Raw genomic sequence first — 227,258 nt, forward strand, 5'->3', positions numbered from 1 at the left:
GTCGGGCCAGGTGCGGACCACCTGCGCGGGGTCGCTACCGCCGTTCGCAGAGTGCACGTTCACCATGGCCGTCTCCAGCTCTCGTCTTGTCGCAGAGGAATGGAGTCAGCCTATCGAGCGAGCGGGGACGGCCGCCCTGCCTTGCCGTCCCCTTCTCTCCAGTTGAGACGCCGCTTGAGACGACCGGGGCCGCCGGGCGGACCGGTCAGCGCACGGCCGGTGCCCGCCGGGCCACCCGGGCCCGCAGCAGCGTGGTCGCGGCGTCGGCCAGCGCGACCGGGTCGACGGGGTGCGAGATCGCCGCGTCGGCCCGGCTCCAGGCAGCCAGCCAGGAGTCCTGCGGGCGGCCGATCAGCACCAGCACCGGCGGGCAGCCGTAGATCTCGTCCTTCAGCTGCCGGGTGAGACCGAGCCCGCCCGCGGGCACCGCCTCGCCGTCCAGCACGCACAGGTCGACGCCGCCCTTCTCCAGGGCCCGCAGCACCGCGGGAGCGGTGGCGCACTCCAGGTACTCCAGCGCGGGGACGTCCCCGGCGGGGCGCGGGCCGAGAGCGAGGGTCACCTGCTCGCGGGTGTTGCGGTCGTCGCTGTAGACGAGAACGGTGAGCGTCTCGTCGGAGTGCTGCGCCATGTCCCCTGCTTCCTGGTGCTCGTCCTCTTATATGTGTCCACTGTGTTCGCGCGGACCGCGACCGCGCGCGGCCCCCGGCCGAACGGCCCAGTGTGACCCGGACCACGTCCTGGGACGGATGCTACTCCGGCGGGCCCGTCCTGAAGAGCCCCCGAGGCGATCTCGCTCAAGCCGCCGCGCCACGGGCTCAGCCCGGCAGCCCAGTTCGCCCACCCGGCCCGAACAACCGTCAGAAAACGGACCGGGGGCGAGGCGGGCATACCTCACGCACCGGACACTCCGAGGGAGACCCCCCGGCGTGAAGACGGAATAAGGGACCGACATAATGTCCGTCGTGGCGACAGCAACAGCAACAGAAACCGGACACGCGCACGGAGCGGTCAACAGGCCGAACCTGGTCAGCGTGGGAACCATTGTCTGGCTGAGCTCGGAGCTGATGTTCTTCGCGGCCCTGTTCGCGATGTACTTCACCCTCCGCTCGGTCAAGGGCGCCGAGTTCTGGCACGAGAAGGCCCATGCCCTCAACGTGCCCTTCTCCTCGGTCAACACCACGATCCTGGTGCTCTCCTCGCTCACCTGCCAGCTCGGCGTGTTCGCCGCCGAGCGCGGTGACGTGAAGAAGCTGCGTTCCTGGTTCGTGGTCACCTTCGTGATGGGCGCCATCTTCATCGGCGGCCAGATCTTCGAGTACACCGAGCTGGTCAAGAAGGACGGCCTGTCGCTGTCCTCCGACCCGTACGGCACGGTGTTCTACCTGACCACCGGCTTCCACGGACTCCACGTGACGGGTGGTCTGATCGCCTTCCTGCTGGTCCTCGGCCGGACCTACGCGGCGCGGCGCTTCACCCACGAGCAGGCCACCGCGGCGATCGTGGTGTCGTACTACTGGCACTTCGTCGACGTTGTGTGGATCGGCCTGTTCGCGACCATCTACCTGATCAAGTAACAGCCGCCCCGCCCCTGACCCGGCGTCGCCTGGACGCGTGGGAGTCGGGGGCAGGCTGCTGCCGACCAGATCCTGACACCGGGGTTATTCCGTGAAAAAGCTCTCCGCACGACGGCGCCACCCACTGGCGGCGGTCGTCGTTCTACTTCTCGCCCTGGCGGCCACCGGGGGGCTGTACGCCGCTTTCGCGCCCGCCGAGAAGGCGCAGGCCGACAGCTCCTCGCAGTCGCTCGCCATCGACGAGGGCAAGAAGCTCTTCGCCGTCGGCTGCTCCTCCTGCCACGGCCTGAACGGCCAGGGCACTTCTGACGGTCCGTCGCTGGTCGGCGTCGGCTCTGCTGCTGTCGACTTCCAGGTCGGCACCGGCCGCATGCCGGCCCAGCAGCCGGGCGCGCAGGTCCCGCGCAAGAAGGCCGTCTACGCCCAGTCCGAGATCGACCAGCTGGCCGCCTACGTGGCCTCGCTCGGCCCGGGCCCGGTCACTCCGACCACGGAGCAGTACCAGCCGTCCGAGGACAAGGTCACCAACGCCGAGCAGGTCGCCAAGGGTGGCGAGCTGTTCCGCACCAACTGCGCCCAGTGCCACAACTTCGCCGGCAAGGGCGGCGCGCTGACCAACGGCAAGTTCGCCCCGTCCCTGGAGGGCGTGGACTCCAAGCACATCTACGAGGCCATGCAGACCGGCCCGCAGAACATGCCGTCGTTCCCCGACACCACCATGCCGGAGGAGCAGAAGCGCGAGATCATCGCGTACGTCCAGAACACCAACAACGCGCCGAACCCCGGTGGTCTCGCCCTGGGCAGCCTCGGTCCCTTCACTGAGGGCCTGTTCGCCTGGATCTTCGGTATCGGCACGCTGATCGTGATCGCGATCTGGGTCGCCGCCCACACCACCAAGGCCAAGAAGTCATGAGCCACGACATGTCAGAGAACCTGCCGGAGGCCCACGACGCCTCCCACGGCGCTGAGGTCGTCACCCACGACGACCCGTTCGCCGACCCGGGCCTGCCGGCCCACGAGCCGCGTCGGACCGACATCGACGAGCGGGCCGCCAAGCGGGCCGAGCGCCAGGTGTCGCTGATGTTCGTGGTGTCGATGCTGGCGACCATCGGCTTCATCGCGTCCTACGCCGCGATCGACGCCGACAAGCTGGTCTACATCTTCCCGCTGGGTCACGTCAGCGCCCTCAACTTCGCCCTGGGCATGACCCTCGGCGTGGCGCTGTTCTGCATCGGCGCGGGCGCGGTCCACTGGGCCCGCACCCTGATGTCGGACCACGAGCTGCCCGCCGAGCGTCACCCGATCGAGGCCTCCGACGAGGTCCGCAACGACGTCATCGAGCAGTTCAAGACCGGTGCCGCGGAGTCCGGCTTCGGCCGCCGCAAGATGATCCGCAACACCCTGATCGGTTCGATGGCCCTGGTGCCGCTGTCCGGTGTGGTGCTGCTGCGCGACCTCGGCCCGCTGCCGGAGAAGAAGCTCCTCAACACCGGCTGGGTCGAGGCGACCCCGGCCAAGCCGATCCGCCTGGTCAACATGAACACCGACCAGCCGATGAAGCCCGAGGACATCATTCAGGGCTCGCTGACCTTCGCCAAGCCGCACGGCCTGGAGGAGTCGGACGAGGACTTCCAGCAGCAGATCGCCAAGGACGCCCTGATGCTCGTCCGGATCGCTCCGGAGGACATCAAGGACGCCAAGTCCGCCGGCCTGGGCTTCGAGGGCATCCTCGCCTACTCGAAGATCTGCACCCACGTCGGCTGCCCGATCTCGCTGTACGAGCAGCAGACCCACCACGCGCTCTGCCCCTGCCACCAGTCGACCTTCGACCTGGCGGACGGCGCTCGCGTCATCTTCGGCCCGGCCGGCCACCCGCTGCCCCAGCTGAAGATCACCACCGATGAGCAGGGCTTCCTGATCGCCACCGGCGACTTCGACGAGCCCGTCGGCCCGAGTTACTGGGAGCGCAAGCGATGAGCACCGCGAGCGGCACCACTGGTGCCTCCAAGCCGGCCAGCACGCGCGCCAAGCCCGCCAACAAGGCCGAGGCGACCGCGGACTGGGTCGACGGCCGGCTGGGGATCTACTCCCTGGCCAAGGCCAACCTGCGCAAGATCTTCCCGGACCACTGGTCCTTCATGCTCGGTGAGATCTGCCTCTACACCTTCATCATCATCATCCTCACGGGTGTGTACCTGACGCTGTTCTTCAAGCCGAGCATGGCGGAGACCGTCTACCACGGTTCCTACCTGCCGCTGAACGGCATCCGGATGTCGGAGGCGTACGCCTCCACGGTCGACATCAGCTTCGAGATCCGCGGCGGTCTGCTGATCCGCCAGATCCACCACTGGGCCGCGCTGGTCTTCGTCGCCGCGATGTTCGTGCACATGATGCGCGTCTTCTTCACCGGCGCGTTCCGCAAGCCCCGCGAGATCAACTGGCTGTTCGGCTTCCTGCTGCTGTGCCTGGGCTTCTTCGACGGCTTCTTCGGCTACTCGCTGCCGGACGACCTGCTGTCGGGCACCGGTATCCGCTTTATGGAAGGCGCGATCCTGGCGGTGCCGATCGTCGGCACCTACATCCAGATGTTCCTGTTCGGCGGCGAGTTCCCGGGCACCGACATCATCCCGCGCTTCTTCACCATCCACGTGCTGCTCATCCCGGGCATCATGCTGGGCCTGCTGGTGGCGCACCTGATCCTGGTCTTCTACCACAAGCACACCCAGTGGGCGGGCCCGGGCAAGACCGAGAAGAACGTCGTCGGCATGCCGCTGATGCCGGTCTACATGGCCAAGGCCGGTGGCTTCTTCTTCCTGGTGTTCGGCATCATCGCGGTGATGTCGGCGGTCGCCACCATCAACCCGGTGTGGGCGTACGGCCCGTACCGTCCGGACCAGGTGTCCACCGACGCCCAGCCCGACTGGTACATGGGCTTCGCCGAAGGCCTGATCCGCTTCATGCCGGGCTGGGAGGTCTCCGTCTGGGGCGGCCACACCCTGAACCTGGGTGTGTTCATCCCGCTGATGCTCTTCCCGCTGGTCCTGGTCGCGATCGCGGTCTACCCGTTCATCGAGTCCTGGATCACCGGCGACAAGCGCGAGCACCACATCCTGGACCGCCCGCGCAACGCCCCGGTCCGCACCGCGCTCGGCGCGGCCTGGATCTCGCTGTACCTGGTCCTGCTGGTCGGTGGTGGCAACGACCTGTTCGCCACTCACCTGCACATGTCGATCAACACGATCACCTACATGGTCCGGGTCGGCTTCTTCGTGGTGCCGGTCGTCACCTTCTTCGTCACCAAGCGCTGGTGCCTCGGCCTGCAGCGCCGCGACAAGGACAAGGTGCTGCACGGCCGCGAGTCGGGCATCATCAAGCGCCTGCCGCACGGTGAGTTCGTCGAGGTCCACGCGCCGCTGTCGCCGAAGGACCTGCACACCCTCACCGCGCACGAGCAGCCCCAGCCGCTGGAGCTGCCCGCCGAGGTGGACGAGAACGGTGTGGCCCGCAAGGCCGGCGTGGTCGCCAAGACCCGGACGAAGCTCTCCGAGGGCTTCTACGGCGAGGGCAACCAGATCGCAAAGCCCACCTCCGAGGAGTACCTGGAGATCACCAGCGGCCACGGCCACCACTGATCCCTAGCTGTCACGCCACGTCAGAACCCCCATCGGCTCCGGCCGGTGGGGGTTCTGGCATATTTCTCCGGCACCGGCCCGGCGCCCTGTTATCTTGACCGGATGCACGTGGCGATCGACCCCCAGTCCTCCACGCCGCCCTACGAGCAGGTGCGCTCGCAGATCGCGGCCCAGGCCCGCACGGGTGAACTCCCGATCGGCCTGAAGCTCCCCACCGTCCGCGCGCTGGCCGAGCAACTCGGCCTGGCCGCCAACACGGTGGCCCGCGCCTACCGCGAGCTGGAGGCGGACGGCGTGGTCGAGACCCGCGGCCGGGCCGGCACCACCATCGCCCCCACCGGCGACACCTCGCACCGCCTGGCGGCCGACGCCGCCGCCGAGTACGCCGCCCGCACCGCCCGCCTCGGCCTCACCCGCGACGAGGCGCTGGCCGCCGTCCTGACCGCGCTGGACGCCGCCCACCGCTGAGCGCACACGGCACGAGGCCCGCCCGGCAGGAGCCTGTGCTCCCACCGGGCGGACCTCACCACGGTGCCGCTACTGCCCCGCGGCCGGTGCGCCGAGGTCGGGAACGGGCGCGGTGTTCGTCTCCGGCCCCGGCTCCGCCGTGTTCACCGGCTTGCCGAGGGCGCTGTGCTTGACGTACTCGTCCCAGTCCACGTTCCAGTCGCCGAAGCCGTTGCCGAACGGCTCCATCTCGTGGCCCATGCTGTTGACCACCTGCACCAGGTCGCCGACCCGGGTGTTGTCGAAGAACCACTTCGCGTCGTCGGTGCTCATGCCGGTGCAGCCGTGGCTGACGTTCTCCCGGCCCTGCGCCCAGGTCGACCAGGGCGCCGCGTGGACGTACTCACCGCTCCAGGTGACCCGGGTCGCCCACTTCACGTCCAGGTCGTAGGACTCGCTGCTGCCGTTCGGTATGCCGATGGTCTCGCCGCTCATCCGGACGTCGGCCTCCTGGCCGAGCACCACCTTGACGCCGTTGCGGGTGTCGAAGCCGGGCTTGCCGGTGGTGACCGGGATGGTCCTGACCACCTCGCCGTTGCGCTTGTACGTCAGCTCGTCGGTGCCCGCGTCGATCACCGCCTCGACCCGGTCGCCGGTCCGCAGCGCCAGGGTCTGCTGGTCGCCTCCGTAGACACCGTCGGCTATCCGGATGCCGGGCAGGTCGTAGGCGAGCTTGACGGTGGTGTTGGCCGGCCAGTACTCCTCCGGGCGGAAGTGCAGGTTCTGGTCGTCGACCCAGTACCAGGCGCCGGTCACGGCAGGCTGCGAGGTGACGCTCAGGCCGCGCTCTATCTGCTGCCGGGCCGCCGGGTCGGTGACCTTCTCGGACAGCGTCACGGTGAGGGGCTGGCCGACGCCGTAGACGCCGCTGCCGGAGCTGTCGGGGCCGAGTTCGGCGCTGACGACGTGCTGCGCGGGCGCGGTGGTGAAGGTGGAGTCGGCCTCGCCGTGGCCGCCCTTGCCGTCCTCGGCGGTGACCTTGACGGTGTATCCGGCGCCGGCCCGGAGCGGGTCGGTGGTCTGCCAGTGCTGCTGGTCGGCGGAGAGCTGTCCGGCGACGGGCTTTCCGTCGGGGCCGGTGACGGTGATCTCGCCGAGCTTGGCGGTGCCCTCCGTGGTGATGCTGAACGCCTTCGCCGGGTCGGCCTTCTCCCCGGCGGCCGAGGTGTGGATCAGCGGTGCCACGTCGATCTGGTGCGCGTTCTTCGCGGACGGGCCGCTGGTGGAACAGGCCGCGGCGGGTGTGATCACCAGCAGGGCGACCAGCGTGGTCCGGGTACTGACTATCCGAGAGCCCTTCAACGGAACCTCCCAGGTTGGAACCTGCCTCGAAGCGTAGGAAGGTGTCACCCCGGTGGCACTCCGGGTAACCCGCGCGGGGGAATTTCGGGGAGGGGCCCCAACGCCGGCGGGCCGGGCACTCCCCGAGGGGAGTACCCGGCCCGCCGTACGGCTTGCTCGATCCGGAACCCTTACTGGTTCTGGTTCTCGCCGCGGTAGAACTCGAAGACCCAGCCGAACAGACCGATCAGCAGGACCGGAATCGACCAGAACAGCAGCCACCAGCCGAAGATGACGCCCAGGAAGGCCAGCGCGCCACCAACAGCCAGGGAGAGCGGCTGCCAGCTGTGCGGGGCGAAGAAGCCCAGCTCGCCGGCGTCGTCCGAGACCTCGGCCTCGGGGTTGTCACCCGCACCGGTGTCCACCCGCTTGGCGGTGAACGCCAGGTAGAAGCCGATGAAGGCGCACAGGCCGAACGCCAGGAACAGCGCGGTCGTACCAGCGGCCTCCAGGCCGTGCTCCGACTTGGTGGTCCACACGAAGTACGTGATGGCGATGGCCAGGGTGAAGACGGCCAGACCCGCGAAGATCTTTCCCTGTTCCTTCATCGGGCGCCACCGTCCTTGCCGTTGCCCAGGGCGCGGCCGTCGTACTGCGCGGGGGTCACACCCTCGAAGTGCTTCGCCATCTCACCGTGGTTCTCGAGGTAGTCCAGCGCGGCGATCTCCGGGTGGTGCAGGTCGAACGCCGGGGATTCCGAGCGGACGCGCGGCAGGGTGGTGAAGTTGTGCCGCGGCGGCGGGCAGGAGGTCGCCCACTCCAGCGAACGGCCGTAGCCCCACGGGTCGTCGGTGTTGACCTTCTCGCCGTACTTGGCGGTCTTCCACACGTTGTAGAGGAACGGCAGCATCGACAGGCCCAGCAGGAACGAGCCGACGGTCGACACCGTGTTCAGCGTGGTGAAGCCGTCGCCGGCCAGGTAGTCGGCGTAGCGGCGGGGCATGCCCTCCGCACCGAGCCAGTGCTGGACCAGGAAGGTGGTGTGGAAGCCGAAGAACAGCGTCCAGAAGGTGATCTTGCCGAGGCGCTCGTCCAGCATCTTGCCGGTCATCTTGGGCCACCAGAAGTGGAAGCCGGCGAACATCGCGAAGACGACGGTGCCGAACACCACGTAGTGGAAGTGCGCGACGACGAAGTAGGAGTCCGAGACGTGGAAGTCCAGCGGCGGGGAGGCCAGCAGAACACCCGTCAGACCACCGAACAGGAAGGTGACCAGGAAGCCGATCGTCCAGAGCATCGGGGTCTCGAAGCTCAGCGAGCCCTTCCACATGGTGCCGACCCAGTTGAAGAACTTCACACCGGTCGGGACCGCGATCAGGAAGGTCATGAACGAGAAGAACGGCAGCAGAACCTGGCCGGTCACGTACATGTGGTGCGCCCACACCGTCACCGAGAGGCCGGCGATGGCGATGGTCGCGGCGATCAGGCCGGAGTAGCCGAACATCGGCTTGCGGCTGAAGACCGGGATGATCTCGGACACGATGCCGAAGAACGGCAGCGCGATGATGTACACCTCGGGGTGACCGAAGAACCAGAACAGGTGCTGCCACAGCATGGCGCCACCGTTGGTCGGGTCGAAGACATGTGCCCCGAACTTGCGGTCCGCCTCCAGGGCGAACAGCGCGGCGGCCAGCACCGGGAAGGCCAGCAGGATCAGCACGGCGGTCAGCAGGGTGTTCCAGACGAAGATCGACATCCGGAACATCGTCATGCCGGGGGCGCGCATGCAGACGATCGTGGTGATGAAGTTGACCGCACCGAGGATGGTGCCGAAGCCGGAGAAGGCCAGGCCCATGATCCACATGTCGGCGCCGATGCCCGGCGAGCGGACCGCGTCCGACAGCGGGGAGTAGGCGAACCAGCCGAAGTCGGCGGCGCCCTGCGGGGTCAGGAAGCCCGCGATCGCGATGATCGAGCCGAACAGGTACAGCCAGTAGGCGAACATGTTCAGACGCGGGAACGCCACGTCGGGGGCGCCGATCTGGAGCGGCATGATCCAGTTGGCGAAGCCCGAGAACAGCGGGGTGGCGAACATCAGCAGCATGATCGTGCCATGCATGGTGAACGCCTGGTTGAACTGCTCGTTCGACAGGATCTGGGTACCCGGCCGGGCGAGCTCGGCGCGCATGACCAGGGCGAGCACGCCACCGATCAGGAAGAACGCGAACGAGGTCGCCAGGTAGAGGGTGCCGATCGTCTTGTGGTCAGTGGTGGTGAGCCACTTGATGATCGCGTTGCCCGGCTTGCGCACGCGAGGGGTCCCCGAGGTGACGGCCCCGGCAGCCCCACCGGCCGCGGCGGGCTCGTTGAGGATGGTCACTTCTGTTCACTACTTCCCGTGGGGAGGATGCCTGCGGGAACCGCGCCGGCCTGGCCCTTGTCGCGGAGTTCCTTCAGGTGCGCCTCGTACTCGTCGTGCGAGACGACCTTCACGTTGAAGAGCATCCGCGAGTGGTCGACGCCGCAGAGCTCGGCGCACTTACCGCGGTAGGTGCCGTACGCGGTCGGGGTCACCTCGAACTCGTTGACCACGCCCGGCACAACGTCCATCTTGAACAGGAAGTTGACGGGCCAGAAGTCGTGGATGACGTCGTTGGAGGTCAGCTTGAACTTCACCGACTCGTTGATCGGCAGGTAGAGGGTCGGAGCCTCCTTGGTGCTGCCGACCTCGTACGCCGCCGTGGTGCTCGACGGGTCGGGGATTTCGCTGTTCTCGTAGTTGAACGCCCAACTCCACTGGAAGCCCACCACGTTGATGGTGTGCTGGGGCTTCTCGGAGACCTTCGTCAGGGTGGACTCGTCGCGCGCGACGAAGTAGAACAGCACCGAGACGATGACGAGGGGGACCGCGGTGTACAGCGCCTCGATGGGCACGTTGTACCGGGTCTGAGCAGGGATCTCCACCTTGGTGCGGCTGCGCCGGTGGAAAATCACGCTCCAGAGGATCAGACCCCACATCAATGCACCAACAACCAGAGCCGCGATCCACGAGCCCTGCCACATGTGAAGGACCAGCGGGCCTTCCTTGGTGACGGGACTGGGGAGGCCAAGCCTGGGCAGGTCGTTGGCCGAGCAGCCGGTGGCGGTCGCGATGACGAGGCCCAGTGCCAGCGCCTGAGGCAGCTTCCGCCGCATCGTGCGCCGCGGCGAGCGGTCGGAGCCGTTGGGACTCACGTAGCGCCTTCCCGAAGTCTCGCCCGCGAACGCACCACCCTCAGGAGTCCGTTGTCTGGTCTCCCCGGCGGTCCGGCCACGGGCACGGTTTGAATGCTTATGCGGGCCAAACGCTACTCCATCCTTATGCGGCACTCACGGGCAGCCCCCGCTAACGCGCCGCCCGGCTACCCGATCAGCCCCCGAGGGGTGAAGCACCCCGGAAGAGCGGACGGAGTCGCAGGTCATGGCGGACTTCCGAGCCTCTCACGACCGAACGGGCGACCGCACTACGACACGCGGGTGACGGGCCGTCGGCTCCCCCGGAAGCCGGGAGGAATCCCCCCGTATGGGGCGTCGTCTACGGTGGCCCCGTGCCCTACTTCGACGCCGCTTCCACCGCTCCCCTGCACCCCGTCGCCCGGCAGGCGCTGCTCGCCGCCCTCGACGAGGGCTGGGCCGACCCGGCCCGGCTGCACCGCTCCGGCCGACAGGCCCGGATGCTGCTGGACGCCGCCCGGGAGACCGTCGCCGAGGCCCTCGGGGCCCGGACCGACGAGATCGTCTTCACCGCATCCGGCACCCAGGCCGTCCAGTTGGGCATCCTCGGCGCCCTGCGCGGCAACCGCCGGCGCGGCGCCCACCTGGTGCACTCCGCGGTCGAGCACTCCGCCGTGCTGCACACCGCCGAACGCTGGGAGGCCGACGGCGGCAGCTCCACCGCCGTCCCGGTCGATCGTCACGGCCGGGTGGACGCCGCCGAGTTCGCCGCCGCGCTGCGGCCGGACACCGCGCTGGCCGTTCTGCAGTCCGCCAACCACGAGGTCGGCACCCTGCAGCCGGTCACCGAGACCGCCGCGCTGAGCGGGGACGTCCCGCTGCTGGTGGACGCCGCGCAGAGCGCCGGCCGGCTGCCGGTGCCCGGCGGCTGGTCGGTGCTGACGGCCAGCGCGCACAAGTGGGGCGGCCCGGCCGGCGTCGGGGTGCTGGCGGTCCGCAAGGGCGTCCGGTACGTCTCGCCGCTGCCCGCCGACGACCGGGAGAACGGCCGGGTCCCGGGCTACGTCAACGTCCCCGCGATCGTGGCCGCCGCCGCCTCGCTGCGCGCCGTCCGGGCCGAGGCCGAGGCCGAGAACGCCCGGCTGCACGCCCTGGTCGAACTGATCCGGCGCCGGGTCCCGCAGCTGGTCCCCGCAGTGGAGGTGGTCGGCCACCCCGAGCTCCGGCTCCCCCACCTGGTCACCTTCTCCTGCCTGTACGTGGACGGCGAGGTGCTGCTCGGCGAGCTCGACAGGGCCGGCTTCGCGGTCAACTCCGGCTCCTCCTGCACCTCCAGCACGTTGACGCCCAGCCACGTCCTGGCCGCGATGGGCGTCCTCACCGAGGGCAACGTCCGCGTCTCGCTCCCCCCGGGCAGCGCCGCCGCCGACGTGGAGCGCTTCCTCGACGTGCTCCCCCGCGTCGTCGCCGAGATCCGCGCCCCGCTCGGCCTCGACCTCCCCGCCCCGGCCGGCACCACCGCCGACGCCCTGGTCCTCGACACCCTCGGCAAGCGCTGCCCGCTGCCGGTCATCGAGCTCGCCAAGCGCATCCCCGAGGTCGCCCCCGGCGGCCGCATCGCCGTCCTCTCCGACGACGAAGCGGCCCGCCACGACATCCCCGCCTGGTGCGAGATGTGTGGCCACACCTACGCGGGCGAGACCCCGGCCACCGAATACGGCGCCGATCACGGCACGGCGTACGTCGTGGTCAAGCAGTCAGGGGCCCGGGGAACGGCCGGGACGTGACTGCCGGCGGGCAACGGGGGACTCCGACCGTCAGCGGTCTCGGCCTCGCGTTCCCCCGAGCCCCTGAATACTTACAGCTTGGTGCGGATCTCGGCGGCCGCCTCCGGCCCGTACGCCGCCTCGAAGCGCTTCAGGAAGTGGCCGCCGCGCAGCTCGTACTCCTGGGTGCCGACGGTCTCGATGACCAGGGTCGCCAGCATGCAGCCGACCTGCGCGGCGCGCTCCAGGCCGAGGCCCCAGGAGAGGCCGGCCAGGAAGCCGGCCCGGAAGCCGTCGCCGACGCCGGTGGGGTCGGCCTTGAGCTCCTCCTCGGCGCAGCCGACCAGGATGTCGGGCTCGCCCTCGCGCTGGATGCGCACGCCCTTCGCGCCGAGGGTGGTGACCCGGGTGCCGACGCGGCGCAGGATCTCGTCCGAGGACCAGCCGGTCTTGGACTCGATCAGTGCGGCTTCGTACTCGTTCGTGAACAGGTAGGCCGCGCCGTTGACGATCTCCCGGATGTCCTCGCCCTCCAGGCGGGCGAGCTGCTGGGAGGGGTCGGCGGCGAAGGCGTAGCCGCGGGTGCGGCACTCCTGGGTGTGCCGCACCATCGCGGCGGGGTCGTCCGCGCCGATCAGGACCAGGTCGAGGCCGCCGACGCGGTCGGCGATCGGCTTCAGCTCGATGTTGCGGGCCTCCGCCATCGCGCCGGTGTAGAAGGACGCGATCTGGTTGTGGTCCTCGTCGGTGGTGCACATGAACCGGGCGGTGTGCCGGGTCTCGGAGATGTGCACGGCGTCGGTGTCCACGCCGTGCCGGTCGAGCCAGCTGCGGTACTCGGCGAAGTCCGCGCCGGCCGCGCCGACCAGGATCGGGCGCAGGCCGAGCACGCCCATGCCGAAGGCGATGTTGCCGCCGACGCCGCCGCGGCGGATGTCCAGGGTGTCGACCAGGAACGACAGGGACACCGTGTGCAGCTGCTCGGGGACCAGTTGGTCGGAGAAGCGGCCGGGGAAGGTCGTCAGGTGGTCGGTGGCGATCGAGCCGGCGACGGCGATGCGCACGGGGGTACTCCTCGGGCGGCCCGGCGGTGGCCGGAGCGACGAACATCAACTCACCTAAGGTACCCGCCCGACCCGGTACTACCGATGGGTAGGCCTGTCGCCGGGGCCCGGAGCGTCCTAGGGTCGCGAGTACGGGGGCCGGACGCGGCCCCCGTCCAGTCCGCGGTGCCGTGGCCGCGGCGCGGCGATCGGAGCTGAGTTCCGCATGGTGATCGATCACTCCCCCCGCCGACTGCTCACCGGCCCGGACGAGGCCGACGCCGAGTCGCTGGCCGATCTGCTGGACTCCTCGCGCCGGCTGGGCCGGTTCTGGCCGGCCACCGGTCCCGGTCCGGTGCGGTCGGTGCCGGCGGCGCTGGGCGTCCGGGTGCCGGTGGAGGCGCGCCGGGTGGTGGCGGGGATGCCGGAGTTCGGCGAGTAGCGGGAACCGGTTTCCTCCCGAACACGTCGAACCGGCGCGGTGCCGCTCCCGGTGGTGCCGCGCGACCCCCGGGAGGAACGCAGATCATGGACGACAGGACCGCAGCCGTCTCCGCCAAGCCCTCGCACGCGCGCCGGACCGTCCTGGCGCTCGCCGCCGCGTCCCTCGCCGCCGGGCTGTTGGCCGCGTGCGGCAGTTCCGGTTCGCCGACCTCGGCCTCACCCGCGCCGACCGCGGCCGGCGACGCGACCCCCGGCCCGGGAACCGCGGCCCCCGACTCGCCGTCCGCCTCCCCGTCCCCGAGCGCCGACACCGGTGCCGGCCAGCCCTCGCCGACCGGTCCCGGGATCGCCGTGGGCGAGCGCCCGCCGACGGCGGTGAAGATCCCCGTGACGGGTTACCGGCAGGACAGCCCCACCCACTTGACGGTGTTCTACACGGCCGGGGTGTGCGACAAGTACGGGGTGCGCCTGGAGGAGGACGCCCCGCCGACCGTGAAGCTGCGGATCGTGGTCACCAAGACCGCCGAGCCCGGCCAGGCCTGCCCGCAGCTGATGAAGGAGCAGCAGGCGACGGTCACCCTGCCCCGGCCGATGAACGGCGGCGGTGTGGTGGACACCGCCACCGGCGACCAAGTCCCGCCGCAGGGCGACTCGGTGGGCAACGGCGGCCCGCGCTGACCCCGGAAAGCCCCGAGGGCGGCTCCCCGAGTGGGGAGCCGCCCTCGTCGTTCGCGCCGTAAGAGGGCTTAGCTGAACGAGTCGCCGCAGGCGCAGGAGCCGGTGGCGTTCGGGTTGTCGATGGTGAAGCCCTGCTTCTCGATGGTGTCGACGAAGTCGACGGTGGCGCCGCCCAGGTACGGGGCGCTCATCCGGTCGGTGACGACCTTGACACCGTTGAAGTCCTTGACGACGTCGCCGTCCAGCGAACGCTCGTCGAAGAACAGCTGGTAGCGCAGGCCCGAGCAGCCACCGGGCTGCACGGCGACGCGCAGCGACAGGTCCTCGCGGCCCTCCTGCTCCAGCAGGCTCTTGACCTTGGCCGCGGCGGCATCGGTGAGGAGGATGCCACTCTCGACGGTGGTCTCGTCCTGGACGGTCATGCTTACTCCCGGTCTGTGACGACTGTGATCCGCCAGTGCCAACCAGCGGCCTCCCGGATTCATTTCCGGGAGGTGGTGCGTTCGGGGGACATTTTTCGTCGCCCACTCCCCCACGTACCCCATGCTCGCACAACCGGGCGGAGGCGGTCACCGCCCTCTTGGGCAAACCGCTACCGCCCGCGTGGTGGGCACAGCAGGATGTGACGGTGATCATTCGTCAGCTGAGAGACACCGCCGAGGACGCCGAAGCGGTGAACCGGGTCTCCCGGGCGGCGTTCCGCGACCTGGATGGGCGGCCGCTGGACGCCGAGCCGGAGCCCGGGGACGCGGCGGCCCGGGTCCGCCGGCTCGCGCGCTCGCGTCACCTGGCCGTCACCGACCCGCAGGGGTGCTGGATCGCGGAGCAGGACGGCGAGCCGGTGGGGGCGGCGCTGTCGCTGCGCCGCGAGGGCGTGTGGGTGCTGGCGCTGTTCGTGGTGCTGCCGTCCGCGCAGGGCAAGGGCGTGGGGCGACTGTTGCTGGAGCGGGCCGCCGCGTACGGGCGGGGCTGCCTGCGCGGGATGCTGTGCGCCTCGCCGTCCCCGGCGGCGGCGCGGCGTTACCGGGCGGCCGGGTTCACGCTGCATCCGACGATGCGGCTGACCGGCCGGGTGGACCGGGAGCGGCTGCTGGACCCGGGGGACATTCCGGTGCACGCGGGCAACGCCTCGCACCTGCACCTGCTGGACTCGGTGGACCGGCGGCTGCGGGGCGCGGCGCACGGCCCGGACCACCTGTTCATGCTGGCGCACTTCGAGGAGCTGCTGATCGCGGACACCCTGGCCGGTACCGGCTACTGCTACCGGGACGGCGGGACCGTCCAGCTGGTGGCCGCGACCTCGAAGCGGATCGCCACCCGGCTGCTGCGGGAGGCGCTGGCCCGGGTGCCGGAGGGCGTCGAAGCGGAGGTGTCGTTCCTGACCGCCGAGCAGGAGTGGGCGGTGGACGTGGGCCTCGACCTGGGCCTGTCGCTGACCACCCGCGGGTACCTGGCGGTCCGCGGGATGCGCCCGCCGGCGCCGTACGTGCCGAACGGCGGCTACCTGTAGCCGCCGTTCTCACGCGTCCGTCACCGCATGGTGTCGAGGATCTCCTGGACCATCTCCATGGTGGTGCCGGGGTGCAGGAAGGCGAACCGGGCGACGGTCTCGCCGTCCCAGCCGGTCGGGGTGACGAAGCCGATCTGGTCGGCGAGCAGTTGCCGGGACCAGCGGTAGTAGTCGTCGTGGGTCCAGCCGGTGCGGCGGAAGCACACCGCGGTGAGCTGCGGGTCGTGGAGCAGTTCGAGGTGTTCGGTGTCGCGGATCAGCTGCGCGGTGTCCTTGGCCAGCCGCAGGCCGGTCTCGATGGCGTCGGTGTAGGCCTGGACGCCGTGGACGGCGAGCGAGAACCAGAGCGGGAGGCCGCGGGCGCGCCGGGTGAGGTGGTAGGCGTAGTCGGTGGGGTTCCACTCGTCGCCCTCGGTGTGCAGGACGTCCAGGTAGCCGGCGTCCTGGGTGTGCACGGCGCGGGCCAGGCGCGGGTCGCGGTAGAGCAGCGCGGCGCAGTCGAACGGGGCGAACAGCCACTTGTGCGGGTCGACCACGAAGGAGTCGGCGTGCTCGATGCCGTTGTAGCGCTCGCGCACCGAGGGGGCGAGCAGTCCGGCGCCGCCGTACGCGCCGTCCACGTGGAACCAGAGTTCGCGTTCGCGGGCGACCTCGGCGATGCCGGCGAGGTCGTCGATGATGCCCTCGTTGGTGGTGCCGGCGGTGCCGACCACGGCGATGACGGTCTCGGGGTGCGGGTCGGCGTCGAGGGCGGCGCGCAGCGCGGCGCCGGTGAGGCGGCGCTCGACGGCGGGGACGGGGAAGGCCTCGACGCCGATGATGTTGAAGGTGTTCTTGACCGAGGAGTGCACCTGGTCGGCGACGGCGATCCGCAGCCGGGCCCCGGGGCCGAGGTTCAGCCGGCGGCGGGCGGTGTCGCGGGCGACCACCAGCGCGGACAGGTTGCCGGCCGAGCCGCCGGAGACGAAGACGCCGCCGGCCGTGGCGGGCAGCCCGGCCCGGTCGGCTATCAGGCGCAGCACCTGGTTCTCGGCGGCGATCGCACCGGCCGCCTCCAGCCAGGAGATGCCTTGCAGGGAAGCGCAGGAGACCACCATGTCGAACAGCAGCGCGGCCTTGGTGGGGGCGCACGGGATGAAGGACAGGTAGCGGGGGCTGTCGGCGGAGATGACGGCGCGGGACAGCTCGTGGTCGTACAGCCTGAGCACTTCGGCGGGGCTGTTGCCGTGGTCGTTCAGCAGCCCGGCGAGCACGTCCCGCAGGTGGGCGCCGTCGCCGGGGTGGTCGAGCGGGACGGGGTCGTACTGGAGCCGTTCGCGCATGTAGTCGAAAACCAGCTCGACCAGTTCGTCGTCCGGCTTGTGCATGCGGTCGGGCGCTGCGTACACGGGTGTCCTCTTCGCTGCTGCGGTGCGTGGGGGTCGTGATCAGCGTAGGCAGCGGGGCAGAGCGGGCGCGCGTCGGAACGGGGCCGGTCAGGGCCGGTTTCGTGCGTGTTCGGGGGGTGTGGCGCAGGATTCCTGCGTCAGATGAGCTGGGAGAGCACCACGGAAGAACGGCTGCGCTGGACGCCGGGCTCCTTGCGGATGCGTTCGATGACGGCTTCCAGGTGGCGGGTGTCGGCGGCCCGCAGGTGGACAAGCGCGTCGGGGTCGCCGGTGACCGTCCAGGCGGCGGCGACCTCGGGGAACTGGCGCAGCGAGGCGAGCAGCTCCTCGGGCGAGGTGCGGGGCCGGCAGTAGACCTCGACGAACGCCTCGGTGCCCCAGCCGAGCAGTGCGGGGTCGAGCACCACGGTGAAGCCGCGGACCACGCCGCGTGCCCGCAGCCGGTCGATGCGGCGGCGGACGGCGGTGGCGGACAGGTTGGTGAGCAACCCGATCTCGGCGTAGGAGGCGCGGCCGTCGCGGCTGAGGTGCTCCAGCAGCAGGCGGTCGGTGTCGTCGAGGGCCTGTCCGATCACCGCCTGGCCGAGGTCGGGCGGCCGGTGGGTGCTCATGGCGGGGCTCCACGGGTGGTACGGGTGAGGGTGGGCGAGCCGCGGCCCCCGCTCAGGGGCTGACTCTGCGGGCCCATTCTCGCCGACGCCGGGCGCCGTTCAGTCCACCAGCAGCACGATCTTGCCGCGGGTGCGCCCTTCGGCGTTGAGGGCCTGGGCGGAGGCGGCCTGGCCGAGCGGAAAAGTGGAGGCGACCGGGACGGTGAGCAACCCGTCGTCCGCGAGCCGGGCGACGGCGGCCAGGTCCTCGGGGTCGGGGCGGGTCCAGATGTAGTGGCCGCCGAGCGCGGTGACCCGGTAGTCGACGGTGGAGGCGATCCGGGCCGGGTCCTTGACCAGGGCGGTGGAGACTTCGAGGGTGTCGCCGCCGACCAGGTCGAGCGCCGCGTCCACCCCGTCGGGGGCGAGGGCACGGACGCGTTCGGCCAGGCCCTGGCCGTACTCGACGGGTTCGGCGCCGAGGCCGCGCAGGTAGGTGTGGTTGTGCGGGCCGGCGGTGCCGATCACCCGGGCCCCGAGGGCGGTGGCGATCTGGACGGCGAGCGAGCCGACGCCGCCCGCCGCGGCGTGGATCAGCACGCTCTCGCCGCGGCGCACCCGCAGCGCGTTCACCAGCGCCTGCTGCGCGGTGAGCCCGGCGGTGGGCAGGCCGCCGGCCTCGGCCCAGCCGAGTGCCGCGGGTTTGCGGGCCAGTGTGCGGACGGGGGCGGCGACGAGTTCGGCGTAGGTGCCGTACCCGATGACGTCCTTGCGGACGTAGCCGATCACCTCGTCGCCGGGCCGGAACTCGGTGACGGCGCCGCCGACCGCCTGCACCACGCCGGCCAGGTCGAAGCCCATGATCAGCGGGAAGCACACGTCGAGGATGCCGTCGAGGTGCCCTTCGCGGATCTTCCAGTCGACGGGGTTGACGCCGACCGCGCGGGTGCGGACGAGCACCGAGTCGGGGCCGACCTTGGGGTCCGGGAGTTCGGTGTACTCGACCACGTCGGGGCCGCCGTAGCGGTTGATCGCGATTGCCTTCATGGCCCCAGCCAACCGGCGGCACGGCGGGTTCTCGCGCGGGAAGCCTCCATCCCGGTGAGCGGTCCTCGTCACATCGACAGGACGGCCATCGTCAGGCTGACGAGAACCGGTTATCATAGATAGCGTCAGATAGACGAGAAGGCTGGTCGGGAACGATCCGGCCGCATCAGGAGGGCACCCGCCCGTGACCACCACCACCGAGACCTACGGCGTCGACCCCACCGCCTCGCCGCTCGCCCTGCTGCTGCTCGGCCGGGAGGCCGACCCGAACAGCGAGCGCGGCGTGGAGTGCCCCGGCGACCTGCCCGCCGCCTCCGACCCGGACCTGGTGGCGCGCGCCCGCGCCGCCAAGGAGAAGCTGGGCGACCGGGTCTTCATCCTGGGCCACCACTACCAGCGCGACGAGGTCATCGAGTTCGCCGATGTCACCGGCGACTCCTTCAAGCTGGCCCGGGACGCCGCGGCCCGCCCGGAAGCCGAGTACATCGTCTTCTGCGGCGTGCACTTCATGGCCGAGTCCGCCGACATCCTCACTTCCGAGCGCCAGCAGGTCGTGCTGCCGGACCTCGCCGCGGGCTGCTCGATGGCCGACATGGCCACCGCCGAGCAGGTCGCCGAGTGCTGGGACGTGCTCACCGACGCGGGCGTCGCGGACGTCACCGTGCCGGTCTCGTACATGAACTCCTCCGCCGACATCAAGGCCTTCACCGGCAAGCACGGCGGCACCATCTGCACCTCCTCCAACGCCAAGCGGGCGCTGGAGTGGGCGTTCGAGCAGGGGCAGAAGGTGCTGTTCCTGCCGGACCAGCACCTGGGCCGCAACACCGCGGTGCTGGAGATGGGCTTCTCCCTGGAGGACTGCGTCCTCTACAACCCGCACAAGCCGAACGGCGGCCTGACCGCCGAGCAGCTGCGCGACGCGAAGATGATCCTGTGGCGCGGCCACTGCTCGGTGCACGGCCGGTTCAACCTGGACTCGGTCAACGAGGTGCGCGAGCGGATCCCCGGCGTCAACGTACTGGTGCACCCCGAGTGCCGGCACGAGGTGGTCACCGCCGCCGACCAGGTCGGCTCGACCGAGTACATCATCAAGGCGCTGGACGCCGCCGAGCCCGGCTCCAAGTGGGCCATCGGCACCGAGCTGAACCTGGTCCGCCGCCTGGCCAAGGCGCACCCGGACAAGGAGGTCGTCTTCCTCGACCGCACGGTGTGCTTCTGCTCCACCATGAACCGGATCGACCTGCCGCACCTGGTGTGGGCGCTGGAGTCGCTCGCCGAGGGCCGGGTCCCGAACGTGATCACGGTGGACGCGGAGACCGAGAAGTACGCCAAGGCCGCGCTGGACCGCATGCTGGCCCTGCCGTAACGATTCGCCGCACCGGCTTCGGGCACGCGAGAGGGCGGGCACCCCCTGGGGGGTGCCCGCCCTCTCGTCACGAACGGCGCCCGAACTACTCCGGGATGCCCGGGATCAGGCCGTCGCCCTCGGCCCGCAGCAGCTCACGAACCTGCTCCAGGGACGCCTCGGCGTCCGGCAGGATCAGGTCCGACGGCTCCAACGACTCCGGCGGCAGCGGCGTGCCGACCTCCCGGACGGCCGCCAGCAGCTCGCCGAGGGCAGCCTTGAAGGCACCCTCGTCGCCCGCCTCGACGGCCTGAAGCAGCTCGTCGTCCAGCTGGTTCAGCCGGTTCAGGTCGTCATCCGCGACCTCGAACTGCCCCTCACCCAAGACCCGCATGATCATGCTGGTGCGTCTCCCCTGCTCGCGGGCTTACTTGCGGTAGTTGATGGTGGGCGGCGGGGTGTCGTTCTTCCCCTGCTCGATCGCCTGCGGCTGGGAGGCGGGGGTGCCGCCCGTCAGCTCGGCCTTCATCCGGGCCAGCTCCAGCTCGACGTCGTTGCCGCCGGCCACCCGCTCCAGCTCGGCCTCGATGTCGTCCTTGCGGCCCAGGCCGCTGGCGTCGTCGAGCGCGCCGGAGGCCAGCAGCTCGTCGATCGCGCCCGCGCGGGCCTGCATCTGCGCGGTCTTGTCCTCGGCCCGCTGGATCGCCAGGCCCACGTCGCCCATCTCCTCCGAGATGCCGGAGAAGGACTCGGCGATCCGGGTCTGCGCCTGGGCGGCGGTGTAGGTGGCCTTGATGGTCTCCTTCTTGGTGCGGAAGGCGTCCACCTTGGCCTGGAGACGCTGGGAGGCGAGCGTGAGCTTCTCCTCCTCGCCCTGCAGGGCCTGGTACTGCGTCTCCAGGTCGGTGATCTGGGACTGCAGGTTGGCCTTGCGGCTGAGCGCCTCGCGCGCCAGGTCCTCACGGCCGAGGGACAGCGCCTTGCGGCCCTGGTCCTCGTACTTCGAGGACTGCTGCTGCAGCTGCGTCAGCTGGAGCTCCAGGCGCTTGCGGGAGGTGGCCACGTCGGCGACGCCCCTGCGCACCTTCTGCAGCAGTTCCAGCTGCTTCTGGTAGGAGTAGTCGAGCGTTTCGCGCGGGTCCTCCGCCCGGTCCAAGGCCTTGTTCGCCTTGGAGCGGAAGATCAGCCCCATACGCTTCATGATTCCGTCGCTCATGGGCCTCGATAGCCCCCTTCTTCGGGCCTGGGTTTGCGTCTCGTGACAGGTCGAGTGTATGCGCGACGGGCTCCCCGGCGCAGTCCACCAGCCAGCAACAATGCTGCTACAGCGGGCGTCCGTTCGGCATCGTCCTCACGATCGATATCGGTTCGCATCCGGGGCCGGGCCGGAAAGCGGCCGGTCAACCCGTACGCTGGGAGTGTGTTTCGACGCCGCTCCGATGACTCCGCCGCCTCCTCGTCCGTCACTTTGACGAAGGAGGAAGAGCGGCTGCCCCGCGACCCGCAGGCCCCGAAGGGCCGGCCCACGCCCAAGCGCAGTGAGGCCGAGGCCAACCGGAAGACCCGGGTCTCCGTTCCCAAGGACCGCAAGGAGGCCGCCCGCCAGGCCCGCGAGCGGATGCGCGCCGAGCGGGAGAAGCAGCGCACCGCGCTGCTGGAGGGCGACGAGCGCGCCCTGCCGGCCCGTGACAAGGGCCCCGTGCGCCGCTACGTCCGCGACTTCGTCGACTCCCGCTGGGCCGCGGCCGAGTTCTTCCTGCCGTACGCCGTCGTGGTGCTGGTGCTCAGCATCACCAAGGTGCAGAGCCTGCAGCTGCTCTCCACGCTGCTGTTCATGATCTTCTTCGTGGTGGTCATCCTCGACTTCGTCCGGCTCGGCTTCACGCTGCGCAAGGGCCTCGCCGAGCGCTTCCCGAACGACAACACCCGCGGCGCCGTGATGTACGGCCTGATGCGCACCCTGCAGATGCGCCGCCTGCGGCTGCCCAAGCCGATGGTCAAGCGGGGCGAGCGGCCCTGACCGCGGAAGCCGTTCCGCCGTACTGGGCCCCGCCGGCGCAGCAGCCGGTCGGGGCCTTCGGCACGCCGGGCATCCCCGCCCAGTACGGGTTGCCGCGCGGCCGGCACGGACGGCTGCCGGCCCGCGGCGGCCCGTACCACAGCGGGGCCGGCGAATGGCTGGAGCGGCACGGCGGACTGCACAACCTGGTCCGCCAGGAACTGGTGACCCGGCAGCTCGCCGAGCAGCTCACCCGCGGCACCGCGCTGCGGGTGCTGGACGTCGGCTGCGCCGACGGCACCCAGGCGCTGCGCCTGGCCCGCGCCGGGCACTTCGTCACCGGCATCGACCCGGACCCGAACATCCTCGCCGTCGTCCACGAGGCGCTGGCCGCCGAGCCGCCCGAGGTCCGCGAGCGGGTCCAGCTGCTCACCGGTGACGGCCACCAGGTCGGCCGCTGGTTCGGGCCGCGCAGCTTCGACCTGGTGCTCTGCCACGGCACCCTGATGTACCTGCCCGACCCGGACCCGATGCTCGCCTCGGTGGCCCGCATCCTGGCCCCCGGCGGGCTGCTCTCCCTGCTGGTGCGCAACGGCGACGCGCTGGCCATGCGGGCCGGACTGACCGGCGACTGGCGGGCCTGCCAGGAAGCCTTCGACACCACCCGCTACACCAACCGCCTCGGCCTGCCCGCCCGCGCCGACCGGCTCGCCGAACTCTCCACCACCCTCGCCGAGTTCGCCGTCCCCGTCCGCCACTGGTACGGGGTGCGGGTGTTCACCGACACCATGCCGGACGAGGCCGCCCCGGTGGACGGCCGCCAGCTCGGCCAGCTGCTGGACGCCGAGGAACGGGCCGGCAAGCAGGACCCGTACCGGCACGTCGCCGCGCTGCTGCACGTGGTCGGGGCGAAGTGACCCCGGACGAACCGGCGGGGCGTCAGCCCTCGTGCAGGCTCATCGGGTAGATGTCCCGGCCGTCCTCGACCAGCACCACCTGGTCGACGCCGTCGTCCAGCAGCGTCTTCCACTCCTCGCCGATCCAGCTCTCGGCGTCGCCCTGGCTGGAGAACTCCTCGGCGCCGCCGTCCTGGGCCACCACGGTGCCGTCGCTCTTCTCGTACCGCCAGGTCCACACCATGCCGGGCTCCTCCGGATCACACGCTGCTGCTGAAGGGTTGCGACAGTAGCGTGCCCAGCTGGGATACGGGCATGCGCCGTCCGGCAGGATGATCGCATGGCTCTCCCCCGCACCCTGCTGCTCGGCGGCGCCCGCTCCGGCAAATCCACCCACGCCGAGCAGCTGCTCGCCACGTGTCCCGACGTCCTGTACGTCGCCACCTCCGGCACCCGCGACGGCGACCCCGACTGGGCACACCGCGTCGAACTGCACCGCGCCCGGCGGCCGGACGGCTGGCGCACCGCCGAGACCTGCGAGCTGGAGGCCGTGCTCGCCGACCGGAGCGACCCGGCGCCGGTGCTGATCGACTGCCTGGCGCTGTGGCTGACCGCCGTGATGGACGAGCACGACGCCTGGGACGACGAACGGTGGTCGGCCGGCGGCCGGGAGGCCGTCGAGGCGCGCTGCGCGGCACTGGCCGCGGCCTGGGCCGGCACCCGGCGGACCGTCGTCGCGGTCTCCAACGAGGTCGGCATGGGCGTGGTCCCCGCCACCGCCTCCGGACGGCGCTTCCGGGACACCCTCGGACGGCTCAACATGGCCGTCGCCGACGCCTCCGAGCAGGTGCTGCTGGTGGTCGCCGGACAGGTGCTGACCATCAAAGCGGCGGCCGTGTAGATTGCCGAGCGATGGACACCACCGTGGATCTCGACACTTTCTCCTCGCTCGTCGAACGGCCTGACGAGAGTGCGCGGCGCGGCGCCGAGGAGCGCTGGCAGCAGTTGGCCATGCCGCGCGGCGGCCTGGGCCGGCTCCAGGAGCTGGCGGCCTGGCTGGCGTCCGCACAGGGCGAGGCACCGACCCGTCCGCTGCGCACCAGCAAGGTCCTGCTGTTCGCCGCCGACCACGGCGTCGCCTCGCTCGGCATCTCCACCCTCGACGCCCGCGGCGGCACCGCCGACCGGGTCCGCGCCGTGCTCGACGGCACCGCGCCGGTGGCCGTGCTGGCCCGCCGCTACGGCGCGGACGTCCGGGTGGTCGACATCGCGGTGGACGCCGACCCCGCCGAGTTCCCCGAAGAGGTCGTCCGCCACCGCGTCCGGCGCGGCTCCGGCCGGATCGACGTCGAGAACGCGCTCACCCTCGACGAAGCCACCCGGGCCTTCCGGGCCGGCATGGCCGTCGCCGACGAGGAGGCCGACGCCGGAACCGACCTGGTCCTCCTCGGCGACCTCGGCGTCGGCTCCACCACCGTCGCCGCCGTCCTGATCGGCGCCCTGTGCGGCACCGACGCCGCCGCCGTCACCGGCCGCGGCTCCGGCATCGACGACCGGGTCTGGATGGTCAAGTGCGCCACCATCCGTGACGCGCTGCGCCGGGCCCGCCCCGTGCTCGGCGACCAGCTGGCGCTGCTCGCCGCGACCGGCGGCGCGGACTTCGCGGCGATCACCGGGTTCCTGCTGCAGGCGGCCGTCCGCAAGCTTCCCGTCGTGCTCGACGGGGTGGTCTCCGCGGCCTGCGGGCTGGTCGCGCAGCGGATCGCCTTCCGCGCCCCCGAGTGGTGGCGGGCCGCCGCGCTCACCGGCGAACCCGCCCAGGCCAAGGCGTACGACCGGCTCACCCTGACGCCGCTCCAGGACGCCGGCGTCACCATGGGCGAGGGCATCTCCGCGGTGCTGGCGCTGCCGCTCCTCCAGGCCGCGACGGACACCCTCGCCGAGCCCACGGCCGTCCCGAGCGCGAAGCCGCTGCCGCCGCGGGCGCCGGCGAAGCTGCCTACGGCGGCGGAGCTGCTGGGTCGCTACTGAGCCGGTGAGCAACGAGAACGCACAGCCCGGGGCGGAGCGCGCGGAGAGTCTCTCGGTGGCGGGCTCCACGTCGTCGTCCTCCGACTTCGCGCAGTCTCCGCTTTCGCACCCGCCTGCGCAGGGCACGGTGCCGGCGGGGCTGAGGTTCGCGTTCGGAACGTTGACGGTGTTTCGGGTGCGGGTGCACCGGTGGGACCGGGCGGCCGGGGGTGTGGCGATGGTGCTCGCGCCGGTGGTCGGGGTTGTGGTGGGGGTGCTGGCGGGTGCGGTGGGGGCGCTGGTCGCGTGGCGGGGCGGGGCGTGGCTGGGGGCGGTCGCGGTGGTGGCTGTCGGGGCGGTGGTGACGCGGGGACTGCACCTGGACGGGGTCGCGGATGTCGCGGACGGGCTGGGCAGTGGCAAGCCCGCCGAGGACGCGTTGCGGATCATGAAGCAGTCGGACATCGGGCCGTTCGGCGTGCTGACCCTCATACTGCTGATGCTCACTCAAATCACCGCCCTGGCAGGGCAGTTCGGGATCTCGCCAGGGCGCGGGGCACTCGCCGCGGCCGTCGCCGCGACCGCGGGCCGGGTGGCGCTGGCGTGGGGGTGCCTGCGGTCGGTGCCGGCCGCCCGGCCCGGGGGGCTGGGGGCGATGGTGGCGGGCACGGTGCGTCCGGTGGCGGCGGTGGCGGTGACGCTGCTGGTGGCCGCCGCGGCAACGGCGCTGCGGTGGCAGTGCGGGGTGGCCGTGGTGCTCGGACCGGTGGTCGCGGCGGGCCTGTTGCGACGGTGTGTGCGGCGCTTCGGCGGGGTGACGGGTGACGTGCTGGGGGCGCTGGTGGAGACCTCGGCGACGGCGACGCTGGTGGCACTCGCGCTGACCTGACGGCACGTCCGCGCAAGAACTCACGCACCGTCACGACTTGCGCCGGTTCGTGCACGGGGGCAGGCGGGGCGGCGCGATCCCAATATGCGGACTACCATGCGGTGAGCACCCTGGCCCCATGCCCCGTTTTGCCGCGGAGTCTGCCTGGGTTTTGCCGGTCGGCAACGGAGCCGTCACCGGCCGTGGACCGCGAAAGAACAGGACGCATTTGTCGTGACTGCACTGTCTGTGAGCACCTCCTCCGCCGCGAGCCTGCGCGCGGATGCCCTGGTGATCGGTGTCGCGAAGGGCCCCAAGGGCCTGGTCGTGGCGGCCGGCGCCGAGGCGGTCGTCGAGGCGTTCGAGGGCAAGCTGGCCGAGGTCCTCACCACCCTGGGCGCCACCGGTGCCGAGGGTGAGGCGGTCAAGCTTCCCGCTCCGGCCGGGCTGAAGGCTCCGCTGGTGCTGGCCGTCGGCCTGGGCGACGCCGCTGACGGCGCGTTCGGCGCCGAGGAGCTGCGCAAGGCCGCCGGTACGGCCGCCCGCACCCTGGCCGGTTCGAAGAAGGCCGCGCTGGCGCTGCCGGCCGGCTCCGCCAAGGACGTCGAGGCGATCGCGCTGGGCGCCCTGCTCGGCTCGTACGCGTTCGGCACCTACAAGGCCGAGGTGGCGAAGGCCCCCGTCGCCGAGCTGGTCGTGCTGACCGACCGCAAGGGCTCGAAGGACGCCAAGGCCGCCGTCGAGCGCGCCACGGCGATCGGCGAGGAGATGAACCGGGCCCGTGACCTGGTCAACACCGCCCCGAACGACCTGAACCCGAAGTCCTTCGCCGCGATCGCCCAGGCGGCCGGCAAGGAGCACGGCCTGAAGGTCGAGGTGCTGGACGAGAAGGCGCTGGCCAAGGGCGGCTTCGGCGGCATCCTCGGCGTCGGCACCGGCTCGGCCAACCCGCCCCGGCTGGTGAAGGTGGCCTACACCCACCCGAAGGCGCAGGCCTCGCTGGCGTTCGTCGGCAAGGGCATCACCTACGACTCGGGCGGCATCTCGCTGAAGCCGGCCGGCCACAACGAGACCATGAAGTGCGACATGGCCGGTGCCGCCGCGGTGTTCGCCGCCGTGGTCGCCGCCAAGCGCCTGGGCCTGCAGGTCAACGTGACGGCGTGGCTGGCGCTGGCGGAGAACATGCCGTCCGGTACCGCCACCCGCCCCGGCGACGTGCTGCGGATGTACGGCGGCAAGACCGTCGAGGTGCTGAACACCGACGCCGAGGGCCGCCTGGTGCTGGCCGACGCGATCGTCCGGGCCGGCGAGGAGCAGCCCGACGTGATCATCGACGTGGCGACCCTGACCGGCGCGATGATGGTGGCGCTGGGCAGCCGCACCTTCGGTGTGATGGCCAACGACGACGAGCTGCGCACCAAGCTGCACGAGACCGCGGGCGCGGTGGGCGAGGAATCCTGGCCGATGCCGCTGCCGGCCGACCTGCGCAAGGGCATGGTCGAGTCGACCGTCGCGGACCTGGCGAACATGGGCGAGCGGATGGGTGGCGGCCTGGTGGCCGGCCTGTTCCTGAAGGAGTTCGTCGCCGAGGGCATCGACTGGGCGCACCTGGACATCGCCGGCCCGGCGTTCAACGAGGGCAGCGCGTCCGGCTACACCCCGAAGGGCGGCACCGCCAGCGCGGTGCGCACCCTGGTCCGCTTCGCGGAGGACACCGCCGCGGGCAAGTGACCCGTTGACGTTGTGGGGCCCGGCACCTGTGGGTGCCGGGCCCCACGCGCATTACCAGCCGGTAGCCGACCGTGCCAATCCGGCCACCTGTTCGCCTCCGGCGAAACTTGATTCCGCAGAGCGGAACCGGCCCGGCGAAGCCCCCCGAACGGACTACCTCCGATTGCCGATTTCCGGGCTGTGAGCTGGGACGATACCTCCGGGACCGGGTCACCCCACCGCTCCGCGGGCCGCACCGGGGCCCGGCCGGGGCACCCTCCGACGCCACCCGCCGCCAACAAGTGCAAAGATGTATTTCCGGCATGACTGGGCGCCCTTACAAGGGCTCTCACCCACCGGACCGCGACCGGCCCGGCGATCCGCACCTTTTGCATGGAGGACGTGACGTGGCGAACGACGCCAGCACCGTTTTCGACGTAGTCATTCTCGGAGGCGGAAGCGGCGGCTACGCCGCGGCCCTCCGTGGCGCTCAGCTGGGCCTGAGCGTCGCGCTGATCGAGAAGGGTGAGCTGGGCGGCACCTGCCTGCACCGCGGCTGCATCCCGACCAAGGCGCTGCTGCACGCCGCCGAGGTCGCCGACGAGACCCGCGAAGCCGCCGACTTCGGTGTCCTCGCCACCTTCCAGGGCATCGACATCAAGGGCGTCCACAAGTACAAGGACGACGTCGTCGCCGGCCTGTACAAGGGCCTGCAGGGCCTGGTCGCCTCCCGCAAGGTCACCTTCATCCAGGGCGAGGGCCGGCTGTCCTCGCAGACCTCGGTGGACGTCAACGGCCAGCGCATCGAGGGCCGCCACATCGTCCTCGCCACCGGCTCCGTGCCGCGCTCGATCCCGGGCCTGGACATCGACGGCGACCGGATCATCTCCTCCGACCACGCGCTGAAGCTGGACTACATCCCGAAGTCCGCGATCATCCTCGGCGGCGGCGTCATCGGCTGCGAGTTCGCCTCGGTCTGGAAGTCCTTCGGCGTCGACGTCACCATCGTCGAGGGCCTGCCCCACCTGGTGCCGCTGGAGGACGAGAACTCCTCCAAGCTGCTGGAGCGCGCGTTCCGCAAGCGCGGCATCAAGTTCGAGCTGAAGTCCCGCTTCTCCGGCGTGGAGTACACCGAGAACGGTGTCCGGGTCTCCACCGAGAACGGCAAGTCCATCGAGGCCGACGTGCTGCTCGTCGCCATCGGCCGCGGCCCGGTCTCGGCCGGCCTGGGCTACGAGGAGCAGGGTGTCGCGATGGACCGCGGCTATGTCCTGGTCGACGAGTACCTGCGCACCAACGTGCCGACCATCTCCGCCGTCGGCGACCTGGTCCCGACCCTGCAGCTGGCCCACGTCGGCTTTGCCGAGGGCATCCTGGTGGCCGAGCGGATCGCCGGCCTCAAGGTCGTCCCGATCGACTACGACGGCATCCCGCGGGTGACGTACTCCAACCCCGAGGTCGCCTCCGTCGGCCTGACCGAGGCCAAGGCCGTCGAGCAGTACGGCAAGGAGAAGGTTGTCACCCTCAAGTACAACCTGGCCGGCAACGGCAAGAGCAAGATCCTCAAGACCGCCGGCGAGATCAAGCTGGTCCAGGTCAAGGACGGCGCCGTCGTGGGTGTCCACATGGTCGGCGCCCGCATGGGCGAGCAGGTCGGCGAGGCCCAGCTGATCTACAACTGGGAGGCCCTGCCCGCCGAGGTCGCGCAGCTGATCCACGCGCACCCGAGCCAGTCCGAGGCCCTGGGCGAGGCCCACCTCGCGCTGGCCGGCAAGCCGCTGCACGCGCACGACTGATCGCGCCCCCGTCCCCCTTCATTCCTGAACGCAAGACTTGATAGGAGTCGCTGGAACCATGGCGGTCTCAGTAACACTGCCCGCGCTGGGCGAGAGCGTGACCGAAGGCACCGTCACCCGCTGGCTGAAGGCCGAGGGTGAGCGCGTGGAGATGGACGAGCCGCTGCTCGAGGTCTCCACCGACAAGGTCGACACCGAGATCCCGGCGCCGGCCTCCGGCATCCTGGCCTCGATCAAGGTCGGCGAGGACGAGACCGTCGAGGTGGGCGCCGAGCTGGCGGTCATCGACGACGGCTCCGGCGCCCCGGCTGCCGCTCCGGCGCCGGCCGCCGTCGAGGCTCCGGCTGCCCCGGCCGCTCCGGCCGCTCCGGCCGCTCCGGTTGCGGAGGCCCCTGCGGCTCCCGCGCCGGTCGCCGAGGCTCCGGTCGCCGAGGCTCCGGCTGCCGCTCCGGTTGCCGCCGCCCCGGTCGCCGACGCCACCCCGGTGGTGCTGCCCGCGCTGGGCGAGTCGGTCACCGAGGGCACCGTCACCCGCTGGCTGAAGGCCGAGGGTGACACCGTCGAGGTCGACGAGCCGCTGCTGGAGGTCTCCACCGACAAGGTCGACACCGAGATCCCCTCCCCCGTGGCGGGCACCCTGGTGAAGATCCTGGTCGGCGAGGACGAGACCGCCGAGGTCGGCGCCCAGCTGGCGCTGATCGGCGCCGCGGGCGCGGTTGCCGCCGCCCCGGCCCCGGCCGCCCCCGCTGCTCCGGCCCCGGCCGCCCCCGCTGCCCCGGCCGCCCCGGCTGCCCCGGCTCCGGTGGCTGCCGCTCCGGCTCCGGTCGCTGCCCCGGCCCCCGCGCCCGCCGCCCCGGCCGCCCCGGCTCCGGTCGCGGCTCCGGCCGCCCCGGCCGCTCCGGCCGCTCCGGCTCCGGTTGCCGCCGCCCCGGTGGCCGCCGCTCCGGTCGCGGACGCCGGTGACGCCTACGTCACCCCGCTGGTGCGCAAGCTCGCCGCCGAGCACGGTGTCGCGCTGTCCTCCGTCGCCGGTACCGGTGTCGGTGGCCGCATCCGCAAGCAGGACGTCATCGCCGCCGCCGAGGCCGCGAAGGCCGCGCCGGCTCCGGTCGCCGCCCCCGCTGCCGCCGCCCCGGCGAAGGCCGCCGCCGCGCCGTCCGCGCTGCGTGGCCAGACCGTCAAGATGACCCGCATGCGCAAGGTCATCGGCGACAACATGATGAAGGCCCTGCACGAGCAGGCGCAGCTGACCAGCGTGGTCGAGGTGGACGTCACCAAGATCATGTCGCTGCGCGCGAAGGCGAAGGACTCCTTCCTGGCCCGCGAGGGCGTGAAGCTGTCCCCGATGCCGTTCTTCGTGAAGGCCGCTGCCCAGGCGCTGAAGGCCCACGCGGTCATCAACGCCCGGATCAACGAGGCCGAGGGCACCATCACCTACTTCGACACCGAGAACATCGGTATCGCGGTGGACTCCGAGAAGGGCCTGATGACCCCGGTCATCAAGGGTGCGGGCGACCTGAACATCGCCGGTATCTCGAAGAAGACCGCGGAGCTGGCCTCGAAGGTCCGTGACAGCAAGATCACCCCGGACGAGCTGTCCGGTGCGACCTTCACCATCTCCAACACCGGTTCGCGCGGCGCGCTGTTCGACACCGTCATCGTCCCGCCGAACCAGGCCGCCATCCTGGGCATCGGCGCGACCGTGAAGCGTCCCGTGGTGATCGAGGCCGACGGCGGCACCGCCATCGGCATCCGCGACATGACCTACCTGTCGCTCTCCTACGACCACCGCCTGGTGGACGGCGCGGACGCCGCCCGCTACCTGGTCGCGGTCAAGGAGATCCTGGAGGCCGGCGAGTTCGAGGTCGAGCTCGGCCTGTAAGGCATCCCCGTCAGAAGCCCCGCACCGTCCCCGGACGGTGCGGGGCTTCTGCGTGTGCGGGCACTTGTCGGGCTGTGCCGTCGGCGGTGTGATCGGGTGCGGGCGCGGTGCGGATTGTGGATGCTGGAGCGGTGATGGACGAGACGGCATTCTGGCAGCTGATCGACGACGCCCGGGACGCGGCCGGGGGTGATCCGGACGAGCAGGCGCAGGCCCTGGTGGAGCGGCTGATGGGGCTGACGCCGGACGACGTGCTGGACTTCGCCCGGCAGTTCGAGGCGCGGTTCCAGCGGGCGTACACGGTGGAGCTGTGGGGCGCCGCGTACCTGCTGCTGGGCGGGGCCTCGGAGGACAGCTTCGACTACTTCCGTTGCTGGCTGATCGGCCAGGGCCGGGAGGTGTTCGAGGGCGGGGTGCACGATCCGGACCAACTCGCGGAGCTGCTGCCCGACTTCGACGACGAGGAGGACGGCGACGCGGAGGATCTCGGGTACGCCGCCGACGAGGCGTACGAGCGGCTGACGGGGCTGCCGCTGCCGGACCTGGGGGTGCGTCAGCCGCCCGCGCCGCAGGGCGTCCCGTTCGACTTCGCGGACAAGGCGGCGATGGCGGCCCGCTACCCGCGGCTGTGGGAGCTGTACGGGGACTGACGGCCCGTTGGGCGGACGGGTGGCGGCCGCCCGGGTGCGGGGCCGCCACCGGGTCGGTGGTCAGTCGAGGGCGCGGCCCATCCAGACGTCGTCCACGTAGGCGCCGTCCAGCAGGAAGTGCTCGGGCAGCACGCCGAGCACCGCGAAGCCGTTGCGCTCGTACAGGCGGCGGGCGGGCGCGTTGTGGCTGAGCACCCGCAGGGTCATCCGGCGGGCGCCGACGGCGCGGGCGGCGTCGCAGGCGGCGGTGATCAGGGCGTCGCCGACGCCCCGGCCGCGGGCCTGCGGGAGCACCGCCAGGCCCTGGATCTGCCGGACGTGGGCGCTGGACTCCAGCGGGATCTCCTGCAGCTGGCGGATGTAGCCGACGATGTGGCCGTCGAGTTCGGCGAGCAGGTACTGCTCGGGCCGGTGCTGCTGGTCGAAGACCGGCGCGTCGGCGGCGCCCTTCGGGGCGACCTCGCTGAGCGTGGACCAGATGGCGTTGTCGATGGCGCGGATCGCCTGCTCGTCCTGCTCTGCGGCGGGTCGGATGATCGGATCGGTCGATGACATGGCGGCCATGCTAGGCGCTCCGCTGTGGATCTTGCCGGGAATTGTCGCCCCGTGAGCGGGCGGGCGGCCCGGCTGCCCGGGCGGGGCGGTAAGGGCTGCGAGGATGGCCGGTATGCGTATCGCGGTGACAGGTTCCACGGGGTTGATCGGGTCCGCGCTGGTGGACTCCTTGGTCGGGGACGGGCACGAGGTGCTGCGGCTGGTGCGGCGGCGCTCGCGCACCGGCCCGCAGCCGGACGGGACGGTCGGGGTGGGGTGGAACCCGCTCCTGATGCAGATCGACGGCGCCGCGCTGGAGGGCGTGGACGCGGTGGTGCACCTGGCCGGGGCGGGCGTTGGGGACCGGCGCTGGTCGGACGCCTACCGGCGGGAGATCCGGGACAGCCGGGTGCTCGGCACCGAGACACTGGCCACCGCGCTGGCCCGGCTGAAGTCCCCGCCGAAGGTGCTGGTCAGCGCGTCCGCGGTCGGCTGGTACGGGCAGACCGGGAACCAACTGATCGACGAACACGCGCCCAGCGGAAGCGACTTCCTGTCCGAGGTGTGCCAGGAGTGGGAGCGGGCCGCGCAGCCCGCCGCGGCCGCCGGGATCCGGGTGGTGCACCCGCGCACCGGGCTGGTGCTCGACCGGAAGGGCGGCGCGGGGGCCCGGCTGCTGCCGCTGTTCAAACTCGGGCTGGGCGGCCGGCTCGGCAACGGCAAGCAGTACTGGAGCCTGATCTCGCTGGCCGACGAGGTGGCCGCGCTGCGTTTCCTGATCGACCACCAGGACATCAGCGGCCCGGTCAACCTCGCCGGGCCCGAGCCCGTCACCAACGGCGAGCTGACCACGGAGCTGGCCCGGCAACTGCGGCGACCCGCGGTGTTCGCGGTGCCGGAGTGGACCCTGCGCGCGGTGCTCGGGGAGATGGCCGTCGAGGTGGTCGGCAGTCACCGGGTGGTACCGAAAGCCCTGATGGAGGCGGGGTTCGAGTTCCGTGACCCGGATCTTTCGTCGATCGTGGCGGCGGCGCTCGGACGGCGCGGGCACTGACGGAACAGGGGGGCGCACGGGTGCATGGGGACGGCGCGTGGGGCGTGAACGGTGACCGTGCGCGCCCGCTCCCGCCCCGCGCGCCCCGTTTGACGCACGGTGGGTGACGGAGCCGCCCCGCCGTGCTCCCCCGCCAGTGAGATGAACCGATTGGGTCGCGGTCGGCGGTCTGGGTTGCCCGATGACGGGGCATCACCTCGACGGACCATGTTGTCCTCGCCCCCCGCAGCCCGCCCCGGCACCCACCCGCTCGCTCGCGGGCCCTGCCGCGCGCGGCGGCAGCGGAGGGCTCCGCCAGGGAGGGAGCACCCACTCGTGCCCGCACAAGACTTCATCAGTCGTGTCCATGCCACTGACCCCGACGCGATCGTGGTCGGCGCCGGCGTCGCCGGGCTGACCGCCGCCGCCGCGCTCACCGCCCAGGGCCTGCGCGTTCAGGTCCTGGAGGCCACCGAGCGCGTCGGCGGCCGCACGGCCACCCGGGAACTCGACGGCTTCCGCCTCGACCTCGGCGGCCACCTGCTGAACACCGCGTTCCCCGAACTCGGCCGCCACCTCGACGTGGACCGGCTGGACCTGCGTCCGCTCGCCCCCGGCGTCCTGGTGCACAGCAACGGCCGCACCTACCGGGTCGGCGACCCGCAGCTCACCCCCGCCCGGCAGGCCGCCACCCGCAGCCCGCTCGGCACCCCGCTGGACCGGGCCCGGCTGGCCGGCACACTGGCCCGGCTGGCCGCCACCCCCACCACCCGGCTGCTGGCCCGTCAGGAGACCACCGCCGCCCGCGCCCTGGCCGACCGCGGCCTGCCCGGCCGCACCGTGGACGGCTTCCTGCGCCCGCTGCTCGCCGCACTGCTCTCCGACCCGGCACTCGGCACCTCCAGCCGGGTCGCCGACCTGGTCCTGCGCGACTACGCCCTCGGCCGGCTGTGCGTCCCCGCCGCCGGCATCGGCGCCGTCCCCGCCCAACTGGCCGCCGGACTGCCGGACGGCACACTGCGCCCGGGCGTGGACGTCACCTCGGTCGGCACGGACGGCGTGGAGACCGCCGCGCACGGCCCGATCCGGGCCCGCGCGGTGATCGTCGCCACCGACGCGGCCACCGCCACCACCCTGCTCCCCGGCCTCCGGCAGCCCGGGTTCCACCCCGTCACCACCTACTACCACGCCGCCAACCGCTCGCCGCTGGGCGAACCCGTGCTGCTGCTGGACGCCGAACGCACCGGCATCTCGTACTCCCTGGTGCTCAGCGACGCCGACCCGTCCTACGCCGCCGACGGCCGCGCCCTGATCGCCACCACCGTGCTCGGCCGCCGCGCCTTCGACTCCGGCGGCCCGGCCGGCGACGAACCCGTCGTCCGCCGCCGCCTGTCCGAGCTGTACGGCACCTCCACCGCCGCCTGGGAGTTCCTGACGGTCCGCCACGTCCCGGACGCGGTGGTCTCGATGCCGCCCCCGCACCACTTCCGCCGCTCCGTCCGCCTCCTGGCCGGCCTGTACGTCTGCGGCGACCACCGCGACACCGGCACCCTGACCGGCGCCATCGCCTCGGGCCGGCGGGCCGCGACGGCGCTCCTGAAGGACCTGGGGGTGCGCGTCGAGCCCGACGTGGCGGAGGTGGCCGCCTAGTCCCCACGACCGCCGACAGGCCGGCCACGCTCGAACGGGGCCGGCCTACCGGAGTCTACTGACGTCGAAATCCTCGCTGTCGCGCATCGGCGACCGGGGGCACCAGCTTCGTCCCCGCCTCGTCCGTCATCTGACCGAACGGCACCTGGCAGGGCTTCCCCGGACCGTAGAAGTCGTTGAAGGTGATGCTGACGACCCGCTCGTAGTCGACCACACCCTCGTCCTTCCAGCTCCCGCTGAAGCTCTGCGAACTCCCCGCGGGCGAAGATCCGCCGCCGCACAACGAGGGCAGGATCCGAACGTCCCCCAGGCTCCCGTCGGCGCGCAGTTCCATCGTCTCCTCCCCTACGGACCAGCGTCCGAGGAGGTCCTGCGGCATCTCTGAAACGGCGTCACTGGCAGCCTGGGTCCAGAGCACAACAGCCGTGGCGACCCCGAGCGCAGCAAGGTACGGAATCCACAGTTTGGAACCTCTGACCACTCGCACCGCCATACCGGAGGGCCCCCTTCGTGTCGTGGTGCGGCGGCGTCATGCAGGCCGCCGCACCACATTCGATCTACCGCTTACTTGGCATCCGGCAGGAAGTCGTCCCGCCTCGCGTAGTTCCCGCTCGCAATATAGTCCCTGGCCTGCTGCATGATGTAGTCCAAGGCCTTTTCGTTGCTCACGCCGCCTCGAAGTTCGATGGCCTCCCTGCCGATCAGCCTCCCGCGTTCGTTGTTGACCAGATCGGTCAGGTGATCGCGGTAGCTGTACTCGCGGAGGTCGGACGGCGGCCCATAGGCTTCATGGGCATCGGCCCACTCGACCGCGAGCCGTTCGCCCAGCTCGTAGGTCAGGCGTGCTTGCCACAGGGCATGACGGAACGAGTTGACCTTGTCGTTCGAATCAGGCTCGCCGGGATACTCCTGTTGCTGCATTTCATAGGCCCAGTCCGCTATTTCCGCCGCCTGGCCACAGCCCCCGTCGAAGCCGCTGAGGACGCACACTTCCTGCTCGGCGGGACTCGCTGACTTCTTGTCCTTGGGCCTCTCCCACTCGAAATGATCAAGCCATTCGGCATCGGGCACGTAGTAGAGAGCAGGATGGTCCCCGATGTAGCGCGGGTAGGGTGACCGGGCCGCGTACTCCTCCTCCAGTTGAAGGCCCTTGTTGCGGCGTGCGCGCGACATGTCACGCTGTTTCTGTTCCTCGCTCGGCGCACTGCCCACCCAGTTGCCCGGGTGCGGAACCTTGGCAGCGGCCTGGCAGGCAGCGTCACATTCCTGCCCGCTCGGGGTGTACTCTCCACCGTCGATGAGCGCCATGTTCATCAAACCGGTCGGGTCGCTGGACGAGACCGGGTTGTGGTTGCTGTAGCCATAACCGCCCATCTGCGTCGGGTCGGTGAGATCTATCAGCGGGTCCGGGCTGATGAACCGTCCGGTCCCCGGGTCGTACTCGCGGGCGCCCAGGTGGGTATAGCCGGTCGCGGTGTCAACGGTGCCTCCGACGAAGCCGCGTTCGCCAGGCCAGGCTGCCGGGGCAGCGCCGCGAAGCCCGCCGTACGGCAAGGACTTCTGGCGGTTGAAGGCCATGGTGGAAGCGTTGATCGAAAGATTGTTGGTCCCGTGCTGGTCGGCCAACAAGTACCGGACCTGGCCGTCGCCGCTGGTACGGACTGCGGTCGCCTGAGGGACCGTGTAGTAGCGGGTACCCTTCAGCGTCTTGCCGGCGATGTTGAGCGCCAACTCCTGGCCGCCCGGCAGATACAGCGTTGCCGTGCCCGGATCACGTCGGAGTACCCGGGTACCGTCGGCGTCGTAGACGTCCGAACTGGTGGTGGAGCCCGCCGTCGGCCCCGGGGTCGAGGTGGCCAGCCTGCCTTCCTGGTCCCAGGTCAGGCTCTGCTGGACGGTCCCATTTACGGTCTTCGACTTGAGGTTGCCATTGCTGTCGTACCCGTAGGCCGCAGTGCCGGTGGCACCGCCGGTGGTGGACACCTGGGTGACCGCGTGAGGACGGGCGGTGCCGGGGGCGGGGTAGGTGTAGCTCTGGACGGTGTCGGCGGTGATCGAGCCACCCTTGTGCCGGGTTTCCTTGGACCGGTTGCCCGCCGCGTCAAAGGTCCAGCTCAGCCAGTACGGGTCGATTGTGCCCAGGTTCGGCCCGCCGGCGCTGTCCGGGCTGGTGGCACAGCTGTCGCCGGAGGTCCATGCCTCGGTCAGGCGCCTGGACCAGTCGGTCTTGAAGCACTGCGTGTCGTTGACGGCGTTGTCGTTCTGCAGGTCCTGGATCCGGGTGATGTCTCCCGCCGGATTGTAGGTGTACGCCGCACTGGTCAGGATCTGTGGGCCGGCGGCCTCGCGGTCGTCCTTCACGGTCGTCAGGCGACGGGTCGGCTCGTCGTAGGTCAGTGTCCGAACGACCCTGCCGCCGATCGTGCCGAGCTGCGCCTGCAGGGTCTGCCCGAACTCCGAGTACTGCGCGCCGCCCAGGTAACTGATGCCCAGGGAGCTCGAGATCGAGCCCAGCTGCCCGTACTTGTCGTATCCGTTGGTCAGCATCTCGGCCGGTAGTGCCGACTCCGCGTCCTTGTTGGTGGTCGAGTACTCGATGGTCTTCGGCAGCCCGACGTTAGGGGTGTAGGTGTAGCCAAGGGTGTAATCGCCCGCGAGCTTCTCCTCGTTCGGCACACTTGGCACCGTGTAGGTCTGTCCGGTCGGCTTGCCCGAAGCGTCGTAACCCGTGACGGTGCTGGTGTACGCGTACGTCGCACCCCCGACCGTCCGGTAGCGGGTACTCGCCGCGGGGAGTCCGACACCGTTCTGCGCCGTGTCGTACGTCCACTCGACCAGGATCGGCCCTGAGACAGAACCGGAACGGAGTGTCTTCTTCCGGCCCATGGCGTCGTAGGTGTAGCCGACGACCGCCTGTTCGGTCGTTCCGACCGCAGTAGTCGTCGTAGCGAGGAAGCCATCCGCGCCGTAGCTCAAGTCCGTGGTGCCCTTGTCCGGGTCCACCGTGCGAGTCTTACGGCCGCGGAGGTCGTAGCCGTAGATCCAGTTGTTCTTCCCGGTCGCGTCGGTGACCTTCGCCAGGCGGCCTGCGGCGTCGAAGGTGTAGCCGAGCGACTCGAACTGGCTGCTCGCCGCGCCGATGGCCGGGTTGCTGTCCTTGTACTTGCGCAGCTCGACGGTACGGCCAAGTGCGTCGGTTCGGGAGAGCGTGGCGGTCCCGCCGGCGGGCGGCACGACTGAAGTCCAGTCACCGCCGTACGCGGTGGTGGTCCGCCACTTCTCCTCGTTCAGCGACTTGAGGACCGACGCCGTCGGCCGGGAGCGACCGTCGAACTCCGTCACGGTCTGCGACGGAACCTGGTTGTCCGCCACGGAGTACATCGTGGTGGTGGCTGCCAGCTTGTTCCAGTACGGGGCGTTGGTCTTCCAGGCGCGGCCATGGCTGTCGTAGAAGGTGTCCGCGATCGTCCGGCCGGTCTTCGGCGACTCGATCTGAGTCTGGCGTGACCGCAGAAACGAGTCCAGGATCTCGATGCTCGCCCCGTAGGAACCGCCCTCCAACAGCACCTTCGTGGTGACGGCCGTAGGGACGGTCGCCGAGATCGCGTAGGCGAACGTCGCGCTGGCCGGTCGGTCGGTTGCCCGTCCGGGGGCCCAGGTCGCGATCAACCGTCCTGCGGCGTCGTAGGAGTTGCTCTTGGCCCGACCCCCCGGATCGGTGGTGGAGAGTGTCAGGCCGCGCAGACCGTCGTAGGTGGTCGTCGTGATCCGGCTCGCCAGATCGGTGACCTTGACCGTGGTGGGCTGTTCTCCGTCGGCGGGGGTGTAGCCGGTGGTCGTGGTCTGGTTGTCCTCGCCGGTGACGGAGGTCGAACGGCCGTAGCGGTCGAAGGACGCGGCCTTCAGCGTGGTGTTCCACACCTCGGTCGAGCCGTTGTAGCGCTCCAGTTGTTCGGTCTTGGTGACGTATCCGCGTCCGAGGACCGGGGCCACGCCCACGGCTTGGTTGTCGTAGGAGGTTCGGGTCGCGCCGACCGCCGTCGATGGGGAGGCCGAGGTCGAGCAGGCCGTCGAATGGGTGGTCACCGAGGACGGGTAGTTGTTCAGCCAGTTGACGGAGTCGGTTGCGGTGTACTCGGTGCGGGTGCAGGCTTCGTCGCCGGTGACGGCGGTGTCCCCCTCGTCGCTCACCTCGGTCACCCGGCCGAACGCCGTGTCGTAGGTGCGGGTCAGCTTCGTCATCCGCCAGGTGGATCCGGAAATCAAGGTGCGGGTCTGCTCGCTCGACGTGCCCGAGAACCGGGCCTCGATGGCGGGGAGGTCTACGCCGGCCTGACCGTCCTTGCCCGACAGGCTCTTCGGGGTGGCGGTGGTCCGGGCACTGCCCTGCCAGGGCGTGCTGGCCGTCTCGGTAGCGACGGTGCCGTTGTCCTGGTCAAAGGTGGAGACCTTCGCCACCCGGCCCGCGTAGCCGTTGAGGTCGGCCATGCCGTTGACGCTGACCGACCGCTTGCCGCCACCCGGAAGGACATCGCCGTCCATGCCCCGGAAGTACTCGGTCTCGCTCAGCGTCTTGTTGACCGAGCCGACCCGGGTGCGGACCTTCGCGTAGCCGCGGAACTGGCCGTAGGTGCGGTTGGTGTCGAGTGTGAACTCCGAGTCGTCGCGGTGCCAGGCGGCGCCGCCGAGGTACTCGTAGGAGGTCACTTTGGACTCGGAGCCCGAGCCGGCCGTGGTGTCGTCCTCGGTGACCGACTCGACCAGGTACTTGTGGAACCAGTCGAGGACCTGGGCCTGGCCCTCGGGGGTCCAGTAGGACGGGAAGCAGGCCTTGTCGTTCGACTCCGGGGCGGGGGTCGAGCCGTAGACGCACTCCTTCGGCCGGTAGGCGATCAGGGTGTCGCCGCCGGTCTCGTTGGTGATCTTGGTCAGGCGGTACTTGTGCATCGGCGGGCGGCCTTCGGCGCCGTCCACGCGGCTGTCGAAGGGCTCGCCGGTGAACTTCATCGGCTGGGGAAGCTTGACGTCGTCCAGCGCGCCGGCCTGGAAGGTCCGGTCGATCGAGGTGAGCCAGAGCGACGGGGTGGAGGAGTCGCCGGTCGGCGGCAGGCTGTGGGCCAGGGACCACTGGTCCACTGCGGTGAGCGTTCCGCCGAGGCGCGAGAAGGTGTTGATCGTCGTGAGCCGCTTGCGGGACCAGAACGTCGGGGAAGTGTTGGCGCAGGCGGAGTTGGCCGCGCAGTCCTGGTCGATGGGCACGTCCGGCCAGTCGGTGGCGTGCGCCTTGTCGAAGGTGGTGCAGGTGGTCAGGCAGCGTTCGGCGACCGTGAAGGTGACCTGCGCGGACGGCTTGGACGGCGCGCCGAGGTCGCCGCGCAGCCCGTAGTCGATCCGCTTCAGGTAACCGCCGCGGACATAGGAGACCGCGCCGGAGTCGGTCTTGCGGTTCTGCGCGTAGGCGTTGTTCTCGCGGTCGTAGTAGAACGCCATGGCGTTGCCGTGCACATCGACGGCGTAGTCGAGGTTCCAGCGCCACGCCTGGGTCTTCACGGAGTCGGCGAAGGCGCCGGCGTTGCCGGGCTCGCCGGCGTGGTTGCCGTAGACCGGCACCGTCCAGGCGGAGTTGGTGTCCTCGTTGGATTCCACCGGGATCGGCAGCTTGTTGCGGCCGAACCACCACTGGTTGCCGGAGGTGTCGGTGACCTTCCAGTACTCGTTGTCGTCGTCACCGTTGCCGATCGCCTCGCCACGGATCCGTTCGATCCGCGAGCCGTCGTCGGCCGCGGGGCGCCACGTCCGGTCGTCGACCTTGACCAGCGGCGTGGAGGTGCCGTTCAGCGACATGGTCGCGTTGTCGGACTTCCAGCACAGGTCGCCGGTCTTCGTGGAGTTGTTGCCCTGGTACTGGTCGTTGGCGCAGCCGGTGTAGCTGCGTTCGATGAAACCGGGGTTGTAGTCCCAGCCCTCGCCGATCCAGGACACCTGGTTGTTCGTCGAGGCCGTCCGGCCGTCGGTGCTCGCCGAGCTGTAGCCCAGCCCGACATTGGGTGCGAAGCCGCCCGGGACGGCCGGGACGCTGATCGGGTAACTCCAGTTGAAGCCACCGGTGTTGCCGGTCTGCGACCAGGAGCCGGTGGTCGCCAGCGAGGTGGCCTTGTAGTCGCCCATCGGGCCGGACGCCGCCGTGTCGGCGGTCGTCGCCAGCACGGTGGGCGCGAACCCGGCCTGCCCCGAAGGCGCCGCGGCCGCCTCGACCTTCGCGGTCAGTGTCCCCGCCACCGGGTCGTTCACCGTCGGCAGGGCGGTGCGGGTACGGCACTCCGCCTTCTCCGGCGTCGTCAGCGCGCAGGCCGGCAGGCTGACCAGCGTCAGGCGCGAGGCGGCATCCGCGGAGAAGGCACCCTTGAACTGCCCGTAGTCCACCGAGACGGTGACCGGGGCTGCCGAAGTGGACGCGTCGTCGCGCCGGATGCCCAGCAACAGGCCTTCCACTCCGACCCGTTGAGCGGCCGAATGGTCCGCCACCTGGACGGACACCGCGTTCGGCGCTCCGTGGTCGGAAGCTGCCGCGACCTTGACCGGGGTGCCCTCGGCCTGCCGGGACGACTTACCGGCATTCGCGAGGTCGACCCGGGCGGTCGCCCCCTTCGGCCAGCTCACCTCACCGGGCTTCCAGTTCGCCGAACTCGGCGATGCACCGGATTTGGGCTGGACGCCCAGGTCCTGGCCGTTCACCGAGGTCGGCTGCTGAACGGGCCGCACCTCGAATCCGGGCAGGCCCGCCGCAGCCGCCACCGGAGCCGAAAGCAGGCCCACCACCAGTGCGGTCGCGGTCACGCCGGCGACAGTGGTCCGCCTTCGTGACAACTCCCCCGCCATATCTGATCTTGACCTTCTGTCTCGCACCTGGTCCCACCCCTCATCGCGCGATCACCGGAGATTCCCGCGCGTCCGATTGCCGTTGAATTCACGCCGGGCCGTCCTGCGGCTCACACGCCGCTCCCCACTCGCCCTGCCCCGATCGATCCCCGTGCGAGTGGAGCCGCCGGCTCCATCTGCCTGGACAGGAAAGGGCCGTTCGTCCACGTCGGCTTCCTCGCCCCGCCGACGCGAGGACGAGAACGAAATGCAGGTTTTCCCCACACTTGATGCAGATTTGACCCACGCTCCCCCGAACCTGAACCCCCATCCACGCAAATTCCTGCGAGATCCTCCACCCGGAGCTCCCTCACCGGCAAGGGAGGTGTGAGGTAGCGCACACTTTACCGAGTCCGTTTACTGACGTTTCGCCAGCGAACGCCCCACCATTTTGAGCGAACAACAAATGCCGTAAACGTTGTTGACGCCCAGTGAGGCCTGGTTCCGCCCTTCCGGTCTCGCTACCATCCCCCGGCATGGCCGACACGGATCGAGGGGGGTCCTTCACATGAGCACTGCACCTGGACGCGAGTCGAGACGGCACCGTCTCCTCGCGATCCTCACCACCAGCGCGCTACTGACCACGCCGCTGATCGCCACCGGCATCGCCGCCGCCGACACCGGGACCGCGACCGCCGCTCCCGCCCCGTCGCCGGAGGCCCGGGCGTCCGCGGAGGCGAAGAAGACCGGCAAAACGGTCGAAGTCACCGAGCTGCTCGACGAGTTCACCGAGACGCTCGCGAACCCGGACGGGACCTTCACCCGCCGCAGCCACGTCGAGCCCGTCCGGGCCAAGGTGGGGGGAACCTGGCGCACTCCGGACGCCACGCTGGCGCGGGCCGGCGACGGAAGGGTCGCACCCGTTGCCCCGACCTTCCCGATCACCTTCTCCGGCGGCGGCACAACTCCGCTGGCCACCATGACCCGTGACGGTCACACCATGTCGGTCGGCTGGCCCACCGCCCTGCCGGCCCCGACGCTGTCCGGGAACACCGCCCTGTACCCGGAGGTGCTGCCGGGCGTGGACCTGAAGGTCCTCGCGAATGTCGACGGCTTCGCCGAGCACCTGATCGTCAAGACCCGCCAGGCCGCGGCCAATCCCGCGCTGGCCGAACTCAGGCTCCTCACCGAGACCGACGGCCTGTCACTGGAGAACGCCGAGGACGGCGGCATCAAGGCGAAGGCCAAGGACGGCAGCACCGTCTTCCAGGCCCCGGCACCCACCATGTGGGACACCCCGACGAGCGCCGAACCCACCAAGGCAGCAGCGCGGGGCGGCCAGGAACCCGCCGCGCTGCCGGTGAAGTCCGCCCGTCTCGGCGTGAAGCTCGGCCAGGGCGAGATCCGGCTCACCCCCGACCGCGGCCTGCTCACCGCGGCCGACGCACAGTTCCCGCTGGTGATCGACCCGGTGTTCACCGGAGGTTCCCGGCAGAAGTGGTCGTTCACCGCGTCCTCGTACCCGAACAGCGCGTTCGTGTCCGGCAGCGGCTGGACGTCGAACAACCCGACCGACGAGTTCCGGGTCGGCTACTCGGGCGACTCCAAGCACCAGAGCTTCTTCACCATCGACACCAACGGGCTCGGCGGCGCCCAGATCCTCACCGCCACACTCCAGACCGTAGAGACCCACTCGTGGGGCTGCAGCGCGTCGGACGCCGGCAACACCGAACTGTGGGTGGTCGGCGGCTGGGACCACGATCCGACCTGGAACAACCCGCTCCCCCGGATCAACAAGGTCGCCGCCGACAGCTTCGCGGGCGGCAACCCGGACTACTGCCCCGACGACCTCGGCCACGACTTCGTCTCCGACGGACTGAAGGCCGCCGTCCAGCAGATGGCCGACTGGAACGCCTCCTCGCTCACCCTCAGCCTCGCCGCGGAAAGCGGCAAGGAAGGCAGCACCTCCAGCTACAAGCGGTTCAGGAACAACCCGCACCTCGAGATCACCTACAACCGCACCCCCGTGGTCAACGAGTACGGCGCCTTCGAAGGCACCTGGAGCCCGGGCGGCGCGGGGAACAAGCCCGTGGCGTGCGAGCGCGACCCCGCGAAGCCGGCCGTCATCGGCAACAACGACCTCACCCTCACCGCGCGGGTCTCCGACCCCGACGGCACCAGCACCAACGCCTACTACCGGGTCTGGAAGGAAGGCTGGTCCTGGTACCACGACCAGGACGAGACGGTCGGCAACGGCAGCTGGTCCTCCCGCAGCTGGCCCACCTCCGAGTTCGAGGAGAACACCCTCTACCGCTGGGGAATCGCCGCCCGCGACGGCATCACCCAGTCCGGCTACGTGCCCGGCGACCCGTACTGCGCGTTCAAGGTCGACCGCACCGCACCGACCGCCCCCATCGTCACCCCGGCCGACGGCGTCCCGCTCTCCACCCCGCTGACCGCCCGCAAGCCGCGGACCCTCACCCTCACCTCCTCGGACGCCAACTTCGCCGGCTTCTGCTGGATCCTGAACCGCCCGCTGAGCACCTCCAACACCCGCTGCCAGCAGGGCACCTGGGTGGACGCCCCGAGCGGAACCGCGACCATCACCGTGCTGCAGACCCAGTGGCCCAGCAACGAACTGCACGTCGCCGCGTACGACAAGGCCGGCAACCGCAGCACCGTGGACGGCACCGACAACCCCGGCGGCGGCGCCAACTGGATCATCAAGACCGCCCCGCCCGAGTTCGTCCGGGAGGCCGGAACCACCGGTGACTGGAACGTCCTCACCGAGGCCGAGCACGACGTGCCCGGCGACATGGACGGCGACGGCTACGCCGACCTGGCCACCGTGTACGCCAACGGCGACCTGTGGATCTACCCCGGCAACGGCGCGGGCGGCTTCGGCACCCGCACCTTCGGCGTCAACAACCTGGCCGGCGCCCTGATCACCCACCGCGGCGACTTCATCGGCGCCGCCTCCCTCACCGCCGGCGCCGACGGCTACGAGGACATGATCGCGCGCGAGAGCAGCGGCAGGATGTTCATCTACGGCGGCGACGGCGCAGGACACCTGCGGTACGAGGCCAAGTTCCAGCTCGTCCACCCGACCAAGGCCGACTGGTCGGCCGCCACCCAGATCCTCGCCCCCGGCAACATCGACGGGAAACCCGGCAACGACCTGCTGGTGACCGAGGACGGCAAGCTGTGGCTCTACAGCGGCAAGGTCCTGGCCGACGGCCGCACACCCAACCACACGGCGCCGCTCGACCTGGCAGGCGGACGTGTGATCAGCGCCGGCGTCCCGTGGAACATGTACACCGCCGGCGCCCCCGGCGACCTCACCGGCGACGGCACCCCGGACATCCTCGCCAAGGACAACCGCGACGGCACCGTGTGGCTGTTCCCCGGACAGGTCACCGCCGGCACGTACGGCCTGGCCGCACCCCAGCGGTGGGGCACCGGCGACCTCCAGCAGCGCCCCCAGTTCGCGGTCGCCGGGAACACCGCCGGCACCGTGACGACCGTGGCCGCCTTCAAGGACGCCAACGACAACGGCGTCGAGGACCCGGGCGAGGGCTACACCTACCGGCGCTTCACCCCGAACGCGACCCAGGCGACCGCGTTCTGGGCCGGCACCCCCGCCGACTCGGCCGCCGTCACCTACCGCGACACGGCCGGCGCGGACAAGTCCACCACCTGCCCGACCGGCTGCACGCTGTTCTACACCGGCAACGCGAGCGGCTTCACCACCCCGCCGCGGCTGGCCCAGACCTCCGCGGTCGACCGGCAACTGTTCGAAAGCGCCTCCAACGGGCCGCTGCCCGCCACCGTCACCGGCGCACTGCGCTCCGCCAGTGAGGCCGTACTGACCCCCGGCACCACGCTCAAGCCGGGCGCCTCGGTGGCCTCCGGCCGAATCCGGCTGACCATGCAGACCGACGGCAACCTGGTGCTCTACTACCTGTTCGACGGCAAGCCCATCTGGAACACCGGCACCGCCGGTCACCCCGGCGCCACCGCCACCATGCAGGCCGACGGCAACCTGGTGATCACGGACGCCAACGGCACCACCCTCAACTCCTCCCAGACCAGCGGCAACAACGGCGCCTACGCCAAGGTCCAGAACGACTGCAACTTCGTCGTCTACAACACCGCCGGCACAGCGATCTGGAGCTCCAACACGTACAACCCGACCGCACTCTGACCCCTCGAACGCCGAATCCGGGCCGCCGCCTCCGCACTTCGCGGGAGCGGCGGCCCGTGGCATGCCGGGTCAGATCACCCCCGCCTGCCGGGTGGCCTCCTCGAAGGCGCGCGCCGCGGGCGTGGTGCGGTACGGGGCCAGGCGGCGGTGGAAGTCGCGGAGGTATTCGACGGTGCGGGCGGAGCGCATCTCGCCGGCTGCGCGGAGGCTGTCGGTGGCCATGGAGCAGGACTCGTCGACGTCTCCCATGCCGAGACGGGCGGAGGCGAGGACGAGGCGGCAGAGGATGCGGCTGCGGGCGTACGCGGGGGCGCGCAGGCGCAGGGACTTCTCGGCGTGCTGGGCGGCGGGGCGCCACTGCTGGAGGTCGCGGTAGCAGTGGGCGAACTCGTCGGCGAGCTGGGCGTCGTCGAAGTAGCGGGCCCAGGACGGGACTTCGTCGCCGCTGCGGGCGGTGGCCAGGGCCCGTTCGCAGCGGACCAGGGCGGTGGTGCAGGCCCGCACGTCGCCGGCCAGGGCGTGGCCGCGGGCCTCGGCGGCGTGCATCAGGGCCTGGACGACGGGTGCGGCGGTGGTGCCGACGCCCTGCTGGGCGACCCGGGCGAGCTGGATGGCCTCCCGGGCGTGCCCGAGGTGGACGGCCTGCTGGCTCATGGTGGTGAGGACGTAGCCGCCGAGGATCCGGTCCCCGGCCGCCTGGGAGAGCCGCAGCGCCTGCACGAAATAGCGCTGGGCGAGGCCGTGCGCGGCGATGTCGAAGGACGTCCAGCCGGCCAGCCTGGTCAGGTCGGCGACGGCGCCGAACAGGGCGCGGCCGATCTGTTCGCCGTAGCGGCCGCGGAGCATCGGCTCGGCCTCGCTCTCCAGGTAGCGGACCAGCGCCTGCCGGGCGTGGCCGCCGCCGTAGGCGTGGTCGAGGGCCCGGAAGAGGTCTCCGACGGCGCGGATGGCGGCGATGTCGCCGCGGCCGACCCGGACCGGGGGCCGGGCCTCCCTGGGGTCCGCGGTGGGTTCGAGGGTGCCGCCGGTGGGGCGGCGGGCGCCCTGCTGGGGGACGCGGGCGGTGGCGCCCGGCGGGGGTGTGCGCAGTTCCTCGGCGCTGAGGGTGGTGCCGTCCCGGGCGACGCGTTCGTCGGTGCGGCCGATCAGCCAGTCGCGGCTGGGGACGACCAGTCCGGCGGGGGTGAAGGCGATCTTTCGCAGTTCGGCGTAGGGGCCGTTGTCCTTGCGCCACATGGAGGCGACGATGTCGACGGCCTCCTGCGGGGTCTCGGCGAACTCCAGCCCCGCGTAGACCGGGGCGCAGGCGTCCAGGCCGACGTCCTGGGCGGTGAGGCGGCGGCCGAGGCGTCGGGTGAAGACCTCGGCGATCAGCGCCGGGGTGGCACCGCGCGGCTGCTGGCCGCGCAGCCAGCGCGTCACGGAGGTCTTGTCGTACCGCAGGTCGAGGCCGTGCTCCAGGCCGAGCTGGTCGACCCGGCGGGCGAGGCCGGCGTGCGAGAAGCCGGACTCCTCGATGAGTGCCGCGAGTTGGGGGTTCTGAGCGCGCCCGCCGGACGGTGCGTCGGCCGGCTCGGCGGCGCGCGGAGGGGTCTCGGCCGCTCCGGTTTGGCGCGGGTCGAGCGGGTCGAGCGATCGGTACGCCGGGCTGTCGATTACGGGCCGTTGGGGCATAGCAGTCCACACCTCTCAGGCGCCGTTCCGGCCCCTCCTGCCCGGGACAGCGCCCCCTGATCGGGAATCGGCGCGAATGTAGCGAGCATTGGGGCGCTATGGGTGGATTCAGCCCATCGATCCTCCGAACGGGTGAACCAGGCCCGCCCGTTCTGAGGAAGCCCGGGTGCCGCGTGTTTGAGTTCGAGGGCCGTTGCCCGCGTTCGGACGGCATGGCGGACGGCACCATGCAGGACGGGGATGCTGTGGTGTTCGCCCACATCGTTGTGGGGGCCGCGGATTCCTACCGTTCTCGGCCATGGACACCACTTCTGCCCCCCTCCCCCAGCCCTCGCTGCTCGGCCGCACCGCGCTGGTCACCGGCGCCGCTTCCGGCATCGGCAGGGCCTGTGCGGAGGCGTTCGCCGCGGCCGGCGCGCGCGTGTACGTCGTCGACCTGGCCGCCGCGCCCGCCGAGGAGCTGGCGGAGCGGATCGGCGGGGTCGCGCACGTGACCGACCTGTCCGACCCGGACGCGGTGGAGGCGCTGCCCACCGACGCGGACATCGTGGTCAACAACGCCGGCCTGCAGCACGTCGCGCCGGTGCACGAGTTCCCGATGGAGCGGTTCACGCTGATCCAGCGGGTCATGGTGGAAGCCCCGTTCCGGATCCTGCGCCGCACCCTGCCGCACATGTACGAGCGCGGGTGGGGCCGGGTGATCAACGTCTCCTCGGTGCACGGCCTGCGCGCCAGCGCCTTCAAGTCGGCGTACGTGACGGCCAAGCACGCGCTGGAGGGTCTGAGCAAGACGGTCGCGCTGGAGGGCGCCCCGTACGGGGTGACCAGCAACTGCATCAACCCGGCGTACGTGCGCACCGCGCTGGTGGAGAAGCAGATCGCCGCGCAGGCCCTGGCGCACGGCATCCACGAGGACGAGGTGGTGGAGCAGATCATGCTCGACCGCACCGCCGTGAAGCGGCTGATCGAACCGGAGGAGGTGGCGCAGCTGGCGGTGTGGCTGTGCTCGCCGAGCGCCTCCTACATCACCGGCGCGAGCCTGCCGGTGGACGGCGGCTGGACCGCGCACTGAGTCCGGCCGCAGCGGGCCGATAGGGTCCTGACACTCCCTCACCCCCCACCTCTGCAAGGGAATACATGATGGCTGCCTCTCCCGACGTCGCGAGACCCGCCTCCCTGCCCCGGGTGGTCGCCGCCTCGCTGATCGGCACCACGATCGAGTGGTACGACTACTTCTTGTACGGATCGGCGGCGGCGCTGGTCTTCGGGCACGTGTTCTTCCCGAAGTCGGATCCGCTGACGGGCACTCTGCTGTCCTTCCTCACCTACGCGATCGGATTCGCCGCCCGGCCGCTGGGCGCGCTGGTGTTCGGGCACTTCGGCGACCGGATCGGCCGCAAGAAGCTGCTGGTGCTGTCCCTGCTGCTGATGGGCGGCGCGACCACTCTGATCGGCTGCCTGCCGACGTACAACCAGATCGGCGTGGCGGCGCCGGTGCTGTTGACGGTGCTGCGGCTGGTGCAGGGCTTCGCGCTGGGCGGCGAGTGGGGCGGGGCGGTGCTGCTGGTCTCCGAGCACGGCGACCAGCGGCGGCGCGGCTTCTGGGCGTCCTGGCCGCAGGGCGGCGCGCCGGCGGGCAACCTGCTGGCGGCCGGAGTGCTGTCGCTGATGACGGCCGTCCAGTCGGACGCGGCGTTCCTGGCCTGGGGCTGGCGGGTGCCGTTCCTGCTGTCCGCGGTGCTGGTGATGGTGGGTCTGTGGATCCGGCTGGCGGTGGACGAGTCGCCGCTGTTCAAGGCGGCGCTGGCGGCCGCCGAGCAGCGGGCCGAGAAGCAGAAGCCGCCGCTGGTGGCGGTGCTGCGCGACCACTGGCGGGACGTGCTGGTGGCGATGGGCGCCCGAATGGCGGAGAACATCTCGTACTACGTGATGACCACCTTCGTCCTGGCGTACGCCGTCGGCCACACCCACCTGCCCAAGCAGACCGCGCTGAACGCCGTACTGATCGGCTCGGCGATCCAGTTCGCGCTGATCCCGCTGTTCGGGGCGCTCTCCGACCGGGTCGGCCGCAAGCCGGTCTACCTGGTCGGCGCGGTCGGCGTCGGCATCTGGGCCTTCGTGTTCTTCGGCATGGTCGACACGAAGAACTTCACCGCGCTGGTCACCGCCATCACCGTCGGCCTGTTCTTCCACAGCATGATGTACGCCCCGCAGGCCGCGTTCTTCGCCGAACTGTTCGCCACCCGCACCCGCTACTCCGGCGCGTCCATCGGCGCCCAGTTCTCCTCCGTCGCGGCCGGCGCCCCCGCCCCGCTGATCGCCACCGCGCTGCTCAAGGACTACGACAGCGCCACCCCGATCGCCGTGTACGTGGCGATCGCCGCCGCGATCACCGTCCTCGCGGTGCTGTGCGGCCGGGAGACCCGCGGCACCGACCTCGCCGAAGGGGACGACGCTCGGGTGGACTCCGTGAAGGCCGCCACGACGGCCTGAGCACTTCCGACAAAATCAGGGCCGCGTCACCGGGCACCCGCCCGGCGGCGCGGCCCCGGCCCGTCCGGGGCCTGTCCGGTCGGCAAGATCGGCCGGACAGGCCCCCGTGCGACGGGCCGCGGGCAACGGGGGCCACGGGGGGCACGAGTGACAGGGAAGACCGAATGGACCGCCACACCACCGCCGCACCGGCGCTGCGCCGACTCCTCGACCTGCTGGCGACCGGCGCCGCCACCGAGGACTTCGGCGAAGTCCTCGCCGACGCCCGTCGGCAGGGCGCACCCGCCCAGGTCCTGACCGAGATCGACGACGCCACCTGGCAGGCCCTGCGGGTGCACCGGACGATGCGTCAGCACCGCCGCCGGGAAGCCGAACTGACGGCGCTGTTCGACACCGCCGGCGATCTCGCCGCCTCCCGCGACCTCGACGCCGTGCTGCAGGCCATCGTCCGCCGCGCCCGGATGCTGCTCGGCACCGACACCGCCTACCTCACCCTCCCCGACGAGCGGGCCGGCGACACCTACATGCGGGTCACCGACGGCTCCGTCTCGCCGATCTTCCAGACCCTGCGGCTCAGCCTCGGCGACGGCCTCGGCGGCCTGGTCGCGCAGACCGCCCGCCCCTACGCCAGCCACGACTACCGCATCGACGAACGCTTCCGGCACACCGGCCAGATCGACGCCGGCGTGCTCGACGAGGGTCTGGTCGCCATCATCGGTGTCCCCCTGCTGCTCGGCGGCACCGTGATCGGCGTGCTGTTCGCCGCCGACCGCACCCCGCGCACCTTCTCCCCCGACGAGGTCGCGCTGCTGTGCACCCTCGCCGCGCACGCCGCGATCGCCCTGGACACCGCCAAGTCGCTGGCCGACACCCGCGCCGCGCTCGCCGAACTCGCCACCGCCAACGCCGTCATCCGCGCCCACGCGGGCTCCGTCCAGCGCGCCGAACAGGCCCATGACCGGCTCACCGACCTCGTACTGCGCGGCGCGGAGGTCGCCGACGTGGCCGCCGAGGTCGCCGCGCTGCTCGACGGCGAGGCCTCCGTCCACGACGCGGAGGGCGCCCCGCTCACCGGCCCCGGCGGCGCCCTCGACGGCCTCTCCGACGCCGTCGCCTCCTCCCGCACCGAGGGCCACGCCGTTCGGCACGGCGCGGACTGGGTGTGCGCGGTGCTGGCCGGCCAGGAACTGCTCGGCTCGCTCGTGCTGCACGGCAGACCCGAGCTGAACGACGCCGACCGGCGGGTGTTCGAACGTGCGAGCGTCGTCACCGCGCTGCTGCTCCTGCTGCGGCGCTCGGTCGCCGAGACCGAGAACCGCGTCCGCGGCGAGCTGCTGGCCGATCTGCTCACCGCCCCCGACCGCGACCCGGCCGGCCTCACCGCCCGCGGCCGCCGCCTCGGCGTGGACCTGGGCCGCCCGCACCTGGTGCTGGTCGCGGTCGCCGCGGACGTCCATGCCCGGGAACGGCTGGCCGGGGCCGCCGCCCGGTACCTGTTCGGCTCGCGCGGCATCAGCGCCGAGTTCGGCGACGGCGTGGTGCTGCTCGTCCCGCACGACGGCACCGGCGACGGCGCGGTCGCCGCCCTCGCCGCGGAGCGGCTGGCCCGGCTGGTCGGGGTGCCCGTCACCGTCGGCACCGGCCGCGCCGCGAGCGGGCCCGGCCCGCTGGCCGCGGCCTACGCGGAGGGGGTGCGGTGCGTCCGGGCCCTGCGGGTGCTCGGCCGCGAGGGGGACGGCGCGTGCGCGACCGACCTCGGCTTCCTCGGCGTCCTGCTCGGCGACGGCCACGACGTCGAGGGCTTCGTCCGCGCGACCCTCGGCCCGCTGCTCGACTACGACGCCAAGCGCGGCACCGAACTGGTCCGCACCCTGCGGGCCTACTTCGACTGCGGCGGGAGCCTGACCCGGGCCAAGGACCTGCTGCACGTCCACGTGAACACGGTCGTCCAGCGGCTGGACCGGGTCGAGGTGCTGCTCGGCCGCGACTGGAACCAGCCGGAACGGGCGCTGGAGCTGCAGCTCGCGCTGCGGCTGCTGCTGTTGTCCGGGGAGTAGAAGAGCGCACGTCTGCAAGGTCGCGTCCACGTGCACGTCATGCCGTGTGTCGCGATCCTGCCGACGTTCGTCCTCCGCTTCGCGGTTCTCCCCCAGCCCCAGGGGGCCGGGAGGTGCCCCCCACGCGCTCCTTGCTTCAGTCGTACAGTTACCAGGTTGGGCTGAGCCGGCCGGCAGGGCAGGAGCGTGTGGTGAGCGAGAACGTGCAGTTCGTGCGGATGGGGATAGGCGAACGGACCGTCCCCTACCAGGAGGCGTGGGCGGAGCAGCAGCGACTGCACGCCTTGCGCGTCGCGGACGAGATTCCGGACACGGTGCTGCTGCTGGAGCACGACCCGGTGTACACGATGGGCAAGCGCACCAACCCGGAGGACCTGCCGCTGGACGGGACGCCGGTGGTGGAGGTGAATCGCGGCGGGGAGATCACCTGGCACGGCCCGGGCCAGCTGGTGGGGTACCCGATCGTGAAGCTGCCGGACCCGATCGACGTGGTGGCGTACGTGCGGCGGCTGGAGGAGGCGCTGATCCGGGCGTGCACCGAGTTCGGGGTGGAGACCACCCGGATCGAGGGCCGCAGCGGGGTGTGGAAGCTCGGCGCGGAGATCCCGGGCGCGGTGGTGGACCCGTCGCAGGTGGTGGAGATCGGCAAGCTGACGCTGCGGATGGGCCTGCCGCTGGGCATCGACCCACGCCTCGCGGGCCCCGAGTACGCCCCGTCCAACGCGGGCCAGCGCGGCGACGACCGCAAGCTCGCGGCGATCGGCGTGCGGGTGGCGCGCGGCGTGACCATGCACGGCTTCGCGCTGAACTGCGACCCGGACATGACGTACTTCGACAAGATCGTCCCGTGCGGCATCCGGGACGCCGGGGTGGCCTCGCTGAGCGGCGAGCTCGCCCGTCCGTTCGCGGTGCGGGACGCGGTGGGAACGGTGGAGCGCACGCTGCGCGAGGTGTTCGCCGAACTGCCCGAGCCGGCCGTCAAGGTCTGATCCCCACGGGACCGGGAATCGGCGCGCCGCGCCCGGTGTTGCCTTCCGAACGAAGGCCCGGGGTCCGGAGCAGGCCACCGAAGCAACGGCGTACCCTTTGGGGTACCCCGTCTAGTTCTAGGAGTCGCACGTGTCCGCTGTCGCACCCGACGGCAGGAAGCTTCTCCGCCTGGAGGTCCGCAACAGCGAGACCCCCATCGAGCGGAAGCCCGAGTGGATCAAGACCAGGGCGAAGATGGGGCCTGAGTACAACGCCCTGCACTCCCTGGTGAAGAAGGAAGGGCTGCACACGGTCTGCCAGGAGGCGGGCTGCCCCAACATCTTCGAGTGCTGGGAAGACCGCGAGGCGACCTTCCTGATCGGCGGCGACCAGTGCACCCGCCGCTGCGACTTCTGCCAGATCGACACCGGCAAGCCCGCCGAGTTCGACCGGGACGAGCCGCGCCGGGTCGCCGAGTCCATCGTCACCATGGACCTGAACTACGCCACCATCACCGGCGTCGCCCGCGACGACCTGGAGGACGGCGGCGCGTGGCTGTACGCGGAGACCGTCCGCCAGGTGCACGCGATGACGGCGGCCCGCGAGGCCGGCCGTACCGGCGTCGAGCTGCTGATCCCGGACTTCAACGCGGTGCCGGAGCAGCTCGCCGAGGTGTTCTCGTCCCGTCCCGAGGTGCTCGCGCACAACGTCGAGACGGTGCCCCGGATCTTCAAGCGGATTCGCCCGGCGTTCCGCTACGAGCGCTCGCTGGACGTCATCACCCAGGCCCGGGCGGCCGGGCTGGTCACCAAGTCCAACCTGATCCTGGGCATGGGCGAGACCCGCGAGGAGGTCAGCGAGGCGCTGGCCGACCTGGTCGACGCCGGCTGCGAGCTGATCACCATCACCCAGTACCTGCGGCCCTCGCTGCGCCACCACCCGGTGGAGCGCTGGGTGAAGCCGCAGGAGTTCGTCGAGCTTCAGCAGGAGGCCGAGGAGCTGGGCTTCGCCGGTGTGATGTCCGGCCCGCTGGTGCGTTCCTCGTACCGGGCCGGTCGGCTGTACCGGCAGGCGCTGGAACGTCGCGAGCAGGCGGCGGTCTGAGCCGGTAGTCGCTTTTTCCGGTAGTCGCTTTTGAAGGGCGGGCCCGATCGGGCCCGCCCTTCGGCGTTCGGGGAGCTGCCTGGGCGTGCGCTCCGGCGTTCGGGGAGCTGTCCGGGCTAACCGCCGACGTTTCACGTGGCATTGACGGTCGGGTCACCGTACGGTAACGGGCGTCCGGGACGCTGAAGCGGTACCCGGGTCGAGGAGTTGGTGTGGTCATGCGTACCGGACTCAGGACCGCCCTGCGGCGGGCCGAACAGCTGTTGCTGATCCGCGGCGCGCGCCGCAACGCGTGGGCGGCGGTGTGCGAGAACCGCCGGCTGGCGGGCGAGCGCGAGCAGCCCGAACGGGTGCCCGAACGCAGCGCGTGAACCGCTGGTGACGTCGGGGTCGTGTTCGGGAAAGTCCAGGGTCACGGAACCGGCACCGCTTGGATGATCGCCACCCATGCCACGTACCATGAGCGGTATGGCGAGGCAAAAATCCGATACTCCTGGGCGGCTCGCACAGATCCGCCAGGCATATGTCATGACCAAGCAGGTCGACTCCAAGATCGGCCTGATCATCGCCGGCGTCGGCCTGCTGACCTTCGGCGTGTTCCTCGCCATCGGCTTCGCCCTGGACCACCCGGTCTACCTGGGCATTCTCGGTTTCGTGGTGGCGGTGCTGGCGGTCGCGATCGTGTTCGGCCGCCGCGCCGAGCGGGCCGCGTTCGGGCAGATGGAGGGCCAGCCGGGCGCGGTCGCCGCGGTGCTGGGCAACATCCGCCGCGGCTGGAGCGCCAACCAGACCCCGGTCGCGGTCACCCGCAGCCAGGACGCGGTCTACCGCGCGGTCGGCCGGGCCGGCATCGCGCTGATCGGTGAGGGCAACCCGAACCGGGTGCGTCCGCTGCTGGCGTCCGAGAAGAAGAAGATGTCCCGCGTCGTCGGCGACGTGCCGGTGCACGACATCATGGTCGGCAACGGCGAGGACCAGATCCCGCTGAAGAAGCTGCAGATCCACCTGATGCGGCTGCCGCGGGCGATCACCGCCGCCCAGGTCACCGAGACCAACGACCGGCTGCGGGCGCTCGGCGACCTGCTGTCGAAGGCGCCGATCCCCAAGGGCCCGATGCCGAAGGGCGCCCGGATGCCCAAGGGCGGCGCGCGCTAAGCAGCCACTCCCCCCGTAGGACACCACGGCCCCGCTCGCGAGATTCCTCTCCGCGAGCGGGGCCGTTCGACGTTCCCTGGCCTTTTCGGCGCTCTATGGCCCTGGCGGCGTCAGATCCGGACCTCGACGGTGCCGACGGCCTTGTCGTGCAGGCCGCGGGTGTCGCGGTCCCAGACGGCGGCCGGGATGATCAGGCACAGCAGGAAGGTGCGCAGCAGCACCTGCGGGATGGTCGCGCGGCGGCCGTCCAGCCGGATCACCCGCAGGCCGAACAGACGCTTGCCGACGGTGGTGCCGGTGGTGGCCAGGAACAGCACGGTGACGGCGTAGAACAGCGGGGTGGTCCACAGGTTGGCCGATCCCTGGTCGCCGTGCGCGATCAGGCCGTAGGCGACCAGGCTGACCAGCCAGCCGTCCACGAACAGGGCACCGATCCGGCGGCCGGGGCCGGCCATCGAGCCGGGGCCGGAGCGCGGCAGGCCGAGGCGCTCGCCGCGGTAGCCGAAGTCGGCGCCCATCTTCTCGGCGGCCGCTTTCGGGCCGTCGATCCACGATCCGAGTGCTTCTCTGGTGTCCACGGACCCACCCTAACCGGGCTTACCGCCGAACCCGTTCGCGGGCCCGCGGCCGGGCACGCCGGGCCGGAATCCCGTCGGGGTGAACCGGGGTTCGCCCGACTGCCCCAAGTGGTCTGGACCATGTGCCGCACATCGCTGCTGCGAGCTTGGCGATTTGCCCGGAACCATGCTGTTTTGCCACCCACCGGAATGGCCTGGTTAACATGTGGGAAACAGTCGGGTCACGATCAGGAAACGGCCCATTCCTATCGTGAGCCCCCTGCACGGGGGCTCCCGTCGCCCGTGACGGAGGCTCAGACCGCACGCCGAGGAGGAGTACGGATGTTCACCAACGCCGACGAGGTGAAGCAGTACATCGCCGACAACGACATCAAGTTCGTCGACGTCCGGTTCTGCGACCTGCCGGGCGTGCTGCAGCACCTCGCGGTTCCGGCCGACACCTTCGACCCGACCGAGACCCTGATGTTCGACGGCTCCTCGATCCACGGCTTCCAGGCCATCCACGAGTCCGACATGGCCCTCGTCCCGGACCTCGCCACCGCCCGGCTGGACCCGTTCCGCACCGAGAAGCACCTCAACATCAACTTCTTCATCCAGGACCCGATCACCGGCGAGGCCTACAGCCGCGACCCGCGCAACGTGGCCCGCAAGGCCGAGGCCTACCTCGCCTCCTCCGGCATCGCCGACACCGCGTACTTCGGGCCCGAGGCCGAGTTCTACGTCTTCGACTCGGTGCGCTTCGAGACCAGCGCCAACGCGTCCTACTACCACATCGACTCGGTGGCCGGCGCCTGGAACACCGGCTCCGCGGAGGGCGACGTCCGCGGCTACAAGGTCAAGTACAAGGGCGGGTACTTCCCCGTCCCGCCCGTCGACCACTTCGCCGACCTGCGCGCCGAGATGTCCCTCGAACTCGGCCGCGCCGGGCTGACCGTGGAACGTCAGCACCACGAGGTCGGCACCGCCGGGCAGGCCGAGATCAACTACCGGTTCAACACCCTGCTGCATGCCGCGGACGACCTGATGCTGTTCAAATACATCATCAAGAACGTGGCCTGGCGGGCCGGCAAGACCGCCACCTTCATGCCCAAGCCGATCTTCGGCGACAACGGCTCCGGCATGCACGTCCACCAGTCGCTCTGGACGGGCGGCACCCCGCTGTTCTACGACGAGCAGGGCTACGCGGGCCTGTCCGACATCGCCCGCCACTACATCGGCGGCATCCTCAAGCACGCCCCGTCGCTGCTCGCCTTCACCAACCCGTCGGTGAACTCCTACCACCGCCTGGTGCCCGGCTTCGAGGCCCCGGTCAACCTGGTCTACTCGCAGCGCAACCGCTCCGCCGCGATCCGGATTCCGATCACCGGCTCGAACGCCAAGGCCAAGCGCATCGAGTTCCGCGCCCCCGACCCGGCGTCCAACCCCTACCTGGCCTTCTCCGCCATGCTGATGGCCGGCCTCGACGGCATCAAGAACAAGATCGAACCCGCCGAGCCCGTCGACAAGGACCTCTACGAACTCGCCCCCGACGAACACGCCGCCGTCCCCCAGGTCCCCGCCTCCCTCAGCGCCGTCCTGGACGCCCTCGAAGCCGACCACGAATACCTGCTGGCCGGTGGCGTCTTCACCACCGACCTGATCGAAACCTGGATCGACTACAAGCGCACACAGGAAATCGCCCCGATCGCCCTGCGGCCGCACCCGCACGAGTTCGAGCTGTACTACGACCTGTAGGAGCGCCTCCGACCTGCGCAGGTCGGGGCTCGCGGTGATCTCTCAGCAGCCTGAACCGCCACCGCACGATCCGCGCTCACGTGACATTGACGAGCAGCACACGGGGGCGAACACGCGCGGCGAGAGTCGCCCCCTGCCGGGGATGGCAACCCGGCAGCAACCTGGTCCTTGACGCCGGTCACGCGGTCGCGACGGCGGGTCCTTGTCGCCGCGCTGCCGCCAGGGCAGCAGTGGGAGGGTGGATACAGGGCTCCAGCTGATCACCGATCCGAGTGATCATCGCCGGGAGGTTGACGATGCGGACGCACAACGCCCCGGGCAAGTCACCAGACGGGTGTGCGGCACGAACCAGAGCCGCGCCGGAAAGCGGGCAGCCGAGCGGGAGAGCGGCCGGCCGGGCGAGCGTACGACGTGCCCGGCGCACAGCCGAGTGGGGCCGGGCGAAGTATGTCGGGTCCTGGGCCGAGAACCTGTGGCAGCGGCTGAACGCGGTGGACTTCCTCAATCAGGCGCTCCAGCTGGCCGCGACGCTGCTGCTGTGCGCCGTTCCGTTCCTGCTGATCGTGTCTGCTCTGGCCGGGAGGGTCGCCGGGCGCAGACTGCTCCCGGGTGCCGTCGCCACCGGCCTGTTCTGGATCGGCATGCTGATCGTCTTCCGCTTCACCTTCTCCGGCATGATCGTCAGCGACGACACGAAGTACGGGCCGATCGGGGTCGTCTTCTCCCTCATGGCGTTCTTCATCGCGACCGGAGTGGTGATCATCCTGGGCGCGGCCACCGGCATGATGGGGGACGAGCGCGGCATGTCCTGGCGTGCCGCGATCAGCAGAATGCGGCGGGCATCATGAGCGCGCGGAGCGGAGCGACTCCACAGGAGCGGGTGGCAGACCGGCCGCCCTCCGTGAGGGTCGTCTGGGCCACACTGCGTGTGGTGGGGTCGGTCGCCTTACTGGTGGCCGCGTACTACCTGCTGCCCTTGGACCACTTCTCCACGGGCGTTGCCGTCACCGTGCTCTTGGTCGGACTGGCGGGATTCGTCGCCCTGGTCGCCGTTCAGGTCCGAGCGATCCTCCTCGCCCGGCACCCGGGGCTGCGGGCCGTCGAGGCGTTGGCCACCAGTGTCCCGTTCTTCCTGCTGCTGTTCGCGGGTACCTACGTCACACTGGCGGCCCAGTCGCCTTCCAGCTTCGGTGAGCACCTCTCCCACACCCAGGGGCTCTACTTCACCGTCACCGTGTTCTCCACCGTCGGGTTCGGCGACATCACGGCCAAGAACGACACGGCGCAGCTGGCGGTCACCGTGCAGATGCTGGCCGACCTGATCATCTTCGGCCTGGCCATCAAGGTGGTCGTGGGTGCCGTCCGCCGCGGCCGGGAACGCAGGAACGCCGAGGTGAATGCCCGGGCCAGCGCGGAGGACGGTGAGTGAGAACCAGGATCAGGCCCTCGGCGGCGGCGTCTTGGCGGTGCGGGCAAGCAGCCCGGCCAGCAGCATGACGATCACGCCGATACCGACTCCGCAGGCCGTCCACAGCACCCGGTAGCCCTCGGCGGCATAGTCGGAGGGCTGCGGAAGATCGGTCAGGATCAGCACCCCTGCGGCGATGGCCGCGGTGTAGAGGGTGTGGTTCAGGAAGCGGATACCGACCGCGTGCACGAACAGGACGAGCGCGACGACTTCGAGTCCGCGCGTCATCGCGAACAGCTTGAGACCGGTCTCGCTGGCCGGAAGCAGGAGCAGCAGCGCCGCCGCGATGGAGCCGATCAGCGCGCCGACCAGGGCGCTGGAGGGAGACGAGGGTGGACTGCTCCAGGCTCGGCTTCATCGCGATCACGGCCGCGCCCGAAATCCAGTAGCCGTGCGGCAGGTCCAGCCCGAAGGCGAGGGCGACGGTGCCGCCGATGACCAGGGCGCGGATCACCGCGAACATGATCAGCGGCCGGGTCAGTGGCCTCCGCGCGGTATCGCCGGGCAGCTCCACGAACGGCTGGGGCAGATCCCGGCGCCCACGGATCAGCCACTCGACGAACGTCAGCGCGATCCACAGCGCCGCCCCGCCGGTCCAGGCGAGCACCTGCGCCCGGGCAGCGACCCGCCGAAGATTCCCCGACACAGCGCCCGGTGCCGGACGGCGGTCACTCATCAGTGCCGCCCCCCCGTGCCGCGATCGGGACGGCCGTCGAGGCTGCGCCGGGCGCGGTCGCAGACTCGCGATGTGAAGTGAGTGCGAAATGAGCGCGCGGGGATCGAACTCGGCGAGAGGCGCACAGCGGCCATGGGATCTGCCGAGCTCGGCCGCGAACTCGGCGGTGAGACCTTTGTTTCCGCAGGTCGGAACCTCGCTGACCTGCGGAAACGCTGGCCGGTTCGGCGAGCGGGTTCAAGAGGACCCGGTGCGCTGCTCCCACATCGTGGAAGCGCTCACCTGACCCCCGTAAAGGCCCGGCTGCCGTCATGGAACCCGGCGCCGTGGGGAGTTCGCGCCGTCAGTTGGCGGATGGCGGGAGGCGGTCGGGGAGGAGGTGGCCGAGCATCTCCCGTAGCTGCGCCGTCTCGTCCTGGGGCAGGGGCAGCAACGGCGGCCGTGGCGGCCCGGACGGGCGGTTCTGGATGTCGAGGCCCGCCTTGATGGCCCGGGGAAGGCCGTGGTTGACGATGAAGCGCAGGAAGGGCAGCAGCTCCCGCAGCAGTGCGTCCGCGCGGTCGTCGTGTCCGGCGACGGCCGCGGCGTGGAGTTCCAGCACCCACTCCGGTACGAGGCAGGGGGCGGCCGTGCACCAGCCGACGGCTCCGGCGCGGAAGGCGTCCAGGGCGACCGGGTTGCTGCCGTTGTAGACGGACAGCTCTCCGTCGGACAGCTCACGGATGGCGCGGAAGCGGGACACCTCGCCCGAACTCTCCTTGACCATGGTGAGGTTGGGGATCTTCCGGGCGAGCGCGACCACCGCCTCCGGGCGCAGGTCCACACCGCTGGTACCGGGGTTGTTGTAGAGCATCATCGGCAGGTCGGTGGCACGGGCCACCTCGCTGTAGTGGCGGGCGAGTTCGTCCTCGGTCAGCTTCCAGTACACCTGAGGCAGCACCATGATCGCGGTGGCGCCGTGGCGGGCGGCCACGCGGGCGCGGCGGACCGTGCCTTTGGTGCTCCAGTGGGAGACGCCGACGAGGGTCGGCACCTGCCCGGCCACCGTGTTGAGGGTGGTCTCGCAGACCGCGTCCCACTCCTTGTCCGTCAGGTAGGCGCTCTCGCCGGTGCTGCCCAGCGGAGCGACGGCGTGGCTGCCGGCGGCGACGAGGTCGCCGGTGAGGCTTCGCAGCGCGGGCAGGTCGACCTCGCCGGTGATGGCGTCGAAGGGGGTGACCGGGTAGGAAATGATGCCCTTCAGGGGCGGGTTGGCCATCAGAGTTCCACCTGTCCGGTCACGCAGTCGGGGTGGTTGCGCAGCGCCTTGCGTGCGTAGTAGTCGAAGTTCGCCCTGCTGCGCCGGTCGGTGGAGGTCCAGTCGTGGGCCTCACGGGCCAGAGCCGGGTCCAGGGGCTGGATTGTCCCCGCCGACATCGCCAGCAGCTGCAGGCGGGCGGCCCGTTCGATGAGCAGCGCCAGGGTGCACGCCTCCTCGACCGTGGAGCCCGTCACCAGCTGGCCGTGGTGGGCCAGCAGGATGGCCCGCTTGTCGCCGAGGGCGGCGGAGATGATCCTGCCCTCCTCGTTGCCCACCGGCACGCCCGGCCAGTCCTTGAGGAAGGCGCAGTCGTCGTACAGCGGCGTCATGTCCATCTGGGAGACCACCAGCGGCACTTCCAGCATGGCGAGTGCGGCCGTGTGCAACGGGTGCGTGTGGATGATGCAGTTGACGTCCGCGCGCTCCCGGTAGATCCAGGAGTGGAAGCGGTTGGCGGGGTTGGGCATGCCCTCCCCCTCCAGGACTTCCAGGTCCTCGTTCACCAGCAGCAGGTTGTCCTCGGTGATCTCGTCGAAGCCCAGCCCCAGACGCTGGGTGTAGTAGGTGCCCGGCTCCCGCCCACGGGAGCTGATCTGCCCGGCGAGGCCCGAGTCGTGGCCGCCGTCGTAGGCGATCCGGCAGGTGAGCGCCAGCTTCTGGCGCGTGGTCAGTTTCGAGTCCCCGAAGTGCCGGTTCATCTGCCGCTCGGCGCGGTCGACGAGGACGTCCTTCGAGTCCTGCAGCGTTTTCGCCATGTGTCTCTGCTCCCGCTCTCCGACCCTGCCCCGGTGGCAGGGCCTGCGTCCGGAGCCGCAGCTCCGGAGGAAACCTCGTTCACCATAGGACACAAGGTTTCCTGGCGGCAAGAGTGACCCGCCCCGGGCAAGGCGCCCGCAGCCCCGGCACGCCAAGGGAGGCCCGCGACGGGCGCCGGCGGGCTGCACCTCCCAGGCATGCCGGTCACGCCGCGGCGTAGCATTGTTCGCTATAGGACACGAGGTGTCATCAGGAGCGGACGGCACGCTCCGCAGCGCACGGCCCCGTCGATTCGGGGGTACGGGAGAGGGAGACGCCAGTGATCAACCGGGTGCGCCGACTGCGCAAGGAACGGCTGATGACCCTGGAGGCGCTGGCCGAGCGGTCCGGCGTCACCAAGAGCTACCTGTCGAAGGTCGAACGCGGGCAGAGCGTTCCCTCGATCGCCGTGTGCGCCTCCCTGGCCAAGGCCCTCGAAGTCCCCCTGGACAGCCTCTTCGCCGACGCCGACGAGCTGAGCGAGGTCACTGTCACCCGGGCCGCGGAACGCCAGGCCCTGACCTCCCCGGACGAGCCCGGCACCCGCTACGAGGGCATGGCACTCGACGCCGGCGCCAAGGGCATGACCCCGTTCATGCTCTACCCGCCGCTCGACGACGGCCCCGCCGTCTTCCGGGACCACCCCGGCGAGGAGTTCGTCTTCGTCCACGCGGGACGGGTCGAACTGGTCCTCCCCTCACGCGCGATCACGCTCGACCCCGGCGACTGCGCCTACTTCAAGGCCACCACGCCCCACCGGCTCCGCTCCCTGGGAACCAGGCGCGCCACCGTCCTCCTCCTGGTCTCCAGCGACTACGACACTCCGGACGGCGCCTGGCCCCCGCACTCCCGCCTGCCCTGAGATGCCCGTCAGAACGACGACGTGCAGGGGCGCCCGCGGAAACCGTGCGGTGCCGGACGGATCGTCCGGCACCGCACCCGCGCGGAGGAGCGGTCAGCAGGTGAGAACCGGACCCGCCCAGTCGGCGTGGTCACTGTTGTTGCCGTCGCCGCCGTCGGTGACGACCAGGTGCAGCTCGTTGGCACCGGCGAGGTCGGCGGTGAGGTGCTTGGCGCCGGCAGCGGCGTTCAGCACGCCGCTGTCGGCGACCTTGGTGCCGTCCTTCCAGATCTGGAAAGCGACGGTGCCGCGGCCCATGGCCTCGGCATCGACACCGACATCGGTGGTCAGCGAGGTGCAGGTGCCGCCGAGGTAGTAGACGATCTCGCTGAACGCGTTGGTGCCCAGGCCCTTGGCGTAGGTCGCGCCGTTGATGGTGATGGTGCGTCCGTCGCCGGACTGGTTGTCGCCGTTGCTCATGTCCTTCTCGACCTGGCCCCAGCCGTTGCTCGCGGAGGTCCAGGTGAGGTCGGAGAGCTGGTGGGCGCCGGCGGCGGGGCCGTTACCGCAGGCGATCTTGGCGTCGGCCCAGTCGGCGTGGTCCCAACTGGTGCCGTCGCCGCCGTCGGTGACCGCCAGGCGCAGGGTGCTGGCACCGGTGAGGTCGACGGTGAGCTTCTTGGCCGCGTCCTTGCCGGTGAGCTTTCCGCTGTCGGCGGCGAGGGTTCCGTCCTTGAAGATCTGGAAGACGGCGGAGCCGTTGCCGGACGTCTCGTCGTCGATGCCGACACTGGTCACCAGGTTCTTGCAGGTACCGCCGAGGTTGAAGGTGATGTCGCTGGCGGCGTTCGTGCCGATGCCCTTGGCGTACGTGGTGCCGCGGATGGCCAGGGTGCGGCCGTCACCGGCGACCCAGTCACCGTTGCTGTGGTCGCGCTCGGCCGGGCCCCAGCCGTTGACCTGGGCGAGGAACGGCAGGTCGCTCAGGTAGCTCATGCCGGTGGGCGGCGGGACGGGCACGCTCGGGGTGACCCGGAACATCGCGGTGCCGTGGCCGGGGACCGTGGCGCTGATCGCCCCGGTACTGATGGTGGTCTTCTTCGACCACAGGTCCTTGACCGTGTACGAGGGCGCGCCGGCGATGCCGACGGCCTGCACGGTGGTGGTGATGGTGGCCTCGTAGGAGCCCTCGTTGGTGAGGGTGACCGCGCGGCTGCCGTCGGCCAGCGGCTTCGACATGACGACCAGGCCGTTGTCGCTGGAGACCACCGAGCCCTGCTTGCCCAGCGGATCCTGGTCGACCGCGATGACGTCGGCGTTGGTGAGGATGTCGAACGTCTCCTGCTGGGCGGTGCGCAGGTCGGCGCCGATCAGCAGTGGTGCGGCCATCTCGGCCCAGAGGCTGAAGTGAGTGCGGTACTCGGTGCCGGTCATGCCGCCGTTGCCGACTTCCAGCATGTCCGGGTCGTTGAAGGCGCCGGCCTTGGCGTAGGCGGACAGTCCCTGGTTGGCGTGCGCGATGGAGATCATGCTCTGCCAGTTGTCGCTGATGTCGCCGGTGGTGCGCCAGGAGTTGCCGACCGGCTGCGCCCAGTTCCACGGGCCGCTGGAGCCCCAGTCACAGATGCTGTAGAGGATCGGCCGGCCGGTCTTCTTCAGCGCGTCGCCCATTGCCTTGTAGCGGGTCTGTGCATCGACACCCATGTTGTTGCAGTTGTCGTACTTGAGGTAGTCGACGCCCCAGGAAGCCCACAGGTTGGCGTCCTGCTGCTCGTGGCCGAGGCCGCCGGGGAAGCCCTGGACGTCGCAGGTGTGGATGCCGGCGCTCGAGTAGAGGCCGAACTTCAGGCCCTTGGCGTGAACGTAGTCCGCGAGCGCCTTGATGCCGTGCGGGAACCGGACCGGGTCGGGCACCAGGTTGCCGGACAAGTCCCGGGCGGGCAGCGCCCAGCAGTCGTCGAGGTTGATGTACTGGTAGCCGGCCGCCTTGAGGCCCTTGCTGACGAACAGGTCGGCCATTCCCTTGACCAGGTTCTCGTTGAACTGGGACCCGCACCAGGTGGTGTTCCAGTTGTTGAAGCCCATCTGGGGGGTCAGGTTGATGCCGTTGTCGAGTGCCAGCGCCGGTGGGGCAGTGGCAAGTTGGGCGCCGACGACGAGCGCGCCGCCACCGGCCAGCAGGGTGAGGGACGTCAACGCCGCACTGACGCGGCGGGACAGTTTTACGCGTACGGATGGCAAGGTTCCTCCCCGGGAACGGACGTGCGGAACTCGACCGCACGGAAAGTGGATCGAGTAAGGAGTCGTCACACGGTCCGCCGACGCCGTGGCGCGGACCGTGCGGAGTCGGGCGGCTCCTCGGCGGAGGGTGCGGGGACCTGAGGCGGCGCCGCCCCGCACCCTCCGGGCTGGTGGGTCCGCCGCGTCAGGACAGCAGGCTCCAGGACTGGCCTGCGGCCGATCCGTCGGGCTGGTTGAGGACGACGGCGGACGTGGGTGTGGACTGCGGGGCGTCCAGGACGAGGCCGGTGGCCACGCTGGTGATGGTCAGTGCACCGGTGGCGGTGTTCTGAACGACGCGCCACTTCTGGTACGGGCTGTCGGGGTCGTAGCTGTTGAGGACCCGCGCTGCGGTGCCGGGCGTGGCCGGTCCGGTCAGGGTGCCGTGGACCTGGGTGTCGGTGTAGCAGTCGTCGGTGATGTGCACCGTGCCGTCACCGTTGGCGTCGAAGCGCCACCGCTCCGACGTGTGCCAGTCCCACCAGGTGTTGACGTCGGTGGTGGAGCCGTCGGGGGCGCTGCACATGCCCCGGACCTCCAGGACCTGGCCGCCGGTGCCGGCGGCACTGATGCCGTGGTAACGGCCGTCGCCGATCACCGTCGCGGGGACGGTGACGGGCAGGGCCTTGAGCCGGTACATGGCGACGCCGTGCGGGGCGACCGAGGCGCCGAGCGTGCCGGTGACGTTGCCGGTGGCGCCGGTCCACAGCTCCTTGGCGGAGTAGCCGGGGCCGGTGAGTCCGAGCGCGCTCAGGGTGGTGGAGACGGTCTGGCTGGAGTTCGGGTCCTGGTTGACCAGCAGGACGGCGGTGTCGCCGTTCGCCAGCTGCCGCTTGAGGACCAGCGGGGCGGTGGGACTGTTCGGCGGGTCGCCGACCAGGGTGGCGGGCTTGCCGAGGCTGTCCTGGTCGACGGCGATGACGTCGGCGTTCTTGTAGATGGCGAGCGCGGAGTCGCTGATGCCCGTTGACCAGGTGTAGCCGCGGTCGCTGTGCTGGGAGTCGGCGGCGCTGCGCAGGTCGGCGCCGGAGATCAGCGGGGCGGCCGTCATGGCGAGGATCGACATCTCGCTGCGCGATTCGGTGTCGCTCATCGGCTTGTGGCAGGTGCAGGTGTCGGTGACGCCGTAGAGGCCGTACGGGTCGAGCCAGCCGGCGAACATCATGTCCATGTCGTTCCAGCTCCCCGGCCGGACATTGCCCGGATACTGCAGCGCGGTCTGCAACTGGCCGTTGTGGAGCACGCCTTCCAGGTCCGGGCCGCGGTCGCCGCCGATCCGGCAGAGGTTCGCGACCTGACCGCACCAGATGCCGGTCGGCGCGTAGCCGGGGGCCTGCCGGGCGGGGGTGCCGGCCGCTCTGATCACCGGGTCGGTGCGGGCGGGGTCGTCACCGGCCAGCAGGTACGGGATGCCGGTGTGCACGGGCTGGGCGGACACGCTCAGCACGACGCGCGGTCGGCCCTGGGCGGCGGAGGCGGCGTCCAGGGCACGCTGGAAGTCCTGCGTGCGGGCGTAGATGGAGCGGGTCAACTCCCGGCCCTCGCCCTGGGTTCCGTAGTTGTACCCGTCCGGACCGGTGATCGGCGGGCCGTAGGGGCAGTCGTCGTACTTGACGAAATCGACACCCCAGGCGACGAAGTCGGCGGCGTCGGTCGACTCGTGCCCGAGACTGCCCGGGTGCCCCTGGCAGGTGGTGTAGGTGCCGGTGGCATAGAGGCCGAACTTCATACCCTTGGTGTGGGCGTACCACGACAGGTACTGGATGCCGTTGAGGGTCTGCCCGTTGACGGTGTGGGCCGGGAAGTGGTCCGGGTCCGGTATCAGGTGTCCCGTCGTCAGGTCGAAGCCGTTGCCGTCGGTACCGCTGACGGGGTTGCGGTCGGCGTCGTACAGCTGCATCGCGCCGTAGGAGTTCTTGACGAGGTCGGTGGTCTGTCCGTCGCGGTGGGACAGCGACCAGCCGTCGTCGATGGTGACGGTGTCGTAGCCGGCCGCCACCAGGCCCTTGGACGACATGAAGTCGATGGTCCGGACGACCTGCTGCTGGGTCACCGCGGTGCCCAGGGTGTTCCAGGAGTTCCAGCCCATCGGTGGAGTGAGGGCGAGGCCGTTGTCGAGGGCCGCGGCGGGGGCGGAGTCGGCAAGGACGGCCGTGAGGCCGGATGCCGCGAGGGACAACGCCGCAAGGGTGTGCAGCAGGGTGCGGGGCATGGATGGACGCATGGGGGCGCTCCAGGTGAGCCTGCGGGGGACCGTGACATGCCGGTGGGTTCTGTTGAATCCATCTCCAGAGATCGACGGCTGGAGGAATCTTCAAACAGAAAGCAACACATGGTAGCCAGACAGGAATCGAGCACTCAAGACCCCGAACGCGCCGTCTTCACGAAGCTTCAGGCCGAACTGGCGCTTGACTGCACCAGAGAACGCCACGGGAGGGTGTCCACACACCCTCCCTCTTGACATGTTTGTGCAATGGCACTGTGATATGTCGGGTCGCGTTTGAGCATGTTTGTTTCTGGTGGTTTGACGGGCCACCAGAGCCTGCGCGACGGAGCCAGGAGTCCCTTCCCCATCGCGTTCGACGAAAAGGAGCCTCCCCTCATGTCCCGTGCCATCAACTGCCGTGCCGCCGCAGGACTCCTGCTCGCCCTGGGCCTGACCGCCACCGCCTGCTCCACCGGCCAGGAGTCCACCTCCGGTGCCCCCTCGGTCGCCCCGGTCGGCGGAAAGATCTCGATCACCTACCTGCAGAAGCAGGGCGACCAGGAGTACTTCGTCGGCGAGGCGGCCGGTGCGAGAGCAAAGGCCGCCGAACTGGGCATCGACATCAAGGTGGTGAACCTCGGCAACGACGCCAACAAGACCATCAGCGAGGTGCAGTCCGCGATCGCGCAGAAGACCAACGGCATCATCGTGGTCGTGCCCGACCCGGCCGTCGGCCCGCAGGTCGTGCAGACCGCGAGGGACGCGAGGATCGCCCTGCTCACCTCGGACGATCAGGTCTGCGCCACCGGACCGGACCCGGCGAAGTGCGCCAAGTCCGACCTGGTGCCGCGAATCGGCTTCTCCGGCGCGCAGATGGGCGGCGAGGTCGGCAAGCGCGCCGCCCAGGAGTTCAAGAAGGCCGGCTGGAACGCCGCCGACACCCGGACAATCTCCGCCTGGAAGCAGGACGTCACCGTCTGCGGCGACCGGGTCAAGGCCGCCCGGGAAGCCTTCGACTCCGCCGTCTCCGGGGTCCGGAACATCGACGTCGCCACCGACAACACCCCGACCGGCGCGCAGGACAAGGTCGCTGCGACGGTCACCGCCAATGCCGGGGTCAAGCACTGGGTGGTCTGGGGCTGCAACGACGAGAACGTCCAGGGCGGCGTCACCGCCCTGCAGAACGCCGGCGTCAGCCCCGACGACATCGACGGCGTGGGCCTCGGCGCCTACCTCGCCTGCAAGGCCTGGAGCGGCGGCAAGCCCTCCGGGATGAAGGCCGCCCTGTTCATCAACGGCAGGGACGTCGGCGCACTCGCCGTCCAGACCGTGTACGACCGGCTGAAGAACAACAAGGAGATGCCCGCCGAGGCGTTCGCCCCCACCACCATGGTCGACGCCTCCACCTGGAAGAGCGCCGGCGTCACCTGCAACTGACGATCCTTCCCCGCGGTCGCCCGGTGGGGCGGGCGACCGTCCCCACTCCGCCGCTCCAGTCCCGAGGTGACCCAGCAGTGAGCAGAGCACACCCCTCGGCCTCGAACTCCCGGCCACCCGCCGACCCACCCCCCGCCGCCGGGGCGCGGGTCGAGGGGATCACCAAGCGGTTCGGCGCGGTGCAGGCCCTGAGCGACGTGACCCTCGACCTCCCCAGCGGCAGAGTCACCGCCCTCATGGGTGAGAACGGGGCCGGCAAGTCCACTCTTCTGAAGATCCTCACCGGCGACCACCAGCCCACCGAGGGACGCGTCCTCCTGGACGGGCGACCGGTCGAGCTGCGCTCCCCGGCCGACGCGCGGGCCGCCGGCATCCGGATCATCCCGCAGGAACCCGAGATCATCCCGCACGTCTCGGTCGCCGAGAACGTCTACACCGGGTCCCTGCCCCGCCGGGCCGGCCGCCGCCTCGACCGGGCCGAACTGCGCCGCCGGATCACCGCGGACCTCAATCGGTTCGGGTTCGCCGACGTCCTGGAACCCGATCTCCTCGGATCACAACTGACGGCTGCCCAGCGCCAGTTGGTCGAGATCCTGCGGGCGCTGACCGGCCGAACCGCCGCCCGGGTCATCGCGTTCGACGAGCCGACCTCCTCACTGTCCGAGCACGAGGTCGACGCGTTGTTCGCACTGATCAACCGCTTGCGCGACCAGGGCGTCGCCGTCATCTACGTATCGCACCGGATGCAGGAGATCTTCCAGCTCGCCGACCGCATCGCCGTCCTGCGCGACGGAGCCCTGATCGGCGTCCAGGATGCCAGGACCACCACCGAAGGCGACCTGGTACGCCTGATGGTCGGCCGCGACCTGTCAACGATGTCCGTCCGCCGACCCGCCGTCACCGACCGGGTCGTCCTGGACGTCCGTGACCTGACGACGGACCGGGTCCACGGCATCGACCTGCGCATCCACGCGGGCGAAGTGGTCGGCGTCGCCGGACTGATCGGCGCCGGACGCTCCGAACTTGCTCTCGCGCTCGCCGGGGACCTGCCCGTCCGCTCCGGCAGCGTCACCCTGGACGGGCAGCCGCTGCCGTCCGGCAACCCCGGAGCGGTGATCCGCGCCGGCCTCGGTCTGGCCCCGGAGGAGCGGAAGGCGCAGGCGCTGTTCCTGCACCGCACGATCCGGGACAACACCTCCATCGCGGTACTGGAGCGACTGCGCCGCTTCCGCTTCGTCAAGCGAGGAGCGGAACGCGACCTCGCCCAGGAGTACACCGACCGCCTGCGGGTACGCGCACCGTCCATCGAGCACGAGGTCCGCAAGCTCTCCGGCGGCAACCAGCAGAAGGTCGTTCTCGCCCGCTGGCTCGCCCGCAAGCCCAAGCTGCTGATCCTCGACGAGCCCACCCGCGGCATCGACGTCGGCGCCAAGGCCGAGATCTACCAGATCATCGCCGATCTCGCCGAACAAGGCGTCGCCCTGCTGGTGATCTCTTCCGAACTGCCCGAACTGCTCGGCCTCGCCGACCGGATCGTCGTCATGCAGAACGGCCGCACCACCGGTGAGCTGAACCGTGAGGAGGTCACCGAGGAGGCCGTCCTCGCCCTCGCGATGGCCGATGACATCAGCACGAGCGCCCCAGGAGCGACCTCATGACAACCGCCACCACACCGCCTGCCGTCTCGGACAACGGAGGCCGACGCCGGCCCGCCGCAAGGATTCCCGTACTGGGCGCCATCGGCGGGCAGAACCTCAGCCTGATCGGCGCCCTGGTCGCGGTCCTCACCGTCTTCGGCCTCCTCAACGACAACTACCTCAGCCTCACCAACATGCAGGTGATCGCCGAGGCCGCCACCATCACCGGCCTGCTCGCCGTCGTCCAGACCGTCGTCATCATCTGCGGCGGACTCGACATCTCGGTCGGCTCCCAGGCGGGCGTCGCCTCCGTCGTCAGCGCCATGGCCTTCACCTCTGCCGGCTCCAACGCCTTCGCGGGCATGGCCGCCGCCGTCGCCGTCGGCCTGCTGATCGGCATCCTCAACGGCGCGATCATCGTGTACGGCCGGGTCAACCCCACCATCGCCACCCTCGCCGGCCTCGCCGCCTACAAGGGCCTCGCCCAACTCCTGTCCGACGGCCGGGCCCAGGGCTACGTCCTCAACAATGCCGTCTTCGTCTTCCTCGGCCGGGGCAGGATCGCCGGACTTCCGGTCATGGTCTGGATCCTCATCGCCGTCGCCCTCGCCGTCCATGTCCTGCTCACCTACACCGACATCGGCCGCAACATCTACGCCATCGGCGGCAACGACACCGCCGCCCGCCTCGCCGGCATCAACATCAACAAGTACCTGGTCGCCGTCTACGCCCTCATCGGCACCGCCGCCGCCATCGCCGGCATCCTGCTCACCGCCCGCACCGGCAGCGGACAGCCCACCTCCGGCAGTGAAGGCCTCGAACTCAAGGCCATCACCGCCGCCGCCCTCGGCGGCTGCGCCCTCAAGGGCGGCAAGGGCACCATCGGCGGCACCCTCCTCGCCGTCGCCCTCCTCGGCGCCCTCGAGAACGGACTCACCGTCCAGGGCATCAACTCCTTCTGGCAGAACGTCGCCCAGGGCGCGCTGCTCGTGGTCGCGGTCGTCATCCAGCAACGCCGCACCAAGGAACGCGCCGTCGGCCTCCCCGCCTGACGCGGAAGGCCGCCGGGGCTCGTCGACATCGCACCTTGTAGCGCCACCAACTGCCGTAAGTGGCGCATGCGTCAGAGGCCGAGGATGCGGACGAGGCGGGTGGGGAGGTCGGGGTCGATGGGGAGGCCGGTGACGAGTTGGCGGTAGAAGACCGCGCCGGCCAGGGCGTCCATGAAGAGTTCGACGTCGGTGTCGGGGGGCAGGTCGCCGCGGGCGATGCCGCGCCGGATCACGGTGGCGCAGTTGGTGCGGCGTTCGGTGAGGAAGGCCGCGCGGAAGGCGTCCAGGGCTCCGGGGCGGCCTGCCAGGTCGGCGATCAGGGCGGGCATGGTCGCGCCGGCGGGGGTGGCGGTGTAGTTGGCGATGGTGCCGCGCAGCCAACTGGTCAGGTCGTCCCGGGTGTTGCCGGTGTCCGGGAGGGGGCCGGTGTCCATCCGGGAGGCCAGGGCGTCGGCCACCAGGGCCGCCTTGTCGGGCCACCAGCGGTAGAGGGTGCTCTTGTGGACGCCGGAGGTGCTCGCCACGCCCTCGACGGTGAGCCGGGCGTAGCCGGCCTCGCTGAGCAGGGCGAGCGTGGCGTCGAGCACCTGGTCGCGGCTCCGGGGGCCCTTGGGTTGGGTGGGCGGGGGTGGGGTCATGGCGCCCAGCCTGCCATAATGCGACGCGACGTCGCGTCGCATTTGGAGGATTGATGCGCTTCGCAGTCTTCGCCGGATCCGCCACCGGCAGCCGCACCGAGTACGCCGCCCTGGCCGCTGCCCTGGGCACCACGCTGGCCCGCAGGGGCATCGGCATCGTCTACGGAGGTGGCAAGGTCGGGCTGATGGGCGCGCTGGCCGATGCCGCGCTCGCCGCCGGCGGCGAGGTGGTCGGGGTCATGCCGAAGGCCCTGGTGGACAAGGAGATCGCCCATCGCGGGCTGACCCGCCTGCAGGTCGTGGAGGACATGCACCGACGCAAGGCCGCCATGGCCGATGCGGCGGACGGGTTCATCGCGCTGCCCGGTGGCGCCGGCACCCTGGAGGAGCTCTTCGAGGCGTGGACCTGGCAGCAGCTCGGGCTCCACACCAAGCCGGTCGCGCTGCTCGGCCCGTCCGGCTTCTGGCAGCCCCTGACCGAGCTCGCCGACCACCTGGTCGACACCGGCTTCGTCCGCCCCGCGCACCGGAACCTGATCACCGGGACGGACCCCGAGGCCCTGCTCGACGCCATGGCCCGGTGGCAGCCGCCCACGCCCAAGTGGGAGACCCCGGCACAGGACGCGACTCTGGACTCGGTGGGCTGGATCTGCGTCCGCGACCAGCGCCTGCTGGCCGTCCGGACCCACGGCAAGGACGCCTTCTACCTCCCCGGCGGCAAGCTGGAGCCCGGCGAGACCCCGGCGCAGGCCCTGGCCAGGGAACTGCGCGAGGAGCTCGGCCTGGCCTGCGCGCCCGAGCAGTTCGCCCACGCCCACACGGTCGAGGCCCCCGCCCACGGCCGCCCCGGCGTCCGGCTGCGCATGCACTGCTACACCGGCCCCGCCGAAGGCCTGCCGACCCCCGGCGCGGAGATCGCGGAACTCGCCTGGATCACCGCCGCCGACAGCGACCGGTGCGCGCCCGCGCTGCGGGAGGTCATGGCCCGGCTCGGTCTGGCCTCGTAGCGCGGATCCGGCCCTCGGTACCGGTGCACCGCCGCCGGCCCGTCCGCGACCGGCGGCGGCGATGAAAGCCGTGGCTCGTGCTCAGCGGCACAGCCGGGCGACGAGTTCCAGCTCGTCCGCCAGCAGCGCCGGGTCGCGCGGGCCGGCGTGCGGCGCGCTCAGCGAGCGGACGCGGAAGCGGTTGTGGGGTGTGAGCTCGTCCGCCTCGCGGATCATCAGGTCCTGGAGCGGGAGCGGGATGGTGCGGTCCTGGGTGTAGCGGACGAAGGTGCGCGGGACCCGGCCCCAGGTCGCCAGGAGGCCGCGGGCGTCCTCACTGGCGCCGACGGCCGCCGACTCGTCCGGCTCCAGGATGTTCAGCAGGGCCCGGACCTCGGCGTCGGGGCGGTCGGCGGCGAGCGACTCCTTGGCGATCGCGAAGAACGCGGGGTCGCCCGAGCGCCAGTTGACCCGGCTGACGCCCAGCTCCGGCGGCGTGTGGACCGGGGGGATCCGGAACATGGAGCTGGCGGCCCCCTCCGGGGTCATCACCAGCCGCAGCACCGAGGGGTGCGCGGTCGGGCAGAACGCGGAGGCGTACACCAGGTGCGCGATCAGCTCGGGGACCTGGTTGGCGACCGCGTTGAGGGTGGCGCCGCCGAGGCTGGCGCCGACCAGCACCACCGGGCCGTTGCGGCGCACCCGCCGGACCACGCCGACGACGTGCGCCGCGAAGTCGCCCAGCGTCACCTCGGACATCGGGGACGGCTCGGTGCGCAGCCGGTCGAGGTCCTGCGGGGACTGGTAGGACTCGGGGAGGTACGCGCCGGGCCCGTGCCCGGGCAGGTCGACCGCGATCGCACGGTGTCCGCGCAGGCCCAGCTCACGCAACAGGGGCTGCCAGAAGTAGGAGTTGCTCCCCGAGCCGTGGACGAGGACGAAGGTCGGCGCGCCGCGCCCGGGCCCGTCCGCGTGCGCGGTGGAGGTGGCCGCGCCCAGCGCGGTGATCGCCCCCGCCCCGGCCACGGCCGCCTTCAGCGCACTGCGTCGCGACGTCCCGCCGGCCTTGGCGTCGCCGCTGCCGCTGCCGTGCTGATTTTTGGTCATTGACGGCCTCTTCCTTGAGAGTTGAGGGTCTTCGTTTCTGGGCCGCAACGGAGTGTTCCAGCCTTCACAGGAAGAGACCCGACAGCCCGCCACTATGTGACACCGGTCGGGGGTGGCGGTCCTCACGCGGTCAGCTCCCGACGGCATGCGGCCGACGCGGCGGGCCGCACGGACGGCGGCGGTGGGCAGGGAGGACGGCGGCGGTGGCCGCTGAAACACCAGTGCGACAATTGGGCCGTCCGGGATTTTCGGGGCGGGAGTGCACAGGAGGGGCCGGAGTGGCGTACGAGCTTGCCGGGCGGCTGGTGGTCGGCGTCGCCTCCAGCGCGCTGTTCGATCTGACGGACTCGGACCGGGTGTTCCGGGAGGACGGCGAGGACGCCTACCGGTCGCACCAGGAACGCCACTTGGACGTCACCCTGGCGCCCGGGGTGGCCTTCCCGTTCGTCAAGCGGCTGCTGTCCCTGAACAACCTGGGCACCGAGGACGATCCGCTCGTCGAGGTGATCGTGCTGTCGCGCAACGACCCGGACACCGGGCTGCGGGTGATGCGCTCCATCCGGGCGCACAAGCTGCCGATCTCCCGGGCCATCTTCAAGCAGGGCCGCGCCCCGTACAGCTTCATGCCGGTGCTCAACATGTCGCTGTTCCTGTCCGCCAACGAGGAGGACGTCCGCGAGGCGGTCGCGACCGGGCTGCCGGCCGGACGGGTGCTCGGGCCGATGCCGCAGGACGACGAGGACGACACCGACCTGCGGATCGCGTTCGACTTCGACGGCGTGCTGGCCTCCGACCGGGCCGAGCAGGTCTACCAGCGCGAAGGCATCGAGAAGTTCCGCGACTACGAGGTGGCCCACGCGGACGTCCCGCACGACGCGGGACCGCTCAGGGACTTCCTCGCCGGGATCAACCGGATCCAGCAGCGCGAGGAGGACCGGCGCCGCACCGACCCCGGCTACCGCCTGCGGGTGTCCGTCTCGATCGTCACCGCCCGCAACTCCCCCGCCGACGAACGGGCCGTCAAGAGCCTGAAGCGCTGGGGCGTCCGGGTGAACGACGCGTTCTTCCTCGGCGGCATCGACAAGGGCCGGATCATGGAGGTGCTGCGCCCGCACATCTTCTTCGACGACCAGCGCGTCCATCTCGACAGCACCGCGCGCACCACGCCGAGCGTGCACATCCCGATCGGCCAGATAAACGAACCGGCGCAGATCAACGAACCGGCGCAGATCAACGAACCGGCACCGGTGAGCGAACCGGCGCGGACGAGCGAACCGGCGAACGCCCTCGTGGAGTAAGGCACAGCAAAGCGCCGGCCGAAGCGGCCGGCGCTGAGGTGGTGCGGGGAGGAGGGCTGGGACGGCCCTCCTCCCGTTCAAGCGTCAGGCGTCGGACTTACCAGCTCGCGCCCGAGTCGGTGGCCGAACCGGTCACGCCCTCGTCGGTCGCCAGGGCGAAGGCACTGAAGTGCTCCACGCTGTTCGGGGTGACGAACGAGCCGGTGGCGGCGATGCCGGCAGCGTCCTCGTCGGCGATGAAGTCGACCTGGAGGAAGTGCGCCTCGGGGCTGTTGCCCTTGCCTTCGTCCATGTCCTCGTGGGCGGACGCCAGGCCGGCGCAGCCGAGCAGAACAGGGGCGGCGAGGCCGAGGGCAGCAACAGTGCGAGTGAGAGCACGCATCAGAGAACAGTCCTTCCGAATACGGAAATTGATTGGGAAGCAGTGGGCTTCCCTGACTCCAAAGGGACACCACCCCGGCCACGGCGGCCAGTCGGCACGAGCCCGATTGCTCCCCATGGCCGAGCGGCCCGATCAGTGGGTTTGTCCGGCCCGTCCGCCCCCTCTGCGGCCCGCTGGAGGGTGCCCCGGACGCACCGGCACCTCGCCCTCAAGGACATACCCGGCAGGGGAGTTGACGGTCTTCGCCGTTCGGTCCGGAAGGGGAAATCGGTTGGCGCGAAGGCATGCCTAGGATACCTTGGCTCAAAACTAGGGATCCTAGGGAATGGTGGGACGTCATGCGGGCACTGACCGACGCGGAAATCCGGGCGTCGTTCGTCAACTGCACCAAGGGCGAGGCGAATCGGGCCTGGCTGCCGCGCGGGCTCGGGGAGCTGGACTGGGCAGGGCTGGACTTTTTGGGATGGCGGGAGGCAAGGGCACCCGAGCGGGGGTACTTGGTCGCCGAGTTCGGGGGGCGAACCGTCGGGGTGGCCCTGCGATTGGCCCAGCGACCGGGCGCCGGGCGCGGTGGAGCGATGTGTTCGATCTGCCTGACGGCGCATCCGGCCTCGGGGGTGGCCCTGATGACAGCGCGCCGGGCGGGTCGGGGCTCGGCCGAGGAGTACGCGTACGCCTCGGCGGGCGAGTACTTCTGCAGCGACCTGGCGTGCCCGCTGTACGTGCGGGGGCGCAAACGGGTGGCGGCGGGCGGGGCGCGGATGACGGAGAGCCTGGACACACAGGCGCGGGTGGCCCGGATGCGGGCGAACCTGGCCGGGTTCCTCGGGAGGGTCGTCCGATGACGGCGCATCCGGGGACGACGCGTACGGGGACGGCCCATTCGGGGACGGCGCAGCCGGGGACGACGCATCCGGAGACGGCTTCGGTGGACCGGGAGGCGCTCGGCGGGCCGGTGGTGCGGGCGGCGCTGGTGCTGGCGGCGGGGGCCTTCGTCGCACTGCTGGACACCACGGTGGTGGGGGTGGCGCTGGAGTCCTTCGCCCGGCGGTTCGACGCGGGCCTGGCGCAGGTGCAGTGGGTGGCGACGGCGTACCTGCTGGCGATGTCGGCGGTGATTCCGGCGACGGGCTGGGCGGCGCGGCGGTTCGGGGCGGTGGCGTGCTGGACGGCCTCGCTGGCGGTGTTCCTGCTGGGGTCGGCGCTGAGCGGGCTGGCCTGGTCGCTGGGGTCGCTGGTGGCGTTCCGGGTGGTGCAGGGGCTGGGCGCGGGGATGCTGTTCCCGCTGATGCGGATCCTGGTGGTGCAGGTGGCCGGCCCGCAGCGGATGGGGCGGACGATGGCGCTGATCGCCGTCCCGATTCTGCTGGCGCCCGTCGCGGGTCCGGTGGTGGGCGGGGCGCTCGTCCAGGGGCACTCGTGGCGGTGGATGTTCCTGCTGAACGTGCCGGTGTGCCTGGTGGTGGCGGTGCTGTCGCCGCTGCTGATGCGCAACCAACGCGACAGCGATCCGGGCGGGTTGGACCTGGCGGGCCTGGTGACGGTGAGCGGCGGGCTGACGGCGGCCGTCCTCGGGTGCGTCCGGCTGGGCGGGGGCCGGGCGGCGGGCGACCCGGGCGTGCTGGTGCCGCTGCTGGTGGCGGCGGCGCTGCTGGCGACACACGGGGTGCTGGCGCGGCGTCGGCGGCGCCGGGCGCTGCTGGACTTCGGGCTGTTCCGGGACCGCGCGTTCGCCGCGTCGACCAGCGTCTCGCTGCTGAACAGTTTCGGCCTGTACGGGGCGGTGGTGCTGGTGCCACTGTTCTTCCAACAGGCCGGTGGCCGTGGACCGTTGGCGGCAGGCCTGGCCATGACGGCACAGGGGGCGGGCGCGGGCGTGGCGGTGCTGCTGGTCGGACGGGTGATCGACGCCCGGAGCAATCCGCGGGCGCTGGTGCTGACCGGGCTGGCGCTGGTGGCCGCGGGCCTGGCGGTGTTCGCCCGGGCCGGCAGCGCGGAACCGGGCCCGCTGCTGCTCGGCGCGCTGTTCGCGCAGGGGGTGGGCCTGGCGCTGGCGGCCTCGCCGGTGATGGTGACGCTGTACCACTCGCTGCCGCCGGCCTCGGTGCCCGCCGCGACCACCGCGAACGCGGTCGCTCAGCAGCTCGGCGCGGCGGTGGGCACCGCGGTGGTCGCGCTGGTCCTGGAGCACGGCGACGCGGGGACGGTCGGGGCGTTCCGCGTGGCGTTCGCGGTGGCGCTGGGGTTCGTGGTGCTGACGGCGATTCCGGCCGCGTTCCTGCCGGCGAAGCGACGGGCCTGAGCCGGGACCGGCTTCCCGGCAGCCCGCGCAGGCCGGTCGCCGCGAACGCGGTCGCGCAGCAGCTGGGCGCGGTGGTGGGCACCGCAGGGGCGCTGGGGTTCGTGGTGCTGACGGCGGCGCGGGACGGTCGGGGCGTTCCGCGCGGGTGTTCGCGGTGGCGGTGGGGTTCGTGGTGCTGACGGCGGTTCCGGCCGCGTTCCCGCCGGGCCCCAGCAGCCGGTCGCCGCGAACGCGGTCGCGCAGCCACTCGGCGCGGCGGTGGGCACCGCGGTGGCGCTCTGACGGCGGCTTTTCCGGCCGCGTTTCTGACGGCGGAGCGGCGGGCTCAGGTGCGGGGCCAGTTCTCCAGCAGTTGGTGCAGGCCGGCGACGATGCGCTGCCAGGAGCCGTCGATGCCGCGCGGGTGGTGGAAGCCGCCGTTGGCCTCGATGGCGATGAAGCCGTGGAGGGTGGAGCGCAGCAGCCGGACGGCGTCGGTCAGGTCGGGTTCGTCCAGCCGGTAGTGACGCATCACCGCGTAGGTCAGTTCGACCGACCGGGCGAGGGCGTCGGTGTCGGCGAAGTCGGCCGGGTCCAGGCGCAGTTGGGTGGCGGCCCAGCGGCCGGGGTGCTGCTGGGCGTAGCTGCGCTGGGCGTCGGCGAAGGCGGCCAGGGCCTCGGCGCCGGAGCGGCCGGCGACGGCGGTCGCGAGGCGGTCGTTGATCTCCTCGGTGGCGAGCAGGGCGACTCGGGTGCGGATCTCCTGGAGGCTCTTGACGTGCGAGTAGAGGCTGGCGTCCTTGACGCCGAAGCCGCGGGCGAGGGCGGAGGCGGTGACCTTGTCGATGCCGACCTGGTCCGCGAGTTCGGCGGCGGCGCGGGTGATCCGCTCGACCGTGAGTCCAGCGTGCGCGCCCATGTGTCCCGTCCCGAACCTTGACCTGCCGAAAGCCTGCGTCAGTGTATCCGGGCGGATTCGGGCGCTTCGGGGTGCGACGTTTCGGGGCGATGGGACGTCTTGTAGAGGGGAGCCCAAGGAGCCCGGAATAAAGATCATCTGATTCTCCATCAGATGATAATGTCCCGGACAAAACGGGGGCGTGGGTGACGCACGCGCCCCGGCCGATCCGCACTCTGGAGCCACCCGTGTCCGCACGCCCGTACCGCCGCAGCCTGCCGCTCGCGGCCGCGGTCCTCGCCGCTTCCCTGCTCGCCGTCTCGGCACAGGCCGACGACCCGGCGCCGGCCGATGCCACGCTGACCGCCGACCTGAACACCCTGCTCGCCGACCCCCGGCTGGCGAGCGCGCAGGCCGGCGTCGTGGTGCAGGACGCCGGCACCGGCGAGGTGCTGTACTCGCGGCAGCCGCAGGCGCTGTTCACCCCGGCGTCCACCCTGAAGACCGTGACCTCGACGGCGGCGCTCGACCTGCTGGGCGCGGACTACCGGTTCACCACCGAGGTCCGCAGCACCGGCAACACCTACGGCGACACGCTGGCCGGTGACCTGGTGCTGCGCGGCGGCGGCGACCCCAGCCTGCTGGTGCAGGACCTCGACGACCTGGCCGCGAAGGTCGCGGCGTCCGGCGTCACCACTGTCACCGGCCGGGTGCTGGCGGACGGCAGCCGCTACGACTCGACGCCGCTCGGGCCGGGCTGGGCCTGGGACGACGAGCCGTACTCGTACAGCCCGCAGATATCCGGGCTGACCGTCGCCAACGACGCCGAGTACATGATGGACACCGTGCAGGTCACCGTCACTCCGGGCGCGGCGGGCGAGAACGCCAAGGTGACGCTGAACCCGGCCGAGGCGCCGATGAAGTTCACCGGCACGGTCGCCACCGGCGCGACGGGCAGCGGCTCCAGCGTCGGCGTGCAGCGGCGCCGGGGCAGCAACGAGCTGGCGCTGTCCGGCAGCATCCCGACCGGCGCCGCGCCGGTGACCTCCTGGGTGACGGTCGAGGACCCCACCACGTACGCCGGGAAGGTGTTCGCCGGCGCGCTGGCCAAGCACGGCGTGATGGTGCTGCGCGGGGTGCAGACCGCGAGCGGCTCGGAGACCTCGCAGCCGCTGGCCTCGCACGACTCGAAGACCCTCGCCGAGCTGGTCGTCCCGATGCTGAAGATCAGCAACAACGGCATCGCCGAGCACCTGACCAAGGAGATCGGCAAGGTCAAGGGCGGCCGCGGCGACTGGGCGACCGGCATCAACCAGGTCAACGCCTTCCTGAAGGCGAACGGCGTGAGCGGCCCGACCACCCGGCAGGTGGACGGCTCCGGCCTGTCCCGCTACGACCTGATCACGCCCGCGAAGATGGCGGACCTGCTGAAGGTCGCCCGCACCAAGCCGTGGTTCGACGCCTGGTACAACGCGCTGCCGGTGGCGGGCAACCCGGAGCGGATGGTCGGCGGCACGCTGGCCGCCCGGATGCGCGGCACCAAGGCCGAGAACAACGTGCACGCCAAGAGCGGTTCGATGGGCGGCGTGGACAACCTGGTCGGCTTCGCGACCGCGCCCGACGGCCGCAAGCTGTCGTTCGTCGTGCTGGTCAACAACTTCGCGGGCACCAGCCCGCGCCCGGTGGTCGACGCGATCGCCGTCCGGCTCGCCACCGGCCCGGCCGCCACGGCCCAGTTGAAGTCCAACTCGCTGGTCGCGCCCGGCGGTTCCGGTGACAACTACACCGGCACCCGCTGGGAGGACTGCGAGACCCTCGCACACTGCTGACACTTCGTCACCACGGGCCCCGTCGCACCTGCGGCGGGGCCCGTGGCCGTTCTCGTCGTCCGGAGGATTTTGGTCGGTGCGACGCGATTCCTGTCGGTGCTGTACAGCCCTTACCTGGGGGCGGGCTGACGGTTCGGGGGCTCGCCGGTCTGCGAGGTCGCGATCGCGTGCGGGTGATTGCCCTGCGTCGCGATCCTACGGTCGGGCGCGTTCCCCTTCGCGCAGGTCGCCGCGCCCCCAGTTGTCCGCCTTGTCCGGTGGCAGCAGGAGCGCCAGGCCGTCCGCCAGGCGGTTGAGGCCGAATTCGAAGCGGGTTTCCATGTCGGGGTCGGTGAGGTCGTCGGCGAGGGCGACCAGGTTGGGGAAGGTCTCGGCGGGGAGGGTGCGGAAGGCGTCGCCCGCCGCGCGGGCGACTTCGCCGCGGCTCGCGCCGGCGGCTTCGGCGGCGGACAGCGGGGACTGTTCCTGGAGCACGAAGCCCTGGACGTACGCGGATTGCAGGTAGGAGGCCATCGCGGCGTCGGCGTCGCTGAAGCCGGCGCTGCGCAGGCGGTCGAGCTGGTCCTCCAGGATGGCGAGGATGTGCGGGCCCGGGGTGAGGCGGCCGGAGACGACCTTGGCGGCGTCCCGTTTGGCCAGCAGCAGGGCGCGGTAGGCGCGTCCGTACTCCAGGAACTGGTCGCGCCAACTGCCTTGCCGGGGTGGGAGTTCCGCGTCGGCCACCAGGGCGTCGGTGAGCAGGTCGAGCAGTTCTTCCTTGCTGCGGACGTGCCAGTACAGCGAGGCGGCCTTGACGCCGACCTCGGCGGCGACCTTGCGCATGGACAGGCCGGCCAGGCCGTCGCGTTCGAGGACGCGCAGTGCGGCCGCGGCCAGGCCCTGGCGGGTGAGGGCGGGCGCGGGGGCGTCCGGCGCGGGGGTGGGCTCGGCCATGGCGGTTCCTTGAGGTGTCCGGGGCGCTGATCGCGCTTGCAATCTAACACCGTTAGGGCCATCCTGAGTGCGCATCAGCAGCCCCTAACACCGTTAGGGGCTGTCTCGGCACACCCGGAGGGGATCGTTTCGGTGGAAGCCTCGATCGGCGCGCGCGGCGCCCGGCACAAGTGGCAGGCGCTCGCCACGCTCTGCGTCACGATGTTCATGGCGATGCTGGACAACGTCATCGTCAATATCGCCCTGCCCCGGATCGGCCGGGACCTGGACGCGGGCATCAGCGGACTGCAGTGGGTCGCCGAGGGCTACAGCCTGGTGTACGCTGCGCTGCTGCTCACCGGCGGCACGCTCGGCGACCGGTTCGGCCGGACCCGGGTGTTCCGGCTCGGGCTGGCGCTGTTCACGGTCGGGTCGGCGGCCGCCGCGCTGGCCGGCGACATCGGGGTGCTGGTCGCCGCCCGGATGCTGCAGGGTGTGGGCGCGGCCCTGCTGACGCCGGGCAGCCTGGCGATCCTGGGCCAGGTGTTCACCGACGAGAAGGAGCGGGCCCGCGCCATCGGCCTGTGGTCGGGGGTTTCGGCACTGGGCCTGTCGATCGGTCCGGTGATCGGCGGTCCGATGGTGGACGCGTTCGGCTGGGCCAGCGTGTTCTGGATCAACGTCCCGGTCGGGCTGCTCGCCCTGGTGCTCGCGTTCCGGGTGCTGCCGGCGATCGCGCCGCGTGAGCGCCGGATCGACCTCACCGGGCTCGCGCTGTCCGCGGCCGGTCTCGGCGCGCTGGTCTACGGCCTGATCGAGGGCCCGGGCCGGGGCTGGACCGACCCCGTCGTGCTGGGCTGCGGGGCGGCCGCGGTGGCGCTGCTCACGGTCTTCGTGCTGGTCGAACTGCGGGCGGCGGAGCCGATGCTGGAGCTGCGGCTGTTCCGCGACCGGGTGCTCGCCGGGGCGCAGCTGAGCGGCCTGATGGTCAGTTTCGGGATGTTCGGCGCGTTGTTCTTCCTGCCGCTGATGCTCCAGGGCGTGATGCGCTGGTCCCCCACCGACGCCGGGTACGCCGGCCTGCCGATGACGGCCGTGATCATGCTGGCCGCGCCGTTCTCGGGCCGGCTGACCGCCCGTCACGGGACGCGCCTGCCGCTGGTGCTGGGCATCTCGCTGTGCGCGGTCGGCCTCGGCGGGCTGTCGCTGTACGACGGGCACGCGCACTACTGGTCGTACGTGTGGACGCTGGTGGTGCTCGGCTTCGGCATGGGGCTGACGTTCACGCCGGTGTCGATCGCGGTGCTCCAGCGGGTCGCCCCGGCGCAGACCGGCATGGCCTCGGCCACCATCAACACGCTGCGCGAACTCGGCGGGGTGCTCGGCATCGCGGTCCTCGGCGCCGTCCTCACCAACCGGCTGACCGGCGCGTTGAGCGACTCGTTCCAGCGGCTCGGGCTGCCCGCCGACGGCGTCTCGCACGCGGTCTCCGCGCTCACCGGCCACGGCACCGGTCCTGAAGCGGCGCCCACCCCGGCGCCCGTGCAGGCCGCCGTGGACTCCGCCTTCGTCGATGCCCTGCACCTCGCCCTGCGCTGCGGCTCCGCGGCGCTCGCCGCCACCGCCGTCCTGGTCGCCGTCCTGCTGCACCGCACCGCCGCCCCGCAGCCCGCCCCGGCGCCCGAGTTGGCGGAGGTCGCCTGAGCGGCCACGGCCGGTGGCGCCGAGGTCGAGGGCCTACGATCCACCCGTTCCGGTAAAGGTTCGTCAAAGTCTGAGCCAAGAGGGTGACGGACAACACGCGGTGGATCGCGCGGAGATGTGGTGAACGGCGCTGGGTTCGGTGACCGGATTTCGCTAGCATGACCGGCTCAAGCGGTCGGACCGACACCGGTGTTGGGGGATGGCGTGCGCGACGTGGGCCCAGGCGGGAGCGGCGGCGGGTTCCAGGTGGACCCGGACGTGCTGGAGGGAGCGGGGCAGACCGCGACGGTCGACGCCGAGCGGATGCCGGGCGAGACCTCCCGGGTGCTCGGCCCCTCGGACAGCGCGGCGGACGGACTGCGTGGCTGGCTGACGGGCAGCGAGCTCAACGCCTGCACCACGGAATGGAAGAGCATGCTGGACAAGCTGTCCGCAGAGATGGACCAGCAGGGCGGGAACCTCCGGCAGACCGCAGCCAACTACCGCAACGCCGAGCAGGCCGCGAACAGCGCCGTCACCTCGGCCGCCGGGCGGTGAGCATGGACGTCCCCACGCTCCGCGACGCGGACCCGCAGCGGCTGTTCGGCGCCGCCGACGCGTACGCCACTCTCGCCGGCGCGATCGGCGACAGCACCGAACTGTGGCGGTCCGGGGTGGACGGCCGGGTACGGGACTCCGGGTGGACCGGCGGCGCCGCCGACAACGCCCGGCAGTCACTCGCCCGGACCACCCGCAAACTGACCGCCGCGCACCAGGAGTTGACCCGGATCGCGCCCGTCCTGCGGGAGGGCGCGGAAGCGTTCGTACTGGCCCAGGCGGACCTGCGCCGGGCACTGGACGAGGCGCGGGCCGGCGGCTTCCAGGTCTCCGACGACGGCGGGATCTCCTGGCCGCCGCCGAGCCCCGGCGAGCGGCACGACCCGGACGCGCCGGACCGCACCCGGCAGGGCACCGACCTGCGCGACCGGATCGGCGAGGCGCTGTCGAAGGCCGCGCACGCCGACCAGGTGACGGCGCAGCGGCTGCGCCAGTACACCACCGACGCCCGTACCGGCGCCGGCCTCGACGCGTTCGGCGCCGCGATGCGGCTGAACAGCACGGCGCTGAGCACGCTCGCCGGTGAGGACCTGGTCCTGGCGGGCATGCCGGGCCAGAACGCCTCGCCGACCGAGGTGAACTCCTGGTGGAAGTCGCTGCCCGCGGACGAGCAGCAGCGGCTGATCAAGGAGCACCCGGCCGAGATCGGCAACCGCGACGGCATACCCACCCCGGCCCGCGACCAGGCCAACCGGATCAATCTCGACCGGATGGTGAACGACCTGTCGTCCCGGCAGAACCTGTCGGACTGGGACAAGAAGAAGCTGGAAGGCTTCCGCTCGATCCAGAGCCGCCTGCGGGACGACCAGGGCAAGCAGCCGCCCGCCTACCTGATGGTGATCGGCGACCAGGGCCAGGGCCGGGCCGCGATCGCCTACGGCAACCCGGACACCGCGGACGACGTGGTGGCGTACGTGCCCGGCCTGAACACCGAGGTCAAGAACATGGGCGCCGGTGACGCCAACCGGGCCCGCGACCTGTGGCAGTCCGCGCACGACATCGACCCGACCCGCAAGACCGCCTCGATCGCCTGGCTGGGCTACGACGCCCCGCAGGCCAAGGGGATCAGCCCGGACGCGCTGGCGGTGGCCGGCGACGAGCGGGCCAAGCAGGGCGGCGAGGCCTACCAGAGCTTCCTGCAGGGCCTGCGCGCCTCGCACGAGGGCCAGCCGGCGCACCTGACCGCGCTCGGCCACAGCTACGGCTCGTTCACGGTCGGGCAGGCGGCGCAGCGGCCCGGCGGCATCCCGGCGGACGACATCATCCTGGTGGGCTCCCCCGGCACCGGCGCGCAGAAGGCCTCCCAGCTGGGCGTGGACGGCTCGCACGTGTGGGTGGGCGCGGCCGAGCACGACCCAGTCTCGCACCTGCCGAGCCACGCCGAGGCGAAGGGCATCGGGATCGGCGCGGGCATCGGCGGCCTGCTCGGCGGCCCGCCGGGCGCGCTGCTCGGCGGCTTCATCGGTGACAAGATCGCAGGGCACGACGATCCGCACGAACTGTGGTTCGGGCAGGACCCGGCGAGCTCCGAGTTCGGCGCACACCGCTTCGACGTGGCGGACGGCCCGCTGGGCTTCCAGTCGCACTCGGACTACTGGAACCAGGGCGACGGCCGGGACGGCCACTCGCTGCGCAACATGGGCATGATCGTCTCCGGTCACGGCGACCGGGTGATCGGACAGGACCGGCGATGAACGACTTCGCGGCACCCCACCCGTCGGCCGCGCTGCTGGCCGCGAAGGCGGCGGTGGACGAGCTGCTGGACTCCGCCCCGGCGGCGCTGAACCCGCCCGCCGACTGGGCGGACGGCCCGTACGTGGCGGTGGAGCACGAGCACCCGTACACCCGGGAGCCGGACGGCACCGCGCACCTGGAGAAGCGGCGCTACCTGATGACCCGGCTGGCCGCGAACCGCTACCCGGAGCTGCTCGCCCAGCTGGGCCGGGCCTGGCAGGCCCGGGGCTGGCGGGTGGAGGGCGAGAACGATCCGGTGCTGCCCCTGCTGCGGGCCGAATCACCGCTCGGGACGGTCGAGTTGAGGATCGGCATACCGGGGAACGCGACCCTGCTGGCGCGGGTGCAGGGCGTGCCGCCGAGCGGCACCTCGTACCCGTTCGGGGGCGACAGCACCGTCCCGCTGGGGCCGGACGGCGTGATGGACACCATGCCGCGCCGGCACGACCCGTTCTGGTCGGTGTGACCTCCGATGGGTGAGCGGACGGGACTGCGGGTGGCGGGCGCCGTCGCGGCGCTGCTGCTGGGTCCGCTGCTGGCGGGCTGCGGCTCGGACGGTGCGGCGGCGGGCGCCTCCGCACCGGCCGCGGACCTGGCCCGGGGCCGGATCCAGGAGCTGGTGGACGGCACCACCTCGGCGCTGACCCCCGCGGTGCGGTTCGCCGACGACGCCTACCGCTCGGTGCCGCACGAGAACGCCCGTCGGGACAACGACGGCACCGCGCAGCTGACGCTCCGCCGGTACGTGCTGACCAAGGTCGCGGAGGCCAACCGGCCGCGGCTGCTGGAGCAGGTCCGGGCGTACTGGACCGGCCGCGGCTGGACGGTCACCGAGAACACGGCCTCCGAGGCGGGCGCGCGCACCCCGGACGGGACGGGCGTGACCGTCAGCATCGGCGTACCCGGCAACGTGACGGTGACGGCCACCGCGCGGGTGCGCGACCCGGGCGCCACCGAGCCGTTCGGCCCGGCCCCCAGCCCCCTGCCCACCGGCGCCGACGGCGGCCCGGACACCCTGCCCCGCTTCGAGGACCCGGGGTGGTCCTAGGGTCCCTCCCGCCGGGACGCCGTCACGGACGAACCGGGCCGGACCGGTGCTGATCGGACGTCAGGGTGTGTGACCTGCGCGGAAATTGTCGGGGGGGCTCTAGGGCGACCTGTGTGTCTCTGGCTATAGTCGCCCGTGATCTAGCCGGAACGGCGGCCGGCCGAGGGGTTTTCCCCGGCATTGGCATGCCGCCTTTTGGCATGCCGCCATGCCGTCCGGTGCCCCGGAGCCGTCGCGTGTTCCGCCGTTGACCTCGGGGAGAGACGACGACCATGGCACACACGACCGGGCGGGGGCGCACCGCGCTCGTCGCCGTCATCGGTGGGACGCTGCTGCTGGGCGGCTGCGGCACCGTAGGCTCCCAGGAGAAGAAGCCGGACCTGCACGCGATGCTGCCGGAGTCCGTGCGCAAGGCCGGGGTGCTGACGGTGGGCGCCTCGTTCACCGCGGCGCCGGTGGTGTACCGCAACGACCGCAACGAGCCGGAGGGGCTGGACCCGCACCTGGCGCAGAAGCTGGGCGAACTGCTCGGCGTCCGGGTCGAGTTCCAGGACGCCGGGCAGTTCGGGAACGTCCTGCCGGGCCTGATGAAGCACCAGTACGACATCGCGATGTCGGGAATCACCGACACCCGCGAGCGTGAGGAAGGCCTGGACAAGGACGGCAAGCAGACCGGCGCGGGCGTGGACTTCGTCGACTACTTCATGGCGGGCATCGGCATCGCCGTCAAGAAGGGCACCACGCAGAACATCAGCGACATCGACCACCTGTGCGGACACACCGTGGTGGTCAAGAAGGGCACCACCCACTACGACCTGGTGCAGCGGCAGGCGAAGGTGTGCGAGCACGACGCCAAGCTGCTGAAGGTGGTGGAGACCGACACCGACACCGCCGCGCTGGACAAGCTGAAGGGCTCGGCGGACGCCTTCGTCACCGACTACCCGAAGGTCCAGTACGTGGCGCAGACCGTGGACAACGGCAACGCCTTCCAGATCGGCAGCCCGCAGATCCAGCCCCGGCCGTTCGGCATCGCGGTGCGCAAGGAGGACTCGGTGCTGCGCGACGTGCTGATGCGGGCGATGAACCGGCTGATCACCGAGGGCACCTACGACCAGGTGCTGGCCGAGCACGACCTGGCGGTCGGGGCGATCCAGAACTCGGTGGTCAACGGCTCGTCCTGAGGGGGTCCTTCAGGCGCCCGGGGCGGCTCGGGCCGCGCGGGCAGGCGCGGGCGGGCGCGGGACGGGTCGGGCCACGCGGGCAGGCGCGGGCCGCGCGGGGCGGCTCAGGCCGCGCGCAGGGCCAGCACCGCGACGTCGTCGGTGAGGGTGCCGGCGTGGCGGCGGACGTCCTGCTCCAGGAAGGCGACCAGGGTGTCCGGGTCGGTGCTGGGCAGGGTGCCGAGCCGGGTGGCCAGCGGGTAGAACTCGCCGTCGCCGTCCCGGGCCTCGGTGACGCCGTCGGTGTGCAGCAGCAGGCTGTGCCCGGGCGGCAGCGGCACGGTGGTGGGCTCGGCGGCCGGGCCGAGGGCGAGGTGGCCGAGGCCGAGCGGAAGGTCCTCGGCGCAGCGGACGGCGGCGACCGTGCCGGGGGCGACCATCAGCGGGGCGAGGTGGCCGCGGTTGACCAGGTCGAGCCGGCCGGTGAGCGGGTCGTGCTGGAGCAGCACGGCGGTGACGAACAGTTCGCCGTCGCCGCGCTGCTCGGCCGCCCGCCGCACTTGGCGGTCGAGTTGGGCGGCGAGCTCGCCGAGGTCGGCGGTCTCGTGGGCGGCGATCCGGAACGCGCCGACCACGTCGGCGACGGTGCGCACCGCCTCCAGGCCCTTGCCGCGCACGTCGCCCAGCAGGATCCTGGTGCCGTGCCGGGTCTCGCACACGTCGTACAGGTCGCCGCCGATGCCGAAGTCGGCCTCCGCGGGCCGGTACAGCCCGGCGGCCCGCAGGCCCCCGACCCGGGCGGGCACCGGGTGCAGCACGGTGTGCTGGAGGGTGTCGGCGACGGCCCGCATCCGGACCAGGGCGCGGGTCTGGCGGCGGCGCTGGGTCGCCAGCCCGGCGCCCATCATCCCGGCCAGCACGGTGCCCAGGTACGTCCACAGGTGGTGCTGTTCGTACAGGTGGCCGGAGCGCAGCGCGAGCAACGCCTGCAGGCCGACGGTGACGGCGGTCGCGCCGGCCACCACGGCGGGCCCGGCGCTGAACGCGGCGACCACGGGCAGCACCGTCAGCAGGAAGCCCGCGGCGACGGAGCTGGGGACGGACTCCTCCAGCACCAGATCGGCGACCAGCAGCAGGATCGGCAGGGCGCGCGCCCAGGTCGGGGTGCGCAGCGCCTCGGCCATCGCGGCCTCCCAGCGCGCGGTGGCCTCCCGGCCGTGCTGCTGGTCGCGCTGGGGACCGGGCAGGCGCTCGGCGTCCTCGCCGGGGGCGACACGGACGGACGTTGCGGTGGGCGCGGGCATGCTGACCTCCTCAGGCGGGCGCCCGGGTGGGTGCGTCTCCCCTCCATCGTCCCGTGCCATCCGTCGGGGCCACCCCTTGCCAAGGTCCCGACGGATTGGGCCCTTCGGCCCGATTCGATCATATTTCAGCCATTTGGGTGAGCTGCGTCACCGCCGGCGGTGCCTCGGTGTCAGCCGAGAGTGACGGGCCCGAGAGTGACGGGCCCGAGGGTGACGGGCCCGAGGGTGACGGGCAGCGTGCCGACGGCGCCTCAGTGTCAGCCGAGGGTGACGGGCAGGGTGCGGTAGCCGCGCAGCACCAGCCGGTCGCGGTGGACGGCGGGCCCGGCGGGGGCCAGTGCGGGGAAGCGGCGCAGCAGGGCGGGCAGCGCGGTGGTGGCTTCCAGCCGGGCGAGCTGGGCGCCGAGGCAGTAGTGCGGGCCGCCGCCGAAGCTGAGCGGCCGGCCGTCGGTGCGGGACGGGTCGAAGCGGTTGGGGTCGGGGAAGCGTCGCGGGTCGCGGTTGGCGGCGCCGACCAGCAGCAGGGTGCCGGTGTACCGCGGGACGGGCTTGCCGCCGACGGTGAGGCCGTCGGTGAGCGCGATCCGGGAGGTGAGCTGGACGGGCGAGTCGAACCGCAGCACCTCGTCCACCAGGGCGGCCGGATCGAGCGTGCCCTCGCGCAGCTGTGCGGCGGTGTCGGGGTGCTCGAACAGCAGGGCGAGGGCGTTGCCGAGCAGGTTGCCCGTGGTCTCGAAGCCGGCCACCAGCAGCAGCACCAGGTTGGCCAGCAGTTCGGTGTCGGACAGCCGCTGCTGGTCGGCGTCGGCGGTCGCGACCAGGGCGCTGACCAGGTCGTCCTTCGGGTCGGCGCGTCGGAGGGCGGCCAGCTCGGCGAAGTACTGGGAGAGTTCACCGGCGGCGCGGTCGGCGGCGGCCAGTTCCTCGTCCCCGACCAGGAACTCCATGGTGGCGGTGAGGTCGGAGGCCAGCGGGCGGAACAGGTGCCGGTCCCGGTCGGGGACGCCGAGCAGTTCGCAGATCACGCCGATCGGCAGCCGGAACGCGAAGGCGTCCAGGAAGTCCACCGGGCCGTCGCCGTGCTCGCTTCGTGCGGCGAGTTCGTCCAGCAGTTGCTCGACCGCGGCGGTGACGGCGGGTGCAAGGGCGGAGACCCGGCGCGGGGTGAACACCGAGGAGATCAGCGAGCGCATCCGGGGGTGGTCGGGCGCGTTGCGCTCCAGGATCGAATCGCCCAGCAGGTTCTTGCCCGGGTGGTCGGGGAAGTCGGGCTCGAACTGGGCGGCCAGCTCCGGTTCGATGACGCCGAAGGCCGGGTTGCGGAAGATCTCGTCGGCCTCCTGGTGGCCGGTGACCAGCACCATGTACTCGTCGCTCTGCACCGTCGGCCCGAACGCGCGCAGTTGCTCGTACAGCGGGTACGGGTCGCGGCAACCCTTCGGGCCCATCAGCTCGTTGACGATCGCGGCGACGTCCATGCAACTCCCCCAGAAGCAGTCGTATTTACTGTCCGGTTCGGGAACGGCCCGGCGGCGCACCCGGGTTCCCGTCGCCGGGCCGGGCGGTCGGTAGGCTGGCCGGTCATGGAGATCTGGATCAACCCGCGGTGCAGCAAGTGCCGCACCGCCCTGGGCGAACTCGACGCGGCGGGCGCCGAGTACACGGTGCGCCGCTACCTGGAGGAGCCGCCGACGGTCGCCGAACTGACCGAGGTGCTGGGCCGCCTCGGCCTGGAGCCGTGGGACGTGGCCCGGCTGGACGAGCCGATCGGCAAGGAGCTCGGCCTGCGGTCCTGGGGCCGCGAGGACGCCGACCGGGCGCGCTGGGTCGAGGCGATGGCCGCCCATCCGGCACTGATCCAGCGGCCGATCATCACCGCCGACGACGGCTACACGGTGATCGGGCGCACCGAGGAGGCGCTGAAGGACGTGCTCTCGCACTGACTCGCGCACTGACTCGCGCTGCCACGCCGGGTGCCGGGCGGTGACAGCCCGCTGACAGCGTGCTGCCAGTGGGCCCCGGCAGGCTGGGTGGGCCATCTCCGATCCGACGGGAGCCCACCGTGTCCGACCTGCCGATCCGCCGACTGACCGTGACCGCCGTCCACCGCCCCACCCCGCGCACCGTCCGGGCCGGTTTCGCGCTGCCGCCCGGCGAGTTCGCCCTGGTCGGGCCCGACCAGCAGGTCAAGCTGTACTTCCCGCGCCCCGGCCAGGACGCCCCCGAGCTGCCCGCGGCCGCCCCCGGGCAGGACCTGATGGACTGGTACCGGGCCTGCCACGCCGTCCCGGAGCACCGCCGCCCGTGGATGCGGTCCTTCACGATCCGCGCCCACGACGCCGAACTGCACACCGTGGACATCGACTTCGTGCTGCACGGCGACGGCCCGGCCGCCGACTGGGCGGCCCGCGCCCGGCCCGGGCAGGTGCTCGCCATGTTCGGCCCCTCCCCCGAGTTCGCCCGCCCGTTCCCGCTGGACGGCCGCCGCCCGCTGCTGTTCGCCTGCGACGAGTCGGCGCTGCCCGCGCTCGCCACCCTGGTGGAGGCCCTGCCGGCCGGCGCCCGGGCGCACGCCTGGATCGAGACCGCCGGGCCCGACGAGCAGCAACCCCTTTGCGGCTTCGGCGAGTTGACCGCCCACTGGGTCCACCGCGGCGAGGCCGCACCCGGCGAACGGCTGCTGGCCGCCGTCCGCGCCGCCGAACTCCCCACCGACCTGGAACACGCCTGGCTGGCGGGCGAGGCCGGCGCTGTCCGCGCCCTGCGCCGCCACCTGCTGACGGAACGTCATCTGGACCGCTCGAACGTCCACTTCACCGGCTACTGGCGCCACCGCCTCACCCAGGACGACGCGCCCACCGCCGAAGACCTCGCCGACGCCCGGGAGTTGCTGGCACAGTACGGGAGCTGACCGGCCACGCAATAACCGCGCGACCGCGCTGCCGGGCGCCTGTTACCGTCCGCCGGTGATCACCAGCCTGTTCCAGCCGCCGCTGCTCACCCGCCTGCTCGCCGCCGAGCGGATCCTGATCGCCGGCGCGGGCGGCGGGCACGACGTGTACGCGGGGCTGCCGCTCGCCCTCGCGCTGCGCGCGGCCGGGCGCGACGTCCACCTGGCGAACCTGGCGTTCACCCACCACTACGGCCTGGACGCCACCGCGTGGGAGGGCCCGCACCTGGCCCGGATCACCCCCGACACCCGCTCCGCCGAACCCAAGTTCCCCGAACGCGCCCTGGCCCGCTGGCTGCGCGACCACCAACAGCCGGACACCGTCTGGGCGTTCGCCTCCACCGGGGTCAAGCCGCTGCGCGCCGCCTACCGGGCGCTGGTGCGCCGGCTCGGCATCGACGCGATCCTGCTGGTCGACGGCGGCACCGACATCCTGCTGCGCGGCGACGAGGCCGGACTCGGCACCCCCGAGGAGGACATGGCCTCCCTCGCCGCCGTCGCCGGCCTGCGCTCCGTCCCCACCCGCCTGGTCGCCTGCCTCGGCTTCGGCATCGACGCCCACCACGGCGTCAGCCACGCGCTGGTGCTGGAGAACCTGGCCGCCCTGCAACGCGACGGCGGCTACCTCGGCGCGTTCTCCCTCCCCGCCGACGCCCCCGAAGCCACCCTGTACCTGGACGCCGTCGCCCGGGCCCGGTCCGCCGCCCCCGACCGTCCCAGCATCGTGCAGGGCAGCGTGGCGGCCGCCCTGCGCGGCGAGTCCGGGGACGTCGGACTCGCCGAACGGGTGCCCGGCAGCGAGCCGTTCGTCAACCCGCTGATGACGCTGTACTTCGGCGTCACCGTCGAGGCCCTGGCCGCCCGCAACCTCTACCTCGACCGCCTGGAGGGCACCACCGGGACCCGCCAGATCGCCTCCGTCATCGCCGATTTCCGCGAGGACCTCCCCCGCCTGCGCCCCGCCCGCGCGTACCCGCACTGACCGACGGCCGGCGGACCGGCCCTGGTACCGTCCGCCCGGTGACCATCAGTGTGTTTCAGCCGCCGTTGCTCACCCGCCTGCTGGCCGCCGAGCGGATCCTGATCGCCGGTGCGGGTGGCGGCTTCGACATCTACGCCGGGCTGCCGCTCGCCCTCGCGTTGCGGGCCGCCGGGCGCGAGGTGCATCTGGCGAACTTCTCGTTCAGCAATCTGTACGGCCTCGGCCTGGACGTCTGGCACGCCCCCGAGCTGGCCCGGATCACCCCCGAGGTGCGCAGCGCGGACGCCTACTTCCCCGAACGCTCGCTGGCCCGCTGGCTGCGCGCGCACCAACAGCCGGACACCGTCTGGGCGTTCCCGTCCACCGGCGTGCAGCCGCTGCGGGCCGCGTACCGGGCGCTGGTCGAGCACCTCGGCATCGACGCGATCCTGCTGGTCGACGGCGGCACCGACATCCTGCTGCGCGGCGACGAGGCCGGGCTCGGCACCCCCGAGGAGGACATGGCCTCCCTCGCCGCCGTCGCCGGGCTCACCGAGGTGCCGACCCGGCTGGTGGCCTGCCTCGGGTTCGGGATCGACGCGTACCACGGCGTCAACCACAGCCTGGTGCTGGAGAACCTGGCCGCGCTACAGCGCGACGGCGGTCATCTCGGCGCGTTCTCGCTGCCCGCCGACGCGCCCGAGGCCGCGCTGTACCTGGACGCGGTGGCGCACGCCCGGCAGGAGTGCCCCGAGCATCCGAGCATCGTCCACGGCTCGATCGCGGCCGCGCTGCGCGGCGAGTTCGGCGACGTCCGGTTCACCGAACGCACCGGCAACAGCGCGCTGTTCATCAACCCGCTGATGACGCTGTACTTCGGTGTGACGGTGGAGGCGCTGGCCGCCCGCCACCTCTACCTCGACCGGCTGGAGCACACCGTCCTGATGCGCCAGGTCGCCACCGCCATCGCCGACTTCCAGGACGCTCTCCCCCGCCGGCGCCCGCCCCGCGTCTACCCGCACTGACCGGCCGGGCGGTCAGCCCTTGCGGGCGGCGGCGGCGATCTTCGCGGTGGTGTGGAAGAACCGCGAAGTCGCCTGCCCCTGGTAGGACTTGGGGAAGGCGGTGGCCGGATTGCCGGTCATCCGCCCGCCGCGCAGGTGCATCACCACGAACGCCGCGCCCTCGTTCGCTCCGATCATCTCCCAGTCGCCCTTCGGCGAGGCCACCGGCAGACCCAGCTCGGGTGGCAGCGGCTCGGAGAGGAACAGCACGCACAGGCGGTCGTTCTCGGTGGCCTCCACCCCCGCGAACGGGTCCAGCGCGACCACGGCCTCCACCTCCTCGACCGTTCGCAGCATCACCGGCACCGGGTACCCCAGGCCCTCCGCGAGGCCCGCCTCGATCCGCGCCGTCAGCGCCGCCCGGTCGGTCTCCGCGCTGCGGAAGAACACGTTGCCGCTCTGGATGTACGTCCGCACGCCCTCAAGTCCGAGGCCCGCGAACAGCTCCCGCAACCGGTCCATCTTCACGGTGCGGCCGCCGACGTTGATCGCCCGCAGGAAGGCGATGTAGGTCTCCATGCGCGCGAGTGTAGGCCGGGCCGCCGACAATCGGCGGTTCCGCCCGTGCCGCGGCCTACACTCGCGCGCATGACGACCTGGCAGGACTTCGAGCAGCAGGCTCCCGACCTCGCCCCGCGCATCCGCGCCCGCTTCGAGGCGCACCGGCACCATGTGCTCGCCACGCTGGAGCGGGACGGCTCGCCCCGGGTGAGCGGCATCGAGGTGGACTTCATCGGCGCCGACCTGTTCCTCGGTTCGATGGCGGGCGCGGTCAAGGCGCTCGACCTGCGCCGCGACCCGCGCTGCGCCCTGCACTCGAACCCGGGGCCGGACACCGGCATGACCGGCGGGGACGCGAAACTCGCCCTGTCCGCCGTCGAGTTGACCGATCCGGTGGACATCGCCGCCTACCTCGCGGGCCTGCCCGAGCCGCCGCCCGGCCCGTTCCACGCGTTCCGCTTGGAACTGCGGCGGGCCACCCTGACCGAGGTGGTGGACGACCGGCTGGTGATCAGCACCTGGCGGCCGGGCGAGGACGTCAAGGTGATCGAACGCCGGTAGCGGCCCCTGGTTCGAGGGCGGGCCGTCAGCCGTTCGGCAGGATCACCGCACGCCCGTTGATCTTCCCGGCGTGCAGGCGCTCGTAGGCGAGCGGCGCCTCGTCGATGCCGTACGTCTCGACGTGCACGTCGATCGCCCCGGCGCGGGCCAGGTCGAGGACCTCGATCAGCTCGGCACGGCTGCCCCAGTACGGGGAACGGACGCAGGCGTCGTAGGGCAGGGCGCCGAAACCGACGGCCAGCGTGCCGCCGCCGAGGCCGACGATGCTGACATCGCCCTCGACGGCGACCAGCTGACCGGCCAGGGCGGCGGTGGGCGGGGCGCCGACGAAGTCGAACACGGCCTGCGCGCCGAGCCCGGCGGTCAGTTCGCGGACCTTCGCGGCGGCGGCGCCGTCCGAGAGCACCACCTCGTGCGCCCCGACCGCGCGGGCCAGTTCGAGCTTCTCCTCGGAGACGTCCAGGGCGATCACCCGGGCCGCGGTGGTCGCGCGCAGCAGCTGGACGGCGACGTGGCCGAGGCCGCCGGTGCCGATCACCACCGCCGTGGAGCCGGGGACGAGCTTCGGCAGCGAGCTCTTGATCGCGTGGTAGGGCGTCAGCCCGGCGTCGGTGAGCGGGACGGCCCGCACCGGGTCGAGGTCGCCGAGCGGGACCAGGTGCCGCGGGTCGTCGACCACCAGGTACTCGGCCATCGCGCCGGGCGCGCCCAGCCCGGGCGGCATGATGCCCAGCTCGCGCGCCCGCAGGCAGTAGTTCTCCTTGCCCTCGGCGCACTTGGCGCAGCTGCCGCAGCCCCACGGGCCGTACACGGCGACCGACTCGCCCTCGGTGAAGCCGGTGACGCCGGCGCCGAGCGCGGCGATCGTGCCGACGCCCTCGTGGCCGAGGGTGAGCGGCAGCGGGAACGGCAGCCGCTCGGCGGGCCAGCTCATCACGGCCATGTCGGAGTGGCACACCCCGGCGGCGGTGACCTTCAGCAGGACCTGCCCGGGGCCGGGTTCGGGGTCGGGAACGGTGACCACCTCGGGGTGGCTGCCGGCGGTGCGGTACTGGACTGCCTTCATGGCTCGAAACCCTCTCTGTTGCGTGAACCTTGGCGAACTGCCGCGCGGAACTGCTGCGCGACCTGTGGCGAGCCCGCTCGACGGACGGTCAGCGGGCGGAGTAGCCGCCGTCTACCAGGTGGTAGCTGCCGGTGACGAAGGACGCCCGGTCGGAGAGCAGGAACGCGGTCAGTTCGGCGACCTCCTCGGCCCGGCCGAGCCGCCCGGCGGGGTGCAGCGCGACCAGCGCCGCGCGCGCGGCCGGCTCGGCGTCCTTGAGCAGCGGGGTGTCGATGAAGCCGGGGCCGACCGCGTTGACCCGGATGCCCTGCGAGGCGTACTCCAGCGCGGTGGTCTTGGTCAGGCCGACCACGCCGTGCTTGGCGGCGACGTACGCGGGCGAGCCGGCGAAGCCGTTGGTGCCCAGGATCGAGGACATGTTGACGATCGCGCCGCCGCCCGCGGCGAGGATCTCCGGCAGCTCGTAATGCATCGAGTAGAAGACGCTGTCCAGGTTGGTGGCGAGCACCCGCCGCCAGTCCTGCGGGTCGTACGCGGCGGTGGGGGCGACGGCGCCGCCGATGCCGGCGTTGTTGACGGCCAGCGAGAGCGGGCCGAGGCCCTGCACGGTGGTGCGGACGGCGGCCTCGACGGAGGCGGGGTCGGTGACGTCGACGTGCACGGCGAGGGCCTCGGCGCCGATCGCTTCGAGGGCGGCGACGGCCTCCCGGGCGGCGTCCAGGCGGAAGTCGGCGACGGCGACCTTCGCGCCGCGTCCGGCGAGCAGGGTGGCGACGGCCAGGCCGATGCCGGAGGCGGCACCGGTGACGAGGGCGGTGCGGCCGGTGAACTCCTGGGTGGTCATGGGCGATCGGTCCTTTCGTGCGCCGCCCGGGGGCGGGCGCGGGTGGTGCCGGTGTGCCGACGGGTGGTCAGCGCGGGGGTTCGGCCGCGGCCAGGTCGAAGGCGCGGTCGATCAGGGCGGGCAGGTCGCCCGCCGGGTCGCGCACCCAGGTGCGGGTGGCGGCGTGCAGGGCGGCGACGCCGAGGCCGACGGCGACGGCGGGCCGCAGGTCGGTCTCGGGGTGCAGGCCGAGGCGGGCGGCGACCAGCCGGATCGACTGCTCCTCCTCGGCGACGGCGATCCGCCGGTAGGCGGCGGTCAGCGCAGGCTCCTCGTCGATCAGCACGAACAGGGCCCGCATGCCCGGGCGGCGGTGCCAGGCCGGGTGGTCGCCGTCGTACAGCCAGGCGGTGACGGCGGCGCGGTAGGCGGCGACCGGGGCCTCGGCGGCGGGCCGGGCGGCGAGCTGCGCGTTGATCCGGGTGAAGTCGGTGCGCAGCGAGTCGAGGACGGCGTCCTCGCGGGAGGGGAAGTAGCGGCTGAAGGTGCGCCGGGAGACGTCGGCGGCGTCGGTGACGTGTTCGACGGCGAGGGCGGCCAGGCCGTGCTCCAGGGTCAGGCGCAGCGCGGCGTCGGCCATCGCCTCGCGGGTGCGGCGGGACTTGCTCTCGCGCCGCCCGGGCGGGACCGACGGCTGCCGCTGGTCGGTGCTCATGTGATCACCGTACTACCGAAAATGTCCCGGCGGGACATGAGTCCCGCCGGGACATCCGGGCCCGGGTCGTGCTGCTCACGTCCCGGACGGATCCGGGACGGTCTCAGTGACCGGAGGGCCCCCAGAGGCGGTCGGTGCAGCGGGCGTAGGTGTCGCGCCAGTGCGGCCAGTGGCGGACGACCTCGTCGTCGCAGTCGGCCAGCAGGCGGTCGATCTGTATCGGGTCGACGCCTTCGAGCAGCCAGACCAGGGCGTCGGACGCGGCCGGGCCCTCGGCGAGGCGCAGCAGGTCGAGCAGTTCGGGCAGGGTGCCGATCCGGGAGCCGGGCTGGAAGACGTCGGCCATCCGGGGCAGCAGCTGGCGCTCCTCGATCCGCAGGTGGGTCTCCACCCGGGCGGCGAGCTCCTCGACCGCGTAGGAGACCGGCCAGGAGCTGGCGGGGTCGCGGGTGGCGATGCCGACCAGGGTGGTGGTGCGGGTGAAGCACTGGTCGAGGTTGTGGTGGTCGGACTCCAACCAGTTGAGCAGCAGCCGCAGTTCGGGCGAGAAGCGGCGCAGCAGCGGCCACAGCCGGGTGTCCTGCTGCTCGTGGTGGCAGGTCACCATGGCGGTGACGAAGTCCCAGTGCCGCTTGAGCGCGAGCGCGCTCTCGTGGTCGTCGGGCTGGAGCAGTCGCAGGGCCTGCGGGATCCGGGCGAGGTCGCGGCGGACGGCGGCGTGCACCAGGCGCAGTCCGGCGAACGGGAGGAGTTCGGCCACCGGCGCGGCAGGGAGCTCCTCGCGCGGGGCGGGCATGGTCGTCGAACCGACGGGCAGCAGGTGGCGGGACATGGCGCTCTCTTCACGACTGGCTGGGGCTGGCCGGAGCGGGGGCCGCGGTTGCGGCGCCCCGGTCCAGTTCTCCGGTCCACGGGGTCCAGGGTGGGAGCAGTGCATCAGGGTCGAATGAACGACCGATTGATGTGCAGGTCAGCGCGTTTTCGGGGCGCTTCCTGCCCGTTCCTGACGGGCCGCCGGTCAAGCGTCCGGCCGGCCGGTCAGTCGGACTCGGGTCCGGCGGTGTTGGCGGTCAGCCATTCCAGGGTGTGCGGAATCATCTTCTTGAAGTCGGAGGTGAGGTGCTTGCCGCCGGGCTGCTCGTAGTACTCGACGGTGGTGGGGGCCTTGGCCTTCTCGACCCAGGACTTCACCAGTTTGGTCTCGTACGGGTTGGCGCCACCCGCGGTGGCCAGCATCCGCACGTCGGCGGTGCCCCCGGCGACCAGCCGTTCGGGGCTGTTGGCCTGGCGTTCCTGCTCGTGGCCCTTCCAGAGCGGCGAGTCGGGGTTCCAGTAGCCGTCGATCGGCACTGCGGCCTTGAACACGTCGGGGTGCTGCAGGGCGAGCTTGGCGCTGCAGAACGCGCCGGTGGAGGCGCCCATCACGGCCCAGCCGTCGCGGCCCTTGACGGTACGGAAGTTGGCGCGGACGAAGTCGGGGATGTCCTCGGCCATCCAGGTGCCCATCTTCGGCTGGCCGGGGATGTCGGCGCACTCCAGGGCCTTGGACTCGTTGGAGTCCAGGTTCTGCACCGGCATGATCATGATGAACGGGTGGGCCTTGCCCTGGGAGGCCATCTGCTGGTCGATCTCCTGGATCGGCAGCTGGTTGTCGGTCCAGGTGTTGTAGCCGGCGCTCTGCCCGCCCGCGTACAGGGTGAGCACGGGGAAGCCGGTCTTGGCGTACTTCGGGTCGTTGTACTGCGGCGGCAGCCAGACCCACACCTTGCCGCTGACGCCGGACTTGGCGCCGTTCAGGGTGGTCATCATGATCGGCCCGGCGGCGGTGTCGCGGACCTTGGACAGCTGTGCGGCCGGGCCGGTCGGCATCAGCACCTTGGACGGCTTGGGCGGGGCGCTGCTGCTCTGCGCGGCGGGCGAGGACGGGTGGTCGGCGACGCTCGCGCCCTTGGTGTCGCCGGAGGTGCCGCTGTTGCTGCCGCAGGCGGCCAGCGGGGCGGCGAGGGCGAGCAGGGCGGCGGCGGTCAGCAGACGACGGGCGGCGGAACGGGGCTGCGGCAGCACGGGGCGGTCTCTCCGGGCGGGGGCCGACCCGGCAGCCGGGAGGGGCCCTGGTCATTGGGCTTGGCCGGGGCCGCCGCGCGCTGGTGGTGGCCGGCGCTCCCCGGGAACGGCCGCGGCCGCACAAAGGTGCGGCGGTTCGGCCGTTCGAGATCCTATGACGTACCGCTCGGGGCCCCGGTTGCGGAGGGGTGAACAACCCGTCGTCCGGCGGGGACGGCCCCCGCCGGACGACGGGGGCCGCCCCGCTCCAGGAGCGAGGTCACGGGCGCCAGGTGTCGTTCAGGGTGATCTTTCCGCTCGCCGGGACGGTGGCGGTGCGGTTGGCGCCGCTCTCCCAGGTGACGGTGCCGGCGGCGTCCTTGCGCAGGTACTTGTACTGGATCGCGGTGCCGGCGGGCAGCGCCACGTCCAGCTTCCACACCGGGTAGGAGGCCGAGCCCAGCAGCAGCGCCTTTGAGGTGTCCCAGCCGCCGAGCGCGGCCGCGTCGCCGACCACGTAGAGGTTCTGGCCGGGCACGGTGGTGCCGTTGACCGCGAAGGAGGCGCCCGGCGCGGTGCCCGCGGCGGTGGCGCCGACGTACAGCGCGACGGCGTCGTTCGCGCCGACCGAGGCGGTGAACTTCCCGTCCGCGCCGACGGTGTAGGTCGGGCCGGAGCAGCCACCGCTCACCGGGTCGCCGTGCTGGACGTCGCAGTAGACGCCGGCGGGCAGCGAGGTCTGGAAGGTCTGGGTGATCGCCGAGCTCTCCCGGTTGATCGCCACGTAGCCCTTGCTGCCGCGGCCGAAGGCGATCGCGTTGCTGCCGTTGGACCACCAGTTGGTCATCGCGGCACCGGCCACCGCGTTGCGGAAGCCCACCATGTTGGCGACCTGCCGCCAGGCGTGGACGCAGTTCCAGCCGTTCTGGTAGCAGGCGGTGACGGCGCCGGCGTTCGGCGGGCCGTCGTCGTTGCTGCTGAACGCGTAGCCGGAGTAGACGTTCGGCGAGCCGTACGGGTGGGCCAGCATGAAGACGTTGGCCAGGGTGTAGGTGGACCCGTCCTTGTAGGTGAGGGTGGAGCCGTTGCGCTCGGTGTCCCAGTTGTCGACGAAGGTGCGGGCCTGGGCGGAGGCGAGCAGGCCGCTGCCCCAGCTCTGCAGGTCGGATATTTTGCCGCCCTTGAAGGCGCTCTTCAGCCAGGTGCCGGAGCGGAACTCGTCCACGTCGCCGTTGCCGGTGTACTCGGAGGGCTGGATCGGCTCGCCCGCGCCGTAGATGACCTCCTGCACCCAGTACGCGTTCGGGTTGCTCATCCTGGCCTTGATGGCGGCCAGGTCGGTGGCGGCCATGTGCTTGGCGGCGTCGATCCGGAAGCCGTCCACGCCGAGCGAGAGCAGGTCGCTGAGGTAGTTGGCGATGGTCTGCTGGACGTACGCGGAGCCGGTGTTGAGGTCCGCGAGGCCGACCAGCTCGCAGTTCTGCACGTTGGCGCGGTCGGCGTAGTTGGTGATCGACGTGCGGCAGGAGTGGAAGTCCTGGTCCTGGTAGGAGCCCGGGTAGTTGTACTTCGTGTAGGCGGTGCCGCCGGTGCCGGTGCCGCTGCCGGCCGACATGTGGTTGATCACCGAGTCGGCGAGCACCTTGACGCCCGCCGCGTGGCAGGTGGTGACCATGTTCTTGAACGCGGTGCGGTCGCCGAGCCGGCCGGCGATCTTGTAGCTGACGGGCTGGTAGGAGGTCCACCACTGGGAGCCCTGGATGTGCTCCTGGGGCGGGGAGACCTCGACGAAGCCGTAGCCCTTGGGGCCGAGGGTGTCGGTACAGGCCTTGGCCACCGAGTCGAACTTCCACTCGAACAGGGTGGCGGTGACGCCCTTGGTGCCGGGCGGGGTGGCGGCCGCGGTGGGCGCCAGCGAGAGCCCGGCGCCGGCCGAGAGGCCGAACGCCGCGAGGGCGGTGCAGGCGGCGACGGCGCGCTTCCTGCGGGCGGGGGCGAGGGTGGGCAAGGGAGCACTCCTGGGGGAAGCCCGGCCCGCGGACGCAGGTCGCGGCCGGGTGGCGGCGGGGTGGGGCCGCGACGGCTGGGGTGTTGGGGCCGTCCGCGCGGAGGGGAGGTGCTACTGCAAGAAGCCTGCAAGGTGGGGTGAAACTTGCTGGAAATTTGCAGTGGCATGACCATATGGTCGGCCCGGGCGGCCGTCAAGAGAGCCTGCGACCCGCTCCGCGGCCGGTAAAACGGCAGCGCCGGCCCGCCGCTGACAGTTCGTCAACGGCAGACCGGCGCGCGGTCGGGCGGTATTCGGAGGCGGTGCCTCAGCCCAGCTGCTGCTCGATCACGTCACAGGCGCGGGCGGTGCCGCCCTCACCCCTCGCCCCGGCGCTCAACTCCCGCAGACGGGCGGCCACTTCCTCGTCCCCGACCAGCTCGGTGAGGGCCGACCAGAGCGCCTCGGGCGTGGCCTCCTCGGTGTCCAGCCGGCGGGCCACGCCGAGCTCGACCAGCCGGTCGGCGTTCATCGGCTGTTCGGCGGCCTGCGGCACCGCGATCATCGGTACGCCCGCCATCAGCCCTTCGCCGCAACCACCCATCCCGGCATGGGTGACGAAGGCGTCGGCCTGCTCCAGGATCGCCCGCTGCGGCACCCACGGGTGCACCTCGACGTTGGCCGGGATCTCCCCCAGCTCGGCCGGGTCGACGAACTTCCCGATCTGCAGCACCACATGCCAGCCGGGACGGCCGCCGAAGGCCGCCAGGCAGTTCCGGTAGAACTCGGGCTGCCGGGTGAACGCCGAGCCCAGCGACACCAGCAGCACCTTCTCCGCTCCGGCCGGACGCTGCCAACCGCCCTGCTCCGCCCGCAGGTCGAAGCACGGCCCGACGAACTCCACGGCCTTGCGGTCCACCCGGTCGGCGTGCGGCTGCATCGCCTCGGTGATCATCGCGACGGCGCGCACCGGTTTTCCGGAGAACGCGTCCACGTCCACCGTGGTGGCGCCACTGCCGGCCAGCCACTCGGCGAAGAGTTTGAAGTAGTCGTCGGCGCCCGGCAGTTGGCGTATGGCGCCGCCCACCTCCTCCTGATAGCCCTCCCACCCGACCAGGGTCGGGGAGAGCTGAACGATCGGCCGGCCCTGCGCCTCGGCGAGCGCCCGGGCGGCGTAGGCGCCGATGTCGTACAGGTAGACGTCGGCCGGGTCGGCGTCGTAGTGCGCGTGCAGCCGGGGCAGCATCGCGATCGCGTCCTCCAGGAAGACCCCCATCTGGCCGATCGGGTCGGCCGGCCAGTCGTGGTCGGCGACCGGCAGCGTGGAGGGGTACGGGACGAGCTCGGCGCCGGTGGGGGCGATCAGCTCGGCCGCCGAGGGGTCGTTGAAGTACGTCACCCGGTGGCCGCGGGCGACGAGTTCGCGGATCACTTCGAGGCTCGGGCGGACGTGGCTGACGGCCGGGATGCCGATCATGGCGATATGGGCACGACGGGTCATGCGAAAGCACCTGCTTCCGGTCTACGGGGTCGGAAAGGGAACACCGCACCGCCGACGCGCCGTCAGGGGGCGCCGGGGCGTGCGGGACGCGAGGCTCGGGGCACTGCCCCGGCCGCGTCAGCCGTAGATCTGGTGGAAGGACATGCCAGGACCCTAACCCGCCGGATCCGAAGCGCGCATCCGATTTAACTCCGGTCCGCACAAGGCTGATTGACCGATCGTCACACGGAAACGCGCCGGTGCCCGGCAGCCGAAGCGGCTGCCGGGCACCGGTATCACCGAAGGTGCGTCAGCTGGTCTGGATCGCGGTGTCGTCGACCACGAAGGAGGTCTGCAGCGAGACGTCCTCGACGGCGTTGAACTTCACCGTGACGGTCTGACCGGCGTAGGCCGACAGGTCGATGGTCTTCTGGGTGTAGCCGGTGTTCTTGTCGAGGTTGGAGTACGTGGCGACCGAGGTGCCGTTGACGGTCACGGTCATCTTGTCGTACGCGGTGGAGGTGGTGGTCTCGGCGGTGTCGACGTGCAGCCAGAAGCTCAGCGACGCCTTGCAGCCGGACGGGATGGTGACGGTCTGCTGGATGCTGTCGGTGTGGCTGGAGCCGTAGCCGTCCATCCAGGCCTTCCAGGAACCGCCGTGCGCGGCCTGCGAGGTGGAGTTGTCGACCACACCGGAGGTGGTGGTCCACGGGGCGGCGGTGCCGGTCTCGAAGCCGGGGTTGCCGAGCAGCTGGGCCGGGGTGCAGCCGCCGCCGCCACCGCCGGAGACGGTCCAGGTGAAGGAGACGCTGCCGGTCTTGTTGGCGGCGTCCTTCGCGGTGACGGTGACGTTGTAGGTGCCGGCCGCGGTGGCGGTGCCGGTGATCTTGCCGGTGGCGGCGTCGATCGACAGGCCGGTGGGCAGGCCGGTGGCCGAGTAGCTGAGCGGCGCGGTGCCGCCGGTGGCGTTGATCTGCAGGCTGACCGAGGCGTTCAGCGCGGTCGACTGGTTGCCGGGGCTGGTCACGACCGGGCCGCCGGTGCTGGGCACCGAGCCGACGTTGACGGCCGCCCAGGCGGTCGCGGTGGCGTTGTACTCGGCCGAGTTGGCGCCGTACAGGTCGGTGGCGGCGGAGAGCATGCCGGCCCGCGCGTTCGCGTAGTTGGTGGAGGAGGTCCAGTAGGTGGTCAGCGCCCGGAACCAGATGGCGGCGGCCTTGTCGTGGCCGATGCCGGTGACCGGGATGTTGTTGTAGGTCGGCGAGTTGTAGCTCACGCCGTTGACCACCTTGGCGCCGCTGCCCTCGGACAGCAGGTAGAAGGCGTGGTTGCCGACGCCGGACGAGTAGTGGACGTCCTTGTTGCCGACCGTGGAGGACCAGTAGTCGGCGGACGAGCCGTCCTTGGACGGCTGGTCCATGTACCGCAGCGGCGTGCCGTTGCCGTTGATGTCGATCAGCTCGCCGACCAGGTAGTCCGGGTTGTCCTTGGAGATGTTGGCGTACCACTCGACCATGTTGCCGAACACGTCCGAGGTGGACTCGTTCAGGCCGCCGGACTCGCCGGAGTAGATCAGGCCGGCCGTGTTGGAGGTGACGCCGTGCGTCATCTCGTGGCCCGCGACGTCGAGTTCGGTCAGCGGGTGGGTGTTGCCCGAGCCGTCGCCGTAGGTCATGCAGAAGCAGCTGTCGTCCCAGAAGGCGTTGACGTAGTTGCTGCTGTAGTGGACCCGGCTGTAGGCGCCGACACCGTCGTTGCGGATGCCGTTGCGGCCGTAGGTGTTCTTGTAGTAGTCCCAGGTCATCGAGACGCCGAAGTGGGCGTCCACGGCCGCGGACTCCTTGTTGGCGGCGGTGCCGTCGCCCCAGGTGTCGGTGGACTTGCTGAACAGGGTGCCGTTGCCGCTGGTCCCGTTGTTCATGTTGGTGGTGTACATCCCACCGCGGGTGGTGTCCTTCATCTGGTACGTCGAACCGGACAGCGAGGTGCCGATGTTGACGTTGCCGACGAAGACGCCGGTGCCGGTGCCGGTCTCTATGCCTTCCCACTTCTGGATGACATCGCCGCTGTTGGCGTCGGTGACCACGTGCAGCTTGCTCGGGGTGCCGTCCTTCTGGGTGCCGGAGACCACGGTCTCCCAGGCCAGCCGCGGGCTGTTGTCGGCGGCCCAGACCACCAGGCGGGGCGCGGTCTCCAGCGCGGAGCCGGACTCGGCGGCCAGCGCGGTCGCCTGGCCCTTGGCGGCGGCCAGCTTCGGGGTGGTGGACAGGCCGTTCAGCGACGCGGTGGAGGCCCGGTCGACGCCCTTGGTGGTGCCGTTGGCGGCCTGGTGGACGACCATGTCGCCACCGAGGACGGGGAGTCCGTTGTAGGTGCGCTCGTAGCGGAAGTGCTGGGTGCCGTCGGCGTCCTTGAACGCGTCCTTGACCACCAGCTTCTCGGCGGAGCCCATGCCCAGGTTCTGCGCGACCTGGGCGGCGCGGGAACCCGCGTCCGAGAGCATCTGGGCGCGCCCGGCGGCCACCTGCTGGCCGGCGACCTGCGCCGCCGCGGACGGGCCGGCGGGGGCGGCCTGGGCCACCACCGACGGGATGGCGGTCACCAGCAGGGCGGTAGTGGCCGCGAGGGCGGCCATGCTCACGCGGGCATGCGTGTGGCGAGACATGCGGGACTCCTTAACCGACCGTCGCGGGGTCACGAGCGGTGAAGAGAATCTGGCCGCGGTTGCGGCGCAGCGGGGGCCCCAGCCGCCGGTCGCGGCACGGGGTGCGTACACGTACGCGGTGCAGGGCTGCGGGCTGCCGATGTCCTGGGGAGGCTCCATCGGCGGGGGTTGGGGCTACCTGTCTTCGCAGCGAGGGGAATCGTGGCAGCAAACACCCGTCGAATGACAGATGCATGCCACGGATTGACTCATTTATGACCGCCCTACAAGTCCCCCAAGAGCCCCCCATGGTCCGGCATTTGGGATGCCGTCAGCTAAACATGGCGGTTGACCGTACCGCACCGAAGCTTTTCGGCCAACCCCGCAAGGGGCCCCACCCTGAGGTGAGACCCCTGTTACCGGCGGGGAACCATTACTTCTGGACGAACACCGCCACCGTCCGGCCCGGCACCGTGAAGGTCCCCGAGGCCGCGTCGAAGGCTGCCTGCTTGACCACCGGGTCGCTGCCCGTGGCCTGCACCCGGTGCAGCGCCTGCGTGGTGCCGCGCAGGCCCGCCACGGTCTGGGTCTGCGCGGCCGGGGTGGCGTTGAAGACCACCGTGAGGCCCTTCTCGGCGCCCGGCAGCCCCGTCCCGTCCAGGTGCATGGTGATCACACCCGGGTCCTCCTCCGCGGTGCCGGACAGCGGGAAGGACAGCCGGCGCTGCACCTCGGCCGTGCTCGTCAGCGAGAACAGCGGGGAGGACTGACGGATCCTCAGGAACTGCTGGTAGAGCGCGGTGCCGGCGCCCATCTCGTTGCAGCCCATCCGCAGCTTCGGGTCGGCCAGCAGCTGCTTGCCACGGGCCCACATCTCCTGGTTGTCGGCCGCCATCGGCAGCCCGCGGCCCCAGCCGTTGCCCAACGAGCAATCCCAGTTGATGGCGTTGAACCAGTCGCCGGAGTCGTAGGAGTTGGCGTCCAGCGACTTGGAGCGCAGCAGGTCGCTTCCGGCCTGGGCGAAGCCCGGGCCCTGGGCGAGCGCCGTCAACGACAGGCCGAGCGCCTGCATCCGGGCCCGGTCGGCGGGCGAGGTGCCCTGCGGCAGCTTGAACGCCAGCGCGTCGTACAGGTCGGCGTTGTCGTGCGCGTCCAGGTACTCCACCGCCTCGCCGGGCTGTGCGGCGTAGCCGGTCGGGGCGCCGTTGTAGTCGACTCCCTTGCCGGTGACGGCCTTTCCGGAGGAGTCGGTGAACGCGTAGCCGGCCAGGTTGCCGGTCAGGCCGACCTTGATCTGGTCCATCTCGTGCAGCAGCCGGGCCTTCTGCTGCTCCGGACCGCCGTTGTCCGCCGCGCCGTTCGGGTCGGTGTACAGACCGGAGGCGAAGCCCTGCTGCGGCGCCGAGGACAGCATGAAGTTGCCGCCGCGCCCGGCGTCCCGGATCCGGTCGTTGAAGGTGGCGATGCCCGTGCCGGCCATGTTGACCTGGGTGGCCTGGACAAAACGGGCGTCATTGGCGACGGTGCCGAAGTTCCAGCCCTCGCCGTAGAGGAAGATGTTCTTCCCGTCCACGCCGTCCCGCTGCGGGGTGAGCCCGCCGAGCGCGGACCGCACGTCCAGCATGGTGGACTTCGGATCCAGGCCCATCAGGTCGAACCGGAAGCCGTCCACCCGGTACTGCTTGGCCCAGGTGACCACCGAGTCGACCACCAGCTTGTTCATCATGGCGTGCTCGGGCGCGGTGTCGGCGCAGCACGAGTCGGTGGTGACCTTGCCGCTGTCGCTGAGGCGCTGGTAGTAGCCGGGGACGACCTTGTCCAGCACCGAGTGCTCGTCCTGCCCGGCCGCCGCGGTGTGGTTGTACACCACGTCGAGCACCACCCGCAGGCCCGCGTCGTGCATCGCCTGCACCATCTCGCGGAACTGCACGGTGCGCGCCGTGCCGGTGGGGTCGGTGGCGTACGAGCCCTCGGGGACGGTGTAGTGCAGCGGGTCGTAGCCCCAGTTGTAGGCGTCGTCGGCCTTCACCGCCGCCACGCACTCCTGCTGCTTGCCCGAGTCGGCGGGCAGCGCGGCCAGGTCGCAGGCGGGGAGCTTCTGGTCGGCCCGGTTCTCCCGGATGGTGGCGATGTCGAAGGTCGGCAGCAGGTGAATGGTCGTCACCCCGGCCGCGGCGAGCTCCTTCAGGTGCTGCATGCCCGCGGACTTCGACTGCGTGAACGCCAGGTAGGTGCCACGCTCGTCGGCCGGCACGGTGGTGTCGGCGGCCGAGAAGTCCCGCACGTGCAGTTCCTGGATCTGCTGCCGGGTGGCCGGTATCGCCGCCGGACTGCGGTGCTGGTCCCAGCCCTTGGGCTTGGTCGCGGCGGCCGACAGGTCGGCGACCAGGCTGCGCTTCGAGTCGGCGGCCAGCGCCGTCGAGTACGGGTCGGTGACGGTGTTGGTGACCATCTTCCGCACGCTCGGCGCCCACACCTTGACCTGGTACAGGTAGTACTTGCCGTCCAGTTCCTTGGCGTCCTTGGTCAGCGACCACACGCCCGAGGCCTCGTCGCGCTTCAGCGGGACGGTCTTCGGGGTGCCGCCGCTCGCCGTGTCGAAGAGCTGCACCGCCACCTCGGTCGCGGTCGGCGCCCACAGCGAGAGCGTCACCTTCCGGTTGCGGCCGTTGCCCTGCCCCGGACCCGTGTACACCGGGCCGAGCTGGGCCTTCGCGGCCTTCCCCGCGTACAGGTCGTCCAGCACGCCGGGGATCTGCACGCCGGTGGCGGCCAGCGCGGCGCCGTTCGGCAGGTGCTCGGCGAAGACCAGCTGGCTGCGCAGCGCGTCGGTGATCCGGCCGGCGTCACGGGCGTCGAGGGTGAACGCCCGGTAGCCCGCCAGGTGCGGGAACTTCGCCTTCTGGGCGTCCGTCAGGCCGGCCGCCGGGGTGAGCCGGATCCAGTGGCCGGGCTTGGACAGCGCGCCCTGCTCGACGCTCAGCCCACCGGCCGGGTCGTAGATCAGCTGGGCGCTGGTGCCGCCCTTCAACTGTGCTTCCGCCGCACCGTAGTTGGCGGGCACCACGACGGTCCGCGCGTCGATCCACTGGGCCTTCGCGGAGCCCAGGTCGAGCTGCGAGGAGGCGCCGGCGGTCTGCGGCAGCAGGTAGCCCTCCTGGCCGCCGATGATCCACACCTCGCGGCCCGAGGTGGCGAAGTTCAGCGACTGGTCCTGCGGCAGGTCCTTGTCGTTGCCGTTGTGGATGATGTAGCTGAGGCTGCTCGCCCCGGCCGCCAGCGGCACCTCGAACACCGCGCCGAACGCGTCCTTGCGGGCCGGCATCAGCGGGTTGCCCCAGTCGGTCGGCGTGGCCGCGCCCGTCCAGTCGTGCAGGCCCCAGCCGTCGTAGTTGCCGTCGGCGCGCCGGTAGTGGAGGACGGCCTTGCCCTCCGGCACCGGCTGCGCCCCGTCCGGGTTGGCGGTGCGGACGGCCGGGTCGCCCTCCTTGATCCACACCTCGCCGGTGCTGGAGATGTCGATGTGCCGGTCCTGCTCGACGTCCTTGGCGCCGTTCTTCTCCACCACGAACCCGACGTCGGAGGCCCCGCTCTTCAGCTTCACGTACGCGAACGCGCCGTACGCGTCCCGCCCGACGAAGCCGTGCCCGTCCGGCCAGGTGGTGCCCTCGCCATCGGCGATGTCACCCCAGGTGTACAGGTTCCAGCCGTCGTAGTCGCCGTCCTGCCGCTGGTAGTGCACCACGGCGTAGGGCCGCGACACCGCGCTCGGCGCGGGCGCCGGCGGCTGCTGCCCGGTGGTGAACTGCCCGCTCGCGGAGGCCAGTCGGCCCGCCGAGTCCTGCACCACGGCCTTGAACCGCACCACCGTGCCCGGCGCGACGCCGTCCAGGTTCTGCGTGACGCGGTACACCCCGCTGTCGGCGGTGCCCAGCGTCTGCCACGGCCCGTTGCCGACCTGCGCGGCGAAGGTCACCCGGTTGAAGCCGCCACCGGGCACGCTCGCGCCGAGCGCCACCGTCCCGTACGACCCGTCGGCGGGGGCGTTCACCGTGATCGACGGCCCCGCCGCCGGCTTGGCCGGCTTGTGCTTCGCCTTCAGCACCAGCGAGGACATCGCCGGGACGGTCACCGTCACCTTGCCGTCCGCGCCGCTGGTGGTCTTCCCCTGGAACCCGTACAGGCCGTCGAAGTCCATGCCCGCCGAGAAGGTGTCCAGCGTGACGGTCTTCGCCCCGGCCGCGTTGTTCACCGCCACCAGGTACTCCACCTGGTCCTTGGCGTCGATCCGGGAGAACGCGTACACGCCCGGCCCGTCCGCCGCGTACCGCTCCACCTGCGCGCCGTCCGCCAGCGCCGGGTTGTCCTTGCGCAGCTTCGCCAGCCCGGCGATCCCCCGGTACAGCGCCCCGTCCCGGCCGTACCGGTCCTTCGGGCCGGAGTCGCCGCCGATCACCGGGTCGCTGTTGTACGAGGGGGTCTTCGAGGCGAACATGTCCTGCCGGGCGTCCTTGTCGCCGCCCGCGCCGGTGAAGCCCTGCTCGTCGCCGTAGTAGACCACCGGCTGCCCGCGGGTCAGGAACTGCAGCTCGTTGGCCAGCCGGTCCTTGCCCAGCAGCACCTCGTCCGGCGCCCCCGGGTTGTCGCTGCGCAGGAACGACCCGAACCGGCCCATGTCGTGGTTGCCGAGGAAGGTCGGCAGCTCGTACGCGTCGGTGTCGGCCGTGGTGTAGCGGTAGTCCTGCGCGTACAGCTCGCTCAGCGCCTTCGCCGAACCGTTCTGCGACACGTACTTCCGGGCCGCCTCCTGGAACGCGAAGTCCAGCGTCGCCTGCAGCTTGCCCTTGGTGACGTACGGGGAGGTCACCGCCGGGTCACCCGAGTACACCTCGCCGAACATGAAGAACTTCTTGTTCCCCCGCTGCGCCGCGAACTGCTTCAGCGCCGGCGCCCACTGCTCCCAGAACGCCATGTTCACGTGCTTGACGGTGTCGATCCGGAATCCGTCCACGCCGGCCTCGGCGACCCACTTCTGGTAGATCTTCTCCATCCCCGCGACGACCTTCGGGTTCTGGGTGTCCAGGTCGTCCAGCCCGGAGAAGTCGCCCTCGGTCGCGGACTCGCCGACGAAGGTCGAGTTGCCCCGGTTGTGGTACAGCGCCGGGTCGTTCAGCCAGGACGGGGACTTCGCGTTGGCGTCCGCCGGGGTCCGGAACACCGGGTTGTAGGGGAAGGAGTCCTTCGAGATGCCCGGCCACTGCGCCCGCGCGTCGGCGACCGCCGTCTCGTCCACCGGGTTCCCGTCGGCGTCCAGCGTCGGATAGGCACCGGCGGAGCGGTAGTCGTACGAGCCCTCCGCGTAGTCGATGACGTCCGCGGTGTGGTTGGTGATGACGTCGAAGAAGACCTTGAGGCCGCGCTTGTGGGCCTTGTCGATCAGCTCCTTGAGCTGCTCGTTGGTGCCGAAGTGCGGATCGACCTGGGTGAAGTCGGTGATCCAGTAGCCGTGGTAGCCGGCCGAGGCGTCCGCCCCCGTGCCCTGCACCGGCTTGTTCTTGAAGATCGGCGCCATCCAGATCGCGGTGGTGCCGAGGTCCTGGATGTAGTCCAGCTTGTCGATCAGGCCCTGCAGGTCGCCACCGTGGTAGAAGCCCTTGTCGGCCGGGTCGAAGCCGTTGTCCAGCCGCCCGCCGGTGATCCCCCCGGTGTCGTTGCCGGTGCTGCCGTTGGCGAACCGGTCCGGCAACACGAAGTAGAACTGCTCCCGGGTCAGGTCGTGCCGGGCCGCGGTGGCCGCCAGCGCCGCGTCCGAGGGCGCGGACGGGGCGGCCGACGCGAGCGGGACGGCGCCCAGCGTCGCGGCGATCAGCGAGGCCGCCACCAGGACGGAGGCCCGTCCGGGACGGCGGTACGGGGTGGTGCGGCGCGGGGAACGGGCTTGGGCGTCGGCCACGGCAGGGCTCTCCCTCTGGGGCGCTCGGGCAGGGTGGGTGGCGTGGAACCTAGCGTCCTGCAAGATGTTTCAGCAAGATGCGAAAGCCCTTTCGGGGACGAGTCATACCGAGTCGTGACCTGCCCCCACTTGGGGTCCGGGCCCCGAACGAGACCCCGGTTCGACCCCCGGTAACCCGCGCGCCACAATGGACCGCATGCGCCTCGAGAACCGATCGACCCCTACCCCCGTAGGGGGACAGTCGGTGAAGAATCCCCGACCAGAGGATGAGCAAGCGGCCACACCTCGTCTGGCAGACTTCTCCTCCATGGGGGAACCGACCGAGATCCACGCAGCCGGCGCCGACCGCGCCGAGCGGAGCGCACGCGACGGTTCCGACCCGGGCACGGACCACACCGCCCACCAGCCCGGCGGAGCCACCCGCGTCGCCCAGCCACCCGCCACCGGCCTCCGCGCCCGCCTGCGCGAGCAGCGGCGCGCCCCGCGCCGGCCGCACCTGTTCTTCGAACTCGCCCTGATCGGCATCAGCTACTGGCTGTACTCGCTGATCCGCAACGCCGTTCCCGAGCAGGCCGCGATAGCGCACAAGCACGCCGACTGGGTCTGGAACTTCGAGCAGACCCTCGGCATCGCCGTCGAGCGCTCGATCAACCACGCCGTCGACTCGGTGACCTGGCTGATCGTCGGGATGAACTACTACTACGCCACCCTGCACTTCATCGTCACCATCGGCGTACTGGTCTGGCTCTACCGCTCCCACCCCGGCCGCTACGCCGCCGCCCGCACGGTGCTCTTCGTCACCACCGGGATCGCGCTCGTCGGCTTCTACTTCTTCCCCCTCGCCCCACCCCGCCTGATGGACGCCGGTTTCATCGACACCGTCACCGTCCACCACACCTGGGGCTCCATGGCCTCCGGCGCCGGCGCGCAGGTCTCCAACCAGTTCGCGGCCATGCCCTCCATGCACATCGGCTGGTCCATGTGGTGCGGCCTGACCATCTTCTTCCTGGCCCGCCGCACCTGGGTCCGCGTCCTCGGCCTCGCCTACCCCCTGGTCACCCTCAGCGTGATCATCTCCACCGCGAACCACTTCTGGCTGGACGCGGTCGGCGGCGAAGCCTGTCTGGTCGTCGGCTTCGTCGCGGCGCGGCTCATCTACCACAACTGGGTCTACCGCCTGCCGCGCAACCCGGACGACGTCGCGGATCACGCACTGACGGTTCCGGTCTCCTGGGACACCAAGGTCTCCGCGTAGGGCTCACGCAGGTGTGCTCGCGCCCCTGGTTGCCCTAACTGGTCCCGTAGAACAGCCGCTCCATCGCGTGCCGGGCCCGTCGCGTGACCCGACGGTAGTCGTCCAGCAACTCGCCGGAGTGCCCGGCCCCGTAGCCCAGGTAGCGCGCCACACCCGCCAGTTCCCTCGCGTCGCCCGGAAAGCTGTCCCCGGCCCGGCCCCGCACCAGCATCACGGCGGCCCGCACGCGCGAGGCCAGGACCCACGCGGCGTCCAGCACCTCCGCGTCCTCCCGTTCCACCAGCCCGGCCGCCGTCGCGGCGGCCAGGGCCCCCCGGGTCCGGGTGGTGCGCAGGCCCGGGATTTCGTGGCCGTGGCGGAGCTGGAGGAGCTGGACCGTCCACTCCACGTCCGCCAGGCCGCCGCGGCCGATCTTCGTGTGGGTGGTGGGGTCGGCGCCGCGGGGCAGGCGCTCCGCCTCGATCCGTGCCTTGATGCGGCGGATCTCCGTCAGGTCGCGCTCGGAGACGCCCGCGCCGGGGTAGCGGAGGGGGTCGATCAGGTCCCGGAACCGTGCGCCGAGTGCGAGATCGCCGGCCATCGGTTCGGCCCGCAGCAGCGCCTGGCTCTCCCAGGCGTGCGACCAGCGCGCGTAGTACCCGGCGTACGAGGCCAGGGTGCGCACCAGTGGACCGTTGCGCCCCTCGGGGCGGAGGTCGGCGTCGACCTCCAGCGGCGGTTCGACCGAGGGCGCGGCCAGGAGTGTCCGCATCTCGCCGATCACGGCCTTGGCCGCTTCCGCCGCGTCGTCGTCCAGCACGCCGAGTCGCGGCTCGTGGACGAACAGCACGTCCGCGTCGGAGCCGTAGCCGAGTTCGTGGCCGCCGAACCGTCCCATGCCGATGACCGCGATCCGGGTGGGCAGTTCGCCGTTGCGGTCCTCCCAGCCGGCGGTCGCGGCGCGCAGCGCGCCCTGCAGGGTGGCGGCGGTGATCGAGGTGAGCGCCTCGCCGGCGGCGTCCAGTGCCTTCGCGGGGTCCTCGTCGAGGCGGCCGAGCAGGTCGGCGGCGGCGGTGCGGAACAGTTCGCGGCGGCGCACCGACCGTACCGCGGCCACCCCGGCCGAGGGGCTGTCGGCGCGGCCGACCGCGGCGAGGATCTCCGACTCCAGGGCGGCCCGGCCACGCGGCGTCACCCCGGTCGAGTCGCCCAGCATCGCGACCGCCTCGGGCGCGCGCATCAGCAGATCGGGGGCGAACCGCCCCGCCGACAGCACCCGGGCCAGCTGTTCGGCGGCCGCGCCCTCGTCGCGCAGCAGCCGCAGGTACCAGGGGGTGCCGCCGAGCGCGTCGGAGACCTGCCGGAAGTTGAGCAGGCCGGCGTCCGGGTCGGCGGAGTCGGCGAACCAGCCGAGCAGCACCGGCAGCAGGGTGCGCTGGATGGCGGCCTTGCGGCTGACGCCGGAGGCGAGTGCGGAGATGTGCCGCAGCGCGGCGGCCGGGTCGGCGTAGCCGAGTGCGGCGAGGCGCTGCCGGGCGCCCTCGGGGGTGAGCCCGGCGGCGCCGGGGCGGGTGACCCGCAGTTCGGCGACCGGCAGTTCGGCGACGGCGTCCAGCAGCGGGCGGTAGAACAGCCGCTCGTGCAGCCGGCGCACCTCCAGGGCGTGCCGCTTCCACTCCCGTTGCAGCGCGGTGACCGGGTCGTCCCGGGTGTCGCCGTTGATCAGCGGGGCCATGGTGCGGGCCAGTCGGCGCAGGTCGGCCGGATCGGTGGGCATCAGGTGGGTGCGGCGCAGCCGGTGCAGTTGGATGCGGTGTTCGAGGGTGCGCAGGAAGCGGTACGCGCCGTCCAGCGAGGCGGCGTCGGCGCGGCCGACGTAACCCCCGGCGGAGAGCGCGGAAAGCGCTTCCAGGGTGTTGCCGCTGCGCAGGCCCTCGTCGGTCCGGCCGTGCACGAGTTGCAGCAGTTGGACGGCGAACTCGACGTCCCGCAGCCCGCCCGGGCCGAGTTTCAGCTGCCGCTCCAGCTGGCCCGCCGGGATCGTGTCGACCACCCGGCGGCGCATCTGCTGGACATCGGCCACGAAGTGCTCGCGGGCGGCGGCCTCCCACACCAGCGGGGCCACCGCCTCGGTGTACGCCCGGCCGAGCTCGGCGTCCCCCGCGACCGGGCGGGCCTTCAGCAGCGCCTGGAACTCCCAGGTCTTGGCCCAGCGCCGGTAGTAGGCGAGATGGCTGGCCAGGGTGCGCACCAGCGGACCGTTGCGGCCCTCCGGACGCAGATTGGCGTCCACCGGCCAGATCACGCCCTCGCCGGTGGTCTCCGAGCACAGCCGCATCAACCGCGCGGCCAGCCGGGTCGCCGCCTGCATCGCCCGCTGCTCGTCCACGCCGTCACGCGGCTCCGCGACGAAGATCACGTCCACGTCGGAGACGTAGTTGAGCTCCCGGCCGCCGCACTTGCCCATCCCGATCACCGCCAGCCGGCACGCCTCGGCCGCCCCCGGGTCCCGGGCGGCGGCCAGCTCCAGCGCCGTCTGCAACGTGGCCCCCGCCAGGTCGGCCAGCTCGGCCGCCGCCTGCGGCAGATCCGTCGTCCCGGACAGGTCCCGCGCGGCGATCGCCAACAGGCACCGCCGGTACGCGGCCCGCAACGCGTCCTCCTCACCGTCTCCCGCCTGCACGCGACGGGCCAGCTCGGCGAGGAAGTCCCCGCTCCCGGGGTGGATGTCCCGCAGCTCGAAACTGACCAGGGCGTGCCAGTCCCTCGGATGCCGGGCCAGATGATCACCGAGCGCGGCCGACGCCCCCAGCACCCCCAGCAGCCGGTCACGCAGCGGCTTCGACGTGGTGAGCGTGTCCCGCAAGGTGTGCCGCTCGTGCGGATCCAGCGCCTCCAGCAACCGCGCCAACCCGAACAGCGCCTGATCCGGATCGGCCGCCCCACCGAGCGCGTCCAGCAGCACCGGATCCCCCGCCAGCCCCTGCAACGCCGGTTCGTCGAGCAGCCGCACCGCCTGGTCGGGGTCGGAGAACCCCCGCCGCACCAGTCGAGTCTCCAGCCGGCTGACCCGGCTCCCGGACCGCTCCTCCACCGCTCCGCCTCCCATGGCTACCCCCAGGTACCCCCTGCCCGAAGCGTACGTTCCCCCCGGGCCCGGGCACCGCCCGTGACGCACCGTCCTCCCCCTCTCATTGGCCCGGACCCTCCCGCACCGGGCTGCGCTTCCCGGCCACCGTACTGGTGGTACGGGACGCCACATGAAGGAAGTGGCGCTGCTCCGGGACGCAGGCGGCGCGTCTGCCGCAGCACCTCGGTGAACGCGGCCAGTTCACTGCGCCGCCCGACGAACCCACTGCGCCGCCGGCGCCGGATCAGCTCCTGCCGCGAGGGCCCCCGCGCGGCGCCGCCGCTCACTGCGCCAGCCCGCCCGCCGGGGCGGTGTCGCGCTGCTGGACCTCGGGCGGCTGCTCCAACTGGAGCTCCTTCTTCCGCTGTTCCTCCTTCAGCCGCTCCACCTCCTCGGCGAAGCACGCCGCCGCCTCCTCGGGCGGCAGCCGCTTGTAGCGCCGGATCCCGAGGTTCAGCGACTGGATCTCCATGTCGAGCGCGTCGGCCGTCTGCTGAAGGTTCATGCTCCGCTCGCGGAACTTGAAGTAGGAGATGACGCCGGCCGAGATGCTCACCGTCGCACTCAGCGCCACCGCGAACCAGCGCCAGCCGCCCTCCTCGGCCGAGGCGGTGGTGGAGACCGAGGCGGTGGTGGAGACCGAGGTCAGAATCGACCCCACCAGCACCGAGACCTGGAAGAAGTTGTGCCGGTTCCGGTACTTCCCGGCTCCCCGCCGGTAGCTGTCCCGGATCTCCACGACCGATTCCCGGTACTCGTGGAACGAACTCGCCACGGCCCGGTTCTGCTTCGCCAGGATCGACCTGCGCTCGGACTCCAGCTTCTTCAGCTTGGTCCGGGCCGTGAGGACAGCCCCCCGCAGGTCGAACCACCTCACCGGGGCCCCGACGAGCGAGGCCGCGAGCGGAAGTCCCAGCAGCAGGTTCAGGCCCAACCGCCCCTGCCCGGGCCGCGAGTAGTCGACGAAGACGTTGATCGCGACGATCCCGAGCACGAGCACCGGTACGCCGCCGAACCCCCACAGGATCGACAGCCGCTTCCAGAACATCAGCCGATCGATCTCCGCCTCGGCGTCGATCACCTCGTGCTCCACCACCAGCAACTCACGTGTCCCGGCCACGATCACCCCCGGCGCGGAAGCCTAGCAAGCAGGCCCCGGCCCGGCGCGAAGTCGCAACCGGACCGGGGCCCCAGGTCCCGTCAAAACAAGCCGGGCTACAGCACCTGGAGGATCTTCCGCAGCTCGAACGGAGTGACCTCCGAGCGGTACTCCTCCCACTCCTGCCGCTTGTTGCGCAGGAAGAAGTCGAAGACGTGCTCGCCCAGCGTCTCGGCGACGAGTTCGCTGCGCTGCATGAGGTCGATCGCCTCGCCGAGGTTCTGGGGCATGGGCTGGATGCCGAGGGCGCGGCGTTCGGCGTCGGTGAGGGCCCAGACGTCGTCGTCCGCGCCGGGGGGGAGTTCGAGGTTGTCCTCGATGCCCTTGAGGCCGGCGGCGAGGGTGACGGCGTAGGCGAGGTAGGGGTTGCAGCCGGTGTCGAGGGAGCGGACCTCGATGCGGGTGGAGCCCTGCTTGCCGGGCTTGTACATGGGGACGCGGATCAGGGCGGAGCGGTTGTTGTGGCCCCAGCAGATGTAGGAGGGGGCTTCGCCGCCGGCGCCGGCGGTGCGCTGGGAGCCGCCCCAGATGCGCTTGTAGGAGTTGACCCACTGGTTGGTGACGGCGGCGGTCTCGGCGGCGTACTTGAGCAGGCCGGCGATGAAGGAGCGGCCGACCTTGGAGAGCTGGTACTCGGCGCCGGATTCGTGGAACGCGTTGCGGTCGCCCTCGAAGAGGGAGACGTGGGTGTGCATGCCGGAGCCGGGGAAGTTGGAGAACGGCTTGGGCATGAAGCTGGCGTGGACGCCCTGTTCGAGCGCGACCTCCTTCATGACCAGGCGGAAGGTCATGATGTTGTCGGCGGTGGAGAGCGCGTCGGCGTAGCGCAGGTCGATCTCCTGCTGGCCGGGGGCGCCCTCGTGGTGGCTGAACTCGACCGAGATGCCCATGGATTCGAGCATGGTGATGGCCTGGCGGCGGAAGTCGTGGCCGATGCCGCGCGGGGTGTGGTCGAAGTAGCCGGACTGGTCGGCGGGGATGGGCGGGGTGCCGTCGCCGGGGAGGTCCTTGAGCAGGAAGAACTCGATCTCGGGGTGGGTGTAGAAGGTGAATCCCTGGTCGGAGGCCTTCTCCAGGGTCCGCTTGAGGACGTAGCGCGGGTCGGCGTAGGACGGGGAGCCGTCGGGCATCAGGATGTCGCAGAACATCCGGGCGGTACCGGGGTTCTCGGAGCGCCACGGCAGTATCTGGAAGGTGGTGGGGTCCGGCTTGGCGATCATGTCGGACTCGTACACCCGGGCGAAGCCCTCGATCGCGGAGCCGTCGAAGCCGATGCCCTCCTCGAAGGCCTGCTCCAGTTCCGCGGGGGCGACCGCCACGGACTTGAGGAAACCGAGGACGTCGGTGAACCACAGCCGGACGAACCGGATGTCACGCTCTTCGAGTGCGCGAAGCACGAACTCCTGCTGCTTGCCCATGGGGACAGTCTCACCTCTGCTCTTTACGCCCGTGTTACGCCTGACACGCCCTGAACCGGACGCATCGCGCCGTCACCCATCATGGCGGATACCCGCCCGCTTGCCGACCGCGCGAAGACAGCGGCAGCACCCTCGGGGGCCACCCCTCGCCACATAACGTCAGTTAGACGATTACACTCGTGCTCATGCCGAATCTGCGTCTCGCCCTGTGCCAGATCGACCCCTGGGTCGGTGACCTCGCCCGCAACAGCGAGGAGGTGCTGCGCTGGTCGAAGCGGGCCGCCGAGTCCGGCGCGGATCTGATCGCGTTCCCGGAGATGGTGCTCACGGGCTACCCGGTCGAGGACCTGGCGTTCCGCAGCTCTTTCGTGGAGGGCTCGCGCGCCGCCCTGGTGGACCTGGCGGCCAAGCTGCAGGCCGAGGGCCTGGGCGACACCCCGGTGCTGGTCGGCTACCTGGGCCGCGGCGAGCCGGGCAGCAGGTACGCGGGCAAGCCGCAGAACTGCGCGGCGGTGCTGCGCGGCGGCGAGGTGGTCACCCGGTTCGCCAAGCACTTCCTGCCGAACTACGGCGTGTTCGACGAGTACCGCTACTTCGTGCCGGGCGACCAGCTGACGGTCCTTCGGCTGCACGGCGTGGACGTCGCGCTGGCGATCTGCGAGGACATCTGGCAGGAGGGCGGCCGGGTCACCGCCACCGGTCAGGCCGGCGCGGGGCTGCTGCTGTCGATCAACGGCTCTCCGTACGAGCGGGACAAGGACGACGTCCGGCTGGAGCTGGTCAAGCGCCGCGCGGCCGAGGCCGGTTGCCCGCTGGTGTACCTGAACATGGTCGGCGCGCAGGACGAGCTGGTCTTCGACGGCGAGTCGCTGGTGGTCGGCACGGACGGTGAACTGCTCGCCCGCGGACCGCAGTTCGAGGAGGCGCTGCTGGTCATGGACCTCGACCTGCCGGCCGCGTCCGAGCCCGGTCTGCCGGACGGCACGGTGCTCGCCGACGGCCTGCGCCTGACCCGGGTCGACCTCGGCGGCGAGCCGAAGCCCGCCCCGGCCGAGCCCGTGCTGCCGCAGATCGGCGAGCGGCTGGACGACGAGGCCGAGGTGTACGCGGCGCTGGTCGAGGGCACCCGGGCGTACGTCCGCAAGAACGGCATGCGCTCGGTGCTGATCGGCCTGTCCGGCGGCATCGACTCGGCGCTGGTCGCGGCGATCGCGGTGGACGCGATCGGCGCGGAGCACGTGTACGGCGTCTCGATGCCCTCGCGCTACTCCTCGCAGCACTCCCGCGACGACGCCGCCGAGCTGGCCCGCCGCACCGGCCTGCACTTCCGCACCGTCCCGATCGCCCCGATGTTCGACGCGTACATGGGCGCCACCGAGCTGACCGGCCTGGCGGAGGAGAACCTGCAGTCCCGGCTGCGCGGCACCCTGCTGATGGCGATCTCCAACCAGGAGGGGCAGATCGTCCTCGCCCCGGGCAACAAGAGCGAACTCGCGGTCGGCTACTCCACGTTGTACGGCGACTCGGTCGGCGCGTACGGCCCGATCAAGGACGTCTACAAGTCGCTGATCTTCCGGCTGGCCCGCTGGCGCAACGCGCAGGCCGAGGCGCGCGGCGAGGTGCCGCCGATCCCGGAGAACACCATCAGCAAGCCGCCGTCCGCCGAGCTGCGCCCCGACCAGGTGGACACCGACTCGCTGCCGGACTACGACCTGCTGGACGCCGTCCTGGACCGCTACGTCGAGGGCGACCAGGGCCGGGACGCGATCGTCGCCGAGGGCTTCCCGGCCGAGGTGGTGGACCGCGTGGTACGCCTGGTCGACACCGCCGAGTACAAGCGCCGGCAGTACCCGCCGGGCCCGAAGGTCTCGCCGAAGAACTTCGGCCGCGACCGGCGACTGCCCATCACCAACCGCTGGCGGCAGGGCTGACAAAGGGCTGCCGATGGGCTGACAGGACGGGCGCCAGGGGTTTAGGGTGAGCGCCGCGATACGTGCCCGATCATGGACGGCGCGCCGGCCGAAGGAGGTGGGAGAGATCACCGTGCAGGTTGTCGAGGTGCTCCCCCGCCGTCGGGCCGCGGTCTGACCGGACGGGGAGCCCGCAAGGCTTTCCGAGAGGTCCCCGTGTCACTCCCCCATTCCCCCGCCCACCTGGCCGACCAGCTCACCGAGCGGCTGCGGGCAGCCGGCTGCGTCTTCGCCGAGGACGAGGCCCGGCTGCTGCTGTCCGCCGCCGACCGTCCCGACCGGCTCGCCGAGATGCTCGAACTCCGGTGCGCAGGGCACCCGTTGGAGCAGGTGGTGGGCTTCGCCGAGTTCGCCGGGCTGCGCATCGCACTGGCCCCGGGGGTGTTCGTGCCGCGCCGCCGCAGCGAGTTCCTGGTCGAGCGGGCCCTCGCGCTGGGCGCGCCCGGCACGGTGGTGCTGGACCTGTGCTGCGGCTCCGGCGCGATCGGCGCGGCGCTGGCCGACCGGCTCGGCGCGATCGAACTGCACGCCGCCGACGTCGACCCGGCCGCCGTCGCCTGCGCCCGCCACAACCTGGCCCCGTACGGCGGCGCGGTGCACCTGGGCGACCTGGACGCCCCGCTGCCCGCCGACCTGCGCGGCCGGGTCGGGCTGCTGGTGGCCAACGCCCCGTACGTGCCGACCGACGAGATACCGCTACTGCCGCCGGAGGCCCGCGACCACGAGCCGCCGGTGGCACTGGACGGCGGCGCCGACGGACTGGCGGTACAGCGCCGGGTGGCGGCCGCCGCGCCGCACTGGCTGGCGCCGGGCGGTCACCTGCTGATCGAGACCAGCGAACGCCAGGCCCCGGCGACGGCCACGCTGATGACCCACCAAGGCCTGGCGGTCCGGATCGAGCAGGACGAGGAGCGCGACGCCACCGTGGTGATCGGCAGGCACCCCGGCTGACAGCCGGCCGGCAACGGCGCACAACCGGCTGGCCGCCAACAGCACGCAGCACGGCCGACCGCCGGTCACAACAACCCCACCCGAGCGGTCGGCCCCCACCAACACCCGCGCAAGACGGACCGCAGGCCAACAACGGGCACGCGGCGCGGCCGACCGCAGGTCAACAACGGGCCACGCGGCGCGGCCGACCGCCAGCGACACCCCGCAGCCGGCCGGCCAGCAACACCCCCGCAAGGCCGACCGCAGGTCAACAACGCCACGCAACGCGGCCGACCGCAGGTCAACCACCCCACGCAGCGCCGCCGACCGCAGGTCAACAGCAGCACCCCCACCACCGACCGCCAGCGACACCCCGCAGCCCGCCGGCCGCCGTGTCAGTACCGGTACGCGGCGACCAGCGCCAGGTGGTCGCTCGCGTCCGGCGGCAGGGTGCGGGAGTCGGTGGGGACCAGCCCGCCCTTGCTGAGGATCTGGTCGATCCGGGCCATCGGGAAGGACGCCGGCCAGGAGAAGCCGAAGCCGTCGCCGGCCGCGCCCTGCGCGGAGCGCAGTTGCGAGGTGATCGGGGCCAGGCTGCGGTCGTTCATGGTGCCGTTGAGGTCGCCGAGCAGCAGCACCTTGCGCAGCGGTTCGTGTGCGATGGCGTCGCCGAGGGCGTGCGCGCTGACGTCCCGGCGGCCGGCGGTGAAGCCGCTGTCGAACTTGACCCGCACCGAGGGCAGGTGGGCGACGTACACGGCGAGCGGGCCCTTGGGGGTGGTGACCTGGGCGCGGAAGGCCCTGGTCCAGCCCATCTTGATGTCGACCACGGTGACGTCGTCGATCGGGTAGCTGGACCACAGGCCGACGGTGCCCTCGACCGCGTGGTACGGGAACGCCTGCGCCAGCCCGGCGGCGTACACGGGGGCGGCGGCGGAGGAGAGTTCCTGCAGGGCGACGATCTGCGCGCCGGAGCCGGTGAGCATCCGGATGGTGCCCTGCGGGTCGTCGTTGGCGGCGGCCACGTTGTGGCTGAGCACGGTGAAGTCGCCGGGGCCGCTGCTCTTGTCGACCAGTAGCGCGCCGAACAGGTTCAGCCACACCGCGGCGGGCAGCAGCGCGGCCAGCACGGCGGTGCCGGACCGCCGCCACAGGGCGAGTACCAGCAGCACCGGCACCGTCACGCCCAGCCAGGGCAGGAAGGTCTCCAGCAGGCTGCCGAGGTTGCCGACGGCGTTCGGCACCTGGGCGTGCGCCACCAGCAGCACCGTGACCAGCACGCCGAGCAGGGTGAGCGGCCATCCGCGCCGCCAGTCGAACCAGCGCCGCAGCCGCTCGCGCCGGGTCGGCGCCTGCTCGTCCGCCGCTGCCACCGGGCCGTCCGCCGCTGCCGCCGGGCCGTCCGCCCGCACCATGCCCGCTCCTCGCCGCCGTGCCTGTCGGCTCCCCGCCGCCCGGTCCGACCTGCTCCGATCAGATTCTCGGCTCAGCCTATGACGGGAGGGACGCAACAAAGTGTGCGAGGAGTTCCACCCCGGACAGGTCTACCGGAGGTCTACCGGGCGGCGAGGCCCTCCAGTGCGGCGGTGACCATCTGCCGGGGCAGGTCCGGGTCCTCCAGCGGCGCGTCGTCCCACAGGACGGTGCGCAGCAGGATCGGTCCCATCAGCATCTCGCAGAGCAGCTCGACGTCCAGGTCGGAGCGGAGTTCGCCCGCCTCGACGCCGCGGCGGACGATCTGCCGGATCAGCTCGCGGCGCGGGTGGACCACTCGTTCGTGGTACGTCTGCTTGAGCTCGGGCCAGCTGTTCATCTGCCCGAGCGCGGACTTGACGATCCACCGGGAGCGCTTGATCAGGCCGCGCCGGCGCATGTAGTCGACGGCGCTGATCAGGTCTTCCCGGTAGGTCGGGCCGACCAGCGGGGGCATCGGCTCCTCCAGCCGGTCCACCACGTCCACCAGCAGGGCTTCCTTGTTGGGCCAGCGCCGGTAGATGGTGGCCTTGCCGACGCCCGCCTCGGCGGCGATCCGCTCCATGGACAGCTCGGCCAGGCCGACGCCGTCCTCCATCAGCTTCTCGACGGCGCCGTAGATCGCCTGCTCGGCGGCCTCGCTGCGCGGGCGGCCCCGCCGCGGAGCGTCCTGCTCCGCGGCGGGGCCGTGGCACGGCTTGAGCGGAGTGTCGGCGCTTGTCATGGCCTTATTCTCCACCCTGGCGGTCAAACCTTGGCAGGACTCGCGTCGGAGCCCGCCCGGCCCTGCGCCTCGGCCCGGCCGGCCGGGCCGCCGGGGGCGGTGGGGAGCTTGCCGGGCAGCAGCACCATCACGAGCACCGCGCCGAGCACGGTGACGCCGGCCGAGACCGCGGAGACCACGTGCATGGCGTGGATGAACGCGTCCTTGGCCGGGTCCACCAGATCCGGCAGGTGCAGCTTCTCGGCCACCCCGAGGGTGGACTCGATCGACTCGCCGGCCCGTCCGCGGAGCTGCTCCTGCACGGTGCCGAGGTGGTCCTCCATGCCGTTGCGGTACACGGTGGACAGCAGCGCGCCCAGCACCGCGATGCCCAGCGAGCCGCCGACCTGGCGGAAGGTGTTGTTCAGCGCGGAGCCCGCGCCGGCCTTCTCGCGCGGCAGCGCGCCCATGATGGCGACCGTCACCGGCGGCATCACGTGCGCCATGCCGGTGCCCATCACGAAGCCGAGCACGATCAGCAGCCAGATCGGGCTGGTCGCGGTCAGGAACACGTAACCGAGGAAGCCGATGGTGACCAGCAGCATGCCGCCGGCGCAGGTCAGCCGGACGCCGATCCGGTCGACCACCAGCCGGGCCCGGGGCGCGAAGATCAGCTGGGCGACGGCCAGCGGCAGCATCAGCTCACCGGCCTGCAGGGCGCTGTAGCCGCGCACGCTCTGGATGTAGAACACGCCGAAGAACGAGACGCCCATCAGCGCGAAGAACACGATGCCGACCACGCCGATCGACGCGGAGAACACCTTGTTGCGGAACCAGGTGACGTCCAGCGCGGGGTGGCTGGTGTGCTTCTCGAACAGCACGAATCCGGCCAGCGCGGCCACGCCGATCAGGGTCGGCACCCAGGCCTCGGGGGCGGTGAAGTCGGCGAGTTCGCCGCCCTTGATGATGCCGTAGATCAGCGCCACCAGGCCGACCACGGACAGCAGCACACCGACCGGGTCGAGCTTGCCCGGGTTGGGGTCCTTGGAGTCCGGGACCAGCCAGCCCATCAGGCCGAGCGCCAGGATCACGATGGGAACGTTCACCAGGAAGACCGAGCCCCACCAGAAGTGCTCGATCAGCAGACCGCCGGTGATCGGGCCGATGGCGATCGCCAGGCCCACCGCGCCGGCCCAGATGCCGATCGCCTTGGGCTGCTCGTGCCGCTCGAAGACGTTCATGATGATGGCCAGCGTCGCCGGCATCACGAACGCGGCGCCGATGCCCATCACGGCGCGGTAGCCGATGAGTTCGCCCGGGCTGGCGGCGATCGCGGACAGCAGCGAGCCGAGGCCGAAGACCACCATGCCGGACAGCAGCGTCCACTTTCGGCCGTACCGGTCGCCCAGCAGACCGGCGGTGAACAGCAGGCCCGCGAAGACCAGCGTGTAGGAGTTGATTGCCCATTCCAGGTCGCTCTGGCTCGCGCCGAGGCCCACCGGGGCGGGGGTGGCGATGGTCTTCATCGCCACGTTGAGGATCGAGTTGTCGAGCACGACGACGAGCAGGGCGAGCACCAGGGTGCCCAGGATCCACCAGCGTCGGCGGTGTACGGCTTCCGGCACCCGAGGTGCCGGCGGCGCGGTCGGCGAGGTCATACGAGCAGACTAGCTGCGCTTTCGATACGAGACGGTCCCGTATCGTAACGGTCGGGACACCGTACGGCAAAGACCTCCCCAAGAACCCCTTCGACGGCCGGACACCACTGGACTCCCGCCCCTTTGCTGACGGGCCGTGGCGTGCAAGCATGGAGCCAGATCCGGGGACGCCGCACGGCGCCACGAGACGACACACACCAGGAGTCTGTTCGATGAACGCCTCTCCGCTTCAGCCTGCCCAACCGCAGGACGCGCCCGCCAACACGCTCTACGGCGGGGTCACCAGCCGCCGGGTCACCGTCCGGGACCTCGCCAAGGCCAAGCGCAACGGCGAACGGTGGGCCATGCTCACCGCCTACGACGCCCTCACCGCCGGCGTCTTCGACGAAGCCGGCATCCCCGTCCTGCTGGTCGGCGACTCCGCCGGCAACTGCCACCTCGGCTACGAAACCACCGTGCCGGTGACCATGGACCAGATGGTGATGCTCTCCGCCGCCGTCGTCCGAGGCACCCAGCGCGCCCTGATCGTCGCCGACCTGCCCTTCGGCTCCTACCAGGAGTCCCCCGCCCAGGCCATGCACAACGCGGCCCGCCTGATGAAGGAGGCCGGCGTCCACGCGGTCAAGCTCGAAGGCGGCGAACGCAGCGCCCGCACCATCGAACTCCTCGTCGAGGCCGGCATCCCCGTCATGGCCCACATCGGCCTCACCCCCCAGTCCGTGCACGCCTACGGCGGCTACCCCGTCCAGGGCCGCGGCGACGAGGCCGCCCACCAACTGCTGCGCGACGCGAAGGCCGTCCAGCAGGCCGGCGCGTTCTCCGTCGTCCTCGAAGCCGTCCCCGCCGAACTCGCCGCCGAGGTCACCACCCACTCCGCGATCCCGACCGTCGGCATCGGCGGCGGCCCCGGCACCGACGCGCAGGTCCTCGTCTGGACCGACTTCGCCGGCATGACGGCCGGCCGCGTCCCCAAGTTCGTCAAGCAGTACGCCAACCTGCGCCAGACGCTGGCGCAGGCCGCGAGCGAGTTCGCCTCGGACGTCCGCGAAGGCACCTTCCCGGGGCCGGAGCACAGCTTCCAGTAACGGCAAGGGCGCGGGGAACTGCGCGACAAGCGCAAGCCCGTCCGCAAGGTCGCGATCAAGTGCAAGTGACTGTCCTGCGTCGCGATCTTGCGGTTGGGGGCCTTCCGCTTCGCGCAGTTCCCCGCGCCCCCGGTTGCGCTCTCACTGTCATCGTGCCCGTCGGCCTGACAGCGGGCTGACAGTCCCGTGACAGGCGGCTCCCGCACGGTGGTCCCATGACACGAATCGCGGGGAACGCCGTGGAGGTCCACGGCATTGTGAAGCACTACGGGGAGACGAAGGCCCTCGACGGCGTCGATCTGACGGTGCGTGAGGGGACGGTGCTGGGGCTGCTCGGGCCGAACGGGGCCGGGAAGACCACGCTGGTGCGGGTGCTGTCGACGCTGATCAAGCCGGACGCGGGCACGGCGTTCGTGGGCGGGTACGACGTGTTGCGGCAGCCCAAGCAGTTGCGGCGGACGATCGGCCTGACCGGCCAGTACGCCTCGGTGGACGAGCTGCTGTCGGGCTACGAGAACCTCTACCTGATCGGGCGTCTGCTGGACCTGTCCGCCAGGGACGCCAAGGCCCGGGCGGCCGAGTTGCTGGAGCGGTTCTCGCTGACCGACGCGGCCAGGCGCCCGGCCAAGGGCTATTCGGGCGGGATGCGGCGCCGCCTGGACCTCGCGGCGTCGATGATCGGCCGCCCGAAGGTGCTGTACCTGGACGAGCCCACCACCGGCCTGGACCCGCGGACCCGCAACGAGGTGTGGGACGAGGTGCAGCGGATGGTCGGCGAGGGTTCGACGGTGCTGCTGACCACCCAGTACATGGAGGAGGCGGAGCAGCTCGCCGGCTCGCTGACCGTGATCGACAAGGGCCGGGTGATCGCCAGCGGCGGCATTCAGGAGCTGAAGACGCAGGTCGGCGGCCGGAGTCTGCAGGTGCGTCCGCTGCGCCCGGCGGAGCTGCCGGAGATGGCCCGCTGTCTGCGGGAGGCCGGTGTCCCGGCGACGTTCTCCGAGGAGTCGGAGCTGCTCTCGGTGCATCTCACTGCGGAGGATCAACTGACGGTGGTCATAGGGGTGTTGGGCACCCGAGGGTTCGGGATCGCCGGTATCGACACCAAGCTTCCCAGCCTGGACGAGGTCTTCCTGACCATCACCGGCAAGCCGTCCGTCCCCGCCCCGGCCCGTGACAAGGAGCCCGTCGCATGAGCACCGCCACCCTGACGCCCGCCCCCGCCGCAACCGCGGGCTCCGCCGACGACGCCCGGATCGGCCTGCGCGCGAGCCTGCGCCACCTGGGCGCGCTGACCCGTCGCAATCTGATGCGGATCAAGGCGGACCCGGAGTCCATGCTGGACGCCCTGCTGGTGCCGGTCATCATGATCCTGCTGTTCGTCTACGTGTTCGGCGGCGCGATGGCCGGCAACCAGCACGACTATCTCCAGTACATGGTGCCGGGCCTGCTGGGCACCACCGGCCTGAACCTGGCGATGGCGCTGGGCACCGGCCTGAACACCGATTTCCAGACCGGTGTGATGGACCGTTTCCGCACCCTGCCGATCGGGCGCTCGACGGTGCTGATGTCGAAGATGATCGCGGAGACTCTGCGGGCCCTGGTCGCGTTCACGGTGCTGATCGGCTTCGCGCTGGTCCTCGGCCTGGAGATCAGAACGGGCCCGCTGGAGCTGCTGGCCGCGGTCGGCCTGTCGCTGGTGTTCGGTTCCTCGCTGATGTGGGTGTCGATGCTGCTGGGCATGGCGATGCGCAGCGCCCAGGCGGTGCAGGGCATGGCGATGATCGTGATGATGCCCCTGCAGTTCGGCAGCTCGATCTTCGCGCAGCCGAGCACCATGCCGGGTTGGCTGCAGGCGTTCACCACGCACAACCCGCTGTCCGCGCTGGCCGACGCCTGCCGCGCGCTGATCAACGGCGGCCCGGTCGGCGGTTCGGTGGTGACGGTGCTGATCTGGTCGGCGGGGATCACCGTGGTGACGGCGCCGCTGGCGGTGGCCCGCTTCCGCAAGCGCACCTGAGCACCCGTCACCGGCTTCGGGGAGCCGGCCTCAGAACTCCCCCGGATCGTTCATCAGGGCGGACGCCTCGTGCAGGGTGAGGCGCCCGCCCTGCTGGTGTGCCGTCGCATAGCCTTCCTCGCCGAGCAGTTCGCGCAGCGCCGCCTCGCAGCGGGCGCGTTCGGCGCGTTCCATGAAGGAGCCGGAGGCGCCGCTGAGGCCGTCGTGCGCGCCGACCAGTTCCGCGCCGCGCCGGGCGGCCGCCAAGGTGCCTTCCTGCCGGGCGAGTTCGGCGAGGACGGCGGCCAGCGGGATGAGCAGCATCATCGCCATGTGTTCGACGAAGACGGTGGCCCGGCCCTCCACCTCGGCCATCGCGCGGCGGCCCTGGCGGATCATCTCCAGGCCGGTGCGCGGGTCGCCTGCGCGGGCCGTCACCCAGCCCCGGATGCAGGTGACGATGCCGGCGAACACCCACGGCAGCGGGCCGCGGGTGGGTGCTTCGGAGGCCAGTTCGTCCAGCGCGGCCAGCGCCTCGGCGTACTGGCCGCGCTGCACGCACAGGTTGCACAGCACCAGCCGGCCGTACAGTCGCGCGCCGTCGGCGTCCCGGGCGTCCACGGCGGCCTCGGCGACGGCGTCGCGGATCATTCGCTCGCCGGCCTCCGGGTCCGACTCGGCGATCACCTCGCCGAGCCGGGCGCGCAGCAGCGGCACCTCCTGGCGGGCGTCGAGCCGGGTGGCCAGTTCGATCGCCTCCCGGAAGGCCCTTTCGGCGAGCGCGCTGTCACCGGACTTGGTGGCGTTCTCGGCCTTCGCGGCCAGCGCGTCGGAGCTGCCCCACAGGTCGCCCTCCGCGGTGTACAGGGCGAGCGCCTCCTCGCTGTCGGCGACCGCCTGCGGGAGGCCGCCGGCCAGGTCGTTGAGCAGCCGGGCGCGCAGTTGCAGGGCGTAGGCCAGGTCGCTGGGGGCGCCGTGGCGGCGGGCGCCGGCCACCGCGTCGTCCAGCACCTCCCGGGTGCGGTCCATCTCGCCGGTGAGGAAGACCGCGAACACCCGGCTGAGCGCCGGGACCCGGTAGGCCTGCGGCAGGTCGGGGGTGTAGACCTCCAGGATCCGGCGGGCGGTGTTCAGCGCGTGGGGGTCGTCGAGCATCCCCAGGTCGCCGGAGAACATGCCGATCAGCCGGTGCAGCCCGAGCTGGCGGCGGCCTTCCTGGAGTTGCTCGGGCGGCAGCGGCGGCGGCTGGTCGAGCGGGCCGGTGGTGAGTGGGACGGGCGTCGGGGCGCCGTCGGCATACGGGTCGGGGCCGAGCGCGGCGACCGTCTCGTACCAGCCGCGGGACTCGGTGCGGTAGTCGCGCAGCGCCCAGTAGCCGGCCATCGACAGCGCCAGTACCAGGGCCTCCTGCTCCTGTTCGGCGTCCACGGCACGGCGCAGCGCGGCCCGGATGTTCTCCTGTTCGCGGTCCAGCCGGGCGAGTTCGTCGAGCTGGCCGGGTCCGCGCAGGCGGAGGGCGGTGGTCCGGGCGAGTTCCCGGTAGTGCCGGGTGTGCCGGTCGGCGGCCCCGGTTTCGGCGGCCTCGGCCAGTCGCTCGGCCGCGTACTCGTGGATGGTCTCCAGCATCCAGTAGCGGGGCTGTTCGCCGAGCCCGGCCACCAGCAGGGACTTGTCGACCAGCGAGAGCAGCAGGTCGGCGACCTCCGTACGGGGCACTTCGGTGTCCGCGAGTACGGCCTCGGCGGCCTCCAGGGTGCAGCCGCCGGCGAACACCGACAGCCGTCGCAGCACGGCGTGTTCGCGCGGGCCGAGCAGGTCCCAGGACCAGTCGACGACGGCGCGAAGGGTCTGCTGGCGGGGCAGCAGGGTGCGGGAGCCGGCGGTGAGCAGGGCGAACCTGGAGTCCAGCCGGTCGGCGAGCTGGCGGGGCGTGAGTCCGCGCAGCCGGGCGGCGGCGAGTTCGATGGCCAGCGGCAGGCCGTCCAGGCGGCGGCAGAGTTCGGCGCATGCCTCCGGGTCCTCGTCGGTGCGGAAGCCGGGGCGGGCGGCGGCACCGCGTTCGGCGAGCAGGCGCAGCGCGGCGGGGTCGGGCAGCGGTTCGACCGGCAGCACGGTCTCGCCAGGGACGCCGAGCGGTTCGCGGCTGGTGGCGAGGACGGTGACGCCGGGGCAGTCGGCGAGCAGCCGGTCGGCGAGGTCGGCGGCGGCCTGGACGAGGTGTTCGCAGTTGTCGAGCAGCAGCAGGATGCGGCGGCGGCCGAGGTGGTCGACCACCCGGCGCACCGGGTCCTTGCGGCCGCCCTCGATCACCTCGGCGACGGTGCCGCCGGTGTGCAGCACGGTCTCCCGCAGGCCGAGCGCGGCGGCGACGGCGTCGGGGACGGCGGCGGGGTCGTCCAGCGGGGCGAGTTCGACCTGCCAGACGCCGCCGGGCCAGTTGGCGGTGTCCTGTTCGCGGCGGCCGGCCTCGACGGACAGCCGGGTCTTTCCGGAGCCACCGGGGCCGGTCAGGGTGGTCAGTCGGCCGGCCGTCAACGCGCCTGCCACGGTGGCGAGTTCGCCCTCGCGGCCGACGAAGCTGGTGCGGCCGGGGCGAAGGTTGCCAGTAGTAGCCGCGACCGGCGGGGCGGGGACGCGCGGGGGTTCGGGCGTGATGGTGAGCAACTCGCGGTGCAGGGCGCGCAGTTCGGGGCCGGGGTCGGTGCCGAGCCGGTCGGCGAGGGTGCGGCGGATCTCCTCGTAGCGGGAGAGCGCCTCGGCGGTGCGCCCGGCTGCGCGCAGGGCGCGCAGTTGGAGGGCCTGGAGCTGCTCGTCCAGCGGGTGGTCGCGGCAGAGTTCGGCGAGTTCGGCGGTGACCTCGGCGGCCCGGCCGAGGGCCAGTTGGGCGGTCAGCCGGTGCCGGCGGGCGTCCTCGCGCTGGGCCTCCAGGCGGGCGGCGGGGGCGGTGCGGTCGGGCAGGTCGGCGAGCGCGGGGCCGCGCCACAGGGCCAGGGCGGCGGTGAGCCGGTCGGCGGCGGCGGCCGGGTCGCCGTCGGCGAGGGCGCGGACGCCGTCGGCGGCCAGGCGCTGGAACTCGGCCACGTCGGTGTGCGGGCCGGTCAGCCAGTAGCCGGCCGGCCCGGAGCCGATCTCGGCCCGGCCGACGGTGCGGCGCAGCCGGCCGACCAGGGTCTGCAGCGCGGCGGCGGCGTCCTGCGGCGGTTCCTGGGCCCACACCTCGTCGGCGAGCAGCTCGGCCGGCACGGGCCGGCCCTGGCGCAGCGCGAGCGCGGCGAGCAGGGCGCGCAGCCGGGCGCCGCCGAGCGCGATCGGCGTGCCGTCGTCGTGGTGGGCGGTGGTGGTGCCGAGGATCCCGTAATGCACCCGCCCATTCTGCGGGACGCGCCCGGAGCCCCGGGCGCGCATCCGTACGGAACGCCCGGCCGCTGCCGTCCGTTCATCCTGAGCCGCTTGTCCGGTGCGCCCGGCGCCCGGCATCATCGGACGTCCGCCCGACCCCCATGTTCCGGAGCCTTCTCGCCATGACCTACGCCAGCACCGGCCAGCGCAGCGCGGAGAGCCGGGTCAGCCCGATCTTCCTGGCGCTGGCCGGCACCTTCGTCGCCGCCGGCTTCGCGCTGGCCACCGGCTGGGGCAACGACCGGTTCGGGATCTTCCTGTTCGTGGTGGCGGGCTGGATGGTCTCGCTCTGCCTGCACGAGTACGCGCACGCGCGCACCGCGCTGGCGGGCGGCGACATCACGGTCGGCATGAAGGGCTACCTGACGCTGAACCCGCTGAAGTACGGGCATGTGGTGCTGAGCTTCGTGCTGCCGGTGGTGTTCGTGCTGATGGGTGGCATCGGCCTTCCCGGCGGCGCGGTCTACATCGAGCGGGACCGGATCTCCGGCCGGCTCAAGCACAGCCTGATCTCGGCGGCCGGCCCGCTGGTGAACGCGCTGTTCGGCATCCTGCTGCTGGTGGCGGTCAGCCAGGGCTGGTTCGACAACCCGAACGTGCCGGCCCACTACGACGGCGAGGAACTGTCGTTCTCCCCGCTGCCGGCCGCCCTCGGCTTCCTCGCCTACCTCCAGGTGACCGCGGCGATCCTGAACCTGCTGCCGGTGCCCGGCCTGGACGGCTACGGCATCATCGAGCCCTGGCTGTCGCACCGGACCCGGCGGGCGATCGCCCCGTACGCGCCCTACGGCATGCTGCTGCTGTTCGCGCTGGTGTGGCAGAGCCAGGTCGGCCAGTGGCTGTACGACCTCACCATCGGGATCTTCGACGTGTTCGGCGCGGACTCGCAGTACGCGACGGTCGGCCGGCTGCTGTTCAGCTTCTGGAAGACCTACTGAGCGAGGAGCCGCCGGGCCCGCGCCGCGACGCCTACTGGGCCTGCGGCTGCTGGGCCCGGGCCCGCTCCGCGCGGTCCTTGCGCAGGTAGAACCAGGCGATGTTGCTGGCCACGCCGGCCATCAGGACCCACACCACGCCGAGCCAGTTGCCCTCGACGAACGAGACCACCGCGGCGGTCACCGCCAGGACCAGGACGATCGTGGCGTACAGGGCGTTGCGGGGCATGGCGGGACTCCTCGGGCGGGCGGTGTGGCTCCGCCATTCTCGCCGACCGAACAGCCCGCACCGGCCGGGGGTGGCCGGTGCGCACCGCGGCGTGGGTCACACCGCGGCGCGCGGGGCTCACCCGTCGGCTCAGACGTCGGTGATCCGCAGGCCGGCGTGCGCCTTGTAGCGGCGGTTGACCGAGATCAGGTTGGCCACCAGCGCCTCCACCTGGTGGGCGTTGCGCAGCCGTCCGGCGAAGATGCCGCGCATGCCGGGGATCCGGCCGGCCAGGGCCTGCACGGTCTCGGTGGCGGCGCGGTCCTCGCCGAGCACCATCACGTCGGTGTCGATCATCTCCACCGACTCGTCCTGCAGCAGCACCGCCGACAGGTGGTGGAAGGCCGCGGTGACGGTGGAGTCCGGCAGCAGTGCGGCGGCCTGCTGCGCGGCCGAGCCCTCCGGGACCTGCAGCGGGTAGGCGCCCTGCTTGTCGAAGCCCAGCGGGTTGACGCAGTCCACCACGATCTTCCCGGCGAGTTCGGCGCGCAGCGAGGTCAGCGTCTCGGCGTGGCCGTCCCACGGCACCGCGACGATCACCACGTCGCTCTCCCGGGCGCACCGCGCGTTGTCGGCGCCGCGGACACCGAGGCCGAGTTGTGTGGCGCAGTCCTCGGCGCGCTCGGCGCTGCGGGAGCCGATGATCACCTGCTGGCCGGCCTTGGCGAGCCGGTAGGCCAGGCCGCGGCCCTGGTCACCGGTGCCGCCGAGGACTCCGACCACGAGCTCGGAGACGTCGGGGAGCTGTCGGCCCGGCGCGGCGGGCGCGTTCACTGAATCGGGTTGCGTCATGCGGAAGATCCTGCCAAACGGCCCGTCCGGGCGGCATTCTGTCGCGCATGGACGCGGTGAGAGTTTCCGCACTCCGGCAGTCGCTGTCCGGCACCGGCTGGCCCGAGCGGGCAGGCGCCTTCGCCTCCGCGCTGCGCGGCTCGGTCACCCGGCGCAGCGCCACCGGCCTGCTGCTGGTCGGCACCCCCCTCTACGAGCCGTGGCACCTGGCCGCGCACCTGAGCGACGAGGCCGCGTACGGCGGAGTGCCGGAGCTCGTCCCGACCCTGCTGCGGCACACCGTGCCGGCCGGCGCACCGGACCACCTGGCGTGCGGGCTGCCCCGGCTCGCGGAGGCGCGGGCCGGCGCGACGGTGCTGCTGGTCGCCCCCGCGCCCGCCGACGCGCCCCTGCTGGAACGGCTGGACGGCGCCCGCCGGGCCGGCGCGGTGCTGCTCACCCTGGACGACGGCGACCCCGAACTGACGGCGCTGGCGCACGAACGGCTGACCGTGCCGGACGCCGAGCCGGAACCGTTCGAGCTGGTCCAGCACCTGGTCAGCTCGGCCACCTCGACGGTGCCGCCGCGCTCCCGGCTGGCCCGGCTGGCGGAGCGGCTGACCGCCTCCCCGGTGCTGCGCTGGTGACGATCTGACGGGCTGGCAGAAAAACCTGTTGCCCCGTTCCGTCCGCTTCCCGCAGCATCTGACCATGTGACCTCCGACGCCCGGTTCCTCCACAAGTTGATCCCGGACTTGACGCCCTGGCGCGCCTCCCGGGACTTCCGGCTGCTCTGGACGTCGGGCTGCGTCTCCGTCTTCGGCAGCCTCCTCACCTACGTCGCGGTGCCGATCCAGATCAAGCAGCTGACCGACTCGACCTTCGCGGTCGGCCTGGTCGGCGCGTTCGAGCTGGTGCCACTGGTGGTGTTCGGCCTGTGGGGCGGCGCCCTGGCGGACGCACTGGACCGCCGCCGCCTGGTGCTGCTCAGCGAGGTCGGGCTGGCGCTGATGGCCACGCTGCTGCTGGCCAACTCGCTGCTGCCGCACCCCATGCTGTGGCCGATCTACCTGGTGGGAGCCCTGACCGCCGCGCTGGACGGCGTGCAGCGACCAGCACTGGACGCGATGATCCCCCGCGTCGTCCCGCACGAGCACCTGCCCGCCGCGTTCACCCTCATCTCGCTGTACCGCAACGCCGGTTCGGTGGCCGGCCCGGCCCTCGCGGGCGTGGTCGTCGCGGTGGCCGGGGCGCACAGCGCCTACGCACTGGACGTGCTGACCTTCCTGGTCTCGCTGGCGATGATCGTCCGGATGCGCCCGGTCCCTCCCGCCGAGAGCGCCGACCGGCCTTCGCTGCGCAGCCTCGGGCAGGGCCTGAGCTACGCGTGGAGCCGCAAGGACCTGCTGGGCACCTACGCGATCGACACCGTGGCGATGCTGTTCGCGTTCCCCGTCGCGGTGTTCCCGTTCCTGGCGGCCTCGTTGGACGCCGAGTGGGCGCTGGGCCTGCTGTACGCGGCGACGGCGGTCGGCGCGCTGGCGGTGTCGGCGACCGGCGGCTGGCTGTCGCGCATCCACCGGCACGGCCGGATGCTGCTGTTCGCGGCGCTCGGCTGGGGCGTGTCGATGACGCTGGCGGGCCTGGTCGGGAACATCTGGCTGGTGCTGCTGTGCCTGGCGCTGGCCGGCGCGGCCGACCAGATCAGCGGGGTGGCCCGGTCGACGATCTGGAACCAGTCCATCCCCGACGAGCTGCGCGGCCGGCTCGCCGGGGTGGAGGTCCTGTCGTACTCGGTCGGCCCGCAGCTCGGCCAGGTGCGGGCCGGCGGCATGGCCGCGCTGGTCGGCGTGCGGGCCTCGATCTGGGCCGGTGGCGTGATGTGCGTGCTGGGCGTCCTCGCGCTGACGGCGTCCATCCCGAAGCTGCTGGCCTGGGACGCCCGCACCGACCCGCACGCGCTGGCGGTGCGGGCCCAGCACGAACGGCAGGCCGCCGAGGCCGGGGTGTGACGCGGGCCGGGGCCGAGGCCGGGGTGTGACGCGGCGTCAGCCCTTGTTCTCGGGCTCCTCGTCGTTCCAGCGCGGGTCCTGCTTCCACTCCTGGTTGCGCTCGGCGGCGGTCTCCAGGGCGCGCGCGGCCTCCTCGCGGGTGGCGTACGGGCCGAGCCGGTCCTTGGCGGGGCACTCCGGGCCTTCCTCGACCTTGCCGTGCTTGATGCAGTAGAACCACTCCCCCGGCTGCCCGGTGGGCTTGCTGCGGCCGAACACCATCGTCTCGTCTCCCGTTCCGGTGGGCCCCGCGGCGGCGGCCGCGGCGGTCAGCAGTGATCATTCCCGGCGGCCCGGCCGCGCACACGGCCGGGGGCGGCCGGAAGGCGGCCGATACACTCGCGGTCATGGCTCTGGTACCCGGCACCCTGTCCCCCACCCGCAAGGTCCCCGCGCACATCGCGCGTCCGGAGTACGTCGGCAAGCCCGCGCCGACCCCGTACACCGGCCCCGAGGTGCAGACCGCGGAGACCGTCGAGAAGATGCGGATCGCCGGCCGGATCGCGGCGCAGGCGATGGCCGAGGCCGCGAAGCTGATCGCCCCCGGCGTCACCACCGACGCACTCGACGCCGTCGCCCACGAGTACATGTGCGACCACGGCGCGTACCCGTCCGACCTCGGCTACCGGGGCTTCCCGAAGTCGGTCTGCACCTCGATCAACGAGGTGATCTGCCACGGCATCCCGGACTCGACGGTGCTGCAGGACGGCGACATCGTCAACATCGACGCCACCGCGTACATCCACGGGGTGCACGGCGACCTGAACGCCACCTACCTGTGCGGCGACGTGGACGAGGAGTCCCGGCTGCTGGTGGAGCGCACCCGGGAATCCCTCGCCCGGGCGATCAAGGCGGTCAAGCCGGGCCGGCAGATCAACGTGATCGGGCGGGTCATCGAGTCCTACGCCAAGCGGTTCGGCTACGGCGTGGTCCGCGACTTCACCGGCCACGGCATCAACACCTCGTTCCACTCCGGCCTGATCATCCCGCACTACGACAGCGAGCGGGCCACCCAGGTGATCAAGCCGGGCATGACCTTCACCATCGAGCCGATGCTCACCCTGGGCACCTACGACTACGAGATCTGGCCGGACGGCTGGACGGTGGTCACCAAGGACCGCAAGCGCACCGCCCAGTTCGAGCACACCCTGCTGGTCACCGCGGACGGCGCGGAGATCCTCACCCTGCCCTGACCGTTCGGAACGCCGAAGCGGCCCGCCACCCCACCTGGGGGGACGGGCCGCTCTGTCGTTCCTGCGCCTTGTCGTTCCTGCGCCGTGTCGGCTCTGCGCCCGGACCTGCGCCGGGGGCCTGCGGCGGCTCAGCCGATCAGCCACTGCTCCTCGGCGACCGCGCCGACCTCGGTGCACGCGTCGGTCAGCACGTCCAGCACCCGCAGCGGGTCCGGCAGCGGCTGGTCGGGGCCGCGCAGCCAGCGCACCCGGGAGCCGTCGGTCAGCGCGGCCGGCGGGACCAGGGTGTACGAGCCTCGGCAGTGCCAGCGCAGCCCCGGGTGCTCGGAGACCGTCTCGGGGGTGGAGTCCAGCGCGCTGGGCCACCACTCGTCCTCGTCCTGCGGGGTGCCGCGGGTGGCGGTGAAGAACAGGTACCGGTCGCCGCCGACCGCTGCCACCGGGCCGCCCACACCGAGCACGTCCAGCCGCCGCAGCGCCAGCACCCCGGCCTCGGCCGGCACGTCCAGCACGTCGTGCGCGCGGCCCGTCGCGGTGACGAAGTTCGCCTCCGGGTCACGCGTCAGCCAGTGGGCCAACTGCTCGGCGTCCACGGTGGCCTGGGACTGCCAGGCGAACGAGACCGGGTGCTGGGCCGGGGCCGGACAGCCGACCCGGTCGCACGAACACCGGTACCCCTCCGGGTGCGCCGCCGGCGCCACCGGGAACCCCGCCCGGACCGCCCCCAGCAGCAGATCCAGCTTCGCAGCCGTGTCCTCTCCGGCGCCCGGGTCGTCCTGCTTCCGGTCCCGCCGCCACCAGGACGTCCACCTGCTGCTGGCTTCCATCTGGCCCCTTCCGCACCCGCTGAGCTGCCGCGCCTGGTACGGCACGGCCACCTACGCAACAAACGACGCCAACACACGGAGCCGCTCGCTGCTTCCCGAATCGGTGCACCACGTGCGGGGGCGTCTGCCGTCGACCGGGGCCGGGTTCTCCGGCCGGCCGACGTCCGGGGGCGGGTACGGAGTACGAGAGTCGCGCTCGGCGGGCGGGCGCACCTCGGCGCACCTCACCCGGCCCGTACGGGCCCGCGGACCCGGGGCAACCCCCGGGGGCGTACGTAGCAGGATAAGGGTCCCGGAGCCCTCCGAATGACCGTTGGCGGTGCCGTCCCCGTCACACCTGCCGCCGCCGCGACGGACACACCCGCCCGCACCGGACATCCCGCCCGTCGCCCTACCCTGGAGCGGTGAGAAGCGCCGACACCGCATTCCTCGGCGGCCCGCTGGACGGCAGGGTGCTGCCGATCCTGCTGAGCCCGCTGCAGTCCGTACCGAAGGTCTACCGGGTGCCCGTCCCCGCGCACGGGGACACCCCGGCCGTCACGCTGGTCTACCGGCGGGCCAAGGAGTACAACGCCAAGGGCCGGTTCCGCTGGCGCTACGAGTACGACGAGGCCGCCAGCGGCTGACCTCTACCGCCTCCTGCTGCCGCCTGCCGGTTCAGGCCTCCTGCCGGTTCAGGCCTCCTCGGCCAGGATCAGGTACAGCTTCTTCTTCGCCTCGGCCAGCACCGCCAGGCCCTTGGCCCGCTGCTCCTCGGTGCCCGTCATCATCACCTGGCGCACCGCGTGGTCCACCGCCGCGAGCGCGGCGCCGACCTCCTGCACGGCCTCCCAGTCTCCCTGCCGGCCGGCCTCGTCCCACGGGGACTCGGGGCCCTGCTCGGCCTCGGCCCGGCCCTGCTCGGTCAGTTCGAACAGCTTCTTGCCGGACTCCTCGTTGGCCTTGATCAGCCCCTCCTCCTCCAGCAACTGGAGGGTCGGGTACACCGAACCCGGGCTGGGCCGCCAGATCCCGCCGGTGCGCTCGCCGATCTCGGTGATCATCTCGTAGCCGTGCATCGGGCGCTCCCGCAGCAGCGCGAGCAGCGAGGCCCGCACATCACCCCGCCGGGCCCGCCCACCGCGCCGACCGCCGTGCCCGCGCATCCCGTGGCCACCGAAACCACGCCCGCGCGGCCCGAACCCCGGACCGAACGGCGGCATCGGCCGCCCCGGCGCCCCGAACGGCCCGAACGCCGCCCGCACCTCGAACCCCTCACCCTCCCCGGTCACACCCGGCCGCCCCAGGCCCTCGGCCCAGCGACGCCGGCCCTCTTCGCCGTAGCGCTTGTCGTACCGCATGACGGACACCTGCTCTCCATGGTTGTCGGACACTCCGATCGTCGAAGCATCTCGATAACTCGACGATATATCGGTAACTGTCGTTCGACAACCCCTTCCGACAGTCGGCCGCCGAATAACCGGTCGAGCGGAGCGCCCGTGTGCGCCTAACCTCGCTCCGTGACGAACGCGATGACGAACACGGTCGAGACCGGCGAAGACTTCACCGCCCTGCTGCGGCGCCTCTCGGGACACCTCGCGAACCTCGGCCCGGACGCGCCCGACGTGGACGACGTGCTGCTCCGGTGGGCCGCCACCCTCCCCGACCGGGCCCCGGCCCCCGGCTGGACCGGCCTGGCCGATCAGTTGCTCGGCGCACTCGCCGCACCGACGGCCGGGCCCGCCGACCCCGCCCCGCTCGGCGACGAGCCGCCGGTGGCCACCCCCGGCGAACTGCGAGCCCGGCTGCGCGCCCTGGCCGCCGACTACGCCCGGGACCGCGCCTGGACGACGGACCGGCAGGCCCGCGGCCTGTGGGCCGGGGACGGCGGGGGCTGGGCGAGCGGCTCGCTGGCCGGGTTCCTTGAGTCCTGGGAGAGCTGGCTGGGCTCCTCCCTCGGCCGGCCACCGGTCCTTCCCGGCATCCCGCCCCTCGAACCGGTGACCTGGACGTCGATCGCCCGGCAGCTCGGCGCGGCCCGCGTCCACGAGTGACACCGACACGCCCCCGCAGCGCTCCCGCCGCGCCGTCCGCAGCCACTACGGTGACGGCCATGGCAGGCGAACGCGATCTTCGACAGCTGCTCTCCGGCTTGAGCCCCATCCTCAACCCGGGCCGCTACGTGTACTGCACACTGCCCGGCCGGGTCCCCGCCGGACTGCGGCCGATCGTCACGGTGGCCGAACCCGAGGGCGTCACCTTCGTCGTCCTCGAGGAGGAGGCCGAGTCACTCGGCCTGCCGCACGCCTTCACCGCCGCCTGGATCACCCTGCGGGTGCACTCCGCGCTGGACGCCGTCGGCCTCACCGCCGCCGTCGCCGGCGCGCTCGCCGAACACGGCATCAGCTGCAACGTGGTGGCGGGCTTCCACCACGACCACCTGTTCGTCCCGGCCGCCGACGCCGACCGCGCGCTGGCCGTCCTCAATACCCTGGCCACGCAGCACGCCTGACGACCCATGGACTCCACCGTGCGCCACGGGCGACAGCTCGACACTTCGGCCGCGCGGCACGCCCAAGGCCCGCCCACCACCCGGATTCCGCCGACCGGCACCGGCAACGGCACCGGCACCGGCACCGGCACCGGCACCGAAGCGGGGCGCCGAACCGAGCAGCACCCATGACGCGCCGTCGGCCGGATGTCCTCCGCCGTCCCGCGCGGGCGGGCAACACCCCCCTCGGCGCTCCGCCCGCCACCCGGATTCCGGCGGCCGGCCCGGGCGAAGCCCGATGCGCCAAGCACGCAAGACGCCCAGCGCCCCGCCCACAGCCTGGCCTCCGCCGTCCCGCGCAAGCAGGCAACTCAACGCGACACCCCGCCCGCCACCCGAACCCCACCGACCGACCCGGGCGAAGCCCGATGCGCCAAGCACGCAAGACGCCCGGCGCCCCGCCCACAGCCTGGCCTCCGCCGTCCCGCGCGGGCGAGAATGCGAACGAAGTCCCCGCCGGTCCGGACGAGAGGGATGCCGTGCCACCCGTTCCGCCGCCGTCCTCCTGGGTGGCCGCCGCTGCTGCTGCCCTCGCCGCCTGCCTCGCCGAGTCCGTGGATGCCGGGCTGTTCCCCGGCGGGGTGCTGATCGTCGGGGAGGCGAGGGCCGGCCGGGTCACCGTCGGGCAGGGCCTGGTTGCCCCCGAGTGCGGCGACGCCCGGCCCGGCGCGCACACCCGCTACGACCTGGCCTCGCTCACCAAGGTGCTCGCCACCTGGCCGCTGGTCGGCGTCGCCGTCCGCACCGGCCGGCTCGACCTGGACGCCCCGCTGCGCGAGCACCTTCCCGAACTGCCTTCCCCTGGCGGGGATTTGACCGCGCGGCAGTTGCTCTGCCACACCTCCGGCCTGCTCCCCTGGACCGGCCTGGCCGGCTACGAGCACACCGGCCGCCCGCTGATCGAGCACCTGTGCGCGGAGCCGCTGGTCAGCCCTCCCGGCAGCCGGTACCGCTACATCGACCGCGGCTTCATCCTGCTCGGCCTGCTGTTGCCCGCCCTGCTGGGCCGCCCGTTGCACCTGCTCGCCGACGAACTGTGGCGCGACCTCGGGCTGACCGCCACCGCCTACGGACCGCTGCCGCGCGACCCGCAGCTCGCCCCGACCGAGCAGCGCCTGCGCGACGCGCCCCGCACCTGGGGTGCCCCGCACGACCCGAGCGCCGCGCTGCTCGGCGGGGTGGCCGGCCACGCCGGGGTGTTCTCCACCGCCGCCGACCTGGCCGTCTACGCCGAGCACCTGCTGGCCGGGGCGAGCCCGCTGGCGGACTGGTTCGCCGAGAGCCGCCGCCCCTGCGCCGCCGTCGAACCCGGCCTGCACCGCGGGCTCGCCTGGCTGGTCACCGCCGACGACTCGGTGGCCTACCACCACGGTTTCACCGGCACCAGTCTCTTCCTCGCCCCGCACACCGGCCGTTACGTGGTGCTCTGCACCAACGCGGTCTACCACGGCTTCGACCGGACCCGGCTGGCCGGCCTGCGCACGCTCGCGCTCCGCTCGCTCACCTCGTGACGGCCGTCATCGGCGCAGCGGCTGCCACCGGCGCAGCGACCGTCATCGGCGCAGCGGCTGCCACCGCCCGCCGGTCAGCGCGGTCAGCACCTCCTGGCTGCCCGCCTGCCCTGGGCGCGGCCGGGCGGCGGCGGCGAGCAGCGCGATGTCGTCCTCGGCGGGGTCGGGGGCGCCGGCCAGCACCGCGTCCAGGAGCCGTTCCGGGCCGGCCCCGGCGGGCAGCCGCCGGTCGGTGAGTCGCTCCAGCGAGCGGTCGATGTCCTCGCCGCGGCGCTCGACCAGGCCGTCGGTGAACAGCAGCAGGGTGTGGTCGGGCGGGACGGCCGCGTAGCTCGGGACGTAGCCGTTGTGGCCGGTGCCGAGCGGCGGGCCGGGTGCCACCGGCAGCAGCGCCACCTCGCCGTTGGGCCGGACCACGGCGGGCGGCAGGTGGCCGGCGCTGGCGAAGCAGTAGCGGCCGCGGGCGGGCTCGGCGTACACCGCGAGGCAAGTGGAGGGGCGGTAGTCGTGCACATCGCCGGCCAGGCCGTCCATCCGGGCCAGCAGCCGGTCGGCGGAGGGCTCCAGCAGGGCCATCGCGCGCAGCATCGCCTGGTAGTGGCTCATGTCGGCGGCGGCCTCGATGCCGTGGCCCATCACGTCGCCGATGGCCAGCACGGTGCGGCCGTCGGGCAGCGCCACCGTCTCGTACCAATCGCCGCCGATCAGTGCGCTGGTGCCGGCGGGGCGGTAGCGGAAGGCGACGGTGATGTCGGGGTGCGGGCTGCCGGGTTCGGCGAGCATGGCGCGCTGCAGGTCGACGGCGACGGCGTGTTCGCGGCTGTAGCGGCGGGCGTTGTCGAGGTTGATCGCGGCGCGCACGGCGAGGTCCTGGGCGGCGACCGCCTCGTTCTCGCCGAAGCCCGGGGAGGGGTCGGTGCGCAGCAGGGTGGCGGTGCCGATCCGGTGGCCGCGGGCGATGAGCGGCACCACCATCGCGGAGTGGACGCCGAGCGTCCGGAAGTCGGCGACCCGCTCCGCGTTGGGGGCGGTGCGGCGCGCGTCGGCCTCGGTCAGCCGGTTCTCGATCACCGGGCGGCCCTCGGCCAGGCAGCGCGGGACGGCGGCGTCGGGCCCGTAGTCGACGTACTCGCCGCGTTCGCCGAGCACCCGGACCCGCTCCAGCAGGTCGGGCCGGGCGGTGATGGCGGTGCGCAGCAGTCGGCGGCCGCCGTCGGGGAGGGGGCGGGCGTGCTGGCTGTCGGGGTGCGGCAGCAGTTCGACGGTGGCGGCGTCGGCGAGGTGGTCGGTGAGGAAGGCGGCGAGTTCGCCGCAGGTGGTCTCCACGTCGAGGGTGGTGCCGATCCGGGTGGCGGCGGTGTCGAGCAGGGCGAGCCGGGCCCGGGCCTGTTCGAGTTCGTGCTGCTGCCGGTGACTGGCGGTGACCTCGAGCAGGATGCCGACCAGGCCGACGGGCTGCCCGGCGGTCTCCAGCCGGTGGTAGGCGCCGTACCAGTAGCGGCGGTGCTGCGGGGAGCCGGCCCGGGTGTGGCCGCTGGAGGTGATCTCGCGGGGGCGGCCGTCGGTGAGCACCTCGCGCAGCAGGTCCTCGCGGGCGTCGAGGCCGGGGAACAGTTCGGCGACGGTGTGGCCGAGGTGCTGCTCGGCGGGGAGGCCGTTCATGGCGGCCAGCGCCGGGTTGACGTAGCGGAAGCGCAGCTGGGTGTCGAGGACGGCGACGGCGGCGGGCGTGCCGTCCAGCACGCGGCGCAGCGGCTGCGGCAGGTCGTTCCAGCTGGTGGCGGCCATGGCTTCGGCACCTCCTTGCCGGGCGCCCGGGCACTGTGACCAGTAAACACAGCGCGCGGGGCCGGGGCGATCCGGTACGCGGCGGGGCCGGGACGGGTGGGCCGGGACGGGGGTGCGGGCGGTGCCGGGGTCACCCGAATGGGGTCGTCCGGGTGCCCCGGCGGGTGGACGGGCCGAGGGTCGTCACAGGTCAACTTCGGCCAAGGAGGTTTCCCATGAGCTCGTCCGTCGGCCCGACCCCGGCATCGTCCGGGTCGCTCGGGGCACCGGCCCCCGGGAACAGACCCTGGGTGTCCGGGACTGTGCTGTTCGCCGGTGTGGTGATGCTGGTGAGCGGTCTGCTGGAGGTGTTCCGCGGGATCATGGCGATCGCCGAGGACGACATCTTCGTGACCACACCCCGGTACGTCTTCCGGTTCGACCTCACCTCGTGGGGCTGGATCCACCTGGTGATCGGCGCGCTGGTCGCGCTGACCGGCGTGTTCGTGCTCAGAGGCCTGGCCTGGGCCCGGATCGCCGGTGTGTTCTTCGCCGCGCTGAGCCTGGTGGACAACTTCCTCGACATTCCCTACTACCCGCTGTGGTCGCTGGTGCTGATCGCACTGGACATCTTCGTGATCTGGGCGCTGTGCGCCTACCACGCATCCGACCGACCGCTCCGCGAGGTCTGAACCGCCTCGCACCGCTGGGGCCGGTGGCCCGCTCCTCCGGGAGCGGGCCACCGGCTCGTCCGCCGGGCGTCACTTGCTCAACGCGGCGACCCCCGCCTGGGCGAACTGCTCGTCCTGGTCGGCGCTGGGGGCGCCGGCCACGCCGACGGCCGCGATCGGGGCGCCCTTCAGCTGGACCGGGGCGCCGCCACCGAGGAACAGCGTGCCGGGTATGTCCTTCAGGTTCGGCGCCTGGGCCAGGCGCTTGACCAGCTCGGAGGTCGGGGCGTTCCAGGACACCGCGGTGTAGGCCTTGCGCTGGGCGGACTCGAAGGACTGCGGGCCGGCGCCGTCGCCACGCAGTTCGACGATCACATTGCCGTTCCGGTCGACGACCGCGACGGAGATCTTCTGGCCGGCCCTGGCCGCGGCGTCCAGGCTGGCCTGGGCGGCCTTGGTGGCGGCCTCGACCGTCAGGTGCGAGGTCTCGAAGGTGTTCTTGTTCTGGACGTCGGACGCGGCGGCGGGGGCGACCTGCGGCGTCTCGGCGCTGGCGGAGACGGCGCCGACCACGCTCGCCCCGACCGCGGCCACCGCGACGGCACCGGTGACAACGCGGGTACGAGTGCTCAGCTTCTTCATCTTCGGCTCCTGGATCGGTGGTTCGGTGCCGGACTGCTGGGGTGCTCCGGCCTCGCTCTCCATGGTTCGCGGCCGGACCCCTGCCGCGGATCGGCGAACCGGCTGGACCGGCGGAGCATGATGGACGACAGCCGTGTCAGCCGATCGGTTGATGTGCGAACCGTGATCCGCGGGCACCATCCAAGTGCCGGCACGTACCCGCCGGTGCCGACAGCGTGCGAAAGGAGGTCGGCCGTGATGCGTCTCCCCCTGTCCCGGGCGGCCGACCCGGACGCGGGCTGGCTCGCGATGGTCATGCGGCTGGTGTTCGTGCTGCTGCTCGGCACCTCGCTGACGCGCTACCTGACACACCACCTGGCCGGCCCGCTGACGCCGTGGGTGATCGCGCTGAGCATCGCCCTCGCCGTCGGGCACCTGTCCGGCCTGTCCGAGCGTCGCCAGGCCTGGCTGGCCGCAGCGCTGGGCAGTTGGGCGGTGCTGGTGCTGATGGCACCCAGCTTCGCCTGGTGCGCCGTCCCGCTGGTGTACACGGTGCTCCGGGCCTTCCCGCCACGGACGGCGATCCCGCTGGTTTCGGCGCTCACCGCGCTGGTGATGGTGTCCCAACTGCGGCTGCCCGGCGCCGATCCGACGCTGGTGCTGCTGCCGCCGGCGGTCGCCGCGCTGGCCACCGCGGTGTTCCTGTACATGCAGCGGCAGGGTGCCCGGCAGCACAAGCTGATCATCGACCTGATCCGGGCCCGCCGGGAGCTGGCCGCCGTGGAGCACCGGCAGGGCGTGCTGTCCGAGCGGGAGCGGCTGTCCGTCGAGATCCACGACACCCTCGCCCAGGGCCTGTCCAGCCAGCACATGCTGTTGCAGGCAGCCGAGTTGGCCTGGGAGCAGGATGCGGCGGCCGCCCGCGGCCACGTCCGGACGGCCGCCGCGATCACCGCCCGGAACCTCGCCGAGGCCCGCCGTTTCGTGCACGACCTCGCCCCGGCCGATCTCGCCGAACAGGGCACGCTGGAGGCCGCGTTGGCCGCCCTCGCCGAGCGGGAGGCTGCGGAGAGCGGCCTGCCGGTCCGCTTCCAACTGGACGGCAGCCCGGCGCCGATGCCCGCCGCCGCGCAGTCCGCGCTGCTGCGGATCGCCCAGGGCGCGCTGGCCAACGTCCGGGAGCACGCCCGGGCCGGCCGGGCCTCGATCACGCTGTCCTACCTGGGCGACCAGGCGGTGCTGGACGTCGCGGACGACGGCCGCGGCTTCACCCCGCCGCCCGGCGGTGCGAGCGGCCAAGGTGCCGGGCCGGTCGGCAGGCGCGGCGGGCCGGTCGGCGGACGCGGCGGGCCAGTCGGCGGACGCGGAGGTCCGGTCGGCGGTCCGGCCGGCGGGCGCGGCGGGCGCGGGCACGGGCTGCCGGCGATGCGGGCCCGGCTGCGGCAGTTGGGCGGCACGCTCACCGTCGAGTCGGCCCCGGGCGAGGGCACCGTGGTCTCGGCCGCCATCCCCCTGGAGAGCCCACCCGCCAGCCCACCCGGCAGCCCACCCGGCAGCCCACCGGAGGTCCGCTGACACCACGTCCCAACTGCTCGCACCAGCCCGCACCGCACCGCACGGAGGGTCCATGAACGACAACGACACCGTCAGGCTGCTCATCTGCGACGACCACGCGATGGTTCGGGCCGGGCTGCTCGCGCTGCTGGCCGGTGACGGCGCGATCGAGGTGGTCGGCGAGGCCAGCACCGGCGAGGAGGCGGTGACGCTTGCCGCCCGCCTGCGGCCGGACGTGGTGCTGATGGACCTTCAACTGGGCGCCGGAACAGACGGGGTGGAGGCCACCCGGCGGATCCTGGCCGGCCCGGGCGACAGCCACGTCCTGGTGCTGACCACCTTCGATACCGACGCCGACATCACGCGGGCCATCAACGCGGGCGCAACGGGGTATCTGTTGAAGGCGGAGCGCCCGGCCGAGCTGTTCGCGGCGATCCGCTCGGCCGCGGCGGGCCGGCCGGCGCTGTCCCCGCCGGTCGCGTCCCGGGTGATGGCCCGGATGCGTTCCCCCCTGCCCCAACTCACCGACCGTGAACAGGACATCCTCGACCAGCTCGGCCAGGGCCTCGGAAACCGGGAGATCGCCCGGGCGCTGTTCATCAGCGAGGCCACCGTCAAGACCCACCTCGGCCGGATCTACGCCAAGCTCGGCGTGGACACCCGCTCCGGCGCGGTCGCGATCGCCAAGGAGCGGCGCCTGCTGCGCTGAGCAGACCGGGCAGCGGCCCGGCCTCCGGCCCCCACGACAACTGAAGATCAATCGGACGCGTCCGAAGCCTTGCCACGCACAGTGATCGGAAGTCAGTATTCCTACCGGCCGGTAGACCTGACGGAACAACGGCTCCCGGAGGGCGCGGAACGGACGGTAACGGGGTGGCGGCAGCCCTCCTGTCGGATGTGACGCGAACGCGTAATATGCGCGAAACCCTCCGCTCACCCTCTCCTTGCCGACCCGTCGTTCAAGGACGACACGGTTTGGCCGGAACCGACGTCATGAAAGGCGGACGCGCACCATGCCGACCGCATCAAGCCCACCCGAGCCGCGGCGCCGTCTCGGCGAGCACGGGCTCGCCTGGGCCTTCCTGCTGCCCTCGGTAGTGGTCTTCACGCTCTTCATCGTGTATCCGCTGGGGCGCACCTTCTACCTGAGCGCGCACGCCAACGACCTCTTCGGCGCGCCCTCCAAGTACGTCGGGATGAAGCACTACACCGACCTGCTCTCCTCGGCGGACTTCCGCACCACGCTGGTCACCACCGCGCTGTTCGTGCTGTTCACGGTGGTCCCGGGGGTGCTCGGGGCGTTGCTGCTGGTGCTGCTGATGGAGGGTCGGATCCGCGGCGTGCGGCTGCTGCGATCCGCCTTCGCCCTGCCGTTCGCCTTCTCGGTGGCGAGCGCCTCGGTGGTCTTCTCGGTGTTCTACAACCCCGCCAGCGGGGTGCTCAACGGGCTGCTGTCGCACCTCGGTCTGGGCCCGGTGGGCTGGCTGACCGACTCCGACTGGGCGCTGGTGTCCATCGCGATCTCCACGATCTGGATGAACCTCGGCTACAACGTGCTGGTGCTCTCCGCGGGCATCGGCTCGATCCCCGGCGAGATCACCGAGGCCGCCCGGCTGGACGGCGCCTCCGGCCTGCGGCTGGCCCGGTCGATCACCGTCCCGATGCTCGGCCCGAGCCTGTTCTTCCTGGTGGTGATCTCCACCGTGAACGCGCTGCAGAGCTTCGGCCAGATCCACATCCTCACCAAGGGCGGCCCGGACGGCTCCACCCGGACCCTGGTCTACTCCGTGTACGAGAAGGCGTTCGCCTACGGCTCCAGCGACTTCGGCACCGCCAGCGCGCAGGCCGTGGTGCTGATGGTGGTCGTGCTGTGCTGCACCGCCGTGCAGTTCGGAGTCCTGGAGCGGAAGGTGCACTACGCATGACCACCCTCACCAAGACGCCCGCCGTCACCGAGCCCGCCCGCACCGCCCGCCCGCCGCTGCGGGTCCGTGACACGCTGGGCCGGGTCGGGGTCTGGGCGGTGCTCGCCGTGGCCGTGCTGACGGTCGCCTTCCCGGTCTACTACGTCTTCGCCGGCGCCTTCATGCGCCCGGACGAGATCGCCAGCTACCCGCCCGCGATGGTGCCGCACTCGATCACCGGGGAGAACTTCACCGGCGCCGTGCACGCCATCCCACTGGTGCGCCAGTACGGCAACTCGCTGCTGGTGGCGGGCCTGATCACGCTGGCCCAGCTGTTCACCTCGGTGCTCGCCGCATACGCCTTCGTGTTCCTGCCGATGCGCGGCCGGGCCGTGGTGTTCGGCCTGTTCCTGGCCACCCTGATGGTGCCGTGGGAGGCCATCATCATCCCCAACTACCTGACGCTGTCCGGCTGGGGGATGGGGAACACCTACTTCGGACTGGTGCTGCCGTTCCTGGCCTCCGGGTTCGGGACGTTCCTGCTGCGGCAGTCGTTCCGTCAGTTCCCGGGCGAGCTGCGGGACGCCGCCCGGATCGACGGCGCCGGCCACTGGCGGTTCCTGTGGCGGATCCTGGTGCCGCTGAACAAGCCGTCCCTGGCCGCACTGGCCATCTACGTCTTCCTGTCGGCCTGGAACCAGTACTTCTGGCCGCTGATCATCACCCGCACCGCCAACATGCAGACCCTGCAGATCGGTCTGTCCTCGCTGCGGGACTCCGAGATGGCCGACCCAGGCCTGATCCTGGCCGGTGTGGTGCTGTCGCTGCTGCCCACGCTGGCGCTGGTGCTGTTCGGCCAGCGGTTCATCGTCCGCGGTCTGACCGCCGGCGCCGTCCGCTGACGACCGCTCAGTTCGCCGTGCCCGTACCACCGCTCCCGGTACCCACCCTCGCAGAAGAGAGAGAACCCGTGAAGAGAAGTGCCCGCGCGCTCGCCGCGCTGCTGGTGTCCGGCCTGGCCCTGACCGCCTGCAGCTCGACCGGCTCCGGCGGCTCCTCCGAGGAGGCCGGCGCCCCGGCCGCCTCCGCCCTGGACCAGGCGTCCGGCGTGACCAGCATCGAGTTCTGGCACTCGATGACCGGCAAGAACGCCGAGCAGCTGACCGCCCTGGTGAACCAGTTCAACGCCGCGCACCAGGGCAAGATCGAGGTCAAGCCGCTGTTCCAGGGCACCTACGACGACCTGATCGCCAAGTACAAGGCCTCGGTGCAGCAGAAGGCCACGCCCGCGGTGGTGCAGGTCTACGACATCGGCACCCGCTTCATGATCGACTCCAAGCAGACCGTCCCGGCGCAGGCGTTCGCCGACAAGGACGGCTTCTCGCTGGACGACCTGCAGGCCAACATCCGCAACTACTACTCGGTCGGCGGCAAGCTGCAGTCGATGCCGTTCAACTCCTCGATGCCGCTGCTGTACCTGAACGACGACGCGTTCAAGGAGGCCGGCCTCGACCCGGCCAAGCCGCCCACGTCGCTCGCCGAACTCGGCGAGATGGCCAAGCAGTTGACCAAGAAGGACGACAGCGGCAAGACCGTCCGGTACGGCTTCGGCGCGGCCATCTACGGCTGGTTCGTCGAGCAGTTGCTGGCCGAGAACGGCGCGCTGTACTGCGACGCCGACAACGGCCGCAGCGGCAAGGCCGGCAAGGTCGCCTTCGACTCCGCCAAGGGCGCCGAGATCGTCCAGTGGTGGGCCGACCTGGTCAAGGGCGGCTACGCGGCCAACACCGGCCGGCAGACCCCCGACGCGCAGGCCGCGTTCAAGGCCGGCACGGTCGCCATGCACCTGGAGTCCACCGGTGTGCTGCGCGGCTACACCGAGGCCGCCAAGTTCACCGTCGGCACCGCGCCGTTCCCGAAGACCGCGGCCGGCGACCAGGGCGGCCCGATCATCGGCGGTGCCTCGCTGTGGATCTCCGGCCCCGGCCACTCCGACGCCCAGAAGCGCGCCTCCTGGGAGTTCGAGAAGTTCCTCACCGCCCCCGAGCAGCAGGCCGTCTGGCACACCGGCACCGGCTACTTCCCGGTCAACTCCAAGGCGCTGGACCTGCCCGCCGACAAGGAGTGGGTGGGCAAGTTCCCGCAGTTCCAGACCGCGATCGACCAGCTGAAGGCCACCAAGCCCACCACGGCCACGGCCGGCTGCCTGCTCGGCGTCATGCCGCAGGCCCGCAAGGGCGTGGAGACCGCGATCGAGCAGACCATCGCGGGCACCAAGACCGCCCAGCAGGCGCTCTCCGACGCCGCCAAGGAGCTCCAGCCCGCCATCGAGAGCTACAACTCCTCGGTGGGCTGACGCCCCGCCAGTACCGCCCCGAAGGGCCCGGCCGCCGTCGTGCGGCCGGGCCCTTCGGCGCTTCGGGGCACGGCCGCTGACAGTTCGTGGGAATTCGCGTCGCGCGATGACCACCCCGGCTGCAACACTGTCCGCGGCCGGGTGTATGAATTCTCCGCTGGATTCATCACGGCTCCAGCCATTTCTCTTCGAGGGGGGACCCATGCGTAAGAGCACGTTCAAGCGTGCCGCCGCGCTGCTGATTGCGGCCGGCGCCATGACCGCCGTCACGGTTCCGGCGGCTTCCGCCGCTCCGGCACCCAAGGGCAAGGTCAACACCAAGGTCGCGCCGATCGCGCGGACCATGCCGAAGATCACGCAGAGCAAGACGGCCCAGGCCGCTCCGGGCGCCGTCATCACCCCGACCTACGCCCTGCTGAACCCGGGCGACACCCTGAAGCCGGGCGACAGCCTCAAGGTCGGCTACAGCACCCTGTCGATGCAGACCGACGGCAACCTGGTGCTCTACTTGACCGCTGACAACGGCAAGCAGCTCCAGGCCCTGTGGTCCAGCAAGACCTGGGGCAACAACGGCGCCTACGCCGTCATGCAGGCCGACGGCAACTTCGTCGTCTACAAGCAGGGTGGCGGCGACGGCCTCGGTGGCGCCCTGTGGTCCACCGGCACCTGGGGCAAGGCGAACCCCGTGTTCGCGCTGGACGGCGGCGAGCTGCTGGTCGGCGCCGCGACCGGCGGCACCCCGTACTGGCGGACCAACACCGGCTTCTTCCCGGCCTTCGTCAACGGCCAGTGGGTCGACCAGCCGGCCGACAGCCTCCAGGGCACCCCGCAGGTCCAGGGCCTGGTGCAGAACACCTGGCTGGAGTCCAGCACCACCATCCTGATCGAGCAGGGTGACGGCAACCTGGTGCTCTACCGCAAGAAGGACGGCGGCGTCATCTGGGCGTCCGGCACCTACGGGCACCCGGACGCGGTCGCGGTCCAGACCGGGGACGGTGCCCTGGCCGTGGCCGACAACAACTACCTGTACTGGGACTCCGGCACCTGGAACAACCCGGGCGCCTACACCAAGGTCCAGTCCGACGGCAACCTCGTCGTCTACCGCCAGGGTGGCGGCCCGGCCAACGGTGGCTCGCTCTGGTCCTCCGGCACCTGGGGCAAGGCCTGACCGTCCCGCGGGTCCTCGGGCCCTGAGGCAGTCCGGTAATCAGTGAGGGGCAGTCGCCGAAAGGCGGCTGCCCCTTCGCCGTCCTTCGGACCCAAAGGGCCGACGAGAACGACTTCAACAGCAGTTGACGGTACGCCGACGAATCATCAGCGGACAGCCCGTTCCTCATTCCGGAATACGGGCCGGGAAATCACGGAGAGTTGGCACACGATCACGCGAGCGCGTATTGCGCGCAATGGGCATGGCGGAGAACCCGAAGGCGGCGGACGAGTCGGCCTGTACGCCGGGTTCTGTCTCCCGGGTTGCTTGCGCGGCCCGGGGAGGCGGCCATCCATCTAGGGCTGCCGTTGCCGACAGCCTCGTGCGGTCTACCCGCGAGCTCGGGCGAGCAGCCCTCGAACACCCGCGCACGACACCCGAGGGTGTCGATCTTGACCTTGCTCCGAGTGGGGTTTACCGAGCCGGCCGAGTCACCTCGGTCGCTGGTGGTCTCTTACACCACCGTTTCACCCTTACCCACCGCCGAAGCGGTGGGCGGTCTGCTTTCTGTGGCACTGTCCCGCGGGTCACCCCGGGTGGGCGTTACCCACCACCCTGCTCTGTGGAGCCCGGACGTTCCTCGGCGGGCCCCCAGAAGGGACCCGACGCGACCGCCCGGCCGGCTCGTCCGCCGTAATGGTCATGGTAGCCGCTCCGCGGACGCTCCCCGTACGCCGCCCGGTACCTGGTGGTCGAAGCGGGCCGCCACCCGGGCCGCCGTGGCGGCCGCCCAGGGGGTGGTGGTGACCAGGCCGAGGACGAACACCGTCAGGCCCAGGCCGGCCACGATCCACCAGCCGGCGTGCGTGGCGGGCGTGAAGCCGCCGGCCGAGGCGACCGCGCCGGCCACCACCGAGCCGATCACCGCGACGCCCAGCGACTGGCCGACCTGGCGGCTGGTGGAGGCCACCGCGGCCGCCACCCCGGCCTGGGCCAGCGGCATGCCGGAGACCGCCGAGTTGGTGATCGGCGCGTTCACCATGCCGAAGCCCAGCCCGAACAGCGCGTACGCCGGCAGCAGCAGGAGGGCCGAGGAGTCGGCCGTCAGCCGCGTCAGCAGCACCCCGCTGGCGGCGATCGCCGCACCGGCCACCAGCAGCGGCAGGCGTGGGCCCCGGCTGCCGACGATCCGGCCGGACAGCGGGGCGGTCAGCAGGGTCAGCCCGGCCATCGGCAGCGTCCACAGACCGGCCACCACCGGGCTGTAGTGCCGTACGTTCTGCAGGTACAGGGTGTTCAGGAACAGGAACCCGGCGAGCGCGGCGAACGCGCACACCGCGGTGACGGTGGCCCCGGTGAACGGGGCGCTGCGGAAGAACCGCGGGTCGATCAGCGGCTCCGGCACCCGCCGCTCCCAGAACGGGAACACCAGCAGCGCGGCGAGCGCGACCGCGGCCAGCGCCAGGATGCCCGGCGAGGTCCAGCCGTGGCCCGGCCCCTCGATGATCGCGGCGGTGCCGCAGCCCAGCAGCAGCACCATCAGCAGCTGGCCGACCGGGTCCAGCCGCCGGGGGCGCGGCGCGCGGGACTCCGGGACGTAGCGTTGCGTCAGCAGCCAGGCCGCCAGCCCGACCGGAATGTTGATCAGGAAGATCGACGGCCAGCCGGCGCTGTCCACCAGGAACCCGCCGATCAGCGGCCCGAGCGCCATGCTGACGCCGACCACGCCGCCCCACACGCCGATCGCCCGCGCTCGCTCCTTCCGGTCGGTGAAGGTGTTGGTGATGATCGACATCGCCACCGGGTTGAGCATCGACCCGCCCACCGCCTGCACCGCCCGGAAGGCGATCAGCCAGCCCAGGCCCGGGGCCAGGCTGCACAGCAGCGAGCCGAGCACGAACAGCAGCAGCCCGGTCCGGAACACCCGCTTGCGGCCGATCCGGTCCGCGACCGACCCGGACAGCATCAGCAGCGAGGCCAGCACCAGCGTGTAGGCGTCGATCACCCACTGGAGCCCGGACGCGGGCGCGCCCAGGTCGCGCTGGATCGCGGGCAGCGCGATGTTCACCACGGTGTTGTCCAGGCCGACGATGAACAGGCTCAGACAGCAGATGGCCAGGACGATCAGCCGGTGGCGGCGGTCGGGCACAGCGATCGATCGACTCACCCTCCGATCATCGCACCGGCTCCTGAGGCCCCCGCAGGCCTTTGCGCGTCGGGCACCAACGCGAACCGGACGGTGCGGGTCGCCGGGTCGGCCACGGTGAGCCGGACAGTCACCCGGCGGCCCAGCGGCAGCCGGTCGGCCGCGTCGCACTTGGCGACCACGGCGGGACGGCGCAGCTGCACCGTGCCGACGGTGGGCCGGCGCTCGTCCACCTCGACCACCACCGCCCGGAACTCCTCGCCCACCCGGCCGCGCATCAGCTCCGCCTCGACCAGGGCCACGCAGGCGCGCTCCACCTCGTGCGCCCGGCGGTCGCCGCCGCCCATCAGCGCGGGCACCAGCGGCAGGGCGTCCCGCACCCAGGCCGGGACGTCGGTGCCGCCCGCCACCGCGAGGCACACCTCCAGCGCGTACCGGTCGGCGAGCCGGCGCAGCGGCGCGGTGCAGTGGGTGTAGGGCGCGGCCAGCGCGGCATGACCGGGGTCGGCGGGCGGGACGGTGCCACGGGCGGTGTCGAACGCGTGGTAGCCCGCGCCGCGCAGCAGGCCGGTGCACTCGTTCAGGAACGCGGCGTCGGCGGTGCGGGCCGGATCGAGGGAGCGGATCAGCTGCGGGTAGGACAGCCCGTCCGGCCAGGGCACCTCCAGCGCGGCGGCGACCCGGCGCAGCCGCGCGTAGGCCGACTCCGAGGCGGCGGGCAGGGTGCGCAGCAGCCCGATCCCGGCGTCCAGCATCAGCTCGGCGGCGGCCATGCCGGTGAGCAGCGAGAGTTGGGCGTTCCAGCCGTCGGCGGGCCGGGGCGCGCGGTAGCCGAGCCGGTAGCCCCCGTTCACGGCCTCCACCTCCTGCTCGGGGATCGGCAGGCTGACCCCGCCGCGGGCCTGCTCCTGCGCCTCGCGGAGCCGGCCGATCTCGGCGAGCAGGGCGAGCTGCTCGTCGGCGGTGCCCGCGTCGATCCGGCCCTGGACGGTGGCGTAGTCCAGCCGTCGGCGCGAGCGCACCCTGGCCCGGCGCACGTCGGCCAGCAGCAGCGCGCCGTCGGCGTCCAGGTCGAGCTGCCACAGCAGGGCGGGCCGCAACTCGCCCGGCAGCAGGCTGGCCGCGCCCTCGGAGAGCCGGGCCGGGTGCAGCGGCACGTTGCCGTCCGGGAAGTACAGCGTCTGGACGCGGCGGCCGGCCTCGGTGTCGATCGCGCCGCCCGGCGAGACGTAGGCGGCGACGTCGGCGATCGCGTAGTGCACCCGGTAGCCGCCGTTGCGGCGGGCCAGGTGCATGGCCTGGTCGAGGTCGCGGGAGCCCGGCGGGTCGAGGGTGAACAGGTCGAGGTCGGTGGCGTCGAACTCGGGCAGGCGAGGCAGTGCGGCTGCCCGGTCGGCCTCCGCGAGCACCTCCGGCGGCCAGTCGGTGCGGATCTCCAGGTGGCTTCTGAGGTCGGCGAGTTCGGTGTTGATCCTGGCGGTCTGGGCGGCCCGGACGCTGAGATGTCGGCGCGGCATGGTCGCAGCGTAAGGCGCAGTAGCGTGGTTGGTGCACCGGACCGGCCGTGAAACCGGTGGTGGTGCACGGGGATTGGTCGCGGGAAGGGGCGGGGCTGTGACAGATCGGACGGACATCCGGCAGACGGAAGCAGCGCAGTGCCGGTGCTGCGGGAGCGAGGCGGACGCGACCGGGGACGGGCGCGGCGTGCGGGTCACGGCGGCGGCCGTCGCGGGCACGCTGGCCGCCTTGGGCGGGCTGCACGCGGTGTGGTCCCGTTCGCCCTGGCCGTGCCGCGACCGCGAGCAGTTCGCCGACCTGGTGGTCGGCGTGGCCCCGGACCAACTCCCGTCCGCGCAGGCCTGCCTGGGCGTGGCCGGACTGCTCGGCGCCGCCGCCTACCTGGTCGCCGCCCGTGGCGGAGCACTCCCCCCGGCCGGCCCGCGCCGCCTCCGCACCGCCGGAACCGCAGCCGTCGCCGGCGTCCTGCTGACCCGCGGCCTGGCCGGCCCCCTCGCCTTCGCCCGCCACACCCCCGCCTTCGTCCGCCTGGACCGCCGCGTCTACGCCCCGCTCTGCCTGGCCCTCGGCACGGGCGCGGCGGTGGTCGCCGCCCGCGGGCGGTAACGCGGACCGGGCAGCAACCGCACCGAGCCGCCGACCGGCGAAAACGTCGGCGGAGGGATTCGAGGTGCACGTGGGCCTGTCGTTAGGGTTGGGCGGGTCTGTCGTGGGTCGTTGAGAGGTGTTGCCGTGCTGGTTCTGCTGCCGCCGTCGGAGGGGAAGGCCGCGCCGGAGGTGGGGGTGCCGGTGGAGGTGGCGGGGCTTTCATTGGCGGGGCTGGCCGGGGCGCGGGAGAAGGTGCTGGCGGCGCTGGTGGAGTTGTGCGCGGGGGACGAGGAGCGGGCGGCCGAGGTGCTCGGGCTGAGCAAGGGGCTGCGCTGGGAGGTGGCCAAGAACGCGGGGCTGCTGACGGCGGGGGCGCGGCCGGCCGGGGAGGTGTACACCGGGGTGCTGTTCGACAACCTGGGTCTGGCGAAGCTGGACGAGGCCGCGTACGCCCTGGCGGAACGTTCGCTGCTGGTGTTCTCGGGGCTGTGGGGCGCGGTGCGGATGAGTGACCGGATCCCGTCGTACCGCTGTGCGATGGGCGTGAAGCTGCCGCCGCTGGGCGCGCTCGGCCCGTACTGGCGGACGGTGATGGACGGCGTGCTCCCGGAGGTCGCGGACGGGCTGGTGCTGGATCTGCGCAGTTCGGCGTACGCGGCGGCGTGGAAGCCGGCCGGTGAGGTGGTGGGCCGGACGGTGACGGTGCGGGTGTTGCAGGAGCGCGAGGTGGACGGGGTGCTGAAGCGTTCCGTGGTCAGCCACTTCAACAAGGCGACCAAGGGCCGTCTGGTGCGCGATCTGCTGGCCGCGGGTCTGGAGCCGTCCTCGCCGGGCGAGTTGGTGGACGCGCTGGCGCAGCTGGGCTACCGGGTGGAGGTCGCGGCGCGCGGCACGGCCCGCAAGCCGTGGCAGCTGGACGTCGTGGTGACGGAGGTGCACTGACCGTCCGCCACCACGACCGAGGCCGTCTCAGCGCAGGTGCGAGGTGTCGTTGAGCAGCCGCAGCGACGCGTTGCCGTCGCTGTAGTACTGGACGGCGCACAGCGAGGCCACGGAGAGTTCCATCCGGTGGACGGCGTCCGGCGGGGCGCCGAGGGCGAGCCGGACCAGGGTCTTGATCGGGCTGACGTGCGAGACCACCAGGACGGTCCTGCCGGGGTAGCGGGCGAGGATCCTGTCGCGGGCCTGCCCGGCCCGGTGGGCGAGCGTGGTGAGCGATTCGGCGCTGCCGGTGGGCTTGGCCTTGGCGGAGCCGAAGAAGGCGGTCAGGTCCTCGGGGTGGCGTTCCATCACCTCGGCGAAGGTGAGGCCCTCCCAGGCGCCGAAGTCGAGTTCCCGCAGGCCCTCTTCGATCCGCACGTCCAGGCCGAGGCGGCGGGCGACGGCCTCGGCGGTCTGCCGGGTGCGCAGCATCGGCGAGGAGACCACGGCCTGCACGGTGCCGCGGGCGGCGAGCGCCTCGGCGGTGCGTTCGGCCTGCCAGACGCCCTTCTCGGACAGGCCGGGGTCGCTGCCGGTGCTGCCGGAGAACTGCCGGAGCGGGGTGAGCGGGGTCTCGCCGTGCCGCAACAGCACCAGCGTGGTGGGGGTGCCGAGGTCGGCGGGCCCGGCCCAGCCGACCCGGGGTGCGGGCGCGGCGGGCAGCGGCTCGTCCATGGCGGGGGCGGGAGCGGCGGCCCGGGCGGCCCTGGGCTCCCACTGGCGGCCCTGCCGGCCGGCGTCCATCGCCTCGTTGGCGAGCCGGTCGGCCTCCTTGTTCTTCTCCCGTGGGATCCACTGGTACTCGACCTTGCCGCGCCCGGCGATGCCGCGGGCCTCGGCGGCGAGCGGCTGCATGTCGGGGTGCTTGATCTTCCAGCGGCCGGACATCTGCTCGACGACCAGCTTGGAGTCCATCTCGACCAGGACCGGGGCGTCCGGGTCGAGTTCGCGGGCGGCCTTCAGCCCGGCGATCAGGCCCTTGTACTCGGCGACGTTGTTGGTGGCCCGCCCGATGTACTCGGCGGCCTCGGCGAGGATCTCGCCGGTGCGGGCGTCGAGGACCACCGCGCCGTAGCCGGCCGGCCCCGGGTTGCCCCGGGAGCCGCCGTCGGCCTGGACGATGAACCGGGCTCCGGCCACCGGGGTCAGACGCCCGACTCGCCGGTGCGGACCAGGATCCGGCCGCAGTTCTCGCAGCGCAGCACCTTGTCGGCCGGCTCGGCCTTGATCGCGTTGAACTCGGTGATGGAGAACTCGGTGCGGCAGCCCTCGCAGCGGCGCTGGTACAGGCGGGCCGCGCCGACGCCGCCCTGCTGCTCGCGCAGGCGCAGGTAGGTCTTCATCAGGTCGGCGGGGATGACGGCCGCGACGGCCTCGCGGTCGCGGCGGACCTTCTCGGCCTCGGCGTCGATCTCGGCGAACTTGGCGTCGCGGCGGCCCTCGGCCTCGGCGACCACGACGGCGGAGTGCTCCAGGCGGGCGGTGAGCTCGGTGACCCGGGTCTGCGCGGACTCCAGGCGCTCCATCACCTCCAGCACCACGTCCTCCAGGGCGCCCTGGCGCTTGGCCAGCGAGGCGTTCTCGTGCTGGAGGTTCTCCAGGTCCTTCGGCGAGGTGACCGCGCCGGAGTCCATCCGCTGCTGGTTGCGGGCGGCGCGGGCACGGACCTGCTCGACGTCCGCCTCGGCCTTGGCCTGCTCGCGGGTGGTGTCGCCGAGCTGGGCCTGGGCGGCGACCACCAGGTCCTTGAGGGCGGTGTGGTCGGCGGTGGCCTTGTCGATCTCGGCGTGCTCGGGCAGGGTGCGGCGCCGGTGGGCCAGCTGGTCGAGACGGGAGTCGATGGCCTGCAGGTCGAGCAGGCGGATCTGGTCGGCGGGCGCGGCGTTCACGCGGGATGGCTCCTGTGTGTGGTTCGGCGGGGTGTCAGGGGGTGTACGGCATCGGCGCGTGCGCCGTCCACGGGTCGGTGACCCGGGTGGAGATACGGGTCTCCAGCGGCCAGCCCCGGTCGTTGGCGCGGCTGGTGAGCTCGCGGGCGGCGAGGGTGAGCCAGGGCCACTCGGTGGCCCAGTGCGCGGCGTCGACCAGGGCGACGGGCGCCGCCTCGGTGGCCTCGGACGCGGGGTGGTGACGCAGGTCGGCGGTGAGGTAGGCGTCCACACCGGCCTTGCGGGCCTCGGCGAGGAAGGAGTCGCCGGAGCCACCGCAGACCGCGACCCGGCGCACCGACTGCTCCGGGTCGCCGGCGGCCCGGACGCCCGCCGCGGTGGCGGGCAGTCCGACGGCGACCTGGGCGGCGAACGCGCTCAGCGTCATCGGCTGCGGGAGTTCACCGATCCGGCCGCTGCCGCGGCGTCCCGTCGGGTCGGTCGGGTCGGCCACCAGCGGACCGGTGACCTTCAGTCCGACTGCCTCGGCGAGAGCGTCGGAGACACCCGGGTCGGCGTGGTCGGCGTTGGTGTGCGCGACGTGCAGCGCGATGTCGTGCTTGATCAGGGTGTGCACCACCCGGCCCTTGAAGCCGGTCGCGGCGACCGTGGTGGTGCCGCGCAGGTAGAGCGGGTGGTGGGTGATCAGCAGGTCGGCGCCCCACTCGACGGCCTCGTCCACCACGGCCTGCACGGGGTCGACGGCGAACAGCACCCGGCCCACCTCGGCCTCGGGATCGCCGCAGACCAGGCCCACCGCGTCCCAGGACTCCGCCCACTGCGGGGGGTAGATCTCTTCGAGCACGGCGATGACGTCGGACAGTTTCGGCACCTGTCGAGACTACCGCGTGCCACGGCCCCGCCCGGCCGGGCCCGTCCACCACCCGCGCTGTGGACGGCCCGCACACCTGCGCGTCAACCCGGTGGCGGGCGGCGGGCCGGGCCGCGGGCGGGCACTTCCGGTGGTTGGCGGCGCCGTCCGGGCGGTGGGCGCGTGGAACGCCCTGCCCACACTCGCCGGGCCGAACATATTCGAAAACCAAAACTGATCACCCTTAAGAGTGAAGTGACTCGCCCGGTGTTGAGTCACCCCCGCCCCGAAAGTAACTTCAGTCCTGCGAACGAGAGTTGCCTCGACCGGGGGGTCGAAAGGGCGACCGGCCGAAATTCCCGGTGGAATTCGACCGGCGCGGGCGAGCCTCTCGTGACTTCCGCAGGCCGTGACCGGTCGAGTCCACCGTGAAGGGGTGTGAAGCAGATGGGGGCGGGCACACCGCTGCGCAGGACAGGGGGGCCGGTACCGGCCGACGACGAGCCGGGCGTGGACGGCACGTTGGTGGAGGTGGCGCGGGCGGCCGTGACCGGCAGCCGGGCCCGGGGAGGAGACGGCGACTGGACGGTCGCGGTCGAGGGCTTCTGGTGCACGGTCCGGCCGCCCGGCCGCGAACTGCCCGAGCAGGGGTGGAAGCTGCACGTCGCCGCCGCCTCGCCGGTCGGGGCCGAGGTGCTGGCCGCGGTCGCCGGGGTGCTCGCCGGAGACCCGTGCACCTTCAAGTTCGCCGCCGACCGGGAACGCCTGCACGAAATCAATTCCCGCAACAGCGACCGGGCTTCGGCGGGGAAATTCATCACCGTCTATCCGGACGGCGAGGAACAATTCCGCCGGCTCGCCGAGGAGCTCCACCGGGCCACCGCCCACCTGCCCGGACCGGCGATTCTCTCCGACCGCCCGTACCGCCCCGGCAGCCTGGTGCACTACCGCTACGGCGGCTTCACCGGCCGCGCGCTGCTGGGCCACGACGGCGCGTACCGCGCGATGCTGCGCGACCCGGCCGGCCGGCTGGTCGAGGACGTCCGCACCGCGTCCTACCGCTGCCCGCCGTGGGTGGCCGACCCCGTCGAGGGGGCGGGATCGACCACCCGGGCCGGGTCCGCCCCGGACGGGCAACGGCAGCGGGCCGGCGTGCTGCTGGACGGCCGCTGGGCGCTCACCGCCGCGCTGCGGCACAGCGCCAAGGGCGGCGTGTTCCTGGGCACCGAGCCCGCCACCGGCGCCGAGGTGGTGGTCAAGCAGGCCCGCGCCCACATCGAGGTGGACCGGGCCGGCACCGACGCCCGCACCGCGCTGCGGCACGAGGCCGAGCTGCTCGGCCGACTGGCCGACACCGGGTTGACACCTCGGGTGCACGCCCTGGTCGAGCAGCAGGACTCACTGTTCCTGGTGCAGGAGCGCATCCCCGGCCAGGCGCTCGGCAGCTGGGTGGCCGCCCGGCTGCGGCGCGACGGCACCCCCGACGTCCCGTGGGCCGAGGCCGGTCCGCTGACGCTGGCGCTGCTCGACCTGGTGGAGCGCGTCCACGGCCACGGACTGGTGCTGCGCGACCTCTCCCCCGGCAACGTGCTGGTCCGCCCGGACGGCACCCTCTGCCTGGTGGACCTCGAACTGGCCGTCCCCGCCGGGACGCCGGCGGGCACCGCCGGAACCCCCGGGTACCGCGCCCCCGAGCACTCCGGCCCGCACCGCACCGTCCGGGCCACCCCTGGTGCCGACCTGTACGCGCTCGGCGGCCTCTACTTCCTGCTCGCCACCGGCCACGACCCGCTGCAGCCCGAGGACCGGCCACTCGCCCGCCCCGTCGCCGAACGCCTCGGCCGCCGGCTGGCACCGGCCGCCCGCGAGGGCCTCACCGCACGCAGGCTCGCACCGCTGGTGCTCGGGCTGCGCGCCGAGGAGGCCGACCGGCGGTGGAGCCTGGCCCGGGCCCGGAAGGAACTCACCGCACCCACGGGGCACCCGCGCGGCGCCGCCCCGGCCACCCCGCCCCCGCTGGACCGGCTGCTGCACGACGGACTGCGGCACCTGGCGGCCACCGCCACCCCGGAGCGGCCCGACCGGCTGTGGCCGACCGTCCCCGGCGGGCAGCTCACCGACCCGTGCAACGTGCAGCACGGCGCCGCCGGCGTCCTCGCCGTCCTGGCCCGGGCGAGCCGCGCCCCGCTGCCCGAACCCGTCCGCGCCCAGGCCCTGGCCACCGTCGCGACGGCCGCCCAGTGGATCGAACGGCGCTGCGCCGCCGAGCCGGTGGTGCTGCCCGGCCTGCACTTCGGCCGCTCCGGCGCCGCCTGGGCCCTGTTCGACGCCGCCGACGCCCTCGACCATCCCGGCCTCGCCGAACGGGCCGCCGCAATGGCGATGAGGATCCCGTCGGCCTGGCCCAACCCGGACGTCTGCCACGGCGCCGCCGGGGCCGGCTTCCTCCTGCTGCGCGCCCACCGCGCCACCGGGGCCCGCCAGTTCCTCGACCGCGCCGCGCACTGCGCCCGCACCCTGCTGGCCGCCGCCCGCACCGAACCGTACGGGACGGTCTGGCCGGTGCCCGCCGACTTCGACTCGGCGCTCGCCGGGGCGGTGCACCTCGGGCACGCCCACGGGGTGGCCGGGGTGGGGGCCTTCCTGCTGGCCTGCGCGAACCGGATCGCCGCCGAGCCAGAACTCTCGGATTCTGCACGGGAGTTGATGTCCGGGGCGGAGCTGGCCGTGCAGACCCTGGCCGCGACCGCGCGGTGGGACGGCGAGGCCGCGTGGTGGCCGCAGAGCCACGGCGACCCGGCGCACGTCCGGCTGGCGCACTGGTGCAGCGGCTCCTCCGGCGTCGGCAGCTTCCTGATCCGGTTCTGGCGGACCACCGGCGACGACCGGGCCCGCCACCTGGCGCAGGCCGCCGGCCGGGCCGTCCTGGACGGCCGCTGGCACAGCGGGGTCTCCGCCTGCCACGGCCTGGCCGGCAACGGCGAATACCTGCTCGACCTGGCCCGGAGCACCGGCGAGGAACGCTTCCGGCGCGGCGCCCACGAGCTTGCCCGCCTGATCGCCGACCGCGCCGCCCTCCGCGACGGCCTGCTCGTCCTCCCCGACGAGACCGGCACCGGCTGCACCCCCGCGTACGGCACCGGCACCGCCGGCCCGCTCGCCTTCCTGCTCCGCCTGCGCCACCCGGGGCCGCGTCTGTGGTCCGACCCGGAGCCGTACCGCGCGGGCGGTTCGGAAACACCTCAACCTGGCCTGTCGGAACCGGAGTTGAGCGAGACCGCGACGGGAGGGCGGCGATGAAGAGGTGCACCGCGCAGCGGCTCACCCCGCGCCGGCGCTGCCCGGGCCGCCGACTCCCGCCCGTGGAACGCCCGTTGCCCCACCGTCCGGCAGGAGGACCCCCATGAGCACGGCGACTGTGCGCACCGCGCCGCAGGCGTTGCGGCGGCTGAGTTTCACCTTCGCAGGGGACGGCTCGCACGCGGCCTGCCTGGCGTCCGGGGCCGACGACGGCTGGTACGTGGAGAGTTGGCGACTGCCGGAGCACGGCGAAGCGGTGCCGGTGGCACTGGCGCCGCCGGACGGGCGGGCGGAGAGCCTGCGCTCGCAGCTGGTCGCGCTGCCGGACGGGCGGGTGCTGGTGTGTCGGCACGACGGCGACCGGCACGCACTGGTGGTGCTGTCCGCCGAGGGGCCCGAACTCCCGCTTGCCGCAATGCGGTTGCCGGGTCTGCGGATGCTGGCGATGCCTGGTCCGGCCGGGGCGGCACACGCACCGGTCGCGGTGCTGCTCGGCACCGACCTCCGCCCGGCGACCACGGTGTGGCTGCTGGCGGCGGACGGTTCGGCGCCGCGCGAGGTGGCCGAGCTGCCCGGGCTGCACGGCGGCGGGGTGTGGCTGGACGCGGCCGGGCGGCTGCTGGCACTGGACCGGGTGGCCGACGGAATGGTCAAGACCGTCGTGCTGGATCTCGAACTCGGCACCGTCACACCCCTGTTGGAGCTGGGCGGGAGCAGCAACGACCGGCTGGTGCTGTTCGACCCGGCGACGGGTTTCGGGATGCTGCGCAGCGACGCGCCGGGCGTGGACCGGCTGGGCTGGGCGCTGATCGGTGGCGCCGAGCCGGTGCGCTTCCCCGACTGCCTGCACCGGCCGGGCCGCCTGCTGCGGCCGATCGCGCTCGCCCCGGACGGGCCGGGCACGGAGCCCCGGGTGGTGCTCCAGGTCGATCACGGCGCGGCGTCCTCGCTGGTGCTGTGGCAGCCGGGCAGCGGGCGGCTCGACGGCTTGGCGGTGCCGCCCGGGCGGCTCGGCGCGATCGGGCACTGGTCCCCGGCGGGCCTGCGGATGCCGTACTCGGCGCCGGACCGCCCGACCGCGCTCGCCACCCTGGACGTGGACGCGCTGCTGACCGGCCCTTCGCCGCTCTCCGGCTGGCGGCTGGACGGTTCGGCCGCGCGCGGCGACGGCGGCCGGTGGCAGTCGGCGCGGTGCCTGGAGCTGGCGGGTCCGGCCGGGCCGGTCGAGGCGGTGGTGTACGGCGGCGAGCAGTGGCTGTCCGCCCCGCACCTGGTGCTGGCGCTGCACGGCGGCCCGGCGGACGCCTGGCGGCTGGAGTTCGACCCGGCGCTCCAGCGGATGGCCGCACAGGGCCTGACCGTCCTCGCCCCGAACCAGCGCGGTTCGGTGGGCTACGGCGCGGAGTTCGCCATGGCGATCCGTGGCGCGTGGGGCGGCCCCGACCTGGACGACGTCCTGGCGCTGCTGGCGGGCGTGGCCGGGCAGCGGGCCGCGCTGGGCCTGGAACCGCCGGCCCTGTTCGGCGTCAGCTACGGCGCGTTCCTGGCGCTGCTGGCAGCGGCGCACGCCCCTGCGGGGACGGTGTCGCGGTGCGCGGTGGTGGCGCCGTTCCTGTCCGGCGCCCGCCTGCTCGCGGAGTCCTCGGCCCCCGTACGGGCGCTCACCACCCGGCTCGGCGGCGACCGGCCGATCGACGACGCCCGGGGCCCGCGCGACGTCCTGCACCTCGCACATCGGCTGCGCACCCCACTGCTGCTGGTGCACGGGGACCGCGACGAGGTGGTGCCGGTCGGTCAGTCCCGGCTGCTGCGGCACGAGTTGCTGCGCCTCGGCCGGACCGAGGGCGCCGACTTCCGCTACGTCGAGGCGGCGGGCGCGGGGCACGAGCTGCTCGCCGAGGAGGGTGCGGCCGTGCTGCACGAGCTGCTCGCGGGGTTCCTGCGCACCGGCAGACCCGCCTGACCTTTGCCTTCTTCAGAAGACTTCCCGCCGCGCGCGGGAGCCCGCCGGCCTGCCCGGCTGCGGCCCGGAGCGCAATCGGCGGGGCCGGAACCTGCAACGGGAAACCGCTTTCCGTTTGCAGTCCTCGGACACGCCCGTGCCCGAGGGAACCCATAGGGGAGGAAACACCATGGAGAACATCACCGCGTTCGAGACCGACCTCGCGGCCCTGCAGGAGCTGCCGGAGCTGGAGTCGGTCGAGCTGAGCGGCCACGGCGCCGGGTGCCAGTTCACCTGCCTGCTGCTGACCTGCCTGGTCTTCACCATCAGCTGACGTCGGGACGCCCGGCCGGGGTCGTGTCCGCCCTCCTTCGCGGGGGCGGGCACGGCCCCACCCGTCCGGTTCCCCTGCACCTGCCCGGAGTTGACTCGCGCGAGGCCGGCGGCCGGTCGCGCCGACGGTGTCGGTACCGCTGGAGGCGGCGACGGCACCGGCCCCGCCCGGGTCGGCAGGTGTGGTCCCGGCCACCGCGGTGGCGGGACGTCCGGGGGCCGGGCGATCGCCGGACCGGCAGCCCCGCTGGTGCTCGGTGCGGCCGCGCCGACACTGGTCCGGGGCGGCCGGTCCGGCGAAGCTGTTGCGCGAACTACCGTACGCGTCACGGCCATTGGCGTCGGCGGGGCGCGACGCACTCGACCGCCCGGCCACGGCGGGCACCCCGGGCCACATCGCATCCGCATCGCATCCGCATCGGAGAACCTCGGCACCGCCCCGGTCACGGTGCTGTGCATGCGTGGCAGCCCGCGACCTCGCGTCCGGGGGGGGCGCGCGCTCGGCAGTGCAGGGCGGGCGGGTGCCCGGACAGGACAAGACGCACCGCGATGCCGAACTGACAGACGCGGCACCGAAGATGGGATCCGACCGGGTGCGGAAGCGGCGCGGGGGCCCGGAGGGCGGGTCGTGGCGGTCGGCGGTGGTGCGGATCACGGGGCGCGACGCGCAGGGATTTGGGTAGGCTCCGGTTCGATTCGGCCGTTATCGTGGCCCCCGCGCGGGCCGACCACGAGGACGGCCTGTTTCCTGCTGTCCGGGTCCCGGGCACACCGGAGCGCTGCGGCGCACCGGTGCACCTTTCCGCAGAGACCGCTCATTCGCACGGAGAAAACTGACCAGATGTCCGAGTCCATCGACGACACCACCGAGCACGACCACCGCGCGCCCGGCGCCGACGAGACCGCCGACGGCGTAACTCACGGCCGGCACCGGGGCACCACCGCCAGCGACGACAGCGCCGACGCGGACCCGCACGGCCGCCACCGCCGCTGACGTTCTGGCCGCCGCGGGCCCGACGGCCCGCCGCACGACCACATCGCACCGCCGACGCCCCCGGCCCGTCACCGTCCTGACGAGCCGGGGGCGTCGGCCGTTCTCCCCCGACGCGAACCGTCAGACCGTCAGACCGTCAGACCGTGAGCACGGTCCGCAGGGCCTCGCCGCTGTGCATCTGCCGGATCGCCTCGTTGACCTCGGTGAGCGGCAGGCGGTGGGTGATCATTCCGGCCAGGTCGAGCCGGCCGGCCCGCCACAGGTCGATCGCCCGGTCCGCGGTGCGGCGGACGTCGCCGCCGCCGTACATGGACGGCAGCAGGCGCTTCTCGTTGAAGAACAGTTCGCCCAGGCTGAAGGAGACCCGGTCGTCCGCCGCGCCGGCGCCGATCACCACCACCGCGCCGCCGCGCCGGGCGGCGTCGTATCCGGCCCGAACGGTCTCGGAGCGGCCGACCGCCTCGAAGACGTGGTCGAAGCCTCCGCCGGGGACGCCGCGGGCGGCGGACTTGAGGTCCTCGGGGGCGATCGCCTCGGTGGCGCCGAAAGCGAGTGCCCGCTCGCGGCGGGAGGCCACCGGGTCGACCACGGTGATCCGGGCCGCGCCGCAGATCCGGGCGCCCTGGACGGCGGCGATGCCGACGCCGCCCGCGCCGATCACGGCGACGGCCGAACCGGGCTCCACCTCGGCGGTGTTGATGGCGGCGCCGAGTCCGGTGGTGACGCCGCAGCCGATCAGCGCGGCCAAATCGTACGGCAGGTCGGCGGGCACCGGCAGCAGGGCGTCCGCCGTGACCACCAGTTCCTCGGCGAAGCTGCCGGTGCTGTAGAAGCCGTACGCGTCGGTGTCGCCGCCGATCCGGAACGTCGGGGTGGAGAGCCGGCGGAGCGAGGCCACGCACAGGTGGCTCCGGCCGCCTCGGCAGGCGGGGCAGCTGCCGCAGGGCGGCATCCAGCACAGCACCACCCGGTCGCCGGCCGCGAGTCCGGTCACGCCCTCGCCGACCTCGACCACCTCGCCGGCGCCCTCGTGGCCCGGCACGAACGGCGCGGGCTGCGGCAGGACGCCGGACATCGCGGACAGGTCGGAGTGGCAGAGGCTGGCGGCGTGCAGCCGGACCCGGACCTTTCCGGGTCCGAAGCCGACCGCTTCGACGTCGTCGCGGACGTCCAGGGTGTCCTGTCCGGTCCTGTGCAGGATCGCTGCGCGCACGGGGGCTGCTCCCGATGGTGAGGGTCACCGCGCGGCGGGCGACGACCCGTCGGCGGCGAAGGGCGGGCAAGGGGGTGGAACACGTTCCACTGCGGGCCGCCCTCTGTATAGCGCATCGAGCTCACCGCCCGGCAGCCCACCCACGGCCACCGGCCGGCCCGCGAACGGACGTTCCTACCATCCAGTAGGGTCCTGGTCAGTCCCCCACCAGCCCGGCAGGAGCGCCCGATGACCGACCTCGACCCCGCCGCCCCGGCCACGCCCGAGCCGCAGGTGCTCGCCGCGTTCCGGGCCGCCACCGGCTTCATGCCCGAGGACGAGGGCCTGGCGCTGTACGCCGCCGCGCTGGACGCCGCCGGGCGAACCGGGCTGCCGGTGCTGGAGATCGGCACCTACTGCGGACGCTCGGCGATCCTGCTGGCCGACGCCGCCCGCCGCACCGGCACGGTCGCCCTCACCGTCGACCACCACCGCGGGTCCGAGGAGCAGCAGCCCGGCTGGGAGTACCACGACCCGACGCTGGTCGACCCGGAGGTCGGCCTGATGGACACCCTGCCGCGCTTCCGCCGCACCCTGCACGCGGCGGGCCTCGAACCGCACGTGGTGGCGCTGGTCGGCCGCTCCCCGCAGATCGCGGCGGTGTGGCAGGGCCGGCTGTCGCTGGTGTTCATCGACGGCGGGCACACCGACGAGCACGCCACCGGCGACTACCTGGGCTGGGTCCCGCACCTGGCCGAGGACGGCCTGCTGGTGGTGCACGACGTGTTCCCCGACCCGGCGGACGGCGGCCAGGCCCCGTACCGGGTGTACCTGCGGGCGCTGGACGAGGGCTTCGAGGAGGTGTCGGTGACGGGCTCGCTGCGGGTGCTGCGCCGCACCGCCGCCCCCGCCGCGTCCTGACCGGGTCGCCACTGCCGTCGGCAACTTTCCGGCCGTGACCGGGAACGATCACGGCCTCCGCGGCGTCGTCCTCACCACGACGCGTTGTGGGACCGCCGTGACCCGCCCCGCCGACGGCCGGTACGGTGTCGGGGCGGCGGACGACGGACGGCCGGTGCGGGGCACGGGTCGCTGCGGCGGGAAGCCATCGGCGGGCCAGTATGCGGGGGCGAGGACACGGCATGACGGAGCAGGGCAGGGCCGCGCGAGCGGTGTGGGACCCGACCGCGAACAACGGCGCGGGCGGCTGGGTCCGTCGGCCGATGGCGGCGGACCCGGCGGCCGCGGGTCCGCCCACCACGGCGATCCCGCTTCCGAAGTTCACGGACGGCCCCGTCACGCCCGCCGCCCCGGTCACCCCGGTCGCTCCGGTCGTCCCCCAGCCGCCGCAGCCCGACGCGCCGCGCACCGCCGCGGTCCCCGGCCCGGCGACGCCGCCGCCCGGCACCCAGCAGCCGGCCGCCCCTGCGCCGCCGAGCGCGCAGCAGCCCCCGGTGGCCCAGCAGCCGCCCGCCGCCCAGCAGCCGCCCGCCGCCCCGCAGGCTCCGCAGGACGGGCAGCAGACCTTCGGCGGGCAGCAGCAGTTCGACCAACCACCGTTCCCCCAGCAGCAGTTCGGCACCCCGCAGCCCCCGCAGCCCGGCCCGCAGGGCCAGACCTTCGGCGGGCAGCAGACCTTCGGCGGCCAGCCCGGCTTCGGTGAACAGCCCGGCTTCGGTGGGCAACAGAGCTTCGGCGGCCAGCAGTTCCCGTCCCAGCCGCCGCAGGGCCAGACCTTCGGCGGCCAGCAGCAGTTCGGGCAGCAGCAGTTCGACCAGCCCCCGCCGGGCCCGCAGCCCTCGTTCGGCGGGCAGCAGCAGTTCGGCACCCCGCAGCCCTCGTTCGGTGGGCAGCAGACCTTCGGCGGTCAGCCGGGCTTCGGCGGGCAGCAGCAGTTCGCGAACGGCCCGGGCGGGTACGGCGGTCAGGAGCCCGAGTTCGACTACGAGGACGACCCGCGGAGTCGGCGCACCCCGGTGCTGATCGGCGCGGCAGTGGCGCTGGTGCTGGTGATCGGCGTCGGTGTGGTGTGGGCGGTGAAGAACAGCGACAGCGGCACCTCGTCCCAGTCGAAGGGCGGCAACTCCGCCCCGGCCGCGGATCCGTCGCAGGGCGGCACGGGCGGCGGTGCCTCGCCGTCGGCCTCCGCGTCGAGCAGCGCCGGCCCGTCCCCGTCGGCCTCGGCCTCCGCCTCGGCCGGTCCGGACGCGGCGGCGGAGGCGAAGGCGCTGGACGCGCTGCTGACGAAGGGCGAGAACGCGAAGGCACCGATCGGCAACGCGGTGGCGAAGGTGCGCAGCTGCCCGCCGAAGGCGGAGATCGACAACGCCGCGAAGGTGTTCGACACGGGTGCCCAGCAGCGTGACCAACTGCTCGCCGAGCTCGCCCAGTTGCACACCGACAACCTGCCGGGCGGAGCCGAGGCGGCGGCGAAGCTGAAGGACGCCTGGCAGGCGTCCGGGGACATCGACCGGGCGTACGCGGCGTGGGCGCGCACCGTCTCCAGCCAGGGGTGCGCCAACAACACCGTGCCCAGCACGGCCGATCTGAGCCGCGCCAACGACCTCAACCCGCAGGCCACCCAGTCCAAGAAGGATTTCGTGGCGAAGTGGAAGCCGATCGCCGACACCTACGGTCTGACGGCGCGTACCTGGGACAGGATCTGAGGAACCATTGACCGGCCGCACCACCCCGCCCCCCGTCGAACCCGACCCGTTCTCCGACAGCTCCGAACCGCGCCCCGCGCGCTGGCGGCCGGCCGTGAAGCTGGCGAGCGTGGTGCTGCCGGTGTGTCTGATCGGCTGGCTGGGCTGGCAGGCGGTCGCGAACAGCTCGCGGGACGTCAGCGCGCACCCGACGTCCTCGCCGCACTTCGCGGAGGGTGACCGGGTGGACGGGGGCGCTCCGACGGGCTCCCCCGCCCCGGACGGCAGTGCGTCCACGGGCCCGGCCGCGCCGTCCTCGCCGTCCGCCGGTGCCCCGGACGCCGGGAAGGGCCCGCTGGCCGGGAAGACGGTGCTGCTCGACCCGGGCCACAACACCGCCAACGGCAAGCACACCACCGAGATCAACCGCCAGGTGGACATCGGCAACGGCCACAAGGAGTGCGACACCACCGGCACGTCCACCAACGCGGGCTACTCGGAGGCCGAGTTCACCCTGGACGTGGTGCACCGGGCCCGGCAGATCCTCCAGGACCGCGGCGCCACCGTGGTGCTCACCCAGGACGGTGACCGTCCGTGGGGTCCGTGCATCGACGAGCGGGCCCGGATCGGCAACGAGGCCAAGGCGGACGCCGCGGTCTCGGTCCACGCGGACGGCGCGCCGGCGTCCGGCAGCGGCTTCCACGTGATCATGCCCGCCAAGGTGGTGGCCGGCCCGGCCGACACCGCCGCGGTCGTCGATCCCTCGCACCGGCTGGGCGTGCTGCTGCGCGACACGTTCAAGGCCGGCACCGGGGAGCCGACGGCGAGCTACATCGGCCAGCAGGGCCTGGACACCCGCGGCGACCTGGGCGGACTCAACCTGTCGAAGGTCCCGAAGGTGTTCATCGAGTGTGGCAACATGCGCAACACCGGCGACGCGAAGCGGATGTCCGACCCGGAGTGGCGCCAGCGCGCCGCCCAGGCCGTCGCCGACGCTCTGACCAGCTATCTCACGGGGTGAGCCGCCGAACAGACCCACCGCTTCAACCCTGTCCTGTCCCCGTGCCGAGCGCCCTGCCGAGCTGTCCGGTTCGTGCCGGATCCGGAGGGCACTGTGCACACGGCGTCGCCTTGGCCCTAGGCTTTTGCCCCGTTGTACCGCTCCGGTACCACGGGGGCTCGGTCACCGCCCGCCGACCACGACTACACCAATGAGGGGAACGTCAGTGAATCTGCGCGCTCTCACCAGGGGAGACGCCGCCGTCGCCGGTGCGGCGGTACTGCTCCTGATTTCGTCCTTCCTGCCTTTCGTGACGATCGACTGCTCCGGCAAGCTCTGCCCGGACGTGTCCCGGAACGGCTGGTCCTCGGACCTGTTCCCGGTGCTGCCCTCGGTCGTGCTGACCGGCGTGATCGGCGCGGTGCTGATCCTGCTGTTCCGGCTCCAGAAGGAGGCCTGGGGCACCAAGCAGGTCGCCGGCCTGCGGCTGGACCAGTGGGGCACGGCGCTGGCCGTGGTCTCGTTCTGGGGCTGCCTGTGGACGATGTTCGGCGTCCCGAAGGGCTTCACCAACGGTGCGGGCGCCTACCTGTCGCTGTTCTCCACCCTGGTGCTGGCGGCCGCGGTGATCGCCGGTCCGCTGGTCCCGGCCCTCCAGGGCCCGCTGATGTCCGCCGCCGCGCCGGCCCAGACCGTGCCGCAGCCGTTCCCGCCGTACGGCGGCCAGCCCGGCGCCCCCGGCCAGGTCGGCCAGCCCGGTCAGCCCGGCGCGTACGGCTACCCGGGCGCGCAGCAGCAGCCGTTCCCCGGCCAGCCGCAGCCGCAGGCCGAGCAGCCGGTTCCGGCTCCCGCCCAGCAGTTCGGCGGCCAGCCGGCCGGCGGGTACGGCTACCCGGCGCCCGCACAGGCGGCCGCCCCGGCCCCGCAGCCGGCCTCGCAGCAGCCCACGGCGGTCCAGCCGGCCATCCAGGACCACGTTCCGCCGCAGGCCGCCGCCGCCCCGTTCGCCCCGTTCTGGTTCGCCGTCCCGGCGGTCCGTCAGCTGGGCAACAAGGACAACCCGGCGGCCCCGCCGGTCGGCGAGCTGGTCCCCGGTACCTGGTACCTGGCGGTCGACCAGCGCGGCGCGGCGCTCGTCGCCCAGCTGCCCGACGGCACCCACGGCGTCCTGAACGACACCGCGGGCATCCAGCGGGGCTGACGCCCGCTCAGCGGGGGCGTGCGCGGGAACGTGCACAACCCCTTGCACACCAAAAGGTCCGCCCGAGGAGGGAACTCCCCTCCCCGGGCGGACCTTTGGGTTTGTCGGATCAACAGCAGTCGCCGACGACCAGCCCCGGCGGCAGGTGCTCCCCGCCGAACACGCTGACCGTCGCGTGGTCGCCGCCGAGGGCCGCGACGGCGAGCAGCAGCGCGCCGGCGGTCCAGGTGGTGCGTTCCTCGGGCCAGATCGCGTCGTCCTCGAAGACGTAGCCGGTCCAGTAGGAGCCGTCCCGGTGGCGCAGGTGCTGGATCCAGCGGAGGATCTCGACGGCGCGGTCGGACTGTCCGGCGGCCCACAGCGCGAGCGCGAGTTCGGCGCTCTCGCCGCCGGTGACCCAGGGCCGGTCGCTGACGCAGCGGACGCCGAGGCCGGGGACGACGAACCGGTCCCAGTCGGCGGCGAGGCGGGCCGTCGCGTCCTCGCCGCGCAGCGCGGTGCCGAGGACGGGGTAGTACCAGTCCATCGAGTAGCGGTCCTTGTCGAGGAACCGCTCGGGGTGGCGGGCGATGGCGTGCTGGAGGCGGCCGGCGGCGAGTTCCCAGTCGGGCTGGGGCCGGTCGAGGTGGTCGGCGACGGCGAGTCCGCAGCGCAGCGCGTGCAGGATCGAGCAGGAGCCGGTGAGCAGCGCGTCGGTGGCGGCGGTGCCGTCCTCGTCCTGCCGCCAGGCGATCGCCCCGCCGGGAAGGCTGAGCCGGACGGTGTGGTCGAGGGCGCGGCTGACGGCGGGCCAGATGCGTTCCAGGAAGCGGTCGTCGCCGGTGGACAGGTGGTGGTGCCAGGCGCCGACGGCGATGTACGCGCAGAAGTTGGTCTCGCGGGCGCGGTCGGTGGCGGTGCCGTCGGCGATGCCGTCCTGCCCGTAGGCGTAGGCGGCGTACCAGGACCCGTCGGGGTTCTGCCGGTCGGCGAGCCACTGGTAGGCGGCTTCGGCGGCGGCGTGTTCGCCGGCGGTGTCGAGGGCCATCGCGGCCTCGGTGTGGTCCCAGGGGTCGAGGTGGCCGCCGTGGAACCAGGGGATCGCGCCGTCGCTCTGCTGCTGGGCGAGGATCGAGCGCACCGTGTCGGCGGCCTGGGCGGCGTCGAGGACGCCCTCCAGCAGCAGGGCCGCGGGGACGGCGGCCGTCACGCGCCGGTCCGGGGCTGGTGCGGCTTGCTGGCGTAGACGACGAAGGATTTGCCGAGCACCGGGTTGAGGGCCTTCTCGGCGGCCTTGGTGAGGGTGGAGATGACGGGGGTGCCGACGATGTCCCAGACCAGCAGCTGGTGGTAGGCGCGCACCGGCAGGGCCTTGTCGTTGTTGACGCCCATGGCGCACTTGATCCACCAGTACGGGGAGTGCAGGGCGTGCGCGTGGTGGTTGCCGTAGGGCTCCAGGCCGGCCTCGCGGACCTTCTCGATCAGTTCGTCGCCCTTGTAGATGCGGATGTGCCCGCCCTCGACCTCGTGGTACTCGTCGGACAGCGCCCAGCAGATCTTCTCCGGCAGGTAGCGGGGCACGGTGACGGCGAGCAGTCCGCCGGGCTTGAGGACGCGGACCATCTCGGCGAGCACGCCCTTGTCGTCGGGGATGTGCTCCATCACCTCGGAGATGATGATCCGGTCGAAGGTGTCGTCGTCGAACGGCAGGTTCAGCGCGTCGCCCTCCATGGCGGTGGCGCTGGCCCCTTCGGGTGCCTCGCCGGCCTGTTCCATGGCGGCGAACCACTTGCGGACCTCGGCGATCTCCTCGCCGTTCTGGTCCAGGGCGACCACGTTGGCGCCGCGCCGGTAGCACTCGAACGCGTGCCGGCCGCCGCCGCAGCCCAGGTCGAGCACCCGGTCTCCTGGGGCGAGCGGGAAGCGGGAGAAGTCGACGGTCAGCACTGCGGGGCTCCCATTCACGAGGGGTGGTACGGGTGTTGACGGCCTGGCGGATTTCTGGCGGGGTTTTCGGTCAGCCGACGTAGCGCCAGCCGGGCCCGGAGCGGGCGGCGGCGCCCGCACCGGTGGCGATGGCGGCCCGGTAGCGGTCGGCGGTGAGTTCGGCGGCCCGGGCCCAGGTGAACCGTTCCAGCACGCGGGCCCGTCCGGCCTCGCCGAGCCGGGCGCGCAGCGCGGGGTCGTCGAGCAGCCGGCCCAGCGCGGCGGCGAGCGCCCCGGCGTCGCCGGGCGGGACGGCCAGGCAGGTCTCGCCGTCGGGTCCGGCGACCTCGGGGATGGCGCCGCCGGTGGTGGCGACCAGCGGGGTGGCGGTGGCCATCGCCTCGGCGGCGGGCAGCGAGAAGCCCTCGTACAGCGACGGGACGCAGGCGGCCTCGGCGGAGCGGTACAGGTCGACGAGTTCGGCGTCGGTCAGGCCGGTGCGGAACTCGATGTGCTCCTCCAGGCCGAACCTGCGCACCGCCTCGGCGACCGGGCCGTCGTCCTTCTGCGGCTTGCCGACCACCACCAGGTGGGCCTCGCGTTCGGTGCGGACCTTGGCCAGCGCCTCGACCAGGTGCACCAGGCCCTTCAGCGGGACGTCGGCGCTGGAGGTGGTGACGATCCGGCCCGGCACCCGGGCTATGTCGCCGGACGGCGACCACAGCCGGGTGTCGGCGCCGATCGGGACGACCGAGATGGCGTGCGGGGCGGCGCCGAGGTGCTCGGCGATCTCGCCGCGGGAGCTCTCCGAGACGGTGATGACGTGCTCCAGCCGCCGCGCCACCCGCTGCTGCATCCGGGTGAAGGCGTACCAGCGGCGCTTGCCGAGCCGCTCCAGCCGGCCGGTGGCCGCGTCGATCTCCAACTGCCGGTCCACGGTGACCGGGTGATGGACCGTCGTGACCAGCGGGAAGCCGTGCCGGGCCAGGCCGAGCAGGCCGTAGCCGAGGGTCTGGTTGTCGTGCACCACGTCGTAGCGGCCCTTGTGCCGGGCCAGGTACTGGCGGGCGCGCAGCGAGAAGGTCAGCGGTTCGGGGAAGCCGCCGGTGCGCATCACCGCGAACTCCAGCAGGTCCACCGGGCCGCGGAACTCGCCGGCGGCGGGGGTGCGGAACGGGTCCTCGGCGCGGTACAGGTCGAGGCTGGGCAGTTCGACCAGCCGCACCGAGCCGGGGCCCTCGACCTCGTCGAGCACCGGGTACGGCTGGGCACCGATCACGTCGACGTGGTGGCCGAGCCGGGCGAGCTCCCGGGACAGGTGGCGCACGTACACGCCCTGGCCGCCGCAGAACGGGTCGCCGCGGTACGACAGCAGGGCGATCCGCAGCGACGGCGGCGGCAACGCGGTCATCCGGGGGCCCCTCTTCCCTACTCACCGGGACCGGCGACGGACGTGGCCGCCGACCGGTAAAGTAGATCACGTTTCACAGTGGTGCAGGCTCGCCGTCGGGGAAAGCGGACAACGAGAGACCTCGAAGATTACCGGGCCGTAGCTTGCCGTCAGGAGCCCCGGCAGGTGATTCACGCCACGCTGCGCAACCACCTGGCGCCACCCCGTCCTTCGATCCTCCGCCCCGGGAGTGAACGTGACCGCGAACGCCACCACCGACGGGACGCTGACGCCGCGCCAGGCCGAACGCCGCCGGGGCATCCTGCGGGCCGCCACCGCGCTGGCCGCCCGCGGCGGCTTCGAGGCGGTGCAGATGCGCGAGGTGGCGGAGAGCGCACAGGTCGCCCTGGGCACCCTGTACCGCTACTTCCCGTCCAAGGTGCACCTGCTGGTGGCGGTGATGCGCGAGCAGTTGGAGCGGCTGCACGACCAGGTGAGAAGGCGTCCGCCGACCGGCGCGGACCCGGCGGCCCGGGTCGCCGAGGCGCTCACCCAGGCCTTCCACGCACTCCAGCGCGAGCCCCGGCTGGCGGAGGCGATGGTGCGGGCACTGTCCTTCGCCGACCGCTCGGTGGGCAACGAGGTGGACGAGGTCGCCCAGGTCACCTCGGCGATCGTGCTGGAGGCCGCCCGCCTCCCCGACCCGCCGACCGCCGGCCAGCAGGCGGCGCTGCGGGTGATCGCCCACACCTGGCACGCCACCCTGCTGGCCTGGCTGTCGGGGCGCGCCTCGCTGGCCGAGGTCCGGGCCGACCTGCACACCGCCGCCCGGCTGCTCACGCTCGCCACGCCGGTCGCGGACGAGGACGAACTGCAACCGGTTCCACCACCTGCGAGGGGTGCCGCGCCGGTCGGCGGCTAAAGTCTTGGGGGCGCGGGACGGCCCCCACCGGACCGCCGAACAACTGCATCCGCCTCCGAGGCCGGGGGAAGCCGGTGCGATTCCGGCGCTGACCCGCAACCGTGAGCCGCGCCGCCCGTCGGCGCGACGCAGTCGGACTGCCCGGCCGGAGACGAGCGGCCCTCCTCCGTCGTGGGTCTACGGGCGGCCCGTGCGCACGGGTCCGCTGCGACCGCTCCCGAAAGGCTTTCTCCCATGCTGACCGCTGCCCGCCTGGGCGCCGCCGCACTGGCCGGCGCCCTGCTCGCCGGCGCCGCCGCCGTGCCCGCGCTCGCCGACCCCGATCCCGCCTCCGCCTCCCCCTCTGCCTCTTCCGAGGCGTCCGGCTCCGGCTCCCCGTCCGCATCGGCCTCCGGTTCGGCGTCCGGTTCGGCGTCGGGGTCCCCGTCCGGCTCGCCCACGGCGGCGTCCGGGGTGCCCGCCGGGCTGTACGGCAAGGGCGACCCGCAGTACGACGGCGTGTGGCGGCAGTCGCTGGCGCTGATCGCCCTGCACCAGGAGAAGGTCGAACCCGCCGAGGCCGCCGTGACCTGGCTGCTCGGCCAGCAGTGCGAGGACGGCGGCTGGCCGTCCTACCGGGCGGAGGGCGCGGCCTGCGTCCCCGCCACCGAGGACTCCAACGCCACCTCGATGGCCATCCAGGCGCTCACCGCACTCGGCGGCCACCAGCAGCAGGTCACCCGCGGCACCGACTGGCTGCGCGCCAAGCAGACCGTGGACGGCACCTGGGCGTACAACCCGGGCACGCCCGGCGACGCCAACTCCACCGCGCTGGTGGTGAACGCGCTGCTGGCCGCCGGCCTCGACCCGGCCACCACGGCCACCCCGGGCGGGCAGTCCGCCTACCAGGGCCTGGCCTCCTTCCAGCAGGGCTGCTGGACCCCCGCCGAGCAGCGCGGCGCGTTCATCTACCAGCCGGTCACGGGCTCCCCGGCCGCGCCCAACACGCTCGCCTCCGCGCAGGCGCTGCTGGCCTCCGCCGGCGGACACCTGCCGGTCACCACCGCCGACCGCAAGGGCGCCGCGCCGAAGGCCCTGGCCTGCCCGGACACCCCGGGCGACGGCCCGGTCACGCACGCCGACTCCGCCGAGGCGGACGCCGCCTGGCTGACCGGCAAGCTCGCCGCCAACGGGCAGCGCCTGCTGCTGGACACCCCCGGCGCGGCCGCCACCGCCGACTACAACTCCACCGCCTGGTCGGTGCTCGGCCTGGTCGCCTCCGGCCACTTCACCGAGGCCGCCAGCGCCGCCGACTGGCTGGCCGGCAACGGCTACGCCTGGGCCGCGCAGAGCAAGAGCGGCACCGACCCGGCGGCCACCGCCACCCTGGTGCTCACCGCCCGCGCCGCCAAGCTCGACCCGTACAACTTCGGCGGCGCCAACCTGGTGCAGCTGCTGGTCGACTCCGGCCCCAAGCCGAAGGTCGGTCCGAGTGCCGGCGACCCGCAGGCCACCCGCGCGCCCGGCTCGGCGATCACCGAGCCCGACGAGAACAGCGGCTTCTCGGCCGGCTGGCTGATCGCCGTCGGCCTGCTGGTCGGCATCGGCGCGGGTATCCTGCTCAGCCTCAACCGCCGCCGCCACACCCCTGCCGGGGGCTCCGCGACCGCGACCGCGACCGCTCCGACCGGCGACGGCGCGTCGTCCGGCGACGGCGCGTCGTCCGGCGACGGCGCGTCGGACGGGAAGTCGTCGGACCAGAGGCCGTCCGGTGACAGCGCCTCGGGCGAGAAGCTTTCAGGCGAGCAGCCGTCGGGTGAGCAGCCGGAGCAGGGCCGGTGATCGGCCGGGTGCGCCGAACTCCCATACCCGCCGGGGCCGTTGTCGCCCTGCTCGGGGTGCTGGTGGCGCTGCTCGGGCCGGGCGCCGGGTCCGCGCAGGCGGCGGACTACCGGTACTGGTCGTTCTGGAAGGGCGGCGCGGACGGCTGGGCGTTCCAGCAGGTCGGGCCGACCGGGAACGTGCCCGCGGACGGCGCGGTGGACGGCTGGCGGTTCGTGCTCAGCCCGGACGGCGGCCAGGACGCACCCCGGCCGTCGCTGCCCGCCGACTTCTCCGCGATCTGTGCGAACACCGCGCCCAGCGGTGGCCACAAGCGGGTCGCCGTGGTGCTCGACTTCGGCACCGCGAAGGACGCCCCGAACGGTGAACAGCCCGCCGAGGCACGCTCGGTGTGCGCCTCGGTGCCGAGCGCCGCGAACTCGGCGGAGGTGCTGGCCGCGGTGGCCGCGCCGCTGCGCTACGACTCCGGCGGGCTGCTGTGCGCGATCGCGGGCTACCCGCGTGCGGGCTGCGGCGAGCAGGTCGCGGCGGGCTCCAACTCCGGTGCCGCATCGGGCGGTTCGGCCGACAAGGGCGACGGCGGCCCGGACGTCGGCGTGATCGCCGGGGTCGGTGCGGTGGCCCTGCTGGGCGTCGGCGCGCTCTGGCAGGCCCGTCGCCGCCGCACCCGCTGACCATGTCCGTCCACCGTCTGCGCCGCACCGCTCCGACCGCCTCCGGGTCCGCGAACCCGGGGGCGGTGCACAGCCGTTCGCTGCCCCGGCAGCTGCACCCGGGCGCGTGGTGGCTGTGGTCGCTGGGCCTCGCGGCGGCCGCCAGCCGGACCACCAATCCGCTGCTCCTGCTGCTGATCCTGGCGGTGGCGGGCTTCGTGGTGGCGGCCCGGCGCGGCGAAGCGCCGTGGGCCCGCTCGTACGCGGCGTTCCTGCGGCTCGGCCTGCTGGTGCTGGCCGCCCGGTTGGTGTTCGCGATCGTGCTCGGCTCGCCCGTCGGAGGCACCCACGTCCTGTTCACGCTCCCCCAACTCCCGCTCCCTGCTTGGGCGCAGGGCGTCCGGCTGGGTGGTTCGGTGAGCCTGGAGGGCGTGCTGTTCGCGCTGTACGAGGGCCTGCGGCTGGCGGTGCTGCTGGCCTGCGTGGGCGCGGCCAACGCGCTGGCCTCGCCGTCGCGGCTGCTGCGTTCGCTGCCGGGCGCGCTGTACGAGGCGGGCGTGGCGGCCGTGGTGGCGATGACGTTCGCGCCCAACCTGGTCGCGGACGTCCGCCGTCTGCGCGCGGCCCGTCGGCTGCGCGGCCGCACCGACCGGGGTGTGCGGGCGGTGCTGTCGGTCGGACTGCCGGTGCTGGAGGGCGCGTTGGAGCGTTCGGTGGCGCTGGCGGCCGCGATGGACACCCGGGGCTTCGGCCGCACCGCCGACGTGCCGCGCCAACTGGTACGCACCGCAGGCGTGTTGACGCTTGCCGGGCTGCTCGCCGTGTGCAGCGCCAGCTACGGGCTGCTCACCGCGGGCAGCCACGCCTGGGCCCTTCCCGCCCTGCTGGCGGGCGTCGCCGCGTCCGCCGCCGGGCTCGCCCTGGGCAGCCGGCGTTCCGTCAGAACCCGGTACCGGCCCGACCCCTGGGCGCTCCCGGAGTGGCTGACCGCCCTCTCGGGCGCGCTGGTCGCGGCCGCCCTGATCTGGTACGCGGGCCGCTGGCCGGAGGCCCTGACGCCGTCGGTGGTGCCACCGACCGCGCCCCGACTGCCGCTGCTGCCCGCCGCGGCCGTGCTGCTCGGCCTGCTGCCCGCCTTCGTCACCCCCGAACCGCCCCGGAGCAACCGGTGATCACTTTCGAGCAGGTCGGCGTCCGGTACGCCGACGCCGCCGAACCCGCCCTTCGCGGCGTCGACCTGACCATTCCCGAGGGCGAACTGTGCCTGCTGGTCGGCCCGTCCGGCGCCGGCAAGTCCACCCTGCTGGGCACCGTCTCCGGCCTGGTGCCGCACTTCACCGGCGGCGTCCTGGAGGGACGGGTCACCGTCGCCGGCCGCGACACCCGAACCCACCGGCCACGCGACCTCGCCGACGTGGTCGGCACCGTCGGCCAGGACCCGGCCGGGCACTTCGTCACCGACACGGTCGAGGAGGAACTCGCCTACGGCATGGAGTCGTTGGGCCTGCCCCCCGCCGTGATGCGCCGCCGGGTCGAGGAGACCCTCGACCTGCTCGGCCTCGCCGAACTGCGCGGCCGCGCGCTCTCCGCACTCTCCGGCGGCCAGCGCCAGCGGGTGGCGATCGGCTCGGTACTGACCGTCCACCCCAAGGTGCTGGTGCTGGACGAGCCCACCTCGGCGCTCGACCCGGGCGCCGCCGAGGAGGTGCTGGCCGTCCTGCAACGGCTGGTGCACGACCTCGGCACCACCGTCCTGCTCTCCGAACACCGGCTGGAACGCGTCGTCCAGTACGCCGACCAGGTCCTGCTGCTCCCCGGCCCCGGCCAGCCCCCCGTGCTCGGCGACCCCGCCACCCTGATGGCCCGCTCCCCCGTCCGGCCCCCGGTGGTCGACCTCGGGCGGCTGGCCGGCTGGAACCCGCTGCCGCTCACCGTCCGCGACGCCCGGCGGCGCGCGGCGACGCTGCGCGAGCGGCTGCCCGCGCCCGTCGTCGTTCCTCCTGCGGCGCCGTCGGACCCCGCGATCGCCACGGTCTCCCGGCTGGTGGTCTCCCGCGGCCCCGTCCCCGCTCTGCGCGGCGTCGAACTCGCCCTGTTCCCCGGCCAGATCACCGCGCTGATGGGACGCAACGGCGCCGGCAAGTCCACCCTGCTCGGCAGCCTGGTCGGCCTGCACGCCCCCGACTCCGGCACCGTCCGCGTGGACGGCCTCACCCCGCACAAGTCCCGCCCCAAGGACCTGATCCGCTCCGTCGGCCTCGTCCCGCAGGACCCGCGCGACCTGCTGTACGCCGAAACCGTCGCCGAGGAGTGCGCCGCCGCCGACCAGGACGCCGACGCCGAACCCGGAAGCTGCCGAAGCATCCTCGCCACCCTGCTCCCCGGCATCGACGACCAGCGCCACCCCCGCGACCTCTCCGAGGGCCAGCGCCTCACCCTCGCCCTCGCCGTCGTCCTCGCCGCCCGGCCCCCCGTCCTCCTCCTCGACGAACCCACCCGCGGCCTCGACTACGCCGCCAAGGCCCGGCTCGTCGACATCCTGCGCACCCTCGCCACCGACGGCCACGCCGTCCTGCTCGCCACCCACGACGTCGAACTCGCCGCCGAACTCGCCCACCGCACCGCCGTCCTCGCCGAGGGCGAGATCGTCGCCGACGGCCCCACCCCCGAGGTCGTCCTCGCCTCCCCCACCTTCGCCCCGCAGACCGCGAAGATCCTCCCCCCGTACCTCACCGTCCCCGAAGTCGCCCTCGCCCTACGGGACTTGCCATGACGCCGCACCCCCTTCCCGCCACCCGTCCCGTGCCCGGCCCCGTCCCGCCGCATGTGCCTGCCACCCCGGAGTACCCCCGATGAGCGGTCAGCCGTCCCTCGAACTCGCCCGGCCCACCCGACCCGGCCGCACTTCCGCCCACCGACCCGTCCCGCCGCATGTGCCTGCCACCCCGGAGTGCCCCCGATGAGCGGCCAGCCGTCCCTCGAACTCACCCGGCCCGTCCCGCTCGGGCGGCGCTCCGTGCTCGTGCTCGCGCTGGTCTCCGCGATCGGCGTCGCCGCGTTCGGCTGGCCGCTGCTCGCCGCCCGCGACTCCGACCTGGTCGGCCACTCCACCGACGCGCCGTGGCTGTTCGCCCTGCTGCTGCCGCTACTGCTCGCCGTGCTGGTCGCCCAACTCTCCGAGGGCCGCCACGCCACCGGCGCACCCGGCCTGGACGCCAAGGCCGTCGCCATGCTCGGCGTCCTCGCCGCCGCCGGCGCGGCCCTGCGCCCGCTCGGCGCCGGCACCGCCGGACTGGAGCCGATGTTCTTCCTGATGGTGCTCGCCGGACGCGCCCTCGGCCCGGGCTTCGGCTTCGTCCTCGGCGCGCTCTCGATGTTCGCCTCCGGCCTGCTCACCGGCGGCGTCGGACCCTGGCTGCCGTTCCAGATGCTCGCCATGGGCTGGGTCTGCCTCGGCGCCGGACTCCTCCCGGGCGCCGCCCGCCTGCGCGGCCGCGCCGAACTCGTCCTCCTCGCCCTCTACGGCGTCGTCTCCGCCATCGGCTACGGCGTGGTGATGAACCTCCAGGGCTGGCCCTACATCGGCGGCCTGAGCACCTCGATCTCCTTCGTCCCCGGCGACCCCCTCCCCGCCAACCTCACCCGCTTCGCCCTCTACTGCCTCACCACGTCCCTCGGCTGGGACCTCCCCCGCGCCGCCCTCACCGCCGTCCTCTGCCTCACCGTCGGCGGCCCCCTCCTGCGCACCCTGCGCCGCGCCACCCGCCGCGCCGCCTTCCACTGATCGGCCAGCTCCCAGTGCGTCTTCCGCACCTCCGCCGCCGAGACCCCGGCCCGTACGTGACGTCGCGCTCGGTGGCCCACTCCGTCCGCCGGGTGAAGGCGAGTTCGGCCGCCGGTGACCAGCCCCGGAACGACTCCCCCAGGCGAGCTCCGGTGGGCCGGCCCTCCAACCTGCGGCGTACAGACCGGCCTTGACGTTCTGCCGCAGTCCCATGCAGAGGGCCGGCCTCCGCCGAGACCGGCCCTGGTTCCCCGTGTACTTACGCCTTCGGCCCGGCCGACTGCACCACCTCGAACGACCACACCGTCGACCCCGTCGCCGCAGGCTTCGGCCGGTCGCCCCCGCCCTGGTGCGCGGACTTCATCGGGCCCTCCATCCACGCCTGGAACGACTCCTCGTCCCGCCACCGCGTGTACACCAGGTACTGGTCCGTCCCCTCCACCGGCCGCAGCAGCTCGAACCACTCGAACCCGTCCGCACCCTCCACAGCCCCGGCCCGCGAGCCGAACCGCTGCTCCAACACCTCCCGCTGCTCAGCAGGGACAGTCAGCACATTGATCTTCACAACGCTCATGCCGCCATCCTCCCCCACCTCACACCCCCGCACCCGCAGGCCCGCCCAGCTGCCACCTGACCTCTCCGTCCTCCCACTGGTCAGTGGGCGCGAGTCCGGCCGCGGTGGCGACGGCGGCGGACGCCGCGTGCTCGGGGTGGATGTGCGCAACGACTGTGTGCACCGAGAGCTGCCGGAGCCGGGCGACGAGCCCCCGGGCCGCCTCGGCGGCAATGCCGCGCCGTTGCCAGGGCGTTCCCACCACCCAGGCGATCTCCGCGACCGCCCCACAGCCGTCGGTGGTGACCGTCGCCTGGACCGTCCCCACCAGACAGGCCTCGTCACGGAGCCGGATCACCCAGTTGCACCAGGACTCCTCGGGATCGGGCGAGCCGGCCACCCACCGCTCGTAGCGCGCTCGCAGGGCCTGCGCGGTGTCCGGCGCACCGCCGATGAAGGCGTACAGGCCGGGGTCGGTCAGCACGGCGGCCATCTCCTCGGCGTGCTCGACCCGCAGGGGCAGCAGGTCCAGTCGGTCGGTGCGGATCTCTTCGGGCTTGAACTGGCTCACGCTGCCTCCGGGTCGGGTCGTCCGACGAGTATCCGGCGGGCAGCCCGCACCCGGACAACGGGGTCTCAGTGCGGAATCCCCGGCCCCTCCCGGCTCGGGTCGAATCGAGTCGGGAGGGGCGGGCGAACGTCCGGGCTCGGGTGACGAGTCCAGGCTGGTCAGGCCGACTGCGCGGAGGTCTGCTTCATGCCGTCGACGATGGCACGGGACGTGATCGCGTTGGTGAAGATGACCGTGCCGGGCTTGATCAGGCCGCCGCCGGAGGTGCCTTCGACCTGGACGGTGCGTTCGCCGAGGAAGGCGAGCGAGGACTTGTCGAAGATCCACTCGGTGCGCACGCCGGTCTTCTCCTCGAAGCGGGCCACCGCGACCCCGTGGCGGCCGGCGGCGTCGACCGCGTCGTCCACCTTGGTCACGCCCGGGATCTTGGCGGCGGCCTTGTAGAGCGCGGCCGTGAGCTGGGGGGACGGGTAGCTCTCGATGAGCAGGTCGCCGATGGTGGTGAACGCCTCCGCGTCGGGGCCGGGGCCGTGGCCCGCCGTCTCCGCGTAGATCTTCTTCAGCAGGTCGTCGGGGTTGGTGGGCAGGGCGGCCAGGTAGTTGTAGGACGGCGCGTTGAGGGCCGGCGCCTCCGTCGTGTCCAGCGAGATGCCGTCCTTGTTCCGCCGGTCGATCAGCCAACCCTTGTGGCCGTCCACCGACTTCCAGCTCCGCCGGGTGTCCAGTTCCTCGCTGACCGCCGAGTCCTTGCCGTTGACCGACCACACCGAGGTGCCGGCGACCTTCGACTCGATGTAGACGAACTGGCCCGCACGCGCCTGCGGGGCCGTGCTCTCCTGGGCGACCATCGAGATCCGGTCGAGCAGCTGCACGGCTCCCTTCGGGTCGGCGGGGCGGATGTCGGTGGTCAGGACGGGTGCGGTGCCGGGGGCGATGGCCTCGACCGGGTCGCTGCCCCGGCTCAGGCCGGCACCGACCACGACGGCGCCGGCCAGGACGGACGCCGCCACCGGCAGCAGGACCACGCGGCGCAGGAACGGGTTGCGCCGCCGGGGGGCGCGGACGGGGGTGGCGTTGGCGAGGTCTTCGTGGATCTGGGCCATCAGGCGCTCCTTGTGGAACTGGTGGCGACCCGACGGCAGATCCCGCTCCACGGTCGGTAGGAGGCCATCGGCCTCCGTCCGATCAGCCGGGAGCGGCTGGGAGGGGCTGGCGTTCATCGGTTTCCTTCCGGTACGGGCCGGACCGCTGTCGCGCGGTCCCCATTCATCTGTCGAGGACGGCGGGCGGGTTCCCGTTTTCCCGCCGCCAGTTCCGCATGGGCGAGCTTGCGCAGCTTGGTGCGGGCGCGGGACAGCCGGGAACGCACGGTCCCGACCGGAATGCCCAGGGCCTCGGCCGCCTCGGTGTACTCCAACCCCTCCCACAGGCACATCACCAGGACCTCGCGCTCAGCCCGGCGCAACGTGCCCATCGCGGCCATCGTCGCGGCGATCCGCCGCCGGTCGTCCACCTGCCCGGCCACCTCCTCGGCGTGGTCGGGTGTCTCCACCACCGAAGGCCCCGTCGCAGCGAGCGCCGCGGCCGCCGCCCGGTAACGCCGGTTGCTACGACAGTGGTTGCGGGCGAGGTTCGTCGCGATGCCCAGCAACCACGGCCGCAACGACCCGCCCTCGGCCCCCACCTTGCCGCGCAACCGCCAGGCCTCCATGAACGTCGCCGACATGACGTCCTCGGCGACCGACCAGTCCGCGGTCAGCCGGAACGCATGGTTGTAGACGGTCCGCGCATACCGGTCGAACAACTCCCCGAACACACCCGGGTCCCCGGCCCGCACCCGGGTTCGCATATCTGTGATCACCCCTATCCTCTGTCCGGCGCCCGCCCTCGAGTTCCCGTGACCCACATCACGCCCGCCCCTCCGGACGAATATTCGCGAATCAGCGCCCCGCCGCGCCTGGTGCGCGGGCATTCTGACGCCGACCGCCAACAGGAGGGAACAGGGAGACATGACCCGTCGACTGCGCTACATCGGCAGCAACTCCGGAAGCGACGGCTGCCCGACGCTGTATGAGGACGAGGAGACCGCGCAGGTGATCGTGCAGGGCGACCTGGTCACGGACCCGGCGGAGGTGGCCCAGTTCCGCAACATCAAGCCCGGCGAGGGGTTTGTGACGGTGCCTCGTGTCCTGCTCGCGGACTTCGCGCCGCGTGCCACCGAGCGCGAGCCGGTGCTGATCAGCTACGACGAGTTCGAGTCGATGTTCCACACCTTCCAGCACACGGCCTTCCGGCTGGAGACCCGCCGCCAGTACCGCTCCGACGAGGAGACCGAGACCTACCGCCGGTTCGTGGCCGGCGAGGACCCCGCCTGGGACATGAACAACGACTGGGCCCGCAACCGCCGTGTGCAGTCCGCGCAGGGCAAGCGGTTCGAGCGAGTGCGGATCATGGACAACCCGCCGACCCTCGGCCAGCGTTACCTGCTCGACAACGCCGAACAGATCGGCACCGTGGGCGAGGACGTCCGCTACCTGTGGCGAGAGGACGCGGATCGCCTGGGTCTCCCGCTGGAAGACGCCTGGGTGTTCGACTCCCGGGTGATCGCCCTGCTGCACTTCGACGCCGACGACGTGCTGACCGACATCGAGGTGATCACCGACCCGGTCCGGGTCAACCGGGCCTGCCAGGAGCGGGACGCCGCCTGGCACTTCGCCGTACCGCACCGCGAGTTCCGTGCTGGGGTACCGTCCGGCGAGTGACCACCGATTTCCAACAGGCCCGATACGCCCTCGGTCTGCGGCTCCGCGAGCTGCGGACCGAGGGCGGTCTCACAGGTCGTCAACTGGCCGAGCACCTCGGATGGACCCAGTCCAAGGTCAGCAAGCTGGAGACCGGCCGCCAGACCGCCACCCACGATGATCTACGGGCCTGGGCGGACGGCGTCGGACAGCCCGGGGCGGCAGCCGAACTGTCGGCCCGGCTTCGCGCTTTCGAGACGCAATCCCGTTCCTGGCGACGGCAGTTGGCGGCCGGACACCGGCCGGTCCAGGACCGGTTGACGGTCGAGTACGAGCGTTCGTCCACCACAAGGGCCTGGCAGAACGCGATGATCGTCGGCCTGCTCCAGACACCGGACTACGCACGGCACATCTTCGAGGCCTACGTCGGCCTCCACCGCTCCCCCCGCGACATCGACGAGGCCGTCCGGGCCCGCATCCGCCGCCAGGAGTTGCTGTACCGGCGCGGCAAGCGCTTCCACATCGTCATGTGGGAGGCGGCCCTGCGCGCCCGTATCTGCCCGCCGAACGTGATGGCCGCCCAACTCGACCGTCTGAGCGGGGTGATCGGGTTGGACACCGTCACTCTCGGCATCGTCCCGTTCGACGCGCCGGTCGAGCTGCCGCCCGCCAACGGGTTCTGGGTCCACGACGAACGCCTGGTCATCGCCGAGGACTGGCACGCCGAACTCTGGCTGGACGACCCCGACAGCGTCGCTCTCTACCTGCGCGTGTGGGAGTCGCTGAGCCGCGCGGCCGTCCACGGCCCGGAGGCCCAGCGGGTGATCGCCCGGTGCCGTCAAGTGCTGAACACCACCTGAGCCCGGGCAGGAATCCGGGCCAGTCCGCGAACTCTTCCCACTCGCAGGGGAATTACCGAGAATCAGGCCCCTCCGCCACACCCGCCGCCACCTAGCGTGAGCATCGGGACGGAAGCCCGTCCCCCAGGCGAGAACAAGGAGGCACCATGCCCGCGTTCGGCGGAAAGCACGGCGGCGGCAGCGGCGACGGATCCGGTGGCGGTCAGCAGGACGACAGCAGCAGCGGCAACAAGCACGGTGGCGGCGGCAGCGACGAGGGCGGGAACACCTCGGACGGCCAGGGCCCGGCGACGGGGCGCTGACGTGGTGACGGCACGTCAGCGCGCGGAGGCCGGTCGCGACCGACTCGCCTCCGCGCTCATCGCCAACGGCTCCCTGCAACCCGACTGGTTCGCGGCGTATCACGCCGTCCCTCGGCACCTGTTCGTGCCGGACACCGTGTGGCCGGGGATGGCGGACGGGGTACGGCAGGGTCACGCGGTGAGCCGGCGGGAGGATGCGGACGCGTGGTGGCGGGCGGTGTACGCGGACGTGCCGTTGACCACGCAGTGGGACGACGGGGCGAGCACCGGCAACACCAGAGGAACCATGCCGAGTTCGTCGAGTTCGATGCCGACGATGGTGTTCTCGATGCTCGCCGCCCTGGAGGTCGCGCCCGGTCACCGCGTGCTGGAGATCGGCACCGGCACGGGCTGGAACGCCGCGCTGCTCTCGCACCGTCTCGGGTCGGCGAACCTCACCACCGTCGAAGTCGACGCGAGCACGGCCGCCGACGCCCACCGCCGGCTCGCCCGGGCCGGGTACGCCCCCACCGCCGTGGTCGGCGACGGCGCGGCCGGGCACCAGCCGACCGCGCCGTTCGACCGGGTGATCGCCACCTGCTCGGTACGGCGGGTGCCCCGCGCCTGGATCGAACAGTGCCGCCCGGGCGCGGTGATCGTCGCACCCTGGGGGCCGGAGTACGGCGGCGAGGCCGTGGTGAAACTGACGGTGGAACAGGACGGCGGCGCCCGCGGCAGGTTCGTCCACTCGTCCGCGTTCATGCGCCTGCGCGCCCAGCGCGCCACCCGCCCGAACAGCCGCGCCTACCTGTCGGAGCCGTGGCCCGCCGACGGCGTCCGCTCCACCACCACCCTGTCGCCGGACGAACTCGGCGACTGGGCGGCCATGTTCGCGATCGGCAGTCGTGTCCCCGGGGTCTTCCCGCTGACCGAGCGGTACGGGGACGGGTCCTACACGCTCTGGTTGCACGACACGGCCGTCACCTCGTGGGCGACGGCCGATTGGGAGCCGGGCGGGCGGGAGGAGTTCGAGGTGGTGCAGTCCGGACCACGCCGACTGTGGGACGAGGTGGAGGCCGCGTGGCGGTGGTGGAACGAGCGGGGTCGGCCGGGGTTCGAGCGGTTCGTGCTGAGGGTCTCGCCGGACGGCGCGCACACCGTCCAACTGGACTGACCGGATCAGGAGTTGCGGCCCGACAGCGCGAGCGCCCAGGTCAGGCAGGCGAAGGCGGCGGTGGAGGTGAGGGCGCGGACGAGGTTCCAGCGGACCCAGACGTCCTCGAAGGCGGCGCGGACGGCGGCCGGGTCGGCGAGCTTGTCGGGGGCGCCGGCGGCGGCCAGCTTGTCGTTGAGGGGCACGTTGACGGCGCTGGTGATGACGAACATGGCGAGGTGGAGGACGGCGGCGGCGCCGATCCACAGCAGGACGGTGCGGTTGCCGCCGCGCCACTGCAGGATGCCCGCGGCGACGATGAGCACCAGCGCGCCGAGGAAGCTGAGCATGAACCAGCCGTTCAGGATGGCCACGTTGATGCGCTGCATGGTGTCGACGAAGGCGCGGTCCTCGACCTTGGCGAGGCCGGGCATCACCGAGCAGGCGTAGGAGTAGAACAGGCCCGCACTGAGCCCTGCGGTGAGGGTCGCGCCGATCAGCGTCACCGTGCGAAGAACTGCCATGCCGTGGGCCCCCGTTCGTCTGGTCATGGCGCCCAGTCAACTCGGTGGACGAGCCCAAGATCCATGGCCCAGAAGCTCGTTGACATACGTGAGCGTCCACCCGGCCGGGCGCCGGACGTCTACGCTGGCGGCCATGGACGCGCTCACCGCACTGCTGACCGGCCCCCGGGCCCAAGGGGCGTTCCTGCTGCGGTCGGTGTTCGACCCGCCGTGGGCGATCCGGATCGAGGACCGGGCGCCGCTGACGGTGCTGACCACGGTGCGCGGCGACGGCTGGATCGTCCCGGACGGCGGCCCGCCGGTGCCGCTGCGGGCCGGGGACCTGGCGATCGTCCGCGGGCCGGAGCCGTACACCGTCGCCGACCGGCCGGAGACCGCGCCGCAGGTGGTGGTCCACCCGGGGCAGGTGTCGACCACCCCCGACGGCGAGCGGATGTGCGAGGAACTCGACCAGGGCGTGCGGACCTGGGGCACCGCCAGGGACGCCGCGACGGTGCTGCTCAGCGGCACCTACCAGCTGCACGGCGAGGTCAGCGGACGGCTGCTGCGCGCGCTGCCGCCGGTGCTGCGGCTGCCCGCCGAGGAGTGGAGCTCGCCGCTGGTGGCCCTGCTGGAGGCGGAGATCGGACGGGACGAGCCAGGCCAGGAGGTGGTGCTGGACCGGCTGCTCGACCTGCTGCTGATCTCCGCGCTGCGCTGCTGGTTCTCCCGCGACGCCGCGCACGCCCCGGCCTGGTACCGGGCGCACGCCGACGCGGTGGTGGGCCGCGCACTGGGCCTGCTGCACACCGACCCGGCGCGCGCCTGGACGGTGCACGAGCTGGCCGCCGCGACCGGCGTCTCGCGGGCCGCGCTGGCCCGGCGCTTCACCGACCTGGTGGGCGAGCCCCCGATGGCGTACCTCACCAGCTGGCGGCTCGCCCAGGCCGCCGACCTGCTGGCCGAACCGGACGCCACCCTCACGGCGGTCGCCCGCCGGGTCGGCTACGGCAGCGGCTTCGCGCTCAGCGCCGCGTTCAAGCGGGTCCGCGGGCTCAGCCCCCAGCAGTTCCGCGAGCAGGCGGGCGCCGCGGCCGGCTGACAGACCCGGCGGCCCGGCACATCGCCCAGGGCGCACCCCGGCCCGGGCGTCCCTGTTGCCCCGTGGGATGGTCCTGCATAATCACCCCGTTCGATTCCGACCCGAGGAGGACCGGCCGATGCCGGCAGATCGCTGCCCCAGCTGCGGCACCGTAGGGCCGGCCGGCAGCTGCGCGTGTCAGGCGATCTCCCCGACCGAGCAGACCGCGGTCCTCCCGCCGCTGGACGGCCCGCACCTGGTGCGCCCGTACGTCGCCGACACCCCGGTGATGGAGTCCGGCAACCCTGCCGCCGACCCGTTCGCCACCCAGGTCGTCCCGCCCGCGGTGCAGCCGATCACCTCCCAGGTCGCCCCACCTCCGGTGCAGCCGATCACCCCCCAGGCGCCGATGGCCCAGCCGCCGCACATGCCGATGGCCCAGCCGCCGCAGGCCGCCGGCCCCTTCGCGCCGCCGCCCGCCCCGTTCCCCGACCAGTCGGACGCCGCCGCGACGCAGCTGCTGCCGCCCGTCCAGGCCCAGGACCCGTCGGCGCCCGGACCGTTCGTGCCGCCCGGACAGTCCGTGCCGACCGGGCCGGGCGCCCCGTTCCAGCTCGGCCGGGTGGTCCCCCCGCCGCCGCAGCCCGAACCGCCGACCGCGCTGATCCCCCCGGTGCCCGCCGACTCCGACCCGGCCACCGTGCTGCTCCACCCGGTCCCGGACGGCCCCGAGCGCCCGGCCGCCGACCTGGGCATGTTCAGCTTCCACGAGGACGAGTCGGCCGCACCCGTCAGCCGGACGGAACGCCGTTCGCAGCGGCGGCGCAGCGCCGACCGCAAGCGGCTGGTGATCGCGGGCGGCGCGGTGGGTGTGACCGCGCTGGCCGTGAGCATGGCGATGCTGCTGTCCTCCTCGCCGGACAGCGTCGACCACGCGCTTCCCGCGCCGACCGGCCCGGCGGTGGCCTCCTCCGCCGCGACCACTCCGAGCGCGCCGCCGAGCGCCGAGGCGTCCCCGGACGCGTCCGCGAGCGCGGACAGCCCGTCGCCGACCCGCAGCTCCGCCCGCCCGTCCCAGAGCGTCGCCACCAAGCCGGCGACCGCCCCGACCACCGCCCCGGCCGAGCCGACGTCCGCGCCCCCAACCGGCCCGTCGTCCTCGCCCTCGCCCAGCGCGAACCGGACGCTGCGCCGGAACGACACCGGGCCGGACGTGGTGCAGCTTCAGCACCTGCTGATGAAGGCCAGCTGCATGCCCGTCAACTGGCTCGACGGGGACATCACCGACAAGTACCAGCCGGGGTTCGGCGCCCAGACGCAGAACGCGCTGATGAATTTCCAGTGGAAGTACCGCGGCAAGCTGAAGGGCATCGAGCCGGGCGTCTACGACCCACAGACCCAGGCCCTGTTGCAGGAGATGGCCCAGAACCCCAAATGCTGAGCCCGGCAGCCGCCTGACGAGGCGTCATCCGGTGATCGCCTTGAACAGGCTGAACCCGGCCAGCGCGATCATCGCCAGCGCGGCGATCCGCACGATGACCTTCATCGGCACGTGCCGCAGCAGCTTCTGCCCGCCGACGATGGCGATGCCGCCGACCGCGCACAGCGCCAGCCAGGAGCCCAGGCCGACGGCCAGCGGATCGGCGTACTTGGCGGCCAGGTTGGCGGTCATGATCTGGGTGAGGTCGCCGAACTCGGCGACGGCGACGATCACGAAGCTGGTGCCGGCCACCTTCCAGAACGAGTTGTTCGCGGGTTCCTTGGCCGCGCCCTCCTCGTCCTCGTCCTCCTTGTGCCACAGCAGCATGCCCGCGCCGACCAGGAACAGCAGGCCGGTGACGCCCTCCACCCAGCGCTGCGGGAGCAGTGCCAGCAGGCTGCCCGCGACCAGGGCGAGCGCGACCTGCACGGCGAACGCGGCGGCGATGCCCGCGAACACGTAGCCCGCCCGGTACTTGGTGCCGAGGACCAGGCTGGCCAGGGCGGTCTTGTCCGGCAGTTCGGAGAGGAAGATGATGCCGAACGTGAGCGCGGCGATGGTCAGGCTGTTCATCGGATGCGAAGGTCTCTCGGTCTGCGGCCGCCGGCCCCGGGGCACCCGCGGAAGGGGACGCCTCGGCCCGGCAGCACTGGTTCATGGTCACAGCGCTGCGGCCGAAGGTCTCGCCGACACCCCGTGAGGTGCCCCGGGCGCCGGGCGCGTCCGCGAGGGACGGGCCAGCATGTCGACGGTCCGGTGGAGGGCTACTCCCCTTCAACAACCCGTTGAGCCTACCGGACACCGCCCGGGCCGCCGACCAGTCCCCGGCCGACCAGCTCCAGCACCGCGGTGACCGCCACCGCCTGCACCGCCAGCAGCGCGACCAGCACGAACAGTTGCACCGCGCCGGCCTGGACGGGCGTCGCGCCGCCGAGCAGCATGCCGACGAACGCGCCGGGCAGGGTGACCAGTCCGACGGTGCGGGTCTGGTCGAGGGCGGGCACCAGCGAGGTCGCGGCGGCGGTCCGGCAGATCTCCAGCCAGGCCTCCCGCTCCTCGAAGCCGAGGGCGAGCGCGGCCTCCACCTCGCCGCTGCGCAGCCGCAGCTCTCCCCCAGCCCTGGCGGGCTGGGAGGTGCCCCCATTGTGCCCGCCGCCCGGCCGGCGAGGTCGCGGTGAGCGCCCCGCCGATCAGGATGCCCGCGACCGGGATCACGCTCAGGCCCTCCGGCGGCAGCAGCCCGGTGGCGGCCAGCGGGAGCAGCACCGGCAGCACCCCGGCGGCGATCGGCACCGCCGCCCACGCCCACTCCCACCGCCCGCCGGGGGCCGCGCGGCCCTCGCCCATCCGCCGCCCGGCGGTGCGCACGGCGACGGCGAACATCAACAGCACGAACAGCAGGGACGCCCACAGCGAGCGCACCACCCAGGCGATCACCAGCGCGACGACCGCCAGCTGCACGGCCGCCCGCACCCCGGCCCGCAGCACCGCCCGCCCGTGCCCCAGCCCGCCCCGTCCGGCGACCAGCGCGGCCACCGCGAGCAGCAGCGCGCACGCCGCACCGAGCGGCCAGGTGACCGGCAGAAGCTGCGAACTCCCGCCTGCGGCAAGCAACTTCACCTCAGATCCAGCTGGTGAACCACATCCGGGCGCGCCACTCGGACATCGGGATCACCTCCGCCGTGTACAGCGGATAGAAGTACGCGAAGCAGCCGACGATCGCCAGGACGATCAGCCCGGCCCCCGCCGCGCCCCACCGCCGGCGGCGCGGCGGGCAGCCCTGAGGCCCGAGCATCGCGCCGAGCAGCTGCGCCACGGCGAGGCACAGGAACGGCACCAGCAGCACCATGTAGAAGGAGAAGGTCGTCCGGTGCTGGTACTGGAACCACGGCAGGTAGACGGCGGCGACGCCGGCCAGGATCGCGCCGGAGCGCCAGTCCCGCCGGAAGAACCACCGGTACAGCGCGTACGCCAGCGCGAAGCACGCCGTCCACCACAGGAACGGGGTGCCCAGCGCCAGGATCTGGCTCGCGCAGCCCTCGGCGGAGTGGCAGCCGCGCTGTCCGTCCGGCACCTGCTCCCAGTACATGGACACCGGTCGGCCCTGCACCAGCCAGCTCCACGCGTTCGACTGGTAGGTGTGCGGGGACGACAGGCCGGTATTGAAGTCGTACATCTGCGCGTGGTAGTGCCACAGGCTGCGCAGCGGCGCGGGCACCCAGCTCATCGACACCTGCGGCAGCGGGATGTCCACCAGCGGTGTGCGCGCCGGGGACAGCCCGGCCCGGCCGTCCGCCCACTGCCGGCCGTAGCCGCCCGTGGTCGCGAGCCAGCCGCTCCACGACCCGACGTACACCACCAGCGCACTGCCCACCATGGACAGCGCCCCCGGCCACAGATCGCGCCGCAGCATCGCCCGCCAGGCCCGGTGCGCACCGGCCGCCCGCCGCCCGGCCTGGTCCCACAGCAGCGTCAGGACGGTGAACACGGCCAGGATCTGCAGGCCGTTCCACTTCACCGCGGTGGCCGCGCCCAGCAGCAGCCCCGCCCCGACCCGCCACGGACGCACCCCGAGCCGCACCTCGTCACCGGCCCGGCCGCCCTCCGCCCGCGCGGCCCGCAACAGCTCCCGGGTCCGGTCGCGGTCGATCAGCAGGCAGCCGAACGCGGCCAGCACGAAGAAGGCGGCGATGCCGTCCAGCAGACCGACCCGGCTCATCACGAACTGCAGCCCGTCCACGCCCATCAGCAGCGCCGCGACGCACCCCAGCAGCGTCGAACGGAACAGCCGCCGGCCGATCCTGGCCAGCATCAGCACACTCAGCGAGCCCAGCACCGCCACCATGATCCGCCAGCCGAACGGATGCAGACCCCAGAAGTGCTCCCCCACCGCGATCACCCACTTGCCCAGCGGCGGATGCGCGACGAACGCGGGCGTCTGGCTGAGCGGGATCACCTGCGGCACACCGAGGATCAGCTGGTTCGCGTTGTCCGGCCAGACCGCCTCGTAGCCCTGCTGCAGCAGCGACCACGCGTCCTTCGGGTAGTACGTCTCGTCGAACACGAACGCATTCGGGTACGGCAGGTCCCACAGCCGCAGCACCCCCGCGAACACCGCCACCCCGACCGGCCCCCACCACCCGGAACGGGACCTCGCCGCTGCGGCCTTGACGACCGCCTGCCGGGACTCGACCGCCAGCGCCATACCCTCCCCGTCCGCAAGTTCACGACATGTCCGCAATGTCCGCAATCCTAGCGGCCGCGGGACGCGGGAACGCCAACCGGGGGAGCACGACCGGGCCTGCCCGAACGCAGGTGGGCGCCCACGCCCCTGCTGGTATACCTCCACCACCGAGTTGACCCTCAAGCAGGTCGAGCCCCCAAGGTCTATCGCGTGGAGAACAGAATGCGCAGCATCGGCGAACTGGCCCGCGCCAGCGGCCTGAGCGTCAGCGCCCTGCGGTTCTACGACGGCGCCGGCGTCTTCAGCCCGGCCGTCGTGGACCCGCACTCGGGGTACCGCTGGTACGCGGAGGAGCAACTGCCGGGCGCCCGCCTGCTGGCCAGACTGCGCCGGGTCGGCCTGCCGCTGGCCGGTATCACCAGAGTCCTGACCGGCACCCCGGCCGAGGCCCGCGCCGAGCTGGACGCGCACCTGCGCCGGCTGGAGGACGGCCTCTGCGATGCCCGCCGTGAGCTCTCCACCGTCCGTGCCCTGCTCGATTCGAGGGAGTTCCCCGTGCCGCAGACCCGACTGACCGTCCCCGCCGCCCGCCTCGCGGCCGCCCTGGACGCGGTGCGCTTCGCCGCCCCGTCCGACGCCGCGCTGCCCGCCGTGGCGGGGATCTTCCTGGATGCGGAGGACGGCGTCCTGCACCTGGTCGCCACCGACCGCTACCGTCTGGCGGTCGCCGACTGCCCGGCCGCGCTGGACGGCCCGGCCGTCTCCGCCCTGCTGCCGACCGCCCTCGCGGACGCCGCCCGGGCGCTTCTCGCCGACGCTGAGGACGCCGAACTCGTCCTGGACGGCGCCCAGTTCACCGTCCGCGCGGCCGGCCGCGAGCTCTCCGGCGAGCGCGCCGACCACGACTTCCCGGACTACCGCCGCCTGGTCCGCCTGGAGCCCACCCACCGTCTGACCCTGACGGCCGACCAGTTGCGCGCCATGCTCGCCGCCACCGGGCCGTCCACCGTGACCCGCTCCCAGGACGGCGTCGACTTCCCCGTCACCGCCCTCACCGCCACCGCCGCCGATGCCCTCCCTGGCACCGACCCGGCCGAGCTGCTGGTCCACGTCAACCGCGACTTCCTGCTGGAAGCGGTGGGCGGCGCCGACCAGCTCGTCCTCGAACTGACCGGCCCCATCGCCCCGTTGGCCATCCGCTTCCCGTCCCGGGAGGACACCTTCTCGCTCCTGATGCCCACCCGCCGCTGACTCCCGCCCCGAACGGCAATCGCCCGCCCGGGAGAGAGAACCCCTCCCGGGCGGGCGACCGGCGGGGCCGTCAGGCCACCGCCTCCAGCTCCCGCAGCTCGCGCTGCGGAACGTTCAGCACCCGGACGTTGTCCTGCGCGGGCGTCAGGAAGCCGCGCAGGCGGACCGCCAGGGCGACGATCAGCAGGGTGCAGATGGCCATCGAGGCCAGGTAGAGCGGCCAGGTGCCGGAGCCGACCAGCAGGACGCCGACGGCGGGGCCGACCGCGACGGCGGTCTGCTTCACCAGCGCGTAGCCGGAGTTGTAGGTGCCGAGCAGCCGCGCCGGGGCGAGGTCCGCGACGATCGGGCCCATGGTGGGCGCGAGCAGGGACTCGCCCACGCCGAACAGGGCGTAGATCCCGACGATGGCGACCGTCGCGGCCAGCTGCTCCTCGCGGATCAGACCGGCCACCAGGGCCATGCCCCAGGCGGCGAGCCAGACCACGCCGGCGGCGGCCATCGCGGTGGTGCGGCGGCGGCGCTCGGTGATCCGGACCACGAACATCTGCAGCACCACGATGGTCAGCGCGTTGGCGCCGATCGCCAGGCCCAGGATGGAGGGCGCGATGCCGACGGTGTGGGTGGCGAACGCGGCGACGCCGGACTCGAACTGGCCGTAGCAGGTGAAGAAGATCAGCCCGGCGAGCAGGCACAGCCGCAGCATCGCCTTGTCGGCGACCAGCGCCCGCAGCCCGCCGCCCTTGCCGGAGGCAGTGGCCGCGCCGGCCGGCTCGACCTCCGCCGCGGGCATCTTCGCGGTGCCGGTGACGGCGGCCAGGCCGAGGAAGGTCAGCGCCTCGATGGTGAACAGCCTGGTCAGGCTGGCCGGGTCCGCGGTGTCGACGATCTGGCCGCCGACCAGGGCGCCGATGCCCATGCCGAGGTTGACCAGGGTGAACTGGAGCGCGAAGGCGCGGGAGCGCTGGGCCTTGCGGGTGCAGCGGACGATCATCGTGGCGAGCGCGGGCTGGCAGGTGGTGACACCGGCGCCGAACAGGAAGGAGGAGATCAGCAGCGCGGGCGTGCTCGTGGCCTGGCCGAAGGCGAACGCACCGGCGGAGGCCATCGCGGTGCCGGCCAGCAGCACCGGGCGCGGGCCGTACCGGTCGATGCCGCGGCCGGTGAACGGCAGCACGGCGAACGCGGCGAGCGCGAACACGGTGAACACCGCGCCGGCCGCCGCGGAGCCGAGGCCGCGCACCTCGTTCACGTACACGAACATGTACGGCAGCGTGAAGCCGCTGCCGAACGCGCTGAGCGCGTTGCCGATCTGGACGCGACGCAGTCGGCCGCCCCACTCCTTCACTGGACACCCCTCGAAGACTCCGAAAGCCGGCCCTCTGCGGCCACTGCTTTACCCCGTAAGATTTCAGAGCTAAAGTCTAAGCATAGAAACCTTAACGCGTCAAAGGCTTAACGGCTGCACGGTGCGTGGAACAATGTCCGCATGAGCGCACGCAGAGCGGAGCCCGACTCCGCCACCGAACTCGGCATCGCCGAACAGGTGGCCCTCTACCAGCGGGAGTTCCCCACCGTGGACCCCCAGGTGGAGACCATCGTCTCCACCCTCTCCCGGCTCTCCCGCCGGATGAACGTGGCCTACAGCCGCCAGCTGGCCACCCTCGGCATCACCAACGCCGAGTGGGAGGTGCTCAAGGCGCTGGTGTTCAGCGGCAGCCCGTACCGGCTCGGCCCGGGCGAGCTCGCCAAGCGGCTCGGCCTGACCCCGGCCGCGATGACCCACCGGATCGACCGGATGGTCAGCGAGGGCCTGGTCACCCGGGAGCGCGACGAGGCCAACCGGGTCCGGGTGATCATCGAGCTCACCCCGCTCGGCCGCGACAAGTGGATCGAACTGATGCGGATGGCCGCGGTCTTCGAGGCCGACACGCTCCAGGACGTCCCCGCCGAGGCCCGCCCCGAGCTGGCCGCCACGCTGACCCGGATGCTGCGCCGGATCGAGGAGTCCCAGCCGGACGCCCTCGGCCGCACCGACGACCTCACCTGCTGAAGCGCCCCGGCGGCAAACGCGGCGAGGGGCGCGGGGAGGGATCTCCCTGCGCCCCTCGCCGGTCGAGAGGTCAGTCAGAAGCCGTTCAGCACGGACCGTTGTCGGTCCAGGTGCCCCACTGGCCGCTCAGGCTCGGGTCCTCGCCGGTGGTCCACCACTTGTTGGTGTAGTAGTGACCCTTCCAGGAGACCTTGGTCGCCGTGGCGTACACGGTGGCCGCGTTCCAGCTCGGCGCGGCGGAGCAGGCACCGGTGGTCGGCGACTGCGACGGCGAGGCGGAGGTGGACGCCGAGGTGGACGGCGACGGGCCGGCCGACTGCGAGGCCGAGGTGGACGGCGACGGGGTGGCCGACTCGGTCGGAGCGGCCGGGCAGTTCGCGGCGGAGCCGTTGGTCGCGCTCACCATCTTGTCGAACAGCGCGGTCTGGGTGCCCAGGTCGTACATCGAGAAGGCGAACGAGCCGCCGAGGCCGTTGCAGTGCGCGTAGTCCAGCTTGGCCTGGATCGACTGGGCGTTCTCGCCCGACCAGAAGGTGTTGCCGTCGTAGAAGTACGCGGCCTTCGCGGCGTCGTCCCAGTAGGTGTAGGACGGGTTGTCGACGAAGCCGTTGAGCTCCTTGTACATCCTGATGCCATTGACGTTGCCCGAGTAGCTGCCGCCGGCCGCCGGGCCGGTCGCCCGCTGGAACAGGCCGTGGTTGTTGCCGGCGGTGACGCCGGTCCAGCCGCGGTAGTAGAACGGGACGCCGACGTTGATCTTCTTCGCCGGGAAGCCGCCGGGGATGCCGTACTGCGGGTCACCCACGGTGTACGCCTTGATGGCGTTGTCCAGCGAGTACTTGCCGTTGCCGCCGGGGACGGGGTTCATCGGGTCGTTCGGGTTGGTGTAGATCGGGGCCTGGTGGTTGGTCGGGCCCTGGGCCTCCCAGCCGCCGTGCATGTCGTAGGTCATGATGTCGAGGAAGGTCAGGTACTGACCGATCTTGTCGGTCTCGACGTACTTGATCTTGTCCTGACCGGCGCCGACCGCGGCCGCCAGGCTGTAGGTCTTGCCGTCCGCCTTGCCCTGGGCGTCCAGCTGGCTGCGGAACTCGGCGAGCAGCGCGGTGAAGTTCTGCTTGTCGTTCGGCGAGGAGTGGTTGCCGGTGTGGCCGTTGCCGCCCGGGTACTCCCAGTCGATGTCGATGCCGTCGAAGATGCCGGCGCCGGTGCCCGGGCCGCCGTAGCCGCCCTGCACGGGCAGGTTGCCCTTGATGTACAGGTCCATGCAGGAGGACACGAACTTCTTGCGGGACGCGTCGGTGGCCGCGGCGTCGGAGAAGTACTTGGAGTAGGTCCAGCCGCCGATGGAGAGCAGCACCTTGAGGTTGGGGTTCTTCGCCTTCAGCTTCTTCAGCTGGTTGAAGTTGCCCACGATCGGCTGGTTCCAGGTGTCACCCACGCCGTCGACCGAGATGTCGGCGCCGAAGCTCTTCTGGTAGTCGGCGAAGGAGTCGCCCGCGCCGTCGCCCGCGTTGGGGTCGTCCTCGTTCTGCGAGGCGGCCTTGTTGGCCTCGAAACAGGTGAGGTTGGTGGGGTCGATGTTCCCGAAGTCGTAGATCAGGTAGTCGAGTTTCCCGGCGGCGCCGGTGTCGTTCACGGTCTTCAGGTAGTAGCCGTTGGTGTAGATCGACCACTGGTCGAAGTAGGCCACCTTGATGCCACCGCTGGTGGCCGGCGCACCGGTCGAGTTGGTGGGGGCCGCCTGGGCGGTGCCGCCGGACAGCGCCAGGGTGCCGCCGAGCAGCAGGGAGGCCGCGGTGCCGGCCGCGAGCGCGGCCCAGCCCTTGGGGCGCCGCCGCGTGGGCGGCTGGGGGGAAACGGAACGAAGCATGGCTGCGAGACTCCTGGTTGTGGGGGTCCTGACAAACCCGGATGCGAACCGTGCGAGGTGGGGCCGCACAGCCAGGGGCATGACAGGGGGAATCGAGCGTTGGCCTGCACAAACGCCAGGTCCGGGACAAGCCGAACCGGCGCCGGCGGTCCGAACCACCGGCGCCGGCCCAGGGGCTCCCTGCACCTGCCAAGTAAAATGGACTAGACCAACTCGACCGTCAAGAGCGAGATCCGACGCTTACGCCACGCTTAAGGCTCGGTGTCCGGTCAGTACCGCAGCGCATTCGCCACCACAGGCGTCACGGGAGCGTTCAGCGAACGGTTGCTGTGCGCCGTGGCCTGCGCGGTCGCCCCGGGCGCCACCTCCGGCACACTCAGCACGGTCGCGTCGAGCAGGTTTCCCGACGCGTCGTCGAAGTTGACCTGAATCACGTACTTGCCCGCCTGGGAACCGTGGTTGGTGACCGTCACCGGCACCGACAGCTTCCCGTCCGACTCGGTGGTCACCGTCCCGAGCGTCACATCGCCCTTCACGTTCAGCCCGCCCTTGACGCTCGCCAGCGCGGAGGACGCGGCGGCCTGCGCCGAGGCGCCCAGCGAGGCCGCCGCCGAGCCGAGCGCGGCGGTGGCCGAGGCCAGCGCCGACTCCGCGGCCGAACCCACCGCCGAGGTCACCGCCGGGGACGGCTTTCCGCTCGACGTGCAGCCCGCCAGGGCCGCAGAACCCAGCAGTGCGGCCGCCGCACAGAGCGCGGCCACCCGGATCTGTCGCTTCATCAGTGAATCTCCCTCTCTCGTCGCGGCGCTCAGGAGAGCCCGGTGCCGTCCTCGCGGGCCGCCTCGTCCGCGGCCCTGGCCTCCCGCCTGCGCACCTCGTCCTGACGGCGCGTCACCACCGCGACGGCGCCCAGCGCGCTCGCACCGAACGCCAGCACGCCCAGCCACGGGCGGCCCAGCGCGTGCCCGGAGGCGGCGTCCAGCGAGTAGCAGCCCGGACCGGACACCGCCAGCGCCAGGCCGCAGGCACCCAGCAGCGCCGGGTACTCGTAGCCGCCGCCGTGCGCGAAGAAGCCCGCCGGGGCGTGCACCGCGATCGCGCCCGCCATCGTCCCGGCGACCACCGACCCCGCCACCGGGGTGGCCAGGCCCACCGCGAGCAGCGCGCCGCCGCCGGTCTCGCCCAGGCCCGCCGCCAGCGCGTTGCGCCCGCCCGGTTCGAAGCCCATCTGCTCCATGGCGGCGGCGGTGCCTTCCAGCCCGCCGCCGCCGAACCAGCCGAACAGCTTCTGCGCGCCGTGCGCGAACAGGACACCGCCGACGACCGCGCGAAGTGCCAACAGACCGAGATCCTTGCGGTGCAGACTGGTCATGGTGTTGCCCCTGGTGTGGAAGAGAAGACCGTAGGGCCCATCCCAGCGTGCGCACCGGCCCCGCTCGACCCGGCGAACCCATCCGGGCTACCCGCCCCACCCCGCAGGGAGACTCCCGATGCCCACCGCACCGCAGCCACCCGAGTACGTCCTGCACGGCGACCGGGTCACCGACGAGAAGACCTTCTGGGCCGAACTCGGCCTGGCCGTGCACGCCCCCGACGGCTACTACGGCCGCAACCTCGACGCCCTCGCCGACGTCCTGCGCGGCGGCTTCACCCCCGAGCCGCCGTTCGTGCTGGTCTGGCGCGACGCCCTGGTCAGCGCCCAGGCCCTCACCCGCCGGGTCACCGGCCCCGACGAGGAGGAACGCTCCTACTTCGACGCCCTCCTCGACGTACTGCGCCAGGGTGGCGTCACCGTCCGCCTGCGCTGACCACCCATCATGGGCGCATGTCGGCGATCAACCTGAGCACCGTCTTCGTCACCTTCTTCGCCGTGGTCGGCCCGCCCAAGGTGCTGTTGGCCTTCGCCCAGCTCAGCCAGACCCGCACCCCGGCCGAGCTGCGCAAGCTCACCCTGGTGTCCTCGCTGGTCGCCGCCGTGGTCGGCCTGGTGCTGGCGTACAGCGCGAACGTCATGGCGGCGCTGTTCCACATCTCCGACCAGTCGCTGCAGATCGCCGGCGGGGTGATCTTCTTCATCTACGCCGTCGCCCTGGTGCTCGGCGTCCACCTCGGCGGCGGCAGCAGCGAGGGCCACCTCGCCAACCCCCTCGCCGACGGCATCCGCGAGCTGCTGCTGCCGTACGTGGCCAGCCCACTGGCGATCACCGCGCTGCTGGTCGAGTCGCTCACCCGGGACACCCTCGGCTGGCACTCCACGGTCGCCGCCATGTACGTCGCGGTGATCGCCGTGGACTGCGTGTCCGTCCTGCTGCTCGCCCCGCTGCTGCGGGCCAGCCGGCGCACCTCGCTGGAAGTGCTGTCCCGGCTGCTCGGGCTGCTGCTGGCCGCCGTCGGCGTGGAGATGTTCCTGTACGGGCTGGAGAGCCTCGGCGTGCACCTGGCCCCCGCCATGAACGGCTACTGACCCGCCTCAGGACGCCTGGATCGCCCGCCACGGCACCGGGCTGGACAGGATCATCGAGCTGGTCGGCTGCCCGTAACCGCCCAGCCGGTCGGTCAGCCGCTCGAAGGCCGGCATGTCGGGGACGCCGACCAGCAGGACGCAGCACGCGCCGCCCGTCACCCGGTGCAACTGGAAGACCTCCGGCCAGTGCGCCACCTCCGGGTCGCGCAGCACGCAGCGCGGGCCGTAGCAGCGCACCGTCACCAGGGCCATCACCGCCGCCCCGGCCTTCGCCGGGTCCAGGTGCGCGTGGTAGCCGGTGATCACCCCGTCCGCCTCCAGCCGGCGCACCCGCTCCGCCACCGCCGGCGGGGACAGGTTCACCCGGCGGGACAGCTCGTTGTACGACAGCCGCGCGTCGGCCTGGAGTTCGGCCAGCAGCAGCCGGTCCACCGCGTCCATTCTCGGCTCCTTTGCGTTCGTCAGGCGATCGGGGCGCAGCACCTTGCGAACGGCAGGCCTTTGCCGCCAACCGGGCTACAACGCCCATTCAAGAGCAGGCCGCCGCGCCGCACAATGGTGGCGCCCGCCGCACCCCGGAGCGGGCGGAACCAGGAGGTACCGGCCATGACCGGGCAGACCCACCGGCCCCACCTGACCTTCGACGGCGACCAGGACAGCGGCACATCCACCCCGTACGCCCGGTACGTGCACCTGGCCGAGCTGCACGCGCTCCAGCATCCGCTCAGCCCGGAGCCCTCGGAGTACACGTTCATCGTCACCACCCAGGTGATGGAGCTGCTGTTCGACCTGCTGCACCGCGAGTGGACCGGCGCCCGCGCCGCGCTGCGCGCGGACGACCTGAGCGCCGCGGGCGACGCCCTGCGCCGCGGGCACCACGTGCAGGACGTGCTGGTCTCCTCCTGGGACCTGCTGGCCACCATGACGCCCGCCGAGTTCAACGCGTTCCGGCCGGTGCTCGGCGAGGCGTCCGGCTTCCAGTCCTCGATGTTCCTGCTGCTGGAGTTCCTGCTCGGCAACCGGAGCGAGCGCCTGCTGACCATGTACCAGGACTCCCCCGCCGAGTACGACGAGCTGTTCACCGAGCTGCGCACCCCCAGCCTGTACGACGAGGCGCTGGCCGTGCTGTCCCGGCGCGGCCTGGAGATACCCGTCGGCCCGACCGCCGCCCGGCACGAGCACGACGACGCCGTCGAGGCCGCCTGGCGGACCGTCTACACCGACCCGGCGCTGGCCGACCTGGCCCGCCTCGGCGAGGCGCTGCTCGACACCGCCGAGCGAGTCACCCGCTGGCGCCAGCGCCACTACTCCTGCGTCAAGCGCACCATGGGCGGCAAGCCCGGCACCGGCGGCTCCAGCGGCCTGAGCTGGCTCAAGACCGCCGCCGACCAGGACGTCTTCCCCGAACTGTGGTCCGTCAGGAACGAACTGTGACTCTCACCCATGACGCCGTGAAGCCCACCCGCGAGGAGTGCGCGGCCCGCGACGCCGCCGACCCGCTGCACCCGCTGCGCGAGCACTTCGAGCTCCCCGAGGGCGTGCTCTACCTGGACGGCAACTCGCTCGGCGCGCTGCCCCGCCGCACGCCCGGCCACCTGGCGAAGGTGGTGGCCGAGGAGTGGGGCACCGGCCTGATCCGGTCCTGGAACGACGCCGGCTGGTTCCACCAGCCCGGGCGACTGGGCGACCGGCTCGGCGCGCACCTGCTGGGCGCGGCGGCCGGGCAGGTGGTGGTCTGCGACTCGACCTCGGTCAACCTGTTCAAGGTGCTCGGGGCGGCGCTGCGGCTGCGCCCCGGGCGCGGCGCGCTGGTCGCCGAGCGGCACGCGTTCCCCACCGACCTGTACATCGCGGACGGCCTGAGCGGGCTGTACCCGGGCACCCGGCCGGTGCTGGTGGACTCGGCTGCGCAGCTGGACGCCGTGCTCGACGCGGACACCGCGGTGGTGCTGCTGTCGCACGTCGACTACCGCACCGGCGAGCTGCTGGACATGGCGGCCGTCACCGAGCGGATCCACCGCGCCGGGGCGCTCGCCGTCTGGGACCTGTGCCACACCGCCGGGGCGCTGCCGATCCGGCTGGACGCGGCGGGCGTGGACTTCGCGGTGGGCTGCGGCTACAAGTACCTGAACGGCGGGCCGGGCGCGCCCGCGTTCCTGTACGCGGCCGAGCGTCACCACCCGGCCGCCCGGCAGCCGCTGACCGGCTGGTTCGGCCACGCCCGGCAGTTCGACTTCGAGCCGGGCTACCGGCCCGCCGAGGGCATCACCCAGTTCCTCACCGGGACGCCGCCGGTGCTGGGTCTGGCCGCGCTGGAGTCCTCGCTGGACGTGTGGGAGCTGGCCGACCCGGCGCTGGTGCGCGCCAAGAGCCTGGAGCTCTCCGACCTGTTCCTCGACCTGACGGCGGATCTGGACGTGACGGCGGTGACGCCCCGGCAGCACGAGCGGCGCGGCAGCCAGGTGGCGCTGCGGCACCCGGAGGGCTACCGGATCGTCCAGGCGCTGATCGCCCGTGGCGTGATCGGCGACTTCCGGGCGCCCGACCTGATGCGTTTCGGCTTCACCCCGCTGTACCTGTCCCGGGCGGAGGTGTACGACGCGGCGGCGGCGCTGCGCGAGGTGCTGGCCTCCGGGGAGTGGCGCGAGGAGCGGTTCGCCCGGGGCGGCGAAGTCACCTGAGGTGGCCTCCGGCAGGCCGAACGGCCGGGCCCGGCGGGGGCTCCGGCCGTTCGGCGGGTCGGGCGCGGGGCGTCAGTGACGACGGCCGCGGCTGCGGCGTGCCAGCACGGCCACCGCGGTGCCGAGGCCCAGCAGCACGGCCGCGGCGCCGGCGATCGGGCCGGCCGCGCCGCTGCCGGTGTTCGCCAGCGGGCCCTCGGGCCGGTGGCTCGGCCCGGGTACGGGGCGTTCGCCGTGCGAGGGCTCGACGCTCTCCGAGGGCGAGGGGCGCTCGCTCCTGGACGGCGACGGGCTCGGGCTCTCGGATTCGCCGGGCGAGGGCGAGGGGCTCTCCGACTCGCTCGGCGAGGGCGAGGGGCTGGGGCTCTGGCCGCAGGTCGGCAGGTCGCCGTTGAACGGGTAGGCGTGCAGCTCCGTCCCGGCGGTGCCGCCCTGCACCAGGTTGCCGGCCAGGTACACGCGGCCGTTGGTGCCCGGGCTGGACAGCGTGACGGTGCCCGCCGGGTTGCCCGCCATGACCGAGCCCTGGAACTGGGCGCCGCCGGTGATGGTCGCGTCGGTGGAGGTGGGGAAGTTCCACATCAGCAGTGGCTGCAGGTCGGTGAGCTGGTCGCCGGGGATGCCGCTGCCGGTGTTGGTGCGGATCAGCACCGGGTCCGGGCCGACCATGTTGACGATCACCGTCGCGCCGGTCGGGATGCCCGCGAACACCAGGTCGGCGGCGGCCGTGGCGCTGCCGATGTTCCGGTTCACGTGGAAGACCTGGCGCATGCTGTGGCCGTCGCCGGTGAAGGTGTACAGATTGCCGGTGACGGTCAGCTCGCCGGTGGCGGTCTGCTCGGCCATGCACGCCGAGTGGTCCTCGACGACGGTGGTCAGGCCGCGGAACGGGTCGATCGCCGCCGGGTCCCGGCGGGCCGCGCCGGGGCCGGAAAACTCCAGGGTGCCGCTCTCGGTGGTGCCGTAGGCCAGGTTGCCCCAGCGGGCCGGGTCGCCGCCGCCGAGCTGCACCCGGTTGCCGGCGACGACGTCCACCGCGCCGCCGACCGTCACATGGTCGGTGCCGGGCGGCGGCGCGACCTGGGAGCCGACGCCGACCACGCCCATGTTGAACAGGCCGCCGCCGTCCTTGTCGACCGTGAGGTCCTTGACCGTGACGATCTTCCCCTCGGCCTCGGCGGAGCGGCCCTCCACCCGGTAGCTGCCGCCGACGAAGATGTTGACCGTGCTGTCGGTACCGGCGGCGGGCCCGTTGTGCACCGGCGGGAACGGGTTCGGGCAGTCGCCGACGCACGGGCCGAGCGGCGGGGCGAGTGGGTCCGCCTGCCCGGTCGGGGCCAGGGTGACCAGCGGGGTGGCGACGAGCGCCGTCACCGCCGCGTACCGGAGCAGTCGGTTCCTGGGACGAGCGCCGTGTCGCACGGACACCCCTTTCGTTGACGGTGGGTCAGCAGGCAGCAGACCGTCGCCAGCCAAGTGGCGCCTACGGGCGAGATTCGGCCGCCTGACAACTGACACACCGAAAGATCGCTCGAACGGACTAAGTTGCTGGTGCACCAATGACAGCGCCCGCCCGGACAAGGAGACCCGTGTCGAACCACCCGCTCGCCCTGCTCGCCACCACTGCCGACGTCCTCGCCCGGCCGGACGCCGACGAGCGGCTGCTCACCGACGTCGAACGCGAACGCGCCGACCGCTTCCGCCGCCAGGCCGACCGCGACGACTACCTCGCCGCCCACCTGCTGGTCCGCTACTGCGCGGCCGCGCACCTCGGCATCGACCCCGCCGAGATCGCCTTCGGCCAGCAGTGCCCCGGCTGCGGCCGCACCGGGCACGGCCGGCCGCTGCTCACCGACCGCCCCGGCACCCACCTGAGCCTGTCCCACACCGGCGGGATCATCGCCGCCGCGGCCGGCCCCGTCCCGATCGGCGTGGACGTCGAACACCTCGGCCCGCGCACCACCGACCCGGCCACCCTGCGGCACGTGCTCACGCCCGCCGAGGCCGAACTCGTCGCCCGGCACCCCGACCCGACCCGGGCGTTCCTGCGCCAATGGGTGCGCAAGGAGGCGCTGATCAAGCTCGGGCGGGCCACCCTCGACAGCCTGCCCGAGCTCGACCTGTCCGCACTCCCCCTCGACCCGCCCGTCCAGCACCGGCACGGCGACCTGCACTACCTCGAACTCACCACCGAACAGGCGATGTTCACGGCGGCCGCCACCCTGCCGCCGACGCTGGGCACGCTGTGACCTACCGATAGTCCTCCGGGTTCGGCGCGGCTCCCGGCTTCTCGGCGTCCACCAGCAGCGCCCAGGAGTCGGGGCGGCTGCCGTCGAGGTCGGTGAAGCCGTAGTGCCGGGCCAGCTCGCCGCTGGAGGTGGACCGGCCGTTCCACCGCGCCCGCTCCGGGTCGGCGGCCAGGTGCGCGATGCCGCGACCCACGTACGCCGGGGACTCGGAGATCGCGAACTGCGGCTCCTGCTCGACGGCCCGGCGCCACGTCTCCTCGGTGACGCCGAAGTGCTCCAGCATGATCTCCGAGCGCATCCACCCGGGCGTCACCGCCACCGCCGTCGCCCCGCGCGGGCCGAGCTCGTGGCCGAGCGCGAAGGCCATCCGCAGCACCGACGCCTTGGCCAGGTCGTAGAAGAGGGACACCCGGTAGCGCGTCGCGTTGTACTCGGCGGTGCCGTCGGTCATCTCCACCACCAGCCCGCCGGGGCGGCGCAGCAGCAGCGGCAGCAGGTGGTGGCTGGTGATGAGGTGCGTGTCGACGGCGCGGTGCAGCAGCTTCAGGCCGCGGTCGAGGTCGTCCTCCCACAGCGGGGAGTCCCAGGCGAAACTGCCCTCGCCGCCCCAGATGTCGTTGACCAGCACGTCGAGCCGGCCCTGCTCCTCCTCCAGCCGGGCGGCGAGCGCCGCGACCTGCGCCGGGTCGCTGTGATCGACCCGCACCGCGACACCCGTCCCGCCGGCCTGGTCGACCAGCGCGGCGGTCTCCTCCAGCGTCTCGGGCCGGTCGTACTCCGAACGCTGCCCCTGCGCGCTGCGGCCGGTGACGTACACCGTCGCCCCGGCGGCACCGAGCTGCACGGCGATGGCGCGGCCGGCGCCACGGGTACCGCCCGCGATCAGGGCGACCTTTCCGGTGAGCGAAGGATGCGAGGACGTCATGGGCTACTCCCTGCGGTGCGACAACGGTGGCCGCCACCACTCTCGCACCCGCCACTGACACAACGGGCTTGGCGCATCCGGGAGTTCACGCGTACCCCCGGCCGGCCCCGCACTCACATCCGCCGCAGCACCTCCAGGAGTCCCGCGTGCACCCCGGACGCGGCGACGAGAGACGGCACGCCGGATCCGCACCCCAAGCGGCTACTGGCGCCGTTGCGGCAACTCCCCCGCTGAGTGTCGGTGGGGCGGAGCAGACTGGAGGCATGTGCCGAAGCATCAAGACGCTCCGCCCGCCGATGACGCCCGAGGCCACGCCCGAGGACGTGCACGCGGCGGCACTCCAGTACGTCCGGAAGATCTCCGGCTTCCGGGCTCCCGCCGCGCACAACCGGGAGGTGTTCGACGCGGCGGTGGCCGCCGTCGCGGCCGCCACCGCCGAACTGCTGGCCGGGCTGGAGGTACGCGGCGTCACGCCCCGTTCGTCGACCCCGGCCGGATGACCATCAGCACCAGGACGACCACCCACAGCAGGTTGAACAGGCCCGCGGTCATCGGCAGCATCTTCAGCATGCCGGTGGCCCGGGTGGTCTCCGCCTCCTGGTTCTCGGTCGCGTCCAGCGCGTCCACGGTGGCCTGCTGGCCGGGCAGCACGAACAGCAGCAGCACACCCGCGGCGACGGCCGTCAGCACGATCGAGGTGATCAGCCAGGCATTGCCCAGCACCCCCATCGCCTGCGCCGTACCGACGCCCAGCAGCGGCACCGCGATCCCGATCAGCGCGTAGAGGTTGCTGATCCGGTGCAGCAAACGCACCGAGGCCTGCGCCGTGGCCTGCTCGGGCCCCGCCACCAGCGCGGCCTTCGCCTTCCGCGGGAACATGCTCACCGCCACCGCGACCGGACCGACGGCCAGCACGGCGACCACCAGATGCAGACTCAGCAGAAACTTGGCCATCGCCGCCGCAACCCTTCAAAACCACGGAAAGAAATCGTCCGCCACGCTAGCAGCGCTTATCCGGGGCCCGGCCGGGCCCCGGACCAGGGCACGGCCCTACGCGCCGGTGGGGAGCGACGGGATGCGGGTGAGGATCGCCTCCGTGTCGACGCCGGTGGGCAGGGTGCCGTAGGCGAGGCCGGAGTGGCCGGCGAGGCGGGTGGTGGTGAAGGCCTCGGCGACGGCGGGGTGGCCGTGCCGGAGGAGGAGGGAGGCCTGGAGGGTGAGGGCGAGGCGTTCGACCAGGTGGCGGGTGCGGTATTCGAGGTGCTCGGGGTCGGCGAGGTCCTTGCGGAGGTCGGCGACGGCGGTGTCGAAGTGGCGGTCGCGTCCGCTCGCTGCGTCGAGTTCGGCGAACACGGCGGCCACCGACTCCGGCTGCCGGGCCATCGCCCGCAGCGCGTCGAGGGCGGCGACGTTCCCGGAGCCCTCCCAGATCGACACCAGCGGGGCCTCCCGGTAGAGCCGGGGCATGCCGGACTCCTCGACGTAGCCGTTGCCGCCCAGGCATTCGAGCGCCTCGGCGGCGTGCCCGGGGCCGCGCTTGCACACCCAGTACTTGGCGACGGCCAGGCCCAGGCGGCGGAAGCGGGCCTCCTGTTCGTCGCCGGCCAGCGCGCGATCGGTGGCCTCGGCGAGCCGCATGGCGACCGCGGTGGCGGCCTCCGACTCGACGATCAGATCGGCGAGGACGTTGCGCATCAGCGGCTGTTCGACCAGCGGCTTGCCGAACGCGTGCCGGTGAGTCGCGTGGTGCAGGGCGCGCAGCGCGCCGTAGCGCATCGCGGAGGCGGCGCCGATGGTGCAGTCCAGGCGGGTCATGTTGACCATCTCGATGATGGTGCGCACGCCGCGGCCCTCTTCGCCGACCAGCCAGCCCACCGCGTCCTCGTACTCGATCTCCGAGGAGGCGTTGGACTTGTTGCCGAGCTTGTCCTTGAGCCGTTGCAGGCGCAGCGCGTTGCGGCTGCCGTCGGGCAGCACCCGGGGCAGCACGAAGCAGGAGAGTCCGCCGGGCGCCTGGGCGAGCGTCAGGAACAGATCGGACATGGGGGCGGAGGTGAACCACTTGTGGCCGGTGAGCCGGTAGGTGCCGTCGCCGGCCGGGACGGCGCGGGTGGTGTTGGTGCGGACGTCGGAGCCGCCCTGCTTCTCGGTCATCGACATGCCGGCGATCAGCCCGCGCTTGCCGTGCGGCTCGCGCAGCCCGAAGTCGTACTCCCGGGCGGCCAGCAACGGCTCGTAGGCGGCGGCGAGTTCGGGGCTGGTGCGCAGGGCCGGGACGGAGGCGTAGGTCATCGAGATCGGGCAGGTGTGTCCGGCCTCGACCTGACCCCAGACGTAGAACTTGGCGGCCCGGGCGGTGTGCGCGCCGGGCCGCTCGTCCTGCCAGGGGGTGGCGTGCAGGCCGTGCTCGACGGCCGTGCGCATCAACTCGTGCCAGTACGGGTGGAATTCGACCTCGTCGATGCGGTGGCCGTAGCGGTCGTGGGTGCGCAGCACCGGCGGGTTGTCGTTGGCGAGCCGGGCCCAGTCGGCGGCCTGCTCGGTGCCGGCCAGCCGGCCGAGGGCGTGGAGTTCCCCGGTGGCCCAGTCGGCGCCGGCCCGGTGCAGGGCGGCCAGCATGGTCGGGTCCTCGGCGACGTCGTGTCCGAACGGGTCGGGCACCTGGTTGGTGACCTCGTGCGTGCTTGCCATCAGTGCCCTCCCAGGGCGCGCAGGGTGAAGGTGACGAGCTCGGGCAGTACGGTCTCCGGCGGCTGCCCGTCGGTGAGCGGCCCGACCAGCGCCTCACCGACCGCGCCGACGATCGCGGCGGCGGTCAGTTCGGCACGCTGGGCCGGGAGTTGGCCGTTCGCCACGGCCCGGTCCACGCAGCCGGCGATCAAGTCCCGGAACGCCCGCCGGAACACCAGACGCTCGGCCTCGACCACCCGGTCGGCCGGTTCGGCGAGCAGCGCGTACGCCAGCCGGGGCGACTTCAGCGCCCGGGCGGCGAAGGTGGCGACCACCGCGGCGACGCCGTCCAGCGGATCGGCGGCACGCTCGGCGGCCTCGGTGACGGCGGCGATCTCCCGGCCGCAGACGGTGCGGAACAGGGTGACGGCGAGATCGGCCTTGCCGTCGAAGTGCTGATACATGCTGCCGGTGGCGATCCCCGCCCGATCGGCGACGGCCGCCATCGAGCACCCGGCATACCCGCGCTCGGCGAGCAGCGAGACGGCGGCCCGCAGGACGGCCTCGCGCTGACCGTCGAGCCGGGCCTGGACGGCGGCGGTGCGTCGGTAGGCCACACAAAGAATTGAAGCACCGATTCAGCGCTTCAGGAAGGACCCGGACCGGAGAGATGAGCACCGCCACCCTCTACGCCCACCGCTTCGACGCGGCCAACGACGAGACCACCGGCCTGCTCGGCGGCACCGAGCCGGGCGTCCCGCCGTACTGGGCCTACAGCGTCGAGATCGCCAAGGCCTGGGAGCGGGCGCAGGAGGAATCGAACACGCTGCGGACCCGTGCCGACCTGGTCCAGGCAGTAAGAGGCGGCGATCAGCGGCCCTGAGGCCGAGGAGGCGGGACCGAGTCTGCTGCCGGTGATCAGCTTGGCGCTGAGCGTTCCGCCGTTTCGGGCACTGCCTGCCCCCGCCCGCCGACCGCCCGCAGCGCGAACGGAAGCAGGCGGTCGGCCACGGCCTGCGCGGTCGCCGCGTCCACCTGGTCGGGGCGCGGCATCAGCAGAAAGCGGCTCATCAGCGGGCCGACCACCACCGCACCGAGCAGATCCACCTCCACCACCGGCGGGATCTCGCCTCGCTCCGCAGCCCGCCGGACCGCCTCGACGACCCGCTGGTGCACGGGCTCCAGGAAGGCGGCGGTGAGGGCGTCGGCGAGGGCGGTGTTCTGCGCGGCCTCGCCGACCAGGGCCTGCATCAGGCGCCCGCCCTCGCCGGTGAGCGCGGCGGCCTTGTCGCGCAGCAGGATCCGCAGGTCGCCTTCGAGGCTGCCGGTGTCGGGCTGGGCGTAGACGTCCTCGACGCGGGTGGTGGCGGCGGCGATCACCAGTTCGTCCTTGGAGGACCAGCGACGGTAGAGGGTGGCGGTGGAGACGCCCGCGCGGGCGGCGACCGCGGCGGTGGTCAGCGCGCCGTAGCCGCTCTCGGCGAGGACGGCCAGGGTGGCGTCCAGGATGGCCCGGTCGCGTGCGGCGTCGCGGGGGCGGCCGCGGCGCGGGAAGGCGCGCGGGCCGTCCGGGGTGGCGGAGGGTGCGATGCGGGTCATGCGCCCAGCCTACGGGTGAACCCAAAACGAAACGAAAACACTTCGTTTCGTTTATGCTCGACGGCATGAACGCTCCCACCGGCGTTTCCACGCCCACCCAGACCGCCGATCAGGCCGACCCGGCCGCGACCGTCGCCCGCCTGAACGCCACCTTCGCCACCGGCCGGACCAGGCCGCTCGCCTGGCGCAAGGCCCAACTCCGGGCGCTGCGCGGCCTGTTGATCGAGCAGGAGGAAGCGTTCGCGGCCGCTCTGAAGGCCGATCTCGGCAAGAGCCCGACCGAGGCGTACCTCACCGAGATCGGACTCACCGTCAAGGAGATCGACCACACCCTGCGCCACCTCGGCCGCTGGCTGCGCCCGCGCCGGGTGCCGGTGCCGCTCTCGCTGGCGCCCGCCCGGGCCCGCACGGTGCGCGAGCCGCTGGGCACGGTGCTGGTGATCAGCCCGTGGAACTACCCGCTGCAGCTGGCGCTGACCCCGCTGGTCGGTGCGATCGCGGCGGGCAACTGCGCGGTGGTCAAGCCCAGCGAGCTCGCCCCGGCCACCTCGGCGGCGCTCGCGCACTGGCTGCCGCGCGCCCTCGACCCGCAGGCCGTGGCCGTGGTCGAGGGCGGCGTGCCGGAGACCACCGCCCTGCTGGAGCAGCGCTTCGACCACATCTTCTACACCGGCAACGGCACGGTCGGCCGGATCGTGATGACCGCCGCCGCCCGCCATCTCACCCCCGTCACACTGGAGTTGGGCGGCAAGAGCCCGGCGGTCGTCGAGCCCGGAGCCGACCTGGCCGCAGCGGCCCGCCGGATCGCCTGGGGCAAGTTCATGAACGCCGGCCAGACCTGCGTCGCCCCCGACTACGTCCTCGCGATCGGGGACGCCGCGCCCGCGCTGGAGACCGAACTGGCCGCCGCCGTCCGGGAGATGTACGGCGAGGACCCGGCCGGCAGCCCGGACTACGGGCGGATCGTCAACGAGCGCCACTTCGACCGGCTGACGGCGCTGCTGGCGGACGGCCGGACCGTCACCGGCGGCGAGCACGACCGCGCCACCCGCTACCTCGCCCCGACCGTGCTGGCCGACGTCGCCCCGGACGCGCCGGTGATGCGCGGGGAGATCTTCGGCCCCGTCCTGCCGATCGTCCGGGTGCCCGACCTGGACGCCGCGATCGCGTTCATCACCGCCCGGGACAAGCCGCTGGCGCTGTACGCCTTCACCGCCTCCGCGCACACCCGGCGCCGGCTGACCGCCGAGACCTCCTCGGGGGCGCTGGCCTTCGGCGTCCCGAACGCCCATCTCTCCGTCCCCGGGCTGCCGTTCGGCGGGGTCGGCGAGAGCGGCCAGGGCGGCTACCACGGCCGGTACTCGCTGGAGACGTTCAGCCACACCAAGGCGGTGCTCTCCAAGCCGCTGGCGCTGGACACCCTGCGGGTCGCCTACCCGCCGTTCACCGAGGCCAAGTCCCGGCTGCTGCGCCGGCTCCTGTAGCAGCCCGGAACGCGCGCAGCCACCCGCGGAGGGGATTCGCGGGTGGCTGCGCGCGGTGGGCTCGGCTACGGGCGGGGCAGCACGCAGCCTGCCCGAGTCAGGTCGAGCACGTTGCCGGGGGCGAAGCAGTTCGGGATGGTGTAGGTCTCCTGGGCGTAGCCGATGCCGGGGTGTATGGTCACCGCGCCGTTCTGGTCCACCTCGCACGGGTTGTTGAGCGTGCAGGTCTGGCCGTCCTCGTTGCTTGTGTTGTTCACGGCGACGACCTGGCCGGTGTTGACGTCGACCACCGGGGAGCCGGAAGTGCCGCCGATGATGTTGCAGCCGGAGGTGTAGCGCAGCGAGTCCTTGAAGGTCCAGCTGCTCTCCTTGAGGCGGTAGGCGAAGCCGTCCACGTTGCAGGAGTAGATGGTCTTCCAGTAACCGGAGGGCACCTTGATGGCGCTGCCTGCCACCGGATGGGTGGTGGACATGGTCAGCGGCGAGATCCCGTAGGTGTTCTTGATGCTCGCGTAGCTGGTGGTCAGCCGGTAGATGGTGACGTCGGTGTCGGTCATCGTCGAGTAGACGACCCGGTTGGCGCGCACCGTGCCGAGGCTGCTGCCGCTGCCGCTGAGCAGGGTGAAGCTGCGGGTGGACGCCTTGTTGGTGATCACCTGGCCGGGGGACGGCATGCCGGTCTCCAGGCAGTGGCCGTTGGTGAGGATCAGTCCGGGGTCGGTGTCCACGGAGTTGGGCATCCGGATCAGCGAGCCGGAGCAGTTGCTGAGCGCGACCGTCCCGGCCAGGTTGACGGTGACGGCGGACGCGGGGGTGGCGGTCACCAGGGCGGTCCCGGCGAGCAGGACGGTGCCGAGCGCGCCGATGAGCGGCTTCTTCATGGGGGTGTGCCTCTCAGGGATGTGGGGGTCCCACTGGGGTTCCCCTAAATTGGCGCGCCCATGACACTATGTCAAGAGTCGTCACACGCCCGGATTTCCCGCAAGGACGCATCAACTCACCCTCCAGCAAAGGCTTTCCACGACAGCAGCCCGCCCGGGGGAGAGCCCCCCTCGCCGCCCTCGCCCCCCACCTCCGACCAGCGCCCCCCGGTGTCCGTTTTTCACCACGACCTGTCGGCCCGGCACCTCGCCGACCGGCCAAGCCCCGCCGTACGGTCGAACAGCAGACGGAAAACGGCAGAGGAGACACCCCCATGAGCACCATCACCCTGTACGGCGCCACCGGCACCATCGGCTCCCGCGTACTGGACGAGGCGCTTCGCCGCGGCCACACCGTCACCGCCGTGGTCCGCGACCCGGCAAAGCTGACGGTCTCCCACCCGGCGCTCACGGTGGCGGTCGGGGACGTACTGGACCCGGCGTCGGTGGCCGAGCACGCCAAGGGGTCGGCCGTGGTGGTCAGCGCGGTCGGCGGCGGCGACGGCCCGGGCCACCAGGCCCTGATCGCCCCGTCCGCCAAGTCGCTGGTGGCGGGCCTGCGCACGCTGGGCACCGACACGCCGCGACTGATCGCGGTGGGCGGCGCGGGCTCGCTGCGCACCCCCGACGGCAAGCAGGTGTGGGACACCGAGGGCCTGCCGGAATTCCTGCTGCAGATCATGCACGCGCACGGCGACGCACTGGACTTCCTGCGCACCGTCACCGACCTGCGCTGGACCAGCCTGTCCCCCGCAGCCACCATCACCCCCGGCGAGCGCACCGGCAGCTACCGCGAGGGCCTGGAGGACCTGCTGATCGGCGCCGACGGCGAGAGCCGGATCTCCACCGAGGACTACGCGGTGGCGCTGCTGGACGAGATCGAGCACCCGAAGCACATCGGCGAGCGTTTCACCGTCGCCTACTGAGAGGCCTTGGGAGCGCGAGCTGACGAACGCAGGTGGGTGCGACGACAGGGGCGCGTGGGGGTACCTCCCGGCCCGCCAGGGCTGGGGGAGAACTGCGCGAAGCGGAAGGCACCCAACCGCAAGGTCGCGACGCAGGCAATAACTTGAACACTGCTGGCGACCTTACGGACCGGCCGGCGCTTGTCGCGCAGTTCCCCGCGCCCCTGTCGTCGCACCCACCTGCCTCGCCGGCTCAGTCGGGGATCACCAGCGCCGGAGTGTCACGCGTAAGCACCTCGCCGCGGAAGAACGCGGGGCTGCGGCGCGTCATCACGGCCATCGCGACCAGGCCGACCGCCAGCAGGCCGGCGCCGACCACGAAGACGCTGCCGATGCCGAACACGGAGCTGCCGCTGCCGTAGGACGGGTCGATCATGTCGACCATCGACTTGCCGAAGATCGCGGCCAGGGTGAGCCCGCCGATCAGCGGGAAGATCACCTTGAGCACCGCGTCACGGACCGAGTTCCGCAGGTCGCCGCGGAAGTACCAGGCGCAGGCGAACGCGGTCAGCGAGTAGTAGAAGCAGATCATCAGCGTCAGCGCGGCGATGGTGTCGGCCAGCACGTGCGAGCTGACCAGGGTCATCACGGTGTAGAACGCGCCGGTGCCGACACCGGCGGTGATGATCGCCCGGCCCGGGGTCTTGTAGCGATCGTTGACCTCGGTGAAGGAGGACGGCAGCGCCTCGTACACGCTCATCGCCAGCACGGTACGGCTGACCGGGATGAACGTGGTCTGCAGGCTGGCGGAGGCGGAGGCCAGCACGGCGACGAACAGCAGCACGCCGAGGACCGGGCCCATCACCGGGCCGGCCAGCACGGCGAGCACGTTGGAGGAGGTCTCGGGGTTGCCCAGGCCGGTGCCGGTGGTGCCGACACCCGCGTACATCTGCACCGCGACGGCGGTGAACAGGTAGGAGCCGACCAGCACCACCATGGCGAGCATCGCGGCCCGGCCGGGGGTCTTGTGGCTGCCGCCGGTCTCCTCGTTGGCGCTCAGACAGGCGTCCCAGCCCCAGTACATGAACAGCGACAGCGACAGGCCGGCCACGAACGCGGTGAAGGAGCTGGCCGCGAACGGGTTGAGCCAGCTCCAGGAGAAGTGCAGCGACCCGGCAGCGCCGTTGCCGGTGGCCTTGACGACCGCCATCACGCCGAACAGGCCGAGGACGAGGAGTTGAAGGCCCACCAGGGCGTATTGGACACCCTTGGTGGCGGTCATGCCGCGGTAGCTGATCATCGTCGCGATCGCGATCAGACCCAGGCAGGTGACCACGTGCACCAGCTTGTTGTCGTTGAGCGCGGCGACCGAGTCGCTGCGGGTGATCTCGCCGAGCAGCAGGTACAGGTACTCGGTGGCGACGCCCGCGAGGTTGGACAGCACGATGATCGTGGCGATCACCAGGCCCCAGCCGCACATCCAGCCGATCTTCGGGCCGAACGCCTTCACCGTCCAGGTGAAGGAGGTGCCGCTGTCGGGGATCGCTTTGTTCAGCTCCCGATAGGCGAAGGCCACCAGCATCATCGGCAGGAAGCCGGCCAGGAAGAGGGCCGGCATCTGCAGGCCGACGGCGGCCACGGTGGTGCCCAGCGTCGTCGTCAGGCAGTACACCGGGGCGACCGTGGACACGCCGATCACGGCGTTGCCCAGCAGGCCCACCGAGTTGCTGTTGAGGCCCTTGGAGCGGACACCGTGCGAAGCGTCCGACCCGGCGACGCCGTCGGCGCCGGCCCGCGGGCGATTGTGGAGCTGAACCATGCGGGAACCGTAACTCCGACTATTTCCGCAGCAGACCACGGCAGAAGCCCGTCGTTCGCCTGCGTTTCATCCGATGATAGGCTCAGTTTCCATTGATTGCATGATCCTCTAGCGCAATTCGCCTTCGTTTCGGCCCTGTGAACGGCGTATGAACCCGGGACGAAAACCGCACCTCACCCCGTTTCGGCCCTTTCGGGCATCAGTATGAGAAACGCCACATACCTCCCCGGGATCGGAACCGGCCTCCCGGACGACGCGTCAGCGACCGTTCGGACACCTCTGGTTCCCCCGCCTGCGGGCCCCCAGGGTTCCCCCGTCACTCCGGGGAGGGGACCGGTATGACCGGCGCACCGACGTCCGACACCGAAATCCGCACCGTCCGGGCCGGCCGCCCCGGACCAGGGCCCGTCCGCTGCTCCGTCGGCGACCTGCTGCTCGCCGACCTCCCCGTCTCCGTCGTCCTCTTCCACGACCGGCCGCTCGACGCCGACGCCCTCGCCACCGGCCTCGCCCTCGCCCTCGCCCGGCTCCCCGAATTCGCCGGGCGCCTGCGCACCACCCCCGACGGCGAGCTCTGGATCGCCACCGACGACTCCGGCGTCCCCTTCACCGTCGCCGACTCCCCCCACACCATCACCGAGGCCTTCGACCGGACGGCACTGCCCGCGAGCGGCCTGGTCGACCACGTCCGCGCCGCCGAAGCCCGGCAGACCCGCCTGCCACTGCTCACCGTCCGGCCCACCCGCCTCGCCGACGGCACCGGCGCCCTCGGCAACCTGCTCGGCGAGATCCGCCTGCCCTGGCGCCCCGGCACCACCCCCGCCCAGTACGCCGCCGAGCTGCGCACCGCCGTCGAGGAGTTCACCGCACCGCACCTCTCCCTGCGCAGCAACCAGCGCTTCCTGCAACGCATCGGCCGCGAGCGGATCACCGACTGCGTCCCCGCCGGCTTCGACCCCGCCCGCCGCGCCCTCACCATCTCCAGCTGGTGCCGCCTCGGCCTGCACCAGCTCCCCCTGGCCGGCCACCGCCCGATCGCCTTCAGCCCCGCCGCCACCCTCCAACTCCCTTGGAGCTCCTGGCTGGTCGAGGGCCCCGGCGGCGAAGGCCTGCTCTGGACCCTCGTCCTCCCCACCCGCCTCAGCGCCAGGCTCCGCGGCGCGCACGATCTCCTCCACCCCTACCGCGACGCCTCCGACCTCCTTCCTTCCGTCGGCCCACGCAAGCTGCTGTGAAGGTGTCAGGCCTGGTTTCTCGTCCTGGCCACGGCGTCCGTGTACAGCTCGGTGGTCAGGTCCGCGTCCGCGACACCGAGCCGGCGCAGCGCACGGCGGACGGCCGCCAGCGCGGACGGCAGCTCCGCCGCGTCCGCCGCCGGGGTCTCCACCTCCAGGAACACCCCGGCCAGCTCCGGCACCTCCACCACCGTGGCCAGCAGCGGGCGGCCGTCCTCGGTCAGCTCCCAGTTCCGGCACCGCTTCTCGAACGCGATCGTCTCCACCAGCCCGCTGCCGCGCAGGATCGCCCGCAACGCCACCGGATCGGCCACCACCGTCTCGGTCTCCGGCTTCGACCCCGACGCCTCGTCCACCGCCGCACCCTTGTACGTCAGCACCGTCCGCGTCCCGGCCGCCCCCGTCACCGTCCGCACCCGCAACTCGGCCCCGCCCGCCGTCAGCTCCCCACCCGGCCGGTCGAAGTACACGTCCCGGTACACCTCGGCCCGCCCCGGCGCGCCCGCCCAGGCCGTCAACCGCCCCACCAGCCCGTCCGGCTCCCGCACCCGGGCCTTCAGCTCCGCCTCGATCGTCATCGGCCCGGCCGGTCCAGCAACCCCAGCAGGCACGCCAGCGCCTCCGCCGGGTCGGTCGTCTCCAGCACCGTCTCGGCCCCCTCCCAGGCCGGCGCGGCCAGGACCCGGTAGCCGCCCTGCCAGGCGGCGACGGCCGGGAACGATTCGCCGCCGGCGTCGCGGAAGTCCCGGCTCCTCGACAGGCGCAGCTGGTTCATCGACGTACACGGCCACAGCTCGGCCAACCCGGGCTCGGCGAGGGCCAGGCGCAGCAGGTCGCCCATCGACGTCCCCACCCAGCCGTGGTCCCACGCCGGACCCCAGTGCTCCGCCAGGGCCGCCCACTCCGCACGGCGCTCCTCCGGCCCGCCCAGCACCCGGTCCACCGTCCGCAGCGCGGCGTCCCACGGGAACGGGCGGGCGTCGCCGGTGCCCGGCTCGTTCGGCACGAAACCGTCCTCGCCGAGCAGGACGTGCACGCCCGCCTCACGCAGGGTCGCCACGCTGCGGGCGAACTGCGGGTGCGCGGCGAGGGCCGTGTTCACACACGGCATCACCACCACCGGGATGCCCTTGCCGAGCGCCTCGGCCGCACAGCCGACCACCCAGGAAGTGGTGAGACCGAGCGCCAGACTGTTGAACGAGTTGAACGTCGCCGGAGCGAACAGCACCACGTCCGGCACCGGCAGCACATCCGGCTGCCCCGGCCACCGGTACGCCGACTTCACCGGATACCCGGTCAGCTCCTCCAGCCCCGGCAGCTGCGCCTCCAACCACCCCCGCGCCGCCGGCGTCAGCCCGACCGCCACCTCCCAGCCCCGCCCCCGCGCGTCCCGCACCACGTCAGGGAGCCCGAACACCGCCCCCGCCGCCGCCCCGAACAGATACACCACCGGCCGCCCGGCCCCACCACTCTCCATCCCCCCATGCAACCGGCCCGCCACCCACCCCCGCAATCCCCGCCGCCACTGCTGGGGAACCGCCGGGGCGGGTGTCAGCGCCGGTGAGCAGCTTGTGGCCGGGGCAGCGTCCAGGCCGGGGAGTCGGCGGGCGGTGGCGGGACGATCTGCCAGGTGCTGCGGTCGGGGCTCTGCTCCCAGTACGGCACCAGCCCGCCCTGGCCCTTGCCGTCGTCGTAGTACATGCCGTGGGCCCAGTACTCGGGTTCCTCGTGGCACATCAGGTCGGGGTAGGGGTCGAACTTCTCGTTTCCCCAGGCGTGGTTCACCCGGGCCACGGCCTCGGCCCTGGTGATGCCGAAGGTCTGGAGGACGTCGGCGATCTCGGAGAAGAACTCCAGCATCCGCTCGTCCGCGTCCATGAGGAACTCGCTCACCATTCGTACCCTCCCCGGTGGGCCCGCCGCCGTGGCCCGACCCGTGCCGCAACGCCGAAGGCCCCTCCACCGGGTGGGTGGAAGGGCCTCTGACCTGCAACTTTCGGAGTGGGCGCAGACGGTTTCGAACCGCCGACATCCGCCTTGTAAGGGCGGCGCTCTACCGCTGAGCTATGCGCCCGCATCGAAGTGGACCGGTGGGCCGGTCGCACGACGAATGGACAGACTACCTGGTCCCGGGAGTGGTTCGCCGCCCCTGGGGGGAGGGGGTGTTGTCGGGGGGTGCCCGGCGGGGTGGGTGATCGGGAAGAATGGCGGTGGAGTGGCGGGACGGGACGGAGCAGGGAGCACGTGGTGAGGGTGGCCGGCGGCGGTGGCGGGGGTCGGGGCGGCTGGTGGGGCGGCGGCTGGCGGGACGGCGCGCGCGCGGACGCCAGGGCGGCCCGGGAGGCGGCGCAGGAGTCGTTCTACGAGCTGGATTCGGCGCAGCGGGACGCGCTGCTCGCAGTGGAGACGGTGAAGTCGGCGGGCGAGCCGGCCACCTCCCGCCGGGTGGAGCAGGAGTACGCGGAGCTGGTGGCCCGGATCGACCAGGTGACGGTGGCGTACCTGGGGGCGCTGGACGCGGTGGACCTGGAGGCGGCCGAGCTGGACCCCTCGGCGGCGTTCCGGGCCAAGCAGCAGCTGGAGCAGGCCAAGCGTGAGCTGGACTCCAAGCGTGCCGAGCTGGGCACCTTCGTCAGCCGCCTGCAGCCGCTGGTGGAGCACGCCGAGGCGCAGCTGATCCGGGTGACGCCGGCGGTGGAGCGGGCCAAGCAGGCGCTGCTGGCGGCGAGTGTCGCGCTGGATCAGGCCCGGGACGCGGGGTTGAAGGCGGACGATCTGGCGGCCCGGCTGGCCGAGCTCGCGCCGGAGCTGACCAGGCTGAACCAGGGCGTCTCGCAGCACGGCGTGCCGGCCACGCTGCAGCGCGCGGAGGACGTGGTGCGGCGGGCGGAGGAGGTGCGGGCGGAGGCGGCGAAGCTGCCCGAGCGGGCCGGCGAGATCGACCGTCGGGTGGGCACCCTGCGGACCAGGATCGACGCGCTGGAGAACCGGGCTGGCACGGTGGAGCCCGCGCTGAGCGAGTTGCGGCGGCGGTTCTCGATGGCCTGCTGGCAGGACCTGCAGAACGTCTCGGCGCAGACCGCGGACGCAGTGCGGACGGCCAGGTCGCGGCTGACCGACGCGGTGCGGGCCCGGGGCGACCAGCGCTGGGCGGACGCCACGGCGGCGATCGGCACCGTGCGGGCGCTGCTGGAGACCGCCGAGGGCTCGGTGACGGCAGTCAACGAGCGGCTGCGGCAGCTGAACGAGGTGCAGCACGATCCGCAGCGCGAGATCGAACGGGCCCGCTTCGCGCTGCGCGACGCCCAGCGGCTGGCGATGGCCGGCCGCCAGGCGCCGGACCCCCGGCACGCCGGCCCGCTGGACGCGGCGGTGGCCCGTCTGGACCGCGCAGTCGCCTCGCTGGAGCAGGCCGGCCGGCACCCCGACTACTGGCAGTTCCTGACCGAGCTGGCGGCGGTGCGGGAGACGGCGGCCGAGGTGGTCACGATGATCCGCGGCCACTGAGCGAACGCCGGGCCGGCAGCCGGGCGGGCGGACGCATGGGCGGCCGGCGAAGCGACGGCCGGCGAAGTGACGGCTGGCGAAGCCGCGGCCCGGCACCCGAGCGGTCGCCCGCCGACCCCGTCCGCCTGCTCTCCGATCGAACGCCGGGACGGCAGCCCGGAACAGGCACATGGGCAGCTGGCGAAGCGGCGGCCTGCGAAGCCGCGGCCCGGCACCCGAGCGGTCGCCCGCCGACCCCGTCCGCCTGCTCTCCGATCGAACGCCGGGACGGCAGCCCGGAACAGACACATGGGCGGCCGGCGAAGCGACGGCCGGCGAAGCCGCGGCCCGGCACCCGAGCGGTCGCCCGCCGACCCCGTCCCCCTGCTCTCCGACGGCACCCGCCGCACCGACCCCGTCCCCCCGACCCAGCCCGGCCCAACCCGCCCCACCGCGAGCGCCACCCCCGGTCGGCTCGCCGCCCCGATCGAGCCACTCGCCGTACCGTCCCCGCGTCACTGTCCCCGCGCCCCCGCCGACGGCGGGCAAGCGGGCGCCGACACGCAGTCACCTCTCGGTACCCTGCTGACCATGCCTCGCTACGACTTCCGCTGCCGCTCCTGCGGCGCCACCTTCGAACTCAGCCGCCCGATGGCCCAGGCCAACGACCCGGCCGTCTGCCCGGAGGGCCACCCCGACACCGTGAAGCTGCTGTCGACCGTCGCCGTGACGGGTGGCGCGTCCGGCGCCGCCGCCCCGGCCCCGGGCGGCGGGGGCGGTGGCTGCTGCGGGGGTGGCTGCTGCGGCTGACCGGCGCGCACCGGCCACGCGTCATCAACCCACGACTCATCAGCCCACGACTCATCAGCCCACGACAGCGACCTCTCCCGCGCGGACCCGGGCCAGCATCTGTCGGAGGATCTCCTCACCCGCCGCGACGCCGATCTCGGTGAGCGCGGTGACGCCGCCGGCGCTCCACCCGGTCTCGGCGAGTTCGCCGTGGCCGGGTCGCCAGCCGTGGTCGGCGGTGAGCAGCAGGTCCGCGTCGAGCAGTGAGTCGCCGGCGGCGAGGACCGTCTGCGCGCCGGTGCGGCGGCGGACCTCGGCGAGTGCGGCGCTCTTGGACAGCGGTGCGGGCACCGCGTAGACCTTGCGGCCCTGGAGGGAGACCGTCCAGCCGCGTTCGGCGCACCAGGCGGTGAGGTCGTCGATCCAGCCGGCGGGGAGTGCGGCGCGTTCGACCACCAGGTAGGCGAACAGCTCGTCGGCGACCCGCCGCTTGTGTGTCCACTCGGGGTCGGCGGTGATGGCGAGGTGTTCGACGACCTCGGGCAGCGGGGCACTGGCGGCGTCCAGCCGGGTGCGGATCTCGTGCTGCCAGTCGGCGTCGGGCACCCCGTCGACCAGCAGGTGGCCGCCGTTGGCGCAGACCGCGTACGGGGGGATCCAGCCGGGGGTGGGGCCGGGGAGGTTGATCCGCTCGTACTGGGTGCGGGTGCGGGTGGTGATCGGGACGACGGGGGTCTGCTCGGCGAGTTCGGCGAGCAGTTCGGCGGCCGTCTCGGTCATGAAGGAGAGCGCCTTGCCGTCGTGCACCTCCACTGAGAGCAGTCGCGGGGCGAGCCGGTCGGGCACGTCCAGGGCGAGCGCGCGGTTGGAGTAGACGAGGGTGCGGTCGAGGTCGCTGGCGACCAGGAACTGCGGCACGGGCGGGGTCTCCTTCGGTCGGGGGCAGGGTCAGGTGTGGACGGCGGTGCCGTCCGCGCCGGTGGCGCCGCGGGTGTAGCGCGGGTGGATGAGGCCGACGCAGCTGTACGGCAGGTGGTCGATCTCCTCGACGGGGACGCCGCGTTGGGCGGCGAGCAGCCGGACGTGGTCGAGGTCGGCGCCGGCGCCGCGGCGGGCGAGGATCCGCCAGGGGACGCGGCGCAGCAGCACCCGGGTGGTCTCTCCGACGCCGGGCTTGACCAGGTTGACGTTGTCGATGCCGTACTCGGTGCTTATTCGCTCGACGGCGGCCCAGCCCTCCCAGCTGGGGGTGCGGTCGGCGAGGGCGAGGCGGGCGGTCTCGGCGGCGACGGCGTCGGCAACGGCGGGGAACGCGGCGGCGACGGTGTCGACGAACCGGGCGGACACGTCGGCCTCGGCCAGGTGCCGGTAGTACTTGGCGCCGTGGAACTCGTCCGGTCCGGTCAGGTCGGCGCGCAGCACGGTGCGGGAGACCAGGCCGGAGACGGTGGAGTTGAGGCAGGCGGAGGGGATCAGGAAGTCGTCGCGGGTGCCGTAGGTGCGCACGCAGCTACCGGGGTCGGCGAGGACGGCGAGGCCGGGGTCGAAGCCGGTGCCGGCCAGGGCCTGGCCGAGCTCGCGGGTGATGGCGCCCTTGCCCGTCCAGCCGTCGACGAAGACCACGTCGGCGGCGCGGTGGTGGGCGGCGAGGTGGCGCAGCGCGACCTGGTCGATGCCGCGGCCGCGGACGATGGAGACGGTGTAGTGCGGCACGTCGAGGCCGTGGGCGTGGGCGAGCCAGCGGCGGATCAGGATGCCGACGGGGGTGCCGGCCCGGGCCAGCGAGGCGAGCACCAGGTGCGGTCCGCGTTCGCGCAGCAGCGTTTCGGCGACGGTGCCGACGGCGGTGGCCAGCCGGGCGGCGGAGGCGGCCAGCGCGGTGTGGAACAGCTGCTGGTACTCGGGGCTGGGCTGGTACTCGACCGGCAGCGACTCGGCGTAGTGGGCGCCGCCGGACTGCACGGCCTCCTCGCGTTCCTCGACGGGTGCTTCGAGCTGGACGTCGGAGAGGTCCTTGAGCAGCCAGGTGACGTCGGCGGCCGGGTAGCTGGAGAAGGCCGGTCCGTGCAGCGGGCGGGCGGCGGGCGGGGAGGGGGCGGTGTGTGCGGTCATGCCGGGCCTTCGGTGGGGTGCGCAGGGGTGATGCTCGGGCAGCGGGTGGTCGGCGGGGCGTCAGGCGGGTGGCGTGGGGCGGTACGACGGGAGAACGGCGAGCACCACGTGGTCGGTGGCGGTGCGCAGGCGGGGCAGAAGGGCGTCGGGGCCGTGGTGCAGGGCGGGGGTGTCGGCGGGGTCGTCGACGACCAGGACGACGGTGTCGAAGCGGCGGGCCGGGTCGCTTCCTGGGGCGACGTTGTAGACATAACGCTCGGTTGCGTCGGCGCCGGCCGGGTCGTCGTGGGCGGTGAAGGCGAGCCGGGTGCGGATCGCGTAGCCGGGGTGGTCGTGGGCGAACACCGGGGAGCGGGTGGTGGTGGAGAACCGCACCTCGGCGTCCGGGAGTTGGCGTTGGAGGGCGTCGGCGAGCCGCAGCGGGGCGTACATCAGCTCCTCGCAGCCGAGCACCAGGACGCGGCGGGGCCGGGGGCCGACGGCGGCGGCGAGGGCGGCGCCGAGCGCGGGGAGCGCGTCGTCCAGGCGGCGGCGGTGGGCGGGGGTGAAGCCGTGCCGGCCGCCGTCCGGCAGGCCGTCCGGCCAGGGCAGCCGGAGCTGCGTCAACTCGCCTTCCGTCGGGGCCGGTTGTGGCTGTTCGGGAGCGGGGGCGGCGTCGATGAGTGCCCGGGCGCGGTCCAGGACGTCCTCGGGCAGCTGGACGCCGCCGCCGGCGGTGGCCACCAGGTCGAGCCGGGCGCCGAGTTCGGCGGCGGCGGCCTCCAGCCGGGCTCGGTCGGCCGGGGTGCGCAGATCGACCAGGGCGACCACCACGTACCGCTCGCG

196 protein-coding genes, 1 tRNA gene, 1 other RNA gene, 4 pseudogenes and 1 riboswitch (2 of these 203 only partly in view) are annotated in these 227,258 nt (G+C 72.4%); of the genes and pseudogenes, 110 read left to right on the forward strand and 92 right to left on the reverse strand.

From position 1 onward, the window contains the following. Both trpD and ACFV18_RS09630 read right to left on the reverse strand, forming a co-directional pair. Positions 1-66, reverse strand: partial view of an anthranilate phosphoribosyltransferase gene (gene trpD, locus ACFV18_RS09625; RefSeq protein WP_380481102.1) — the 5' end (the start) only. It extends 1,005 nt beyond the left edge of the window; the window shows 66 of its 1,071 coding nt (coding positions 1-66); the start codon lies at positions 64-66; its stop codon lies beyond the left edge, outside the window. A gap of 139 nt (positions 67-205) precedes the next feature. Then, positions 206-631, reverse strand: coding sequence for a hypothetical protein (locus ACFV18_RS09630; protein ID WP_380481104.1), 426 nt, complete (start codon positions 629-631; stop codon positions 206-208). Positions 632-956: 325 nt separating this feature from the next. Between ACFV18_RS09630 and ACFV18_RS09635 the strand changes: the two genes are divergently transcribed. The 5 genes from ACFV18_RS09635 to ACFV18_RS09655 all read left to right on the forward strand — a co-directional run bounded on the left by ACFV18_RS09635 (position 957) and on the right by ACFV18_RS09655 (position 5,677). Beyond that, positions 957-1,577 carry a heme-copper oxidase subunit III gene (locus ACFV18_RS09635; RefSeq protein WP_380481106.1) on the forward strand — a complete coding sequence of 207 codons (621 nt, stop codon included), beginning with the start codon at positions 957-959 and terminating at the stop codon, positions 1,575-1,577. Between the two features lie 91 nt (positions 1,578-1,668). Continuing rightward, positions 1,669-2,490, forward strand: coding sequence for a c-type cytochrome (locus ACFV18_RS09640; RefSeq protein WP_380481109.1), 822 nt, complete (start codon positions 1,669-1,671; stop codon positions 2,488-2,490). Between the two features lie 8 nt (positions 2,491-2,498). Next, positions 2,499-3,554: a Rieske 2Fe-2S domain-containing protein gene (locus ACFV18_RS09645; RefSeq protein ID WP_380481112.1), complete on the forward strand. Its 1,056-nt coding sequence runs from the start codon at positions 2,499-2,501 to the stop codon at positions 3,552-3,554. After that, entirely contained in the window at positions 3,551-5,209 is a 1,659-nt protein-coding gene (locus ACFV18_RS09650) for a cytochrome bc complex cytochrome b subunit (protein ID WP_380481114.1), read from the forward strand. The genes ACFV18_RS09645 and ACFV18_RS09650 overlap by 4 nt, the downstream gene beginning before the upstream one ends. A gap of 102 nt (positions 5,210-5,311) precedes the next feature. Continuing rightward, complete coding sequence (locus ACFV18_RS09655; RefSeq protein WP_380481118.1) at positions 5,312-5,677, forward strand: GntR family transcriptional regulator; 366 nt, start codon at positions 5,312-5,314, stop codon at positions 5,675-5,677. A 69-nt stretch (positions 5,678-5,746) separates the two neighbouring features. On the opposite strand, the gene ACFV18_RS09660 is transcribed toward ACFV18_RS09655, so the two are convergent. The 4 genes from ACFV18_RS09660 to coxB form a co-directional block, all read right to left on the reverse strand. Further along, complete coding sequence (locus tag ACFV18_RS09660; protein ID WP_380481121.1) at positions 5,747-7,018, reverse strand: Ig-like domain-containing protein; 1,272 nt, start codon at positions 7,016-7,018, stop codon at positions 5,747-5,749. A gap of 170 nt (positions 7,019-7,188) precedes the next feature. Next, entirely contained in the window at positions 7,189-7,605 is a 417-nt protein-coding gene (locus ACFV18_RS09665; protein ID WP_380481124.1) for a cytochrome c oxidase subunit 4, read from the reverse strand. Next, positions 7,602-9,377: a cytochrome c oxidase subunit I gene (gene ctaD / locus ACFV18_RS09670; protein ID WP_380481125.1), complete on the reverse strand. Its 1,776-nt coding sequence runs from the start codon at positions 9,375-9,377 to the stop codon at positions 7,602-7,604. The genes ACFV18_RS09665 and ctaD overlap by 4 nt, the downstream gene beginning before the upstream one ends. Further along, entirely contained in the window at positions 9,374-10,231 is an 858-nt protein-coding gene (gene coxB / locus ACFV18_RS09675; RefSeq protein WP_380481128.1) for a cytochrome c oxidase subunit II, read from the reverse strand. The genes ctaD and coxB overlap by 4 nt, the downstream gene beginning before the upstream one ends. A gap of 353 nt (positions 10,232-10,584) precedes the next feature. Here coxB and ACFV18_RS09680 point away from each other — a divergent pair, with 353 nt between their 5' ends. Then, entirely contained in the window at positions 10,585-11,997 is a 1,413-nt protein-coding gene (locus ACFV18_RS09680) for a cysteine desulfurase/sulfurtransferase TusA family protein (RefSeq protein ID WP_380481131.1), read from the forward strand. 71 nt (positions 11,998-12,068) lie between these two features. Here ACFV18_RS09680 and ACFV18_RS09685 read toward each other — a convergent pair whose 3' ends face one another. Next, complete coding sequence (locus tag ACFV18_RS09685; protein ID WP_380481134.1) at positions 12,069-13,040, reverse strand: carbohydrate kinase family protein; 972 nt, start codon at positions 13,038-13,040, stop codon at positions 12,069-12,071. 205 nt (positions 13,041-13,245) lie between these two features. On the opposite strand from ACFV18_RS09685, the gene ACFV18_RS09690 reads away from it, so the two are divergent. Then, a complete protein-coding gene (locus ACFV18_RS09690; RefSeq protein ID WP_380481137.1) occupies positions 13,246-13,461 on the forward strand; it encodes a hypothetical protein in 216 nt (71 codons plus the stop codon). Positions 13,462-13,547: 86 nt separating this feature from the next. Continuing rightward, the gene (locus ACFV18_RS09695) at positions 13,548-14,141 is read left to right on the forward strand and encodes a hypothetical protein (protein ID WP_380481140.1); all 594 of its coding nucleotides are present in this window, start codon (positions 13,548-13,550) and stop codon (positions 14,139-14,141) included. 68 nt (positions 14,142-14,209) lie between these two features. Here ACFV18_RS09695 and erpA read toward each other — a convergent pair whose 3' ends face one another. Continuing rightward, positions 14,210-14,563: an iron-sulfur cluster insertion protein ErpA gene (gene erpA / locus ACFV18_RS09700; protein ID WP_380481143.1), complete on the reverse strand. Its 354-nt coding sequence runs from the start codon at positions 14,561-14,563 to the stop codon at positions 14,210-14,212. 206 nt (positions 14,564-14,769) lie between these two features. Between erpA and ACFV18_RS09705 the strand changes: the two genes are divergently transcribed. Beyond that, complete coding sequence (locus tag ACFV18_RS09705; protein ID WP_380481145.1) at positions 14,770-15,651, forward strand: GNAT family N-acetyltransferase; 882 nt, start codon at positions 14,770-14,772, stop codon at positions 15,649-15,651. A 20-nt stretch (positions 15,652-15,671) separates the two neighbouring features. Here ACFV18_RS09705 and ACFV18_RS09710 read toward each other — a convergent pair whose 3' ends face one another. The 3 genes from ACFV18_RS09710 to ACFV18_RS09720 all read right to left on the reverse strand — a co-directional run bounded on the left by ACFV18_RS09710 (position 15,672) and on the right by ACFV18_RS09720 (position 18,676). After that, positions 15,672-17,039, reverse strand: a complete 1,368-nt coding sequence (locus tag ACFV18_RS09710) for a pyridoxal phosphate-dependent decarboxylase family protein (RefSeq protein WP_380481148.1) — start codon at positions 17,037-17,039, stop codon at positions 15,672-15,674. 137 nt (positions 17,040-17,176) lie between these two features. After that, on the reverse strand, positions 17,177-17,650 hold the full coding sequence (locus tag ACFV18_RS09715) for an Lrp/AsnC family transcriptional regulator (RefSeq protein WP_380481151.1): 474 nt from the start codon (positions 17,648-17,650) through the stop codon (positions 17,177-17,179). A 99-nt stretch (positions 17,651-17,749) separates the two neighbouring features. Then, complete coding sequence (locus ACFV18_RS09720) at positions 17,750-18,676, reverse strand: NADP-dependent oxidoreductase (RefSeq protein WP_380481154.1); 927 nt, start codon at positions 18,674-18,676, stop codon at positions 17,750-17,752. A gap of 184 nt (positions 18,677-18,860) precedes the next feature. Here ACFV18_RS09720 and nadA point away from each other — a divergent pair, with 184 nt between their 5' ends. Beyond that, entirely contained in the window at positions 18,861-20,042 is a 1,182-nt protein-coding gene (gene nadA / locus ACFV18_RS09725; protein WP_380481157.1) for a quinolinate synthase NadA, read from the forward strand. An 85-nt stretch (positions 20,043-20,127) separates the two neighbouring features. Here the strand turns inward: nadA and ACFV18_RS09730 are convergent, their stop codons facing one another. Continuing rightward, positions 20,128-20,421 (reverse strand): hypothetical protein, encoded by a 294-nt coding sequence (locus tag ACFV18_RS09730; RefSeq protein ID WP_380481160.1) that lies wholly within the window; start codon positions 20,419-20,421, stop codon positions 20,128-20,130. Between the two features lie 27 nt (positions 20,422-20,448). Continuing rightward, a complete protein-coding gene (locus ACFV18_RS09735) occupies positions 20,449-21,222 on the reverse strand; it encodes a PspA/IM30 family protein (protein ID WP_380481162.1) in 774 nt (257 codons plus the stop codon). Positions 21,223-21,441: 219 nt separating this feature from the next. Here ACFV18_RS09735 and ACFV18_RS09740 point away from each other — a divergent pair, with 219 nt between their 5' ends. Together ACFV18_RS09740 and ACFV18_RS09745 are read left to right on the forward strand one after the other, a co-directional pair. Continuing rightward, the gene (locus ACFV18_RS09740; RefSeq protein WP_380481165.1) at positions 21,442-22,041 is read left to right on the forward strand and encodes a DUF3043 domain-containing protein; all 600 of its coding nucleotides are present in this window, start codon (positions 21,442-21,444) and stop codon (positions 22,039-22,041) included. A gap of 185 nt (positions 22,042-22,226) precedes the next feature. Further along, positions 22,227-22,937: a class I SAM-dependent methyltransferase gene (locus ACFV18_RS09745; protein ID WP_380481538.1), complete on the forward strand. Its 711-nt coding sequence runs from the start codon at positions 22,227-22,229 to the stop codon at positions 22,935-22,937. Between the two features lie 22 nt (positions 22,938-22,959). Here ACFV18_RS09745 and ACFV18_RS09750 read toward each other — a convergent pair whose 3' ends face one another. After that, positions 22,960-23,160, reverse strand: coding sequence for a hypothetical protein (locus tag ACFV18_RS09750; protein ID WP_380481166.1), 201 nt, complete (start codon positions 23,158-23,160; stop codon positions 22,960-22,962). A gap of 108 nt (positions 23,161-23,268) precedes the next feature. Here ACFV18_RS09750 and cobU point away from each other — a divergent pair. From cobU to ACFV18_RS09785, 7 genes and pseudogenes are all read left to right on the forward strand, one after another. Further along, a pseudogene (gene cobU, locus ACFV18_RS09755) lies at positions 23,269-23,817 on the forward strand (bifunctional adenosylcobinamide kinase/adenosylcobinamide-phosphate guanylyltransferase); the annotation flags it as partial. Positions 23,818-23,828: 11 nt separating this feature from the next. Continuing rightward, on the forward strand, positions 23,829-24,947 hold the full coding sequence (locus tag ACFV18_RS09760; RefSeq protein WP_380481169.1) for a nicotinate-nucleotide--dimethylbenzimidazole phosphoribosyltransferase: 1,119 nt from the start codon (positions 23,829-23,831) through the stop codon (positions 24,945-24,947). A gap of 127 nt (positions 24,948-25,074) precedes the next feature. Continuing rightward, positions 25,075-25,815: an adenosylcobinamide-GDP ribazoletransferase gene (locus ACFV18_RS09765; RefSeq protein ID WP_380481540.1), complete on the forward strand. Its 741-nt coding sequence runs from the start codon at positions 25,075-25,077 to the stop codon at positions 25,813-25,815. 213 nt (positions 25,816-26,028) lie between these two features. After that, entirely contained in the window at positions 26,029-27,525 is a 1,497-nt protein-coding gene (locus tag ACFV18_RS09770; protein ID WP_380481172.1) for a leucyl aminopeptidase, read from the forward strand. Between the two features lie 386 nt (positions 27,526-27,911). After that, the gene (gene lpdA / locus ACFV18_RS09775) at positions 27,912-29,300 is read left to right on the forward strand and encodes a dihydrolipoyl dehydrogenase (protein ID WP_380481174.1); all 1,389 of its coding nucleotides are present in this window, start codon (positions 27,912-27,914) and stop codon (positions 29,298-29,300) included. A 58-nt stretch (positions 29,301-29,358) separates the two neighbouring features. Further along, entirely contained in the window at positions 29,359-31,182 is a 1,824-nt protein-coding gene (gene sucB, locus ACFV18_RS09780) for a 2-oxoglutarate dehydrogenase, E2 component, dihydrolipoamide succinyltransferase (RefSeq protein WP_380481175.1), read from the forward strand. Positions 31,183-31,316: 134 nt separating this feature from the next. Then, on the forward strand, positions 31,317-31,832 hold the full coding sequence (locus tag ACFV18_RS09785) for a DUF4240 domain-containing protein (RefSeq protein WP_380481178.1): 516 nt from the start codon (positions 31,317-31,319) through the stop codon (positions 31,830-31,832). Positions 31,833-31,892: 60 nt separating this feature from the next. On the opposite strand, the gene ACFV18_RS09790 is transcribed toward ACFV18_RS09785, so the two are convergent. Beyond that, a complete protein-coding gene (locus ACFV18_RS09790) occupies positions 31,893-32,396 on the reverse strand; it encodes a GNAT family N-acetyltransferase (protein ID WP_380481181.1) in 504 nt (167 codons plus the stop codon). Positions 32,397-32,490: 94 nt separating this feature from the next. Between ACFV18_RS09790 and ACFV18_RS09795 the strand changes: the two genes are divergently transcribed. Beyond that, positions 32,491-33,420 carry a TIGR01777 family oxidoreductase gene (locus ACFV18_RS09795; protein ID WP_380481183.1) on the forward strand — a complete coding sequence of 310 codons (930 nt, stop codon included), beginning with the start codon at positions 32,491-32,493 and terminating at the stop codon, positions 33,418-33,420. A gap of 315 nt (positions 33,421-33,735) precedes the next feature. Then, positions 33,736-35,049 carry an FAD-dependent oxidoreductase gene (locus tag ACFV18_RS09800; RefSeq protein ID WP_380481186.1) on the forward strand — a complete coding sequence of 438 codons (1,314 nt, stop codon included), beginning with the start codon at positions 33,736-33,738 and terminating at the stop codon, positions 35,047-35,049. A 55-nt stretch (positions 35,050-35,104) separates the two neighbouring features. Here the strand turns inward: ACFV18_RS09800 and ACFV18_RS09805 are convergent, their stop codons facing one another. Further along, positions 35,105-35,383 (reverse strand): hypothetical protein, encoded by a 279-nt coding sequence (locus ACFV18_RS09805; RefSeq protein WP_380481188.1) that lies wholly within the window; start codon positions 35,381-35,383, stop codon positions 35,105-35,107. 230 nt (positions 35,384-35,613) lie between these two features. Next, on the reverse strand, positions 35,614-41,886 hold the full coding sequence (locus ACFV18_RS09810) for an RHS repeat-associated core domain-containing protein (protein WP_380481191.1): 6,273 nt from the start codon (positions 41,884-41,886) through the stop codon (positions 35,614-35,616). 589 nt (positions 41,887-42,475) lie between these two features. On the opposite strand from ACFV18_RS09810, the gene ACFV18_RS09815 reads away from it, so the two are divergent. Further along, entirely contained in the window at positions 42,476-46,111 is a 3,636-nt protein-coding gene (locus ACFV18_RS09815; protein ID WP_380481193.1) for a hypothetical protein, read from the forward strand. 69 nt (positions 46,112-46,180) lie between these two features. On the opposite strand, the gene ACFV18_RS09820 is transcribed toward ACFV18_RS09815, so the two are convergent. Continuing rightward, entirely contained in the window at positions 46,181-47,785 is a 1,605-nt protein-coding gene (locus tag ACFV18_RS09820) for a regulator (RefSeq protein ID WP_380481196.1), read from the reverse strand. Positions 47,786-48,083: 298 nt separating this feature from the next. Here ACFV18_RS09820 and ACFV18_RS09825 point away from each other — a divergent pair, with 298 nt between their 5' ends. The 7 genes from ACFV18_RS09825 (at position 48,084) to ACFV18_RS09855 (ending at position 55,563) form a co-directional block, all read left to right on the forward strand. Continuing rightward, positions 48,084-48,857 carry a 3-hydroxybutyrate dehydrogenase gene (locus ACFV18_RS09825; RefSeq protein ID WP_380481198.1) on the forward strand — a complete coding sequence of 258 codons (774 nt, stop codon included), beginning with the start codon at positions 48,084-48,086 and terminating at the stop codon, positions 48,855-48,857. A 65-nt stretch (positions 48,858-48,922) separates the two neighbouring features. Next, the gene (locus tag ACFV18_RS09830) at positions 48,923-50,278 is read left to right on the forward strand and encodes an MFS transporter (RefSeq protein WP_380481201.1); all 1,356 of its coding nucleotides are present in this window, start codon (positions 48,923-48,925) and stop codon (positions 50,276-50,278) included. Between the two features lie 164 nt (positions 50,279-50,442). Then, positions 50,443-52,335, forward strand: coding sequence for a helix-turn-helix domain-containing protein (locus ACFV18_RS09835; protein ID WP_380481203.1), 1,893 nt, complete (start codon positions 50,443-50,445; stop codon positions 52,333-52,335). 218 nt (positions 52,336-52,553) lie between these two features. Beyond that, complete coding sequence (lipB, locus tag ACFV18_RS09840) at positions 52,554-53,324, forward strand: lipoyl(octanoyl) transferase LipB (protein WP_380481542.1); 771 nt, start codon at positions 52,554-52,556, stop codon at positions 53,322-53,324. Positions 53,325-53,454: 130 nt separating this feature from the next. Beyond that, the gene (gene lipA / locus ACFV18_RS09845; RefSeq protein WP_380481206.1) at positions 53,455-54,408 is read left to right on the forward strand and encodes a lipoyl synthase; all 954 of its coding nucleotides are present in this window, start codon (positions 53,455-53,457) and stop codon (positions 54,406-54,408) included. Between the two features lie 218 nt (positions 54,409-54,626). Continuing rightward, on the forward strand, positions 54,627-54,779 hold the full coding sequence (locus ACFV18_RS09850) for a hypothetical protein (RefSeq protein ID WP_380481209.1): 153 nt from the start codon (positions 54,627-54,629) through the stop codon (positions 54,777-54,779). Between the two features lie 97 nt (positions 54,780-54,876). Further along, positions 54,877-55,563, forward strand: a complete 687-nt coding sequence (locus tag ACFV18_RS09855; RefSeq protein ID WP_380481211.1) for a DUF4191 domain-containing protein — start codon at positions 54,877-54,879, stop codon at positions 55,561-55,563. Between the two features lie 110 nt (positions 55,564-55,673). Here ACFV18_RS09855 and ACFV18_RS09860 read toward each other — a convergent pair whose 3' ends face one another. After that, positions 55,674-56,141 (reverse strand): RDD family protein, encoded by a 468-nt coding sequence (locus ACFV18_RS09860; protein ID WP_380481214.1) that lies wholly within the window; start codon positions 56,139-56,141, stop codon positions 55,674-55,676. 321 nt (positions 56,142-56,462) lie between these two features. Between ACFV18_RS09860 and glnA (ACFV18_RS09865) the strand changes: the two genes are divergently transcribed. The 3 genes from glnA (ACFV18_RS09865) to ACFV18_RS09875 all read left to right on the forward strand — a co-directional run bounded on the left by glnA (ACFV18_RS09865) (position 56,463) and on the right by ACFV18_RS09875 (position 59,304). After that, positions 56,463-57,875 (forward strand): type I glutamate--ammonia ligase, encoded by a 1,413-nt coding sequence (gene glnA, locus ACFV18_RS09865; protein WP_380481217.1) that lies wholly within the window; start codon positions 56,463-56,465, stop codon positions 57,873-57,875. A gap of 296 nt (positions 57,876-58,171) precedes the next feature. Next, on the forward strand, positions 58,172-58,723 hold the full coding sequence (locus tag ACFV18_RS09870; RefSeq protein ID WP_380481220.1) for a YhjD/YihY/BrkB family envelope integrity protein: 552 nt from the start codon (positions 58,172-58,174) through the stop codon (positions 58,721-58,723). An 83-nt stretch (positions 58,724-58,806) separates the two neighbouring features. After that, positions 58,807-59,304 (forward strand): potassium channel family protein, encoded by a 498-nt coding sequence (locus ACFV18_RS09875; RefSeq protein ID WP_380481222.1) that lies wholly within the window; start codon positions 58,807-58,809, stop codon positions 59,302-59,304. Positions 59,305-59,313: 9 nt separating this feature from the next. On the opposite strand, the gene ACFV18_RS09880 is transcribed toward ACFV18_RS09875, so the two are convergent. From ACFV18_RS09880 to ACFV18_RS09890, 3 genes are all read right to left on the reverse strand, one after another. Further along, positions 59,314-59,571 (reverse strand): hypothetical protein, encoded by a 258-nt coding sequence (locus ACFV18_RS09880; RefSeq protein WP_380481224.1) that lies wholly within the window; start codon positions 59,569-59,571, stop codon positions 59,314-59,316. Positions 59,572-60,362: 791 nt separating this feature from the next. After that, positions 60,363-61,277 (reverse strand): dihydrodipicolinate synthase family protein, encoded by a 915-nt coding sequence (locus ACFV18_RS09885; protein ID WP_380481226.1) that lies wholly within the window; start codon positions 61,275-61,277, stop codon positions 60,363-60,365. Beyond that, positions 61,277-62,074, reverse strand: coding sequence for an aldolase (locus ACFV18_RS09890; protein ID WP_380481229.1), 798 nt, complete (start codon positions 62,072-62,074; stop codon positions 61,277-61,279). Before ACFV18_RS09890 ends, ACFV18_RS09885 begins: the two co-directional genes overlap by 1 nt. A gap of 320 nt (positions 62,075-62,394) precedes the next feature. Between ACFV18_RS09890 and ACFV18_RS09895 the strand changes: the two genes are divergently transcribed. Continuing rightward, positions 62,395-62,976, forward strand: a complete 582-nt coding sequence (locus tag ACFV18_RS09895) for a helix-turn-helix domain-containing protein (protein WP_380481231.1) — start codon at positions 62,395-62,397, stop codon at positions 62,974-62,976. A gap of 93 nt (positions 62,977-63,069) precedes the next feature. Here the strand turns inward: ACFV18_RS09895 and ACFV18_RS09900 are convergent, their stop codons facing one another. Both ACFV18_RS09900 and ACFV18_RS09905 read right to left on the reverse strand, forming a co-directional pair. Next, positions 63,070-65,151, reverse strand: a complete 2,082-nt coding sequence (locus ACFV18_RS09900; RefSeq protein WP_380481234.1) for an NPCBM/NEW2 domain-containing protein — start codon at positions 65,149-65,151, stop codon at positions 63,070-63,072. A 229-nt stretch (positions 65,152-65,380) separates the two neighbouring features. After that, the gene (locus ACFV18_RS09905; protein WP_380481235.1) at positions 65,381-67,459 is read right to left on the reverse strand and encodes an alpha-galactosidase; all 2,079 of its coding nucleotides are present in this window, start codon (positions 67,457-67,459) and stop codon (positions 65,381-65,383) included. Between the two features lie 378 nt (positions 67,460-67,837). Here ACFV18_RS09905 and ACFV18_RS09910 point away from each other — a divergent pair, with 378 nt between their 5' ends. The 3 genes from ACFV18_RS09910 to ACFV18_RS09920 all read left to right on the forward strand — a co-directional run bounded on the left by ACFV18_RS09910 (position 67,838) and on the right by ACFV18_RS09920 (position 71,567). Beyond that, positions 67,838-68,878, forward strand: a complete 1,041-nt coding sequence (locus ACFV18_RS09910) for a substrate-binding domain-containing protein (protein ID WP_380481237.1) — start codon at positions 67,838-67,840, stop codon at positions 68,876-68,878. Between the two features lie 77 nt (positions 68,879-68,955). Then, on the forward strand, positions 68,956-70,536 hold the full coding sequence (locus tag ACFV18_RS09915; RefSeq protein WP_380481240.1) for a sugar ABC transporter ATP-binding protein: 1,581 nt from the start codon (positions 68,956-68,958) through the stop codon (positions 70,534-70,536). Continuing rightward, positions 70,533-71,567, forward strand: a complete 1,035-nt coding sequence (locus tag ACFV18_RS09920; protein WP_380481243.1) for an ABC transporter permease — start codon at positions 70,533-70,535, stop codon at positions 71,565-71,567. The genes ACFV18_RS09915 and ACFV18_RS09920 overlap by 4 nt, the downstream gene beginning before the upstream one ends. 71 nt (positions 71,568-71,638) lie before the next feature. On the opposite strand, the gene ACFV18_RS09925 is transcribed toward ACFV18_RS09920, so the two are convergent. Further along, on the reverse strand, positions 71,639-72,205 hold the full coding sequence (locus tag ACFV18_RS09925; protein WP_380481245.1) for a TetR/AcrR family transcriptional regulator: 567 nt from the start codon (positions 72,203-72,205) through the stop codon (positions 71,639-71,641). Between the two features lie 53 nt (positions 72,206-72,258). Here ACFV18_RS09925 and ACFV18_RS09930 point away from each other — a divergent pair, with 53 nt between their 5' ends. Then, positions 72,259-73,212 (forward strand): TIGR00730 family Rossman fold protein, encoded by a 954-nt coding sequence (locus ACFV18_RS09930; RefSeq protein ID WP_380481248.1) that lies wholly within the window; start codon positions 72,259-72,261, stop codon positions 73,210-73,212. 81 nt (positions 73,213-73,293) lie between these two features. Here the strand turns inward: ACFV18_RS09930 and ACFV18_RS09935 are convergent, their stop codons facing one another. After that, complete coding sequence (locus tag ACFV18_RS09935) at positions 73,294-74,298, reverse strand: alpha/beta fold hydrolase (protein WP_380481251.1); 1,005 nt, start codon at positions 74,296-74,298, stop codon at positions 73,294-73,296. Between the two features lie 278 nt (positions 74,299-74,576). On the opposite strand from ACFV18_RS09935, the gene ACFV18_RS09940 reads away from it, so the two are divergent. After that, positions 74,577-75,596, forward strand: coding sequence for a 5'-nucleotidase (locus ACFV18_RS09940; RefSeq protein ID WP_380481253.1), 1,020 nt, complete (start codon positions 74,577-74,579; stop codon positions 75,594-75,596). Positions 75,597-75,693: 97 nt separating this feature from the next. Here ACFV18_RS09940 and ACFV18_RS09945 read toward each other — a convergent pair whose 3' ends face one another. Beyond that, complete coding sequence (locus ACFV18_RS09945; protein ID WP_380481255.1) at positions 75,694-75,978, reverse strand: hypothetical protein; 285 nt, start codon at positions 75,976-75,978, stop codon at positions 75,694-75,696. Between the two features lie 338 nt (positions 75,979-76,316). Between ACFV18_RS09945 and ACFV18_RS09950 the strand changes: the two genes are divergently transcribed. Both ACFV18_RS09950 and ACFV18_RS09955 read left to right on the forward strand, forming a co-directional pair. Continuing rightward, positions 76,317-76,823 (forward strand): FBP domain-containing protein, encoded by a 507-nt coding sequence (locus ACFV18_RS09950; protein WP_380481258.1) that lies wholly within the window; start codon positions 76,317-76,319, stop codon positions 76,821-76,823. Continuing rightward, positions 76,820-78,280: an MDR family MFS transporter gene (locus ACFV18_RS09955; protein ID WP_380481260.1), complete on the forward strand. Its 1,461-nt coding sequence runs from the start codon at positions 76,820-76,822 to the stop codon at positions 78,278-78,280. The genes ACFV18_RS09950 and ACFV18_RS09955 overlap by 4 nt, the downstream gene beginning before the upstream one ends. 325 nt (positions 78,281-78,605) lie before the next feature. Here ACFV18_RS09955 and ACFV18_RS09960 read toward each other — a convergent pair whose 3' ends face one another. Then, positions 78,606-79,178: a TetR/AcrR family transcriptional regulator gene (locus ACFV18_RS09960; protein ID WP_380481263.1), complete on the reverse strand. Its 573-nt coding sequence runs from the start codon at positions 79,176-79,178 to the stop codon at positions 78,606-78,608. Positions 79,179-79,405: 227 nt separating this feature from the next. Between ACFV18_RS09960 and dacB the strand changes: the two genes are divergently transcribed. After that, positions 79,406-80,986, forward strand: a complete 1,581-nt coding sequence (gene dacB / locus ACFV18_RS09965) for a D-alanyl-D-alanine carboxypeptidase/D-alanyl-D-alanine-endopeptidase (protein ID WP_380481265.1) — start codon at positions 79,406-79,408, stop codon at positions 80,984-80,986. A gap of 195 nt (positions 80,987-81,181) precedes the next feature. Here dacB and ACFV18_RS09970 read toward each other — a convergent pair whose 3' ends face one another. Then, a complete protein-coding gene (locus tag ACFV18_RS09970) occupies positions 81,182-81,919 on the reverse strand; it encodes a TetR/AcrR family transcriptional regulator (protein ID WP_380481268.1) in 738 nt (245 codons plus the stop codon). Positions 81,920-82,051: 132 nt separating this feature from the next. Here ACFV18_RS09970 and ACFV18_RS09975 point away from each other — a divergent pair, with 132 nt between their 5' ends. The 6 genes from ACFV18_RS09975 to ACFV18_RS10000 all read left to right on the forward strand — a co-directional run bounded on the left by ACFV18_RS09975 (position 82,052) and on the right by ACFV18_RS10000 (position 88,162). After that, positions 82,052-83,602, forward strand: a complete 1,551-nt coding sequence (locus ACFV18_RS09975) for an MFS transporter (protein ID WP_380481271.1) — start codon at positions 82,052-82,054, stop codon at positions 83,600-83,602. A gap of 204 nt (positions 83,603-83,806) precedes the next feature. Then, positions 83,807-84,139 (forward strand): hypothetical protein, encoded by a 333-nt coding sequence (locus ACFV18_RS09980; RefSeq protein ID WP_380481273.1) that lies wholly within the window; start codon positions 83,807-83,809, stop codon positions 84,137-84,139. Between the two features lie 2 nt (positions 84,140-84,141). Further along, on the forward strand, positions 84,142-85,893 hold the full coding sequence (locus tag ACFV18_RS09985) for an alpha/beta hydrolase (protein WP_380481276.1): 1,752 nt from the start codon (positions 84,142-84,144) through the stop codon (positions 85,891-85,893). Further along, positions 85,890-86,399, forward strand: coding sequence for a hypothetical protein (locus ACFV18_RS09990; RefSeq protein WP_380481279.1), 510 nt, complete (start codon positions 85,890-85,892; stop codon positions 86,397-86,399). The genes ACFV18_RS09985 and ACFV18_RS09990 overlap by 4 nt, the downstream gene beginning before the upstream one ends. Before the next feature lie 6 nt (positions 86,400-86,405). Further along, positions 86,406-86,981 (forward strand): hypothetical protein, encoded by a 576-nt coding sequence (locus ACFV18_RS09995; RefSeq protein WP_380481282.1) that lies wholly within the window; start codon positions 86,406-86,408, stop codon positions 86,979-86,981. Between the two features lie 272 nt (positions 86,982-87,253). Further along, the gene (locus ACFV18_RS10000; protein WP_380481285.1) at positions 87,254-88,162 is read left to right on the forward strand and encodes a transporter substrate-binding domain-containing protein; all 909 of its coding nucleotides are present in this window, start codon (positions 87,254-87,256) and stop codon (positions 88,160-88,162) included. A gap of 104 nt (positions 88,163-88,266) precedes the next feature. Here ACFV18_RS10000 and ACFV18_RS10005 read toward each other — a convergent pair whose 3' ends face one another. Both ACFV18_RS10005 and ACFV18_RS10010 read right to left on the reverse strand, forming a co-directional pair. Next, positions 88,267-89,445: a PP2C family protein-serine/threonine phosphatase gene (locus ACFV18_RS10005; RefSeq protein WP_380481287.1), complete on the reverse strand. Its 1,179-nt coding sequence runs from the start codon at positions 89,443-89,445 to the stop codon at positions 88,267-88,269. 257 nt (positions 89,446-89,702) lie between these two features. Further along, positions 89,703-90,923, reverse strand: a complete 1,221-nt coding sequence (locus ACFV18_RS10010; RefSeq protein ID WP_380481290.1) for a cytochrome P450 — start codon at positions 90,921-90,923, stop codon at positions 89,703-89,705. A gap of 105 nt (positions 90,924-91,028) precedes the next feature. On the opposite strand from ACFV18_RS10010, the gene ACFV18_RS10015 reads away from it, so the two are divergent. From ACFV18_RS10015 to ACFV18_RS10030, 4 genes are all read left to right on the forward strand, one after another. Beyond that, positions 91,029-91,388 carry an arsenate reductase family protein gene (locus ACFV18_RS10015; RefSeq protein WP_380481292.1) on the forward strand — a complete coding sequence of 120 codons (360 nt, stop codon included), beginning with the start codon at positions 91,029-91,031 and terminating at the stop codon, positions 91,386-91,388. Positions 91,389-91,507: 119 nt separating this feature from the next. Continuing rightward, positions 91,508-92,356: a siderophore-interacting protein gene (locus ACFV18_RS10020; protein WP_380481295.1), complete on the forward strand. Its 849-nt coding sequence runs from the start codon at positions 91,508-91,510 to the stop codon at positions 92,354-92,356. Positions 92,357-92,414: 58 nt separating this feature from the next. After that, positions 92,415-93,377, forward strand: a complete 963-nt coding sequence (locus ACFV18_RS10025) for a DUF1152 domain-containing protein (protein ID WP_380481544.1) — start codon at positions 92,415-92,417, stop codon at positions 93,375-93,377. A gap of 38 nt (positions 93,378-93,415) precedes the next feature. After that, on the forward strand, positions 93,416-94,381 hold the full coding sequence (locus ACFV18_RS10030) for a DUF1152 domain-containing protein (protein ID WP_380481298.1): 966 nt from the start codon (positions 93,416-93,418) through the stop codon (positions 94,379-94,381). 12 nt (positions 94,382-94,393) lie between these two features. Here the strand turns inward: ACFV18_RS10030 and ACFV18_RS10035 are convergent, their stop codons facing one another. Then, entirely contained in the window at positions 94,394-94,939 is a 546-nt protein-coding gene (locus ACFV18_RS10035) for a DUF1697 domain-containing protein (protein ID WP_380481301.1), read from the reverse strand. A 69-nt stretch (positions 94,940-95,008) separates the two neighbouring features. Between ACFV18_RS10035 and ACFV18_RS10040 the strand changes: the two genes are divergently transcribed. Next, entirely contained in the window at positions 95,009-95,482 is a 474-nt protein-coding gene (locus ACFV18_RS10040; RefSeq protein ID WP_380481304.1) for a pyridoxamine 5'-phosphate oxidase family protein, read from the forward strand. Between the two features lie 25 nt (positions 95,483-95,507). On the opposite strand, the gene ACFV18_RS10045 is transcribed toward ACFV18_RS10040, so the two are convergent. The 9 genes from ACFV18_RS10045 to pulA all read right to left on the reverse strand — a co-directional run bounded on the left by ACFV18_RS10045 (position 95,508) and on the right by pulA (position 112,193). Then, positions 95,508-96,548, reverse strand: coding sequence for an NAD(P)-dependent alcohol dehydrogenase (locus tag ACFV18_RS10045; protein ID WP_380481306.1), 1,041 nt, complete (start codon positions 96,546-96,548; stop codon positions 95,508-95,510). Positions 96,549-96,636: 88 nt separating this feature from the next. Next, entirely contained in the window at positions 96,637-97,392 is a 756-nt protein-coding gene (locus ACFV18_RS10050) for an SDR family NAD(P)-dependent oxidoreductase (protein ID WP_380481309.1), read from the reverse strand. Between the two features lie 67 nt (positions 97,393-97,459). After that, a complete protein-coding gene (locus tag ACFV18_RS10055) occupies positions 97,460-98,086 on the reverse strand; it encodes a TetR family transcriptional regulator (protein WP_380481311.1) in 627 nt (208 codons plus the stop codon). Positions 98,087-98,189: 103 nt separating this feature from the next. Beyond that, positions 98,190-98,918, reverse strand: a complete 729-nt coding sequence (locus ACFV18_RS10060; RefSeq protein WP_380481314.1) for a hemerythrin domain-containing protein — start codon at positions 98,916-98,918, stop codon at positions 98,190-98,192. A gap of 206 nt (positions 98,919-99,124) precedes the next feature. Continuing rightward, the gene (locus ACFV18_RS10065; protein ID WP_380481317.1) at positions 99,125-100,150 is read right to left on the reverse strand and encodes an alpha/beta hydrolase; all 1,026 of its coding nucleotides are present in this window, start codon (positions 100,148-100,150) and stop codon (positions 99,125-99,127) included. A 259-nt stretch (positions 100,151-100,409) separates the two neighbouring features. Next, a complete protein-coding gene (locus tag ACFV18_RS10070) occupies positions 100,410-102,137 on the reverse strand; it encodes a carbohydrate-binding module family 20 domain-containing protein (protein ID WP_380481319.1) in 1,728 nt (575 codons plus the stop codon). Between the two features lie 307 nt (positions 102,138-102,444). Next, positions 102,445-103,617 (reverse strand): macrolide family glycosyltransferase, encoded by a 1,173-nt coding sequence (locus ACFV18_RS10075; protein WP_380481322.1) that lies wholly within the window; start codon positions 103,615-103,617, stop codon positions 102,445-102,447. A gap of 289 nt (positions 103,618-103,906) precedes the next feature. Next, positions 103,907-106,261 carry a M4 family metallopeptidase gene (locus ACFV18_RS10080; protein ID WP_380481325.1) on the reverse strand — a complete coding sequence of 785 codons (2,355 nt, stop codon included), beginning with the start codon at positions 106,259-106,261 and terminating at the stop codon, positions 103,907-103,909. Between the two features lie 412 nt (positions 106,262-106,673). Then, positions 106,674-112,193 carry a pullulanase-type alpha-1,6-glucosidase gene (gene pulA, locus ACFV18_RS10085; protein ID WP_380481328.1) on the reverse strand — a complete coding sequence of 1,840 codons (5,520 nt, stop codon included), beginning with the start codon at positions 112,191-112,193 and terminating at the stop codon, positions 106,674-106,676. Positions 112,194-112,500: 307 nt separating this feature from the next. Between pulA and ACFV18_RS10090 the strand changes: the two genes are divergently transcribed. After that, positions 112,501-113,448, forward strand: a complete 948-nt coding sequence (locus ACFV18_RS10090; protein WP_380481330.1) for a phosphatase PAP2 family protein — start codon at positions 112,501-112,503, stop codon at positions 113,446-113,448. A gap of 34 nt (positions 113,449-113,482) precedes the next feature. Here ACFV18_RS10090 and ACFV18_RS10095 read toward each other — a convergent pair whose 3' ends face one another. The 3 genes from ACFV18_RS10095 to glnA (ACFV18_RS10105) form a co-directional block, all read right to left on the reverse strand. Continuing rightward, positions 113,483-116,521, reverse strand: coding sequence for a bifunctional [glutamine synthetase] adenylyltransferase/[glutamine synthetase]-adenylyl-L-tyrosine phosphorylase (locus ACFV18_RS10095; protein ID WP_380481332.1), 3,039 nt, complete (start codon positions 116,519-116,521; stop codon positions 113,483-113,485). Positions 116,522-116,840: 319 nt separating this feature from the next. Further along, entirely contained in the window at positions 116,841-117,677 is an 837-nt protein-coding gene (locus ACFV18_RS10100) for a DUF4231 domain-containing protein (RefSeq protein WP_380481334.1), read from the reverse strand. Positions 117,678-117,772: 95 nt separating this feature from the next. After that, positions 117,773-119,134, reverse strand: coding sequence for a type I glutamate--ammonia ligase (glnA, locus tag ACFV18_RS10105; RefSeq protein WP_380481337.1), 1,362 nt, complete (start codon positions 119,132-119,134; stop codon positions 117,773-117,775). 185 nt (positions 119,135-119,319) lie between these two features. Here glnA (ACFV18_RS10105) and ACFV18_RS10110 point away from each other — a divergent pair, with 185 nt between their 5' ends. Further along, complete coding sequence (locus ACFV18_RS10110; RefSeq protein ID WP_380481339.1) at positions 119,320-121,065, forward strand: NAD+ synthase; 1,746 nt, start codon at positions 119,320-119,322, stop codon at positions 121,063-121,065. A gap of 195 nt (positions 121,066-121,260) precedes the next feature. Further along, positions 121,261-122,055, forward strand: a complete 795-nt coding sequence (locus tag ACFV18_RS10115) for a putative protein N(5)-glutamine methyltransferase (protein WP_380481342.1) — start codon at positions 121,261-121,263, stop codon at positions 122,053-122,055. 374 nt (positions 122,056-122,429) lie between these two features. Here ACFV18_RS10115 and ACFV18_RS10120 read toward each other — a convergent pair whose 3' ends face one another. From ACFV18_RS10120 to ACFV18_RS10130, 3 genes are all read right to left on the reverse strand, one after another. Next, positions 122,430-123,449, reverse strand: a complete 1,020-nt coding sequence (locus ACFV18_RS10120) for an endonuclease/exonuclease/phosphatase family protein (RefSeq protein ID WP_380481345.1) — start codon at positions 123,447-123,449, stop codon at positions 122,430-122,432. A gap of 140 nt (positions 123,450-123,589) precedes the next feature. Next, positions 123,590-124,231, reverse strand: a complete 642-nt coding sequence (locus tag ACFV18_RS10125; protein WP_380481347.1) for a TetR/AcrR family transcriptional regulator — start codon at positions 124,229-124,231, stop codon at positions 123,590-123,592. 23 nt (positions 124,232-124,254) lie between these two features. Beyond that, the gene (locus tag ACFV18_RS10130; protein ID WP_380481349.1) at positions 124,255-125,868 is read right to left on the reverse strand and encodes an MFS transporter; all 1,614 of its coding nucleotides are present in this window, start codon (positions 125,866-125,868) and stop codon (positions 124,255-124,257) included. Positions 125,869-126,080: 212 nt separating this feature from the next. Here ACFV18_RS10130 and panB point away from each other — a divergent pair, with 212 nt between their 5' ends. The 3 genes from panB to ACFV18_RS10145 all read left to right on the forward strand — a co-directional run bounded on the left by panB (position 126,081) and on the right by ACFV18_RS10145 (position 128,973). Next, positions 126,081-126,953 carry a 3-methyl-2-oxobutanoate hydroxymethyltransferase gene (panB, locus tag ACFV18_RS10135; protein ID WP_380481351.1) on the forward strand — a complete coding sequence of 291 codons (873 nt, stop codon included), beginning with the start codon at positions 126,081-126,083 and terminating at the stop codon, positions 126,951-126,953. Between the two features lie 215 nt (positions 126,954-127,168). Then, positions 127,169-128,149: an ATP-binding cassette domain-containing protein gene (locus ACFV18_RS10140; RefSeq protein WP_380481353.1), complete on the forward strand. Its 981-nt coding sequence runs from the start codon at positions 127,169-127,171 to the stop codon at positions 128,147-128,149. Beyond that, a complete protein-coding gene (locus ACFV18_RS10145; RefSeq protein ID WP_380481355.1) occupies positions 128,146-128,973 on the forward strand; it encodes an ABC transporter permease in 828 nt (275 codons plus the stop codon). The genes ACFV18_RS10140 and ACFV18_RS10145 overlap by 4 nt, the downstream gene beginning before the upstream one ends. A gap of 30 nt (positions 128,974-129,003) precedes the next feature. Here ACFV18_RS10145 and ACFV18_RS10150 read toward each other — a convergent pair whose 3' ends face one another. Then, positions 129,004-132,315 carry an ATP-binding protein gene (locus ACFV18_RS10150; RefSeq protein ID WP_380481357.1) on the reverse strand — a complete coding sequence of 1,104 codons (3,312 nt, stop codon included), beginning with the start codon at positions 132,313-132,315 and terminating at the stop codon, positions 129,004-129,006. Positions 132,316-132,473: 158 nt separating this feature from the next. Here ACFV18_RS10150 and ACFV18_RS10155 point away from each other — a divergent pair, with 158 nt between their 5' ends. Beyond that, complete coding sequence (locus ACFV18_RS10155) at positions 132,474-133,289, forward strand: site-2 protease family protein (protein WP_380481359.1); 816 nt, start codon at positions 132,474-132,476, stop codon at positions 133,287-133,289. Between the two features lie 31 nt (positions 133,290-133,320). On the opposite strand, the gene ACFV18_RS10160 is transcribed toward ACFV18_RS10155, so the two are convergent. After that, positions 133,321-133,515 carry a hypothetical protein gene (locus ACFV18_RS10160; protein ID WP_380481361.1) on the reverse strand — a complete coding sequence of 65 codons (195 nt, stop codon included), beginning with the start codon at positions 133,513-133,515 and terminating at the stop codon, positions 133,321-133,323. 129 nt (positions 133,516-133,644) lie between these two features. Beyond that, complete coding sequence (gene npdG / locus ACFV18_RS10165; protein ID WP_380481362.1) at positions 133,645-134,346, reverse strand: NADPH-dependent F420 reductase; 702 nt, start codon at positions 134,344-134,346, stop codon at positions 133,645-133,647. 47 nt (positions 134,347-134,393) lie between these two features. Here npdG and ACFV18_RS10170 point away from each other — a divergent pair, with 47 nt between their 5' ends. Further along, positions 134,394-134,972: a hypothetical protein gene (locus tag ACFV18_RS10170; protein WP_380481364.1), complete on the forward strand. Its 579-nt coding sequence runs from the start codon at positions 134,394-134,396 to the stop codon at positions 134,970-134,972. Between the two features lie 66 nt (positions 134,973-135,038). Further along, positions 135,039-136,337 carry an MFS transporter gene (locus tag ACFV18_RS10175; RefSeq protein ID WP_380481366.1) on the forward strand — a complete coding sequence of 433 codons (1,299 nt, stop codon included), beginning with the start codon at positions 135,039-135,041 and terminating at the stop codon, positions 136,335-136,337. Positions 136,338-136,373: 36 nt separating this feature from the next. Here the strand turns inward: ACFV18_RS10175 and ACFV18_RS10180 are convergent, their stop codons facing one another. Further along, positions 136,374-136,598 carry a hypothetical protein gene (locus ACFV18_RS10180; protein ID WP_380481368.1) on the reverse strand — a complete coding sequence of 75 codons (225 nt, stop codon included), beginning with the start codon at positions 136,596-136,598 and terminating at the stop codon, positions 136,374-136,376. Between the two features lie 125 nt (positions 136,599-136,723). On the opposite strand from ACFV18_RS10180, the gene map reads away from it, so the two are divergent. Next, on the forward strand, positions 136,724-137,569 hold the full coding sequence (map, locus tag ACFV18_RS10185) for a type I methionyl aminopeptidase (RefSeq protein WP_380481370.1): 846 nt from the start codon (positions 136,724-136,726) through the stop codon (positions 137,567-137,569). A gap of 128 nt (positions 137,570-137,697) precedes the next feature. Here map and ACFV18_RS10190 read toward each other — a convergent pair whose 3' ends face one another. Continuing rightward, on the reverse strand, positions 137,698-138,396 hold the full coding sequence (locus ACFV18_RS10190; RefSeq protein WP_380481372.1) for a bifunctional DNA primase/polymerase: 699 nt from the start codon (positions 138,394-138,396) through the stop codon (positions 137,698-137,700). 404 nt (positions 138,397-138,800) lie between these two features. On the opposite strand from ACFV18_RS10190, the gene ACFV18_RS10195 reads away from it, so the two are divergent. Beyond that, complete coding sequence (locus tag ACFV18_RS10195) at positions 138,801-139,022, forward strand: hypothetical protein (RefSeq protein WP_380481373.1); 222 nt, start codon at positions 138,801-138,803, stop codon at positions 139,020-139,022. A gap of 48 nt (positions 139,023-139,070) precedes the next feature. On the opposite strand, the gene ACFV18_RS10200 is transcribed toward ACFV18_RS10195, so the two are convergent. Continuing rightward, the gene (locus ACFV18_RS10200; RefSeq protein WP_380481546.1) at positions 139,071-139,736 is read right to left on the reverse strand and encodes a PadR family transcriptional regulator; all 666 of its coding nucleotides are present in this window, start codon (positions 139,734-139,736) and stop codon (positions 139,071-139,073) included. 159 nt (positions 139,737-139,895) lie between these two features. Here ACFV18_RS10200 and ACFV18_RS10205 point away from each other — a divergent pair, with 159 nt between their 5' ends. From ACFV18_RS10205 to ACFV18_RS10220, 4 genes are all read left to right on the forward strand, one after another. Next, on the forward strand, positions 139,896-140,429 hold the full coding sequence (locus ACFV18_RS10205) for a hypothetical protein (RefSeq protein WP_380481375.1): 534 nt from the start codon (positions 139,896-139,898) through the stop codon (positions 140,427-140,429). 59 nt (positions 140,430-140,488) lie between these two features. Then, a complete protein-coding gene (locus tag ACFV18_RS10210; protein WP_380481377.1) occupies positions 140,489-140,887 on the forward strand; it encodes an ACT domain-containing protein in 399 nt (132 codons plus the stop codon). 6 nt (positions 140,888-140,893) lie between these two features. Beyond that, positions 140,894-141,058: a hypothetical protein gene (locus ACFV18_RS10215; RefSeq protein ID WP_380481379.1), complete on the forward strand. Its 165-nt coding sequence runs from the start codon at positions 140,894-140,896 to the stop codon at positions 141,056-141,058. Positions 141,059-141,405: 347 nt separating this feature from the next. Next, positions 141,406-142,437, forward strand: a complete 1,032-nt coding sequence (locus ACFV18_RS10220) for a serine hydrolase domain-containing protein (RefSeq protein WP_380481381.1) — start codon at positions 141,406-141,408, stop codon at positions 142,435-142,437. Between the two features lie 42 nt (positions 142,438-142,479). Here ACFV18_RS10220 and ACFV18_RS10225 read toward each other — a convergent pair whose 3' ends face one another. Continuing rightward, entirely contained in the window at positions 142,480-144,225 is a 1,746-nt protein-coding gene (locus ACFV18_RS10225) for a SpoIIE family protein phosphatase (protein ID WP_380481383.1), read from the reverse strand. A 290-nt stretch (positions 144,226-144,515) separates the two neighbouring features. Here ACFV18_RS10225 and ACFV18_RS10230 point away from each other — a divergent pair, with 290 nt between their 5' ends. Continuing rightward, positions 144,516-144,896 carry a hypothetical protein gene (locus ACFV18_RS10230; protein WP_380481385.1) on the forward strand — a complete coding sequence of 127 codons (381 nt, stop codon included), beginning with the start codon at positions 144,516-144,518 and terminating at the stop codon, positions 144,894-144,896. Positions 144,897-144,965: 69 nt separating this feature from the next. Here the strand turns inward: ACFV18_RS10230 and ACFV18_RS10235 are convergent, their stop codons facing one another. Beyond that, positions 144,966-145,517 carry a heme-binding protein gene (locus ACFV18_RS10235; protein WP_380481387.1) on the reverse strand — a complete coding sequence of 184 codons (552 nt, stop codon included), beginning with the start codon at positions 145,515-145,517 and terminating at the stop codon, positions 144,966-144,968. A 237-nt stretch (positions 145,518-145,754) separates the two neighbouring features. On the opposite strand from ACFV18_RS10235, the gene ACFV18_RS10240 reads away from it, so the two are divergent. The 6 genes from ACFV18_RS10240 to ACFV18_RS10265 all read left to right on the forward strand — a co-directional run bounded on the left by ACFV18_RS10240 (position 145,755) and on the right by ACFV18_RS10265 (position 152,478). Next, positions 145,755-147,071: a sensor histidine kinase gene (locus tag ACFV18_RS10240; protein ID WP_380481388.1), complete on the forward strand. Its 1,317-nt coding sequence runs from the start codon at positions 145,755-145,757 to the stop codon at positions 147,069-147,071. 52 nt (positions 147,072-147,123) lie between these two features. Continuing rightward, positions 147,124-147,759: a response regulator gene (locus ACFV18_RS10245; protein WP_380481390.1), complete on the forward strand. Its 636-nt coding sequence runs from the start codon at positions 147,124-147,126 to the stop codon at positions 147,757-147,759. A 304-nt stretch (positions 147,760-148,063) separates the two neighbouring features. Next, the gene (locus tag ACFV18_RS10250; RefSeq protein ID WP_380481392.1) at positions 148,064-148,975 is read left to right on the forward strand and encodes a carbohydrate ABC transporter permease; all 912 of its coding nucleotides are present in this window, start codon (positions 148,064-148,066) and stop codon (positions 148,973-148,975) included. Further along, the gene (locus ACFV18_RS10255) at positions 148,972-149,856 is read left to right on the forward strand and encodes a carbohydrate ABC transporter permease (RefSeq protein WP_380481394.1); all 885 of its coding nucleotides are present in this window, start codon (positions 148,972-148,974) and stop codon (positions 149,854-149,856) included. The genes ACFV18_RS10250 and ACFV18_RS10255 overlap by 4 nt, the downstream gene beginning before the upstream one ends. A gap of 68 nt (positions 149,857-149,924) precedes the next feature. Next, positions 149,925-151,310 (forward strand): ABC transporter substrate-binding protein, encoded by a 1,386-nt coding sequence (locus ACFV18_RS10260; protein WP_380481396.1) that lies wholly within the window; start codon positions 149,925-149,927, stop codon positions 151,308-151,310. Positions 151,311-151,512: 202 nt separating this feature from the next. Then, complete coding sequence (locus ACFV18_RS10265; protein WP_380481398.1) at positions 151,513-152,478, forward strand: hypothetical protein; 966 nt, start codon at positions 151,513-151,515, stop codon at positions 152,476-152,478. 263 nt (positions 152,479-152,741) lie between these two features. Here the strand turns inward: ACFV18_RS10265 and rnpB are convergent. The 3 genes from rnpB to ACFV18_RS10280 all read right to left on the reverse strand — a co-directional run bounded on the left by rnpB (position 152,742) and on the right by ACFV18_RS10280 (position 156,120). After that, positions 152,742-153,144, reverse strand: an RNA gene (gene rnpB / locus ACFV18_RS10270) — RNase P RNA component class A. Positions 153,145-153,157: 13 nt separating this feature from the next. Further along, positions 153,158-154,624: an MFS transporter gene (locus ACFV18_RS10275; RefSeq protein WP_380481400.1), complete on the reverse strand. Its 1,467-nt coding sequence runs from the start codon at positions 154,622-154,624 to the stop codon at positions 153,158-153,160. After that, positions 154,621-156,120, reverse strand: coding sequence for an RNB domain-containing ribonuclease (locus ACFV18_RS10280; protein ID WP_380481402.1), 1,500 nt, complete (start codon positions 156,118-156,120; stop codon positions 154,621-154,623). The genes ACFV18_RS10275 and ACFV18_RS10280 overlap by 4 nt, the downstream gene beginning before the upstream one ends. A 187-nt stretch (positions 156,121-156,307) precedes the next feature. Between ACFV18_RS10280 and ACFV18_RS10285 the strand changes: the two genes are divergently transcribed. Together ACFV18_RS10285 and yaaA are read left to right on the forward strand one after the other, a co-directional pair. Beyond that, positions 156,308-156,727, forward strand: coding sequence for a DUF3995 domain-containing protein (locus tag ACFV18_RS10285; protein WP_380481404.1), 420 nt, complete (start codon positions 156,308-156,310; stop codon positions 156,725-156,727). A 126-nt stretch (positions 156,728-156,853) separates the two neighbouring features. Further along, positions 156,854-157,651 (forward strand): peroxide stress protein YaaA, encoded by a 798-nt coding sequence (gene yaaA / locus ACFV18_RS10290; RefSeq protein WP_380481405.1) that lies wholly within the window; start codon positions 156,854-156,856, stop codon positions 157,649-157,651. Positions 157,652-157,678: 27 nt separating this feature from the next. On the opposite strand, the gene ACFV18_RS10295 is transcribed toward yaaA, so the two are convergent. From ACFV18_RS10295 to ACFV18_RS10305, 3 genes are read right to left on the reverse strand one after another with little or no spacing between them, the layout of a single operon-like run. Then, positions 157,679-158,830, reverse strand: coding sequence for a bifunctional RNase H/acid phosphatase (locus ACFV18_RS10295; protein ID WP_380481407.1), 1,152 nt, complete (start codon positions 158,828-158,830; stop codon positions 157,679-157,681). Between the two features lie 5 nt (positions 158,831-158,835). After that, positions 158,836-159,579: a zinc ribbon domain-containing protein gene (locus tag ACFV18_RS10300; protein WP_380481409.1), complete on the reverse strand. Its 744-nt coding sequence runs from the start codon at positions 159,577-159,579 to the stop codon at positions 158,836-158,838. Positions 159,580-159,613: 34 nt separating this feature from the next. Next, complete coding sequence (locus ACFV18_RS10305; RefSeq protein WP_380481411.1) at positions 159,614-160,450, reverse strand: Nif3-like dinuclear metal center hexameric protein; 837 nt, start codon at positions 160,448-160,450, stop codon at positions 159,614-159,616. Between the two features lie 426 nt (positions 160,451-160,876). Between ACFV18_RS10305 and lanL the strand changes: the two genes are divergently transcribed. The 4 genes from lanL (at position 160,877) to ACFV18_RS10325 (ending at position 166,998) form a co-directional block, all read left to right on the forward strand. Continuing rightward, entirely contained in the window at positions 160,877-163,729 is a 2,853-nt protein-coding gene (gene lanL / locus ACFV18_RS10310) for a class IV lanthionine synthetase LanL (RefSeq protein ID WP_380481548.1), read from the forward strand. A gap of 103 nt (positions 163,730-163,832) precedes the next feature. Further along, entirely contained in the window at positions 163,833-165,692 is a 1,860-nt protein-coding gene (locus tag ACFV18_RS10315; protein ID WP_380481413.1) for an alpha/beta hydrolase family protein, read from the forward strand. A gap of 169 nt (positions 165,693-165,861) precedes the next feature. Beyond that, positions 165,862-166,005, forward strand: a complete 144-nt coding sequence (locus tag ACFV18_RS10320) for a VenA family class IV lanthipeptide (RefSeq protein WP_380481415.1) — start codon at positions 165,862-165,864, stop codon at positions 166,003-166,005. Between the two features lie 840 nt (positions 166,006-166,845). Next, positions 166,846-166,998, forward strand: a complete 153-nt coding sequence (locus ACFV18_RS10325) for a hypothetical protein (protein ID WP_380481417.1) — start codon at positions 166,846-166,848, stop codon at positions 166,996-166,998. A gap of 136 nt (positions 166,999-167,134) precedes the next feature. Here ACFV18_RS10325 and ACFV18_RS10330 read toward each other — a convergent pair whose 3' ends face one another. After that, the gene (locus ACFV18_RS10330; RefSeq protein WP_380481419.1) at positions 167,135-168,211 is read right to left on the reverse strand and encodes an alcohol dehydrogenase catalytic domain-containing protein; all 1,077 of its coding nucleotides are present in this window, start codon (positions 168,209-168,211) and stop codon (positions 167,135-167,137) included. Positions 168,212-168,439: 228 nt separating this feature from the next. Here ACFV18_RS10330 and ACFV18_RS10335 point away from each other — a divergent pair, with 228 nt between their 5' ends. The 4 genes from ACFV18_RS10335 to ACFV18_RS10350 all read left to right on the forward strand — a co-directional run bounded on the left by ACFV18_RS10335 (position 168,440) and on the right by ACFV18_RS10350 (position 173,036). Beyond that, the gene (locus ACFV18_RS10335; protein ID WP_380481420.1) at positions 168,440-169,111 is read left to right on the forward strand and encodes a class I SAM-dependent methyltransferase; all 672 of its coding nucleotides are present in this window, start codon (positions 168,440-168,442) and stop codon (positions 169,109-169,111) included. Between the two features lie 221 nt (positions 169,112-169,332). Then, positions 169,333-170,856, forward strand: a complete 1,524-nt coding sequence (locus ACFV18_RS10340; protein WP_380481421.1) for a hypothetical protein — start codon at positions 169,333-169,335, stop codon at positions 170,854-170,856. 7 nt (positions 170,857-170,863) lie between these two features. Next, positions 170,864-171,856 (forward strand): N-acetylmuramoyl-L-alanine amidase, encoded by a 993-nt coding sequence (locus ACFV18_RS10345; RefSeq protein WP_380481423.1) that lies wholly within the window; start codon positions 170,864-170,866, stop codon positions 171,854-171,856. A 205-nt stretch (positions 171,857-172,061) separates the two neighbouring features. After that, a complete protein-coding gene (locus ACFV18_RS10350) occupies positions 172,062-173,036 on the forward strand; it encodes a hypothetical protein (protein ID WP_380481425.1) in 975 nt (324 codons plus the stop codon). A gap of 109 nt (positions 173,037-173,145) precedes the next feature. Here the strand turns inward: ACFV18_RS10350 and ACFV18_RS10355 are convergent, their stop codons facing one another. The 3 genes from ACFV18_RS10355 to ACFV18_RS10365 all read right to left on the reverse strand — a co-directional run bounded on the left by ACFV18_RS10355 (position 173,146) and on the right by ACFV18_RS10365 (position 176,352). Then, positions 173,146-174,225: a prenyltransferase gene (locus ACFV18_RS10355; protein ID WP_380481427.1), complete on the reverse strand. Its 1,080-nt coding sequence runs from the start codon at positions 174,223-174,225 to the stop codon at positions 173,146-173,148. Continuing rightward, positions 174,222-174,962, reverse strand: coding sequence for a class I SAM-dependent methyltransferase (locus tag ACFV18_RS10360; protein WP_380481429.1), 741 nt, complete (start codon positions 174,960-174,962; stop codon positions 174,222-174,224). Before ACFV18_RS10360 ends, ACFV18_RS10355 begins: the two co-directional genes overlap by 4 nt. Before the next feature lie 70 nt (positions 174,963-175,032). Beyond that, positions 175,033-176,352, reverse strand: a complete 1,320-nt coding sequence (locus ACFV18_RS10365; RefSeq protein ID WP_380481430.1) for a glycosyltransferase family 4 protein — start codon at positions 176,350-176,352, stop codon at positions 175,033-175,035. Between the two features lie 235 nt (positions 176,353-176,587). On the opposite strand from ACFV18_RS10365, the gene ACFV18_RS10370 reads away from it, so the two are divergent. The 6 genes from ACFV18_RS10370 (at position 176,588) to ACFV18_RS10395 (ending at position 183,511) form a co-directional block, all read left to right on the forward strand. Further along, positions 176,588-177,253, forward strand: a complete 666-nt coding sequence (locus tag ACFV18_RS10370) for a TetR family transcriptional regulator (protein WP_380481432.1) — start codon at positions 176,588-176,590, stop codon at positions 177,251-177,253. A gap of 66 nt (positions 177,254-177,319) precedes the next feature. Continuing rightward, positions 177,320-177,406: riboswitch (cobalamin riboswitch) on the forward strand. 81 nt (positions 177,407-177,487) lie between these two features. Beyond that, positions 177,488-179,074, forward strand: a complete 1,587-nt coding sequence (locus tag ACFV18_RS10375; protein WP_380481434.1) for a prenyltransferase/squalene oxidase repeat-containing protein — start codon at positions 177,488-177,490, stop codon at positions 179,072-179,074. Further along, entirely contained in the window at positions 179,071-179,748 is a 678-nt protein-coding gene (locus tag ACFV18_RS10380; protein WP_380481436.1) for an SCO2322 family protein, read from the forward strand. The genes ACFV18_RS10375 and ACFV18_RS10380 overlap by 4 nt, the downstream gene beginning before the upstream one ends. A gap of 2 nt (positions 179,749-179,750) precedes the next feature. Beyond that, the gene (locus ACFV18_RS10385; RefSeq protein WP_380481438.1) at positions 179,751-180,899 is read left to right on the forward strand and encodes an energy-coupling factor transporter transmembrane component T; all 1,149 of its coding nucleotides are present in this window, start codon (positions 179,751-179,753) and stop codon (positions 180,897-180,899) included. Next, complete coding sequence (locus tag ACFV18_RS10390; protein WP_380481439.1) at positions 180,896-182,500, forward strand: ABC transporter ATP-binding protein; 1,605 nt, start codon at positions 180,896-180,898, stop codon at positions 182,498-182,500. Before ACFV18_RS10385 ends, ACFV18_RS10390 begins: the two co-directional genes overlap by 4 nt. A gap of 186 nt (positions 182,501-182,686) precedes the next feature. Then, a complete protein-coding gene (locus tag ACFV18_RS10395; protein WP_380481441.1) occupies positions 182,687-183,511 on the forward strand; it encodes an ECF transporter S component in 825 nt (274 codons plus the stop codon). 259 nt (positions 183,512-183,770) lie between these two features. Here the strand turns inward: ACFV18_RS10395 and ACFV18_RS10400 are convergent, their stop codons facing one another. The 4 genes from ACFV18_RS10400 to ACFV18_RS10415 form a co-directional block, all read right to left on the reverse strand. Next, positions 183,771-184,085, reverse strand: coding sequence for an antibiotic biosynthesis monooxygenase family protein (locus tag ACFV18_RS10400; protein ID WP_380481442.1), 315 nt, complete (start codon positions 184,083-184,085; stop codon positions 183,771-183,773). A 19-nt stretch (positions 184,086-184,104) separates the two neighbouring features. Then, positions 184,105-184,635 carry a GNAT family N-acetyltransferase gene (locus ACFV18_RS10405; RefSeq protein ID WP_380481444.1) on the reverse strand — a complete coding sequence of 177 codons (531 nt, stop codon included), beginning with the start codon at positions 184,633-184,635 and terminating at the stop codon, positions 184,105-184,107. A gap of 158 nt (positions 184,636-184,793) precedes the next feature. Further along, a complete protein-coding gene (locus ACFV18_RS10410; protein WP_380481446.1) occupies positions 184,794-185,855 on the reverse strand; it encodes a CU044_5270 family protein in 1,062 nt (353 codons plus the stop codon). Further along, a complete protein-coding gene (locus ACFV18_RS10415; RefSeq protein ID WP_380481447.1) occupies positions 185,852-186,496 on the reverse strand; it encodes an RNA polymerase sigma factor in 645 nt (214 codons plus the stop codon). The genes ACFV18_RS10410 and ACFV18_RS10415 overlap by 4 nt, the downstream gene beginning before the upstream one ends. Positions 186,497-186,644: 148 nt before the next feature. Here ACFV18_RS10415 and ACFV18_RS10420 point away from each other — a divergent pair, with 148 nt between their 5' ends. The 4 genes from ACFV18_RS10420 (at position 186,645) to ACFV18_RS10435 (ending at position 189,691) form a co-directional block, all read left to right on the forward strand. Continuing rightward, entirely contained in the window at positions 186,645-187,397 is a 753-nt protein-coding gene (locus ACFV18_RS10420) for a DUF6879 family protein (RefSeq protein ID WP_380481449.1), read from the forward strand. Then, on the forward strand, positions 187,394-188,236 hold the full coding sequence (locus ACFV18_RS10425) for a helix-turn-helix domain-containing protein (RefSeq protein ID WP_380481451.1): 843 nt from the start codon (positions 187,394-187,396) through the stop codon (positions 188,234-188,236). Before ACFV18_RS10420 ends, ACFV18_RS10425 begins: the two co-directional genes overlap by 4 nt. A 146-nt stretch (positions 188,237-188,382) precedes the next feature. Beyond that, complete coding sequence (locus ACFV18_RS10430) at positions 188,383-188,538, forward strand: hypothetical protein (protein WP_380481453.1); 156 nt, start codon at positions 188,383-188,385, stop codon at positions 188,536-188,538. Between the two features lie 4 nt (positions 188,539-188,542). Continuing rightward, a complete protein-coding gene (locus ACFV18_RS10435) occupies positions 188,543-189,691 on the forward strand; it encodes a methyltransferase domain-containing protein (RefSeq protein ID WP_380481455.1) in 1,149 nt (382 codons plus the stop codon). A gap of 5 nt (positions 189,692-189,696) precedes the next feature. Here the strand turns inward: ACFV18_RS10435 and ACFV18_RS10440 are convergent, their stop codons facing one another. Then, complete coding sequence (locus tag ACFV18_RS10440) at positions 189,697-190,194, reverse strand: DUF1772 domain-containing protein (RefSeq protein WP_380481457.1); 498 nt, start codon at positions 190,192-190,194, stop codon at positions 189,697-189,699. Between the two features lie 133 nt (positions 190,195-190,327). Here ACFV18_RS10440 and ACFV18_RS10445 point away from each other — a divergent pair, with 133 nt between their 5' ends. Together ACFV18_RS10445 and ACFV18_RS10450 are read left to right on the forward strand one after the other, a co-directional pair. After that, complete coding sequence (locus tag ACFV18_RS10445; RefSeq protein WP_380481459.1) at positions 190,328-191,275, forward strand: AraC family transcriptional regulator; 948 nt, start codon at positions 190,328-190,330, stop codon at positions 191,273-191,275. A 118-nt stretch (positions 191,276-191,393) separates the two neighbouring features. Beyond that, positions 191,394-192,695, forward strand: coding sequence for a hypothetical protein (locus ACFV18_RS10450; protein WP_380481461.1), 1,302 nt, complete (start codon positions 191,394-191,396; stop codon positions 192,693-192,695). Positions 192,696-192,719: 24 nt separating this feature from the next. Here ACFV18_RS10450 and ACFV18_RS10455 read toward each other — a convergent pair whose 3' ends face one another. From ACFV18_RS10455 to ACFV18_RS10465, 3 genes and pseudogenes are all read right to left on the reverse strand, one after another. Then, positions 192,720-193,307, reverse strand: coding sequence for a TMEM165/GDT1 family protein (locus ACFV18_RS10455; RefSeq protein ID WP_380481462.1), 588 nt, complete (start codon positions 193,305-193,307; stop codon positions 192,720-192,722). A gap of 218 nt (positions 193,308-193,525) precedes the next feature. Continuing rightward, positions 193,526-194,348, reverse strand: a pseudogene (locus tag ACFV18_RS10460) (ABC transporter permease). A 7-nt stretch (positions 194,349-194,355) separates the two neighbouring features. After that, a complete protein-coding gene (locus ACFV18_RS10465) occupies positions 194,356-195,939 on the reverse strand; it encodes a dolichyl-phosphate-mannose--protein mannosyltransferase (RefSeq protein WP_380481464.1) in 1,584 nt (527 codons plus the stop codon). Between the two features lie 201 nt (positions 195,940-196,140). Here ACFV18_RS10465 and ACFV18_RS10470 point away from each other — a divergent pair, with 201 nt between their 5' ends. Beyond that, complete coding sequence (locus ACFV18_RS10470) at positions 196,141-197,169, forward strand: MerR family transcriptional regulator (RefSeq protein ID WP_380481466.1); 1,029 nt, start codon at positions 196,141-196,143, stop codon at positions 197,167-197,169. A 70-nt stretch (positions 197,170-197,239) separates the two neighbouring features. Here ACFV18_RS10470 and ACFV18_RS10475 read toward each other — a convergent pair whose 3' ends face one another. Continuing rightward, the gene (locus tag ACFV18_RS10475) at positions 197,240-198,517 is read right to left on the reverse strand and encodes an MFS transporter (RefSeq protein WP_380481468.1); all 1,278 of its coding nucleotides are present in this window, start codon (positions 198,515-198,517) and stop codon (positions 197,240-197,242) included. 141 nt (positions 198,518-198,658) lie between these two features. Between ACFV18_RS10475 and ACFV18_RS10480 the strand changes: the two genes are divergently transcribed. Next, complete coding sequence (locus tag ACFV18_RS10480; RefSeq protein ID WP_380481470.1) at positions 198,659-199,222, forward strand: MarR family winged helix-turn-helix transcriptional regulator; 564 nt, start codon at positions 198,659-198,661, stop codon at positions 199,220-199,222. Between the two features lie 85 nt (positions 199,223-199,307). On the opposite strand, the gene ACFV18_RS10485 is transcribed toward ACFV18_RS10480, so the two are convergent. The 3 genes from ACFV18_RS10485 to ACFV18_RS10495 form a co-directional block, all read right to left on the reverse strand. Beyond that, positions 199,308-201,095: a glycosyl hydrolase family 18 protein gene (locus ACFV18_RS10485; protein WP_380481472.1), complete on the reverse strand. Its 1,788-nt coding sequence runs from the start codon at positions 201,093-201,095 to the stop codon at positions 199,308-199,310. 269 nt (positions 201,096-201,364) lie between these two features. Then, on the reverse strand, positions 201,365-201,874 hold the full coding sequence (locus ACFV18_RS10490; RefSeq protein ID WP_380481474.1) for a hypothetical protein: 510 nt from the start codon (positions 201,872-201,874) through the stop codon (positions 201,365-201,367). A 29-nt stretch (positions 201,875-201,903) separates the two neighbouring features. Next, positions 201,904-202,467: a DoxX family protein gene (locus ACFV18_RS10495; RefSeq protein ID WP_380481475.1), complete on the reverse strand. Its 564-nt coding sequence runs from the start codon at positions 202,465-202,467 to the stop codon at positions 201,904-201,906. Positions 202,468-202,585: 118 nt separating this feature from the next. Here ACFV18_RS10495 and ACFV18_RS10500 point away from each other — a divergent pair, with 118 nt between their 5' ends. Both ACFV18_RS10500 and ACFV18_RS10505 read left to right on the forward strand, forming a co-directional pair. Further along, entirely contained in the window at positions 202,586-202,903 is a 318-nt protein-coding gene (locus tag ACFV18_RS10500) for a barstar family protein (RefSeq protein ID WP_380481477.1), read from the forward strand. Positions 202,904-202,920: 17 nt separating this feature from the next. Continuing rightward, complete coding sequence (locus ACFV18_RS10505; protein WP_380481479.1) at positions 202,921-203,559, forward strand: MarC family protein; 639 nt, start codon at positions 202,921-202,923, stop codon at positions 203,557-203,559. Between the two features lie 6 nt (positions 203,560-203,565). Here the strand turns inward: ACFV18_RS10505 and ACFV18_RS10510 are convergent, their stop codons facing one another. Continuing rightward, the gene (locus ACFV18_RS10510; protein WP_380481480.1) at positions 203,566-204,000 is read right to left on the reverse strand and encodes an Lrp/AsnC family transcriptional regulator; all 435 of its coding nucleotides are present in this window, start codon (positions 203,998-204,000) and stop codon (positions 203,566-203,568) included. Between the two features lie 165 nt (positions 204,001-204,165). On the opposite strand from ACFV18_RS10510, the gene ACFV18_RS10515 reads away from it, so the two are divergent. Then, a complete protein-coding gene (locus ACFV18_RS10515; RefSeq protein ID WP_380481482.1) occupies positions 204,166-204,993 on the forward strand; it encodes a tryptophan 2,3-dioxygenase in 828 nt (275 codons plus the stop codon). A gap of 17 nt (positions 204,994-205,010) precedes the next feature. Next, on the forward strand, positions 205,011-206,240 hold the full coding sequence (kynU, locus tag ACFV18_RS10520) for a kynureninase (protein ID WP_380481550.1): 1,230 nt from the start codon (positions 205,011-205,013) through the stop codon (positions 206,238-206,240). A 72-nt stretch (positions 206,241-206,312) separates the two neighbouring features. On the opposite strand, the gene ACFV18_RS10525 is transcribed toward kynU, so the two are convergent. Further along, a complete protein-coding gene (locus ACFV18_RS10525) occupies positions 206,313-207,662 on the reverse strand; it encodes a choice-of-anchor A family protein (protein ID WP_380481484.1) in 1,350 nt (449 codons plus the stop codon). A gap of 167 nt (positions 207,663-207,829) precedes the next feature. Here ACFV18_RS10525 and ACFV18_RS10530 point away from each other — a divergent pair, with 167 nt between their 5' ends. Next, positions 207,830-208,489, forward strand: coding sequence for a 4'-phosphopantetheinyl transferase family protein (locus ACFV18_RS10530; protein WP_380481486.1), 660 nt, complete (start codon positions 207,830-207,832; stop codon positions 208,487-208,489). Position 208,490: 1 nt separating this feature from the next. Here ACFV18_RS10530 and ACFV18_RS10535 read toward each other — a convergent pair whose 3' ends face one another. Next, entirely contained in the window at positions 208,491-209,414 is a 924-nt protein-coding gene (locus tag ACFV18_RS10535) for an SDR family oxidoreductase (RefSeq protein ID WP_380481487.1), read from the reverse strand. 263 nt (positions 209,415-209,677) lie between these two features. Here ACFV18_RS10535 and ACFV18_RS10540 point away from each other — a divergent pair, with 263 nt between their 5' ends. Beyond that, positions 209,678-209,914, forward strand: a complete 237-nt coding sequence (locus ACFV18_RS10540) for a DUF2277 domain-containing protein (protein ID WP_380481489.1) — start codon at positions 209,678-209,680, stop codon at positions 209,912-209,914. Here ACFV18_RS10540 and ACFV18_RS10545 read toward each other — a convergent pair. The 3 genes from ACFV18_RS10545 to ACFV18_RS10555 all read right to left on the reverse strand — a co-directional run bounded on the left by ACFV18_RS10545 (position 209,883) and on the right by ACFV18_RS10555 (position 212,701). After that, positions 209,883-210,368 carry a hypothetical protein gene (locus ACFV18_RS10545; RefSeq protein WP_380481491.1) on the reverse strand — a complete coding sequence of 162 codons (486 nt, stop codon included), beginning with the start codon at positions 210,366-210,368 and terminating at the stop codon, positions 209,883-209,885. The two genes, ACFV18_RS10540 and ACFV18_RS10545, sit on opposite strands and share 32 nt — an antisense overlap. Positions 210,369-210,464: 96 nt before the next feature. Next, positions 210,465-212,105, reverse strand: a complete 1,641-nt coding sequence (locus ACFV18_RS10550) for an isovaleryl-CoA dehydrogenase (RefSeq protein WP_380481493.1) — start codon at positions 212,103-212,105, stop codon at positions 210,465-210,467. Next, complete coding sequence (locus ACFV18_RS10555; RefSeq protein WP_380481495.1) at positions 212,105-212,701, reverse strand: TetR/AcrR family transcriptional regulator; 597 nt, start codon at positions 212,699-212,701, stop codon at positions 212,105-212,107. Before ACFV18_RS10555 ends, ACFV18_RS10550 begins: the two co-directional genes overlap by 1 nt. Positions 212,702-212,751: 50 nt before the next feature. Here ACFV18_RS10555 and ACFV18_RS10560 point away from each other — a divergent pair. Then, positions 212,752-212,922: pseudogene (locus tag ACFV18_RS10560) on the forward strand (epimerase); the annotation flags it as partial. An 80-nt stretch (positions 212,923-213,002) separates the two neighbouring features. On the opposite strand, the gene ACFV18_RS10565 reads toward ACFV18_RS10560, so the two are convergent. Then, complete coding sequence (locus ACFV18_RS10565) at positions 213,003-213,683, reverse strand: TetR/AcrR family transcriptional regulator (RefSeq protein ID WP_380481497.1); 681 nt, start codon at positions 213,681-213,683, stop codon at positions 213,003-213,005. A 65-nt stretch (positions 213,684-213,748) separates the two neighbouring features. Between ACFV18_RS10565 and ACFV18_RS10570 the strand changes: the two genes are divergently transcribed. Continuing rightward, a complete protein-coding gene (locus ACFV18_RS10570; RefSeq protein ID WP_380481499.1) occupies positions 213,749-215,167 on the forward strand; it encodes an aldehyde dehydrogenase family protein in 1,419 nt (472 codons plus the stop codon). A 65-nt stretch (positions 215,168-215,232) separates the two neighbouring features. On the opposite strand, the gene ACFV18_RS10575 is transcribed toward ACFV18_RS10570, so the two are convergent. Next, positions 215,233-216,048 (reverse strand): serine protease, encoded by an 816-nt coding sequence (locus tag ACFV18_RS10575; RefSeq protein WP_380481501.1) that lies wholly within the window; start codon positions 216,046-216,048, stop codon positions 215,233-215,235. Between the two features lie 314 nt (positions 216,049-216,362). On the opposite strand from ACFV18_RS10575, the gene ACFV18_RS10580 reads away from it, so the two are divergent. Continuing rightward, on the forward strand, positions 216,363-217,013 hold the full coding sequence (locus tag ACFV18_RS10580) for an NAD(P)-dependent oxidoreductase (protein WP_380481503.1): 651 nt from the start codon (positions 216,363-216,365) through the stop codon (positions 217,011-217,013). Positions 217,014-217,245: 232 nt separating this feature from the next. Here ACFV18_RS10580 and ACFV18_RS10585 read toward each other — a convergent pair whose 3' ends face one another. Continuing rightward, positions 217,246-218,811, reverse strand: coding sequence for an APC family permease (locus ACFV18_RS10585; protein ID WP_380481505.1), 1,566 nt, complete (start codon positions 218,809-218,811; stop codon positions 217,246-217,248). Positions 218,812-219,149: 338 nt separating this feature from the next. Here ACFV18_RS10585 and ACFV18_RS10590 point away from each other — a divergent pair, with 338 nt between their 5' ends. After that, positions 219,150-220,046 (forward strand): acyltransferase, encoded by an 897-nt coding sequence (locus tag ACFV18_RS10590; RefSeq protein ID WP_380481507.1) that lies wholly within the window; start codon positions 219,150-219,152, stop codon positions 220,044-220,046. Between the two features lie 5 nt (positions 220,047-220,051). Here ACFV18_RS10590 and ACFV18_RS10595 read toward each other — a convergent pair whose 3' ends face one another. The 4 genes from ACFV18_RS10595 to ACFV18_RS10610 all read right to left on the reverse strand — a co-directional run bounded on the left by ACFV18_RS10595 (position 220,052) and on the right by ACFV18_RS10610 (position 222,120). After that, a complete protein-coding gene (locus tag ACFV18_RS10595; protein WP_380481509.1) occupies positions 220,052-220,624 on the reverse strand; it encodes a class IV adenylate cyclase in 573 nt (190 codons plus the stop codon). Then, complete coding sequence (locus ACFV18_RS10600; protein WP_380481510.1) at positions 220,621-221,523, reverse strand: flavoprotein; 903 nt, start codon at positions 221,521-221,523, stop codon at positions 220,621-220,623. Before ACFV18_RS10600 ends, ACFV18_RS10595 begins: the two co-directional genes overlap by 4 nt. A gap of 74 nt (positions 221,524-221,597) precedes the next feature. Continuing rightward, positions 221,598-221,942, reverse strand: a complete 345-nt coding sequence (locus tag ACFV18_RS10605) for a hypothetical protein (protein WP_380481512.1) — start codon at positions 221,940-221,942, stop codon at positions 221,598-221,600. A 106-nt stretch (positions 221,943-222,048) separates the two neighbouring features. After that, positions 222,049-222,120: transfer RNA gene (locus ACFV18_RS10610), tRNA-Val, on the reverse strand. 173 nt (positions 222,121-222,293) lie between these two features. Between ACFV18_RS10610 and ACFV18_RS10615 the strand changes: the two genes are divergently transcribed. Both ACFV18_RS10615 and ACFV18_RS10620 read left to right on the forward strand, forming a co-directional pair. Further along, the gene (locus ACFV18_RS10615) at positions 222,294-223,553 is read left to right on the forward strand and encodes a hypothetical protein (protein WP_380481513.1); all 1,260 of its coding nucleotides are present in this window, start codon (positions 222,294-222,296) and stop codon (positions 223,551-223,553) included. 570 nt (positions 223,554-224,123) lie between these two features. Next, complete coding sequence (locus ACFV18_RS10620; protein WP_380481514.1) at positions 224,124-224,342, forward strand: zinc ribbon domain-containing protein; 219 nt, start codon at positions 224,124-224,126, stop codon at positions 224,340-224,342. 54 nt (positions 224,343-224,396) lie between these two features. Here the strand turns inward: ACFV18_RS10620 and ACFV18_RS10625 are convergent, their stop codons facing one another. Beyond that, positions 224,397-225,239 carry an HAD family hydrolase gene (locus ACFV18_RS10625; protein WP_380481516.1) on the reverse strand — a complete coding sequence of 281 codons (843 nt, stop codon included), beginning with the start codon at positions 225,237-225,239 and terminating at the stop codon, positions 224,397-224,399. A gap of 30 nt (positions 225,240-225,269) precedes the next feature. Further along, positions 225,270-227,258: pseudogene (locus ACFV18_RS10630) on the reverse strand (phosphoribosyltransferase) (it continues 552 nt past the right edge of the window).

Origin of the sequence: Kitasatospora sp. NPDC059673, from assembly GCF_042734215.1 — a bacterium.
In the GTDB taxonomy this organism is placed as follows: domain Bacteria; phylum Actinomycetota; class Actinomycetes; order Streptomycetales; family Streptomycetaceae; genus Kitasatospora.

What these genes read in the sequence shown, in the direction of transcription:
- ACFV18_RS09630 (WP_380481104.1), bottom strand. Translation starts at nt 631, where the DNA reads ATGGCGCAGCACTCCGACGAGACGCTCACCGTTCTCGTCTACAGCGAC.
- ACFV18_RS10575 (WP_380481501.1), bottom strand. Translation starts at nt 216,048, where the DNA reads ATGAAGAAGCCGCTCATCGGCGCGCTCGGCACCGTCCTGCTCGCCGGG.
- ACFV18_RS09970 (WP_380481268.1), bottom strand. Translation starts at nt 81,919, where the DNA reads ATGGCCGAGCCCACCCCCGCGCCGGACGCCCCCGCGCCCGCCCTCACC.
- ACFV18_RS10485 (WP_380481472.1), bottom strand. Translation starts at nt 201,095, where the DNA reads ATGCTTCGTTCCGTTTCCCCCCAGCCGCCCACGCGGCGGCGCCCCAAG.
- ACFV18_RS10565 (WP_380481497.1), bottom strand. Translation starts at nt 213,683, where the DNA reads ATGACCCGCATCGCACCCTCCGCCACCCCGGACGGCCCGCGCGCCTTC.
- ACFV18_RS09730 (WP_380481160.1), bottom strand. Translation starts at nt 20,421, where the DNA reads ATGATCATGCGGGTCTTGGGTGAGGGGCAGTTCGAGGTCGCGGATGAC.
- panB (WP_380481351.1), top strand. Translation starts at nt 126,081, where the DNA reads ATGAACGCCTCTCCGCTTCAGCCTGCCCAACCGCAGGACGCGCCCGCC.
- ACFV18_RS09835 (WP_380481203.1), top strand. Translation starts at nt 50,443, where the DNA reads ATGGACCGCCACACCACCGCCGCACCGGCGCTGCGCCGACTCCTCGAC.
- ACFV18_RS10395 (WP_380481441.1), top strand. Translation starts at nt 182,687, where the DNA reads ATGAGCGGCCAGCCGTCCCTCGAACTCACCCGGCCCGTCCCGCTCGGG.
- ACFV18_RS09695 (WP_380481140.1), top strand. Translation starts at nt 13,548, where the DNA reads ATGGACGACAGGACCGCAGCCGTCTCCGCCAAGCCCTCGCACGCGCGC.
- ACFV18_RS10130 (WP_380481349.1), bottom strand. Translation starts at nt 125,868, where the DNA reads ATGACCTCGCCGACCGCGCCGCCGGCACCTCGGGTGCCGGAAGCCGTA.
- ACFV18_RS10570 (WP_380481499.1), top strand. Translation starts at nt 213,749, where the DNA reads ATGAACGCTCCCACCGGCGTTTCCACGCCCACCCAGACCGCCGATCAG.
- ACFV18_RS09650 (WP_380481114.1), top strand. Translation starts at nt 3,551, where the DNA reads ATGAGCACCGCGAGCGGCACCACTGGTGCCTCCAAGCCGGCCAGCACG.
- ACFV18_RS09815 (WP_380481193.1), top strand. Translation starts at nt 42,476, where the DNA reads ATGAGCACTGCACCTGGACGCGAGTCGAGACGGCACCGTCTCCTCGCG.
- ACFV18_RS09825 (WP_380481198.1), top strand. Translation starts at nt 48,084, where the DNA reads ATGGACACCACTTCTGCCCCCCTCCCCCAGCCCTCGCTGCTCGGCCGC.
- ACFV18_RS09935 (WP_380481251.1), bottom strand. Translation starts at nt 74,298, where the DNA reads ATGACCAAAAATCAGCACGGCAGCGGCAGCGGCGACGCCAAGGCCGGC.
- ACFV18_RS09645 (WP_380481112.1), top strand. Translation starts at nt 2,499, where the DNA reads ATGTCAGAGAACCTGCCGGAGGCCCACGACGCCTCCCACGGCGCTGAG.
- ACFV18_RS10180 (WP_380481368.1), bottom strand. Translation starts at nt 136,598, where the DNA reads ATGGTGTTCGGCCGCAGCAAGCCCACCGGGCAGCCGGGGGAGTGGTTC.
- ACFV18_RS09885 (WP_380481226.1), bottom strand. Translation starts at nt 61,277, where the DNA reads ATGGCCAACCCGCCCCTGAAGGGCATCATTTCCTACCCGGTCACCCCC.
- ACFV18_RS10240 (WP_380481388.1), top strand. Translation starts at nt 145,755, where the DNA reads ATGCGTCTCCCCCTGTCCCGGGCGGCCGACCCGGACGCGGGCTGGCTC.
- ACFV18_RS10010 (WP_380481290.1), bottom strand. Translation starts at nt 90,923, where the DNA reads ATGGACGTCGCCGCGATCGTCAACGAGCTGATGGGCCCGAAGGGTTGC.
- ACFV18_RS10060 (WP_380481314.1), bottom strand. Translation starts at nt 98,918, where the DNA reads ATGTCCCGCCACCTGCTGCCCGTCGGTTCGACGACCATGCCCGCCCCG.
- ACFV18_RS10545 (WP_380481491.1), bottom strand. Translation starts at nt 210,368, where the DNA reads ATGGCCAAGTTTCTGCTGAGTCTGCATCTGGTGGTCGCCGTGCTGGCC.
- sucB (WP_380481175.1), top strand. Translation starts at nt 29,359, where the DNA reads ATGGCGGTCTCAGTAACACTGCCCGCGCTGGGCGAGAGCGTGACCGAA.
- ACFV18_RS10055 (WP_380481311.1), bottom strand. Translation starts at nt 98,086, where the DNA reads ATGAGCACCGACCAGCGGCAGCCGTCGGTCCCGCCCGGGCGGCGCGAG.
- ACFV18_RS10585 (WP_380481505.1), bottom strand. Translation starts at nt 218,811, where the DNA reads ATGGTTCAGCTCCACAATCGCCCGCGGGCCGGCGCCGACGGCGTCGCC.
- ACFV18_RS10200 (WP_380481546.1), bottom strand. Translation starts at nt 139,736, where the DNA reads ATGCGGTACGACAAGCGCTACGGCGAAGAGGGCCGGCGTCGCTGGGCC.
- ACFV18_RS10335 (WP_380481420.1), top strand. Translation starts at nt 168,440, where the DNA reads ATGACCGACCTCGACCCCGCCGCCCCGGCCACGCCCGAGCCGCAGGTG.
- ACFV18_RS10480 (WP_380481470.1), top strand. Translation starts at nt 198,659, where the DNA reads ATGAGCGCACGCAGAGCGGAGCCCGACTCCGCCACCGAACTCGGCATC.
- ACFV18_RS10045 (WP_380481306.1), bottom strand. Translation starts at nt 96,548, where the DNA reads ATGAAGGCAGTCCAGTACCGCACCGCCGGCAGCCACCCCGAGGTGGTC.
- ACFV18_RS10035 (WP_380481301.1), bottom strand. Translation starts at nt 94,939, where the DNA reads ATGGAGACCTACATCGCCTTCCTGCGGGCGATCAACGTCGGCGGCCGC.
- ACFV18_RS09905 (WP_380481235.1), bottom strand. Translation starts at nt 67,459, where the DNA reads ATGCGTCCATCCATGCCCCGCACCCTGCTGCACACCCTTGCGGCGTTG.
- ACFV18_RS10235 (WP_380481387.1), bottom strand. Translation starts at nt 145,517, where the DNA reads ATGAAGAAGCTGAGCACTCGTACCCGCGTTGTCACCGGTGCCGTCGCG.
- ACFV18_RS10170 (WP_380481364.1), top strand. Translation starts at nt 134,394, where the DNA reads ATGGACGCGGTGAGAGTTTCCGCACTCCGGCAGTCGCTGTCCGGCACC.
- ACFV18_RS09955 (WP_380481260.1), top strand. Translation starts at nt 76,820, where the DNA reads ATGACGGCGCATCCGGGGACGACGCGTACGGGGACGGCCCATTCGGGG.
- ACFV18_RS10465 (WP_380481464.1), bottom strand. Translation starts at nt 195,939, where the DNA reads ATGGCGCTGGCGGTCGAGTCCCGGCAGGCGGTCGTCAAGGCCGCAGCG.
- ACFV18_RS09795 (WP_380481183.1), top strand. Translation starts at nt 32,491, where the DNA reads ATGGCCGGTATGCGTATCGCGGTGACAGGTTCCACGGGGTTGATCGGG.
- ACFV18_RS10605 (WP_380481512.1), bottom strand. Translation starts at nt 221,942, where the DNA reads ATGGTGAGCGAGTTCCTCATGGACGCGGACGAGCGGATGCTGGAGTTC.
- lanL (WP_380481548.1), top strand. Translation starts at nt 160,877, where the DNA reads ATGGGGGCGGGCACACCGCTGCGCAGGACAGGGGGGCCGGTACCGGCC.
- ACFV18_RS10535 (WP_380481487.1), bottom strand. Translation starts at nt 209,414, where the DNA reads ATGACGTCCTCGCATCCTTCGCTCACCGGAAAGGTCGCCCTGATCGCG.
- ACFV18_RS10245 (WP_380481390.1), top strand. Translation starts at nt 147,124, where the DNA reads ATGAACGACAACGACACCGTCAGGCTGCTCATCTGCGACGACCACGCG.
- ACFV18_RS10620 (WP_380481514.1), top strand. Translation starts at nt 224,124, where the DNA reads ATGCCTCGCTACGACTTCCGCTGCCGCTCCTGCGGCGCCACCTTCGAA.
- ACFV18_RS09805 (WP_380481188.1), bottom strand. Translation starts at nt 35,383, where the DNA reads ATGGAACTGCGCGCCGACGGGAGCCTGGGGGACGTTCGGATCCTGCCC.
- ACFV18_RS10505 (WP_380481479.1), top strand. Translation starts at nt 202,921, where the DNA reads ATGTCGGCGATCAACCTGAGCACCGTCTTCGTCACCTTCTTCGCCGTG.
- ACFV18_RS10495 (WP_380481475.1), bottom strand. Translation starts at nt 202,467, where the DNA reads ATGACCAGTCTGCACCGCAAGGATCTCGGTCTGTTGGCACTTCGCGCG.
- ACFV18_RS09735 (WP_380481162.1), bottom strand. Translation starts at nt 21,222, where the DNA reads ATGAAGCGTATGGGGCTGATCTTCCGCTCCAAGGCGAACAAGGCCTTG.
- ACFV18_RS09960 (WP_380481263.1), bottom strand. Translation starts at nt 79,178, where the DNA reads ATGGGCGCGCACGCTGGACTCACGGTCGAGCGGATCACCCGCGCCGCC.
- ACFV18_RS10145 (WP_380481355.1), top strand. Translation starts at nt 128,146, where the DNA reads ATGAGCACCGCCACCCTGACGCCCGCCCCCGCCGCAACCGCGGGCTCC.
- ACFV18_RS09785 (WP_380481178.1), top strand. Translation starts at nt 31,317, where the DNA reads ATGGACGAGACGGCATTCTGGCAGCTGATCGACGACGCCCGGGACGCG.
- ACFV18_RS09870 (WP_380481220.1), top strand. Translation starts at nt 58,172, where the DNA reads ATGCGGACGCACAACGCCCCGGGCAAGTCACCAGACGGGTGTGCGGCA.
- ACFV18_RS10120 (WP_380481345.1), bottom strand. Translation starts at nt 123,449, where the DNA reads ATGGTGCGGGCGGACGGCCCGGCGGCAGCGGCGGACGGCCCGGTGGCA.
- ACFV18_RS09890 (WP_380481229.1), bottom strand. Translation starts at nt 62,074, where the DNA reads ATGGCGAAAACGCTGCAGGACTCGAAGGACGTCCTCGTCGACCGCGCC.
- ACFV18_RS10040 (WP_380481304.1), top strand. Translation starts at nt 95,009, where the DNA reads ATGACGACCTGGCAGGACTTCGAGCAGCAGGCTCCCGACCTCGCCCCG.
- ACFV18_RS10600 (WP_380481510.1), bottom strand. Translation starts at nt 221,523, where the DNA reads ATGGAGAGTGGTGGGGCCGGGCGGCCGGTGGTGTATCTGTTCGGGGCG.
- ACFV18_RS10255 (WP_380481394.1), top strand. Translation starts at nt 148,972, where the DNA reads ATGACCACCCTCACCAAGACGCCCGCCGTCACCGAGCCCGCCCGCACC.
- ACFV18_RS10550 (WP_380481493.1), bottom strand. Translation starts at nt 212,105, where the DNA reads ATGGCAAGCACGCACGAGGTCACCAACCAGGTGCCCGACCCGTTCGGA.
- ACFV18_RS09855 (WP_380481211.1), top strand. Translation starts at nt 54,877, where the DNA reads ATGGCGAGGCAAAAATCCGATACTCCTGGGCGGCTCGCACAGATCCGC.
- ACFV18_RS10090 (WP_380481330.1), top strand. Translation starts at nt 112,501, where the DNA reads ATGGGGGAACCGACCGAGATCCACGCAGCCGGCGCCGACCGCGCCGAG.
- ACFV18_RS10490 (WP_380481474.1), bottom strand. Translation starts at nt 201,874, where the DNA reads ATGAAGCGACAGATCCGGGTGGCCGCGCTCTGTGCGGCGGCCGCACTG.
- ACFV18_RS10430 (WP_380481453.1), top strand. Translation starts at nt 188,383, where the DNA reads ATGCCCGCGTTCGGCGGAAAGCACGGCGGCGGCAGCGGCGACGGATCC.
- ACFV18_RS10110 (WP_380481339.1), top strand. Translation starts at nt 119,320, where the DNA reads ATGCCGAATCTGCGTCTCGCCCTGTGCCAGATCGACCCCTGGGTCGGT.
- ACFV18_RS10210 (WP_380481377.1), top strand. Translation starts at nt 140,489, where the DNA reads ATGGCAGGCGAACGCGATCTTCGACAGCTGCTCTCCGGCTTGAGCCCC.
- ACFV18_RS10445 (WP_380481459.1), top strand. Translation starts at nt 190,328, where the DNA reads ATGGACGCGCTCACCGCACTGCTGACCGGCCCCCGGGCCCAAGGGGCG.
- ACFV18_RS09655 (WP_380481118.1), top strand. Translation starts at nt 5,312, where the DNA reads ATGCACGTGGCGATCGACCCCCAGTCCTCCACGCCGCCCTACGAGCAG.
- ACFV18_RS10500 (WP_380481477.1), top strand. Translation starts at nt 202,586, where the DNA reads ATGCCCACCGCACCGCAGCCACCCGAGTACGTCCTGCACGGCGACCGG.
- ACFV18_RS09920 (WP_380481243.1), top strand. Translation starts at nt 70,533, where the DNA reads ATGACAACCGCCACCACACCGCCTGCCGTCTCGGACAACGGAGGCCGA.
- ACFV18_RS10325 (WP_380481417.1), top strand. Translation starts at nt 166,846, where the DNA reads ATGTCCGAGTCCATCGACGACACCACCGAGCACGACCACCGCGCGCCC.
- ACFV18_RS09910 (WP_380481237.1), top strand. Translation starts at nt 67,838, where the DNA reads ATGTCCCGTGCCATCAACTGCCGTGCCGCCGCAGGACTCCTGCTCGCC.
- ACFV18_RS10000 (WP_380481285.1), top strand. Translation starts at nt 87,254, where the DNA reads ATGGCACACACGACCGGGCGGGGGCGCACCGCGCTCGTCGCCGTCATC.
- ACFV18_RS10375 (WP_380481434.1), top strand. Translation starts at nt 177,488, where the DNA reads ATGCTGACCGCTGCCCGCCTGGGCGCCGCCGCACTGGCCGGCGCCCTG.
- ACFV18_RS10225 (WP_380481383.1), bottom strand. Translation starts at nt 144,225, where the DNA reads ATGGCCGCCACCAGCTGGAACGACCTGCCGCAGCCGCTGCGCCGCGTG.
- ACFV18_RS09830 (WP_380481201.1), top strand. Translation starts at nt 48,923, where the DNA reads ATGATGGCTGCCTCTCCCGACGTCGCGAGACCCGCCTCCCTGCCCCGG.
- ACFV18_RS10280 (WP_380481402.1), bottom strand. Translation starts at nt 156,120, where the DNA reads ATGCCGCGCCGACATCTCAGCGTCCGGGCCGCCCAGACCGCCAGGATC.
- ACFV18_RS10125 (WP_380481347.1), bottom strand. Translation starts at nt 124,231, where the DNA reads ATGACAAGCGCCGACACTCCGCTCAAGCCGTGCCACGGCCCCGCCGCG.
- npdG (WP_380481362.1), bottom strand. Translation starts at nt 134,346, where the DNA reads ATGACGCAACCCGATTCAGTGAACGCGCCCGCCGCGCCGGGCCGACAG.
- ACFV18_RS10580 (WP_380481503.1), top strand. Translation starts at nt 216,363, where the DNA reads ATGAGCACCATCACCCTGTACGGCGCCACCGGCACCATCGGCTCCCGC.
- ACFV18_RS09790 (WP_380481181.1), bottom strand. Translation starts at nt 32,396, where the DNA reads ATGGCCGCCATGTCATCGACCGATCCGATCATCCGACCCGCCGCAGAG.
- ACFV18_RS10510 (WP_380481480.1), bottom strand. Translation starts at nt 204,000, where the DNA reads ATGGACGCGGTGGACCGGCTGCTGCTGGCCGAACTCCAGGCCGACGCG.
- lipB (WP_380481542.1), top strand. Translation starts at nt 52,554, where the DNA reads ATGGGGATAGGCGAACGGACCGTCCCCTACCAGGAGGCGTGGGCGGAG.
- ACFV18_RS10515 (WP_380481482.1), top strand. Translation starts at nt 204,166, where the DNA reads ATGACCGGGCAGACCCACCGGCCCCACCTGACCTTCGACGGCGACCAG.
- ACFV18_RS09950 (WP_380481258.1), top strand. Translation starts at nt 76,317, where the DNA reads ATGCGGGCACTGACCGACGCGGAAATCCGGGCGTCGTTCGTCAACTGC.
- ACFV18_RS09995 (WP_380481282.1), top strand. Translation starts at nt 86,406, where the DNA reads ATGGGTGAGCGGACGGGACTGCGGGTGGCGGGCGCCGTCGCGGCGCTG.
- ACFV18_RS10160 (WP_380481361.1), bottom strand. Translation starts at nt 133,515, where the DNA reads ATGCCCCGCAACGCCCTGTACGCCACGATCGTCCTGGTCCTGGCGGTG.
- ACFV18_RS09930 (WP_380481248.1), top strand. Translation starts at nt 72,259, where the DNA reads ATGCGCTTCGCAGTCTTCGCCGGATCCGCCACCGGCAGCCGCACCGAG.
- ACFV18_RS10440 (WP_380481457.1), bottom strand. Translation starts at nt 190,194, where the DNA reads ATGGCAGTTCTTCGCACGGTGACGCTGATCGGCGCGACCCTCACCGCA.
- ACFV18_RS09690 (WP_380481137.1), top strand. Translation starts at nt 13,246, where the DNA reads ATGGTGATCGATCACTCCCCCCGCCGACTGCTCACCGGCCCGGACGAG.
- ACFV18_RS10595 (WP_380481509.1), bottom strand. Translation starts at nt 220,624, where the DNA reads ATGACGATCGAGGCGGAGCTGAAGGCCCGGGTGCGGGAGCCGGACGGG.
- ACFV18_RS09985 (WP_380481276.1), top strand. Translation starts at nt 84,142, where the DNA reads ATGGACGTCCCCACGCTCCGCGACGCGGACCCGCAGCGGCTGTTCGGC.
- ACFV18_RS09750 (WP_380481166.1), bottom strand. Translation starts at nt 23,160, where the DNA reads ATGGTGTGGACCTGGCGGTACGAGAAGAGCGACGGCACCGTGGTGGCC.
- ACFV18_RS10470 (WP_380481466.1), top strand. Translation starts at nt 196,141, where the DNA reads ATGCGCAGCATCGGCGAACTGGCCCGCGCCAGCGGCCTGAGCGTCAGC.
- ACFV18_RS09850 (WP_380481209.1), top strand. Translation starts at nt 54,627, where the DNA reads ATGCGTACCGGACTCAGGACCGCCCTGCGGCGGGCCGAACAGCTGTTG.
- ACFV18_RS10015 (WP_380481292.1), top strand. Translation starts at nt 91,029, where the DNA reads ATGGAGATCTGGATCAACCCGCGGTGCAGCAAGTGCCGCACCGCCCTG.
- erpA (WP_380481143.1), bottom strand. Translation starts at nt 14,563, where the DNA reads ATGACCGTCCAGGACGAGACCACCGTCGAGAGTGGCATCCTCCTCACC.
- ACFV18_RS10005 (WP_380481287.1), bottom strand. Translation starts at nt 89,445, where the DNA reads ATGCCCGCGCCCACCGCAACGTCCGTCCGTGTCGCCCCCGGCGAGGAC.
- ACFV18_RS10450 (WP_380481461.1), top strand. Translation starts at nt 191,394, where the DNA reads ATGCCGGCAGATCGCTGCCCCAGCTGCGGCACCGTAGGGCCGGCCGGC.
- ACFV18_RS09880 (WP_380481224.1), bottom strand. Translation starts at nt 59,571, where the DNA reads ATGACGCGCGGACTCGAAGTCGTCGCGCTCGTCCTGTTCGTGCACGCG.
- ACFV18_RS09720 (WP_380481154.1), bottom strand. Translation starts at nt 18,676, where the DNA reads ATGAAGGCAATCGCGATCAACCGCTACGGCGGCCCCGACGTGGTCGAG.
- ACFV18_RS10265 (WP_380481398.1), top strand. Translation starts at nt 151,513, where the DNA reads ATGCGTAAGAGCACGTTCAAGCGTGCCGCCGCGCTGCTGATTGCGGCC.
- ACFV18_RS10155 (WP_380481359.1), top strand. Translation starts at nt 132,474, where the DNA reads ATGACCTACGCCAGCACCGGCCAGCGCAGCGCGGAGAGCCGGGTCAGC.
- ACFV18_RS10250 (WP_380481392.1), top strand. Translation starts at nt 148,064, where the DNA reads ATGCCGACCGCATCAAGCCCACCCGAGCCGCGGCGCCGTCTCGGCGAG.
- ACFV18_RS09820 (WP_380481196.1), bottom strand. Translation starts at nt 47,785, where the DNA reads ATGCCCCAACGGCCCGTAATCGACAGCCCGGCGTACCGATCGCTCGAC.
- ACFV18_RS09715 (WP_380481151.1), bottom strand. Translation starts at nt 17,650, where the DNA reads ATGAGCACCCACCGGCCGCCCGACCTCGGCCAGGCGGTGATCGGACAG.
- ACFV18_RS10190 (WP_380481372.1), bottom strand. Translation starts at nt 138,396, where the DNA reads ATGGAAGCCAGCAGCAGGTGGACGTCCTGGTGGCGGCGGGACCGGAAG.
- ACFV18_RS10400 (WP_380481442.1), bottom strand. Translation starts at nt 184,085, where the DNA reads ATGAGCGTTGTGAAGATCAATGTGCTGACTGTCCCTGCTGAGCAGCGG.
- ACFV18_RS09760 (WP_380481169.1), top strand. Translation starts at nt 23,829, where the DNA reads ATGGACACCACCGTGGATCTCGACACTTTCTCCTCGCTCGTCGAACGG.
- ACFV18_RS10540 (WP_380481489.1), top strand. Translation starts at nt 209,678, where the DNA reads ATGTGCCGAAGCATCAAGACGCTCCGCCCGCCGATGACGCCCGAGGCC.
- ACFV18_RS10075 (WP_380481322.1), bottom strand. Translation starts at nt 103,617, where the DNA reads ATGACCCGTCGTGCCCATATCGCCATGATCGGCATCCCGGCCGTCAGC.
- ACFV18_RS10050 (WP_380481309.1), bottom strand. Translation starts at nt 97,392, where the DNA reads ATGACCACCCAGGAGTTCACCGGCCGCACCGCCCTCGTCACCGGTGCC.
- ACFV18_RS10365 (WP_380481430.1), bottom strand. Translation starts at nt 176,352, where the DNA reads ATGACCGCGTTGCCGCCGCCGTCGCTGCGGATCGCCCTGCTGTCGTAC.
- ACFV18_RS10320 (WP_380481415.1), top strand. Translation starts at nt 165,862, where the DNA reads ATGGAGAACATCACCGCGTTCGAGACCGACCTCGCGGCCCTGCAGGAG.
- ACFV18_RS10140 (WP_380481353.1), top strand. Translation starts at nt 127,169, where the DNA reads ATGACACGAATCGCGGGGAACGCCGTGGAGGTCCACGGCATTGTGAAG.
- ACFV18_RS09635 (WP_380481106.1), top strand. Translation starts at nt 957, where the DNA reads ATGTCCGTCGTGGCGACAGCAACAGCAACAGAAACCGGACACGCGCAC.
- ACFV18_RS10455 (WP_380481462.1), bottom strand. Translation starts at nt 193,307, where the DNA reads ATGAACAGCCTGACCATCGCCGCGCTCACGTTCGGCATCATCTTCCTC.
- ACFV18_RS09665 (WP_380481124.1), bottom strand. Translation starts at nt 7,605, where the DNA reads ATGAAGGAACAGGGAAAGATCTTCGCGGGTCTGGCCGTCTTCACCCTG.
- map (WP_380481370.1), top strand. Translation starts at nt 136,724, where the DNA reads ATGGCTCTGGTACCCGGCACCCTGTCCCCCACCCGCAAGGTCCCCGCG.
- ACFV18_RS10410 (WP_380481446.1), bottom strand. Translation starts at nt 185,855, where the DNA reads ATGAACGCCAGCCCCTCCCAGCCGCTCCCGGCTGATCGGACGGAGGCC.
- glnA (WP_380481217.1), top strand. Translation starts at nt 56,463, where the DNA reads ATGTTCACCAACGCCGACGAGGTGAAGCAGTACATCGCCGACAACGAC.
- ACFV18_RS10340 (WP_380481421.1), top strand. Translation starts at nt 169,333, where the DNA reads ATGACGGAGCAGGGCAGGGCCGCGCGAGCGGTGTGGGACCCGACCGCG.
- ACFV18_RS10080 (WP_380481325.1), bottom strand. Translation starts at nt 106,261, where the DNA reads ATGTCTCGCCACACGCATGCCCGCGTGAGCATGGCCGCCCTCGCGGCC.
- ACFV18_RS10590 (WP_380481507.1), top strand. Translation starts at nt 219,150, where the DNA reads ATGACCGGCGCACCGACGTCCGACACCGAAATCCGCACCGTCCGGGCC.
- ACFV18_RS10420 (WP_380481449.1), top strand. Translation starts at nt 186,645, where the DNA reads ATGACCCGTCGACTGCGCTACATCGGCAGCAACTCCGGAAGCGACGGC.
- ACFV18_RS09945 (WP_380481255.1), bottom strand. Translation starts at nt 75,978, where the DNA reads ATGCGTGCTCTCACTCGCACTGTTGCTGCCCTCGGCCTCGCCGCCCCT.
- ACFV18_RS09990 (WP_380481279.1), top strand. Translation starts at nt 85,890, where the DNA reads ATGAACGACTTCGCGGCACCCCACCCGTCGGCCGCGCTGCTGGCCGCG.
- glnA (WP_380481337.1), bottom strand. Translation starts at nt 119,134, where the DNA reads ATGGGCAAGCAGCAGGAGTTCGTGCTTCGCGCACTCGAAGAGCGTGAC.
- ACFV18_RS10215 (WP_380481379.1), top strand. Translation starts at nt 140,894, where the DNA reads ATGGACTCCACCGTGCGCCACGGGCGACAGCTCGACACTTCGGCCGCG.
- ACFV18_RS10315 (WP_380481413.1), top strand. Translation starts at nt 163,833, where the DNA reads ATGAGCACGGCGACTGTGCGCACCGCGCCGCAGGCGTTGCGGCGGCTG.
- ACFV18_RS10385 (WP_380481438.1), top strand. Translation starts at nt 179,751, where the DNA reads ATGTCCGTCCACCGTCTGCGCCGCACCGCTCCGACCGCCTCCGGGTCC.
- ACFV18_RS09925 (WP_380481245.1), bottom strand. Translation starts at nt 72,205, where the DNA reads ATGACCCCACCCCCGCCCACCCAACCCAAGGGCCCCCGGAGCCGCGAC.